This is a genomic window from Actinoplanes flavus, from assembly GCF_017592555.1.
GTDB lineage: Bacteria > Actinomycetota > Actinomycetes > Mycobacteriales > Micromonosporaceae > Actinoplanes > Actinoplanes flavus.
This window is the reverse complement of the sequence record NZ_JAGFNS010000008.1, coordinates 28,462-196,116: the sequence shown is the minus strand read 5'-3', so window position 1 is coordinate 196,116 and position 167,655 is coordinate 28,462. Positions and strand designations below refer to the sequence as shown.

Here is a 167,655-nt window from a genome sequence, read left to right as displayed (position 1 = left end):
CACCCCGGGGGCCGTGCCCCTGCCCCCCCCCGGGGCCCCCGCCCCCCCCGCGGGCCCCACGGTCCGACAACGGGAGCCGACAGATGACGACGATCGCCGATACCCGCCGCCGGCGCGGCCGGGTCGTCGCGCGCAACACCGCGGTGGGCTGGTCCTTCCTGCTGCCGAACTTCGCCGGCTTCGTGATCCTCACGATGGTGCCGGTCGTGCTGCTGTTCTACTACGCGTTCACCGAATGGGACGTGTTCGGCGGCGCCACCTGGACCGGGCTGGACAACTTCCGGCAGATGGCCCGGGACACCAGCTTCTGGACGGCGCTGCGCAACACCCTCTACTACGCGGCCTTCCACATCCCGCTCACCCTCGGCGTCTCCCTCGGGCTGGCGCTGCTGCTCAACCGCAGACTGCGCGGGGTGGCCTTCTTCCGGACGGTCGCGTTCTTCCCGTACATCACCTCGATCGTGGCCATCGCCCAGATCTGGAACATGCTGTTCAGCCCCGGGTTCGGGCCGGTCAACGAGGTGCTGCGATGGATCGGCGTGGACCACCCGCCCGGCTGGACCACCTCGGCGGACGCCTCGATGCCGGCCGTCATCGTGGTCGGCACCTGGCGGTACATGGGCTACTACATGCTGCTCTTCCTCGCCGGGTTGCAGACCATCCCGGCCCAGCTGTACGAGGCGGCGCTCGTCGACGGCGCGAGCGCGTGGCAGCGGTTCCGCGCGGTCACCCTGCCCGGGCTGCGGCACACCACCTTCTTCATCACCGTGCTGCTCACCATCGAGAGCTTCAAGGTCCTCGACCTGATCCTGGTGATGACCGACGGCGGGCCCGGCCAGTCCACGCTGGTGCTGTCGCAGTACATCTTCCAGAAGGGCTTCGAGGAGAACCAGTTCGGCTACGCGTCCGCGGTCTCGGTCGTGCTGTTCGCCATCTGCTTCCTGGTGACGGTCGTCCAGTTCGTCGTCAACAAACGCCGGAGCGCCTGATGACCACCCTGCTGCAAACCCCGCCGTCCCGGGTCGCCGACGACGAACTCCAGCCGGTCCGGCGGCTGTCCGGGGGCCGGCGCGTCCTCGGCTACCTCACCCTCGGCGTGGCCGCCGTCGTGGTGCTGCTGCCGTTCTACTGGATGGTCATGTCGTCGTTGAAGAGCAACAACGACGTCTTCACCGTCCCCGTCCAGTGGATCGCGACCGACCCGGTGTGGAGCAACTACCTCGACATCTGGTCCAAGTCCGACATGACGACCTGGCTGGGCAACACCGTCCTGCTGTCCGCGGTGGTCACCCTGTTGCAGGTGTTCACCGGCAGCTTCGCGGCGTACGGCTTCGCCAAGGTCCGCTTCCCCGGCCGCGACGTGCTGTTCCTCGCCTACATCGGCACCCTCGCCGTGCCGTGGCAGTCGTACATGGTGCCGCAGTTCGTGATGATGTCGAAACTCCAGCTCACCGACACGCTGTGGGCGATCGTGGCCCTCCAGGCGTTCGGCGCGCTCGGCGTGTTCCTGATGAAACAGTTCTACGAGACCGTCCCGGACGAGCTGATCGACGCGGCCCGCATCGACGGCATGAGCGAGTACGGCATCTACCGCCGGATCATGCTGCCGCTGTCCGTGCCCGCGCTGGCCAGCCTCACCCTCATCACGCTGGTCACCACATGGAACGACTACCTCGGGCCGCTGCTCTACCTGCGCAGCCCCGACCTGTGGACGATCCAGCTCGGTCTCAAGTCGTTCATCAGCCAGTACAACGCCGAGTACGCGCTGATCATGACGGGGTCGGTGCTGTCCGTCCTGCCGATCCTGGTGATCTTCCTGGCCGGGCAGCGCTACTTCGTCGAGGGCATCGCGACCACGGGGCTGAAAGGATGACCGCCGGCCGGATCCTGCGGGGCGCCCACCTCGCCCTGACGACGAACCTGCTGCTCGCGGTGGCCTGCTCCCCGCTGCTCGCGGTGCTGCTGACCAGCGACCCCGGGCGGACCTGGCCGCTGCTGGTGCTGTTCGCGCCACTGGGCGGGCCCGCGCTGGTCGCCACGTTCACCGTGCTCCGGTCGTACCCCGATGGTGTGGTCCTGGAGTTTTGGCGGGCCTGGCGCCGATCGGCGCGGCGCGCGCTGACCACCGGGATCGTCGCGACGCTCGCGCTGCTGGTCCTCGGCGTGGACGCCCGGTGGGCCTGGGGGCGGCCGATCGGCGCGGCCGTGCTGCCGCCGATCGTCGTCGCCATGACGCTGACCGCCGTCACCACCCTGCTCGTGCTGGTCCTGCTCGCCGAACGACCAGCCGTCCGGCTGCGCGACGCCGCCCGCGCCGGCGTCTACCTCGCGGTGCGCCGCTGGTATCTGAGCCTCTTCTCGCTCACCGTGCTGGCCGTGTTCGAGGCACTGCTGGCGGCCCGCCCGGCGCTCGCCATCGGTGTCGCGGCCGCCCCACTGCTGTACGTCGTCGGGGCCAACAGCCGATTCACGCTGGCCCCCGCCCTGACCGCATGAGCCACCGAACGGAAGGACACCATGACGGCGATCGCCGACCAGACCGGAACTGCCGTGACCGCCGCCCTGCGCACCATCGACGCCAACCTCGCCGCGTTCGGCGACCGTTACCCGAGTGACACCACCGACAACGGCCGGTACCGGCCGCGGCCGGCGAACACCGGGTGGACCACCAGTTTCTGGCCCGGCATGCTGTGGCTCGCCCACGCCCTGACCGGCGACGACACCTACCGGAAGGCGGCGGCCGCCCACGTGCGCGCCTTCGCCGACCGGATCGACGGCGGCGTCGACCTCGACACCCACGACCTCGGCTTCCTCTACACGCTGTCGTGCGTCACCGCCTGGCGGCGCGGGCGTGACCCCGAGGCCAAACGGGCCGCGCTGGCCGCCGCCGACCACCTGCTCACCCGGGTGCTGCCGTCCGCCGGCATCATCCAGGCCTGGGGCGACCTCGCCGACCCACGACAGCAGGGCCGCACCATCGTCGACAGCCTGATGAACACACCCCTGCTGTTCTGGGCCAGCCGCACCACCGGCGACCCCCGGTACGCGGCCGCCGCCCGCCGGCACACCGCCCAGCTGCGCGATCACATCCTGCGGCCGGACGACACCACCTACCACACCTTCTACTGGGATCCGGCCACCGGCGAACCCCTGCGCGGGGAGACCGAGCAGGGCAGCGCCGACGAGTCCTGCTGGGCGCGCGGGCAGGCGTGGGGCATCTACGGCTTCACCCTCAACCACCAGTACACCGGCGATCCCACCCTGCTGGCGGCGGCGGTCCGCTGCGCCGACTACTTCCTCGCCCACCTGCCCGCCGACGGCGTCGCCCACTGGGACCTGATCTTCGCCCGCGACCCGGCCACCGGCGAGGAACGCGACAGTTCGGCGGCCGCGATCGCGGTCAACGGGCTCCTCGAACTCGCCGCCGCCGTCCCGAACCGGGCCGACCGCTACCGGGCCGAGGCGGGGCGCATCCTGCGGTCGCTGATCGACGGCTACTCGACCCTGACCCGGCCCGGCTCCAACGCGCTGCTGCTGCACGGCGTCTACGACAAACCCAAAGGCGTCGGCGTCGACGAGGGAAACCTGTGGGGCGACTACTTCTACCTGGAAGCCCTCACCCGCGTCACCCGTCCCGGCTGGACCCACCCCTGGTAAGGAGCACCTCTTCCATGGACTACCGCTACCACTGCTACATCCCGGCCGGGAACGGGATGAACCCACTGCCGTTCAACCCGTGCTCACTGCTCGACTTCCAGCTGGTCCGACTCGGCGCCGGCGAGACCTGGTCGGGATCCTCCGGAGACCGGGAGATCCTCGCCGTCATCCTCGGCGGCAGCGCGCACTTCACCGTCGGCGGGGAGAAGTTCGCCGCCGTCGGGGGCCGGGCCGACGTGTTCTCCGGCAAACCCCATTCCGTCTACATCCCGTACGGCAGCGACGTCACCATCGAAGCCATCACACCGGTCGAGATCGCCCTGCCCAGCGCGCCCAGCGACCTGGCCACCGCCCCGTATGTCATCGAACCCGGACAGGTCGCCTCCGGACGGTGGGGCGCGGCCAACTTCGGGCGCGGCTACCACCAGATCCTCACCGAGATCGCCCAGCCCACCCTGCCGGCCCGGCGCCTCATCGTCGGGGAGACCTTCACCCCGTCCGGGAACTGGAGCACCTACCCGCCGCACCGGCACAAGAACGACAACCTGCCCGCGGAGGCCGCGCACGAGGAGATGTACTACTTCCGGGTCGCCCCGGCGGGCGGCTTCGGGATCTGCCGTATGTACACCGACGAGGGATACGAGGAGAACTTCACCGTCCGCGACCACGGCGTCCACATGATGCCCGAGGGCTACCACACCGTGGTCAGCGCGCCCGGCTACACCACCTACTACCTGTGGTTCCTCGCCGGGACCCAGCGCACCCAGGGCGCCCACGAGGACACCGGCCTGTCCTGGGTGACCAAGACCGTGCCGATGCTGCGCGACCTGGGCCACTGATGATCCTGGACAGCTTCCGGCTGGACGGACGGGTCGCCCTCGTCACCGGCGGGAACCGCGGCCTCGGCCGGGCCTGCGCGGAGGCCCTCACCTCCGCCGGCGCCAAGGTCGTCGCCGTCGACAGCAAGACCCTCGATCTTCGTACGGCGGACCTGCACTCCTACGTGGCCGGCCTCGGCCGGCTCGACATCCTGGTGAACAACGCCGGGATCATCCGGCGGGCACCGGCCGCCGACGTGACCGGCGACGACTGGGACGACGTCCTCAGCGTCAACCTGGACGCGACCTTCCACCTCAGCCAGGCGGCCGGCCGGGTCATGCTCACCCAGGGACACGGGAAGATCATCAACATCGCCTCCATGCTGTCCTTCCAAGGGGGCATCCGGGTGCCGGCCTACACCGCGTCGAAACACGCCGTCCTCGGGCTGACCAGGGCGCTCGCCAACGAGTGGGCCGGGCGCGGCGTCAACGTCAACGCGATCGCGCCGGGCTACATGGCCACCGACAACACCGCCGAACTCCGTGCCGACCCGGACCGCGCGCCCGCCATCCTGGACCGGATCCCGGCCGGGCGGTGGGGCACCCCGGACGACCTCAAGGGCGCGGTCGTGTTCCTCGCCTCGGACGCCGCCCGCTACGTCCACGGCGCGGTCCTCCCGGTCGACGGGGGATGGCTGGCCCGCTGATCCGCTGCCCGCTGGTACGCCTGCCCATCGGTTCGCTGGCCCGCCGGCCGCTCACGGGGAGCGGGCCGGCAAACCGGCGCCCGGCGTCCGGGTGATTCGGGCCGTCGTGGCCGTTCGCCCGCGAGTTCGAGGCGGGCCGCTCCAGGGCGAGGGCGGCCACTGTTCACGACGGCCGGGGGGACATGCCCGCGGCCGTGTAGATGGCGTCCAGGGTTCGCATCTGCGCCACCGCGTCGGCCGGGCCGGTGCCGCTGTCGTCGCCGTCACGGAAGGCCTCCAGCTGGTACGTGTAGGTGGAACGCCGGTCGGCCGGCTCCACCCGGCTGCCGTGGCCGCCGCGGACGCGGATCCTGCCGCGCATCTGCGGGTGGTAGGGCCAGGAGACGCGCATCCGGCCGTCCTCGCCGGCGACCTCCAGGGTGGCGCCGATGAGGTGCCGTGACCAGATCGACGACACGATGCGGCCCTCGACTCCGGATGCGAAGCGCAGGGTCGCGGTGATCAGCCGGTCGATGCCGCCGCGTTGCCAGGCCCGGGCCGCGGTGACCTCCGGGGCCGGTCCGAACAGGTCACGGAGCTGGCGTACCGGGTAATAGCCGACGTCGAGCAGGCCGCCACCGCCCAGGGTGAGGTCCCAGCGGATGTCCCGGCCGGGCGGGACCGGCGCGCAGAACGTGGCGCGGGCCGCGGTGATCCGGCCCAGCTCGCCGGAGGCGATGATCTCCCGTAGCCGGGCCTGCAACGGATGGTGGTGGGAGTGGTAGGCCTCCATCACGACGCTGTCCGACGACGCGGCGACCTCCGCGACCTGCTCGGCCGCGGCGGTGTTGCTGGTGAACGGCTTCTCGCACAGCACGTGTTTGCCGGCTTCGATCGCGGCGATGGTCCAGGGCGCGTGCAGGGCCGCGGGCAGCGGGATGTAGACGGCGTTCACCACCGGGTCGGCCAGCAGCGCCTGGTACGACGGGTGCACGTGACCGATGCCGTGCTGTGCCGCGTACCGCCGGGCCCGGTCGGGGTCCCGGGCGGCGATCGCCACCACCTCGACACCGTCGACGGTGCGGGCCGGGTCGATCAGGGCGGCCTTCACGATGCGGGCGGCGCCGAGCACACCGATGCGCATCGGTTCGATGGACGTGTTCACGCCCCTCACTGTCTCCCGCCGCCGTCGCCGTTGAGCGCGGGTTTCCCGCGGACCTTTGCAGATGGTGAAAACGGCTCAACCGTGACGCCCGCCGCACCGTGCTCCTGTCAGCGGGGCGGTCCGGCACTCGGGCGGCCCGGGCACGACAGGGAGTGACACCGCGCCCATGACCGAACAGATCGAAGCAGATCCTCGGCGTACGTTCGCCGACAGCCTTCAGGAGCTGCGGGTGGCAGCGGGATCGCCGTCGCTGCGCTGGCTGGCCGAGCGCATCCGGCGACGCTCCGCCGACACGCTGGGCTCAGCGCCCCGGGGAAACCCGGGCCGGGCCTTACGGGGAACGGGCAAGTCGAGCATCGACGACAAGCTCAAGGGCGACTCGCTGCCGTCGCTGGAATGGCTGCACCTGTTCGTCGACGCGTGCGCGGCCTGGTCGCGATCGCACGGCTCGGGTCTGACCGACGCCATGGTCGACCGCAACGTGTGGTTCCGCCGCCTCGCGGAGATGCTCAAGGAACTGGAGCTCGACCGGCACAACGACATCCGCTCGGCCGACGCCAGTGAGAGGCTACGGATGCTCGCCGTGCCGCGCCGCCTCCCACCCACCGCGCCGTACTTCGTCGGGCGTGACACCGAACTCGCCGCGTTGACGGCCGCGCTGAACGACACCGGAGGGGCGCCGGCCGCGCCGGGCGTCGCCGTCATCTCCGGGCTCCCCGGTTCGGGCAAGAGCAGCCTGGCCGTGTGGTGGGCACACCTCGTCGCCGATCGCTTCCCGGCCGGACAGCTCTACCTCGACCTGCGTCAGCCCGACGGCACCCCGCTTCGGCCCGGTCAGGCGGCGCGGGCGTTGTTGTTCCAGCTGGGTGAACGGCCCGCGGCCTCCGACGACGAGCAGGCGGAGGCGCTTCGCGGCCGCCTCGCCGGACAGCAGGTGCTGATCGTCCTCGACAACGCCGAATCCGCCGACCAGATACTTCCGTTGCTACCCGCGGCGAGGGAGTCCTTCGTCGTCGTCACCGGCCGCTCGGCCCTCGATCGGCTCATCGAGGACACCGCGGCCCAGGCGGTGCGCGTCGAGCCGTTCACCTCCGCCCAGGCCCGCGTTCTGCTGGTGGAGCGCCTCGGCGAGAAGGTCGTCGCCGCGGACCCGGCGGCGACCGGGACGGTCGTGACGGGCTGCGCCGGCCTGCCCCTGGCGGTGAACGTCGCCGCGGCGCTGGTGGAGAGGAACCGGGAATCCTCACTCCGCCGGCTGGCCGATGCGGTGACTTCGGCGCAGCAACGGCTGGGCGCCGGGCGCGGCGCCCAGGTCGAGCAGATCTTCCGGCTGTCCTATGCCGATCTGGAGCCTGAGGCGGCCCGTGTCTTCCGGCTGCTCGGCGTGCACCCCGGGCCGTTCGTGACCCAGGGCGTGGTGGCGAGCCTCGCCGCGACGGCCGTCCGGGAGGCCGGCCGCGTCATCGGATCCCTGGTGGACCGGCACCTGCTGGAGGAACGGCAGTCCGGACGGTACGGCCTGCACGATCTGTTGCGGGAGAACGCGATGGTGCTGGCCGACGCCGAGGAGACCGCCGCCGAGCGACGGGACGCCATCGCCCGGGCCGTCGACTTCTATCTGCACAACGCCCACCGGGCCGCCATGGCGTGGGATCCACAACGCGATCCGCTCATCCTGCCGCCCGCCGCGCCCGACGTCCCCGTGGAGAGGGTCGCCGGTGACGCCGAAGGGCTCGACTGGCTGAGACGCCACCACCTCAGCGTGATGCGGATGATCCCGATCGCGGTCGACCTCGGTTTCGACACCCACGCTTGGCAGCTGGCCTGGACGATGAGCGACTTCCTCAATCGTCAGGGCTACTGGCACGACCTGGCGACGGCGGTCGAACACGGCCTGGTCGCGGCGCGCCGGTGCGGGGACGAACGCGCCGAAGCCCGGATGCGGCGGCTGTTGGGGCGCACGTACGCGCTTCTCGACCGCCTCGACGACAGCGACACTCACCTGGAGGCGGCGCTGCGACTGTGGACCGCGGCGGACGACCACGCCGGCCGGGCGCACACGTACATCGATCTCAGTCGCAACGCCGGCGCCCGCAAGCTCTACTCCCACGGAGCCGAACTCGCGCGGCGCGCCGCGGAGTGCTACGCGGCGGCCGGCAACGCCGCGGGAGAGGCCAACGCGCTCAACGCCGTCGGCTGGTATGCGAGTCTCGGCGGCGCGCATGAACAGGCCCTCGCCGTGTGCCAGGAGGCGCTGCTGCGCAACCGCGCGGCGGGCGACCGGTCCGGTGAGGCGGCGACCCTGGACAGCATCGGCGCCGCGCACCTGGAGCTCGGCGATCTGCGGAGCGCCGAGGCCAACCTGGTGGCGGCCGCCGCGTTGTTCGCCGAGACCGGCGACCCGGGGGAGCAGGCCGGTTCGCTCAGGCGGCTCGCCGCCGTCCATCTCGAGGCGGCCCGGCGAGCCCTGCGCCAGGCGGTCGAACTCTTCGAGGGCGTCGGCGCGCAATCCGCCGCGCGGGAGGCGCGAAGCACGCTCGACCGCCTCTGCTGACGGCCCCCGGAGCCCTGGGGCGCCGGGGGCCGCCGCGGTCAGCGGTTGACGATGACGCCCTGGTTGTCGGTGGCGTTGGGGCCGACGCCACCGACCCCGCCGACGTGCCGGTTGGTGACCTTGCTGATCAGTGCGCCGGCGGCCATGACGGTGGCCTTGCGGCCGAGCGGCGATGCCCAGATGGCCTTCGCGACGGGAACGATTGCCTGGATCATGACTCCTCCTGAGTCCACATAGGTGCCGTTGCCGACCATCTTTCTGCGGATCCAGAGGTGTCCGAGCCGATTCCGGACACTTTCCCGGCGCCCGGACCGGCCCGTCACCATCACGATCAAAACCATCGTCGGGTACGCGCGCCGCGCACCGCATCGGACCACGGCCGAACCCGTCCAGCGGGGAGCCGGCCGGTCCTCTCCGGGGCCGGAGTCCCGGTCAGAAGCCGGGGAAGACGGCGCGCAGCCGGTCGAGGGTGATGTTGCCGGTCACCGTGGTGCCGGCCGGGGTGTGTTCCGGCGCGAGGCGCCCGTAGAGCAGCCGCAACACGGACTCCAGCGAGCCGGTGAACGTCGCCGTGGCCGGCAGGGGCTCGGTGGTGAGCCGCGCCGCGTCGTCGACGACCAGCCGGTACGCCGTACCGCTGATCTCGACCACCGCGTGGTCGGGCGCCTCCTTCGGCCTGGCGATGAAGCCGAGCAGGAAGGCCAGGCCGCCGCTGAGGTGTTCGGCGAGCACCTCGGCCGAGCCGTCGGCGAGGGTGGCCGCCGGGTCCAGGCCGGCCCGGACGTCCCAGGTGTGGTGGGCCACCTCGCTCAGCCGCAGCGCGGTGAATGATGCGAACGGTACCGGATCGGGCAGGAAGGTCCGGACCCGCAGCTCCTCGTGCCGGTCCTCGGGCACCGATTCGAGGCCGGTGACCAGCGCCTGATTCGCGGTGAGAGAGCCGGTGGCCTGCTCCCGTGGGCCCAGCGCGTTCCAGCGGTCCCACACGCCCTGGTTGAAGTCGGGGCCGGGCGCCTCGGCGTCACCGGTCGCCGCCCGGAAGCCGGCGAGCGTGATCTCGGCGCCGCTGCCCAGGTGGGACAGGACGTCGGCGATCGTCCAGGCGGAGGCGCCGGACGGGCCGGTGAGCCGCTCGTCGGGGAGGCCGGGAACGAGAGCCGCGAGGGCGTCGTGCTCACTGCGCAGGGCCGCGATGGTGCGGCCGGCGAGAGTCGTCATCGGCCAAGCGTAGATCGGAACCCGCCGTGCGGAGCCCTGTCCCAGCGGGCCGCGCCATCGATTCGTGGTGGACCGCCACGCCCTGAGCGGAGCCCGTCCACGATGGCCGCTGAGACGTACCCGTTGTCGCGTTGTGGGCGTTTCCCGGCGGACCGCGGCCGCGGCGCGCACCCTTGACGGAGGATCCGGCGCCCGTGCCGGCCCCGACCTGAGGAGGATCCGTCGTGACGCATCACGTGTACCGGCTCACCGAAGTCGTCGGCAGCAGCCCGACCAGTGTCGACGACGCCATCCGCACGGCGATCGCCAAGGCCGCGGAGACGATCCGCAACATCGAGTGGTTCGAGGCCAGGGAGATCCGCGGTCAGGTCGTCGACGGGGCGGTGGCCCACTACCAGGTGCTGGTGAAGCTGGGCTTCCGGGTCGACGACTGACCGATCAGCAGGGCGCCGGGGGACGGGCGGGCCGGGCTCTCCCCGTACCCCGGATGGTCTTGATCTGTCGTGTCGCGGTCGAGCGCCTGCCGGCAGGCGCTGAGCCGCCGTGCCAGGCCGGGCCGGGTTCGGGCCAGCCCGGCCAGGTCGGCGCGCATGTCGAGCAGTTGCGCCCAGAGCACGCCGCGGCCCTGGTCGAGTAGTTCGGCGGCCGGGCCGGCGCCGGCGGCGGTGAGGGTGGCCGCCGCCGCGTCCGTGGCCAGCAGCGCCGTGTGCAGCCGCAACAGATGCTGCCGGTCGGTGTAGGTGATCCCGGTCCACACGAGCAGCGGCAGCATCTCGACCGCGATGCGGAACCAGCGCGCGGCGTCGGCGGCCTGTCCGGCCTCGGCCAGCGCTCCCGCGCAGACCGCCGCCGCCTGAACGCGGACGCGGGCCGGCGCGCCGTCGGCCCGCGCCGCCGACGACAACAGCGAGACCGCTTCGGCCAGATCGCCGGGCTGGTCCCGGCGCAGCAGGCAGCCGGCGAGGTTGATCCGGTAGCCGGGCAGGTCCGACGGCTGACCGACGGCCGCGTCCAGGCAGCGCCGCGCCAGGGCGACGGCCTCGCCGATCGCGTCCGGGTCACCGAACTGTTCCGACAGCTGGCGCAGGGCGATGGCCAGGTTGGTGAGGTACAGCGCCCGGTCCGGGCTGTCCGGAGGGCTGCTGTCGACGGCCTCCCGCCCGGCGGTGATCGCCTGCCGCAGGTCGGGTTCGCTGCCGGTGAGCTCGGCGCGGGTCTGCAGGGCGATGCCCAGATCCGACAGCATCGTCGCCCGGTCCCCGTCGGTGTGCGGTGTCCCGTCGACCGCGCGGCGGCCGGCGGCGACCGCCTCGTCGAGGACGTCGAGGCGGCCGGTGTGCTGATGCAGGGCGAGGAGAGAACCGACGAGGTTGCCCGGCGACCCGCTGTCCGCCGCGCGCCGTCCCGCCTCGACGGCCTGAACGAGATCGGTCACCGAACCGGTCGACTCGTACCGGCGGAACAGCGCCAGCCCGAGCTGGCTCAGCGCCTGGTGAAGGGCCTGATCGGTACGGGCGTGATCCACGGCCTCCCGCAGCACCGCCAGAGCGTGCCGCAGGTCCGCGGCGGCGCCGGTGGCCTTGTAGCGGGCCTGGAGCAGCACACCGAGCGTCCGCAGCCGTTCCGGCTGACCGGCGGCGCCCGCCGCGCCGAGCGCGCGGGCCCGCTCGGCGGCGCGCACCGCCTCGTCGAGGGCGGCGAGGTCGCCGCCGCGCCGGAACCGGTCGTACAGGCTCACGCTCAGGCCGGCCAGCGCCCCGGCGGCCGTCTCGTCGGGGCCGGTGACGATGCCGGACGCCGCCCGCGCGCTGCGCATCGCCTCGGCCGGCTGGTCCTTCTCGAGCAGCAGGCCGCTCAGCGTGCAGAGCGCGACCACCTGATCCGGTGGTGTCCCGGTCGTGGCCCGCACCGCCCGGCGGGCGGCCCGCAGCGCCTTGGCCAGGTGATTCCCGTTGCGGGTGACCGCGAACCGGGTGGCGAGGACGATGCCGTGCAGCAGCAGGACGGCCCCGCGTTCGGGATGACCGGCCGGGTAGGCCCGGACGGCCCGCTCGGCGCCGACGGCCAGTTCCGCCATCGCCTCGGCCGACGGTTCGCGGCCGGCCCGGTACCCCTGCGCCAGGACCAGCTGGCGCAGCGCCGGACCGGCGGCACCGGCGGAGGCGGCCCGGACGGCCTCGGCCGCGGCGGCGCAGGCGGCGTCCGGTTCGGACCGCAGCAGCAGAACCCGGGACAGGTCGATCAGGAGCGTGGCGTGCTCGCGTCCCGGTTCGGAGCCACCGCCGTCGACCAGACGGCGCAACACGCCGACCAGTTCGTCCAGGTCGTCATCGCGGGGTTCGGCCGCGACCCGGGCGCCGAGGGCGATGGCGAAGTTCGTGACGATCAGATGCTCGTCCGGGTCGCCGGGCGGGACCAGGCCCGCCGCCTCCCGGCCCAGGTCGACGGCGTACGCGAGGTCCTCGTCGCGGCCGGTCAGGTCGAATCGCATCCGGTGGTGGAATCCGAGGTTGGACGTGGTCAGCGCGCGGTCCGGATCGTCCGGCCCGCGTACCGCGAGGGCGCGCCGCCCGTACCGGATCGCGGTGTCGAGGTCGGCGGGGTCGCCCGCGCTCTCGAAGCGGGCCTGCAGGGCGAGGGCGGCGTCGGCCGGCCAGTTCGGACCGGCGGCGCCGAAAGCGGCGGCGAAGCCGTCGACGGCATGGTCCAGCGTCGCCGCATCCCCTGACCTCCGCCAGCGCCGGTAGGCGCGCAGCGCCGTCGTCAGAACGGCATCCACCAGCGTCCCTCCCGGCCGAACCGGACGGCCGTCGTGCCGGACCGCCTCTCCTGATCGGAGCACACGCGCGGTGGGGCGTCCAGGGCGTCACCCCGCGGCGTGATCGATAAGCTGGGCGAATGAAGGTTCTGTCCATCCAGTCGGCGGTCGCCCACGGTCACGTCGGCAACTCCGCGGCCGTGTTCCCGTTGCAGCGGATCGGTGTCGAGGTCGTCCCCGTTCCCACGGTCAACTTCTCCAACCACACGGGGTACGGGGCCTGGCGTGGTCCGCTGCTGCCGCCGGCGGACGTGGCCGAGATCATCCTCGGGGTGGCGGAGCGTGGGGTCTTTCCGCAGGTCGACGCGGTGCTGTCGGGATATCAGGGCGGGGCGGGCATCGCCGACGTGATCATCGACGCGGTGCGGCAGGTCAAGGCGGCCAACCCGGCGGCGGTCTACGCGTGCGACCCGGTCATGGGCAACGCCAAGTCCGGCTGCTTCGTCGCGCCGGAGATCCCGGTGCTGCTGCGGGACCGGGTGGTGCCGGTGGCGGACATCATCACGCCGAACCAGTTCGAGCTGGGCTTCCTGACCGGCACCGAGCCGGCGAGCATCGAGTCGACCCTGGAGTCGGCCGACCTGGCGCGGGCCATGGGGCCGTCGGCCGTGCTGGTCACCAGCGTGGAGCGGCCGGACCGGGAGGCGGGCACGATCGAGATGCTCGTCGTCGACGGCTCGGGCGCCTGGATCGTGACCACCCCGCACCTGCCGTTCAAGGCGAACGGCTCCGGTGACGTCACGGCCGCCCTGTTCACCGCACACTACGTGACGACCGGGAACCCGGCTCTGGCTCTGGAGCGGACGGCGTCCAGCGTCTTCGACCTGATCGACACGACGTACCGGTCCGGTGAGCGTGAGCTGCGGCTGGTGCAGGCGCAGGAGTTCTACGCCACGCCGCGGATGCAGTTCAGCGCCAAGCAGGTGCGCTGATCAGGCGGGCACCTTCGCGCGGATGACCGGGACCAGGCGGTCGGCGATGGCCTGATGGCCCTTGTCGTTGGGGTGCACGGAGTCGCTCAGGCCGTCCGCCGGCAGCCACCCCGTGGTGTCGACGTAGAAGACCTGGGCGTCGCCGGCGGCATGGCGGGCCTGCACGGCCGCCTGCGTCTCCGCCGCATAACGACCGATGAGCGTACGCATGGCGAAGATCTTCGCGGCGGGAAACCTCGCCCTGACCTTCGCGAGGAAGGCGATGTACCTGGTTTGGAAGGTCGCGCCGCTCACGCCGTGGCTCTTGTCGTTGGTGCCCAGGTTGATCACCACGCCGTCGGCCGGGTAGCGGCTGAAGTCCCACAGGTCGGTGCCGGCCTGCCCGCCGCTGGACATCCAGTAGCGGGTCTCGTGCGCCCAGCAGCCGTCGGCCGTCTCGGACAGGCACATGCCGCCGATCGCGATCTGCGTGTGGTGGTAGCCGAGCTGCTCCCCGGTCTTGAACCCGTAGCCGGTGACGGCCAGCTGGCTGCTGGTGGTGCCCGCCGTGATCGAGTCGCCGATGAACTCGATCAGGCGCGGCCGGGCGGGCGCCCGGAACGTGGTGGCGCCGGCGTCGAGGGTCAGGCCCTGGAAGACGGCGTCGCCGGTGTAGGAGCCGGCCACCTGCCGGTAGCTGACGATCAGCGTGTGATTGCCGGCGGCGAGCGGCGCCGGGGTGAGGTTGATCGTGCCGGAGCCGGTGAAGGCGGTGTACGGACGGCCGTCGATGCTGGCCCACAGGGTGACGGTGTTGCGCTGGCGCAGTTTCACGGTGGTGCCGGTGAAGCCGACCCGTAGGTAGGCGCCGGCCCAGTAGGGCACGTAGGCCGAGGCGTTCGTGGTGTTCCAGCGCCCGACGAAGGTGATGTCGCTGTCGGCGGCGCGGGCCGGGGCCGCTGGGGCGAGGAGGGCCACGACGAGGACGGCGGCGTACAGGACACGGCGCATCGGTCGACCTCCAGGCATCGTCGGGAGCGCTCCCAGCAGGCGCCAGGGTTCCCGTTGAATCGATACATGTCAATAGGCCGCGGCGGCGGCACGGCGAATCCGCATGTGTCGCCGAGATCTCGTCGTGGCCCGCGTCGGACGGCGGCTGACCGGAGATCACTGCGAGGCTAAAGCCGAGCGTGGCGGAGCCGATGAATCCGGGGCCCGATCTCCGACGACCCGGCGGGATAGATGTGAAGGCTCAAGGCTGGACCCGGCGCCTGCGAACGGCTTCTGCCGCGCTGGCGGTGTTGCCCCTGTTGCTGGCGGGAACCGCGTGCACGAGGCGGACCGCGTCGACACCGGAGGAGACCATCTCGTACGCCGGTTCGGCGGATCCCGTGACGATCAAGTTCTGGTTCATGCCGAACGGGACCGACGCGCTGAGGTCGATGCGGGTCGAAGCGGACGAGTTCCATCGTCTGCACCCGAACATCACGGTCGAGCTGCGGATGCTGGACTGGGCGGCCGCCCTGACCATGATCAGCACCGCGGCGGGTGGCGGCGACGCGCCCGACGTCACCCAGCTCGGCACCACCTGGGTGGGCAACCTCTCCAAGTCGGGGGTTCTGCAGCCGTACACCGAAGCCGAGATCGCGTCGTTCGGTGGGCGCGCGGCCTTCGTACCGGCGAGTTGGACGTCGACGAAGCCGGTCGGCTCGGACACCGTGAACGCGGTGCCGTGGTTCGTCGACGTCCGGGCGCTCTTCTACCGCACGGACGTGCTGCGCAGGTTGGGCCTGGAACCCGAGAAGGCGTTCGCCGACTGGGACTCGCTGGAGCGGACCCTCGCCGCGATCAAGCGGGACGGCAAGATCACGCCGTTGGGGCAGCCGGGCAAGAACGACTGGAACGTCGTACACAACGTCACCCCGTTCATCTGGGGCGCCGGTGGCGACCTTCTGGCCGCCGACGGCGCGACGCCGACACTGTCCACCCCGGAAGCCTTCACCGGGATCGACTACTACCAGCGCCTGATGGGCAACTACAACAAGCGTGAGCTGATGACGAAGGACACCGACGCCGCCATGGCCGCCTTCGCCGCCGGCGAGACCGCCGTCCTGATGCAGGGCCCCGACGCGGTGTCCGGTTTCCGTGCGGACCCGAACCGTGCCGGGCTGCGGGCCGGCTGGTCGACCGCGCCGCTGCCGGCCGGGCCGCGGGGCCGGTACACCTTCCTCGGCGGAAGCGACCTGGCGATCTTCGCGCGTTCGGCGCACCGGGCGGCGGCACTGGAGTGGGTGCGGTTCCTGACCGGGGCGGAGAGCCAGGAGCGGTACGCGGTACGCAACGCGGGAATCTGGCCGGCCCGGCTGGAGACGGTGCGGGCCACCGCGCTGGACACCGATCCCATCTACCGGGCGTTCGCCGAGGCGCAGAAGTCCGGCCGCCAGTACCCGGCGCTCGCCGCGTGGGGCGACATCGAGGCGGCCCTGACCAGGGACATCAGCACCCTGTGGGAGTCCGTGCAGGCGACCGGGGCGCCGATGGCCGAGCCTGAGCTGCGCGCGCTGCTGCGCCGGGCCGACGAGGACGTCCGCGTCGCCGTACGCCAGGCGTCCTGATGCGCCGATTCCTGCGCCGATGGCGGCGCCACCGCTGGGTGAACGTGCTCGCGGCCGTGGTAGCCGTCCTGACGCTGGTCACCTACCTCAACATCGTCCTGCACCGGCGCGGCGTCGCGGAGAATCAGGAGGCGGCCCGGCTGCACAGCCTCGGTCTGCTCCTCAACGAGGAGAGCGCGCTGCAGTGGAAGACCCTGGCCAGAGGCAACGCCCCGGTCCGGGTGGCCCGCGAGGTGGGCGCCATCCGCGGCCGGGAACGGGACATCCTGCAACGGCTCGCCGACGGTCGGCCCGGCACCGGCAGCGCCGACCTGGGCCGGCTGGTGGATGAGTACCACGTGGTGCTCGACAAGCAGCTGGCCCTGCTGGTGATCGACGACACCGTCGGGGCCGCGGTGGTCGAGCTGGAGGAGACCGGCCCGAAGTTCAAGCAGCTCAGCACCCAGATCACCGCGCTGTCCGACGGGGCGGTCGCCGCCGCCCGCCGGACCTCGGCCACCGCCGACTACGTCCTGATCGGCGCGATGCTGCTGACGGCGGCGATGATCGGCGCCCTGCTGCGCCGGTTCGACCGCGCCCACCGGGTCGCCGCCACGGCCACCGCTGAACTGCTGCGGCAGGAGCGGGCGGCGCTGGCGCTGTCCCGGGAGAACGCGGAGCGGATCCGGCACCAGGCGGAGCACGACTCGCTGACCGGCCTGCCCAACCGTTCGTTGTTCGCCGAACGTGTGGACCTGGCCCTGGAGTCGGGTGAGGAACCGGCTGTCATGTTCATCGATCTCGACGACTTCAAGCGGGTCAACGACAGCCTGGGCCACGCCGCGGGCGACGCGCTGCTGGTGGAGGTGGGGCGCCGGCTCCGGGCGTCGGTACGCGCGGCCGACACCCCGGCGCGTCTCGGCGGCGACGAGTTCGCGATCCTGATCGAGGACGGCGGCGCGGACACCGCGATCCACCTCGCTCAGCGGATCATCGAGGCGCTGGCCGAGCCGGTCGACGTCGGCGGCACCCACGTGCTCACCCGGGGCAGCGTCGGCATAGCGGTCGCCGGACCGGAACGGGACCGGTCGGACCTGCTGCGCCGGGCGGACCTGGCGATGTACGCCGCCAAGGAACGGGGCAAGGGACAGTTCGCGGTCTTCGGTGAATCCTTGCGGGACCCGGCACACGCCGGCATCGACCGGGAGGGCAGCGACGCGGCGTGACGCCGCGAGCCGGCGCGGGTCAGCGCCGCGTGGCGAGATGATCCTGCACCAGGTTGTGCCGGAACTGGTAGACGCCACCCGCCCGGCGCAGGACCCCGCGGGCGTGCGCCTCGTCCAGCGCGCTCATCATCCGCAGCGGCATCCCGTCGGCGACGGCGGACACCACCCGCGCCAGACAGAACTGTCCCCAGGCGCTGAGGCAGACCGCGGCAGCCGCGGGGAACAGGCTCATCGCGACCCAGGCGACGGCCTCGGTTCCCGGAAATGCCACCGCACACAGGAGCCCGGCAGCCAGCCAGGCCGTGCCGCCCGAGGTCAGCGCGGTGGCCCGGTCGATGTGCAGCGACCGGGTGGGCCTGGCCGCCGCGGCCGCCACCGTCGACCCGGAGACCAGGGCGCTCACCCCGCCCGCCGACAGCATCATGCCGAGCCCGAAGAGCGGTTCTCCGAACAGGGTGGAGACGGCCGCCAACGGCACGCCGACCGTGGCGAACATCCGGCCCGCCCCACCGGGCGTCAGTTGCCGTGGCACCGACCGGTCGGTGAAGAGCAGACGGGCGTACGCCGTGGCCAGGCCGACGGCGGTCCCGGTATAGACCGACACCACCCACAGCGGCGCCGACGAGAAGACCGCGACCCCGATCGGTATCGCCGTCACCGTCGTCACCAGCGCGACGGCGACGGCGAAGGCGACCGAGAAGAGCTGCACGGTGGGCACCGGCTTCAGCTCGTGGAAATGCCACCAGCCCCACTCGTACGTCCGCTGCTCCCGCAGATGCGCGGCGACCGTGCCGAGCCAGCGGCGAACCCGCGCCGCCTCCTCGGCGGTGCGGGCCGGGTGCCCGCCGAGAGCGGTCGCGTACGCGGCGGGGACCAGATGTTCCAGCAGGTGCCGTTCGATGCCGCCGCGGGTCGCGGCCCAGCCGGCGTCGAGCAGTTCCGCCGGGTCGTGGCCGCGATCCTGGTAGACGGTCCGGGCCAGCCAGATCATCAGCGGGGTGGACAGCGCCTGTGCCAGCGGCGCGTTCGGCATCGCTGTCAGGTGCTCGACGACGGGTCGCCAGCGGTGGTCGCTCAGCGCGGCGCTGTCGGCCAGGTGCCGCGCGGCATCGCGGGCCGCGACCGGCTGGATCTCCACGACGGCGGCGGCCGGAACCGGACCGGATGCCGCCACGGCGGCCTCGTAGGGGACGGTGCGGCAGGTGACCACCAGGCCATGACCGGCGCCGGCCGCTCGGGACATCGCACGGAGCGCCGCCTCTTGCAGGGTGCCGGCCATTTCGTCGAGGCCGTCCAGCACCGGCAGGATCAGGCCCCGGGCGACCAGGTCACGGGCGAGGGTCCGTGGTGTGCCGCCCGGGCCGGGAACCTGCCGGGCCAGCCGGCGATCGATCATCGTGATCTGGCCGGCGACCCAGTCGTCGAGACCGAGCACGGGATTCCAGGCGGCCGCCGACAGCACGACCGGCACCGGCTCCTGCGGGGCGCGCCTCGCCAGGAGTTGCAGTGCCAGGTTCAGGACCAGCATCGACTTGCCGGCGCCGGGCTCACCGAGCACGATCAGCCGTTTCGGGGCGTCCGGGGCGGTGAACAGGTCCCCGATCCCGGCGTATTCGCCGGCGAGTTCGGCCGGCCCGCCGCCCGGCGTGCCGCGCACCGACGCCCAGCTCGCCATCACCGCCTGCGCCCGGGCGGTGGCCAGCCACCGGATGTTCAACGGCCACGGGTCGCCCACCCGCCGGGCGTTCTGCTCCGTCTGCCACTGCTCCTGCTGCGCGTCGGCCAGCCAGGACAGCACGACGGCGGTGTCGTCGCCGGGCCGGGCGCCCTGCCGCCACACCCAGGAGAGCGCCCCGATGGCGATCGCGGCCGCCCCCGTGCCGCCGAAGACGACGCTGGCCCACTTGTCGGCGCGCTCCAGCCCTTCCCGTTGCAGGAACCAGCTCAGGGCCGCGAACAGCACCAGCATGACGACCAGGGAGACGGCGAACCACAGCCGGGGAGTTCGAGACCATCGAGGCACCCCGACATGCTGCCAACGCGGGGTACGAAACGACATGGCCCGTACGGACGACCCATCGACACCCGTCTAACAAGGTGAGAAGTCCTCGCGTGATCGGTCAGTCGTCCGACGGCAGGATCCGGCGGCCGAACTCGAGGTTGTCCAGGTCGCCGTGGAACTGGTCGGTGTCCACGTCGCTCTGCGCCGCGTTGATCCGCTTGCCGCCGATCACCACGGCGCCGCTGGGCAGGACGTCCCGCAACCCGCCGGTCTGCCGGGCGGGCGGCAGCACCTGGCGGCCGGTCACCGGATCGTCCACCCGGATCTGGAACAGCACCGGCGACAGCCGGACGCACGTCACCCGGTACCAGCGCCCGACGGTCAACGTCAGATCGGCCGGCAGCAGCACGAACGCGGTGCCGTCCGACCAGCGGCAGGAGGGGCGGCCGGCGTCGACCTGGAGCTTCCACTGGCTGATCCCGGCGCCCGCCGCGCCGAACTGAAACACGTTCATCCCGGCCGCCGGTGACGGGGTCTCGGTGAGGCGGATGTCCGCCCCGTACACGAAACGTCCCTCACCCTGGTCTCCCGGCACCAGGGTGACCGAACTCGCCGGCCGGATGATCGCTTGCGGACACGGCGCGGTGGTGCAGCTGCCGCCGGGGAAGCGCAGGAAGCCGTCCACCGGGGTGATCGCCCCGCCGCCGCCGGTCAGGATGGTGCCGTGCAGGTTCTTGCCGCTGCTGTCGGCCACCTGGGCCGGGCCGGTGAGATCGCCGAGGTACCGGAGTTCGAGTTCGCCGGGCGGCGGCGCGGCCGTCGCCGGGGTGGCGGCGAGGACGACGGCGCACACCGCGCCGCACACGGAACGCAGAAACGTCATGCCGGACAGTGGATCCGACCGGCGCGGCGGGCGACAAGACGGATTTGTGCGACTAACCCTAAAGATGCGCAGGCCCTAAAGATGCGCGGGCACCTCCCACGGCGCCTGCGGCAGCGCCCGCCCGGTCTCCAGCAGCGACTTCAGGTTCGCCATCACGGCCGGCCAGCCCAGCGACACCGCCTCCCGATCCTTGTCGGTCGCCAGGTTCACATGCGTGACGGTCAGCCGGACGATGTCGTGATACGGCTCCACCAGGAACGTCACCGTCGACGAATCCGGCCGCACCTCCGCGCCCGGCTCGTCGAACGTCATCACCAGCCGCTTCGGCGGATCCACCTCGACGACCACTCCTCCGGCGTCGACGACACCGGAGGAGTCGGTGCGCCGGTGCTCCCACGGCGATCCGGGCCGCCAGTCGGACACGTTGCTGTGCCCCCAATACACCCCTGTGAGATCAGCATCGGTCAACGCCTCCCACACGCGCTCCGGGGTGGCGTGGATGTAGGTCACGTACACGAAATCGGGTTTCATTCGAGGCTCCTCCGCCTGTCGCCGGATCGCGCCGAGCACAGCCAGTCTGGGCTGCTCGAACGGGGCGATCCATCGCTGCTGCAACTCGTGGATGGGCACGGGATTCAGGTAGTGCAGCCGCTCCCGGCCACGCCGGACCACACTGATCAGATTCGCCTCCCGCAGCACCTCGAGATGCTGGGTCACCGACTGCCGGGTCATCGCCAGCTGCCCGCACAGCCGGGTGAGCGTCTGCCCGTCCTCCGCACGCAGGCTGTCCAGCAGCCGACGGCGTGCCGGATCCGCGAGCGCCTTGAACACCCTGTCCATGACCTGCATTATGCAGTCATCCAACTGCCTTTTTCAAACCCCGGCATCGTACGGACGACGCGAACCGCTTCCCGAAGACCCACCGGCTACCGAAGTCGAGGAAACCGCGCACGCAGGTCGACGAAGAGCTGCTGAGTCATGTGGTCGACTGCCTCGCCCCGCCGTAGCGCGTCGAGGACCGGCGCGCCCGGCGGGCCGGGCTGCCCACGTACGACCCGGTCACGGGCCTGGAGCAGGGCTCACCGCGGGGTGACCATCCCGCCGACCCGGGTGGTGCGGCCGTCCGTGGTGGCGAGCACGGTGGACGGCCGGCCCAGGGCGTCGCCCTGCCGGACCAGGACCGCGCCGCCGCGGCCGGTGGCCCACAGGTGGGCGGCCAGGCAGCCGGAGCTGTTGACGTTGGCGATGTCCTCGTCGACGCCGATCGCCGGGGCGAAGAGCCGGGCGGTGGCGGACGGTCCCGGTTCGGGGGCCCAGACCAGGCAGCCGAGCAGTCCCTGGTCGCGGCAGGCCCGCGCCAGCGCCGGGAAGTCCGGTGTGACGGCCGGGACGTCGGTGACCTCGACGAGCAGCCGTGGGGTCCCGGGCGACGCCACGGTCATCCCGATCACACCGGGCGATCCCAGCGCGGCCACGATCCGGGCCGGTGCGTCCGGGGCGGACAGTGCGACCGCGCCCTGGTCGAACCACACCTCCACGCCGCCGGCCCGCCGCACCGCCTCCACCTCGAAGCTTCTGCCGCCGGTCTCCTGGCGCACCCGTTGCCGCGGTGACCCACTGCGGTCCAGCAGCACCGCGTGCGCCGCGAAGGTTCCGTGGCCGCAGTTGCGCAGCTCACCCGTACCGGTGAAGAAGCGCACGCGGGGCAGCGAGAGGAACGCGCCGTGCGAGGCCCCGCTCTCCCGGACGATCGCGCATCGGTCCTCGTCACGCAGTGACGGATCGTCGTCGACGACGACGGTCGGGCTGCCGCCGGCGCCGTCGCGTGTGCAGGCGTCCACCATGGTGATCACTCACACACCGTATCGATCCGGGTGTTTCCGATCCGTCCCGGCGGGCACAGAACGTACGGAGGACATCCACGACCGTTTGAGGAGGCCCCCGATGGCAGGCAACGAGCACGAGGTCAACCGCAGCGCCAAGAGCGGGCGGTTCGTCAAGGAGAGCACCGCGAAGCGGCAGCCGCGGACCACCACCACCGAGACCGTGGGCGGTGACGCCGACCACGGCGAGCGGGAGGTCCATCGCAGCGCGAGCACCGGCAAGTTCGTGACGGAGACGACCACGGAGCTGCATCCGTCCACGACGGAGACGCAGAAGCGCTGATTCCACCCGGGACGCCGCGCCGCGCCAGGGGAGCACCATGATGGAATCTCACGATGACGCCGACCTCCTCTTTCGACGAATCGGCCGGAGGCGCCGGCCGGCACCGGGAGCGGGCCGCCGCCCTGGCCGAGCTGGCGCGAACGCGCTCGCGGAACGGTGACCACGAGGGCGCCGTGATCGCGGCATCCGAGCTGTTCGTCCTTCACCGGGCCGCCGGTGACGAGGCCGGTTTGGCGCTCGTGCTGAACGATCTGGCCGGCTACATGGCCGGCGTCGGCAGGCTGACGGAGGCGGTCGAGTTCGCCACCGAGGCGGTCGCCCGCTTCCGGCGGCTCGGCGATCCGGACGGCCTGGCGACGGCGCTGCGCACCCTGGAGCAACGGCGGGCGGCCGTCGATGATCCCGCCCGTGATCTGCCGGGCGAGCATCTGGACTTCATCGACGGCTGGCTCGCCGCGCCCGACTGGCCCGGGCAGGCGGCCGTGCTGGCCCGGCATCACCGTCTGCTCGGCGATCCCGGTCTCCGGCGGACGGTCGCCGCGGTGGCCGCCGCCCGGGGCGGTGAACCCCTCGACGTCCTCCGGATGCTGGTCGACGACATGGGCGCGCGCGGCGTGGACGTGGTCCTGGCGGATCTGGAGCGCTCGATCGAGGAGCAGGACGCCATCGCCGCCTGGACGGCCGCGCCGTCCTGGCCGGAGTCCGTCGATCACCTGCGTGAGCACACCGCGATCCTGACCCGGCCCAGCGTGCAGGCGGTCCTGATGCGGTCGTCCGACCCGCGCGACCGGCTGCACGCCACCGTCCTGCGCCTGGCCGCCCGGTTTCCCCTGGACACCGTGCTGCGCATCCTCACCGAGCCGCCGGTGACCGCCGAGCTGGCGTTGCGGGCCGTCGAGGAGGGCGACCTGGCTCTGGTGGTCGACCTGATCCCGGCGTGCCGGGCGGTGCTGGACCTGCCGGGCGACGGGCCGTTCCTGTGGGCGGTGATGCTGTTCTCCGCGGGCCGGGTCGCCGAGGGGACGGCGGCCGCCCGCACCGCGGCCGAGGCGATGACCGGCGTGCAGGTCCGGGCGAACCGGGCCCGGCTGCGCCGGATGCTGGCCGCCCCGCTGCCGCCGGCCTGCCGGACAGGCATCGAGGGATTCCTCACTCTCCTGGGCCCCTGATTGCACCCGGTGCAACGATGCACCTAGTGTACGAACGGTGACGACCGCCCCCTTCGATCGCCGGGCCGCGCTGAAGGCACGCCACCGTCGCGCGATCCTCGACGCCGCCGACGCCCTGATCGGTGAGGGCGCCCGGTTCAGCGTGGATCAGCTGGCCGACCGTGCCGACGTCTCCCGGCGGACCATCTTCAACCACTTCGCGTCCATCGACGACGTGGTCACCACCGTGTGCAGCGAGATGCTCGGCGTGGTGATCGACCGGTTCCGCGACACGGTCACGTCCGGGCAGCGGTCCTCGATGTTCGACGACGTGGCCGGGGCGCTGCGCGACACCGACGTGCCCGGCATCATCGGCTACCTGTGGCGCGCCCTCGGCGGTTTCGCGCCCGGCGACCCGCGCGCCGACCAGATCTTCCAGGCCACGTTCCGGCGCACCTCCGAGGAGATGGCCCGCGAACTGGCCCGCCGCTACCCGGACGCCGACCCGATCGACGCGGCCATCCTGGTCAGCTCCCTGATGAACGGCACCGTCGTGATCGCCACGCACTGGATCGCCGAAACGTCCGCGGCGACCGACGACGCGTCCCGCGAACTCTGGCGTCACCTGCTGGAACGCCTCATCGCAACCGTACGCACCGGCTACTAGAAGGACGAAGCACATTGGCCGAGCTTCTCTACCGCCTGGGCCGGTTCTGCGCCCGGCGCGCCGGGATCGTCGTGGGCTCCTGGCTCGTGATCCTGGGACTGTCCGTCACCGGCTACCTCGTGGCCGGCGGTGAGCTGTCCCCGATGGTCAACATCCCGGGCACCCCGACGCAGAAGGTGAGCGACCGGCTCGCCGAACGGCTGCCGGCCGTCAGCGGCGGCAGCGGCCGCCTGGTCTTCCACACCCCGGACGGCTCGGCGTTCACCGAGACGCAGAAGGCGGAGATCGCCGCGCTGCTGACGACGACCGCCGAGCTGGAGGGCGTCCGGTCCACCACCGACCCGTTCGCTCTCGCGAAGCAGATCGCCGACCGGCAGGCACAGGTCGCCGACGGGGTGAGGCAGATCGAGGCCGGACGGGATCAGCTCGACCAGGGCCAGGGACAACTGAACGCCGCCAAGGGCGTCACGCTGGACCCGGCCACCCAGGCGCGGGTCGACGAGCAGCAGGCGCTGCTCACCGAGAAGCGCGCCCAACTGGAGGCGGAGACCGCCAAACTGGACCGTGGGCGCAAGCTGCTGGCCATGTCGGCGCCCATCCGCACGGTCACGGCCGACGGCTCCACCGCCGTGGCGCAGGTGCTGTTCGAGAAGCCGCAGCTCGACGTGGCGCCGGAGATCAAGAAGGGCGTCATCGCGCACGTCGGCGAGGGTGTGCCGGCCGGTGTCGAGGTGGAGTTCTCCAACGAGATCACCCAGGAGGTGCCGCAGATCCTCGGCGTCGGCGAGGTGGCCGGCCTGGTCATCGCCGCGATCGCGCTGCTGGTCATGCTGCGTACGCTGATCGGCGCCGCCCTGCCCATCCTGTCCGCCCTGACCGGCGTCGGCATCGGCGTGACCGCCGCGCTGTCGCTGTCCGGTGTGGTGGAGATGCTGTCGATCACGCCGGTGCTGGGCGTGATGCTGGGCCTCGCGGTCGGCATCGACTACTCGCTGTTCATCCTCAACCGGCACCGACGGCAGCTGCTCGCCGGCGTCGACTTCCACGAGTCGATCGGCCTGGCCAACGGCACCTCCGGCAACGCGGTCGTGTTCGCCGGCGCCACCGTGCTGGTCGCCCTGCTGGCGCTGAACGTCACCGGCATCCCGTTCCTCGGCCTGATGGGCACGGTCGGCGCGATCTGCGTGGCGGTCGCCGTCCTGATCGCCGTCACCCTGACCCCGGCGTTGCTGTCGCTGATCGGCCGCCGCGTCCTCAACCGCACGGCCCACGCCCAGGCCGCCTTCGACAACCGTCCGATGAGCACCACCCGGGCGGTCCTGACCGTGCTGGGCCTGACCGCCGCGCTGGTGACGGTCGCGATCCCGGCGCTGTCGATGCGCCTGGGCCTGCCGGACGGCTCGTCCGAGGCCAAGGAGTCCACCCAATACCAGGCCTACCACCTGACCGAGGAACGGTTCGGCGCCGGCGTGAACGGCCCGATCCTGGTGGTCGCCGACCTTCCGGCCCCGCTGACCGGCGACGCCCAGCAGGACGAGCAGGTCCGCATCGGCACGCTGCTGCTCGCGCAGAACAACGTCACCGCGGTCGCCCCGATCGGCGCCTCCGCCGACCACACCACCCTCGCCTTCCAGGTGATCCCGGACGGCGGCCCGAACAGCTCCTCCACCGAGCAGCTGGTCCGCGACCTGCGCGGCCTCTCGCCCATCTCCGGCGACGTCACGTTCGGCGTGGCCGGCACCGCCAGCGGCAACATCGACATCTCGGAGAAGCTCGGCACCGCCCTGCCCGGCTACCTGGGCCTGGTCGTCGGCCTCTCCCTGATCATCATGATCTTCGTGTTCCGGTCGATCCTGGTCCCGCTGACCGCCACGCTCGGCTTCATCCTGTCGCTGTTCGCCACGTTCGGCGGCGTCACCGCGATCTTCCAGTGGGGCTGGCTCGGCGCGGTCTTCGGCGTCCACGACCCCGGCCCGGTGCTGAGCTTCCTGCCGACCATCCTGATCGGCATCCTGTTCGGCCTGGCCATGGACTACCAGCTGTTCCTGGTCTCCGGCATGCGCGAGGCCTACGCACACGGCGCTCCCGCCCGCATCGCGGTCCGGCAGGGCGTCCACGCCGGCCGCACCGTCGTCACCGCCGCCGCCATCATCATGATCAGCGTCTTCGGCGGGTTCATCTTCTCCAACACGGCGATCATCCGCTCGCTCGGCTTCGGCCTCGCCTTCGGCGTACTCGTCGACGCCTTCCTCGTCCGCATGCTGCTGATCCCGGCGATCATGCACCTGCTCGGCGACTCCGCCTGGTGGATCCCGCGCTGGCTCGACCGCGTCCTGCCCAACGTCGACGTCGAGGGCGCGGCCCTCGAACGCTCCCACCCGATCGTCCACCACGCGGAGCCGTCCCTCCGCTGACCCGCCCCCGCTGCCGCCTCGCACGGCAGCGGGGCCTCCTTCTCCCTCAACCCCTTCCCGGTACGACAAAGCCGCGCTCGCCTGCCGGGTCGAGCCGGTGCCGCGACCGCCGGGCTTCGACCGGGTGGTCACCCTCCCCACCGGTGTCCCCTTGCCCGCCCCGAACGGTGACGGGCGGGTGACCACCGTTGTGGACGTGGCGCGGTCGAGGGTGTCTATCACCACTGGTCGTCGAGTTCAGCGATGCGGCGGCGGAGTGCGCGGGCGTCGTGACGTGGCGGCGCGTATGCGTGCCGGGGGCTTACGCGCCATGAGCCTTTCGGATTTTCAGCGGGGCCGTGGTGATGCGGTGAGTGATTAGCGTGGGGCGGTGACCGATGACGACTTCACCGCGACGTTGCCGCGCAAGCGGATGGGGGCCGGGGTACTGCTGTCCGACGGCCAGGGGCGGGTGCTGCTGGTCGAACCGACCTACAAGGACCACTGGGAGATTCCGGGCGGCGCGGTCGAGGCGGACGAGTCGCCGTACACGGCGGTGGTGCGCGAGATCGAGGAGGAGCTCGGGCTGTCGTTGCGGCCGGGCCGGCTGCTGGTCACCGACTGGGTGCCGCCGCGCCCGGGCCGCACCGAGGGTCTGATGCTGGTGTTCGACGGCGGGATCCTCACGCGAGAGCAGACGGCGCGGATCCGGCTGCCCGCCGCGGAACTGCGCGGGTGGGCCTGGTGTACCGAGCAGGAGGCCGCCGAGCGGCTCTCCGGGCTGCTGGCGCGCCGGATCGTCGCGGCGGTCCGGGCGCGGGCGGCGAACACGGCGGCCTACCTGGAGAACGGCTTCGCACGGTGACCACGGGCGCCGCCACCCGGATCGTCGGTGGCGGCGCCCGGCCGGATGGTCACACCGCGGCGAGCGCCTGCTCCAAGTCGGCGATGAGGTCGTCGGGGTGTTCGATGCCGACGGCGATGCGGATGGTGCCGGGGCTGATCGAGGCGGCCCGGAGCTGCTTCTCGTCGAGTTGCCGGTGGGAGCTGCTGGCCGGATGCAGGACGAGTGTCTGCGTACCGCCGAGTGAGGGTGCCAGGCGCACCAGCCGTACCCCCTGTTGGAAGCGCAACCCCGCGTCGTAGCCGCCGGCGAGGTCGAAGCAGAAGGGTGCGGCGAAGCCGCGCACGAAGCCGGTGGCGATCGCGTGGCTGGGATGGTCGGGCGCGCCGGTCCACAGCACCCGCTCGACCGCCGGATGGCCGGTGAGGAACCCGGCGATCCGGGCGACGTTCTGCTCGTGCCGGGCCATCCGCAGGGCGAGGGTCTGCAGGCCGCGGATGGTCAGCCAGGCGGCGAACGGGTCGGCGACCGCGCCGAACTCGACACCGTGCCCCCACACGGTCCGGTAGCGGTCGTCGTCGGCGAAGACCGCGATGCCGCCGGTCACGTCGCTGTGGCCGCCCAGGAACTTGGTCACCGAGTGGATGACGACGTCGGCGCCGTGCTCGATCGGCCGGCACAGCACCGGGGTGGCGAACGTGTTGTCGACGATCGTCGTGATTCCGGCGGCGCGGGCGATCGGCGCCAGGTTCGGCAGGTCGCTGACGTGGCCGGTCGGGTTGGCGACGGTCTCCAGATACAGGATCCGGGTACGCGGGGTGATCGCCTCCCGTACCTCATCGGGATCGTGCCCGCTCACGTAGGTGACGTCGATGCCGAACCGGTCGGACAGGTCACGCAGGGTGGCGAGGGTGCCGCCGTAGAGGGTGTTCTGGGCGATCACGTGGTCGCCGGTGCGCAGCAGCCCGTGCAGCACCGTGGAGATCGCGCCCATCCCGGAGCCGGTGGCGATCGCCGCCACGCCGCCTTCGAGGTCGGCGACGGTCTCCTCGAGGGCCCGTACGGTCGGGTTGGCGAACCGGGAGTAGACATAGGAGCCGTCCGGCCGGTTGAGGCCGTCGGCGAGGGGGCCGGGATCGTCGAACGCGAACGACGACGTCTGGTAGAGCGGCACCGACAGCGGGGTGCTGGCCGGAACCGGGGCGTGGACGTGGACGAGGCGGGTTTCCGGATGCATGCCCCGATCCTGTGCGCCGGGTGGGTTCCCAGCCAGAGCCAATGCCGATACATTGGTTTGCCGATGAGTCCAATCTTGGTCACCGAGCTGACCGCCCGCCTCGGGCGCTGGTCCGCCGGCCGCGGCCCGCTCTACCTGCTGCTCGCCGCCCGCCTGCGCGAGCTCATCGACGACGGTGAGCTGCCGCCCGGCACCGGCCTGCCCACCGACCGGGCGCTGGCCGCCGCTCTGTCGGCCGGCCGCACCACCGTGGTGGCCGCCTACGACCTGCTGCGCGACGAGGGCCGGCTGGTCCGGCGGCAGGGCAGCGGCACCTGGGTGGCCGGGGCCGCGCCCGCGCCGCCGTCCACCGCCGAGCCGACCACCGATCCGATCTTCCTGCACCTGCTCGACCAGCCGGACCACGTCACCCAGTTCGCCTGCGCCGGGCCGCTCACCCCGCCGCCCGCGCTGCTGTCCGCCTACCGCCGGGCGCTCGACGACGTCGGCGGCGGGCTGGGCTACCACCCCGCCGGGCATCCGCGGCTGCGCCGGGCGCTCGCCGACCGGTTCCGGGCGAGTCCCGGCGAGTTCCTGGTGACCACCGGCGGGCAGCAGGCGCTGTCGCTGCTCACCCGGGCCCTGGTCGCGCCCGGGGACGAGGTCGTGGTGCAGGCTCCCACGTACCCCGGAATGTTGGAGGTCTTGCGGGAGCACGCCGCCGTGGCCGTCCCGGTCCCGGCCGACGGGTCGGGTTTCGCGGCCGCGCTGGCCAGGCGCCCGGCGTTCGGCTACCTGATCGCCGCCTGTCACAACCCGACCGGGCGGCACCTGGACGAGCCGCGCCGTCTCGAGATCGTCGCCGCCTCGCGGCGCGCTGGCGTGCCGCTGGTCGTCGACGACGTTCTCGCCGAGCTGAGTTTCGAGGGACGGCCCGCCGTGTCCACCGGCGCGATCACGGTGGGATCGCTGAGCAAGGTGGTCTGGGGCGGGCTGCGGGTCGGCTGGGTCCACGCCCCGGCGCCGCTGATCAATCGGCTGGCGCGGCTCAAGGCCGTCCACGACCTGGGCGGCGGCGTGCTCGACCAGCTGGCCGCGTCCTACCTGGTCGGTGACCTGAGCGCGCTGAGCGCGGCCCGCGCCGGGGAACTGCGCGAGCGGCACGATCATCTCTGCGCCGAGCTGCGGCGCCGGCTTCCGTCGTGGACGTTCGAACCCGCCTCCGGCGGTCAGACCCTCTGGGTACGCCTCCCGTACGGTGACGCGGCCGCCTACGCCCAGGCCGCGCTCCGCCACGGGGTCGCGGTCCTGCCCGGCGGTCAGCTCGATCCCACCGGTGGCAGCCACGACCGCCTGCGACTGCCCTTCGTGGCCGAACCGGCTGAGATCACCGCCGCCGTGGCGTCGTTGGCCCGTGCCTGGCAGGGCTACACCGGTGAGGCCGCCCGGCCGTCCCTTCCGGCCATCGCCGTCTGATTTCGGGTCTCGTCATATGTCGTGTAACTACGTATAGTCGGGTGCATGCGTGAGACCACGTACTTCACCCTCGCCGCCCTGCAACACGGGCCGCTGCACGGGTACGCGATCATCCAACGGGTGTCCGAACTGTCCGGCGGGCGCGTCCGCCTCGCCACCGGCACCCTCTACACCGCACTCGAACGGCTCACCACCGCCGGCCACATCCGGGTGGCCAGCGAGGAAATCGTCAACGGGCGGGCCCGCCGCTCCTACCAGCTGACCCCACACGGACAGACGGCCCTGCACGAACAGGCCACGGTGTACGCGGAAGCCGCCCGCATCGTGACCCGTCCGGTGGTGCGCCCCGCATGAACCACATCGAACGCCGCTACGCCCGCCTGGTCCGCCTCTACCCGGCCCGCTCGCCGCGTGACGAGATCCTCGACACGCTGCTGCAATCCGGCCAGCCGCCCACGCTGCGGGAAACGTCCGCACTGGTCCTCGGCGCGCTGCGGGCCCGGGCCGGGTACGCGCTGGACCGCTCGCCGATCCGCCTCGCCGCCCTCGCCGTGCTGCTGTACGCCACCGCCGTCGACGTGCTCACGTCCCTGCCCCTGGACGTGCCCGCGATCGTCGGCACCCCGCTTGGCATCGCCCAGTACGCGGTGGCCGGCCTGGCCGCGCTCGTGCTGCACGTGACGGCGCTGTTCGCCCTGGCCCGAGGCGCGTACCGGCTGTCGGCCGTGGCCGCGGTGCTCGCCGTCGGCCCCGCGCTCGTCGCCCTCGAACGCAGCGGCTCCTACCTCAACGACGGGTTCTGGGCGGCGCCGGTCGCCGCGCTGCTGGTGCTGGCCGTCAACCTCAGCCCGCGGGGGGAACGCTCCAACCCGTACCTCTGGACGGCTCTTCTGCCGTTCGCGATCGTGATCCTGCCGACCGGCTCCGGAACCGTGCTGACACCCGGTCTCTTCATCGAGCAGCAGGCCATGATCGTGCTGGTCGTCGCCGGTCTGCTCTGGTCGGCCGTGGATCCGCGCGTCCCGCTCGCGGTGGCGGCACTCGCGCTGTGCGACTTCCTCACCCACCTCACCGCGGTCGCGGCCGGCGCGGTCGTCGGCGGGGGATCCGTCGCGTACGGACTCGCGGTCACCGCCGTACCGTGGCTGCTCCTACTCGCCGCGGCCACCGCCGGCCACCGCCGGTCCCTAATATGATTCGTGCCCGATCGAAGATCATGGTAGACAGTGCGCGTGTCACAGATCCTGGAGTTCCCCCACCTGATCCACCTGCTCGACGAGCGAACGGAAGCGTTCCGCGCCGCCGTCGCCGCCGCTCCCGACCTCGGCGCGCCGGTGCCGACCTGCCCCGACTGGACGCTGTTCGATCTCGCCCAGCACATGGGGGAGGGGCGCCGCCGTTGGGCCGCCACCATCGCGGCCGGGCCCGCCGACACGCGACCGGACCCGTCGCTCTGGGAGAGTGAGACGCCCCGCGAGCGCGAGGCCCTGCTGTTCTGGCTGGACGAGTCGGCACGGGTGTTCGCGGACGCGCTGGCCCAGGCCGGCCCGGACCGCGGCTGCTGGACGTGGTGGGGCGTGTCCGCGTCACCGCAGACCGCCGGCGCGGTCGGCCGGCACCAGCTCCAGGAGGTGGCGGTGCACACCTACGACGCCCAGCTCGCCGCCGGAGCCCCGCAGCCGCTGCCGGCCGAGGTGGCGCTCGACGGCGTCGACGAGTTCCTGGCCACCTGCTGCGCCGGTCCGTACCGGTGGCCGCACCAGCCGGTCGCCGTCGACTACCAGGCCGCCGAGGGCCGCACCTGGCGGCTCACGCTGGCCGCCGACGGCGTCCGGGTCGGCCCGCCGACCGACGAGCCGGCCGGCGCCACCCTGCGGGGCACGGCCTCCGAGCTGGTGCTCGCCCTCTACGGCCGGATCCCGGTGACCGACCTGAAAATCGACGGCGACGCCGGCGTGTTCGATCTCCTCCTCGCCTGGGATCCCGAGGAGTAGTTGTATTCTGGCGGACTTTGCTATCGACGGAGGTTGAGATGGCCGAGTACCCGCGAGAGATCACCGAACGCTTCCACGGCACCCCGGAACAGGGCGCCACCGCCATGATCGGCGAGCCACCACAGCGGTGGCGGACCATCGTCATCGAGGATCACGACCCGTCCTGGGCGGACCGTTACACGGCCGCCCGGGACGGGATCCGGCAGGCCCTCGGCGACCGCATCCTGAGCATCGACCATGTCGGCTCCACCTCGGTGCCCGGCCTGGCCGCCAAACCCATCATCGACATCGACCTACAGCTGGCCGGCACCGACGACGAGAGCACCTACGTGCCCGACCTCGAACGCGCCGGCTACCGCCTGCTGCTGCGCGAACCCTGGTGGCACGGCCACCGCATGCTGATCAGCGCGGCCGAGGACGTCCACCTGCACGTGTGGCCGCCCGGCGCGCCCGAGCCGATCCGCCACCGCCTGCTGCGCGACTGGCTGCGCTCCCACCCGGCCGACCGCGACCTGTACGCCGCCACCAAACGCCGCCTGGCCGCCGACCCGGACGGCTACACCCTGTCCAAGAACGACGTCATCGACCAGATCCTCGCCCGGGTGTTCGCCCACCGCGGGTAACAGCATCACGCGATGGGTGTCGGGGAGTACGCCGCGGTCATCGTGACGAACCGGTCGACGATCCACCGGATGGGCGCCGAAGGCGATGCAGGCCGACCATCCGATCGGGGCGCTCAACCAGGTCGGCCGCCACGGCTGGGAGGTCGTGGCGGCCGAGACCCCGGCGCACGGGTCGGCCCACTGGGGCTTCGGCGGCATCGTCTACACCCTGAAGCGTCCCGCCCAGCGCTGCGGCACGCACCCAGCGGATGCCATTCCCGGTGAGGACGACGGCCGCGACGACGATCGCGAGCGCGGCGAGGCCGGTCCCGATCCACACCCACGGCGGCTGGGGTGTCGGCGGCGGGGGCGCGGCGGACGGGTACTGCGGCTGGGGGTAGGACACCGGCCCTCCCGGGGCAGGTGTGGTGGCGCCGTGGCCCAGGGCGCGGCGTCGATGCACGAGCATCACCGTCCTCACCAGGTCAAAGCCAGTATGGAGGAATGATCGTCGGCCACATCGATCCATTCGGGCGACCCTGCGGCTGGCCCGCCAGGTCGTTGGTCGTGACGTACCGTCGATGTTGGCGGCCGGAGTAGAGGCCGGCCGCCGCACCCTGTCCTCTACCAGGGAGCGCCAATGGAACAGAGCATTCCGGACCCGTACACCGACCCGCTGGCGTTCGGCCAGCGGCTTCAGATCCTTCGGACGCGCAAGGGACTCACCCGAGACCAGCTCGGCGGCCTGGTCGCGCGGTCCGGTTCGTGGGTCAAGGGAGTGGAGACCGGCCGCCTGAGGATGCCGAAGCTGGAAATCATCCTCGCCCTTGCCGAGGCGCTGCGGGTGCGTAACCTGTCCGACCTCACCGGCGACCAGGCGCTGCACGTCGATCTGTTCGTCGGGCCCGGGCATCCGCGCCTCGCGGCCGTCAAGGCGGCCGTCGACGCCTGGCCCGTCGCCACCGCGCAGGAGGCACCCCCGACCGCGCATGTCCGCGCCCGGCTCGCGAGCGCCTGGTCGGCGCGGCACTCGGCTCCCAACCACCGCGAGGTGATCGGGGCATTGCTGCCGGACCTCATCCGGGACGCCCAGATCGCTGTCCGACAGGCCGACACCGTCCCGGGCCGCCGGGCAGCGCAGGCCGTGCTCGCACAGGTCTACTCGCTGACACAGTTCTTCGTGGCCTACCAGCCGGACGCCGCTCTGCTGTGGCGAGTGGCCGAGCGAGGTCTGGTCGCGGCTCAGGAGTCCGAGGATCCGTACGCCATCGGCGTGGCCGCGTGGCTGGCCACGCAGGCGCACCGCGACGCCGGGCCGGCGCACTATGAGGCCGCCGACGCCGTGAACCTGGCGACGGTCGACTACCTCGAACCTCTGCTGGAGGACTCCTCGGATGACGTCCTGGCGATCACGGGGGCGTTGACCTTCGAGGCCGGTTACACCGCTGCCCGGCGCGGTGCGACCGGCGTGGCGTGGCGATATTGGGACACCGCTCGCGCCATGGCCAAGCGGCTGCCCCCTGGCTTCTACGATCCCGTTACCTCATTCTCCCGGCCGATCATGAGCGCCCATGCGGTGACCGTCGCTGTCGAACTCCGCCAAGGCGGTGAGTCGGTACGGCAGGCCGTGGCAGCCGATGCGATCACGATCCCGTCCCGCCCTCGTCGTGCCCGGCACCGCATCGAGGAGGCACGCGGTTACCAGCTCGCCGGGCAGCCGGACGTCGCCCTGGCAACGCTGGAACGGGCGCACGAGGCTGCACCCGAGACGATTCGGTACAACGGTTACGCCAAGCGGATCGTCCTCGAAGAGGCTGAATCCAAGAGCCCGGCCCGGCGTCGGCGCGCGTCTCGACTCGCCGTGAGGATCGGCCTGCTGTCCGCATAGGGGAGAGGCACAGACTGTGCCCCTGCACTCGCATGCCCGCCCTTAGCTTCGATCCCAGCGGCGGCGGGCGCCTTTGAGGCCGTGAGTACACCTCGGGTTCGTCGTCGCTCCCGAGCGGCGGGCTTCCCTCTACAGGCTTGAGGGGCTGTCGGGCCCGCCGCTCTCCGACTCTCCGGAGGCGATGATGCTGACCAGGGTGTGGCGCTACCTGCGGTGGCGGCGGTGATGCCGGGACCGATCCTGGCGGTCGGGCCGCGCGTCCTGCCGGCTGACGGCTTCGCCGAGGTTTGGATCGACAGCGGGTCCGGCTACGGGTACGTACGGCGTGTCCGAGCCGATCGGCTCAGCCTCGCCCCACTCGACGACGGCGCGGGCGAGCACGCGATCTTCCACCTGCGGCCTGAGCGGGTGGAAAGCCGTGACTGATCCGCGTGGCCTTGTCGAGTCAGGGGCGCTCCCGACGGGAACCCCGCGGTCTCCCGGCCGGAGTGCTCACGCGGATTTGTTCCGGGACAGGAACGCCTGCATCGCCTGCTGGGCCTCGGGGCTGGCGAAGAGCGCGGCCGACCGCTCCGCCGCCTCCTCGCCGTCCCGGTCGATGCGGGTGACGAGGTCGGCGGTGAGCAGGCGCTTGGTTTCGGCGAGCCCTTGTGGACTGCCCTTGACCAGGTCGGCGAGAGTCGAGACGACGGTGGCCGGCAGTTCGCCGTCCGGTACGGCGCGGGTGACCAGACCGATGTCGGCGGCCTCGGCTGCGCCGAAAGTACGGCCGGAAAGGAAGATGTCGGCTGCCGCCCGGGGCGCCAGGCGTGGCAGCAGGCTCACCGAGATCGCGGACGGGGCGAGCCCCAGCCGGACCTCGGTGAGGGCGAACGTGACCGACTCGGCCGCGATCACGACATCGGCCGCGCCGATCAGGCCGAGACCGCCGGCCCGAACCGGGCCGGCCAACTCGACGACGACCGGCTTGGGCAGGGTGGCGATCTGCCGCTGGACGGCGACGATGGCGCGCGGCCCGTCACTGGTCGAGCCCTCTCGTGCCTCGCTGAGATCGGCACCCGAGCAGAACACCCGGCCGCTGGACCGCAGGAGTACGACGCGAACCGCGGGATCCTGCTCGGCAGCGGTCAGGCTGCTGCCGAGCTCCGCCAGCAGCTGCCTGCTCAGCGCGTTGCGGTTGTGCGGGCTGTCCAGCGTGACGGTGGCGATGCCGCCGGAGACGCTCAGGTGCACGAGCGAAGTGGTCATCCACGAATCCCTGTCAGTACGAGCGGGGCAGCTTGAGCGAGAACTGGGTGATGAAGTTGAGCGCCATCTCCCGGCTGACCGGAGCGATCCGCGACAGCCGGACGTTGGCGAGCGCCTGAACGAGCCCGTACTCGACGGCCAGCCCGTTGCCGCCGTGGGTCTGGATCGCCTGGTCGACAGCCTTGCAGGCCACTTCGCCGGCAGCGTACTTGGCCATGTTCGCCGCCTCGCCGGCCGCCAGCAGGTCGCCGGCCGCGTCCAGGGCGGCGGCTTTCTGCGTCAGTAGCCGGGCGGCCTCGATCTCGACGTGGATCTGGGCCAGTGGATGGGCGATCGCCTGGTGGGTGCCGATGGGCGCGCCCCAGACCTCGCGCTGTTTCGCGTAGTCGACGGCCTTGCGCAGCGCCCAGCGGGCGGTGCCGGTGGCCTGTGACGCCGCCATGATCCGTTCCGGGTTGAGGCCGGCGAACAGCTGGTCGAGGCCGGCGTCCTCGCGGCCGACGAGCGCGTCGGCGGGCAGCCGGACGTCGTCGAAGAAGAGGCTGAACTGCTTCTCCGGCGAGACCAGGCCGGTCTCGATCGGCTGGTGGACGAACCCCGGCGCGTCGGTCGGCACCATGAACAGCGCGGGTTTGAGTTTGCCGGTGCGCGCGTCCTCCATGCGGGCGACGACCAGGACATGGCTTGCCTCGTCGATGCCGCTGATGTAGGTCTTGCGGCCGGTCAGCACCCAGTCGGCGCCGTCGCGGCGGGCGCGGGTGACGATCTGGTGCGCATTCGAGCCGGCATCGGGTTCGGTGATTGCGAAGGCGTAGCGGGCCGCCCCCGTGGCCAGGCCCGGCAGCCACCGCCGCTTCTGCTCGCCGGTGCCGGACTTGGCGATGATCGTGCCGACGATGGCGGGTGAGACGACCAGCAGCAGCAGCGGGCAGCCGGCGGTCGCCAATTCCTCCACGACGGCGGCGAGGTCACCGATGTCGCCGCCGCCCCCGCCGTACTCCTCGGGGATCGAGACGCCCAAATAGCCGGCCGCGGCGGCGTCCTGCCAGAGTTCGGTGGTCTTGGCGCCCCGGGACGCGGCCGCGTAGAAGTACGACTCGCCGTACTTGCTGCCCAGTTGGTAGACCGCTGTGCGCAGGTCACGGCGCTCGTCGGACTCGACGAAGTTGGTCAAGACTTCTCCTCGATCACGGCGAGCACGGCGCCCGCGACGACCTGACGGCCCACGCTCGCGGTGAGCGCGGTGACGGTTCCGTCCGTGGGTGCGGTGACGGTGTGCTGCATCTTCATGGCTTCCAGTACGACGATCGGGTCGCCCTTGCTCACCACGGCGCCCACCTCGACGGCGACCGCGGTGATCGCGGCCGGCATCGGCGCCAGCAGTGAGCCCTGGGCGACCGTCTCGGCCGGGTCGACAAAGGTGGGAACCGGTTCGAGACTGACCGAGCCGGACGGCCCGTCGACGTCGACCGCATCTCCGGCGACGGTGACCCGGTAGGTCTCCCGGACCGGGCCGTCGCTCAGAACGACCTGGTCGCCCCGCACGTCGATGACGTCGACACCCTCGACGAAGTCCGACACCAGCCGCCGGCCGATCGACGAATAGGTAACGGCGTACCGCTCTGATCCACGCCGATAGCTCCGCTGCCGCGGCTGACCCGCGGCGTTGCGCCACGCGGCGGGGATGCGGCTGAGCACCGGCGCGGTCGCGGCGGCCCGGCTGGCCTGTCCGAGCGCGGCGGCGAGGGCGGCCTTGGCGAGAGAGCGCGGATCGGGACCGCCCGTCCACCGGGAGAGGCGTTCGTCGAGCAGGGTGGTGTGCATCCGGCCGGCGACGAACTCGTCGTCGGTGAGCACGGCTCGGAGCAGGTCGAGGTTGGTGGTGATGCCGTGCAGCCGTCCCCGCCGCAGCGTGTCGTCGAGCAGGCGGATCGCGGCGTCACGATCCTCCGCGTAGGCGATGATCTTGGCGAGCATGGCGTCGTAGTGGACGGTGACCTCACTGCCGGCCTCGATGGCCGAGTCCACCCGTACGCCCGCATGTCCGGGAATCTCGAAGGTGCGAACGCGGCCGGTCTGCGGAGCGAAATCCGCGGCCGGATCTTCCGCGTAGAGCCGTACCTCGATCGCGTGACCCGAGACCGCGGGAGCCCGGCCGGGCAGGGGCCTGCCTTCGGCGACGGCTATCTGGAGAGCGACGAGGTCGAGGCCGGTGACGCATTCGGTGACGGGGTGCTCGACCTGGAGGCGGGTGTTCATCTCGAGGAAGAAGACGCGGTCCCGGTGGACGAGGAACTCGACCGTTCCCGCTCCCCGGTAGCTCACCGCCTCCGCGGCGGCCCGGGCGAAGGCATGCAGAGCGGTACGTGTCTCGTCCGGCAGATCCGGCGCGGGCGCCTCCTCGACCACCTTCTGGTGGCGACGCTGGATCGAGCAGTCCCGGTCGCCCAGCACCCAGACGGTGCCGTGCCGGTCGGCCAGCACCTGGACCTCGACGTGCCGTGCCGTGGGTAGGTACGGCTCGACGAAGACGGTCCCGTCGCCGAACGCGGAGGTCGCCTCCGCCTCGGCCCGCGCTACCTGCTCGGCGAGCCGGTCGAGTGACTCCACGATCCGCATGCCCCGGCCGCCGCCGCCCGCCGACGCCTTGACCAGCAGCGGAAGGTCCGCCGCGGTGACGGCGGCGAGGTCGACGGCCAGGACCGGCACCCCGGCCGCGGCCATGATCCGTTTCGCGCCGATCTTGCTGCCCATCGCCTCGATCGCCTCGGGCGCCGGGCCGATCCAGGTGAGGCCGGCCGCCTCGACGGCGCGGGCGAAGCCGGAGTTCTCGGAGAGGAACCCGTACCCGGGATGGACGGCGTCGGCGCCCGCCGCGCGAGCCGCCTCGATGATCAGGTCACCTCGCAGGTAGGTCTCGGCCGGCGCGTCGCCGGGCAGCCGGATCGCCTGGTCGGCGTCGGCGACGAACGGTGCCCCGGCATCGGCGTCGGAGTGGACGGCGACCGTCGCGATGCCGAGTTCGCGACAGGTACGGAACACCCGGCGCGCGATCTCTCCGCGGTTGGCGACCACGATCTTGCGGATCACTGAACCCTCTTTCACAGACGGAAGACGCCGTAGCCACGGGCGCCGGCCACCGGCGCGCTGTGGATCGCCGACAGGCAGATGCCGAGGATCGTGCGGGTGTCCCGCGGGTCGATGACCCCGTCGTCGTAGCCGAGGCCGGAGGTGAAGTAGGCCAGGGACTGCTCCTCGACCTGCTTCTCGACGAGGGCGCGCATCGCGGCGTCGGCCTCGGCGTCGAACGGCACCCCACGAGCGGCGGCCGCCTGCTGGGAGACGATCGAGATGACCCCGGCGAGCTGCGCCGGGCCCATCACGGCCGACTTGGCGCCGGCCCAGCTGAACATGAAACGCGGGTCGTACGCGCGGCCGCTCATGCCGTAGTTGCCGGCCCCGTACGAGGCGCCCATCACCACCGACAGGTGCGGGACCGTCGAGTTCGACACCGCGTTGATCATCTGAGCACCGTGCTTGATGATGCCGCCCTGCTCGTACTCGGCACCGACCATGTAGCCGGTGGTGTTGTGCAGGAACAGCAGCGGCGTGTCGCTCTGGTTGGCGAGCTGGATGAACTGGGCGGCCTTCTGTGCCTCCTGGCTGAACAGCACGCCCTGGGCGTTGGCGAGGACGCCGACCGGGTAGCCGTGCAGCTGCGCCCAGCCGGTCACCAGTGACGTACCGTACAGCGGCTTGAACTCGTCGAACTCGCTGCCGTCGACGATGCGGGCGATCACCTCACGGGGATCGAACGGGATCTTGAGGTCGGCCGGCACGATGCCGAGCAGCTCCTCGACGTCCAGCAGCGGCTCGGCGTACGTCGTCCTCGGGTTCGGTCCGGCCTTGCGCCAGTTCAGCCTCCGCACGATGGAGCGCCCGATCCGCAGCGCGTCGCGTTCGTCGACGGCCAGGTAGTCGGCCAGTCCGGACGTGCGCGCGTGCATCTCGGCCCCGCCGAGCGACTCGTCGTCGGACTCCTCACCGGTGGCCATCTTGACCAGCGGCGGCCCGCCGAGGAAGACCTTGGCCCCGCCCTTGACCATGACGGTGTAGTCGCTCATGCCCGGCACATAGGCGCCACCGGCGGTGGAGTTGCCGAACACCAGGGCGATCGTGGGCCGGCGGTCGGCGCTGGCGACGGTGAGGTTGCGGAACACCGCGCCGCCGGGGATGAAGATGTCCTTCTGGGTCTGCAGGTCCGCTCCGCCGGACTCGACGAGCGTGATCGTGGGCAGGCGGTTCTGTCCGGCGATCTGGTTGGCGCGGAAGATCTTCCGTACCGTCACCGGGTTCGACGATCCGCCTTTGACCGTGGGGTCATGGGCGATGATCATGCACTCGACGCCCTCGATCACGCCCAGGCCGGTGACCACGGAGCCGCCGACCGGGAAATCGGTTCCCCAGCCGGCCAGGACGCCGAGCTCGAGGAACGGCGAGTCGGGATCGATGAGCAGCTCGATCCGCTCCCGGGCGGTCAGCTTGCCGCGACGGTGATGCCGCTCGACGGCCTTGGGACCACCACCGGCCAGAGCCGTGGCCTGCTGTGTGGCGAGATCGGCGACGCGTTCCAGCATCACCTCCCGGTTGGCGGCGTAGCCGGGCGAGGTGGGGTCGACGCTGGTTCTCACTCCAGAAACTCCTTGGGCAGATTCACCACACGGGCCCGCAGCCACTCGCCGACGGCCTTGGCCTGCGGGTCGAAACGGGTGGACGACGCGACACCGTCACCGAGAAGTCCGTCGATCACGATGTTGACGGCGCACAGGTTCGGCAGCGCGAACACGTCGATCCCGAGTCCCGCCGATTCCGGGAGGAGCCGGGCGACCTCGGCAGGTGTCAGCCAGCCGCGCAGCCACGCGAACGCCTCGGCTCGCCGCGGATGGCCGACGGGGATCCACACCCCCACGTTCGCGGTTCCGCCCTTGTCCCCGGACCGGGCGAAGACCAGACGGCCCAGCGGCGCGCGAACCTCCAACCATCCAGAGGTACGGGCGGAGCCGGCAACCACCTCCGCGGGCAGGTCCGCGGTGACCGGTGGCGGCGCGATGTCCACCGTGGTGCCGTCGGGCCGGACCACGACGTGCGGCACATCCTCCTGCGGAAGGTAGGCGGCACGGTAGATCCCGAACGGGGTGCCCGGCCCCGGCGGCGCGGTCACGTGGAAGCCCGGGTAGGACGCGAGGGCCAGTTCGACGGCGGCACTGCTGAACGCGCGGCCGACGACGTCCGGATCGGGGTCCTTGACGTGACAGCGCAGCACCGCCGAGGCCGCCGCCTCGGTGACGGGGTCGGCGTGGTCGGTCCGCGCCAGGTCCCACGTGATCTCCGCGGGTGGCCGGACGCTGAGTGCCCCGGTCATCTGCCGGCGTACCCAGTGCTCCTTGTCCTCGATGTCCAGGCCGGTCAGCACGAACTCGACGGAGTTGCGCCATCCGCCGGCGCTGTTGAGGGCGATCTTCGTGGCCGGGGGTGGGGCGGCACCGCGTACCGAGGTGATCACCACCCGGTCGGGACCGGCCTGCCGCAACGCGACCGTGTCCAGGCGCGCGGTCACGTCGGGATTGGCGTAGTGGGGGCCTCCGACCTCGTACACCAGTTGCGCGGTGACCGTGTCGACGGTGACCGCGCCGCCCGTGCCGGGATGTTTGGTGATCACGGCCGTCCCGTCGGCACTGATCTCGGCCAGCGGGAAGCCCAGCGGGCGCGTGGTGTCGATCGTGGCGAAGCCGGAGAAGTTGCCGCCCGTGGCCTGCGTGCCGCATTCGAGGACATGACCGGCGACGACCCCGGCGGCCAGGAGGTCGAAGTCGGTGCGCCCCCAGCCGAACTCGGCGATGGCCGGGCCCAGGGTCAGCGACGCGTCGGTGACGCGGCCGGTGACGACGATGTCGGCGCCGGCGGTGAGCGCGTCGGCGATGCCGAAGGCGCCGAGGTAGGCGTTGGCGGTCAGCGCACCCGGCCAGCCGTGCTCGGTCGCGCGCCCGATCAGGTCGTCGCCCCGCACGTGGGCGACGGCCAGGTCGATGCCCTGCTCCCGGGCCAGGTCCCGGACGGCCTGCGCGAGCCCGGCCGGGTTGAGCCCACCCGCGTTGGTGACGATCCGGACCCCGCGCTGCCGGGCCAGGCCGAGGCAGCCGGCGAGTTGCCGCAGGAACGTCTTCGCGTATCCGAGTGACGGATCCTTCCGGCGGTCCCGGCCGAGGATGAGCATGGTCAGTTCGGCCAGGTAGTCCCCGGTCAGATAGTCCAGCGGCCCGCCCTCGAGCATCTCGGACATCGCCGAGAAGCGATCACCGTAGAAGCCCGAGCAGTTCCCGATGCGGATCGTGCGCATTGTCCGGCTCAACACCTCAGTGAGTAGTGGTGCCCGCCACACTAGACTTTCTGACAAAGTAGTCAAGTCGCGAGAGGGTGTCCGATGGGACGAGCTCGAACGAACCCCGCGCCCGCACCGCCGGCCACCACCCGGGGCCGGCGGACCCATGACGCGCTGCTCACCGCCGGCCGGCAGATCATCGAGGAACAAGGGTGGGCCGGGTTCACCCCCGAGGCCGTCACCCAGGCGGCGGGCGTGTCGTACGGGACCTTCTACACGTACTTCGCATCGAAGGACGACCTGCTCCGCAAGATCGTCCAGGCGGCGGCCGACAAGATGATCACCGCGAGCCGGGTCCCGGACACCCTCCACGACCCGTACGCGCGCATCGTGGAGGCGAACCGCCTGTACCTGGCCGCCGCCGGAAAGGCCGCGAAGGTGCTCCGGATGGTCGAGCACGGCGCCTACCTGGACGACAACCTGCGCAGCCTGCTCCTGGAGATCCGGGAGTTCTACGTCGGCCGCGGCGAGGAGGGCATCCGCCGCCTGCAGGCCGACGGACTCGCCGACCCGGACCTTGATCCCCGCCTGACGGCGATCGCCCTGGGCGGCATGGTCGAACAGGTGGCCGTGATCATCAACGAACTACGCGAACCCCTCGACGAGGAGAAGATGGTCGACCACCTCTCCCGCCTGTGGGCGTCGGCCATCGGCCTCCGCGCCCCCGGCGCCACCGGCCAGCGGTAGGTCACAGCGTCTCCAGGAAGTCCTCGATCGCGGTGCCGACCGTTCCGAGCACGTCGGTGTAGGCGCGCACCGGCCCCGGCACCCGCAGGTTGTGGTCGGCGCCCGGGATCTCCAGGCACGGCTTGCCGGTCGCGCGGGCGGCCTCCGGCAGCCACACCCGGTCGGCGGTGCCGCCGATCAGCAGGGCCGGGGCCGGCCCGGCGGCGATCGCCGCGACCACGGCCGGGTCGGTGAGCACCGGGGTCAGCCAGACGGCCGGGATCCCGCGCTCGGCGGCGAGCGCGGCGGCGTGACTACCCAGCGACTTGGCGATCAGCACCGGCGTCCCGGCGGCGGCCCGGTGCAGGGCGGCCGCGACATGGGCGCGGACGAACGGCTCCGGGCCGACCTGCAACAGTCCGTCCGGGACGGTCCAGCTCACCTCGACCACGTCGTCACCGCGGGCGGTCAGGATGCCGTCGGCCAGGTCGAACAGCGGGCCCTGGGTGGTGTAGCCGCGCCCGGGAACGAGGATTCCGGTGATCATTGAAGCCTCCTGTCAGGAGCGGGGCCAGCCGGCGAGCCGGTCCCGCAGCGCGGCGATGGCGGCCCGGTCCAGGCCGTACAGGGCGAAGCGGGCGTCGTCCAGCCGGTCCAGGTAGCGGCCGGCGTCGGCGATGTCCTCCGGATCCAGGGCCGGATCGGCGGCATGCGCCAGCTCCAGGACACGGTCCAGCGGATAGCGTTCCAGCGCGGCCGCCACATCGATGTAGTCGCGCACCTCCCGCCGGTTGACCAGGGCGGCGACCTTGGTGGCGACCAGGTCGTCGAGGTGCATGACCGGGCCGACGTCCATCACCACCGGGGCGCGGTGCCGGTCCAGCCGGCACAGGGTCAGCCGCAGCGCCCGATGCTCCCCGGCCACCAGGAACTCCTGGATGTCGGCGTCCATGCCGGCGAACAACTCGTCGGCGTCCTCGCGCACCACCCGGTAGCCGGCGGCGGTCAGCGCCGACGTCACCTCACCGGCGGCGGCCATCACCCCGCCGGCCGTGTCGGTGAACAGGTCGATGTCCTCGGTCGGGCGGGCGACCAGCCCGTTCACCAGCCAGGCCACGCCACCGCCGAGCACGAAGCCGTGCTTGTCGGCGACGGCCAGCGCGATCCGGGCGACGTCGCGGTAGAAGTCATCGACGCTCACGCGCAAAGGCTGGCACACTCCGCCCCGGTCCGACGCGACCGACGCGCTGGGGGTGGCCGGTCGCCGAGGGATTCCCTGGTTGAGATCATGTGCGGGTGTTCGTGATCCGGATGAACGATGACGCCGCCTCGGAGCTCGGGGCGCCGGCCGGGCCGGCGTCGATTGCTCCGCCGGGTGGGATGGCGCCGGGGCTGCGGGCGATGATCGCCGATGGCATCGAGGTGCGCGGCGAGGTCGTGGTCTGGGCCGACGGCGCGCGACGGACGGCCCCGCCGGGTGGCTTCCCCGATCTGACCGGCTGGGAATGCTCGGTCAACAGCTTCCACCTGGAGGATGTGGTCCCGGTCGAAGTCATGGTGTCCGACGAGGGCGAGCCGTCGATCTCGGACGCGGATCAGGTGGTGTTGCTCCGGCACGGCGTGGCCTTCGCGTGGGAGGTCTGCCGGTTGGCGGCCGGTGGGGAACGGCCGGTCGCGGTGCGGTGTGTCGTGGCGACCAACCGCACCAACGGCATGTTCCGGTTCCACCGCATCCGCGCCGGGGAGGACTGGATGCGACCCGACCTGAACGATTACCAACTGGAGAAGGTCGTGGTGGTGGAGGCGCGACCACCGTCGCCGGATCACTGAGCGGGGCCGATGCGCCGCTCACCGAGGATCTGAGCGACGCGGAGGGGGAGAGTGGATCACGTTCCGGGAGGGCACAGCGTGAACAGGCCGACCACCGGCACGCCTCACCACATCGAGATCTGGGTGCCGGACCTGGACCGGGCCGTCGTCAGCTGGGGATGGCTGTTGTCCGAGCTCGGCTACACCCCGTTCCAGTCCTGGAGCGCCGGGCGCAGCTGGCGGCTGGGCCCGACCTACATCGTCGTCGAGCAGTCACCGGATCTGTGCGCCGCCGACCACGACCGCCGCCGGCCCGGTCTCAACCATCTGGCCTTCCACGTGGACGGCGCCCACCTCGTCGACGTCCTGGCCCGGCGGGCGACCCAGCACGGCTGGACGCTGCTGTTCGCCGACCGCCATCCGCACGCCGGTGGCCCGGAGCACCACGCCGCCTATCTGGAGAACGCCGACGGATTCGAGGTCGAACTCGTCGCCATGTCGGGGTGCTGACAGGCGGGCCCCGAGGTCAGGCGGCGGCGCGGGCCCGCAGGCGGGGGTGCCGGGCCTCCCAGGCCGCGCGGACCCCGCGTGGCAGGTTCAGCTCCGGCCACAGCCGGACCAGCAAACCCCCTTCGAGGTACGCCCGGAGCTCGTCGACCCGGATCGCCTCGCGCAGCACGTTCTCATACATCCACAGCAACATGGTGTGCTGGCCGAGGTCGAAGGCCCGCTGCGGATGCCACCACAGGCGCAGCGGCAGCTCCACCAGCCCGGATGTCGGGCCGTGCAGCTCACCGAGCGTCCCGGCGACGACGACCGGCCGGTGGGGCCGGGCGAGGTGCGTGACGGTAGCGGTACTCACGGACATGTCCATCAGCGTAAACCGACACACCGGTCAGGTGGCAAACCCCGGCGTTCCGAGGGTTCCCGGGCAGGCGGTATGACCCGGTCTGGCCGAGGACCCGGCGACGTGCGGAGCCCGGCTACGGTGGCGATCATGACCGAGACGCCCGCCCAGAGCCGCTACCGTGCCGACGCGCTCCTGCTGGCCGAGATCGGCGCCCACGTGACGGCGCAGACGCCGTCGGTGCCCGTACGCATGCCTGCTCGCCTGGCGCGAGCCGCCGCCCAGGCCTGGGGTCGCGACGAGCTGGACCCGCCCGGTCCGGAGTCAGGTGAGCAGGCTTACGTCCGTGCGTTCGCCGCGGCGCTGGCCCTGATCGGCCTGGCGGCCGGCGAAGCCGAAGCCGTGGGGGAGGAGGTCGTGGTCCACCTGGATCCCGGGCGGCTGGCGGCGGCGATCTTCGCCCACGAGTGCGCGGCGGACGCGGTGCTGCGCGGCCAGCCGGGGGAAGCGTCACCAGTGAGTTGACGGTCCGCCCGGCGACTCGCCGATCGGGGTGCCGGCTCGCGCCCGGCCCGCGGGGTGCGGAACCGGGCGCGTTCTCCCGACGGTGTCAGCGGACGCGGTCCAGCAGGCGCTGCCAGCGGCTGCGCGGGCGGCGGGCCTGCGCCACCTTGCGGCCACCGATCACGCCGGTCGCGGTGACGGCGGCGAGTGCGAGCGCGGCGGCCGAGACGACGCCGGGGCGCTTGCGCACCACCTGTCCGGCCTGCTTGACCCGCGAACCGGTCGTCTGCTCCGGGGTGGCGACAGTGCTGTCGTAGGTGGTCATGGCTGCCCTTCCGTACCTGTCACTTGTGGGTCTGGTGAGGACATGCCCACCGAAGCCCGGCGCCAATCAGGATTTGCGTGCCCCGGTGATGCTGGGATGGTGAGCAGCCGATGATGGGCCGGTCGCACGCGCTCTCCGGCGCGGTGGGCTGGCTGGCCGGATGTGCGGCCCTGACCGCGGCCGGCGCCGCGCCCGCCCCGGCGGCCGTCGTGTTCGGGACCGCGATCGCCACCGGCATGGCCCTGGCCCCCGACGTCGACCACCCGAAGTCCACGATCGCCCACTCGGTGGGCCACCTGACCCGGATGCTGGCCGGTGGGGTGTCCCGGGCGGCCGGCGCCCTGCGTACCGCGTCGTGCGGGCACTGTTCGGCGGGACCGCCGCGCGGCGGGCACCGGGCGGTCACCCACACGGCCCTCGGCGCGGCCGTGGCCGGGCTGGTCGCCGCCGGGGTGTGCGTGTGGGCGGGCCGCGCCGCCGTCCTGTGGATCATCGGGTTCTCGGTGTGGCTGGCCGCGCACACCGCCCTGTCCACGCGTACCCGGGCGCGGGTCGGCGACCTGATCCTGCCGAGCCGTTTCCGCCGGATCGCCCCGCGTTTCACGGCCGCGGTGGGGGCGCTGCTGGTCGGTGCGGCGGGCGCCGTCCTGGCCGCCGCGGTGATCCCCGCCGGAGTGGCCGTGTGGTGGGTGGGACTGGCCGTGACCTGGGGCTGGCTGGCCCACTCGCTCGGTGACGCGCTCACCTTCTCGGCGGTGCCGCTGTGGTGGCCGTTGCGCATCCGCGGCTGCCGATGGACACCGGTCGGCGCGCCGCGCTGGGCGAGGTTCCGGACCGGCTCCCCGGCGGAGGCCGGTGTGGTGTGGCTGATGCTGGCGCTGGGCGTCGGTTCGGTGGTCCTGCTCGGCGCCGTCTCCTGACGCGGCCCCGCTACGGTCGGGGCATGACGTTCTCGATCGTTGCCCGGTCCGCCGACGGCACCACCCTCGGCGTCGCCGTGGCGAGTAGGTTCCTCGGGGCCGGAGCGGCCGTCCCGGCGGCCCTCGCCGATGTCGGCGCGGTCGCCACCCAGTCGTATGCGAACCTCGCCTACCGGCCGCAGGCGCTCGCGCTGCTCGGCACCGGCGTTCCGGCGACCGCCACCGTGGCGGCGCTGATCGCCGGCGACACCGGCCCGGTCGGCCACCGGCAGGTCGGCGTCGTCGGCGCGGACGGGCCCGGCGCCACGTTCACCGGCGACCAGTGCCACCCGTGGGCGGGCGGCACGGCCGGCGACGGCTACGCCATCCAGGGCAACATGCTGGCCGGACCGCGGGTCGTCGCCGACATGGAGGCCGCCTGGCTGGCCGGCGCGGACCAGCCGCGGTTTCCGTACCGGCTGCTCGAGGCGCTGCGCGCCGGCGATCAGGCCGGCGGCGACCGGCGGGGGCGGCAGAGCGCCGCGCTGCTCGTCGTGGCCAAAGGCATGGGGTACGGCGGGACCAGTGACGTCCTCGCCGACCTGCGGGTCGACGACCACCCGGATCCGGTGGCCGAACTGGGCCGGCTGCTGGAGCTGCACACGCTCTACTTCGAGCGGCCCGATCCGGCGACGCTGATCCCGCTGACCGGGGCGATCGGCGACGAGGTGCGGGCCCGGCTCGCGAAGGCCGGTCACGGCGACCCGGACCTGGATGAGGCGCTGGCGGGCTGGGCCGGTATCGAGAACCTGGAGGAACGTGTCGTCCCCGGCGCGATCGACCCGCTGGTGCTGGCACAGCTGCGGTCGTCGGACCAAGGAGGCGCCGCATGATGCGCTACTGGCCGCGGCGGGCCGGGGGACTTCCGCCGGGCCAGCGTCTGCTCAGCGAGATGCCCCGGTTCAGCGACCGGCCCTGTCTTCCTCCGCCGGTGATGCCGGTCGAGCCCCGGTTGGAGATCCGGCGCGACGGCGAGCCGGTCGCGGTGCTGTCCGCCCGGGATCTGGAGGCTCTCGGGCCGCGTGACCACACGGCCGACTTCCACTGCGTCACCACCTGGTCGGTGACCGGCCTGACCTGGACGGGTGTGCCGCTGCGGGACGTCCTCGCCGCGGTGGGCGTGCCCGAAACGCCGTACCTGGTGGCCGGTGGCGGGGACCGGTGGCGGGCGGTGTTCGTGTGGCCGGATGCCGTCGCCCCGGACGTGCTGATTGCGACGAGGCTCAACGGGGCCGCCCTCGACGAACGGCACGGCGCGCCACTGCGGCTGGTGGCGCCGGGCCAGTACGGGTACAAGAGTGTCAAGCATCTGGTCGCCGTCGACCTGCTGACCGGCGAGCCGCGCGCCGATCCGAAGGAACACCCGCGGGCCCGGGTCGCCTTCGAGGAACGGCATCCGAGACTGCCGGGCCGGCTGCTGCGGCTGCCGTACCGGCTGGTGATCGGCCCGACCGCGTACCTGGCCGAGCGGTCACTACGCCGCCGCGCGACGCCCACCGGCGAGCGCCACGGCGGCGAAGACGACTCCGGTGGCGGCCGAGTAGATCGCTGACCAGGTGGGCGGGGCGCCGTGGCCGGTGGCCAGGATCCAGCCCACCGTGCCGGACAGCCAGCCGGCGGTGACGCCGAGCAGCGCGGCGCCGGCGGGTACGGGCCAGCGGCGGCGGGTCGCGTTCGGGCCGCCCGGCCAGCGCAGCAACGCCGAGGGCAGCAGGAGGGCGATCGCCGCCAGGAAGGCGATCACCGGCGCGAACAGCGGGCCGGGCAGCGGGATCCGGTAGGTCAGGCTCTGGATCGCGGCCAGGGCCATCAGCAGCGCGCCGAGGGCCGACGTCTGCAACAGGGTCAGGTTCTCCTGCCGCTGGCGTTGCCGCTGGTCGATGACGGCCGCGGCGAGCCGGCTGATCTCCCGGGTGCGGTGGTGCGCCGACTCCAGGTACGTCTCCTCGGCCCGCAGTTGCTCCCGCAGCCAGGTCGCGTGCTCGCGGTCGAGGGCCGGTGGGCCGGCCGGGGCGCCGGGCACGTGCCCGGCGAGGGCCGCGGTCATGTTCCGGTCGGCGATGTGGACGGTGCGTGCCATGTCCCGTACGTCGCCGAGCGCGGTGATCAGACCGCTCTGATCGGCCTGTGCCGTGGTGAGGGCGCGGTCGGCGGCCAGCAGTTGGGCGAGCGGCGGCTCGCCGGTGCTCAACAGCTGATCGAGTACGCGGAAGCCCTCGTCGGCGCGGACGATCGCACGGCGCAGACTGGGCATGCTCGACTCCAGCACCTGCCGCTGGTAACGCAGTTTCGCCGCGTGCAGGAGGTAGCGGGTCAGCGGTGGAAGGCCGGACCGGTCGCCGGCCCAGGTCCACTCGTCCATGGCCGGCTCGTTGCGGATGCCGGTGACGGCGAGCAGGTGGCGACGGGTCCACGTGCCGGACGGCAGTTCCCAGGTGAGCACGCCGCCGTCGGTTCGGCACCAGGCGCCGGCCCAGTCGGGGTGTACGCCGAGCCGGCGGGCGATCAGGGCCGGGCGCAGCCACGGCCGGGGAAGAGCGAGCAGGGCGGTACGGATGGCGACCGTCCCGATCGCGCCGTCCGGTGGCGCCGGCAGTCGCCCGTCCAGGCGATCCCAGCCGATGCGGTCGTCGTTGGGGGCGAGCAGGACGCTGACGCCGAGCACGTCGTCCAAGCGGTACAGGATGGCCTGGTGCAACGCGCCCGGTTGATGTCGCTGGCGACCGGCGAGGACGGTGAACGGCCGTGCCGGCGGCGGTCGACCGGGACCGGGCGGGTCGATCGGCCACCGCCCGATCGGCTGGTCCATGCCGAGCGCCGCGGCGGCTTCCCACAGCGAACCGACGGCGTCCTCCGGCATCGGGTCGGCCGGCAGGAACGTGTGCTGGATCAGTCCCGGCCTATGCGGTCTCATCGTCGCCGTCGTCCTCCGGGGCGGTCGGCCGGCCGAGCCGGTGCAGGAGCCGGTTGACCAGGTCACGCGTCGGCTGGGGAACGGGATGCCGGGGCGGCTGTCCCATCGAGGTGTGCACGCCCCGGCCGGCCCGCGTCGGAGCGGCGAGCATCAGCGCCGTCGTGCCCTGCCGCATCCGCGCCGTGTCGCCGGTCGCGAGCGCGCCGTCGAGCAGCCGCAACGCGTCGTCGATCCGTCGCCAGCCCTCGGCGGTGTGCGTCCAGCGCACGGTGTCGTCGAGCAGGCGGGGGAGATCCAGGGAGCTCATCAGGCGAGCCGGCCGGTCTGGATCCGGCGGATCAGCGCGTCGGACTCGGCGGTGCGGCCCATCACCCGCAGGGTGCCGATCTTGATCAGCAGCGCGTCGCGGAACAGCACCGTGTAGCCGGCGGGCGAGCGGGCGTACAGATCGGTGTAGATCTCGACGGACCGGTCGGCGGCGGCGAGCGCCGCCGGCAGGTCGGCGCGGGCGTACGCGCGGACCCGGGCGTATTCGCGTTGCGCGTACGCCCGGAACTGGTCGTCGCCGACCTCCTCGAGGATGCCGACGGCCTCCGCGGTGAGCGCCAGCGCGGGTCCGTGCCGGTCCAGGCGGCTCTCCACGGATGCCTGCTGAAGCAGCGTCTTGCCGAGTTCGCCGCGCCAGGCGTGCGGCTCGGCCGCGGCCAGCTCCCGGAAGAGGGCGACCGCCTCCCGCACGTGCGTGAGGCCTTCGGCGCCGCGGCCGAGACGGGCCAGGGTGCTCGCCAGGTTGGTCAGGCTGGCGGCCAGGTCGTGCCGGAAGGCGGCCGGGCTCGTCGTGACCAGCCCGCGCCGCACCCGGACCGCCTCCTCGGCCAGCGGCAGCACCTCGGTCCACCGCTCCTGCTCGGCCAGGTAGCCGGCCAGGTCGTTGAGGGTCTTCGCGAGGGTCGGCGCCTCGTCCGGCAGCTCCCGCTGGATCACCAGGGCCCTCCTCGCGAGGTCGGCCGCCTGCTCGGCGGAGCCGGACTGGTGGAGAGCGAAGCCCAGGTTGGTGAGGGAGACCGCGTAGTCGGCGCGATGCTCGTCCAGCCGGTCCGGCGGCAGCGACTCCCAGACGGCCACCGCCTCCGTGGCGACCGGCAGCATCTCGCCCCGCAGATCCAGGCCGGCCAGCGCGGTGGCGAAGCTGATCAGGGACCTGGCCAGCTGGGGCCGTGCCGCCGGGTCGGCCTCGGCGGCCGCGCGGCGGAGGGCGACCGCCTCCCGGGCGGGCGCGATCGCGTCCGAGTGCCGGCCGAGTCTGCTGAGCCGCAGACTCCGGCCGGCCAGGACGTCGGCGAGCAACGGCTCGTATCCGGGTCCGGCGTCGCGGGCCACGGTCTCCGCCTCCGACGCCGCGGCGAGGGCCTCGGTGTGCCGGCCGGCGTCGGACAGGAACCTCCCGTGGCTCGACAACGCGACGGCGAGCTCCGGTCCGGATCCGCCGCGGCGGGAGACCGCCACCGCTTCGGCCGAGCGCGACAGCGCCTGATCGGGCAGGCCGGCGCTGGACAGCTCGTCGGCGAAGGCCAGCAGGGCCTGTGCGTAGTGCGGCAGCAGGGTGGGGTTCGCCTCGGCTTGCGCCCTCAGCTGCCGTAACGTGTCGGCGGACAGTCGCACGGTCAGGCTCCGGTGTGTGTGAAGTTGGCCCACAGGGTGGGCGCGTCGAGCGACAGCCGCCGTAGATCGCGGGTGGCGTGGTGCAGCGCCACGGCGGCCCGGCCGGTGTCCGGTGGGTGGGTGCCGTCGCCGGTGAGGGCGGCGAAGAACGTGCGGGCCATCCAGGACCCGGCGGCGTCGCCGGCCGGCCAGAGGGTGCCGATGACGTGCCGGTAACCGGCCAGGTGAAACGCTCCGGTGATGTGGACGGCCTCGTCGGCCAGCAACGGGTTGCCGAACGCGGTGCTGCAGGCCGACAGGTAGGCGAGTTCGTGCGGGAAGCGGCGTCCGGCGATGTCGGACACGGTCAGCGGCGCCGTACGGTGATCGGGCAGGGCGAGCAGGCTACGGCCGGGGTCGTCCAGCCGCAGCTCGCTGTGGCAGGCGAAATGAGCCACCGAGTGCTCGGCCAGGGCGGCGAGCACCCGGTCGCGGGTCGGGTCCGTCAGCCGCCGGGCGCCGGGGACGAGCTCACTGATCAGGCGTGACTCCGCCGCCGCGCCCGGCAGCTCCGGATAGCCGGGGACCACGGGCGCCGCCACGGTCAGCGTCGCCCGGGTGGCGGACGGCGCGGCCGACCGCGTGTGTTCGAGGCTGCGGACGGTCGACAGGTAGGAGCTGACGACGCGGTCCACGGTGGTGCGCCCGCTGTCGTCGCGATGGTGTCCGGCCGCGTGGATCGGCAGCATGGCGAGCACGCCGACCGGGCACCACCAGAGCCGGGGCCAGTCGCCGTCCGGCGGGCCGGTGAACCCGAGGACGTCCAGCACCGGCCCGGCGACCGCGTCCCACAGCCATTCGAGCAGGTCGTGAAGGTCGTCCTGGCCGCCGGCCGGATCGGCGGCCAGCGCCAGGTGCAGGGCGGTGACACGGTCGGCTACCGCGTCGACGGTGAGATCGGGCAGGTCAACGACGGTGACCGGCGCCTCGGTGTCGCGCAGCACCAGGGCGCGACCGGTCGCGTCGGCGGTCAGGTACACCACCGGGCCCTCGCACGCCTGCGCGGCGAGTCGCCGCGCGGCCGGCGGCTCGAGGAACCCGCCGAAGCCGTCGAGTCGCCGGATCTCCTCGATGTGCGCGGTCCACGCCGCGTGTGCGCGGACCCGGTCGGCCGGATCGGGACCCGCCAGCCGGATCCGCAGATCGTCCAGGCCGGCGGCCCGCTCCGGGTGCTCCTGTCGCAGCCTCGCCATGTCGCTGCCGGAGGTCGCGTAGATCTCGGCGGCGAGCAGTCCGCGGGTCTGTTCGAGCAGCTCGACGGCGCGGTCCGGCCGGCCGGCGGCGACCGCGGTACGGGCGGCCTGGTCCGGCAGGCCGGTCAACCGGCCCAGCTGGTGCTCGCGGTCGGCGCGGTCCAGGGTCCGGGCGGTGGCCAGGGGCAGCAGCGCGACGGCGTTCTCCAGGTCGGCCAGGGCCGTCGCCGGGTCGCCGCCGATCAGGGTGAGGATCGACGCCCGCCGGTGGCCCGCGATGCGTACCGCGGGCGCCGCGGCCGGGGCGTCGCCGACCTGACGGTAGAGCTCGGCGGCCTCGGCGCCGTCGAGGTGCCGGGCGAGAGCGAGCTGGAGATGCGGGTAGGCGGCGTGACCGGGCGCGGCGCGGTCGAGCGCGGTACGGAGGATCGCGACCGCCTCCCCGGCCGTCGAGAGGTTCGCCAGCGTCAGCAGGTAGACCGCGTATTCGGGTACGTGCGCCGGCGTCTCCTCGACCGCGGAGCGTACCGCGGCGACCGCCTCGGCGAGAGCCGCCGGATCGTCGACGACCTCGTGCAGCCGCCCCAGCGCGCTGGCCAGATTCTTGCGGTACCGGTTACGGGCCATGCCCCGCGTGGCGTCGGCGACCGCCTCCCGGCCCAGCCGCACCGCCTCCACCAGTGGTCCGATCTCGTCCGTACGCAGGTGGAGTTGCAGCAGGCTGGTGGCCAGGTGGTTGAGCCGGCGCGGCCGGTCCTCGTGCCCGGCGGGCACGTCGGCGATCGCGAGCCGGCTCAGGCGGATCGCGTCACGCAGCGCCTCGGTGTCGCCGGTGCGCTCGAACAGCAGCTGGAGGCGGCGTCCCTGGTTGGACTGATAGCCGCCGCGCAGGCCGGGCAACGCGAGTTCGACCGCCCGCTGCCCGAGCCGTACCGATTCGCGCAGCACCTCGAGGTCGCCGCCGTTCTCGTACACCGTGTCGAGCGTGCTGCTCAGATAGAGGAGGTGCTCGCCGTGCCGGGCGTCGTCGCCGGTGGCGGCCTCGACCGCGGCCCGCCCACAGGCCACCGCCTCGGCCAGCCGGTGCGGCCCGCCGTCGCGCTCGAAGAGCATCCGCAGCACCTGGCCGCGGGCGGCCAGCACCTTGGGCGCGTCGCCCGCGAGCGCGAGCGTCCGCTGGGCCTCGTCTACCAGGGCGGCGTCGTCGGTGGCGAGGCAGAGCAGGCGCAACGCCTCGGCGAAGTCGAAGCGTTGCTCGGGTGACGCGGACGGATCAGCGTCGATCGCGGCGCGCATGACGCCGACGGCCTCGGCCAGCTCGCCGGGGTCGTTCGAATGGCGGTACGACCGGAGCAGCATGTCGCCCTGGTTGTGCAGCAGGGTCGGCCGGTCCGGGAAGTCACCGGGGATCAGCCGCAGGACCAGACGGTTGCCCGCCACGATGCGGGGGAGCAGGGCCGGGTCGAAGGAGTCGGCGTAGAGCGCCAGCAGCATCACGCCGACGTGCATGGTGCGCAGGATCCGCAACGGCACCTCGGCCTCGGCGGCGGCCGCGATGTCGCCGACGCGGGCCGCCTCGGACAGCAGGCCCATGTCCGCGCAGCGCTCGGCGAGCGGCCGCACCATGGTGGTGAACTGGAACAGGTACTCGGCGTGACGCGGGTCGTCCTCCGGGGTGCCGGCGGCGGCCGCCCGCCACAGGATGGCCGCCGACACGAGCGTGCCGACCGTGAGCGGCGTCCGTCGGCCGTGCACCATCGCCGAGGCCCGGTCGTGCAACCGTTCGGGGGTGATGCCGCCGTACCCGTCGCGGAACAGGTCGCCGGGCATCGGGCCGAGCAGTTGCGGGAGCAGATGGCGCGCGGTCGTGTCGAGGTGCCCGGTGAGCGATCGGGCGGTGAGCCCGTCCCGTTCGCCGGCGCCGGGCGCGAGCAGGTGGAAGCGGTGCCAGTGCAGCCGCGCGGTCAGCACCGCGGCCGCCTGCCGCTCCCGCTCGTCGCCGCGGGTGGCGTGCCACAGCCGGACGGCGTCGGCGACGGCGGTCGGCTCGAGAATCGCCGCCGCGTCACCGTCGATCTCGAACGCGCGAAGTCGCCGCTCCAGCGCGACACGCGACGGGGAGGCACCGGCGGTCGGCGGTGCATCTCCCACGAGGGCCACTCCGTTCGGCGTACGGTGACAAACCAGCACGAATATCCGTCCACCGTGGCCGGAGGGCAATCCTCCGGTCGGTTATCCCCATGCAGGTGGCTGATCTTGTATGGCTGGTCGCGGGTGCTGTCTCGGCGCCCGCTGAGAGCCCACCGGCCGGAGCGTCACCGGCGGCAGGCGGGTGCGGAAACGCCGAGGCCGGCCCGCGGAGGCACCGATCTCCGCCCGGATGCGGCGGCACGGGCGGGACCACCCGGTGAGCCCGCGTAGCGCGGACGGGACGGTCCACATGCGGCGGGACGATGTCACGCGTACCGGAAGAAGGGGTTGGACGGAACGCGGACCTCGCCCCGCCGTCGTGGCGGCGTGGGATCCCTCGGTGAGCCGCCGAAGGGTGATACCCCTTGTCGGTGATCGGCGGATATCCGGGAGGGTGGGCCCATGGTGGACGGACCGGACGGCGTGTGGCCGGCGGGGGATCCGGAGTTCGTCTACCGGCTGTTCGACGAGATGCCGCTGATGGTGATCGGGATGGAGGGGCCGCGGCATCGCATCAGGGCGCTGACCGGGATGTACCGGCGGTACATCGGCCGTGACGACGTGATCGGCGTGCCGTTGCTGGAGGTCTTCCCGGAACTGACCGGGCAGCGGGCGAGCGCGGTCTTCGACCGGGTCCTCGCCACCGGCCGATCGGAGTCGGTGCGCGACTTCCGGATCCACTACGACCATCCGGAGGCCGGGGAGCCGGTGGAGATCTTCCTCGACTTCGACACGACCGCCCGGCTGGGGCCGGACGGCGAGCCCGCCGGGGTGGTCGTGCACGTGCAGGATGTGACGGCACGGGTACGGGAACGCCAGGCCGTTCAGGCGCAGGCCGCCGAGGCCCAGCGCCGGTACGAACGGGCCCGTGACGTGGTCGGCGCGTTGCAGCGGGAGTTGCTGCCGGCCGGGCTGCCGGTGCTGCCCGGCGCCGAGGTGGCGGCCAGCTACCTGCTCGCCGACGAGGAGACCGCCGCGGGCGGGGACTGGTTCGACGTCGTGCCGCTGCCGGGCGGGCCGGTGGCGCTGGTCGTCGGTGACGTGGTCGGGCACGGGGTGCGGGCGTCCGCGGCGATGGGGCAGTTGCGGGCGGTGCTGCAGGATCGGCTGGCGGAGTCCGGTGACGTCCGGGCGGCGTTCGCGGCCGTGGACCGGATGGCGCGACGGGTGCCGGGCGCCCGTGCCGCGACCGTCTGCGTGGTGCTGCTCGATCCCGGGGACGGGACGTTGACGTGGTGTTCGGCGGGTCATCCGCCACCACTGGTCGCCGGCTCCGGTGGCGCCCGCTTCCTGCCGGTGTCCGGGGACGGGCCGCTGGGCGCCGGCGCCTCCTATCGGGTGATGCGTGACCGCCTGGAACCGGACGAGGTGGTCCTGCTCTACAGTGACGGCATCATCGAACGCCCCGGCCGGGAGCCGGCCGCCGCCACCGCCGAGCTGTCCCTGGTCGTCGGCGACGTGGTCGCCGGGCGCGGTTTCCACGGCGACACCCGGTCGTCGGCGGTGGAGAAGGCGTGCACGCAGACGCTGGAGCTGCTGGTCCGGCAGAGCGGGCATGCCGACGACATCACGCTGCTGGCCGCCCAGCGGCGCCGGGGCGTGCCGCGGCTGCGTCTGCGTACGACGGCGGAGGCGGCCGTCCGCGGTTGCCGTACCGCGGTGCAGGACTGGGTGTCGGCGCTGGAGGCCGGCGACGACGACCGGATGTCCCTCGTGCACGCCGCCGTGGAGCTGGTCACGAACGCCTACCAGCACGCCCGGCCGGATGCCGCGCACACCACGGTCACCGTCACCGCCGACCTGGACGAATCAGGCGAGGCCCGGCTCAGCGTCGCGGACGACGGCCGATGGCGGGAGCGGGCCCGGCCGGGCGACGACGACTTCCGCAGGGATCACGGGCTGGGGCTGTCCATGACCGCCGGTTTCGTCGACGACCTCACCGTCGACCGTCGCGACGACGGCACGACCGTCACCGTACGGCGGCGGCTCTCCCGCCCGGCGCGGCTGCTGACCGCCGACCGGATCGGCGCCGGGATGTCGCGCCCGGTCGCGGAGAAGGTCGCCGACCTGCTGCTGATCCTCGACCAGCCGCACGCGCCGGCCAGCCGGATCGCCGTGCACGGCCCGCTGGACTCGGACACCGCGCATCAGCTGCGCGCCGAACTGGACCGGCACACCCTCGGCGGTACGCACGAGCTGGTCGTCGACCTCACCGCGGTCACGCATCTGGCCAGCGCCGGCGTCGCCGAACTCCACCGCACCAACCCCGGCACGGACGGCGAACTCCGGTATCCGCTGCGGTTGTTCGCCCCGGCCGGAAGCACCGCACAGCACGTGCTCAGCCTGGTCGGCCTGCCGCACCTCACCCGCGACCCGCACCTCGGATGACGTCGATGAACAGCGGTTCCGGGGCCGGGCGGTGACCCATGCCGAACCGGTCGAATCCCACCCCCGCAGCGGGCGGTCCGCGTGCCGGAGCCGCCGCCGTACGGTCGTTGCGGCTGGCGCAGCAGGGCCTGATCGACGCGGAGATGCGGGCCAGCCGCCGGGCGCTGCTGGAGGTCTTCCGGCACCGGCTGCGTGCGGCGCCGGAGACGCTGACGGCCGAGGACTTCCTGCGGCTGGCCGACCGCCCGGTGGTGCTCACCGCGATCGTCATCGCCGCCTCCGCGCGAGCCGACGGCTGTGTCCTGTACACCGTGGACCCGGCCGGCGGAACGGCGCGGATCGTCCGTCATCGCGGGGTGACCGACGCGTTCGTCGAGCACGCCGGGTCGGCCGCGTCGCTGTGCGGGATCGTGCTGCGCACCGGCGGCCCGGTGCTGGTCGACGACGTCGCCGGCCACCCGGTCCTGGCGGGGCTCGACACGGTGACGCGCGCCGTTCACCACTATCCCCTGTACGCCGATCACGGCGGCCTGCTCGGCGTGCTGGGACTGCACCACGAGACCCCGGGCCGGCGGCCGGGCCAGGAACGTCTCGCCGAGGTCGCGGCCCGCGCCCTGGCGCACGTCACGGCGGTGGCCGGCCGGGACACGACCATCGACCTGGTCGTCTCCCGGACCGCCGGTGACCTGGTCACGCTCACCGTGCGGGGCACGGTGGACGTGCTCACCGCCGCCGATCTCACCGCCCTCGCCGAGCGGACGATCGCGACCCTGGCGCCCGGACAGGAGCTCGTCATCGACCTGAGCGGGATCGATCTGCTCGCGGTCGCCGGAGCACGCGCCGTGCTCGCCGCCATACGCCACTGCACGGCCCGGGGCGTGCGCGGCCACGTGCTGATCGATCCCGGTCACGACGGCGCGCGTACGCTGCTGGCCCTCGACGCCGCGACGCCGCTCGTGACCGCTCTCTCCGGACGGCTCCCGTCGCCGACGCCGGTGGGCGAGATCGGGGTCGTCTGACCGCCGGTCCCCGGTGTGCGCCCGGTCATGGCCGCGCCGGATCACGCACCGTTATGGTCACCGCCATGGTGGAAACCGCTGCGCTCCCGTTCGACGCCGTGCTCTTCGACTGCGACGGGGTGCTCGTCGACTCCGAACGCATCACCAACAGCGTCCTCCGGTCGATGCTGCACGAACTCGGCTGGCAGGTCTCCGAGGCCGACTGCTTCCGGCTGTTCGTCGGCCGGGCGCTGCGCGACGAGACCGCGGTGATCACCGCGCACACCGGCTTCACCGTGACCGACGCGTGGCTCGCCGACTTCCGCGAACGCCGCAACGACGCCCTCGTCCGCGACCTGCAGCCGATCCCCGGCGCGGTCGCCGCCGTCCACGAGATCGACCGGCAGTACCGAGGCAGCGTGGCCTGCGCCAGCGGCGCCGACCGCCACAAGGTCGAGTTGCAGCTGGCCAAGGCCGGCCTGGACGCGGTGTTCGACGGCAAGATCTTCAGCGGGATGGAGACGCCCCGCAGCAAGCCGGCCCCCGACGTCTACCTGGCCGCCGCGGCCGCCCTCGGCGTCGACCCGGCCCGCGCCGCCGTCATCGAGGACACCCCGACCGGCGTACGGGCCGGAGTGGCCGCCGGAGCCACCGTCTTCGGCTACTGCCCGCCGGGAAGCCCCGCCCACAACACCCCGCAGGTGCTGCTGGCCGCCGGCGCCACGCACACGTTCACCGACATGGCCGCCCTGCCCGCGTTGCTGACCCCGCTCACGCTCAGCCCGCACGCCAGTCGCCGGAGGTGAGGTGCGAGCCGGCCTGGGGGCCCATCAGCAGCATGCCGCCGTCGACCACCCACGAGGCGCCGGTGACATAGGCGGCCCCGGGCGAGGCGAGCATGCTGATCACCGCAGCGACCTCGTTGGCGTCTCCGGGCCGGCCGGCCGGGATGCCCGGGCGGGCCACCGTGTGCGGGTCGACATCCTCGTTACCGGTCATCGCCGTGGCGATCTCCCCGGGGGCGACCGCGTTCACGGTGATCCCGGCGGCCGCCAGCTCCTGGGCCAGCACCTTGGTGAGCAGTCCCAAACCGCCCTTCGCCGCGCAGTACGCGCCGGAACCGACCCGCGGGGCGTGCTCGTGCACGCTGGTGACATTGATGATGCGGCCGCCACGGCCGGCGGCGAGCATGCGGCGGGCGGCGCGCTGGGCGCAGAGGAACGGGCCGTCCAGATCGACGGCCAGGACCTCACGCCAGTCCTCCCAGCTGGTGTCCACGACCGGGGTGGCGATACCCGTGCCGGCGCAGTTGACCAGCACCCCCAGGCCGCCGAGAGCGTCGGCCAGGTCGTCGATGACGTCGGCGGCGCCCGGCAGCCCGACCAGATCCAGCCGGCGGACCTCACAGCGACGGCCGGCGTCGCGAACCTTGCCGGCCGTCTCCCGGGCGCCGGCGTCGTCGGAGCGGTACGTCACACCGACGTCGAAGCCGGCCTCGGCCAGGGCGACGGCGGTGGCCTCGCCGATGCCGGAGTCCGAGCCGGTGACGATCGCCACCCGGTCGTAGTCATGGAAGCGTTGCGGCATGCCGGGCCGGATACCCGCGACGGGGACCCGCACACCTCGGGGAGCCGTACTGACGAGTCGCCGCGCCGGATTCGTCATCGGGCTCGTGTTCGCCGGCACCGATCCGCGTTCGGCGATCCCCACCGTCCCGTCGTCCGTCGCGCCGTGAGCCGCGACGGAGCCACGTCACAGCAGAGTCGTCAGTGGGGTGTCGGGACCGACCGTCTCCAGGCCGAACTCGAACTCCTCCCGGACGTTCTCCACCGTGTCGTCGTGGCCCAGCACCTCGGGAACGTCGTTGCTGAGTTCGAACTGGTCGAGCAGGTCGTACGCCTCACCCAACGTCGTCGCGCCCATCTCGTACGCCCAGCGCAAGGTGTTCAGGGCACCGGCCGACGGGGCGAACTCCTCATCCCACGTGCTGCTCACGAGCCACATCCAACCACGGCCCGCGTCCGTGCCACAGCGGGTCAGCCGTCTCCGTACCATCCTGGCCATGGCATGCCGCGGAACGTACTTTGCGCTGACCGACGAGCAGGAGACCGCGCTCATGGCGACGCGCGACGACGCCGAGGTCCGCGCCTTCGTCGAGGAACTCGACATGGGCGACTGGGCGGGCGAGCCGCTGGACTGCGGAACCGACAAGGCGTGGGATGCCATCCACCGGTGCCTGAGCGACGGCACCCTCGGCTGCGGCAGGCGCCTGTCCCCACTCGACATGACGGTCCTCGGCGGCGGCCACCACCACGACGGCGACGACTACATCGTGGCGCACCTGCGGTCGTCTTCACCGTCGACCAGTGACCGAGGGATGTCCCCGTACCGTGCGCGCGCGGCTACACCATCTCGACGCGCCGGCTCTCCAGCCGGTAGAGCCCGCCGACGACGTCGATGCGGCGGGCGGTGAACGCCTCTCGTAGGTAGGCGGCTTGCCGGAGCGCGGCCACCGTCCGGCGGATGTGGTCGCGCGTGGCCTTGTCGAGGCTGTGGCCGGCCGATGCGGCCGCCGGTATCGCGGGGGTGATCTGGTCGATCAGGAACTGGCGGGCGCCGGCCGGCCGGCGTCCGGTGCGGACCGCCTCGTACGCGGCCGCCACCGCGCGGCAGTCGTCATGGCCGAGCACGACCACCAGCGGCACCCGCAGTTCGGTCACCGCGAACTCGACCGAACCCGTCACGGCGCGGTCCAGCACGTGGCCGGCGGACCGGACGACGCAGATCGCTCCGGCGCCCTGCCCGAACACCGTTTCCACCGGCACCCGGGCATCGATGCAGCCGACGACGACCGCGAAGGGCTGCGAGCCGCCGCCGGGCGGCGAGGTGTTCGCGATGAATCGGGCGTTGCCCGCGCGGAGCCGGGCCAGCGCCTCGACCGGGTCCGGCCGGCCGCGGTCCGGGGCCGCCGGTTGCGGCGGGATCGGCGCGGCTGTCGGATCGGAGAACAACCGTCCCGGTTCCACAGTTGGAGGATGACACGCCGGTCACCGGGTGGGAAGGCGGCCGCCACCCGGGCGGCCCGGATCGGCCGCGCTGGTTCATGATGGCCGACATGGCAGACGATGATCTCTGGTACGCGATGCCGGTGCTGGCCGGTCGTCTCGTGCGGCTCGAACCACTGACGATCGAACACGCCGCCGGGTACCTGGCCGCGACCGGTGCGCCGGAGCAGGCGGCGGAGATCTTCCGCTGGCAGAGCCCACCCGGCGCGGCTCTGGAGTATCCGGTCACGGTGCCGGACGCCGGCCGGCACATCACCGCGGCACTCGCCGCACGGGCCCGCGGCCGCCGGTTGCCGTACGCCCAGATAGAGGTCGCCAGTGGCCGGTTCGCCGGCACCACCTCGTTCGCCGAACCCGAGCCGAACCTGCGCACCGTGATGATCGGCTACTCGTGGCTCGGGCAACAATGGTGGCATTCCGGCATCAACGTCGAGGCGAAGCTGCTGATGCTGACCTTCGCTTTCGAAACCCTCGACGCGGTACGGGTGACGCTCGTCACCGACATCCGCAACGAGCGGGCGCAGGCCGCGATCGAACGCCTCGGCGCCCGCAAGGAGGGTGTGCTGCGCAAGCACCGGCGCCGCGCCGACGGTTCCTGGCGCGACACCGTCCTCTACGCGATCGTCGACGACGACTGGCCCGACATCCGGCAGCGGCTCGGCGCCCGGCTGGAGCGCCTGGCCGTCCCCTCGGCGAACGGCCGGTAGCGCGACGGGCTGTCACACCCGGACCGGGCGACGCCCACGCATTGTCAGGTTTCGATGTATTGTGGGAGCGCTCCCGTGCCGCGTCCGCCACTCTGCTCAAGGAGCCGACCATGTCGCGACGTCGTCGTCGCCCGGCCACCATGCTGGCCGCCCTGCTCGTTCTGGCCCTGTCCGCGATCCTGCCGGCGTCGGTGCCGGCGGCCGGCACTCCCCGCCGCGCCGTGCCACTCACCGAACTCACCGTGGCGACCGAACAGGTGGCCTCCGGTCTCCAGCGCCCGATCGCCATCACCGGGCTGCCCGACGGCCGGCTGCTGATCGCGGAGAAGAACGGCACCGTCCGCGCCTACCACCCCGACACCGGCCTGGCGGCCGAACCGGTGCTCGACCTGACCGCCCGCATCGACTCCTCCGACAACGAACGAGGCCTGCTCGGCATCACCCCCGCGCCGAACTTCGCACGAACCGGCATCCTCTACGTGGCCTACACCAGCCTGCCGGCCGGCGCGCTCACCCTGGCCCGGCTGCCCATCAGCGCCCCCGAACGCCTCCAGGTGCTGCTCACCCAGGAGCACGCCGAGTACGGCAACCACAACGGCGGACAGGTCGCGTTCGGCCGCGACGGCTACCTCTACTGGTCCACCGGCGACGGCGGCCACGCCAACGACCCGTTCAAGGCCGGTCAGGACCTCGGCACCCTCCTCGGCAAGATCGTGCGGATCGACGTCAACCGCGCCTGCGGGGCGAAGCCCTACTGCGTGCCCGCCACCAACCCCTTCGTCCGTACGCCGGGCGCGCGGCCGGAGATCTGGCTCTACGGGCTGCGCAACCCGTGGCGGTTCTCCGTCGACCCGGTCGACAACTCGCTGTGGATCGGCGACGTCGGCCAGGGCCTGGTCGAAGAGGTCAACCACATCCGCCCCTGGCAGGGCGGGGCGAACCTCGGCTGGTCCTGCAAGGAGGGCACCCCGGTGTTCGACGCGGAGCAGTGCCGGCCCGGCGTCCGGTACGTCGACCCGGTCTTCGAGTACGAACACTTCCTCACCGAGAGCTGCTCGGTGATCGGCGGCGTGGTCTACCGAGGGACCCGGACCCCCGAAGCCTGGGGCACCTACGTCGCGAGCGACTACTGCGCGCCCCGCGTCTACGCCATCCGGCCCCGGAACGACGGCACCTACGAGACCGCCACGATCGGAAACCTCCCCACCCAGCCGACCGCGATCGGCACCGACGCGCGCGGCGAACTCTACGTGCTCAGCGACTACCCGGGATGGCTGAGCCGGGTCCGGTTCGAGGTGGCTCCGCCGGCCTGACGTGAGTGATCCGCCCGCCTCACCGGGAGCCGGTGAGGCGGGCCACCGACCGGCCGACCTGACGGCGGCTGGTCGGGCAGCGTGCCGCGCTGGGCAAGCCGTCGCAGGTCAGCTCGCGGGCAGGCGACTCATCGCGACCTTCACCCTCGCGAGCACCGTCTTCGTCACGATGCCGGACAGCTCGCCGAGTGCTCGGGTGGGCCCGGGGCCGGAGCGGGTCGCCAGGATCTCCACGGCGGCGGCCGTTGTCTGCGGCGCGCGGGGGCCGCTCGATCCGGCTGTGATCGCCACCTGGCAGAGCAGCGCGGTCGCCTCGTCGGACGGGTCTCGTGACAGCGTCCACGCCAGGCCGCGGAGCAGCTGGTCGGTCCCGGCGGTGACCCGGCCCCGGTACCCCGAAAAGCAGGTCAGCACCGCGGGGACGATCGGCGCCACGGTGGCCCTGGACAGCCACGCCTTCGACGGGATCACGCTCTTCAGTGACAGGGCGTGCCGCAGCGCCCGTTCGACGCCTGGCTCGGACATCTCCGGGAGGCTTTCGCTGGCGAGTTCGCCGAACGGATCGTGCCAGGGCAGCAGGTCCAGCGGCAGTTCGCCGGTGGCCCGGGCGAAGGCCGTGCCGTACAGCTCGCCGAGCTTCGCGCGGACCCTGCTCGGGGTGCTCTGTTCGGTGATGAAGGCGTCGAACACCGCTTCCAGCACGGGCCCGAAGCCGTCGAGCTCCGCGTCGGTCAGCGATGTCGCGATCAGGCCGGGCAGGATGAAGCCGGCGCCGTCGAACTGCCCGTAACCGTCGGCGGTCCGCAGTGCCCACGCCAACTCGGATCGCGTCCAGCTGATCCCGTCGGTCAGGGCCGGAATGTCGCGCACCGGGCCGTCGCTCGGCGCGTACTTCCACCACTCGGTGACGGCTTTCCTGTGCATCCACATGACCATCTGCCGCCGAAGGCCGGCAGGCCACGCCCGGATGGCACGTTTCGCCTCGGGCGATCGGTAGGCCAGGGCGGTCTCGGCGGCCTCCACCGCGTCGGCCACCCCGACCGTCGCCGGATCGGGCAGCGGCGTGTCCCGGGTGAAGCCGTTGGCCACCCGCCTTCTCGGCGGCGCGACAAGATCGGCCGGCTCGTCGCCGGGCTCAGGAAGCAGTTCCGTCCATCCCATGCCGGGATCATGCACCGCCCGTACGACAAATAGCTGACTTCGGGCCCGAGCGCTTCCTCCCGTAGATCGAACCGATCAGGATCCATGGGTGCGGCGTACCGAGGCGCGCACCGGCTACCGGATGTCGGCGACGACCATGCCGGTCTGTCCGAGGGGAACCCGGGCGGTGACCTCTCCGGTAGGGCTGAGGAAGCCGGTCGGGCCGAGCCCGATCCGGTCGGGATCGCGTTCGCCGGTGACGTCGGCGGAGGCCAGCCACATGCCGGTCTCGCGGGCCCGGCAGGCGCGGATCTCGTGGTGCCGGTCCTGCCACCAGACCGCCTTCTCGCGGCGCATCATGTTCTGCGCCGGCACCAGCAGCACGCTCGCTCCGCCGGCGGCCACGGCGGCCGCCGCTTCCGGGAACCGGGTGTCGTAGCAGATGTTGATTCCGAAGCGGACGCCTCCGACCTGGAAGACCGGATAGTCGTCCCCGCGGGTGAAGACCGATTCGCCGCTGGTCAGGAACGTCTTGCGGTAGCGGCCCACGACCCGGCCGCCGTCGATGACCACCGCGGTGTTGTAGTAGCGCGGACCGTCGCGCTCGATCATGCCGATGACCAGTGCCGGCCGGAGTTCCTCCAACCTGGCCAGCACCGAGCCGAACGCCGCGGACCCGATCTCGAACGCCTGCCCGTGGACGTGCTCCTCGGTCACCAGGTAGCCCTGCAGGAAGCATTCCGGGAACAGCAGAAGGTCGACGGCCCGTTCAGCGAAACGCCGGACCACCGTCACCGCGGCGTCCACGTCCCCGAGGATCTCCGGAGTCTGGCAAGTCCCGATGCGCATCACTCGATGGTACGAGGTCAGCCCGCGGGCAGCCGCACCTCGAACGTGCAGCCGCGCCCGGCGTTGCGGACGCCGACGTGTCCACCGTGGGCCTCCACGAGGCCGCGGACGATCGCCAGCCCGAGACCGCCGCCGCCGGAGACGGCCACCGCCGGGGTGCGGGCGCGTTCGCCGCGGAACGCGACGTCGAACACCCGGTCGAGGTCGCCTTCGGGGATGCCGCCGCAGGTGTCGGAAACGGCCAGCCACACCTGGTCGCGATCCTGCCCGGCGGCGATGTGCACGGTGCCGTCCTCGGGCGTGTACCGGACCGAGTTGATCAGCAGGTTGCTGACGATCCGGGCGATCTCCCGCTCACCGGCCCGGACGTTCGGCCAGCCGCTGTCGGCGGCGAGGAGCTGGATGCGGCGGCGGGCGGCGAGCGGCGCGACGCCGGCGAGCGCGTCGGAAACCACCTCACCCAACGGTACGGTGATCGGCATCAGCCGCAGCGCTCCGGCGTTGATCCGGGACAGCTCGAACAGGTCGTCGACGAGCTGGGCCATGCGGTCGGTCTCCACCCGGATCCGGCGGTGGTACTCGTCGACGGTGAGCCGATCGCTGATGATGCCGTCCTCGAGGGCTTCGGCCATCGCCCGAAGCCCGGCCAGCGGCGTCCGCAGGTCGTGCGAAACCCAGGCGACGAGCTCACGCCGGCCGGCCTCCAGTCGCCGTTCGCGTTCCCGGGCGGCTTGCGCCCAGACCGCGGAGGCGGCCAGACGGCGCCCGAAGACGCCCCCGACAGCCAGGCTGATCACCGCCGACGCGCTCACCGTGACGAGCACGACCCACAGGTCGTGCGGCGACAGGAACATGGCCCGCGCGACGGTGGCGACACCGGCGACCACGGCGAGCACCGTGACCGCCAGCAGAACCATGACATGAACCAGGATCGAGCGCCCGCGCAGCAGCCGGAGCGCGCCGGCGCCGGCCAGCCCGACGACGCCGCCGGCGATGAGCGAGTACAGCCCGATGAGCAGGGTGTCCTTCATCGGCCGGTGCTCGCGTCGAGGGGGTCGTAGCGGTATCCGACGCCCCAGACGGTGCGGATGCGCCGCGGAGCGGCCGGGTCCTTCTCCACCTTTTCGCGGAGGCGGCGGACGTGGACGGTGACGGTCGACTGGTCGCCGAACTGCCACCCCCACACCCGGTCCAGCAGGTCGCCGCGTGACCAGGCGCGCCCCGGGTGGCGCAGGAGGAAGACCAGCAGGTCGAACTCGCGGACGGTCAGCGACAGCGGCGTGCCCTCGTACGTCGCCGTGCGGCGGGCCGTGTCCACGGTCAGTTCCGCGTCGGTGAGGGTCCCGGAGGCGGCCGGCGGCGCGGCGGCGCGGCGCAGCACCGACTGGATGCGCAGCACCAGCTCGCGGGGCGAGAACGGTTTGGTGACGTAGTCGTCGGCGCCGACCTCGAGCCCGAGCACGCGGTCGGCCTCGTCGCCGAGCGCGGTGAGCATGATGACCGGCAGGTGCGGCAGCCGGTGCCGGATCCGGCGGCACACCTCGAGGCCGTCGACGCCGGGCATCATCAGGTCGAGGACCACGAGGTCCGGCTGCCGGGCGGCGACGGCCGCGAGCCCGTCGGCCCCGTCGGCGGCCAGCGTGACCTCGCAGCCGGCCTGTTCGAGGTAGCGGCGTACCACGTCGCTGACGGTCGGGTCGTCGTCGACGACCAGCACCCGGTGTCCCATTCCGGCCACGCTACCGAGCCGCGGTCCACCTGCGCCCGCGCCGGGTCTTTCGGATTCCTTACGGCGCCATCCACCGCTGACGGTCCGGGAGCGGATCGGGCCGCACGGTGGCGAGTTCTTACCGAACGATGACGTACCCGTCGCGCCTTGACCGTTCGGCTCGCGACGGCGCGTACCGGACGGCGACGTGAGATCACCAGAGCCTCGGCTCCGAGACATCGAGGAGATTGTCGTGAAACGCAGAAACGGCCGGCCCGCGTTCGCCCTGGCGGCGGCGGTGCTGGCGGCAACCGGCGCGCTGACCGTCACGTTCGTCTCCAGCGGCGGCCAGGGCACCGCGGACGCCGGGACCGCGGCCACCGCCCGGTTCGTGCCGATCCAGGACGTACGGCCGAACGTCCGTACCCCGAGACCCGGCGCGGCCGCGTCCACCGGCCGGTTCACGGTGGACTGCGGCACCAACGGCAACGGCAAGTTCAGCCCGGACAACCCGGTGGCGCAGCCCGGCATCAAGAACGGCGCCGAGCACGTGCACGACTTCGTCGGCAACCTGGCCATCACCGCCGACTCCTCCGACGCCGACCTGGACGCCTCCGGCACCACGTGCCGCAATGGCGACAGGTCGTCGTACTTCTGGCCGGTCGTGCGCATCGACCGCACCGCCCGCGACGACGGCCGGGTTCAGCGGGCCCTGGCGCAGACGCGCCCGATGGTCGTCTGCCCGTCGGTCGCGGAGCGGCTGCCCGCCGTCCCCGCCGCCGTCCGCGCGACCGTCGACCGTCTCCTGGCCGAACTCGACCGGCTGAACGCCGCCGCCAACGTGCGGATGGCCGCCGGCCGCGGCCGCATCGACAGCACCCTCGACAAGCAGGTCCTGGACGCGCTCCGGGACCGGCGCGCCACCACGATCCGCGGCATCAGCGCCACGATCACCGCTGCCGGCGGTGACCGTCCGAGCCTGGTCTCCCTGGTCGACTGCGACGTCAGCTACGACGGCATGCACGCCGGGATGCACGGCCCCGCCCACGCCGGCGCCGCCCGGGTCGCGAACCCGCGGATCCAATGTCCCACCGTCCGCGACAGACTGCCCGGCGTGCCGCGGCGAGCCGTCGCCGAGGTCGACCGGAGCCTCGACGAGCTCGACCGTCAGATCTCCGAGGCCGGCGAGCGCCTCGTCACCAGCCGTGGCCAGGGTGGTGCGGCGTTCGTCGACAACGCCATCCTCGGCCCACTGCGGGCCGAACGCGCCGCGGTGCTCGACCGGATCGCCGTCGCCATCGGCCGGCAGGGACCCCGCCCGCAGGGCCTGGAAGCACTCGCCACCTGCACCCTCGACCGCACGCCGGCGCCCAGCACACCGCCGGCCGCGCCCTCCGCCCCCGCCGCCCTGCCCGAGCCGCAGGGCCCGAACTTCGAACTTCCGGGCAACAACGGCGGCATCGTACGTCCGGCGAAGGTGCTCATCGAATATCGCGGCAACGCGGCCGGTCCGGTCGTACCGATGCCGAGGTTCTTGCGGGCTCTCACCGGTGACGCCAAACCCACCAGCCGCGGCCCGGCCAACGCCCGCGCCAGCTGGACCTGCTCCGGTTTCACCGACCGGATCTCCGACAGGTACCCCATCTGCCCGGCCGGCCGCCAGGTGCAGCGTGTGCACGACTTCCCCGGCTGCTGGGACGGCAAGAACATCGACAGCGACAACCACCGCAACCACGTCGCCTTCGCCGACCGGACCACCGGCGCCTGCCCGCGCGGCTTCGTCGCCATCCCGCAGCTGAGGATCACCATCTCCTACGACATCCCCCGCGAGGTGCAGATCAGGGGACAGTACGCCCTGGACAGCTTCCCCGAGGAGAACCACAACCCGTTCTCCGACCACGACGACTTCATCAACGTCAACTCCACGCGGACCATGAACCGCATCACCGCCTGCATCAACCGCGGCAGGAACTGCTCCTGAGCCGCCACGCGCCCGGTCCGACGTGACCGGGCGCGGTCAGGGCGCCGGTAGCGCGAGCACCGCCACGGCGGCGGCGGTGACGAACCGCTTCTCCGGTTCGGTGAGGCGGCGGTTGCCGTCGTCGCTGTCGTCCAGCCCCTGGTGCTGGGGCGGCCCGATGACGCTGGCGAAGATGAGGCCCATGGCGCAGCGCCCGCGCAGGGCGTCGCTGTCGTCGGTCCCGCTCAGGATCTGCGCCAGTTCGGTGAACGGGGCGCCCGCACCGCGTCCTTCCAGCTTGCTGCGGCTGACCGCGGGGTCGCTGGACAGCGACCGCACCAGGGGGGCGTTGGCGTCCAGCAGGTCGACGAGTTCCCGGACCAGTTCGGCGCGGACCGTGCCGGCGTCGCGGACGTCCTCGACGAAGGCGCGCAGCCCGTTCAGCAGCGGCGCCACGATCGCGTGCAGCAGGTCTTCTTTCGAGGTGAAGTGGTAGTACAGCGCCCCTTTGGTCATGCCCAGGCGCTCACTGATGTCCCGGATCGACGTGCCCGCGTAGCCCCGCTCGACGAACAGTGCGGTCGTTTCATCGAGGATGCGCCGGCGGGTCTGTTCCGCGTCGCTGCCGACGGTGCGAGCCAATGTCCGTCCCTCTCTTTCCTGTGACGTGCCCCATCGTCTCAGCCGGCTCTCAGGGGCCGGGACCTACTGTCGCCCTGAACAATACCGGCCGTTCAATTAAATCGAGGGCGTTGGAGGATCTTCCATGGCATCCCTGCTGTACCGGCTCGGCAAGACCGCCTACCGGCGATGGCCCCTGGTGCTGGTCGCCTGGCTGGTCGCCCTGATCGGGGTCGGCACGGTCGCCGCCACCATGTCGCAGCCGATGTCGGACCAGTTCTCCATCCCCGGCATCCCGTCGGAGAAGGCCACCGACCTGCAACAGCAGCTGTTCCCCGGCTCGGGCAGCGCCATCGACGAGGCAAGCGTCTCGATCGTCGTGGCCGCGCCCGAGGGCCGCAAGCTCGCCGACCAACCGTACGCGGGCCGGATCTCCGCCCTGCTCACCGAGCTGACGTCGGTGCCGCAGATGCCGGCCGAGCCGCCGGCCGGCCCGGTCGAGACGGCCGCCGGCATGAAGCAGCGGATCGTCGACATGGCCGTGCAGGGCGCGCAGGCCTCCGGCGGTGACGTCGCCGCCGCCCGCGCGGCCGCGGAGAAGAACGCCGCCGCCCTGTCGCCGCTGTCACCGGACGGCCGGGTCGGCACCATCGAGTTCGCGTTCGACGTCGCCACCCCCACCGACGTCGAAGCCGCGACGCGCGAGCGGGTCCTCGAGGTGATCGGGCACGCCCGCGGCGACGGCCTGCAGGTGGAGGTCTCCGGATCCGGCATGGAGGGCGGCGAACCCGGCGAGGAGGGTGGCGTCAGTGTCGAGCTGATCGGTGTCGGCGTCGCCCTGATCGTGCTGGCGTTCACCTTCGGATCACTGGTCGCCGCCGGGCTGCCCATCCTGACCGCCGGCGTCGGCGTCGCCCTCGGCGTCACCGGCATCACCGCCATGACCGCCTTCGCGGACCTGGACTCCAGCACCCCGCTGCTGGCCACCATGATCGGCCTGGGCGTCGGCATCGACTACGCCCTGTTCATCCTCGCCCGCTACCGCAACGAACTCGAACACACCGACGACCGCGTCGAGGCGATCGGCATCGCGGTCGGCACCGCCGGCTCCGCGGTCGTCTTCGCCGGCCTCACCGTCGTCATCGCGCTCGCCGCGCTCAGCCTCACCGGGGTGCCGTTCCTGGCCGCCATGGGCTGGGGCGCCGCCGCCACCGTCGTCATCGCCGTCCTGGTCGCGCTCACCCTGCTCCCGGCGGTGCTGGGCATCCTCAAGTCCAAGGCGTTCGCCGGCCGGTTCCGCCGCTACGCCCCGGCCCGCGACGCCTCCGGAAAGATCGACAACGCGGGCGTACGGTGGGCGCGTCTCGTCGGCCGCGCCCCGGCCGTGTTCGCCCTGCTGGTGGTCGTGGTCCTCGGGGCCGTCGCGATCCCGTCGTCCCGGCTGCACCTGGCCTTCCCGTCGGACTCCACCGCGCCGGCCGACACCACCCAGCGCAAGGCCGCCGACCTGATCAACGACGCCTTCGGTGCGGGCCGGCTCGCCCCGATGCTGACCGTCGTCGACGGCCGCGGCGTCGCCGAGCAGGACCGGCCCGCCGCCTACCAGCAGGTCGTCGCCTGGGCGGCCGGGCACGCCGAAGTCGCCAACGCTCAGCTCGCCGGCATGAACGAGACCGGCACCGGCGCGCTCATCCTGATCACCCCGAAACACGGGCCGGAGGACACCGCGACCGAGGGCCTGCTCGACGACCTGCGCGACACCCAGGCCGGCATCGAGAAGTCCACCGGCGCCAGCATCGGCATCACCGGCCTGACCGCGATCCAGACCGACGTGTCCCAGCGGCTCTCCGACGCCCTGCCGCTCTACCTCGGCGTCGTCATCGGCCTGGCGTTCCTGATCCTGATGGTCGTCTTCCGGTCCATCCTGGTGCCGCTGACCGCCACCCTCGGCTTCCTGCTGTCGGTCGGGGCCACCCTCGGCGCGACCGTCCTGTTCTTCCAGGAGGGCGTGTTCGGGCTCTTCCCCGGCCAGCCGATCATCAGCTTCATCCCGATCTTCCTGATCGGCCTGGTCTTCGGCCTCGCCATGGACTACCAGGTCTTCCTGGTCACCCGCATCCGTGAGGCGCACATCCACGGCGCCTCCTACCGGGAGGCCGTCGTCGACGGGTTCCGCAACAGCGCCCGCGTCGTCACCGCCGCCGCACTGATCATGACCGCGGTCTTCAGCGGGTTCATGTTCATGGGCGAGCCGATCATCCAGTCGATGGGCTTCGCCCTCTCCGCCGCCGTCCTGTTCGACGCCTTCGTCGTACGCATGTGCCTGATCCCCGCCCTGATGTATCTGATGGGCGAGCGGGCCTGGTGGATGCCGAAGTGGCTGGACCGCATCCTGCCGAACATCGACGTCGAGGGCGAGAGCCTCGACCGGCCGCACCTGGCCGGCCACTACCGCGACATCGAGCAGGAGATCGGCACCGAACCCGAGCCCGTCCGGGCCTCGTGAAAGGACCACGGCAGATGAGCGCGTTCACCATCGCCGCCCAGATGGGTGGGAAGATCACCGGGGCACGGCGTACCCGTGTCGAGGCTTCCCCGCAGTTCGCCGGCGGCCGGTTCCGCAACAGCGTGCCGACCAGCACCGCCATCAAGCTGGCCGACATCCCGAAAGCCGCCGCCGGAGCGCTGACCGGCCCGGCCCGGCGCCGTCCACACCAGCCGGTCCCGCTGGTCGCCGCGCCCGCCACCGGCGCCGACGGCCTGCACGTCACCTGGTACGGCCACTCCACCGTGCTGGTCGAGATCGAAGGGCACCGGATCCTGCTGGACCCGGTGTGGAGCGACCGCTGCTCACCGTCCGCGCTGGCCGGCCCCAAGCGGCTGCACCAGCCGCCGGTCCCGCTGCACGAGCTGCCCGCCGTGGACGCCGTGGTGATCTCCCACGACCACTACGACCATCTCGACATGGCGACCGTCCAGGCCCTCGCCGGCCGGCAGCCGGCGCTGGTGTTCGTGGTGCCGCTCGGGGTGGGCGCCCACCTGGAACGCTGGGGTGTTCCGGAGACCCGCGTCGTCGAACTGGACTGGCACGAGTCGACCCACGTCGGTGCCGTCGAGCTGATCGCCACCCCGGCACGGCACTTCTCCGGCCGCGGCTTCAGCCGCGACGAGACCCTCTGGGCCAGCTGGGTGATCAAGGGCCCGACCCGCCGGGCGTTCTACTCCGGCGACACCGGCTATTTCGACGGCTTCGCCGGGATCGGCGAGCGGCACGGCCCGTTCGACGTGACGATGGTGCAGATCGGCGCGTACGGCGACGCCTGGGCCGACATCCACATGGTGCCCGAGGACGGCGTCGCCACCCACCTCGACGTCCGCGGGCGCCTGATGATCCCGGTGCACTGGGCGACCTTCACCCTGGCGCCGCACCCCTGGGCGGAGCCCGCCGACCGCACCTGGCGTGAGGCCAAGGCCCGCGACGTCGCCCTGGCGGTCCCGCGGCCGGGGGAGCGGGTCGACGTGGACGACCCGCCGGAGATCGACGCCTGGTGGCAGCAGATCGCCTGACGCCGGCCAGGTCGCCACATCCTGAGAGTCACCTGTGGCGACCTGGCCGTACGCGAGCCGGCCCGCCTACCGTTGCGCGGCCGCCACGGGAAGGAACCGCGTGATCGTCTTCGTCCTCATCGCGTCCATGATCGCCGGATTGATCCACTTCTACCTGTGGCGGCGGCTGGTGCGCGACACCACCACGTCCCCCCGGTGGCGGCGGGCGGGAGCGGTGACGATCGGCGGCGCCCTGGCGATCCTGGTGGCCACCCTGTCCCTCGGCGACCGCCTGCCGGCCGGCCTGCGGTGGCTGACCCTGCCCGGCTTCGTGTGGCTGGCGCTGATGTTCTACCTGCTCATCATGCTGTGGCTGCTGGAGGTGCCGGTGCTCGTCGCCCGCCGGATCCGGGCGAAACGAGCAGTGCCCGTCCCGGCCGGCGACGCTCCCGGGCAGAAACCGGACGTCGATCACGACCCGGACCGGCGTCTGCTGCTGCGCCGGGGAGCCGCCATCACGGCCGGGGCCGTCGCCGTGAGCGTCACCGGGTTCGGCATGACCCGCGCCTACCGGCCGCCGTCCATCAAGCGGTACGACATCCCGATGGCCCGCCTGGCCCGCCGCGCCGACGGCTTGCGGGTCGCCGTGCTGGCCGACCTGCACGTCGGACCACTGCTCGGCACCGGCCAGGTGGAGCGGATGGTCGAGATCGTCAACGGTCTCGACGCCGACGTGGTCGCCGTGGTGGGTGACGTGGTCACCTCCGAACCCGGCCGGGTGCGCGACTCGTTGCTGCCGCTGACCGGGATGCGCGGCCGGCACGGGGTCTTCTACGTGACCGGCAACCACGAGTACTACGTCGGCGCCGAGAACTGGACGGAGGCGGCCGCCGAACTCGACCTGCGGGTGCTGCGCAACGAACGGGTCGAGATCGCCCACGGCGGCGGGGCCATCGATCTCGCCGGCGTCAACGACATCACCGGCGCCCAGTACGCCGATCCGCCGGACTACGCGAAGACGCTGGCCGGCCGGGACCCCGGCCGGCCGGTGGTGCTGATGGCACACCAGCCGGTCGCCGTGCACGACGCCGCCCCGTACGGGGTGGACCTGCAACTGTCCGGTCACACCCACGGCGGTCAGATGTTCCCGTTCGACTATCTAGTCGGGTTGCAGCAGCCGGTGGTGTCCGGGTTCGGCGAGGTGGACGGCACACCGGTCTACGTCACCAACGGCGCCGGCTTCTGGGGGCCGCCGGTGCGGGTGGGCGCCGACCCCGACATCACCCTGCTGACCCTCCGCTCCACCGCATAGACAACGGCTCGTGTGACGATCACAGGCGTGTGCCGTTGACGACCAGTGCCACCTCGATGTTCCCGCGGGTGGCACCCGAGTACGGGCACACCTGGTGTGCCGCCGCCACCAGGTCGGCCGCCTGCTGACCGGTGACCGACGGCAGCGAGATCCGGAGCTCGACCGCCAGGGTGAAACGGCCGCCGTCGCCCGGGATCAGGGAGACCGACGCGTCGATGCCCGCGTCGTCCGCCGTGAGCCCGCCACGCTGCCCGACCAGAGCGAGCGTCGTGGCGAAACAGGCGGCGTAGCCGATCGCGAAGAGCTGCTCCGGGTTGGCGCCCGCGCCGTCTCCGCCCAGTTCCTTGGGCTGCCGCAGGGTCAGTTCCAGCTGTCCGTCCGATGTGCGCCCGTGGCCGTTGCGGCCTCCCGCGACGTGCGCCTGAGCCGTGTACAACGCTGTGCTCATTCCCGATCCCTCCATCGTCGTTACCTGTTCCAGAAGCTGACACTTCAAAAACGAGAAGTCAAGGGATAAGGTCATCGGGTACGCCGCAGCCGCGCCGCCCAAGGAGGACCTCGATGGCCACGTTCGTCCTCGTTCACGGCGCCTGGCACGGCCCCTGGGCCTGGGAGCGGATCGTTCCGCTGCTGCACGCCGCCGGGATGCGCACGCTCACGCCGGATCTCAGCGCCGCCGGAGACCACGGACTCCACGATCACGCCGGGACGGTGGCCGCCGCTGTCGACGCCGTCACGGCGTACGGGAAGGAGATCGTCCTTGTCGGGCACAGCTATGCCGGCCTGGTCGTGCGGGAGGCCGCCGACGCGCGACCCGATGCGGTCGGCCACATCGTCCTCGTGGACGGCTGGGCCGGCCCCGACGGCTCCAGCCTGTTCAGCCTGGCCCCGGACACGTTCGTCGCGGCGGTCCGCGCGAGCGCCGAGACCCGGGGCGGCGGCGACCGGATCCCCGCACCGCCTCCGGCCGCCTTCGGCGTCGCGGACCCGGACACCGCCGCCGGCCTGGCCGCCCGCCTGCGCCCGCAGCCCCTGCGCACGTTCACCGAGCCGACCCGCCTGACCGGGGCCGTCGACCGCATCGCCGGGACAGCCGTCTACTGCCGGCCGCAGACCTACCCGTTCGACCGGTTCGGCGCGGCCGTCGGATACCGGACGCGGCCGCTCGACGGTCCGCACGACGTGATGCTCACCCACCCGGAGCCGCTCGCCCGGATGCTGCTGGACGCCTGTTCCTTCAAGAACGGGAAGCGTGAAGTTTAGAATCGTGAAGTGGAGCAGCGAACGTACAGCCAGTACTGCGCGACCGCGCGCACCCTGGACCTTGTCGGCGAACGCTGGACGCTGCTGCTGATCCGCGAGCTGCTGACCGGGCCCAAACGATTCGGCGATCTCCAGGCCGGCCTGCGCGGCCTCGGCACCGGACTGCTCGCCGCCCGGCTGAAACACCTCGAACGCGAAGGACTCGCCCACAAGATCACCCTGCCGCCGCCGGCCCGCACCCCGGCGTACGCGCTCACCGAAGCCGGCGCGGAACTCGCCGCACCGATCCTGGCGCTGGCCCGGTGGGGTATGAAGTGGGCCATGGGGGACCGGCTCGCGACCGAGACGTTCCATCCCGGCTGGGCGGTGCTCGGCCTGCGGGCCTGCTTCGACGCCGGCGCCGCCGCCGGACTCCACGCGGTCTACGAGTTCCGCATCGACGGCGAGCCCTTCCACGCCCGCGTCGCCGACGGAACCATCGAGGCGCTGCACGGGCCCGCGCAGAACCCGGACGCCGTCGTCACCATCACCGAGGACGCGTTCCTGCGCGTGACCGGGCAGGGTCTTCCCCTCGCCGGCGCCGTCGAGAGCGGCGCCGCGTCGGTGTCCGGCGACGGCGAGGCCCTGCGCCGGCTGCCCCGCCTGTTCCGGTTGCCGTCTCCGCGTAACCGTTCCCAGGAAGCGCCGGGGGCCCACCCGTAGCGGTTTCCGTGCACGTTCTTCGGGTACGCGTGACGGACCGAAAGCGCGATGCGTGATCCGAAACGCCACGGCCCGGGTGACGGCATTGTTAGCCTGAGGATGAATCGGGCATAGGCGACAAGGGAGTCTCATGGCCAGGTACCAGGTCGGCTACTTCATCGGCAGCCTCTCCTCCACCTCCGTCAACCGCGAACTGTCCCAGGCCCTGATCCGCCTGGCGCCCGGCGACCTGGACTTCGAGGAGATCCCGATCCGGGATCTGCCGCTCTACAGCCCCGACTACGACGCCGCCTACCCGCCCGAGGCGGTCGCGTTCAAGGACGCCATCCACCGCTCCCAGGCCATCCTGTTCATCACACCCGAATACAACCGCTCCATCCCCGGAGCGCTGAAGAACGCCATCGACTGGGCGTCGCGCCCCTGGGGCCAGAACGCCTTCGACCACGTTCCGACCGCGGTGATCGGCGCGTCCATCGGCGACATCCGCACCGCGCTCGCCCAGCAGAGCCTGCGCGCCGTGCTCAGCTTCTGCAACGCCCGGCAGATGACCGCACCCGAGGCGTACATCAAGTACAGCCCCGAACTCTTCCCCGGCGACGGCGTGGTCACCGACAAGTCCACCGAGGAGTTCCTCACCGCGTTCATGGCGGAGTTCCGCGAACACATCGCACGGGTGCTGACCGTGCTGCCCCGCGGCGCTTAGCCGTTCGGCAGCAGCGGGCGCATGAAGGTGCGATCGAAACGCAGCACACAGCCGGACTCCGCACGGATCCGGTCGGCGGCGACGAACTCGGGATCCACCCCGAAAAGAGCGCGATAACGCTCGTACGCGGCCAGGCTCTCGAAGCTGAACAGCGCCTCGGCCCGGTCGCTCGCCCCCTCGGCCGGCAGAAAGTATCCGTGATGAATGCCGCCGTGGGCGGCGACCAGCCGCATCCACTCACGGGCGAAGCGCTCGAACGCCTCGATCTTCGACGGGTCGATCGTGTAATGCAGAACGCAGGTGATCACCGCACCATCCTACGGAGACGCTCAGCACGAGGTGCCTACGCGTAGACGGACCAGCGGACGTCGTCGTGGATGCGGTCGAGTTGCCCGCTTGGATCATGATGAATGGATGAATCTGCGCCGTCCGGTCAGCTCCCGCGTGCTCGCGGCGGTTTTGGCGGCTTCGATGGCGGGATTCGCCGGCTATCTGGTGAGCCTGCAGTTCACCGTCGGCGGCTCGGTGTCCGGGCGGCTCTTCACCGGGGCGATGTCACTGGTCGGCCTGCTGATGGTGGTCGGCCTTCTCTCGTACGCGGTGCAGCGGTTCCAGGTCGGCGTCGACCGGGACGGCTGGCGGGTGCGGATCGGCCGGTACCGGCGTGACCTGCGGTGGGCCGAGATCTCGGCGGTGGTGATCGAAAACCGGGAGATCCAGGGGCGGGGCCGCCGGATGGTTGCCGCGCTTTACCTGGTGCCGGAAGCGGGCGTCAGCCTGGACGCTCCGGGCGACATGCGAGCCACCGTGGACGGACGGCCGGCGGTGCGGCTGTTCGACCTGATCGATCCGAAGATCGAGGAGCAGCAGTTCGTCCGCGACCTCGCGAGCCTGGCCGGTGACCGCCTGGAGGTCCGGGTTCCCCGCCTCAGCGTGGTGCTGCTGAGCGAGACCCTCCGGGAACGGCTGTACGGCGGGCGGGCTCTCCCCGCGTTCCCGCCCGGCGCGGAAGGCGTGCGGACCCAGCGCTGGCTGAACCGGCGGCGCCTCCTGCTGTTCGCCGGTTGGTACCTGTTCGCCGTCCTGCCCGTGTTGCTGCTCACCGCTGTCGCGGCCGGGTGGCACGAGTTGCTCGGCGCCGCGGCCGCCGTGCTGGGCCTGCTGGCGGTCGTTGCCGCGTACGCCGCATTCGTCACGATGTTCAGTCGTGCCGCCGATCTCGTCGACACCGCGTCGATGCTCTCCGGCACGGAAATGGTGCAGGTGATCGGCGACCGCACCCACCGCTACGACCTGCACGGCGGCACCGTGGTCGTGCTGCCGCCGGGGGCGAAACGGGGCTACGGCAAGGCGTCGCTGCTCGGTTTCCCGCACGTCGTGCTGCTGCTCGGCGATCCGCGGACCGGACGGCTCCGCGGCCACGACGACCTGCTCGCCCTGTCGGCGGTGCTGCGCGAGTCACCACATGAGGCCGACCGGGTCGCGGCGCGCGACATCGACAGCCTCGCCGTGCGGCCCCAGGTCGGCGACCCGATGGAGCCGGGCGACGCCGGCAACGCCCGCCTGTGGATGGCGCTGACCAAGGCCGGCCGCATCCTGGCCTGGGCCGTCGTCGTGGGCTCGGTCATGCTGACCGGTGGCTGGATGCTGGAGAGCACGCGGTATCTGGGCGGCGCGGTGCTCTTCATGAGCGTGCCTCTGGCCACGCTGTGGGCGGCCTACGCGCTGTACCGGACACTCGCGCTGCTCGGCGCGGCGTGGCAGGTGGTCCGGAGGAATCACTGATCGTCCGGGGCGTCACCCCCGCGTGGCGGGGGCTTCCGCGGCGAAGGTGACGATCCGTGCGGCGAGTTCGCCGGGATTCCGGAGGACGAGGTCGTGGCTGGCTTCGGGGATGATCTCGGCGATGACGCGCGGCATCCGGGCGGTGACCGTGGCCACGGTCTCGGCCGCGTCGTACAGCTGGCTGTGGCCACCGACCAGCAGCAGGGTGGGCGCCGTGATCCGTGCGAGCTCGTCGTCGGTGAGCGGAGTGGGCATGATGTGCTTGCGCCGGAAGCCGAAGGTGGCTTTGACCAGCGGCATCGCGTCGTCGTCGCGGAGGGCGAGGTTGCGCAGCGGCCGGGCCAGGGCGTGCCGGACCGGTCGGGGCGCGAAGCTGGCCAGCCCACATGCGATCACCCAGGCCAGGAACTTGGGGCTGACCTCGCCGAAGCCGCCCGGGTCGAGCAGCGCGAGACTCGCGACCGCGTCCGGCGATCGCAAGGCGTGACGCAGCGCGATCCATCCACCGTACGAGGTGGCGACCAGATGCGCCCGGTCGACGTCGAGCGCCGCGAGGACCTCGCCGAGCCACCGGGACCACTCGTCGCCGTTGTCGATGGCGCGGGTCTGAACGGACGGCCCGGGCTCACCGACGGGGTCGATGGCGATCACCGGGCGCGCGGTGGCGAACTGGTCCACGTAGGCATGCCACATCAGCGACGGCCCGCCCGAGCCCGGCAGCAGCACGAACGGGGTTTGCCCGCCGGAACCGAGACGGTGGACGCGGGTGGTGCCGAAGCTGGTGACCACATCGGCATCGACCGACGAGGACGGCCAGAGCCGGTCGACCAGATCGTCGTAGACGGTGAAGAACCGATCGCGGGCCTGCTCGCTGCGGAACTCGCCGACTGGCATCGTGGCCTCCATCCAACCCCTCGATTGTGATACGAGCGTATCATCAAGCGGTGCCGAAACGGGTGGACCACGAGCAGCGGCGGCGGCAGATCGGCGAGGCCCTGCTCCGGATAGCGAGCACCCGCGGCCTGCAGTCGGCCACCATGCGCGAGGTGGCCGCCGAGGCCGGCGTCTCGCTGCGGCTCGTGCAGTACTACTTCCACACCAAGGAACAGCTGCTGCTGGCCGCGCTCGCCTACCTCGCCGAGCAACTCACCGAACGGGTGTCGGCGAGCATCCGGGCGCTCGGGCCGGTCACCGCACGCACCATCGTCTACGGCACGCTCACGGCGGTCCTGCCGACCGACGAGGAGAGCGTACGGCTGACGCGGGCCTACACCGGCTTCTACACCCTGCTCTTCAGCAGCGAGGCGGAGATGGCCACCCGGCACGGCGCCACCTACCCCGACAAACTGGAATCGCTGCTGGCCACACACATCGCCGCAGCCCAGGAGGCGGGCGAGGTGGCAGCCGACGTGGACCCGGCGCTCACCGCGGCCGCGCTGCTCGCGTTGACCAACGGCCTGGGCTCCAGTGTGCTGGGCGGGCAGCGCGACGGCGCCACCGCACGGCGGATCCTCGACGACCAGCTCGGCCGGCTCTTCCACGTGAACGACGCGAACAGCGATGAAGGGCTGGTGAGGCGCGATGAGTGACGACCTCTACTCGTACGCGAAGCTTTATGACCTGATGTTTCCCGGCGGCGAGCCCGCGGTCGACTTCTATCGGGCCGGCGCCGATCGGCACGGCGGGCGCGTACTCGAGCTCGGCTGCGGCACCGGGCACAAGATGATCCCCATCGCGTCCGACGGGCATCCGTGCGTAGGCCTGGACTTATCGCCGGACATGCTGGCGGAGGCCCGGCGTAAGGCGGACCGGCGCGGTGTGACGGTGGAATGGGTGCGGGGCGACATGCGGGCCTTCGACCTCGGCCGCACCTTCGACTACGTGTTCATCGCGGCCAACTCCCTCCTTCACCTGCATGCGGCTGAGGATCTGGTGAGCTGCTTCCGGTCGGTTCGACGACACCTGGCGCCCGGAGCACGATTCGTCTTCGACGTGTTCAACCCGAGCGTGCGGCTACTCGCCGAAGCCGACGGCGTACGGCGTACCCGGGAATCGTTGTCGTTCATGGACCCGGACCGTGGCAGCGTCAGCGTCGACGTCGCCGAGATCTACGACCCGTCCGCGCAAGTCACCCGCGGGACGTGGTACCTCTCCACCGACTCCGAGCCCGACTTCGTCGTCGCGCCGCTCCACATCAGAAGCATCTTCCCGCAGGAGCTGCCGCTGCTGCTCTCGCTCGGTGGCCTTCGGCTCGTCGAGCGACTCGGCGACTGGTCCGGCCGGCCGTTCGCCGGGGACGCGCCACTTCAACTCTGCGTCTGCGAGCCCGCGTGAACGGCGTCGCGCTGCGGCCGCATCAGGGTCGACGGGTCCGGTCAGCGGAAGGCGATCATCATCGGCTGGAAGAACCCGGTCTCCGCGCCGGCCGCCCACCGGATGCCCGTCAACCCGGCGGCACCCGCCAGCCCGGACAACTCGGCCCGCGTCCACGCCCGGTAACGCGTCGTCCTCGAAGCCGCCACCCACCGGCCCGGCGCTGTCTCGCTGACCTGGAGGTGCGTCAGGTCGTACACCGAGGATGCCGCATGCCAGTCCCAGAGCTGGGTGGTCACCACCCGCAGACCCGCCGTCCCGCCACGCTGGACGGGCATGGTCACCGGCCGGTCAGCGAGGACGGCATCGTAGTCCCGGGTCGTCACCACCACCACGCCCCCGGGCCGAACGACCCGCCGCATCTCCCGCAACGCCCGCGTGACGTCCTCGCCCGTCAGCAGATGCGGCAGCGCGTTGTCCGCGCAGATCACCGCGTCGAAACCGGCGTCCGCGTGCGGCAGACCCCGCATGTCGCACGCCACGAGGTCGGCGCTCAAGCCGCGCGCCTCGCACTCGACGGCGGCGCGAGCCACCGCGGCCGCACTGAGATCACCACCCGACATCGAGTATCCGAGGGCGGCCAGGCCGATGAGCTGCGTGCCGATGCCGCAGGCGCAGTCGAGTGCCCGGATCGGGCCCGCGCCGACCACCTGCCGGATCACCCCGTCCAGAGCCTCCGCCTGGCGGGCCAGGGAACCCTCCCAGTCGGCGTAGATCAGGTCGTACGTCGAGGCCAGGTCGTCGTAGAAGGCCCGCGTGCTGTCGTCCGGCCGACTGGTGTCCATACGGTAGATGGTGCCGGTCGACGCGAGCGAGCTCCTCTCGATGCGGGTCTTGATCTCGTCGCGGCCGGATGGACGGCCGTCGTGCGAGCCTGGGGAAGCACTACCCTTCGGCACGAGACCTGGAGTCCGCCATGTCGCTAAATCTTCGCATCGCCGTCCGCGCGATCATCCTCGACGAGGATGACCAGGTCCTGTTGTGCCGGTTCGTCGCGCCGCACCCGGCGGTTCCGGACGGGGCGCAAGGCGTCTGGGCTGCTCCGGGTGGCGGCGTGGAGCCGGGGGAGGACGGGCTGTCCGCGTTGCGCCGTGAGCTGCTTGAGGAGACCGGCCTGGTCACCGGCGCCGACCCGGTGCACGTCTGGCGTCAGGTCATCGTCGCCCCGGATCATGCGCCCGGCTTCGACGGCATGGTCAACGACTACTTCCTCGTCCGCGCCGGCCGCTTCGAGCCTCGAGGGCGGTTCACCGACGAGCAGATCGCCGCCGAGCACATCGGTGCTTTTCGATGGTGGCGGCTTTCCGAGATCATCGATTACACCGGACCCGACCTGTTCTCGCCCCGCGACCTCGCCACACCGCTGGCCGGCCTGCTCACATCGGGGATACCCGCCGAGCCGGTCACCCTCGGCCTGTGAAGATCGAAACTGCGTTAGATTCGTACGATGCGGACGGAGCCACGCGGCACGATGCACGGCTGGATTCCGGGTTCGAACCTGCTGCCGTTCGTCGGGGCGATCGCCGGCATGGCCCGGAGCGAGGCCGACCTGACCGCGATCGCCGCCGGCGTGGACTCTTCGGATGCGGACAGCGAGGACTGGTTCGGTGTCGTCATCGAGGGCGACTCCCGCGTCGAGTTGTATTTCGCGAGGACCCCGGACGGTGACGTTCTGGTGGACGTGGAACTCGACGGTCTGGAGGAATCCGTCGAGCTGCGATGCTGCCAGCTCCTGGACATCTACGGCGTTCAGTGACCATCGGCCGCGATCAGGTCGAGCGACTCCTCAAGGAACGGGTCGACCAGCTCGTGTTTCCGCAGCGGGCCAGACCGGTTGCAGCACGTGCCAGTCGTGGGGATGCTGTCGGACGGCGCCGGTGAAGACGTCGGCCAGCTCCTGCGTCATCGCCGCCACCCGGGCCCGGGTGGCGCCGTCACGGCCCGGGACGATCTCCGGGTGGATCCGGACCCGGAGCCGCGGGCCGTCGTACCAGAGTGACACCGGCAGCAGCGCGGCCCCGGTGCGCAGCGCCAGCTGGGCGGGCCCGGCCGGGAAGGTCGTCGGCGCGCCGCAGAACCGCACGCCGATGCCGGCCGCGGACGTGTCCCGGTCGGCGACCAGGCACACCACCTCGCCGGCCCGCAGCCGCCGGGTGAGCGCGGTGACCGCCCGCCGGGTCTCGTCGGCGGGGAGCACCTCGATGCCGAGCGCCGCCCGGTGGCTCACGAACCGCTGGTAGAGCCCTTCCGGGCGCAGGCGCTGCGCGACCGTCGTGAACGGGTGCCCGCTCAGCACCAGCGCGGCCCCGGCCAGGTCCCAGTTGCCGCTGTGCGGCAGCGCCAGCACCACGCCGCGGCCGGCGTCACGGGCGGCGGCCACCCGGTCCAGCGACTCGAAGACCACGGTGTCGCGGATCCGGTCCCGGCTCCATCCGGTGAGGCCGAAGAACTCCCGCCAGTAACGCAGGTAGGAGTGCACGCCCCGAGCGGCGGTGGCGGTCACGGCGGGACTGTCCGCGGTCTGGCCGAGCACCTGGGCGAGGTTGACCCGCAGCTGCCGCACCCCGCCCAGGCCGGACCAGCGCATCCCGGCGGCGACGGAGCCGAAGACGGCCGCGGCGACCGGGTCCGGCAGCCGTGGCGTGACCCGCCAGGCGAGGCTGTAGAGCCGGCTGGTCAGGTCCTCTTCCACGCCGGGATGGTAACGGTCACCGGCCGGCTCCACAGTAGGGAGGTGATGAAGGGCATGCGGTTGCCGAACATTCCTCCGGGTATGCACCTGGTATCCACCCAACCACGGTGACCCGGAGGTGCCCGATGGCATTCGACGACAAGGTCGACAACAAGGCCGAGGAGATCGGCGGCAAGGTCAAGGAAGGCGTCGGCAAGGCCACCGACGACGAACGCCTGGAAGGTGAGGGCAAGGCCGACCAGGCCGGCGCGAACCTGAAGCAGGCCGGCGAGAAGATCAAGGACGCTTTCAAGTCCTGACCATTCACCGTACGGACGGGCTGTGGCGATGTCGGTCACGGCCCGTCCGCCGTTCCACGCGATAGGAAACCCGGAAGTGGGTAATCGGCGGACGTGGATGCGCTTATCTTCGGGATCATCGCCTCGAGCGCGCTGGTCCTCGGCGCCGTGCTCGGGGCGAGAGTCGAACTGCCCAAGCGGGTGCTGGCGACCATGCTCGCCTTCGCCGCCGGCGCCCTGATCACCGCCCTGTCGTTCGAGTTGTTCGCCGACGCCTACCAGCACGGCGGAATCTGGCGCGCCGCCGTCGGCCTGATCGTCGGCGCGGTGGTGTTCACCGTTCTGAGCACCTGGCTCGACCGCGCCGCCCGGGGACACCATCCCGAAGCCCACGGCAGCGAGAAGCTCGACGTCGACGCCGCCGCACGACAGCGGCCGCCGAGCACCGCCTCGACCTCGGGAGCGGCCGGGCTCGCCCTGCTCGCCGCGGTCACGCTCGACGGCGTACCGGAGAATGTCGCTCTGGGGGTCTCCCTGGGGGAGGGCAGTGGCGGGCTGGCCCTGCTGGCCGCGATCTTCGTCTCGAATTTTCCCGAGGCGCTGGTGGGCAGCGCCTCGATGCGGGCGCAGGGCCGGTCCCAGGCGTTCATCCTCGGCACCTGGCTGACCTGTGCCGCCCTGCTCACGCTCGCGGTGGTCCTGGGCGCCGGGCCGCTGTCGGCGACCTCGCCGGAGACGATCTCACTGCCGCTCGCGTTCGCCGCGGGGGCCGTCCTCGCCTCGCTGGCGGACACGTTGATGCCGGAGGCGTACGAGAAGGGTGGTCCGCTCGTCGCCCTCAGCACCACCGCCGGTTTCGTGTCGTCGTTCGTGCTCGCCACCCTCTGACCGAGCCGTGACCATGCGCCGGCCGGGGCGGGCGTCACGTGACGCGGTTGGTCCGGTAGGCCCAGATGGCGAGTTCGACCCGGTTCCGGGCGCCGAGTTTGGTCATCAGGCCGGTGAGGTGGAATTTGACCGTGCTCATGCTGATGTGCAGCTCCCGCGCGATCTCGGCGTTCGTCCGGCCCAGCGCGACCCGGCCCAGCACGTCCTCCTCCCGCTCGGTCAGGGCGTCGATCGGCTGGACCGCCGCGGTGGCGGGGCCGCGGGTGGCGAACGTGGCGAGCAGCCGGCCGGTGACGGCCGGGTCGATGAGCGCGTCACCCTGCACGGCGGCGTGGATCGCCTGGACCAGCTGGTCCGGTTCGGCGCCTTTGAGCAGGAAGCCGCGGGCGCCGGCCTGGAGGGCCCCGTAGATGTACTCGTCGGTGTCGAACGTGGTGATCACGATGACGGCGACCGGATCGGTGACGTCCGGCCCGGCGAGCAGACGGGTGGCCTCGATGCCGTCCAGCACGGGCATCCGGATGTCGAACAGGCACACGTCGGGCCGCAGGCGGCGGGCGAGCGCGACGGCCGTCCGCCCGTCGGCCGCTTCGCCGACCACGTCGATGCCGGGCCGGCCGTTGAGGATCGTCGACAGCCCCGCCCGTACGATGCCCTGGTCGTCGGCGATGAGAACGCGGATGGTCATGGCGTGGCGTCCCGGCGGGGGAGGACGGCCCGCACGGTCCAGCCGCGATCGGGCCGCGGTCCGGCGGTGAGTGTGCCACCCAGCAGCGTGATCCGCTCGGTCATGCCGACCAGCCCGTACCCGGGCCGATGGGCGGCGGACGCGACGCGGGCGCCGTCGTCGCTGACCGTCAGCCGGACCTCGGTGGCGCCGCCGGTCACCTCGACGTCGACCCGGGTCGCCTGCTGGGCGTGGCGGTGAGCGTTGGTGATCGATTCCTGCGTCACGCGGTAGAGGGCGCCTTCGACGGCCGGCGGGAGGTTCGTCAGGTCCCCGTGCAGCGCGACGCCGATGCGCGGCGCCTCGGTCCCGTCGGTGGCGAGGCGTTCGATGTCGGCGATCCGGTGCCGGGGGACCAGCGGCGGCCGCTGCTGATGATCGCGTAGGGCGCTGACCATCGTGCGCATCTCCGCGAGTGTCCGGGCCGCCTCGCGGTCGATGGTCTCGAGGGCCTCGGTCGCTCCGCTCAGCGACGACGACCGGGCCAGGAACAGGCCCGCCTGCGCCTGGATCGCGATCGCGGAGACGTGGTGGGCCACGGTGTCGTGCAGTTCCCGGGCCAGCTGTTCGCGTTCCTGTAGCCGGGCCCGCGCGATCAGCTGTTCACGGGCGATGCCCCGGTACCGTACGGACGCGCCGAGGGCCGCGGCGAACAGCAGGACGGCGATCCCGGCGATCGTCTCGGCGACCCCGGGGAAGTCGACGCCGACGATGGCGGCCACCGCCACCGCCATGACCGCCAGCCCGATGACCGCGTCGCGGCCGTCGCCCCACCGCAGCAGCGCATAGTCCAGCACCAGCACCACCCAGCCGGCGTGCAGCACCACCGGGTCGGCCCCGACGGCGAACGCGGCGACGTCGAGGACCGCGAACCCGCCGTACGCGAACACCACCGCCGCCAGCGGATGGGTCCGCCGGACCAGGACGGCGAGCGCCAGCCCGCATCCGAAGACGGCGGCCACCGGTCGCCAGGTCAGGTCCCGGAAGACCACCTCGATCACGAGCACGGCGAGCACCAGCGCGGCGAGGGTCCCGTCGCGCCGGGTGTACGGCAACCTTCCCGCCGCGGTCGGCACGCATGTCACGGTAGCGATCGGGCGCTCACCTGGCCGATAGGCCAGGGAAACGTCGGCCATCGGATCCGGGCGCCGCGCCGCCGGGCCGTTCGAGACTGAGAACCCGGCAACGGTACGGGCGACCGAAAGGGAATGACCGTGAACCGAACGAGCGACCTCGTCGACACCCGGGTCGACGTCAAGATCGTCCTCAGTGGCCTGTGGGTCACCACGCTGCTCGTCTTCGCCTACGTCGACATCTTCGGCTTCTTCCGCGCCGATGTGATCCACGGTGTGCTCGCCGGCGAGGTGTCCGGCGCCGGGTTCGCGATCGACCAGACGTTCCTGGTGCTCACGACGCTGTACATCGTGGTCGCCGCGTCGATGGTCGCCGTCTCGCTGCTCGCCCCGGCGCGGGTCAACCGGATCGCCAACATCGTGGTCAGCCTGTTCTACGCGGTGACCGCGGCGGCCTCGCTCATCGGGGAGAGCTGGATCTACTACATCGCCGGGATCCTGACGCAGACGGCGCTCCTGCTGGTTGTCACCCGGGTCGCGTGGACCTGGCCCACCGTGGAGTGATCATGACCGGCTGACGGATTCGACACACCATGTTGGGTATGCCTTTCCGCTCGCATCCATATATGGTGTCTCCCGCAGCTGGTTCGGTCATGCCCGTCAGGGCGTGGCCGAGGCAACAGGGAACCCGGTGTGAAACCGGGACTGCCCCGCAGCGGTGAGTGGGAACGACCGCCGTCATGAAGCACTGGACCTTCGGGTCTGGGAAGCGACGGCCAGTAGGAGCGTGTTCGGCGCCCACGAGTCCGAAGACCTGCCAGCGCGCCGTACGCCACCGGTGTGCGGCGGTCGAAGGCCGCGTGGGACGGCTGACGCCACCGGCCGTCGTCCCGTCGTGGGTCACGGCGGCGTCCCCCTGCGCGTTCGGCGATCTTGTCGAGTGGGCGTGAAGAGGGGACGGGACATGACAGCGACACAGGGTCCGCCGCTGGCCGGGCACGTGGTGCCGGAGCAGCGCCGGCACGTGATGCGGGTCCGGAAACGTGACGGCGACCTGGAACCGGTCGACGTCAACAAGATCGTCAAGGCGGTCGAGCTGTGGGTCACCGACCTCGGCGAGGTCGACCCGCTGCGGGTCGCCACCCGGACCATCAGTGGCCTCTACGACGGTGCCACCACCGCTGAGCTGGACAAACTGTCGATCCAGACGGCTGCCGAGTTGATCGGTGAGGAGCCGCAGTACTCGAAGCTCGCGGCCCGCCTGCTCGCCGCGTACGTCGACAAGGAGGTTCGCGGCCAGGGCGTCGCGAGTTTCTCCCAGTCCATCCGGTACGCCCACCAGCAGGGCCTGATCGGCGACGGGACCGCCGCGTTCGTGGCCGGCAACGCCCGCGAACTCGACGACGCCGTCGATGCCGCCGGCGACCTGCGGTTCGAGTACTTCGGGCTGCGTACCGTCGCCGACCGCTACCTGCTGCGCCACCCGCGGTCGCGCCTGGTCGTGGAGACCCCGCAGTACTGGCTGCTGCGGGTCGCCTGCGGCCTGTCGGAGGACGCCCGCGAGGCGATCGGCTTCTACCGGCTCATGTCGTCGCTGGCCTACCTGCCGTCCTCGCCGACGCTGTTCAACTCGGGCACCCGGCACACCCAGATGTCGTCGTGTTTCCTGGTCGACTCGCCGCGCGACGAGCTCGACTCGATCTACGAGCGCTACCACCAGGTGGCGAAACTGTCGAAGTTCTCCGGCGGCATCGGCATCTCCTGGACCCGGGTCCGTGGCCGGGGCGCGCTGATCCGCGGCACGAACGGCCGGTCCAACGGCATCGTCCCGTTCCTGAAGACCCTCGACGCCGGGGTGGCGGCGGTCAACCAGGGCGGCCGGCGCAAGGGCGCCGCCTGCGTCTACCTCGAACCGTGGCACCCGGACGTCGAGGAGTTCCTGGAGCTGCGGGACAACACCGGCGAGGAGTCCCGGCGCACCCACAACCTGAATCTGGCCAACTGGATCCCGGACGAGTTCATGCGCCGGGTGGAGGCCGACGAGGACTGGTCGCTGATCGACCCGTCCGACGCCCCCGAGTTGCCGGACCTCTTCGGCGAGGCGTTCGACGAGGCCTACCGCCGGGCCGAGAAGAAGGCGGTCAAAACCATCAAGGCCCGCGATCTGTACGGGCGGATGATGCGAACCCTGGCGCAGACCGGCAACGGCTGGATGACGTTCAAGGACCGGTCGAACGCGCTCTCCAACCAGACCGGCGAACCGGGCAACACCATCCACCTGTCCAACCTGTGCACCGAGATCCTCGAGGTCAACGACGACGACGAGACCGCCGTGTGCAATCTCGGCTCGATCAACCTGAGTGCACACGTCAATGCTGACGGTGTCGACTGGGTGAAGTTGAGGGACACCGTCCGCGCCGCGGTCGTCTACCTGGACCGGGTCATCGACATCAACTACTACCCGTCGCGGCAGGCCGCGGCGTCGAACCCGCGCTGGCGGCCGGTCGGCCTCGGCCTGATGGGCCTGCAGGACGCGTTCTTCATCCTCGGCCTGCCGTTCGACTCGGCCGAGGCCCGCGACCTGTCCACCCGGATCCAGGAGGAGATCTTCCTGACCGCGCTGGAGTCGTCGGTCGCGCTCGCCCAGCGGTTCGGCCCGCACCCGGCGTATCCGCAGACCCGCGCCGCCCGCGGCGACCTGCACCCGGACCTGTGGGGCGCCACCGTCTCGCAGACCGGGCGCTGGGATGCGCTGCGGGCGTCGATCGCCGAGCACGGCCTGCGCAACTCGCTGCTGATCGCGATCGCCCCGACGGCCACCATCGCGTCCATCGCCGGCTGCTACGAATGCATCGAGCCGCAGGTCAGCAACCTGTTCAAACGCGAGACCATGTCGGGCGAGTTCCTGCAGATCAACACCTATCTGGTACGCGAGCTCAAGGCCCGCGGACTCTGGACCGCCCCGATCCGTGAGGCGATCAAACGCGCCGAGGGATCGGTGCAGGGCATCGCCGAGATCCCCGCCGACGTGCGCGAGCTGTTCCGTACGGCGTGGGAGCTGCCGCAGAAGGCGCTGATCGAGCTGGCCGCGGCCCGGGCGCCGTACATCGACCAGTCACAGTCGCTGAACCTGTTCCTGGCGGCGCCGACCATCAACAAGCTGTCCTCGATGTACCTGTACGCCTGGAAGGCCGGCCTGAAGACCTCCTACTACCTGCGGTCGCGCCCGGCGACCCGGATTCAGCAGGCGACCGTCGCGGTCACCACCCCGGCGGCCGCCGTACCGGTCGCGCCGGTGTCGCTGATCCCGGCGCTGACCGAGGCCGAACTCTGCTCCCTGGAAAACCCCGAATCGTGTGAGGCGTGCCAGTAATGCTGCTCGACCCTGGAATGGACCTGACCCTGCGGCCGATGAAGTACCCGCACTTCTTCGACCGTTTCAAGGACGCCATCAAGAACACCTGGACGGTCGAGGAGGTCGACCTGCACGCCGACCTCGCCGACCTGGCCCGGCTGACCCCCGCGGAGCAGCACCTGGTGTCGCGGCTCGTCGCGTTCTTCGCCACCGGCGACACGATCGTGGCGAACAACCTGGTCCTCAACCTGTATCAGCACGTCAACTCCCCGGAGGGCCGGCTCTACCTGTCCCGGCAGCTGTTCGAGGAGGCCGTGCACGTCCAGTTCTATCTCAACCTGCTCGACACCTACGTGCCGGACGAGAAGGAACGGTTCGAGGCGTTCGCCGCGGTCGAGAACATCCCCTCGATCGCCCGCAAGGCCGAGTTCTGCTTCAAGTGGATCGACTCGGTCTTCGAACTGCGCGAACTCAAGACCCGCGACGACCGGCGGGCGTTCCTGCTCAACCTGATCTGCTTCGCCGCGTGCATCGAGGGCCTGTTCTTCTACGGCGCGTTCGCGTACGTCTACTTCCTGCGCTCCCGCGGCGTCCTGCAAGGTCTCGCGTCCGGCACCAACTGGGTGTTCCGCGACGAGAGCATGCACATGGCGTTCGCGTTCGACGTGGTCGACACGGTCCGCGCCGAGGAACCCGGCCTGTTCGACGCCGAGATGGCGCAGCAGGTCCGCGACATGCTCACCGAAGCCGTCGAATGCGAGGTCCAGTTCGCCGCCGACCTGCTGGAGCAGGGCGTCTCCGGCATGTCGCTGGCTGACATGCGCGAGTACCTGCAACACGTCGCCGACCGGCGGTTGCTGGCGCTCGGCATGGAACCGGTCTACGGCAGCGGGAACCCGTTCGCGTTCATGGAACTCCAGGACGTCCAGGAGCTGTCGAACTTCTTCGAGCGCCGCGTCTCGGCGTACCAGGTCGGCGTGACCGGAACGGTGACGTTCGACGACGACTTCTGACCCGCGCGGCCTTGTTGCATAAGTCTGGCAACTACAGCAGGATGGCGGCAGGAGCGTCAGTTGCTTGGCCGTGATCCGTCGTTCCGTCGTCAAGGGCGCTCCGGCGCGCGATGATCCAGCATCGCCGGGGCGCCCTTGCGCGTGAGAGGGTTCGAACAACCGCGGCCCGGGTGTCGGCGGGCCATCTCGTCCTCGCCGCCCACGGCTACGGCATCGGCGTGAGCCGGGGCGCTCGGATCCGCACCGGCTTCGAACCGCCGGCGCGGTGACCCTTTCACCGATGGGTGTCACCGCGGGTGGGGAGGTTGCGGGGCAGCTCGACGTGCGTGGTCGTGCCGGGACGGCCGTTCGAGGGTTTGATCGTGATGGTGCCGTGATGGCGGTCGGCGATCAGCTTCGCGATCGGCAGCCCCAACCCGGCCCCGGGGATGGCCAGTTCGGTGGCGACCGCGCCGCGATAGAAGCGGTCGAACACGTGCGGGCGTTCATGCTCCGGGATGCCGAGTCCGGAGTCGGTGACGTCGATGACGGCGGTCGTGTCGTCGCCGGAGACGGTCACACTGACGGCGCCACCCTTCGGGGTGTAGGTGATGGCGTTGTCCACGAGCGCGGTGACCATCTGGGTGAGCCGGCGCGGGTCGCCCTGCAGCGGCATGCGGGCCGGGGTGGTCTGGGTGAGCGAGATGCTCTTGGCCTGCGCGTTCGCCTCGTTGGCGCAGGTGGCGCCGTTGACGACGGTGACGAGGTCGATGTCGGTGACCGTGAGTTCGGTGCGGCCGGCGTCGAGGGCGGACAGGTCCAGGAGCGCTTCGACCAGGCGGCGCAGCCGTTCGCTGCCGCGCCGGGCCGCCTCGATCAGGGGGACCAGGTCGGCGGCGCGGGTGTCGGGTTCGGCCTCGGCCATCAGTTCGAGGTACGAGACGATGATCGTCACCGGGGTGCGCAGCTCGTGGCCGACCAGGTTGAGGTATTCGTCCTTGGCGCGGCTGAGCATCTCCTGCAGGTGTGCGGCGTGGTGGGCGTCGGTGATGTCGTGGTGGACGGAGACGGCGCCGAGCCGGTTGCCCTGGTGGTCGGTGATCGGGTGGGCGTTGATGCGCATCAGGCGGCGCCCGTCGCGGGTCTGCACCGCGAACTCGTTGCCGCGGACGTCGGTGCCGTGCAGCGCCCGTCCCAGCGGCATCTGAGCCGGGTCGACCGGTTCGCCGTCCGTCGTGGTGATCGGCAGCCACGTACTCCATCTGTCGAGGTCGGTGACGTCGGCCGGCAGGTTGAGGCGCTCGCGGAGCGAGCGGTTGACCAGCACCAGGTGGCCGTCGGCGGCGCACGCGGCGACGCCGGTGTCGAGGCTGTCCAGCATCGTGTCCAGGAAGCGGCGCTGCTGGTACTCGGCCTCGTGGGCGCGTTGCTCGGCGACGAACGCCGTGCACGCCTGGGCCCCGTTGTCGACGGCGGTCAGTTCGTCGGGTTGCCACTGCCGGGGCTGGTAGTCCATGACGGCGCAGACCCCGACGATGGCGCCGGCCGGGTCGCGGACGGGGAAGCCGGCGTAGGCGCGGATGCCCACGGCCCGGACCGGGGCGTCGGCCGGGACCCGGTCGTCGGCCTCCACGTCGCTGACCACCAGCGGGAAGCCGGTGCGCACGAGCACCCCGGCCAGCGTGGAGGACATCGGGACCTGCTGCATCGGCTCGAAGCCGGGTGGAAGGTTGTGCCCTCCGACCAGCCGCATGTGGCCGCCCTCCGCCAGGTGGATCATGGCGCAGGCCGCGCGGGCACCGCCCTCGGTCAGCGCGGCGAGCCGATCCGCGGCCGTTCGCGACATGCCCCCGGGGGCCATCTCCATGATCGGCGCAGCGGGGTTCGCCGGCACCAGCTTGTCGATCAGGACACCGGGGTCAGGAGCTGGACGGAGGTCCACCCCTCCAGTGTCGCGCCCCCTGTTGCGCTGTGCGCCGAAACGGTCGAGCCGAGCGTGGCCGGGCGGGATTCCCGGGTGTGCGGCCGAGCCCGGCATATCACAATAAGGTGGTATGAAGTGGGTGCGCGAGCGGGGAGCGGGTGAGACCTGCATGGCAAGGATCGTCGTCGCCGAGGACGAGAGCGACATTCTCGCCGTCATGCAGCGCCTGCTGGCTCGTGCGGGACACGAGGTCATCCAGGCCACCGACGGAGCCGCCGGCTGGGAAGCCGTGCAACGGCACCACCCCGACCTCGTGGTCAGCGACATCAACATGCCGGTCGTGTCCGGCACCGAGCTGTGCGCCCTGATCCGGAGCCATGCCGAGACCCGCGGGATCCCGGTGATCTTCGTCAGCGGCAACCTGATCCCCGGCGACACCCGGCCCCTGGAGCAGGCGACCGCCGTCCTGAGCAAGCCCTTCCTCCCGCGTGACCTGCTCGCGTGCGTCGAGAAGGTGCTGCAGACCGGCCACACCGAGGGCGGGGAACCGACGATCTGCCCCTGACGGAGTGTGAATCGGTGCACTTGTCCTTGATCGCCGGTGATGGGACGAGTGGACTCGGGGCATGGCCTTGATCGCGTACGACGGTGTGGATGCGGCGGCGTTCGAGGAGACTCGGCACCTGCGCGAGGACGACCTCGCCACCTGGCGGGCGGCGATCGGCCGGTATTTCCCGGCGGAACCCGGAACACGCCTGCTCGACCTGGGCAGCGGGACCGGCAGCTGGGCGCGGGCGTTCCGCGCGTGGTGGCCGGAGATCGAGGTGGTGGCGGTGGACCCCGCCGCGGCGATGCGCGAGCGCTCGGTGGTGCGGCCGGTGCTGCCCGGCTCCGCCGACGACATCCCGTGCGCGGACGCGAGCGCCGACGGGATCTGGCTCTCCACCGTGATCCATCACATCCCGGACCTGCCGGCGGCGGCCCGGGAGATCCGCCGGGTGCTGAAGCCGGGCGCGCCGGTGCTGATCCGGTCCGCCTTCGCCGGACGGCACGAGGCGATCAGCCTGTTCCGATGGTTCCCGGAAGCGGTCGCGGTGCTCGACCGTTACCCGAGCATCGCCGGCGTCGAGACCGCGTTCGCCGCCGCCGGGTTCACCCCCGCCGGCTGCGAGTCCGTTCCGCAGGTGACCGCCCGGTCGGTGGCGGAGGCGGCCGCCGGGCTCCGGCGGGCGGCGCACACGCCGTTGCAACTGATCAGCGACGAGGCGTACGAGGCCGGCGTCGCGCGGTTGACCGAGGCCGCACGCACGAGCTCCGGGCCGGTCGTCGATGCCCTGGACCTGCTGGTGCTGCGGTGAACCAGGCCGGCGGCGGCGACCGTGGTCACGTGGTGGACGGTCGATCGGAGGAGGTGAGGCAGTAGGGGGCTCCGGCCGGATCGAGCAGCACGGTTCCGTGCGGTCCCGCGCCGGCGGGCGCGCCACCGAGCCGCTCCTGCCAGGCCCGGGCGGCGGAGACCTCCGAGCCGGTGACGTCGAGGTGGGCGGCGGCCGGCCGTTCCCGATCGTGCCGGTGCAGGAGGATCCCGATCGGCATCGGGCCGGTGGGCCGCAGCCGGGCGCAGCAGGGCCGGCCGGCAACGTCGACCGGCCACCCGGTCAGCGCCGCCCAGAAGGTCAGCTCCGCGTCGTAGTCCGACGGTGACAGGTCCAGGCACACCTGATCCACATGGCTGAGCATCGTCGGCTCCCGGAACGGCGCCGGCCGGCGATGCTCGCCTTTCCAGGCGGCGACGCAGAACGCCCACCCGGACGGGGAGGCGAGCACATGCCAGGAGCCGTGATCCGCGGTCACCGTCGCGCCCGCCGCCGACGCCCGCCGGACGAACGCCTTCGGGTCGTCCACCGAGAGGTCCAGGTGGATGCCTCCCGGCCCGTCCAGCACACCCTGCACGAGCAACCAGTCATCAGCCGGCGCCTGCCGCAACTCGATGAACCTGTCGTGCTTCACCGGTCGGGCGGTGGTGCCGGACACCGTTGCCCAGAACCCGGCCGCCTCGTGCAGTTGCTGGACCGGGCGGTCGATCACCGCGACCACCCAGCGGATGTCGGTGCTCACATCCAACGCCTCCATGACATCGGCGGACGGAGAATGGCATTCCCGACGGGCACCTCGACCGCGGCCCTCCGCCGGATCGCCGACCGCGGTTCTCACGCGGCGAGCCTACGGCACGGGGCCGCCACCGCCCGGAGTCCACAGGGCACCGATGCACCCGGGGCCCGCCGGGCGGAGGCGGTCACGCCCGCTCCGCCGCGACAGGCCGGGCAGACGGACGCGCGGCGGAGCGGGTGATGGGCGCAGGTCGCGGCGATGCAGCGCGAACTCGGCACCCGCAACCGGGTCGGCATCGCCGTCTGGGCGTACGAGAACGGCCTCGTCACGCGGTAGCTTCGACAGGGTGGACGAGCTACTGGCGTCGATCCGGCGCAGAGTGACCCTCTACACGATCACCGGCAGCCCGGTCCATCTCATCGGCCGGCAGGCCACCGACGAGGGCGTCGCGTTGTGGGAGGCCGCCACCACGGTCGGCGAATCCGGCGAACGCACCATGAACGTCGAACCGCTCGCGGCACTGGCCTGGTTCTACTGGTGCCGGTACCTGTCACTTCCCGACGGCGTCGGCGACGCGGAGCGGGAGACCGCCGTACCACTGTTTCGCGTGCTCGCCCCCGAATGGCCGGAGCTGGTGCCGGAACATCTGATCGCCGACACCGGGCTCGACGACTGGTGCGACGAGGCCGACGACCTCGTCGACCGCTGCCTGCGACACGACGACCCGGCGGCACTCGACCGCGCGATCAGCCTGTACCGGCAGGTGCTGCAAATGATCGACATCGAACGGTCACCCCGCGGCGACGTCCTGAACAACCTCGGCATGGCACTCCGGATCCGTTTCGAACGCGGCGCCGACCGGCAGGACCTCGACGACGCCGTCCACGCCGGGCGGGTCGCCGTCGCCTGCACGCCGGCCGGATCGGAACAGTCCCGGTACGCGGCGAACCTCGCCGCGCGCCTGCAGACCCGCTTCCTGCGCGACGGCGACCCGGCGGACCTGACCGACGCGATCGAACTGACCCGGGGCGCGCTCGACGGGTTTTCGCCGCACGACCCCGAGCGGGTCACGCACCTCTCCAACCTCGGGCTGGCGCTTCGGCTGCGGTTCGAACGGTACGGCGAGCCCGCCGACATCGACGAGGCGGTCACCGTCGGCCGGGACGCGGTCGCGCGCTGCCCACGCCGGCACCCGAACCGTCACCAGTGCCTGGGCAATCTGGCCGGCTCCCTCCAGGTCAGATTCGGCAGGCGGGGCGATCCGGCCGATCTGGACGCGGCCATCACGGCGGTACGGGGGGCGTTGCGCGGCATCCCCGGCGACCGGCCCGACCTGGGCGGCCACCTGTCGAACCTCACCGTCATGCTGCAGACCCGCTACCACGATCGAGGCGACCGGGCCGACCTCGACGCCGCCGTCGACGCCGCCCGCAGCGCCGCGTCGACGATGCCGCACGGGCACGCGAACCGCGCGCAGGCACTGTCGAATCTCAGCACGGCACTGCTCGGGCGGTTCGACCGGCTCGGCGACCGCGACGACCTCGACGCGGCCGTCGACAACGGACGGGCGGCCGCCGACGCGGCGCCAGCTCCGGATCCGGGACGCCCGAGGTACCTGTCGAATCTGGCCAACGCGCTGCACACGCGGTTCACCGCCGCCGGCGATCCGGACGACCTCGCCGCGGCGATCAGCGTCGGCCAGGCGGCCGTCGACCTGACACCGGCCGGCCATCCGAACCACGCGCGCTACCGGTCCAACCTGGCCGGCGCGCTGCTGCGCCGGGCGGAACACACCGGCGACCCGGCCGATCTGGACACGGTCGTCGCCATCACCGAATCCGTCATCGGTGAGCTGCCCGCCGGACACCCCGACCGGCCGACCGTCCTCGGCAACCTGGGCACCGCACTGCGTACCCGTTTCGCCCGCTCCCAGTCCCGGGCCGACGCCGACCGGGCACTGTGGGCCTGCCGCGAGGGCGCGGCAGCCACCGCCGCGCCGGCAGCGGCCCGCCTGCGATGCGCCGACACGCTCGGCGACTTCGCCGCCTCACTCGGCCGATGGCCGGAGGCCGCCGGGGGATTCACCGCGGCGGTACGACTCCTGCCGCTGTTCGCCTGGCGCGGACTGGGCCGCGACAGCGCCGAGGACGCGCTCGCGACCTCGAACGGTATCGCCGGTGACGCCGGCGCCTGCTCGATCGCCGCCGGCGACCGGAACGCCGCCGTCGCCACGCTGGAACAGGGCCGCGGCGTCGGCTGGGCCCGACTGCTCGACACCCGTACCGATCTCACCGCGCTTCGCGCCGCGGCGCCGGACCTGGCCGGGCGCCTGGACGCCGTACGATCAGGTCTTGATCTGCCGGGGGCGTAGTTTCACCAGCCGCCCTCGAAGAAGGCCAGCAGGGCCGGGGCAGGATCGACGGCGGTCGTCGTGTTGGCCACCGCGACCACACCGGCGACCAGCGTCAACAGACCGGTCAGCACACCGAACGAGGCCAGCACCCGCCGGGTCCGCCGCTCGGCCGGCGCCGTGCCGGCGAACCGTCGCCACAGCACCACACCGAACGCGGCGAGACCGGCCGCCACCAGCGCGGCGATCACCGCCATCGCCACGTGATACCGGGCGAAGTCGTCGATCATCACCTGGAGCGGGGGAGAGGCCCGGCCGCCCGCCGCCAGCTGCTGCCGGACCTGCGCGAGCGTCACGTCGGCCGCACCGCTGCCGGGGCCGTCCACCAGCATCGGCAGCAGCGAGGCGAGCGGCGACACCGCACCCTGGACGTTCGCCATCACCAGGGCGAGCGAGAACACCGCCGACATCGTCACCACGACACCGGCCGCCGCGAGCGGGGAGGCGCCCCGGGCGAACGCCTTCCACAACCTCGTTCCGAGTACGGCGAGCGCGGCGAACAGCAGCGCGGCGGCCGTCGCCTTGACCAGGTGGTAGCGCAGCCAGTAGTCGACGACTCCCGCCATGCCGGCGGAGAGCGGCCCGTCACCGGACTGCCAGTAGTCGGCGAACGCCACCCGGAGCCGGCCGGCCAGATGCGCCTCGTCAGCGAATCCGCCGGCCGGCCGGAGCGCCGCCAGTGGCGCCGGGGCCACCACGAAGGCGACCGCGAACACCACGGCGAGGCCGGCCGGAACCACCGCTTTGGTTTTCACGGGAGGCACGGTAGCCGTACCGGTCCAGGCCTCTTCGATCACATCAGCCGGGTCACATCAGCCCGGTCACATCAGCCCGGTCACATCAGCCCGGGAGGTGCTCCTCGCGGGTGAACAGCATGCGGCAGGTGCGGCCGCCGGCGAACGTCACCGGCCGCACGAACCTCAGGTGATGCCGCGACGGATCGATGGCGTCGGCCCAGTTCAGGTCGAAACGGCACAGGATCGGCTGCAACTCGCCACGGCCGGTCGCGACCAGGACGTCGTGGAAGAAGCAGCGACGTACGTCCAGGACGTACGTGTCGTGATCGTCCACGGGACGCTCGAAGTGGAACGACGGGCCGAAGTAGGACTGCTCGCGTTCCTTGCTGGCGGCGACCAGGACACCGAACGGATCGCCGGCGTGGTCGAGCATGCCGCGCGTGCCCGCCAGGATGTCCTCGCGTAGCGGGCCGTTGAGGCAGTCCTCCACGATCGCGGCCGCCTCGGCGGGGCCGAGCGCCGGCTCGACGACGTCGTACGCCGCGACGGCCAGCGCCGTGAAACGGGCGTTGGCCGCGTCCATCGGGTTGGCGACCAGGGGTTCGATCCGCGGGTCGAGGGCGGCGAGCCGGTCCCGCACCAACTCGTCGACGGGCCGCGACCAGACGGCTGCGGCACGGGAATCGAGCAGCTCCAGCAGACGTACGAAGAACGCCCGCTCGATGATCGGGGTCCATTCCGCCGGATCGAACTGTGGCTCGTCCGGCTGCGGCGAGCCGGAAGAACGCGCCGTGATGGCGTCACTCATGGTGGTGGTCCCTTTCGGGTCAGGACCACGCGGGGTACGCCGAGCCATGGCTGGACGCCCCGTGCGGTCCGGGGTTGACCAGCGCGCTCCACCACCAACCGGCGCTGCAAGATGACGCCGCCATTAAAGAGGGGTCGTCCGCGCCGCGTCAAGCGGCCACGCGTTACGCCCTGATCGCGCCGGCCGCCCGGACGGCGGCTTCGCGGTCCGGGCGGCCTACCGCCACGTCGTGACGGCTATGTCAGTGAGCGGAATTCGCCGCCGGTGATGCCGTCGAGGAAGGCGTTCCACTCGTCGCGCGAGTACATCTGAACGGGACCCTGCGGATCTTTCGAGTCCCGGATCGCGATCGAGTCGCCGATCCTCGCCACCTCGATGCACGTGTTGCTGCCGCAGAATGTCGAGGTGCGCCAGTCCACATCGACTGATTGCACGTGCTGCATTTCGCTTCTCCCATGGGAATGCCGGATCGGGCCTCAGAGACCTGCGGCCGCGGTCCGGAGTAGTTCGATGGATTCTTCGGTGGTGAGCGCCTGCCGTCGTACCCGCTCGAAACGGGCCAGATGGTAGGCGACGTCGTCGGCCGAATCGAGGTATCGGTCTCCGTCACTCAGTTCGAGGAAGACGATGCCCGGGATGGGCGTCTCATCGGGGAGGGAAGTGAGATTCCCGAATTCGAGAATCGTGAAGCCGTTCGTGAGACCCGAGTGCGCACCCGCACTGAACGGGATGATCCGCACGTCACACTTCCCGCCCGAGGCCACCTCGCTGAGGTGGTGCAGTTGCTCGCGCATGACTTCCCGTCCGCCGACTGCCCGTCGCACGGCGGCCTCGTCGAGAACCACCCTGACGTCGGGTGGCTCATGCGCTCGAAGGATCTCCTGCCGTCTCATCCGGATGGTGACGAGTTCCGCGCGTTTCGCCGGTTCCGGCGCCCAGAGGCGCATGATCCCGTCAGCGTAGTCCGGTGTCTGCAGGAGGCCGGGGATTCCGGCGCCTTCATATTGACTGATCGACTGGGCTGATCCCTCCATTCCGATCAGGGTCTGCAGGGCGGGGCTGAGGCCCGTCACCTGCCACCACTGTCGTTCCCGGCTGCCACGGGCGAGATCCATCAACTGGTCCCGGACCGTGTCCGGCAGACGGTAGATCCTGGACAGGTCCGCGATGTCGCGGACACTCGCCAGGCGTTGGCCCTTCTCGATGCGAGTGATCTTCGAGGGCGCCTCGAACATCTGCTCGGCGACGTCCTTCGCGGACAGGCCCGACTTGACCCGGTAGTGGTGCAGAAGCGCGCTGAGTTGCCGTCGGCGGACCATGGGCCCGGGATCGCCGGCCATAGTTCACCTCCGTGCGGCGGCACTGCGGCGGCCGGCCGGTCGTTTCAGATGGCAGGAACCGCGGCAACGCCAAATTGGCACCAGCTGGTTGGCAATTGCCAACCTACACCGCACCATCGAGTTATCGGGGCTTTTCCGATCGTTCCCAAGGGTGAGGTCGTCACTCGCCTCGACAAGCGGGCGTTCGCCGCCCGGGAAACATTGCGCTGGGCCGATGCCGTCACATCGGCCCAGCCGAGACACCTTCGGCTCCTCGGCCTGGAAAGGCGTCACTATGCAGCAGATTATGAGCCGTCACGACCGTCTCCCGCGACCCGTGGCGGGTGCCAGATGAAGGTCTGGACCGACCTTTCCACACTGGCCAGGATGGCCGTGCTCTGTCTGGTGATCGGCTTCGTCCTCGGCGTGTTCGTCGCCTGCTCCGCCATGCCGGAGAGCGCGGCACCGGACGACCCCGGCCCGGCCACGCTCCGGCTGCGACCTCGACCGGCCCTTGCACGGGATCGGCGTACCCCCCGAGGTGATGGTGCGGCGTCGCGGTCCGCATGCTGAGCTCGTTGCGGAAATCGTCGCTGTTGAAGGGGTCGGCCATGAACTCCCGATCCGCATCGGACAGGTCCGCAACGGCCTGCGCCAACGCCGGATGCGCCCAGTCCGGCCCCGCCGCGATCACCTCGACGGCGAGCGGCACGGCCGGGGCGCGCCGGAGGTCGCCGGTCAGCCGATGATGGTGACGGACAGGGCCGTCATCTCGGCGGCGAGGCCGGCGGGCAACCGGATCACGATGTCGCCGCCGTCCATCCGTACGCCGTGACCGGTCACCGCGGCGCCCGTCGCCTCGTTCCAGACCGTGACGCTCGGGCGTCCACCCAGGGTCACCGGGTTCTTGAAGCGGAACTCGACGGAAGGCTGATCGCCGTCGGTCACGCGCAGGCCGTGGCTGAACGGGATCAGCGCCGAGAACCTCTGTACCGGCGCGGGCCCGATGATCTCGAATTCCTGGGACATGGCCCGAGTGTGCCCGCCCTCACCGTGCCGCGTGAAGAGAACCACCGGCTTTCGGCACCGGTTGAACCGACCTCTGCTGCACCAGCCGGGCGGAAGGTCACCGGCTGTCGTCCGGGTGGCGGTCGAGGATGATGTCGCCGGCCCGCCGCAGCACCTGCGAGCGGGTGTGGTCGCCGTGGTCGGCGGCCAGGAAGTGTTCGCCGATGAGCAGGCAGAACGCCAGGACGCTGCGGGCCTCGACCTCCTCCGGATCGTCGCAGAACGTGCCGATCAACTGCCGCAGCAGGTCCATCCGCTGGCCGTCGACCCGGCGCAGCCGGCCGGCGACCTCCGGATCCCGGCGGGCCCAGTCGCGGATCGCCAGGTCGATCGGCAGCAGCCGGTGGCTGGAGAAGGTCATCACGCCGGCCCGGGTAATCCGGGTCTTCGGGTCGCCGCCCTTGCGTTCGATGCGTTCGAGGACCTCGTCGGTGCTCTCCCGTTCCCAGGTGTCCAGCATGGCCGTGAGCAGGGCGTTCCGGTCGGCGAAGAAGCCGTAGAAGCCGCCCTTCGTGACGCCGAGCCGTTTGGCCAGCGCCTCGACGCGAACGGCGTCCGGGCCGCCGGCCGCGAGGGCCTCCAGTCCCGCTTCGATCCACCGGTCTCGTGGCGTCCGCGTCTCGAACCTGATGTGACCCACCCCACTTTCTCGTATACGCAGCCGTATATGAGGCGCTACCTTCGCCATATACGGCAGCGTATACGAGGGATCGAGTCAACAGGAGGCCGTCGTGGAAGTCCTCGGTTCGGTGAAGCGACCCGGCTACCCGGCCGAGGTGACCGCGTGAACCCCGTCCGGTTCCCCGTCGTCGCAGCCCAGGGCCTGTGGCTGCGCTCCACGCTCGGGCTCGCCTCGGCGCCGGGCGGCGGCGTCAGCGGCACCGCACCGGGGTCGGCGGGCACACCCCTGCGCCTGGCGGTACTCGGCGACTCCACTGCCGTGGGCTGCGGTGTCACCGGCGACGACGAGGCGTTCGCGGCCGCGTTCGCGCGGGAGATCGCCGCCCGCACCGGACAGCCGGTCGACTGGCAGGTGGTCGGCCAGTTCGGCGCCACGTCCCGGCGCATCCGCTACCGGCTCGTCCCGCGCCTCGGCGACGAGCTCGACGTGGTCGTGCTGCTCGCCGGCACCAACGACGTGATGGCCCGGCGCGGGCCGGCCCTGTGGCGCGAGGACCTGAGCGGCATCCTCACCGACCTCGCCGACCGCGCCGGCCGGGTGGCGGTCGCCGGGATCCCGCCGTTCGCCCGGTTCCCCGCCATCCCGGCCACGCTCGCCCGCTACCTGGGCGAACGCGCCGACGCTCTGAACGCGGTCTCCCAGCAGGTGTGCGAACGCGATCCGGAGCGAACCACCTACCTCGCTCCGCCGGACGGGACGCCGCCGCCGGAGTTCTTCGGCGCCGACCGCTTCCACCCGTCCGCCCTCGGATACCGGCTCTGGGCCCAGGACCTCGCCGCCCGCTTCGTCCCGGCCCCACGGCTGTCCGACTGACCGGCCGGCGCCTCCAGGGCCGGGGCCCGGGTCAGGTGCCGTTGGCGCAGGTGGAACCGTTGAGCGCGTACCCGGTCGGTGCTCCGCTGTCGCCGGTGTGCGTGGCCTGGAACCCGAAGCTGACGGAGGCGCCGGGCGCCAGGACCGCGTTGTAGCCGACGTTGCCCGCGGTCACCCGCCCGGACGTGGGCGCGTAGGTGGCGTTCCAGCCGCCGGTGATGGTCTGACCCGAGGGCAGGCTGAAGGTGACGGTCCAGCCGTTGATGCTGGAAGAGCCGGTGTTGGTGACGGTGAGGTTCGCGGTCAGCCCGTTGTTCCAGGCGTTGACGGTGGCCGTGGCCCGGCACGCCATGCCGCCCGGCGAGGACGGGGAGGACGGGGAGGGGCCCGGCGGTGAGCTCGACGGCGTGGTCGTGCCGCCGAACTGGCTGAAGAACTGCCACACCTCGCCGGACACCCAGGAGGTCGCGGCGTTGCGGTCGACCGGAAGGGGCACATGGTCGCCGTCGAACGCGGCCCACTGGACCGGATATCCGGGCCGGCATCCCGCGTACGCGGTGGTGATGTGTGTTCCGCTGCCCTGCGCCGGCTCCGGCGGGTTCTGCGCCGTGCAGCCGTTCGCGCGGACGAAGGAGTCCCGCAGGCTGCGGCCGTTCGAGATGTTCAGGACGCTGTCCCGGATGCCGTGGATGCCGAAGTAGGCGACCGGCTGGGAGGTCGAGGAGCATCCGCTGAGGTTGGCGCCGGCGATCGGCGCGACCGCCCGGAACACGGCCGGCCGGGCGCAGGCGAGGGCGTAGCTCATCGCGCCGCCATAGCTGAATCCCAGCGCGAACCGCTGCGACGTGTCGACACACAGGTCGTTCTCGACCACCCGCAGGATGTCGTCGACCAGCGTCACGTCACGGCCGCCGGTGTTGGCCCAGCCGGCGTCCAGGCCCTGAGGCGCCACGAAGATCGCGCTGTTGCCGGACCGTTGCTGCAGGCCGTAGAACCCGTTGGCGACCACGTCGCCGGCGCTGCCGTTGAGCCAGTGCAGCCCGACGACGAGGCGGTAGGACTGGCTACTGGTGTAGTTGCCCGGCAGTCGCAGGATGTACGTCCGGGCCTGGCCGCCGCTCTGGATCGTGTAGGTGCCGTCCCGTAGCGTCGGCGCCTTTCCGCATCCCGCCGTGGCGGCGCCGGCCGAGGGTGTCGCGCCGGCGAGGACTGCCGTCCCCGCGGCGATCAACAATGTCGCGGCGGCGACGGCGGTGCCGAGCACGCCGCGGTTCCTTGCTCTTCCCGGTGCCATGGAAGCCTCCGAAGGTCGCACCCGAGCATCCACTTGTGTCAATGCCACAGTGTTTCGGATGTTACGGATGACCTTCGAAATTTTCAACGAAGGCGATCCGCGACCATGTCGGGTACGTCGGCATAACAGATTTGCGGATAAAAGTTTGCCTGGCTCGTCCTGCTCTGAGAAGAGAGAGCGTCGGTGAGCGCGAGGCTTCGCCGATACTTTTGAAAGTTCGCCGAGAGTTGTTGTTTCAGGATCGTTACCGTGCCAGCATGGGCTCGCATTCAAGTCCGTCGCTTCGAGCGCGGCTCGTGCACTCACCGAAATCCTCGACCCGCATGCCGTCGCCCGCCGGGTGCGTGATGCCCGGCGGCCCGAGAAGGGAAGCTCCCGTGGAAATACGATCCCGATCGCTGTGGCTTCGAACGCTGATCGCCGGCACCGTCGCCGCCGTCGGAGCGTTCGGCGCCCTGACGGTGATGCCCGACGCCAACGCCGCGGCCAGCACCCTCGGCGCCGCGGCCGCGCAGTCCGGCCGCTATTTCGGCACCGCGATCGCCGCCGGCCGGCTGAGCAACTCCACCTACACCACGATCGCCGCCCGCGAGTTCAACATGGTGACCGCCGAGAACGAGATGAAGCCGGACGCCACGCAACCCAACCGGGGGCAGTTCAATTTCAGCGCCGGCGACCAGATCTACAACTGGGCGACCCAGCGCGGCATGAGAGTCCGCGGCCACACCCTCGCCTGGCACGCACAACAGCCAGGCTGGATGCAGAGCCTCAGCGGCAGCAGCCTGCGCCAGGCCATGATCGACCACATCAACGGCGTGATGGCCCACTACCGCGGCAAGCTGCACTCCTGGGACGTCGTCAACGAAGCCTTCAACGAGGACGGCAGCCGCCGCCAGTCGAACCTGCAGGGCACCGGCAACGACTGGATCGAGGTCGCGTTCCGTACCGCGCGCGCCGCCGACTCCTCGACCAAGCTCTGCTACAACGACTACAACATCGAGAACTGGACGTACGGCAAGACGCAGGGCGTCTACAACATGATCCGTGACTTCAAGTCCCGTGGGGTGCCGATCGACTGCGTGGGCCTGCAGACCCACTTCACCGGCGGCAGCTCGCTGCCCGGCAACTTCCAGACCACCCTGTCGAGCTTCGCGGCCCTGGGCGTCGACGTGGTCCTCACCGAGGTCGACGTCACCAACGCCTCGACCACCCAGTACGCCGGGCTGACCCAGGCCTGCCTCAACGTGCCCCGCTGCATCGGCATCACGGTGTGGGGCGTGCGCGACAGCGACTCCTGGCGTGCCAGCGAGAACCCGCTGCTGTTCGACGGCAACGGCAACAAGAAGTCCGCATACACCTCGGTGCTCAACGCCCTCAACGGCGCCGGCCCGACGCCGTCCTCGCCCGGCCCGTCGTCCTCGGCCACTCCGGGCACCGGCACGCGGATCGTCGGCGCCCAGTCCGGCCGGTGCGTCGACGTGCCGGGCGCGTCACAGACCAACGGCACCCGGGTGCAGCTCTACGACTGCAACGGCCAGGCCAACCAGACCTGGACCCTCACGTCGAGCAGGCAACTGACCGTGTACGGCACCAGGTGCCTGGACGCCGCCGGTTCCGGCAACGGCGCGGCCGTGCAGATCTACGCCTGCAACGGGCAGGCCAACCAGCAGTGGAACGTCAACACCAACGGCACCATCACCGGCGTGCAGTCCGGGCGCTGCCTGGACGTGTGGGGCACCGGCAACGGCCAGCAGGTCCAGCTCTACGACTGCAACGGCCAGGCCAACCAGCGATTCAGCCTGAGCTGAGCGGCCGGTGACGGTCCGGGCCGGGGGAGCCCCGGCCCGGACCGTCGACCGGTCAGTGGCGGCGACCGAACTCCTTGGCGAGGACCTCGCGCGTGACCTTCTCACCGAGACGGTCACCGTGCACGGTCGCGCCGCGGTAATGCACACCGGCCCAGATCCGGGCCTCGATCAGTTCGGCCCGGGCCGAGGAGAGGCTGCCGAAATGCCGGGTGGTGCCGGATTCGGCGCTGTAGGCGCTGAACGACAGATCGTCGCGGCCGAAGTACTTCCGCAGGGCGGTCATGATCGATGAGGTGTAGCAGGCGTGCCCGGACGGCCACTCCGGCGACGGCGCGGTGACCCGCAACGGCGTCCAGGCCGGGTCGGCGACGGTGGCCGGGTTGCCGTCGATGTCCGCCAGCGGGATCGCGGTCACCGGCCGCCAGAGGCTCCAGTGCCGCTTCTGCTGGTAGCAGGAGATCAGCGCGTCGGCGGTGGAGACGTCGACCATCGCCAGCATGCGCGCCGTCTCCAGCTGGCTCAGCCCGTGGTCGGTGGCGAGGTCGCGCTTGATGTACCACTCCACCTGCCGGAGGTCGTCCCACCACTTCGCCGCTTCGGTCTGGTCCGTCGTGCGGGTGGTGCTGGTGGCCGAGCCCAGCGCTTGGACCTCGTTCAGCTGGCGTGCGTAGTCCGCGCCGGCCAGCGGTGGCGGTCCGGGCACCCGGTAGACGGCCGGGTTCTCGACGGCGAACGGCTTGAGGAAGGCGTACCAGGCGCCGGCCTGGACGAATCCGGGCGGAGTCAGCCGGTACGCGCCGGGGGCGGTGCCGACCGGCCAGGTGACGTCGGAGAACGCGCCGTCGTCGCGACGGGCCGCGATCATGGCCGCGGCCGCCGCCTCGCCGACCCTGATCCCGCCGCGTTCGGCGCGGCCATCGGGGATCGCGGCGAGCGCCTCGTCGTACCGTGCGCGCAGCGCGTCGGCCTGGGCCGGGAAGAGGGAGAGGAGTACGCGGTGGGCCGCGGCGGCCACGGCGGCGGGAACCGAGTCGCGGCGGTGGGCGGGCGGAGCGACCAGATACGGCTCGTACGGCGTCCCGGCTATCGCGTTGACCGCGTCGTAGACGGCGCCCTGCACCATGGCGAAGCTGCGGGCCCCCGCGGTGGGTGACTGCCGGGCCACCTCGAAGATGGCGGTCTGGGCGTGGATGTTCCAGGTGAGGACGGCGTTCGGTGGGGCGGCCGGCCGTGCCGACGCCGCGGTCGGCGTCAGCGTGGTCAGGCCGAGCGCCGCCACCACCGCCGCGCCGAGAAGTCTGCCGAAACGAACACGATGTGCCATGGGATCCCCCGTCGGCTGAATCGGATGTCGGTCCACGACACCACGAAAATCGAAGCTTGCCGATGCAAAAGCAGCCTTCGGACAGAAATACCCCCACCGCGCAGAAGAGATCCCCTACGCCGGTTGGACCGCGCTGTTTGTGGGCACCGAGACACGTCGTGGAGAGCGGTGTGGTGATCGACGGGCGGTATCGGCTTCGTGAGCGACTGGGTCATGGCGGCATGTCCGTGGTGTGGCGCGCCGACGACGACCTGCTGGGCCGCGAGGTCGCCGTCAAGGTGCTGTCCGCGCGGCTGGCCGCCGACCCGGACGTGACGCACCGGATCCTCGCCGAGGCCCGGGCCGCGGCGGGCCTGCGGCATGCCACGGTCGTCGAGGTGTACGACTACGGCGAGGCGACGTACCGCGACACGGTCCTGCCCTATGTGGTGATGGAACTCGTCGAGGGCCGCACGATGGCCGACCTGCTCAGCGGCAATCGCATCCCGTGGCGGCTGGCCGTCCTGATCTGCGCCCAGGTCGCGGCCGCCCTGACCGCGGCACACGCGCGAGGCATCGTGCACCGCGACGTCAAACCGGGCAACGTGATGGTGAGCTCGTCGGGGGTGAAGCTGGTCGACTTCGGGATCTCGGCCGCGATCGGCGAGACGGACGGAGCAGACGGCCAACTGCTGGGAACCCCGGCCTACCTGGCGCCGGAACGTATCGACGGTGGCCCGGTGCGCCCGGCGGCCGACGTGTACGCCCTCGGCCTGCTGCTCTACCTCAGCCTGGCCGGGCGGATGCCGTGGGAGGCCGCCACCACCACCCAGATGCTCAAGGCCCACTACTACGCCGAGCCGGCCCCGCTGCCCCCGGTGCCCGGACTGCCGGCCGAGGTGTCCCGCCTGGTCCGGCGCTGCCTCGTGAAGGAACCGGGTGAACGTCCCAGCTCCGCCGAGGCGGCCGAGATCCTGGGCCGGGTCGCGGGGCTCCCACCGGCCCCTCCCGTCTTCGCCGTTGCCGCGGCGGGTACGGCCACCGTCCCCGGGAGACGCCGGATCCTCGTCGCGGCCGGCGCCGCCGCCGTCCTGGCCACCGGCGGTCTGGTGGCCTGGACAGCCGACTTCGATCACCCTCCGGCGCCGGCCGCCGCCGGGCGCCAGGTGAACGCCTGCCCCGCCGAGACACCGCACCGGGACGCCACCGCGGCGCCTGCCTCCTCCACGGTCGGCGGAACCGGCTGCCGGGCGACGCCGTCGACATCCCCGGAGGCGTCCACGCCATCGCAGCCGACCCCGCCGGCCGTCCGGCAGATCCGGGACGCCGGGCCACCGGTGAAGGCCGCGCCCGTACCGAAGGCCGGTGGACCGGGGGAGAAGGCCGAGGACAAACCCAAGAAGAAGGCCAAACCCAAGGCCAAGGTCAAGAACAAGACGTGAGAGCCGGCTTGACCTGGAGCGCGCTCCAGGTGGCACGGTCATCGACATGATCGAAGCGACGCAGTCCCCGCTCGTGCTCGGGGCGATGATGTTCGGAACCACCATCGATGAGCAGATGTCCTTCGCGCTGCTGGACCGGTTCGTCGAGCGTGGTGGAGTCTGGATCGACACCGCCGACTGCTACGCGTTCTGGGCCGCCGGCACCGGGCGCGGAGGCGACAGCGAGCGGGTCCTCGGCCGCTGGCTCGCCGCCCGCCCCGGGGTCCGCGACCGGGTTCGGATCGCCACCAAACTGGGCGCCGAGCCGCTGGACCCGGGCTCCTGGCCGCAAGGCCGTGCGGGACTCTCGCCGGCCGCGGTGCGGCAGGCGTTCGCCGGCAGCCTCGACCGGCTCGGCATCGACCGGGTCGACCTGTTGTGGCTGCACCAGGAGGACCGGTCGGTGCCCATCGAGGACACCGTCGACGCGCTCGCCGGCCTGGCCGCCGACCGGTTCGGCTTCTCCAACCACCCCACCTGGCGGGTCGAACGCGGCCGCGCACACGCCCGTACGATCGGATCGCGGCCCTTCGACGCCCTGCAACTCAACGCCACCTACCTGCGCCCGCGCCCCGGCACGCTGCCACCCGGTGTGGTGCACCGCTTCGGAGTGCTCAGTGACGAGCAGGCCGACTACGCCGCCGAGCACGACCTCGACCTGTGGGCGTACACCCCGCTGCTGACCGGCGCCTACGACAACCCGGCCAAGCCCATCCCCGAGGTGTACGACCACCCGGGCAACACCGCCCGCCTCAAGGTCCTCGACGAGGTGGCCACCGAGTCCGGCGCGACCCGCGGCCAGGTGGTCCTGGCCTGGCTGCTGAGCCGCGGCATCCGCCCCATGCTGGGCGGGAGCAAGATTCACCAGCTGGACAGCGCCTTCGACGGGGTGGCCCGGAAGCTGGACGCCGACCAGGTGCGCCGGCTCGACGAGGCGGACCACTCGGCCTGGGCCGACCCGTACGCACGGCGCTGACGGTCCCACCGGTTCGCGGCCGCGCGGTGGGCCGACGGTTACGGCAGCGGGAAGTGGGCGGCCGGTCCCCGGGGGTGCAGCGCGAGCTTGCCGACGGTGGCACGCCCTTCCAGCTCAGCGAGAACCTTCGGCCCGTCGGCCAGGTCATGACCGGTGGGCCGGCCGGGTTCGAGGACCCCGGCCGCGATGAGTGTGAACATCTCGCTCATGACCTCGCCGAAGACGTGCGGCGCGGCCTGGATGAGGACGCCGATGTTGAGGCCGATGACGTGGACCTGGTGCCGGTAGATCAGATCCCGGTTGCTGATCGACGCCTCGCCGCCGGCCAGGCCGAGGACGACGACCCGCCCGGTCACCCGCTTGGCGGCGGCGAGACTGGCGTGCAGCGTGTCGCCGCCGACGGACTCCAGGACCAGGTCGGCGCCGGTGCCGTCGGTCAACCGCAGGACCTCGGCGGCGAGGCCGGGGCTGCGGGAGTCGACGATGTGGTCGGCGCCGATCGTCCGTACGATCTCGTGTTTGCCGGGCGAAGCCGCGGCGATGACGGTGGCGCCGTAGTGTCTGGCCATCCTCACCGCGGCCTGACCCGTCGCGCCCGCGGCGGCGTGGATGAGCACGGTCTGGCCCGCGGTGATGCCGCCCAGTGGCTTGAGGGCGGCAAGGGCGGTCGGCCAGTTGACCATCATGCCCAGCGCCTGTTCGCCGGTCCAGCCATCCGGTACGGGGACCGCCGCGGCAGCCGGCAGCACCATGTACGCGGCGAAGGCGCCGCCGGTGACGTTCACGCCGACGACCGGTGTGCCGGGCGGCGGGGCGGTCACACCCGGGCCGAGGGCGGTCACTTCACCGGCGGCCTCGATACCGGCCACATACGGCGGTCGCGGTCCACCGGGGAACGTGCCGTGGGCCTGGAAGACGTCGGCGAAGTTGACGCCGGCGGCGGTGACACGAATGCTCTGGGACCGCGGCTACGAGGGGACCTCGCTCAGCGACCTCGCCCAGGCCATGGGCATCGCCTCGGCGAGCATCTACGCCTGCTTCGGCAGCAAGGAGAACCTGTTCCGGCAGGTCATGGCGCTCTACGGAACGACCTCGGGCGAGCCGCCGCGGCGAGCGCTGCGTGAGCAGCCGACCGCACGTGCGGCGATCCACGCCATGCTGCGGGCCACCGCCGACGAGATCACCCGTCCGGACGCCCCGCACTACTGCATGCTCGTCCTGGCCGCACCCACCGGCGCCGTGGAGAACCAGCCGGTCCGCGAGTTCCTGGCCGAACTCCGGCGCGACCAGCACGCTGCCATCAGGGGCCGGCTGACCCGCGGTGTCACCGACGGCGACCTCACCGAGCCGGCCGTCGGCCTCGACGCCGTCGCCCGCTACTACACGACCGTGGTGCAGGGACTGTCCGTCCAGGCCCGTGACGGGGCGACCCGCGCCGACCTGGAAACGGTGATCGACTGCTCGATGGCCGCCTGGGACACGCTCACCCGGTCATGACGGGGCCGTCGCGCTCCGCGGGCTCGCAGATGGTCGGCTCGAGATGGTCCCCTCAGGCCGCGCGCACGCCTGAACCCGGTGAACAGCGCCTGTGCCTTTCCGCGGCAGAGGTGCTCACCTGCTGACCCGAGTCGCGTGCAGTGACGCCAACAGCCGCAGCCGGTCCGCGTCGGCGCTGCCCGGCTCGGCGGTGAAGACCAGCATGACCGGGCCGGGGCTGCCGGGAAGTGGGTAGGTGTCCCAGTCCAGGACGATGTCGCCCACCTGGGGGACACGGAAGGTCTTGCGGCCGCTGACCGACTCGCGGACGTCGTGGCGTGCCCACAGCCGCCGGAACTCGGCGCTGCGGATGCTCAGCTCGCCGATGATCGCGGTGGCCCGGGGGTGGGTGGGATCGGTGGCCACGGCGGCGCGCATCATGCCGATGTAGTCCAGGGCCTGTCGCTCCCAGTCCGCGCACGTGCGCTCGCCGGTCAGCGTGTCGTCGAACATCAGCAGCAGCATGTTGAGCCGGGCGGGCGGGTAGCGGTCCGGGTCGCCGAGCAGTGCCTCGGCCATCGGATTCCCGTCGAGCAGATCCAGATGCCGGCCCAGGACGACCGCCGGGGTGTCCATCACCCGCAGCAGCCGCCGGGTGCTGTCGGGCACCCGCTCCGGCTCGTGCTCCTCCCGGGTGGGCACCGGCCGGCGGGCGGCGCGGGCCAGCGCGAACAGGTGCCGGCGCTCCTCGGCGTCCAGGCCGAGCGCGGCGGCGAGCGCGTCCAGGACATCGTCGGACGGGCGCACCTCCCGGCCCTGTTCCATCCGCTGGTAGTAGTCGGTGCTCAGCCCGGCCAGCAGGGACAATTCCTCGCGCCGCAGCCCGCTGACCTTGCGCCGGCCACCCGGCTCCAGGCCGACGTCGTGGGGGCGCAGCTGACCGCGCCGGGCGCGCAGGAAGTCGCCGAGCTCACGAGCGTACGGATGGTGGCTGCCCATGACCGCAAGTCTGCCCCGCTCCACGGCGCCGAAGGTAGGTCCGGCAGACCTAGGCAAACGGGAACGACCGTGCCGGCCCGGATCGCTCCTAGCGTCATCGGTCTACCGCACCGACTCCGAGGAGCAGCAGATGACAGGGTGGACCGCCGACCACATCCCCGACCAGCGCGGCCGGGTCGCCGTCGTGACCGGCGCGAATTCGGGTCTCGGCCTGGTCACCGCGACCGAGCTGGCCCGCCGTGGAGCCCGCGTCGTGCTGGCCGTCCGTGACACCGCCGCCGGCGAGCAGGCCGCCCGCGGGATCGCCGGTGACGTCGAGGTCCGCGAGTTGGACCTCGCCGACCTCGCCGCCGTGCGGGCCTTCGCGGCGAAGCTGTCCGCCGACCACCCGGCGATCGACCTGCTGGTCAACAATGCCGGTGTGGTGCTGCTCGGCCCGCGCCGCGTCTCCGCCGACGGCTTCGAGCTGCACCTGGCCACCAACATGCTGGGCCACTTCGCGCTGACCGGCCTGCTGCTCGACGCCCTGACCGCGGCGGGCCCGGCCCGGGTGGTCAGTCTCAGCTCGATCACCCACAAGACCGCGCGCCTGGACTTCGGTGACCTGATGGGCGAGCGCGGCTACCGGGCCACTGCCGCGTACGGCCGGTCCAAGCTGGCCACCACCATCTTCGGCATCGAACTCGACCGGCGGCTGCGCGCTGCCGGATCATCGGTCGTCAGCGTGCTCGCCCATCCCGGCCTGACCCGCACCAACCTCACTCCCCGTGCCTGGGAGCACCGTGGCCGGTTCGGCCGGCTGATCGCGAGGCTCGGCCTGCTGGCGACCCAGCCGGTGGAGCGGGGCGCGCTGCCGCAGCTGCGGGCGGCGACCGAGCCCGGCGTGCCGGGCGGCCGGTTCTTCGGCCCGGCCCGGCTCGGGGAGACGCGGGGCCGGGTCACCGAGGCCCGGCTCAGCCGGCGGGCCGCCGACCCGGCCGCCGGCAAGCGGCTCTGGGCCGCGGCCGAGGACCTGACCGGCGTGCGCTACCTCTGATCCGGCCACCGACCCGGAAGTCCCGGTCCCGGCGATGCGCCAAGATCAACCCCTCTCCGGCCGGGTCGTCGCCGGGCCGTAAGGTGTCACCTCGCGATGTAGGTCGAGGTGAGAGCAGGACATGGCCCGGAGTGGATCGGCAGTGCTCGCGGCCTTGGCCGTGGTCTCACTCTCCGCGTGCGGCAGCGGCGCGGACGAGCCGGTGGCCGCGTCGACGGTGATCTCGCCGTCCGTGCCGGTGCCCGTCGCGTCGGCGACGTCGGGGATCCGTGCCCGTCTCGTCGACCGCACCGGTCGATGGCAGGCGACCGTCGGCGAGCAGACCGATCAGGGCGACCTCACGATCCACTACCGGTGCGCCGGCGGTGGGACCATCACCGTCGGCACCTCGCTCGGGGCCCGTGCCGAGAGCCCCTGCGACGGTGTCACCCGGCTCTCCGCCGCATCGTCCGGAGTGCCGGCGGGGACGGTGGCCGTCACGGTGGAGCCCGACGGCGTCCAGCGGTGGTCGCTGCTGGTCGTCCGAGGTCCCGCGACGCAGGGTGACCACTGGCCGGCGGGCGCCTCGGAGATCGAACCCGGGCGGATCCGCACGGACGGCGGATAGCCGGTTCAGCGGTGCCGCTGTGCCTGACCACCGTGGGACGGTCACGTGGTGAGAGGGTCCCATCCCGTGCTCACGGCCGTGTAGGCGCGGTCGGCGGCTGCCTCCAGCGCCGCGCGTACGATCTCGGGGTCTTCGCCCAGTGTGATGCGGCGCCGGATCTCCGCGTGCAGCGCCCGGTCGACGCCGGAGATCACCGCCGCGAGGATGCGTGGGGTCGCCGGATCCGTGTCCGGCGGGCTCTGGTCGGCGAGTTCGCCGGCCAGGGCGGCCTCGGTCAGTTCGCTGAGCAGCCGCGCCCGTGCTTGTAGTGCCGGGCTGTCGTCGACGGCGCGCCAGAACGCGATCATGCCGGTGCTCATCCCCAGGGTGGGCTCGTCGCGGTGGATCGCGTCGAGGAAGGCCCGCCGGACCGCGGCGACGGCGGATTCGCCGGGGGAGCGGTCGGCGGCCGCGCGGGCGAGCCGCCGCACCACCTCGGTCTGCCGGTCGAAGAACAGGTCCTCCTTGGTGGGGAAGTAGTTGAACACCGTGTTCACCGACACGCGTGCCGCTTTCGCCACCTCGGCCACCGTGACCCGGTCGAACCCGTTCGCCAGGAACAGCGCCAGGGCCGCGTCCGCGATCGCGGTCCGTGTCGCCTGCTTCTTCTCGTCCCGTAACCCCACGCCACGATCATAGCGTCACCCCAAAATTGGTGTGACACCAAGTTTCGCGTACGGTGTCGGCATGGCACTCCTCTTCGGTATCTACCCCGGCGGCCTCAGTGGCGCCCCGGACGGATCGGTCACCGCCGGCCCCGCCGAACGACCCGATCGCATCACCGCCGCGCTCGACACCCTGCACGGCGACCACCCGTTCCTGGTCCGCGGCTACCTGCACTACAGCGACGCCGCCCCCGGCGTGGTGCAGGCCCCACCGGACCCCGCCCGGTACGCGACCGGCCGCCGGCGCCTGGACCTGGTGCTGTGCTTCCGGGAACCCGGAAGCGACCTCAGCGGCTGGCTCGACTTCGTCCGCGCCCAGGTCCGCCGGCACGCCGGGCGCCTCGCCACCCTCCAGATCACCGAGGAGGCCAACCACGCCGGCCCGGGCGGCGACGGCGGCTTCCCGGCCGTGCGCCGTGCGCTCGTCGAGGGCGTCATCGCCGCGAAACGCGAGGTCACCCGGCTCGGGCTGGACATCCGCGTCGGCTGCAACTCCACCGCGATCTTCGACCCGGCCCAGGAGTTCTGGACCGACCTCGGGCGGCGCGGCGGCGACGAGTTCCGCGCCGCCCTCGACTACGCCGGCCTCGACTTCTTCCCCGACGTGTTCCAGCCGATCCCCGCCGACCGCCTCGCCGAGACGGTCGGCGGTGTGCTCCGGCTCTTCCGCGACCAGAGCCTCGCCGCCGCCGGGATCGACCGCACGGTGCCGATCCACATCACCGAACACGGCTGGGGCACCGGAGCCGCGCGGCCGTACTCCCGGCAGGCCGAGGTGCTCGAGACCGTCGTGCGCGCCGTCGACGACCTGAGCGAAGAGCTCACCATCACCGCGTACGAGCACTTCGCGCTGCGCGACGCCGACAGCGACCACGACCACCCGCTGTTTCAGCTCGGCATCCTGGACTCCCACTACCGGCCCAAACCGGCCGCCGGCATCTACCGCAAGCTGATCGCCGAACTCAGCGTGCGGGCGACCGGCTGAACAGGATCACCTCACCACCTGATCGGCAGGCTCCGCAGGTGGGCGGTGAGCGCGCCGGCCAGCTGGCGATGGTCGTGGGCGGACGGATGCCAGTCGCAGCCGAGCAGGTCGAGCCCGAGCGCGTCGTTGTCGTAGTGCAGCGCGCTGATCCGGCGGTCGCCACCGGCCGTCCGCTGGGCGACGATCGTCTCGACCGAGATGGCCAGGGCGGTGGTGTTCCACATCGACGGGTAGGTCAGCACGAGCTGGGTGTGCGGACCGTACCGGTCCCGGAGCTCGTCGAGGAAGCCGTGGTAGGCGGCCTGGTAGCCGGCGGCCAGGGCGGCCTCGTCGGCCCAGCGCTCGCCCGGGTGCAGGGCGGTGGAGAAGTCGTTGATGCCGAGCCCGATCACCACGACCTGCGGCTTCCAGGTGCGCGGGCGCTGCCACCCGGCGGGGTCGGCGGCCTGGAGGACCCGGTCGTAGTAGGTGCGGTAGTCGACGTCCGGGTTGGAGCCGTCGTAGTTGCGCACCATGCCCATCCCGGACCACGCGTTGAGCTGATAGTCGGCGCGCAGGGTACGGGCGGTCAGCGCCCCGAAGGCCTGGTCGGCGTTGGAGTTGCGGTCGACGCCGCCGGTGGTGGAGCAGTCGCGCCCGGCCGAGGAGTTGCCGTAGCCGGCGGTCCAGGAGTCGCCGATGAACTCGATCTGCCGGTTGCGGGCGGCCGGTTCGCCGAGCAGCGCGCCGCCGGGTCCGGCCACGAAGCCGCCGAACTGTCCGGGCGTCCACGGGCTCTCGGTACGTTTGGCGATCCGTACGGTGTGTGTGCCGCGCGCGAGTCCGCGTACCCAATGGGTCGTTCTTCCCGGAGTGACCAGGGTGACCGGATCCCGGTCGTCGATCCGCAGCTCGTAGTCGTTGACCGTGTCGTCGAGGACGACGCCGACGGCGTCGCCGCGGAATCGTCCCTCGAAGTAGACGCCGGGCCAGGTGTGGCGCACGCCGGCGCCGCGGTCCTCGACGCGGCCGACGGTGTGCACGTGGTGCAGGGCGCGGGTGCCGGGCGCGACGGCGCGGCCGGTGACCGGGGAGATCGTGCCGGAGCAGAGGCCGCGGGCGCGCAGCGAGGCGGCGATGCCGGGGATGGCGGCGACCGTGTTCGGCGGCCAGTCGTGCATCAGGATGACGTCGCCGTCCTGGAGCTTGTCGACGCTGGCGAGGATCTGCTCGACCGAGGCGTTGTCCCAGTCGCGGGAGTCGACGTCGGTGTTGATCTCGGTGAGGCCGAGGCGGCGTTCGACCGCCCGCAGCGCGTCGTCGGTGTCCAGGTAGGGCGGCCGGAACAGGGTGGGCGTCACGCCGGTGACCTTGCGGATCGCGTCCTGGGTGCGGGTGATCTGGGAGACCTGGCCGGCTTCCGGGAGCTGGGTCATGAACGGGTGGTCCCAGCTGTGGTTGGCGAGCCACATGCCGGCGGCGACCTGGGCGCGGGCCAGTTCGGGGTGGGCCTCGACGTTCTGTCCGGTGTTGAACATGGTGGCCCGTAACCCGGCGCGTCGCAGGGCGCCGAGCAGGGCCGCGGTGTTGCCGGGGGTGGGGCCGTCGTCGAAGGTCAGGCCGACGTAGCCGGAGCACTGCGGTGTGGCGACGGCGGCGGGCGCGGGGACGGCTACAGCGGTGGTGAACAGCATGGCGGCGGCGAGTAATCTCATTTCGGGAGCGCTCCCAAATTGGGCACAGAAATCGACTTAGGTCGATGGGAGCTTAGCCTAGTCGCGGATCTGCAAGCCCAGGCTCATCGCGATCACCACCGCCTGGTCCACGGTGATCACCGCGTCACGCAGCTCCAGCGACCGCGGGTCGAACGCGTGCAGGTCCGTCCCGCGCAGGTCGCAGCCGGTGAAGTCGCCGCCACTCAGGGTCGCGGCGGACAGATCCAGCCCGCGCATCGTCCCGTTACGGCAGCGGACCCCGGTCAGATCCGCCTCCCGCATCCGCACGCCGGTGAAGGTGGCGCTGCCCAGATCGGCGCGGGGCAGCGTGACGAACGACCAGTCACCGCCGTCCACCGTGGTCAGATCGAACGAGCAGCCCTCGAAGGAACTGCCCACCGCCTTGCAGTTGGTGAACGTGGCGTCGAAGAAGTTGCAGTTGACGAACCGGCAGTTCAGAAAGGCGACGTCGGTGTGCTGGGAGCAGTTGAACCGGGCGTCGCGGAAGACGCACCCGGAGAACTCGACACCCTCCACGTCGGTCTCGCACAGATCCAGCGCGGAGAACTGGACGCCCTCGTGCCGGCGTTCCTTACCGGCGCCCGCGTCCCAGTCCCGGGTGGTGATCACCTTCACGAGTGCCGCCGCGGCGACCGGGCCAGGTAGGCGTGCGGGTACGGCAGCGGCAGGTCACCGGCCGCGGTGAGCTGATCCAGGTGCTTCTCGTCGAGCTGCCAGCCGACGGCGCCCAGATTGTCGTCGAGCTGGCCGACGTCACGGGCCCCGACGATCGGCGCGGTCACCCCGGGCCGCTGCGACAGCCAGCGCAGCGCCACCTGAGCGGGACTGCGCCCGACCGTCTCGGCCACCGAGATCAGCGTGTCGGTGACCCGCCAGACGCGCTCGTCGACGCTGTCCTCCCAGTTGCCGAGCCACGGCTGCCGGTCACCGTCCCAGCGGGCCCCGGCCGGCGCGGACGTCATGCCGCGCCGGTACTTGCCGGTCAGCCAGCCGCCGCGCATCGGCGACCACGGGATGATCCCGACGCCCTCGTTGCGGCACACCGGCACCAGCTCGGTCTCGATCTCCCGGTCGATCAGGTTGTACAGCGGCTGCGCCGCCACGAACGGCTCCCAGCCGCGGAACCGGGCCACGTCCACCGACTTCTGCAACTGCCACGCCGCATAGTTCGAGACGCCCAGATGCCGGACCTTCCCGGCGCGCACCAGCTGGTCCAGCGTCGACAGGGTCTCCTCGACCGGTGTCGACTCGTCGAAACAGTGCAGCTGGTAGAGGTCGATGTAGTCGGTGCCGAGCCGGCGCAGGCTGTCGTGCACCGCCTTGATCAGATGCTTGCGCCCGGCGCCGTGATCGTTCGCCGCCGGTCCGGTCGCCCAGAACCCCTTGGTGGCCACGACCAGCGACTCCCGGTCCCGTGTCGCCAGCCACCGGCCGATGATCTCCTCGGAGGCGCCGCCGCCGTACACGTCCGCGGTGTCGACGAAGTCGCCGCCCGCCTCGGCGAATCTGTCGAGGATCGCGTGCGAGGTGCTCTCGTCCGCCTCTTTGCCGAAGGTCATCGTCCCCAGGCACAGCTCGCTCACCCGAAGCCCGCTGCCCCCGACATTCCGGTACTCCATCCCCGGAATCCTTCCAGTACGTCCTGCGCACGGCAACCTCTGCCCCGGCGCGCCCGCCCTGCCGCTCGGGGACCTCTCGACGGATCACAGACGACAGGATTCGAGCAACGAGGCATGGGGCTCGGCCGCACCTGGGCGTGGTCCACGGGCTCAACCTCGGCATTCGCGCAAGGTCAGGGTGTAAACGGCTGATGGACCCTGTCCGTCGTCCAGCGTCGATACCGTGAGATGGCCTGTCGGGACGTCGATCTCATGGCCGCTGCCGCTTCCGGAGTCCACCCACACCCGAACCGTTCCGCTGTCCGGCAATTCGCGCGGACCAACCGCGAGGATCACACCCACCATCCCGCCTACCCCCATCAACCCTCGAGGGACGGTGGCCGGGCGGCCGCCGTCCCGTAGGCGGGACGCTACGGTCGGCGTTGGTGCCGGTGGTGCGACTACGCACCAAGGGGTTCAGCCGGTGACGCCCATCCGCTCGGCGAGGCCCTGGATGGACGAGGCGCGGCGGGCGTCGCGCAGCAGGATCCGGGCGGTCTCCCGGGCGGCGGCCGACGACCGGGCGTGCTGGGGCGCCACCCGCTCCGCGGTCGCCAGCATCCTGACCGCCTCATCGTTGCGCTTCACGTCGGCCAGCGCCCGAGCGAGGTCGGTGAACAGGTTCACCTGCCGGATCGGCGGAAGGGTCGCCACGTCCAGGCCGGTGGCGGTCTCCACGGCCGCACCCGGGCGCCCGGTGTCGATGTGGTGGGCGACCGTCCACAGCCGGACATTCCGTGCCCCCCACTGGAGATCCCACGCGTCGGTCTCACCGGTGCGCTCGGCCAGCCGGGCGGCCTCGACCAGGTGATCGGCGGCGGCGCTCTCGTTGCGCATCCCGGTGGCGTGGTGTGCGCGCGCCAGATGGGCGAAACCGAGCACATCCAGCGCGGCCGGAGAGCCGGTGTGCCGCTCCAGTTCCCCGGCGGCACGATCCACCGTGGAGAACGCGGGTCCGAACGCGCCAGTGTTGGCGCTGACGCGGCCTCGGTTGATCGCGGCAACGGCCAGGGCCGCTGGATCGCCTAGGCGCTGGGCGGCCTCGATGGACCGCTGAGCGGCCAGCCAGGCGTATGCGGGGTGCCCGAGGCTGAGAAGCGCACCCATGCCGACCCCGTAGACCTGGACGGAAGCCGTCAGCGCGGCGGCCGAGTCGGGGCCGTGGGCGGCGGTGTGAAGGACCGGCACCAGGCCGACCAGCCGCCCGAGCGCGCCCGCGTAGTCGGTGCGCGCATAAAGGTGACGAATCAGTTCGGACTCGCGCCAGAGGTCACCGGTCGGCTCGCTGCCGACCGATGGCGGCTCGTCCAAGGGAAGCGCCATCATGGTCTGCCACAGCCGTTCGGCCGCGATGTGCGCCGCCTCCAGCTGCCGGTCGGCGGGTGCGTACGGCTGGCCGGTCAGGTCGGTGATCGAGCATTCCAGCGCCGCCGCGATGTCCGCGATCATGTATCGGTCGGTGCGCAGTTCTCCGCGTTCGATCCTTGACCACGTCGTATGGGCGACCCCGGCCCGGCTGGCCGCATGGCGGATGCTCCAGCCGCGCAGCTCCCGGCGGGTCTGGACACGTTCGCCGATGGACGGGTCGATGGGTACGGCACGGCGCGGCATGTCGGGCTCCCCTGGTCGCCGGTCGCGGGCACCTTGCAGGCGCAACGGTAGCGTTGGAGCCAGCCGATCGACACTTGCCTCCAGCACGGCCGGTGCGCGGCGACCGTAGGGTGATCGTCGTGCTGCGGTTGATCGGGTATTGGGACGATGCGGACACGGTGGTGAAGGGCAGCCCGGCCGCCCTTCACCGGGAGGCCGAGCTGCGCCGGTACCTCTTCTACGGTGCGCCGGGGGAGCTGCTCGCCATCGACGTGGAGGACTGAGCCAGCCGGGTGCGCACCACGAGATCGTGCAGGGCCGCCACGGCGCTCGCGTCCGCGTACCCCGGAAGTGTGCTCTGGTCCCGGGCTTCTTCGAGCTCGGCGCGCAGCGCCGGGACGTCGGCGGCCAGATGGGCCGCCGCCCGCGCCGGGAGAGGCCCGTGTTCGGCCTCGCGCTTCACCGCGATCAGCTCCGGCACATATGCCAGCCGTTGACCGAGAATGCCCAGGTCGGTCTCCAGTTCGCCGGTGCGCATCAGGTGGATGCCGGTGAGCAGCACCCGCAGCGTGTAGAGCGCCGGCTTGAGATGCCCGGTCTTGTGGTAGAGCCGCTCCTGGGTGGCCGCGAAGCCCAGGTAGTGGTGTGCGTGATTTCTGGTGATCATGCCCGGGGCCAGGGTTTTCAGTTCGGCGTGCACGTCCGAGGTGAGCACCACGAGCGGCGACAGCAGCTGCTCCAGCACGTAGCCGTTACGGCTGTTCAGCAGCCGGGCGAACTTGAGCAGGTCATGGCTGACCACGTCGAGTTCCACGCCGTCGCGGATGCCGGCGTTCTGGAGCGTGTCCGGTCCTGTTCGCAGACCGACCACCTCGTCGGGCGGCAGCACGTGTGCGGCCCGCAGGTCCAGATCCGAGTCGACCGACGCGAAACCGTACAGGTGCGCCCCGCTCACGGTGGCGAAGAGCAGGGGATAGGGCAGGGTGGCGGCGGCCTCGGCGGCCCACGACGGGACATCGACGGTCACTGTCTACAAATTCCTTTCGCGTACGCCCACGAGCACCCGATCGATGCGGTCGCGGTCCGGCTTCTCCGGCAACACGGTGCCGGCCGCCGCATCGGTGAGGTCGGCCTGCAAGCGCTCGGCCCAGGCGGCCACCTCCGGCCACGGCACGTCACCGTTGCGTACCGCGAGCAGTTCGCCGCGCAGGTGGGTGACGTCGACCAGGACCTCACCGGTACGCAGCACGTGCGCCCCGGCGAGAAGCAGGCGGATCATATGCATCGCCTGCTTGAAGTTGATCTCCCCCGTTCGGGCGTGCCGGGACGCCACCTTGGCCAGCTGGTCGCGCGCATAGCTGCCGTAGGTGTCGGCCACCCTGGTGGAGAGGAAGGCCCGCCGGGCGTCGAGAAGCGCCCGGCCGTCCGCCGTCACGGTCTCCACCAGGGGTGACCACAGCACTTCCAGGACGGTCGGGTTCGCCTGTAGCGCGAGCGTGCAGAACCGCTCGATCTCCCACGAGAACTGTTCCTCGGCCGGCCCGTCCAGATGGGTGGGCGGCTTGCCGAGGGTCCAGAAGGCGCGGGTCGGCGCCACGAAGACACCCCGCCGGGCGTGGTCGGAGCCCGGCCGGTGCAGTCCAAAGGCACGGGAGCCGACCACCACCGCGAGGGCCGTGTGCCGTTGCACGAACTCGATCATGAGCCCGGAGCGTACGACTACAGGTCCAGCACCGTCGCGTCGATTTCGTCCAGCTCACTCTGGTCGAAGCCGAGCCGGCCGAGGGCGGCGACGTTGTTCTCCAGCTGCTCGACGCTGGACGCGCCGATGATCAGGCTGGTCATCCGTTCGTCGCGCAGCGCCCAGGCCAGCGCCATCTGGGCCAGCGACTGCCCGCGCCGCTTGGCGATGTCGTCGAGCGTGTGCAGCCGGGCCAGGGTCTGGTTGTCCAGGGCGCTCTCGTCGAGGAACACGCTGGTGCGGATCCGCGAGTCCTCCGGGATGCCGGTCAGGTAACGGTCGGTGAGCAGACCCTGCTGCAAGGGGCTGAACGCGATGCAGCCGGCGCCGGCCGCCTCGAGGGTGTCGAGCAGCCGGTCGTGCTCGATCCACCGGTTCAGCATCGAGTAGGACGGCTGGTGGATCAGCAGCGGCGTGCCCAGCTCGCGGAGTAGGTCGGCGGCCTGCGCGGCCTGCTCCGACCGGTAGTTGCTGATGCCGACGTAGAGCGCCTTGCCGGAGCGCACGATGGCGTCCAGGGCGGTCATCGTCTCCTCGAGCGGGGTCTCCGGGTCGGGCCGGTGGTGGTAGAAGACGTCGACGTAGTCCAGGCCCATCCGCCGCAGCGACTGGTCCAGTGACGCGACCAGGTACTTGCGGGAGCCCCAGTCGCCGTACGGGCCGTCCCACATGGTGTAGCCGGCCTTCGACGAGATGACCAGCTCGTCGCGGTGGTGCTTGAGGTCGGTGCCGAGGATGGCGCCGAAGTTGGTCTCCGCGCTGCCCGGCGGCGGCCCGTAGTTGTTGGCCAGGTCGAAGTGGGTGACGCCGAGGTCGAAGGCGCGGCGGACGATGGCGCGCTGACGGTCGGCGGGGCGGGAGTCACCGAAGTTGTGCCAGAGGCCGAGGCTGATGGCGGGGAGCTTGAGACCGCTGCGACCAGCACGACGGTAGATCATCTCGCGGTAGCGGTCGGCGGCAGGGAAGTACGTCACATCGCACACCCTAGGACTCCCGGTCGTACCCCGGTGCGCTGGTAGGTTGGGAGGCGCACGCGGGAGAGACCTTAGGGCGCCGAAGAGGCAAATCCTCCCCGGAAACTTTCAGGCAAAAGGACCGCGTGGGCAGGCGACTCTGAAATGCCCCGTGTGGGTATGACAGAGGGGGAGGTTGATCCTCGACCTTCTCACGTTCTGGAGTCGCCCATGCCGTCCCCGTTCGTTTCCCGGCACATCGGCCCGGATGCCGACGAGCAGACACAGATGCTCAAGGCGATCGGGTACGGGTCGGTCGAGCAGCTGATGGACGCCGCCATCCCGTCGTCGATCCGGTTCACCGGCACCCTCGACCTGCCGGCCGGGATCTCCGAGGAGCAGGCGATCGCCGAGCTGCGCGCCATCGCGGGGCGCAACGTGGTGGCCACCCCGATGATCGGGCTCGGCTACTACGGCACGGTCACCCCGGCGGTGATCAAGCGGAACGTGCTGGAGAACCCGGCGTGGTACACGGCCTACACGCCGTACCAGCCGGAGATCAGCCAGGGCCGCCTCGAGGCGCTGCTCAACTTCCAGACCATGGTCACCGACCTCACCGGGATGACCACGGCCAACGCGTCGATGCTCGACGAGGCCACGGCGGTCGCCGAGGCGATGACGCTCGCGCGCCGCGCGTCCAGGAGCAGGAGCAACGTGTACGCGGTGGACGCCGACACGTTCCCGCAGACCCTGTCGGTGCTGCGGACCCGCGCCGAACCGCTCGGCATCGACGTGCGGCTGGTCGACCTCGACGCCGGCGCCGGTCTGCCGGACGACTACTTCGGCCTGCACCTGCAGTACCCGGGCGCCTCCGGCCGGATCCGGGACCACGCCGCCCTGGTGGAGGCCGCCCACGCCAAGGGCGCCCTGGTCACGGTCGCCGCCGACCTGCTGGCGCTGACCCTGCTGCGCTCGCCCGGGGACATCGGCGCCGACATCGCCGCCGGGACCACGCAGCGCTTCGGCGTACCGCTGGGGTTCGGCGGCCCGCACGCCGGCTACCTGGCGGTGCGCGGCGGCCTGGAGCGGTCGCTTCCCGGGCGTCTGGTCGGCGTCTCGAAGGACGCCGACGGCGACCGGGCCTACCGGCTCGCCCTGCAGACCCGTGAGCAGCACATCCGCCGGGAGAAGGCGACCAGCAACATCTGCACCGCCCAGGTGCTGCTCGCCGTGATGGCCAGCATGTACGCGGTCTACCACGGCCCGGCCGGGTTGCGCGCCATCGCGGCCCGTACCCACGAGAACGCCGCCCGGGTGGCCGCCGGCCTGCGGCTCGTCGACGGCGTGACGGTGGTGCACGAGCACTTCTTCGACACCGTGCTCGCCCGCGTGCCCGGCAAGGCCGAGCAGGTCCTGGCGGCCGCCGCGAAGTACGGGATCGACCTGCGCCTGGTCGACGCCGACCACGTCGCGGTGTCCTGCGACGAGACCACCACCCGGTCGGAGGTGCAGCGGGTCTGGGACGCCTTCGGGGTGACCGTCGGCTACGGCTACGTGTGCGCCGAGGCCGACGCGCTGGAGACCGGCCGCCCGATCCCGGCCGGGCTGGAGCGCACCGGCGACTACCTGGCGCACCCGGTGTTCAACACCCACCACTCCGAGACGAGCATGCTGCGCTACCTGCGCAGGCTGTCGGACCGGGACTACGCGCTGGACCGCGGCATGATCCCGCTGGGCTCCTGCACGATGAAGCTGAACGCCACCACCGAGATGGAGGCGGTCACCTGGCCCGAGTTCGCCGACATCCACCCGTTCGCCCCCAAGACCCAGACCCGGGGGTACGAGGACCTCGTCGCCCAGCTGGAGAAGTGGCTCGCCGAGATCACCGGCTACGACGCGGTCAGCGTCCAGCCGAACGCCGGCTCCCAGGGTGAGCTGGCCGGCCTGCTCGCCATCCGCGGCTACCACCGCTCCCGCGGCGAGGCCCACCGTGACGTCTGCCTGATCCCGTCGAGCGCGCACGGCACCAACGCGGCCAGCGCCGTGATGGCCGGCATGCGGGTCGTCGTGGTCGCGTGCGACGCGGACGGCAACGTCGACCTGGCCGACCTGGACGCCAAGATCGAGAAGCACCGGGACGCGCTTTCGGCGATCATGGTGACCTACCCGTCCACCCACGGCGTCTACGAGACCGGCATCGCCGACCTGTGCGCCAAGGTGCACGAGGCGGGCGGCCAGGTGTACGTGGACGGCGCCAACCTGAACGCGCTCGTCGGTTTCGCCCGGCCCGGCCGGTTCGGGGCGGACGTGTCACACCTGAACCTGCACAAGACGTTCTGCATCCCGCACGGCGGCGGCGGCCCCGGCGTGGGCCCGGTCGCGGTCGGCGCGCACCTCGCCGAGTTCCTGCCGGGCGACCCCCTGGAACAGGGCGACCACCACGCCGTGTCGGCGGCGGCGCACGGTTCCGCGGGGATCCTGCCGATCTCGTGGGCGTACATCCGGATGATGGGCCCGGACGGCCTCGCGGCGGCGACCGCGTCGGCGGTGCTGGCGGCCAACTACGTGGCGGCGCGGCTGCGTGAGCACTACCCGGTGCTGTACGCGGGCGAGCACGGCCTGGTGGCGCACGAGTGCATCCTCGACCTGCGCCCGATCACCAAGGCGACCGGCGTCTCGGTCGACGACGTGGCCAAGCGGCTGATCGACTACGGCTTCCACGCGCCGACCATGTCGTTCCCGGTGGCCGGCACGCTCATGGTCGAGCCGACCGAGAGCGAGGATCTGGCGGAGCTGGACCGCTTCATCGCCGCGATGATCGCCATCAAGGGCGAGATCGACCAGGTGGCGGCCGGAGTGTGGCCGAAGGACGACAATCCGCTGGCCAACGCGCCGCACACGGCGTCGGCGGTGACGGCGGACGAGTGGAGTCACCCGTATTCACGCTCTGTCGCCGGTTTCCCGGAGGGCGTGGACCGGACGGCGAAGTACTGGCCGCCGGTGCGACGGATCGACGGGGCCTTCGGCGACCGGAATCTGGTCTGCTCGTGCCCGTCGCCCGAGGCGTTCGAGGACTGAGGCTCAGGCGCGCAGGTCGCGGTCGTCGCTGATCGCGGCCTGCGCCGCCTTCGTAGTCGTCGATTGACTACGCTGCGTCGCGTGTCGGTTGATGGGTCACGCCGCCAGGGCGTGCACCGCCGGGCCGCGGTGCGGCTCGATCATGGTGCCGTCCGGCAGCAGCTCGCCGGTGTCCTCGAAGATGATGACGCCGTTGCAGAGCAGGCTCCAGCCCTGCTCCCGGAAGGTCGCGATGATGAGCGCGGCCTCACGGTCGGTGGCGTCGGCGGGGGGACATGGGTTCAGGTGCTGACACATCGGTGGATCTCCGTTGGGGGCTGTGTGAAGGTTCACAAACGCGGTGACGAACGTTACCTCACATCGAACGACAGCGGTTCAACCCGGTGACGGCGTCCGTGTCCGCGTCCTCGGCTCCGATGTTCCACGGCGGCGGCGTCGTCGACCACTCTCCGCTACCTCCGTTCGGGCCGCCGCCGGGCGCTCCGGCGGACTGCGGTGCACGTCATGACGTGTTGAGCGCTTTTCGATGGCATCGGGGTGATCCCGGTGACCCTGCCGAGCTTCTTGCCGCGTTCCTCGACGGCAACGGACTACCGGTGCGGAATCTTGGCCGAACGGGTGACAAAAATAAGACGATCGGCGATGGTGCAATTTGCGGGGCAGCACTCTACGTGTCGGCGGATGCCGGATGCGTGATGGCCGGGGGAGCGGTCGGCGCTCCGTCGCCAGTGCCCAGCATTCCCGACATATACGCGGTTGTGTACCGACACTCCACCTTTGAGGCGGATTTTTCCCCTCATAAGGGCTGGTCACTCGGTCCGTGGCGGGACAGCTGGAGCCGCGCCGACCACGCCCACGCCATCGACGAGGTCCGGGCCGCCATCGCCCGCGGCGACGTCTATCAGGTCAACGTCGTCGGGCACGCGTCGGCGCCGTACACCGGGGACCCCGGGCCCGCCCTGCGCCGCGTCGCCGGACTGCCCGGCGCCCGCTACGGCGGCGTCCTGACCGGCGACGGCTGGGCCGTCGCCACCGCCTCCCCGGAGACCCTCGTCGAGGTCCGCGGCGGCCGGGTCATCACCCGCCCGATCAAGGGCACCCGTCCCGCCACCGACACCGGCCGCCGCGAACTGCTCGCCTCCACCAAGGAACGCGCCGAGCACGTCATGATCGTCGACCTGGAGCGCAACGACCTCGCCCGGCTGCCCGGGACCGGGCCGGTGCGGGTGGACGAGCTGTTCGCCGTACGCCGGTGGGTGGGTCTCTGGCAGGCCGAATCCGTCGTCTCCGCCCCGCTCGACGGCGACGTCGATCTCGCCGCCCTGCTGCGTGCCGTCTGCCCCGGCGGCAGCGTCACCGGAGCTCCCAAACTCGCCGCCCTCGCCCAGATCGCCGCCCTCGAACCGGTCGGCCGCGGCGTCAGCATGGGCGCCCTCGGCTGGCTCGGCCACGACCACCTCGACCTCGGTCTCAGCATCCGCACCGTCGCCGTCGACGGCCGCCGCGTGCACGCCTGGGCCGGCGGCGGCATCACCATCGACAGCGACCCGGCCGCCGAGGTCGCCGAAGCCGCTGCCAAAGCCGGACCGCTGCGGGCCGCCCTGCGCGGCGTGTGAGCCCCACAGCCTTCTCCAAGCTCTCTCCGAGCCGTCTCTACCTATTGCGTGCCACTGTCGGCATCCGCCCCCACAGAAGGGGGCTGAGCGCGTAATTTGACGCACGCGCGGCACCGAGGCGGTCCACAATGGCACAGGGGAGTGCCGTGGTGGCTGCAGAGAGGCGACATCGCGGTCATGCTCGACACCCTTGATCCACCGGTCTCCGGCATCCACCTCCGGGTGGACTTCGCGGGATTCGCCCACGCCAGCACGGCCCGGCTGCACAGCAGCGCCTTCCAGCTGTGCCGGGACTGGCACCTGGCCCAGGACCTCACCCAGACCACCCTCACCAAACTGTTCCTCAGCTGGGACCGGGCCGTCGACAGCGACAACCTCATCGCGTACGCCCAGCGGGTGCTCCTGCGCGTCTACCTCGACCACCGGCGCCGCCGCAGCTCCACCGAGGCGGTCCCCGGCGAACTGCGTGAACCCGCCTACTCGATCAGCCCCGAACTGCGGCTCACCATGCTCGACGCCCTCGCCCGGCTGCCCGCCCGCGACCGCGCCATCGTCATGCTGCGGTACTTCGCCGACCACAGCGTGGAACAGGTCGCCCAGGAACTCGGGGTGCCGGTCACCGTCGTCAAGAGCCAGACCCGGCGGTCCCTGATCAAACTCCGGCAGATGCTGGTCGACGACCGGCCCGTCCTTTTCACGTAACGACCAGATAGCCTCTGAGGCATGACAGTAAGGCCTATTCGGCTCTTCGGTGACCCGGTCCTGCGCACACCCGCCGACCACGTCACCACCTTCGACGCGGCACTGCGCGAGTTGGTCGGAGACCTGGAGGACACCGTCCGCGAGCCCGGCCGCGCCGGTGTCGCCGCCCCACAGATCGGCGTCGGCCTGCGGGTGTTCTCCTACAACGTCGGCGGCCGGGTCGGCCACGTGGTCAACCCGGTGCTCAGCGACTTCGCGGGCGAACAGAGCGACGAGGAGGGCTGCCTGTCGCTGCCCGGCATGGGCTTCGAGACCCGGCGCAGCGAATCGGTCGTCTGCCGCGGCTTCGACCAGCACGGCGAACCCCTGGTCATCGAGGGCACCGGCTTCCTCGCCCGGGCGCTGCAACACGAGACCGACCACCTCGACGGCCGCCTCTACATCGACACCCTCACCGGCGACGTGCGCCGCCAGGCCCTGCGCGAGCTGCGCCGGGTGGTGCCCCGATGACGGCCTCCGCCGCCGACGCCCGGCGCCTGGCCGCCGCCTCTCTCGCGGCCGGCGACCCCACCGGCTGGTTCGAGCAGCTGTACGCCCAAGCCCGTGACGGGCAGGCCGAAGTGCCCTGGGACGTGGCCGCCCCGAGCGCCCACCTGCGTGCCCTCGACCTGCCCGCCGGCGACGGCCGCCGCGCCCTCGTGGTCGGCTGCGGCCCCGGTCGGGACGCCGAGCATCTCGCGGCCCTCGGTTACGCGGTGACCGCTTTCGACATCTCGGCCACCGCGATCGACCTGGCCCGCGGCCGGCATCCGTCGAGCTCGGTCGACTATGTCGTCGCGGACCTGCTCGACCCGCCCGTGGCCTGGCGGCACGGATTCGACCTGGTCCTGGAAAGCAATAACGTCCAGGCGCTGCCGGCCGACATCCGGGCGCGGGCGATCACCGTGCCCGGCACGTTCGTCGCGCCCGGCGGACTGCTGATCGTCCTCGCGGCGGCCACCAGCCGGGTGGACAGCGACGGGTCCGGGCCGCCGTGGCCGCTCACCCGGGCCGAGGTCGACGCCTTCGCGAGCGACGGGCTACGTCCGATCTCGATCACTCAGGTGGACGCCGCCGGAACCACCCTGCCGACCCGCTGGCAGGCCCTCTTCACCCGGTGAGGCGGGCGCTGCCGGCGGCCTTCCCCGTCAGCCCGGGTAGGTGAGCCCGTCCCGGTCGGCCGTGGTGAGCCAGCCGCGTTCCACCATGGTGCCCAGGACCTCGTCCCAGCCGGCCCTCGGCTCGGGACGGCCGGGGTGGAGCCGCACGGCGAGCAGCGCCGCTTCGGCAAGGGTCAGCGAGGTGGCGGGTTTCTGGAAATACGTCTGGGCGGCGGCGACCAGGCCCACCGCTCCGCGCCCGTAGTCGGCCCGGTTGAGGTAGCGGTCCAGGATCTCTTCCTTGGCGTAGGCGCTCTCGGCCTTGTTCGCCATGATCCGTGTCCGTAGGCCGGACTGCTCGCCGGACGTGATCTACACGTATCGGCCGAAATCGCTGGAAGCGGATTCGCCTGAGGGCAGAGAAGCCTGGCCGTCGCCGTGCCGGCTGCCTAGCGTCGCGGCATGAAGGTCGTCCGACTGCTCCCTCAGCTGCACATGCTCGACTTCCCCATCGGCCACGCCTACCTGTGGACCAGTTCCGAGGGCGTCACCGTCATCGACACGAGCCTGCCCGGGTCCGGCCCGCTGATCGGCGCGGCGATCGAGGAACTGGGTCATCGCCGGTCCGACGTGCGGCGCCTGCTCCTGACCCACTGCCACCAGGACCACGCCGGCTCGGCGGCGGAGGTGGCCTCCTGGGCGGACGTCGTCGTCCACGCGCACGCGGCGGACGCCCCGGTGCTCCGCGGGGAGAGCCCGGGGCCGGAACCCGTGCTCGCCGAGTGGGAGCGGCCGTTGTTCGACCAGGTGCACGCACGGATCCCGCCCCGGGCGCCCGCGCCCGTACGCGTGGACGAGGAACTCGGCGACGGCGACCGGATCGACCTGGGTGACGGTGTGCAGGCCCTCGCCGTGGCCGTGCCGGGGCACACGCCCGGCAGCGTCGCCTTCCACCTTCCCGGGCCACGGGTGCTGTTCACCGGGGACACCATCGCGCGTGCTCCGGACGGCGAGGTGATCCTGGGTGTCTTCAACGTCGACACCGAACAGGCCGCCGCCTCGTTCCGGCGCCAGGCCCGGCTCGACGTCGACATCGTCTGCTTCGGCCATGGTCGGGCCCTCACCGAGAACGCCTCGGCTCGGCTCCAGGCCGCGCAACGGCACGTGACAGGGTGAGTGGATGGAGATCTGGATCAACCCCGAGTGCTCGAAATGCCGGTCCGCGCTGTCGATCCTCGACGCCGAACAGGCGCAGTACACCGTCCGGCACTACCTCGAGGACCCGCCGACGGCGCCCGAGCTGATCGACGTGCTCGCCCGGCTGGGGCTCGATCCCTGGCACATCGTCCGGTTCGGCGAGCCGGTGGCGGCGGAACTCGGTCTGGCGGACTGGCCCCGGGACGCGACGGCCCGGCCGCGGTGGATCGAGGCGCTGGCCGCGCATCCGGCGCTGATCCAGCGGCCGATCATCACGGCTGACGACGGTACGGCCACCGTCGCCCGTACCCCGGAGGCGGTCACGTCCACGCTGGGGCGCTCGGCTTAACGGGGCGGCAACTTCTTGCAGATTCTGGCAGATGATTCCGTACCATTTGGGCTGGTTTCTGGCTTTTGAAGGATCCTCATGGTCTGAACTCTCGTTAACATTTACGTCATCAGATGCTAGCGTCTGCGCAACATTGCAAGGCCTTGCATCGATCGCGGTCGGCAGAGGGGCGCCACTCACCGACTTCCTCGTCACCACCCCGCCCCCTCGCGAGGAGGTCTCCCCGCCATGCATCCCCGCTCGCGCCCGATGCCATCGACATCAGGACATCCGTCCCGGCGCCTCGCCCTCGCCCTGACCCTGCTCGTCGCCACCACCACGGCCCTGTCCGGCGGCGTCGTCACCGCGCCGCCGGCCCGCGCCGCGATCGACGCCCAGAGCCTGGGAGCGCGCTACGGCAGCTCCGGCAGCACCATCACCTTCCGGGTCCACTCGGCGTCGGCCACCCGGATCGCGGTCTACCTCTACAGCGCCGCCACCGGCGCGCAGGAGAAGGCCAGCTACGTCCTGACCGAGACCAGCGACACCTTCGCCACCACGGTCGGCGTGGCCGACCTGGCCGCCCGCGGCATCACCGGCACGGTCTACTACGGCTACCGCGCCTGGGGGCCCAACTGGCCGTACACCGCCGGCTGGACCAAAGGCTCGACCGCCGGATTCGGCTCCGACGTGGACGCCGCCGGCAACCGGTTCAACCCCAACAAACTGCTGATCGACCCGTACGCGAGGGAGATCAGCCACGACCCGCTCACGCCGAGCCGGACCAGCGCGAACGGATACGACTCCGGTGCCGAGCGCGCGACCGACACCGGCACCTTCGCCCCCAAGAGCATCGTTCTGCCGGCGGCGACCGGCGCGACCGGCACCAAACCCACCCGGGCGTTCAAGGACGACATCGTGTACGAGGTGCACCTGCGCGGCCTCACCAGGAACGACCCCTCGATCGCCGCGGCCTACCGGGGCACCTACCGCGGCGCCGGCCTCAAAGCCGCCTACCTCGCGTCGCTGGGTGTGACCGCGGTGGAGTTCCTGCCCGTTCAGGAGACCCAGAACGACACCATCGACGTCGACGCCACCGGCACCTCCGGCGACAACTACTGGGGGTACATGACCCTCAACTATTTCGCCCCCGACCGCCGCTACGCCTACGACAAGTCACCCGGCGGGCCGACCGCCGAGTTCCAGGCCATGGTCAAGGCCTACCACGACGCCGGCATCAAGGTCCTCGTCGACGTGGTCTACAACCACACCGGCGAGGACGGGCCCCAGGGCGACAAGAACACCTACCACCTGTTCTCCTGGCGCGGCCTCGACAACCCCACCTACTACTCACTGACCAGCGACCGGCAGAGCCCCTGGGACAACACCGGCGTCGGCGGCAACTACAACACCGCCAACCCGGTCGCGCAGAACCTCATCGTCGACTCCGTGGCCTACTGGAAGAACACCCTCGGCGTCGACGGCTTCCGGTTCGACCTGGCGTCCGTCCTCGGCAACACCTGCCAGCACGGATGCTTCAACTACCACCGCACCGACAGCGGCACGGCCCTCAACCGCCTCGTCGCCGAAATGCCCGCCCGCCCGGCGGGCGGCGGCTCCGGAGTCGACTGGATCGCCGAGCCGTGGGCCATCGGCGGCAACAGCTACCAGGTCGGCAACTTCCCGGCCGGCTGGTCGGAATGGAACGGCATCTACCGCGACACCGTGCGCCGCGACCAGAACAAACTGGGTGTCGACGCGGTCACCCCGGGCGAGCTCGCCAACCGCTTCGCCGGATCGTCCGACCTGTACGGCGACGACGGCCGCCGGCCATGGAACTCGGTCAACTTCATGGTCGCCCACGACGGTTTCACCCTCAAGGACCTCTACTCCTGCAACGCGAAGAACAACAACCAACCCTGGCCGTACGGGCCGTCCGACGGCGGCTCCGACGACAACATCTCCTGGGACCAGGGGGCGGTGGCAGCCGACCAGCGCAAGGCCGCCCGCAACGGTCACGCCCTGCTCCTGCTGTCGGGCGGCACGCCGATGATGACCGGCGGCGACGAGTACCTGCGGGGCGTCAACTGCAACAACAACCCGTACAACGTCGACTCCAGCGCCAACTGGCTCACCTGGGCGCCCGGCACCGACCAGACGAACTTCGCCACCTTCACCAGCCGGCTGCTCGCGTTCCGCAAGGCGCATCCCGCCCTGCGGCCGGTGAACTTCTACACCGCCGCCGACACCAACGGCAACGGACTCGGCCAACTGGCCTGGTTCACCCCGGCCGGCGCCACACCGGACGCCGCGTACTGGGCGGACGCGAACAACCACGCGCTCGCCTGGCGCATCGACGGCAGCGAGTTCGGCGACTCCGCGACGGGGATCTACGTCGCCTACAACGGCTGGTCCGGCGACGTCACCTTCACCCTGCCGGCACCACCCGCGGGCAAGCAGTGGTACCGGGTCACCGACACCTCCACCTGGGCCGAAGGACCCAACCAGGTGGCCGGCCCCGGCGCCGAGGCACTCATCGGCGGCGCGTCCACCACGTACCTGCTGCGTGCCCGGGCCGTGCTTCTGCTCGTCGCCAAGTAGGCCGGCATCCGGCGAATGTCGTACCCGGCCGGTAGGTTGCGCCGCGTGGAACACACCGGGACATCGAACACCGTGCCGCCGGAGGACGTCTTCGTCCTGCCCGACGCCTGGCTGAAGCACCTGCATCCGCGTCGCGGCGGCGCCGCGGGCCGGCCATACGTGGCCGACCCGCAGGCCCGTGCCAGGGTCGACTCGATCCTTGCCGAGCGACACCATGAGGTCGCCCGGATCCTCTCCGCGGCCTCCACTTCGGAGGCCGTCCGGGTGGCGGCCGCCCAGTGGCTCGCCGGGGCCGCCGATCCGCTGGGCGCGGCCGCCGTCGCCGTCGCCGTACCGGTGGACGGCGCCACGCTGGCGGACGCGTGGATCGACCAGCACGGGATGCGGTTCGCGGCGCTCGCCGCGGCCGAGATGCCGACCCTGCTGATCGTCGACGACAAGCTGCCACCCGGCTGGCACCACACCCCCATGGCCGAACCCGGGATCCGGCGCCGGCAGCCCGGCGACAGCCCTCACGAGGCGCCGGCGGGCGTGGGGCAGCTGTTGAGGGTCCGGGCCGCTCTCGCGTCCGCGTCGCAGGAGGAGTTCGACCAGGTCGTCGCCGCGCTGAGCGGCCACCGTGCGGGGCCGGCACACGCCCGGGCCGCATGTTCGGTGCTGGTTCCGCGAGCCGACTGGGTGGAGCAGGACGTCACCGACACGCTGTCCAGCGATGATCACGACAGGGCCGTGATGCTGCTCTACTCGGTGACGACCGCGGCGCAGGCCGGGGCGCTCGCCCGCATGGTCGACCTCATGCGAGTCGCCGCCGACGAGCTGGTGATCACCCTCGTCGACGGTGTGGGCCCGGCCATCGCGCCCGTCCTGCTCTACTGGATCGACGACGAATACACGAGTTACCTCTCCACCGGCGCCATGCCGCGTCTCCTGTCGACCCTGGCCGCCCTGCCCGGCGACGACGCCATGCGCGGCCTGCTGGCCCGCTCGGACCGTCGCAACGTCAAGGCTGCCCTGTTGAAGTCGGTCGAGCGATTCCCAGCACGGGCCATCCGCATCCTCGCCGAGGCCGGCGACGAGATGCTGCGCGTACACGTGATCAACCACCTCGGCCTGGTCGACCAGGTCCTTCCGCTGCTCGGCCCGGAGGCCGCCGACCGGGTCCGGGCCGCCGCGGCCCGGAACGACGTGGCGACCGCTCCGGCGTCCGCCGTGCCGCCCGTGCTGGCCGACCCACCCTGGCAGAACCGTCGGAAGGCCGCGAAGCCACCCGTCGTCTCCGGCCTCACCTGCGCCGACGCGGCGCAGGTGCACTGGCTTGCGGGCGAGCGGGAGGACTGGGCGGAGCGGGCCGACTGGTACCGCGACGAGCCCGTGACCGACTGGTCCGCCCTCGCCGAGACGGTGATCAACGGAACCGTCCGCTGGTCTCCCCATCCCGGCCAGTTCTTCACCCGGGCACCGGAAGACGTGGTGCGTGCGGCACTCACCCGGTGGAAACCGCGGGCGAGCTACGACTCGGACCGGTGGCTCGCGGTCACCGCGGCCCGGCTCGGCATCGACCTGCTGCCCGCGCTGCTGACCGTCGCCCGGGCGTCACCCGCCGACCACGGCCCGCTGCTCATGCCGTTCACCTCACCCGCGGTCGCGGCGCAGATGGCCGACTGGTCGGCGCGGCTCAAGTCGATGCGCCGCATCACCCGGCAGTGGCTGCTGCGGCATCCGGCGGCCGCCGCCCGGGCCCTCGTCCCAGCCGCCCTGGGCAAGGCCGGCAACGCCCGTCGCCAGGCCGAGCGAGCGCTGCTCATCCTGCACGACCACGGCCACACCGCAGTGATCCGGGAGGCCGCCGCCGGCTACGGTCCGCAGGCCGTCGCCGGAGTGGAAGCGCTGTTCACCGCCGACCCGCTGATGGCCCTTCCGAGCCGGATGCCCACGCCACCGCAGTGGGTCGCGCCCGGCGTGCTGCCGCCGGTACGGCTGCGCGACGGCTCCGGCGCCCTGCCCGCCGAAGCCGCCGCCACCATCGTCCTGATGCTGATGATCTCCCGCCCGGACGACCCGTACGCCGGCCTCGACCTGGTCCGGGAGGCCGTCGAACCGGCCGATCTCGCCGAGTTCGGCTGGGCCCTGTTCGAGCTGTGGCAGTCCGCCGGAGCCCCCGCCAAGGACGGCTGGGTCCTCGACGCGGTCGCGCTGACCGGCAACGACGAGGTCGCCGCCCGGCTCGCCCCGCTGATCGTCTCGTGGCCCAGCGAGGGACGCACCGCCGCCGCGGTCGCCGGGTTGTCCGTGCTGGTCGGCATGGGGACCGACGCAGCGCTCATGCACCTGCACCGCATCTCGCAGAAAGCCAAGTCCACGCCGCTGCGCCACGCCGCCGCCGACCGGATCACCGAGATCGCCGAGACGCTCGGGCTGACCGCCGAGCAGCTGGCCGACCGGCTGGTACCCGACTTCGGGCTGGACGCCGACGGCAGCCTGCGGCTGGACTACGGGCCGCGGCAGTTCGTGGTCGGTTTCGACGAGCAGCTGCGGCCGTTCGTGGTCGGCGCGGACGGCAAGCGGCTCAAGGCGCTGCCCAAACCGGGCGCCCGGGACGACGCGGAACTCGCCGAGGCCTCCTACCGGCGGTTCTCCGCCCTGAAGCGGGAGGTCCGCAAGATCTCCACCGAACAGGTCAAGCGGCTGGAACAGGCCATGGTCACCGGCCGGCGCTGGACCGGGGCGGAGTTCCGGCGGCTGTTCGTCGACCACCCGCTCATGTGGCACATCGGGCGGCGGCTCGTCTGGACCCGTTTCGACGACGACGGCGCCGTGGTGGGCGCGCTGCGGATCGCCGAGGACCGCAGCCTCGCCGACGTCGACGACGAACCCGTCGAGCTGGGCGAGGACGACGTGGTCGGCGTCGCGCATCCGGTCCACCTGGCCACGGACACCTCCCGATGGGCCGAGGTGTTCGCCGACTACCAGATCCTGCAACCGTTCGCCCAGCTCGGCCGTCCGGTGTACACGCTCACCGACCAGGAGACGGCCACCGGGCGGCTGGAGCGTTTCGAGGGCGTGACCGTGGCGACCACCAAGGTGATCATGCTGGACCGGCGCGGCTGGAGCCGGCAGGAAGCGGTGAACGCCGGAATCCAGCCGGGCTTCGACCGGCCGGCCGGCCCCGGGCGGGTCCTGTCCGTCCATCTCGATCCGGGCATCGTCGGCCAGGTCGGCTTCGACGCCGAGCAGAAACTGGTCGCGGTCTACCTGCACGACGGCAGCGCCCACGCCTGGGGCCTCACCGACGACCAGACACTGCCGCTGAGCGGCCTGGATCCCGTCACCGCGTCGGAGGTGCTGCGCGACCTGACGGACGTCACCACCTGACCGCGGCCGGCTCCTTGCCGATCTCGAAACTCGGGAGCGTGTTGTGGATGCCGTTCACCATGCTCGCCGCCACCCCGCCGGTCACGGCCAGGAGGACGTCCTGCTCGTCCTCCTGGCCGTCCCGGTCGGCCTGATCCCCGGTCGCGTCGTACCAGGGTTCGTGTCCCTTCGCCCCGCAGCCGGCCCGGTGTAGCTGCCCAGGCCCCGCCCCGTCAGGAGGCGACGGCCGTGGTCCGGGCGGTGGTGCGTTCGGGCGATGTCCGGCGACGCCAGTAGTGCACGGTGACGATCCACAACAGCGGGCCCCACAGGACGAGTGGCAGGTATGCGATCCAGAACACCACCGACTGCTCGCTGGTGAACTCCATCACGCCGGAGGAACCGTCCAACTTCCGGCCCGATGCCAACATGAGCAGGGCGTACGGCCACAGCAGGGTGCAGGCGGTGGCGCCGATCGAGGCCGGCACGACGGCGGCGAGCACCGGTACACGTCGCCCACCGAGCCCGGGGACCCATCGCGGGACGACCTCACCCCAGGTCGCCACCAGGCCTACCGCCAGGTACGCGAGTAGCTCGCTGACGACGGTGAGCAGGATGACGTACAGCGGTCCGTCCCACACCACGGGACCTCGGCCGTCGACGGGAGGCGGCTTGTCGATCAGGTGGGCATCCGCCACGACCAGCGCGATGCGCCAGACGCCGGAGGGCAGGACGGTGAGCGCGGCCCCGTAGGCGCACCAGACCGTCCATCGGGGCACCCCGTCGGCGATCCGGCCGTGCAGATTGATCATCCGCTCTTCTCCTCAACCGTCTGGAAATCGGAATATGGCTGAGAAACACCATTCCGTCGCGACTGTTTCGGCACGGCTCACGCATGTGCTCGGCGGGTACGCCGGAAATACGACCAGCCGGCGGCCGGGAGCGCCACCGTCCATGCCAGCAATATGGGCAGGCCGATGAGTGCGCCGGTGATGGTGAACGGATCGGCAGGGCTGGCATCGGCAATGGCCTGGGGGATCCGAACGGGAAGTGTGAGCGCGTAGACGACCATCAGGGCGGAGCCGAGCACGGTCGGGGTGAGCGGGAACCATGCCGGTACCCGGCGTCCGCCCAGCAACGGAATCCACCGCGGATACGTCAACCCCCATGGCCGGATGAGTCCGAGCGAGAGTATGCCGCCGAGGATGGCGAGCACGGTCAGCAGGCTGAGATAGAACGCTCCGGCGGGTATGCCCAGGATCCCGTCGGGATAGTCCTCTGTTCCGTTGCTGCGGCCGTGGTACCAGGCATCGAAGCTCTCCGCGTGGGCGAGGAAGGGGATGCCGAAGATCCAGGGCAGATGGAGGGGAACGAAGCCGAGGATGGGCGCGATCCAGCCCACCGTTCCAGCGATCCGCGCCCATCGGGGTGGATCGGGGACATCGACGGTATTCATAGGCGACAGTCTTCATATGCTCGGCTGTGAACAGCCTGAGAATGGTTCCGCAGCCGAAACCCGAGGATTCTGGCATCCGGCGGCTGTGATACCGCTGAGAGCCGCATCCGCCGGCGGCGAAATGGAAATCCGGGCTTCCGATAATGTGTCGGCCATGCCGCGTGCTGATGTGGACAAGAATCCTCGTGAAGTCGCCACCATGTTCGACGGAGTGGCTCGCCACTATGACCTGGCCAATACGGTGATGTGTTTCGGGCTCGACCGCTACTGGCGCCGGGAGACGCGTAGAGCGCTCGCTCCGAAACCCGGCGACCGCGTGCTCGATCTGGCCGGTGGGACCGGTGCGTCGACCGTCGAACTGGGCCGGTCGGGCGCCTTCTGCGTGTGCGTGGACTTCTCCCAGGAGATGCTCTGGCGTGGACGCCAACTGGGCCGGCACGTTCCGATGGTGGCCGGCGACGGCCTGCGCCTGCCGTTTCCGGACGGCGCCTTCGATGCCGTCACCGTGTCGTTCGGACTGCGCAACATGAACGACACGCGGGCGGCGCTCGCCGAGATGGCGCGCGTCACCCGGCCCGGCGGCCGGCTCGTCGTCGGTGAATTCTCGACGCCGCTGTTCGCTCCTTTCCGCGTGGTCTACCAGAACTACATCCCCCGGGCGCTGCCCAGCCTCGCCAAGATCGTCTCGTCCAACCCCGAGGCGTACGAATACCTCGCACAGTCCATCCGTGACTGGCCCGCCCAGCGCGAACTCGCCGCCACCGTCGCCGCCGCCGGATGGACGGAAGTGAGCTGGCGAAACCTCACCAACGGCATCGTCGCGCTGCACCGGGCCGTCAAGCCCACCTGAGCTTGCCGTTCAACCTCGGCGCCGGGCTCGGCCGCAAGCGTCCCGCGGCGAATCCGTGCCTCGCCGGCGGCGTTCCTTCACGCTGGCTGCGTGACATCACAGCATCCTCAGACTGCCGGCTGAGGCCGAGCCGGCTCGCGGCAGGCCTTGGGCGGGGTCTCTCCGACTATGGGGTCGCCGAGTTGCGATCGCTACGGGAAGATCCCGGCGTATATCGCATTCGACGTCGATCTCACTCCTCACGGATCCACGGCCGCGTGCGTCGAGACGCTGCGGGCCCTCGACCCATCTGGATGGTCGGACGACCTCTGGAACCACGCACCGAACGCTCCGGGCATGTTGCTCCCGGAGACTCGTTTCGTATGGCTGGTGGCAGACGAACGGCAGTGACCCGCGATCGGCCGGGCCGGCTGGCGCACCAGACTCGCCCGCCGGGGACGCCACGCGCCGTCAGCGGCCGTTCGGGACCCTCGTCGAGGGCCACCAGGCCGGCTGACCGGTAGTGATGATTCGGCGGGGTGTGGGCACCCGACCGGCCCGCTTCGTTCGCTTCGAGGGTTTCCGCCTTGGGATCCTGGCGTGGTGACCCGCATTCTTCTCGTCCGGCACGCGATGCCGGAGATCGATCCGGCTGTTCCGGCGCGACAGTGGCGGCTGAGCCCGGACGGCAGGGCCGCCGCCCGGGAACTGGCTCCGCTGATTCCGGCGGCCGCCCGGTTCGTGGCCAGCCCGGAACCGAAGGCCCGGGAAACGCTGGCCGAGATCGCCGGGCCCGCGCCGGTGGGCGTCGACGCCGGATTCGCCGAGGTGCGCCGGCCGTCCGGGTGGACCGGCGGCGGCGAATACCGGGCCGCCGCCCGCGCCTACCTCAACGGGGCCGAGCACGACGGCTGGGAGCCACGGGATCAGGTGGTGGCCCGCTTCGGCGCCGCCGTCGACCGGCACGTCGCCGAGGGCGGGACCCTGGTCATCGGCACGCACGGGCTGGCCGGCACGCTGTGGCTGAACAGCCGGTCGGCGTTCGGGTGGCCGGCCGAGCGCCTGTGGGCCGCGTTGCGGTTCCCGGACCTGATCGAAGCCGCGCCCGACGTACGTTTTCTGCTCGCTCCGAAAGGCTGAGCCCACAGCCGGACCGCGCCCCGGTCCGAGGCCGCACGCTGGGCGAAGGCATGATGTGGGCGTGTTGATCACCAGGCTCGTCACCGTTCCGCTGGTTCTGCTGCTCGCCGGTTGCACCGCGGAATCCGGGGTGTCGCCGCTCACGCCACCCCGTCGGGCGCGCCTGCCGCGTCGCCCCCGCTGGCGTCGGCCGAACCACCGGCGACGCCGCTGCCGACGATCCCGGGTGAGCTGGCACGCTTCGAGCTCGAAGGGGCCATCGCCAGCGGCAGGCACGGCGGGAGCAAGCCGGTGGCCGGCACCGAGTACGGGGTCAAGGCCGCCTGCGTGGGCCCGGGTGACGTCACCTTCACCGTGAGCGGGGCCGGGGCGGTCCGGATCGCCGAGTTCAGTCTTCCGTGCGACGGCGTCGCCACCTTGAACGGGCTGGGCGACCTACCACCCTCCTCGGCGATCCAGGTCGACGCGGCGGACACCGAGAACGTGTCCCGCGCCTGGGCCGTCGTCGCCCCGCTCGACGCCCTGCGCTGACGCCCGTTCCACCCTGAACCGCACCAGCCCGGTGTAGCAACGGAGAGACCGGCGAACGCGGGCCGGGTGCGGGTCGCCAGGGAACCACGGTTTCGCCGGGAACGGGACCATCGGCGCCGGCACGGCGGGCGGGCCGATCGGGCGCGGGGCCGCGTTGATCAAGCACACCGCGCCGCGCGGCTGGATCGGTGCGCAACGCGTGCCGCGGCTGCCCGATAGCCGTACCGGCCGCGGACCGCCGGCGTCCGTAGCCGCACCGACGCCTGCCTGGCGAGGACCGGGCCGGCGAGGGCGGGGAGCAGGAGCAGCGGTCCGCCGGTCAGGAGAGGTCGGTGGACTCTCCCAGGGCGATCCGGGCGTACGTGGTCTCGCCCTTGAACTCCATCCACGCGTCGAAGTTGGCGAAACCGACGTCGGTGGACAGCATCCGGTCATGGATCGGGAAGGCCCGGCGCGGGGCGATCGCCCGGGTCATCTCCAGGGCCTCGCGCAGCTTCGCCCACGGCGCGGCGGCCGGCACCAGCAGGGTGGTGACGGGCGTTTCCGGTACGAAGTACGAGTCGCCGGGGTGGTAGACGCCGTCCACCACGTACCCGAGATTGGCGCAGCCGGGCAGGCCGTCGATGATTTCGGCGTGCCGCCCGCCGACCGCGGTCACCCAGAATCCGGCCGCCTCGAACTCGTCGCCGGCGTTGACCACGGTGGCTGTCGGCAGCAGTGCCCGCACTGCCTCCGGCGCGAAGATCCGCAGCTCACGTGTTGACGTCAACTCATTGATGCGTTCGGCGTCAACATGGTCGTCATGTTCATGGGTGATCAATATGTCGGTGACCCCGTCGAACGCCTCCGCCTCGGTCCACACACCCGGATCGATCAGCAGGCGCCGGTCGTTGTCGGCGATCCGGACACAGGCGTGGGTGAATTTCGTCAGCCGCATCGGCTCACCCTAGCGAGATCACGTAGCAGCGCGCCGGCCCGTCGCTGCTCGGCCGGATCGCCGAACGGGGCGGCGGCGAACTCGGTGATGCCGGTGTCCTCGAGGCGGCGGACGGCGCGCGCCACCGACTCCTCGTCGCCGACGATCGCGACGTCGGCCGGGCCCGCCGCGCCCTCGCGGTCGAGAACCGCGCGGTACTCGGGAACCTGGCCCGCCATCCCGAACCGCTCCGCGATCCGGCGGCGCGCGCCGGCCTCGTCGCCGGTGACACAGACCGGCAGGGCCGCGACGATGCGCGGGGGCGCGGGGGCCGCTTCGCGGATCAGGGGTACGACGTGCGACTCCAGTGTCCGCGGACCGGTCATCCACGTGATCGCGCCATCGGTGCACGATCCGGCCAGGCGCAGCATCGCCGGGCCGAGGGCGGCCAGCAGGACCGGTGGGGGTGCGGTCGCCGGCAGTTCGACCGTACCGATGCTGGTCAGGAATCGACCGGTGTGGGTGACCGGCTCGCCGCGCAGGAGCGGCAGCAGGATGGATAGGTATTCGCGCAGGTAGCGGACGGGTTGTTCGGTGGGCAGGCCGAACATCGCGCTGGTCATCGCGCCGATGCCGGCGCCGATGCCGAGGGTGAGGCGGTTGCCGGTGGCGGCCTGGACGGACAGTGCCTGCCCGGCCAGGAGCAACGGATGTCGTTGCCGGACGGGGACGACCGCGGTGCCGAGGCGGATGCCGGGGGCGTGGGTGCCGGCGACGACGAGAGCCGTGAGGGCGTCCCAGCCGAGCGCCTGCGCCGCCCACACGCCGAGGCCGTCGGCGGCGGTGACCTGGTCTTTCAGGTCGGCGGCGGTCGCCGGTCCCCGCACGTCACCGATCATGATGCTGATGTCCATGGTGTTCGTCCTATCCGGAGTGGTTCTCCGGTACGATACGGAGAGGTTCTCCGGATGGGAAGAGTGGGATGAGAAGCGACGCACGGCAGAACCGCGACCGGGTGCTGGCCGCGGCGCGGGACGAGTTCACCGCGCACGGTGCGGCCGCCTCGCTCAACAAGATCGCGCAGCGGGCCGGGGTCGGTCCGGGCACCCTCTACCGGCACTTCCCGTCGGCGCAGGCACTGCTCGTCGCGATCATCACGGAGGACGTGGCGGCGCTCGTCGATCACGGGCGTGAGCTGCTCGGTCATCCGTCGCCGGGGGAGGCGCTGCGGATCTGGCTGCGAGCCGTCGCGGTGCACGCGACCGCGATGCGCGGGCTGGTGGCGACCGAGTTGCTGGGCGCGGATCCGGCACTGGCCGAGTGTCATGACCGGATCCGGGCGGTCGCCGGAGAGCTGTCGGAGCGTGCGGGGGTTCGTGACGATGTGGACGATCTGCTGGCCGTGGTGAGCGCGGTGGCGTGGGCGAGCGAGCGGCTTCCGGGAGATCCGGGGCGCCTCGACCGGCTGCTGACCCTCGTCACCCGGGGACTGCCATGATCCGATAGCGTGCCGGATCGTGAACCCCCTGCTGCGAAGGTTCGTCGATCTCCTCGAGGACGGGCTGGCGCCCGACGGCTTCGTGCGCCGCGGTCCGGTCTACCGGTACTTCGACGCCGACGGCAACGGCATCGCCCTCGACATCCAGCGGACCACCGCGATGGGCGGGGAGGTCGAGTTCTTCGTCAACGCCGGGGTGCTGCTCGCCCCGTACGTGCGGTATTTCCTGGACGACGAGGATCCGCGCCTGGACGTCATGCCGCATCACGGTGTCTGGGAGCACCGCCTGGTGGCGGGCGACGGTGACCACCGGTTCTCGCTGGCCGATCAGGCCGGGGCGGACCGCGCCGCCGAGGTCGTGCTGACCTGGACGAGGGCGAACGTCCCCCGGCTGAAGGGCTGGCTCGGCGACTACGACGCCATGCTCGCCGCCGTCGCCGAGGACGCGGAACGGGCCAGGCGGGCCCGCGCCGAGCAACTCGCCTCCGGGGAGTGGAAACCCGGCCGCTGGCCCGACGGTACGTGGCGCGAGAAGGTCATCCGGCTCTACCGGGATGCCGAGCGCGGCGACGTCGGCGCGGTCAGCGCGCAGATCGGGACAGGCAAGACCGTCGACCCGGACTCGGTCCACGCGGCCGCGCTGGCCTACGCCGAACAGCGCCGCACCGAACGGAAGGACTGACCGGCATGGGGTACTCGGGTCTGGTCGTCATCGCGCGTACCGGTGACACCCGCCTCGACGATCTGGCATGCATCGAGGACCTGCTGGTCGTCGCACGCGGTGATCTGCGGGTGGGTGGCTGGCGAATCGGTTTCCTCGGGCAGAACGACGACACGTCACCCGGGCGGCTCGCGGCGGATCTGGCGCTGGAGACGGCGGCGCCGGCCATCGCGATGTGGGTGGTGGACAGCGACTGCGCCTTCGCGGTGGCGGAACAGGTCTCCGGGGAGCGGGTCGAGTTCTACCTCAACGAGGAGATCGTCGAGGAGTTGGCGGGGGACGACTTCGAGCCACTCAACAGCGAGGCCGTCGCCGGGCTGATCCGCTGGGCCGGCGGCGGCGACCCCGATCGGCTGGCGGCCGCGCTGGAGGAGAGCCCCGGCCCGTTCGGCGACGGCATCTACGCGTTCGCCGAGGCGCTGGGGATCGGGCCGTTGCCACCGGCGTGATGCCGGGCGGGCCCGCTGCCCCAGCTCAAGCCGGGTGACCGCTGCCCCCAGCTTGCGTCGGGTGGGCCCGCTGCCCCAGCTGATGCGGGGGTGGCCCAGCTGCCCCCAGCTCGAGCCGGGGGCAGCGGTCACCTCAGCGGACCGCGCAGGTGGCGCCGTTGAGGGTGAAGGCGGCCGGGACCGGGTTGCTGCCGGTCCAGCTGCCGAGGAAACCGAACGTGGTCGAGCCGCCGGCCGGGACGTTGCCGTTCCAGGAGGCGTTCGTGACGGTCACCGCGGTACCGGTCTGAGCGGGCGTGCCGCCCCACAGCTGGGTGACTCTCTGGCCGCCGGTGAACTGCCAGTCGAGGGTCCAGCCGCTGTAGGCCGCTGTGCCGGTGTTGGCGATCTTGACCTCGCCCTGGAATCCGCCGGGCCAGCTGCCGGTGACCCGGTAGGTGACGGCGCACGACGAGGTGCCGGTCGACGGGCTGACGCTGGCCGACGGCGAGATGCTGACGCTGGCCGACGGCGAGATGCTGACGCTGGCCGACGGCGAGATGCTGACGCTGGCCGACGGCGAGACGCTGACGCTCGCCGAGGGCGAGACGCTGACGCTGGCCGACGGGGACGGCGAGCTGGGTGACGGCGACGTCTCGATCTTGCTGGGGTCGGCCACGCCCCAGTACGCCTGCTTCGCCTGCAACCGTGTGTCGAACAGCAGCGGTGCGTCCTTGCGGGTCACCGGGAACGTGTCCAGCCACGTGTTGTCGTCGGCCAGGCCCCACAGCGTCACCGAGGTGATCTCGCCCGGGTACTTGCGGAACAGGGCGAACATGTCGCGGTAGACGTACGCCTGCTTGAGTAGACGGTCCGCCGGCGGGGTCGTGAAGTTCTCACTGTTGCTCGTGTAGATGCTGACGTCCATCTCGGTGATCTGCTGATCAATGTTGAGCGGAACGAACTTCGTCAACATTGATTCAGTCTCGGCGATCGTCGGCCAGTTCACGTTGATGTGCATCTGGTGCCCGACGCAGTCGATCGGCACACCCTCCGCCTTGAGTGTGCTGACCAGGTTGAACAGATGGTCACGCTTGGCCGCCACGTTGGTGTTGTAGTCGTTGATGCACAGCACCGCGTGCGGGGCCACCTCGCGCGCCACCCGGAAGGCGGTCCGGATGTAGTCCAGTCCGGTCACGTTGTACCAGTTGCTGCGCCGGTTGCCGTCCGACTGGCTCTCGTCGATCACCTCGTTGACCACGTCCCACACACCGATGTCGGTGCCGTAGTGGGCGGCCACGTTGCGGATGTGGTTCTCCAGCCGGGCGAGCAACAGCGTCTTGTCCTCGGCGGTCGCGGTCATCGGTTGACCGTCGGCGCCGGTGAACACCCACGACGGCGTCTGGTTGTGCCAGACCAGCGTGTGACCGCGTACCTTGAGCCCGTTGGCCTTCGCGAACGCCATCAACGGGTCCGCTTGGGCGTACGTGAAAGTGTTCTCGGACGGCTCGGTGGCGTCCCACTTGAGCGCGTTGCCCGGGGTGACCGTGCTGAAGTGCTTGGTGAGCAACTGGCCGTGCTCGGTCACGATCTCCGCGCCGGTGATCGCCGCGCCCACCGGGAACTCGGTGACCACGTCCTTCACCGACGGGATGCCGGTCTGGATCGGCAGCGCCGGCACGTAGCTGGCGGTGACGTCGTCGATGTGGAACGAGTTGGTCGTCGACGCGGTCTCGACATAGACCCGCAGGAACTCGACGTCGGTCGCGAGCGTGTACCGCCCGGTCAGATTCACCCAGGATCCGCTGGTCACCGCGGTGTTGCCGACCACCTGGTCGTAGGCGGCGACGCCACCGGTGCGGCGTTCCACGCTCAGCCGGGCGTTGTCCGAGCCACTGTCCATCCGGACCCACACCGAGATCGTGTAGGCGGTGCCCTTCTCGAAGGTGTCCAGGACGTCGAGCGACGGCCCCTGCCAGGCCGCGGTCCGTCCGGAGATGAGCAGGCTTCCGGTGCCACCGTGTGCCTGGGCGGTGCTGTGCGCGACGGTCTCGGCCGACCGTCCGCCCCAGCCTTGGGCGGTGCCGTCCTCGAAGTCGCTGGTCAAGACGGTGATGGGGGTGGGGTCTTCGGCCGCGTGAGCGGACACGGTGACGGTTACGGCGGCCGCCGGGATCGCCACCAGGAGGGCGGCTATGGCCAGCCGGGGGAGAGCGCGCATGCGCGGCTCCTTCGGGGGGTCGTGACGGGGATAGAGCGACATCGTTGCATGGGAGCGCTCCCATTACAACGGCGTCAAATCCTGCATCGGTACGCCGTTCGCCGCCCCGCCGAACCCGCCCCGTTCCGCCGAGCCGCGCGACCTTTCTGCGCCGTTCCGGCCGCGACGCGCCCGCCGGGCTGACGCGTGCCGTTCCGCATTTCGCGGCGCCGGGAGATCACGGATCCGGGCCACGAGGTCACCCACTGTCGTCGACACTGACAGGGCCGCCGGTTCGATGTAGCTGGGTATCCGGGTGTTGCACACCGGGCGGTTCAGCTACGTCGGCCCGGCCGCGAGGGGCGACACGATCCCGGCAAGCATCGGGCACGTGCCGTCGCCGCCGCCCGCCAACCCGATGAACGCAGGTTGCGCAGCCGAACCCCCACCTCAGCTCGTGACCGGCCCGAACACCGCACCAGCCGCCCGAAAGCCGAAGGTGACATGAGCAACGTGGAACAGCTGTCGGTCACCGCACTGATCGACCGTCTCGACGACGCCGACCCGGAGGCCGTGCGGACATGTGGAACCGGCTGCACGACCGCGTCCAGGCCGCTCTGCTCACCGCCGACGACGCACAGCGGACGGAGGTCCTCGAACCACTGCTCGAGATGTTCGGGTAGTCGCCTCGCCTCCGTGAGCTCAACCCGTACGAAGACGGGATTTGGCTGGTGTTCTGGGGTTTTGGGCGAGAGACGCGGCGCTTCTCAACCGCGGGCGCAGTGCCCGCACACGCCGCGCCGCCGGAAGTAGTAGGCGAGCGCGGCGGCCGCCAGCGCGATGCCCCACACCGGCCACACCATCTCCGGGACCGTGGCGCCCCAGTCGTCCCTCTGGTTGTCGAAGGCCCCTTGGAAGTGCAGCCGGATGTACATGACTCCGGCGACCGTCACCATGATGGAGACCAGCGTGGCCGGGACGACGGCCAGCGAGATGGGCACTCGCCGGCCCCGGAGGCCGATCATCCACCGCGGGAAGACCTCGCCCCAGCGCTGCACCAGGCCCAGGGTGAGCAGCGAACCCAGTGCTCCCATGGTGGCAAGCGCGGCGCCGACGACCCAGAGGTGTTCCGTCTTGCCCTCCTCCCACAGCTCGTCGGAGATGCCGAGCGGGAAGCCCAGGGCCCAGGCCCACCGCGTGGAGGCATACAGCAGGGGAACGATGACCGCCGTGTACGCGGCTCTTCTGCCCCAGCGGGTGGCGGCCTCCGGTGAGGTCCAGCCGGCGCCCGCAGCGGTACGCCCGCAGCGGGTGCACGCGCCGGACACGCGGCGCTGGTAGACGACCGCCGACGCGACCATGAGGCTCACCGAGACCACCGCGAACAGCTGGTTGACGACGGTCCAGTTGATCGCACCGAACCTCAGCATGAGCACATAGGCGAGATTGCCGAGGAGCCGGAAGTCGGCGAGTGTGCAGAACACCGCGGCCGCCGAGAACACGGAGGCGCCCACGAGCAGGGGAGTGGGGATCCGTCGCCGGCCCGGCAGCGCCAGCAGGAACGCGACCGCTGCGCTGCCCAGGAACCAGCCCGCGAGCCACGGTGCCAGCCGGTCACGGCCCAGGTGCTGGAAGGCCGAATACTCCGGGTTGGCGTCGTCGGCGCCGAACGGGAAGCCGTTCCCGCCGAGAGCCCAGTAGGTGTGAGCGAGCCCGTACAGCAGGAGGGCGAGGAAGGCCGCGTGACCGATCAGCGCCGGCCGGTCCACCCGCCCGCGCGCCGAGTGGGGCAGATGTCGCTCCCTCGAGGTGCCACTGGTCATGCGTCGCAGTATCGGAATCGTCCACTGTGGCTGAGCTGAGGTGAGCTGACAACCGTCTCAGGAAAGCTGTCCCGTGGCACGCCGGGGCCGGCGGCGACGAACTCGGAAAAGCGCCGATTCGCCGGTGGCTAGGCTGCTCGACATGCTGGCGCGCTCCGTCGAGGCCACTTTCAGGCTAGAGTCCTAGGAAGCCTTAGCGGTGGTGCGGTGGGCCGCAACGATTGCCAGGGCTTCATCGACAGGGGAGGCGGCGCGGTGATCAGGCAGTTCGGGTGGCGTGACTACGACGCCGTGACGCGCGTGTGGGAGGCCGCCGGCCGGGAGGTCGTCCCACGCGCCGAACTCGAGGCCAAACTCGCCCGCGACCCCGAGCTGTTCCTCGTCGCCGAGACCGGTCGCCGGATCGCCGGAGTCGTGATGGGCGCCTACGACGGCCGTCGTGGCTGGATCCTGCGGCTCGCCGTCCACCCGGACCACCGCCGCCAGGGCATCGCCACCCGCCTCGTCGCGGAACTGGAGGCCCGGTTCGTGCGTTTGGGCTGCCCCCGGGTCAACCTGCTGGTGCTGCCGGACAACGAGTCCGGGCTGCGGTTCTGGCAGGAACTCGGCTACCTGCCGTGTCCCGACGTGCTGTGCACGAAACCGATGCGGGGCGCCGTCAGCGAGGGGTGAGCCCGCTCAGCAGCGCGGACAACCCCGCGCCGAACTCGGCCTCCGGCGTGACCGCGGCCGCGTCCCGGGCGGTGCTCGCCATCAGCGGGAAGTCGCTCTGCGCGGCGATCACCTTGGTGCCGGCACCGGCCAGCGGGCCGAGATGCTGCAACTGGAGCACGCCGACCATGTAGCCGGTGATCGCGCGCAGCGCCGTGACCCGGGCCGGTCCGTCGTAGCCCGCCGCGGTGAGGATCCCGAGTACGGTCTCCGACCAGCGCAGCAGATGCGGTGACCGGTGCCGGTGGGTCATCAGCAGCGGCACCACGGCCGGGTGTGCGCCGACCGCCACACGTACCCGTTCGGCGAGCGTGCCGATCGCGCCGCGCCACGGCGTGTCGCCGGCGGCCGGGGTGGTGTCCACGTCGGTCAGGACCAGTTCGACGACCAGTGCTTCCAGCTGGTCGCGGCCGTCGACGTACCGGTAGAGGCCCATCGTGCTGATGCCCAGCTCGGCGGCGACCGTGCGCATGGTGAGCGCGTCGAGGCCGTCGCGGTCGATGACGGCGAGCGCGGCGGCGGCCAGTTGGGCGGTGGTGAGGGAGCGCGGTCTCGGCATGGCGCGGATAGCGTACCGTCAGATTTTAAGCGTACGATGTACGCCTACGATGTCAGGAGGCCAGATGCTGTCGCTCACCGCCGTTCAGGACGGCACGCCCGTTGCGGTGCCGGACCCGGTCCGCATCGTCCATCTCCAACTGCGCCGCTTCGCCGGCTGTCCGATCTGCCACCTGCACCTGCGCTCCTTCGTCCGCCGCCACGACGACCTCGAGTCCGCCGGCATCCTCGAGGTGGTCGTCTTCCACTCCACCGCCGACGAACTGCGCCCCCACGTCACCGACCTGCCGTTCCCCGCGATCGCCGACCCCGAGCGCCACCTCTACCGACGGTTCGGCGCCGAACCGTCCGCCCGCTCGCTGCTCGACCCACGCGTCTACCCGTCGGTGGTGCGCGCCGTGACGGTCGGCACCGTCGCATTCCTGCGCGGCCGCGCCAAACTGCCGAGCCGCAAGCCGACCGGCGGCCGCCTGGGCCTGCCCGCCGACGTACTGTTCGCGCCCGGCGGCGACATCATGGCCCGCAAAACCGGCACGCACGCCGACGACCAGTGGTCCGTCGACGAGGTCCTGGAACTGGCCCGATGAAGAACCCCGACCGGTACGGGGTGGGAGCGCCGGTCGACCTGCGATCAGCGGGTGGGGCGCCTTTGCAGAATCCCGACCGGTACGAGGTGGGAGCGCCCGAGAACCTGCGATCAGCGGATGGGGCGCCATTACAGAAATCGCTGGCGACCTGCCGTCAGCGGGTGTGACCCTTCTGCGGCATTCCGACCCCGAACGCCACGGTCATGAGCGAATCCCCGCAGCGCTTCCACGGCGTTGCGGGTTCGGTCCGTGCAGCTCAGCGTGGTTTGTTATGGCCGCCTGGACGCGGCATTCATCCTAGGATGCCTTAGGCGGTGTGCGGCAAGCCGCACCCCATTCCGCCGACCACACGCTGTCTGCCGCGTCGGCCGGGGGTCGTGCGGACAGTGATCGACGATCATGGTGATGACCTGCGGGTATGGCCATAATGGGCGCCATGGGAATCGTCCGCTGGTTCGTCGGGACATGCGTCTCGCGGATCTACCTGGCGCTGGTCGCCACGATCACGACCTACGTCGTGGTGTCGGAATCGATCGAGGTGGCGGGATCGGGAGCCACCGACAGCATGCCGGAGATCATTTTGCTTCCGCTGTCCATGCCGGGGGTGCTTTTGACGCTGCCGGTGATCAACACGATGCAGGATCCCTGGTGGCTGTCGCTCGTACTGTGCGTCGCCGCAGGGGCCTTGATCAACGCTGCGGGCATCAACGGGCTAGCCGCACTGCTGCGACGGTTCCGGGCGCGTCGAGACGAGCCCCGTACGCCGGCGGTCAAGGTGATCCGCTGACTCGATCTTGCCGAGAGAGCGCTGTGTTGCGGCGGCGCGAGTCCTGGCCGTCCCTACGTCGGCAGGGAAGACGGGACCGTGGAGCAGGTGGCCGTGGCGTGCGGGCCGTGGGCGGTGTTCTCCGTGAGGACGACGTTGGCGCCGATGGTGACCCGGCAGCCGATCGTGGTGCCCGCGCCGGTGCCCTCCGCGCGGGCGGTGAGGCTGACGATCATGACAGGTTCGGTGAGGGACCGGGTGATGGTGGTGCGCCACGGTGCGGCGGCGCGGAGGTGAGTGGGGGACTGGCCGTACTCGTACGCGTAGGTGATGTCGGCATTGCCGTCGCCGGTCACCTCGAGCGCCACCTCGACCGGCATCTCGAGCAGCGGAACCCGGTCGGCGGGCGTCGACGTGGGGGCGGCGACGGGTGGTGGGGCCTGTTCGGACGATCCGCCGAAACCACAGGCCAGGGTGCCACCGGTGAGGGCTGCGATAGTGATGACGGTGATCGCGTTGCGGTGCACGGCGGTGATCATATGCAGTCGGTGAGGCGGCGGCACTCCCGCTGGTCGTGGGCGAGTCCAGGATCAGCCGCGGTCGGATCCGACCGGTCCGGCGGCGAGCCGGCCGGGGCGGGCATCGTCATCGACCTGCCCCGTGGGGTTGCCACGTGCTTGCGCTGGAGGCTTCACCGCACCGATGAACAACCTGGACAGCTCAGCACGGTCGTCAGGGCCTGATCCCGGTCACCGGGCGGCCGTCTTCCAGATAGTGGACCCGTTTGGACTCGAAGGCGGCGCGGACCCGGCGCCGGACCGGTCCGCTGAGCAGCGGCAGCGCCTCCTTGAGCGGCAGGACCCGGCTCTCGGCGATCTCCACGGGCTGGATGACCACGGTGTCCAGGACGGCGTCGTCGACGACACCGCAGTCGAAGAGGAAGCGCAAACCTCCGGGACGCCCGGGTCTGGGGCGCCGGAAGTCCAGGCACACGAGCCGGCCGGTGGTGACGTCGAGGCCGCACTCCTCCCTGGTTTCGCGGCGACAGGCCTCCCAGGGTGACTCGCCGACCTCGATGACACCGCCCGGGATCGTCCAGCCGCCTTTGTAGGTCGGCTTTAGGATGAGCAGACGGCCCTTGCGTGCACGTATCAGAGCTCCGGCGGAGGCCGGGACGGTCGGGAGCACGACCGGGACATCGAGGCGTGCACCGGTGACGACGTCGCGCATGCCTCTGATGCTAGGCACCTCTGCGGCGTCTGACCGGTGCTCGGCGCAACCGTGGCGACCACGGTCGAACCTGGCGGTGGTGAACTCCGTCCAGCTGGTCTGTGATGCTGTCTCAGCACTGCTGACCAGCACTGCGAGCCAGCCGGTCGGTTCCGGCTGATTGTGAGGGGCTGGTTCGAGCACGAGTCAGCACTGGGAGCCCGCTCGCCGGTTTCGGCTGGTGGTGGGGGCTGGTTCGAGTGCTCCGAGACCGCGCTGGGAGCCAGCTGGGTCAGGGTGCCGGCAGAGGGCACCGGCGGTGATGATGTTCAGCTGGCTATGTGGCGGCATTCGTGCTGGTCGTAGGGGAGTCCGGCGTCGCGGAAGCGGAGTGAGCAGCTGCCGTTGCGGGGTTGCCAGAGGCGATCGTTGTCGGCCAGGGCGTGCAGGAACGCTCGTTGTGCGGGAGTGAGGGTCACGTCGGGGCTGTACGGTTCGGGGAAGGCGTAGCTCAGTAGTGGCCCCCAGGTCATGTCGAAGGCGGTCCAGTTCTCCTCCGCGGCGATGCGGCAGGCGGGTTCGGCGATGTCGTCGAAGCCGTCGGTGAGGCGGATCGCGGCCTCGACCAGCTCGCATCGTTCCACTCCGGCCGGTGTGGGCTCGGCGAGCGCGTTCAGGATCAGTGCGCGGGCGTGGGGGTCGTCCTCGTGGATGAGGGCGGCGCGCAGCCGGACGGCCGGGTGGGGGTCGGTGAGCCGGTCGCGGACGTCGGCGCCGACCAGGCCCAGGTAGTAGAGCCACGGTTCCGGGTCGCCGTCGTCGCCGGACGACCAGCGGTGCAGACAGGCGATGACCTCGTCGCGCCGGTCGGCGAGCTGCGGGAGCTGGGCGATCCTGGCGAGGTTGTGCGCCCGCAGGTGGGTCGGATGGGCCTCGGTGAGGGCGAGCACGACCGGGTGGGCGGTGGCCGCGGCTTCGGCGAGGTCGTTCAGGTCGGCTGGGTGATAGCGGTGGTTGTCCAGCTGCGTGGCGCTGAACGCGGCATTGCCGAGGAACTCCACGACCGCGTCGATGTCGTCGGTGTGGATCCGGTCTTCGCTGAGCAGGATGGTGAGATGGCGGACCACGGGTGCGGTCGCCGTCTCGGGGAAGTTCCCGTGCAGGACGGTGTATTCGAAGTGGTCGAGGGCGGCGGCACGCGCGGAAGCGTCGCCGTGTTCGAGGGCATGCAGATGGCCGGGCGTGTCGGTGGCCGACCCGTTGGCGTGTCGCAGCCGGCTCCAGTCGACGGTCATCGCATCCGTCCGCGGTCCGGCTCGAAACTCATCGCCGGTGCCGGAAGGTGGGCGCGGCCGAGTGTGGCGCGGCGGCCGTGGCGGTTGTCCAGGCCCGCGACGGATTTCCGGTGCCGGAAGGGAGGCGTGGCCCGGCGTGGTGCAGCGGTCACCGCGATGTTCCTCAAGCTGTGATGGGCCGGGAGGCCGGGCATGGGCGGTCATTGGAATCCTGCCATCCCGTGCCGGGGCGGCAGGCCACGGGCCGTCATCGGGACCGTGCCGTGCCGTGCCGGGGCGGCTGGGTGGCGGTCATCGGGCCCGTGCCATCCCGTGCCGGGGTGGCTGGGTATGGGCGGTCATCGGGATCGTGCCGTGCCGTGCGCGGCGGGGTGGCTGGGTATGGGCGGTCATCGGGATCGTGCCGTGCCAGGCCACGCCTGGCCTGGCACGGCGGCGGGCGGTTATCGGTGGTTACCGTTGACGAGGACCCGGGCCAGGGCGACCGTGGTGAGGCCGGCGGCTACGACGGTGAGCAGGCCGACGCGCAGGCCGGCGTGGTCGGCGAGGTAGCCGACGAGCAGGGGGGAGAGCAGGAAGCCGCCGCGCAGCATCCAGCTGACGATCATGAGGCCGGTGCCGGGGGCGAGGCCGGGTAGTTCGTCGGCGGTGTGCATGGCGGCCGGAACGAGGGTGGCGACGCCGAGTCCGGCCAGGGCGAAGCCGCCGAGCGCGACCGGGATGGAGGCGACGGTGAGGGCGGCGCCCATGCCGACGGCGGCGAGGGCGGCGCCGGCGCGGACGACGGTGCGCTGGCCGAAGCGGTCGACGGCGCGGTCGCCGGTGAGGCGGCCGATGGTCATGGCGGTTTGCAGGGCGACGACGGCGAGTCCGGCGGTGGCGGCGCCGGCGTGCAGGTCGGTGAGGTAGATGGCGCCCCAGGAGGCGCCGGCGTCCTCGACGAGGGCACCGCAGGCGGCGAGGATGCCGAGGACGGCGAGCAGCGGTACGGCGCGTGAGGAAATGGAGGGGCCGGTCTGCACCGTGCGTTCGGTGTCGTCGGGGCCGGGCAGCGTGTAGCGGTAGGCGATCAGGGCGACGGTGCTGAACAGTGCCGCGGAGGTGGCCAGATGGAGGCCGAGGGGCAGGTTCAGGCCGGCGGCGGCGGAGCCCATGAGGCCGCCGAGGACGGCGCCGACGCTCCAGACGCCGTGCAGGGAGTTGACGATGGAGCGGCCGTAGAGGCGCTGGACGCGCAGGCCGTGCGAGTTCTGGGCGACGTCGACGATGGAGTCGAGGGCGCCGACGACGAACAGGACGGCGGCGAGGGTGTAGACGTTCGGGGCTACGGCGACGCCGAGGGTGGCGATCGTGGTGAGCAGGATGCCGAAAGCGCCGACGCGGGCGGATCCGAAGCGGCGGATGGCGGTGGCGGCGAGCAGCCCGGCGAGCAGGGCACCGATCGGGAAGGCGGCGATGGCGGTGCCGAGGGCGACGTTGGTGAGGGCCAGGTCGGCTTTGATCTGTGGGTAGCGGGGGACGACGTTGAAGAAGATCGCGCCGTTGGTGAGGAAGAGCGCGGCGACGGCGGCGCGGGCGTGGCGGGCCTGCCGGGTGGGGGCGGCCGTGGTGACGGTGGTCAAGGTGGACTCCGGGTATGGCTGATGGCGGTTTGTCGGTGGGGGGGGTGGGGGGCAGAAAGCGGCCACGCCGCGTGTGGCGATGGCGGTTCGTCGGTGGGGCGGCGGGAAACGGCCGCGCTCACGGCGTACCGAGGAAGGGGTGTTCGAAGAGTCAGCGCAGGTAGCGCTCGATGGCGTGGCGGATCTGGGCCGGTGTCATCGGGTCGGTGGAGAGCGCGCTGTGCAGGGTGAGGCCTTCGATGAGGGCGTCGACCTCGCGGGCGGTGGTGGGGTCGAAATGGCGTTCCAGGGCGTCGCGGCTGCGCTGCATCCACGCCTGGGTGACGGCTTTGAGGCGCGGGTTGCGGGCGGCGGCGACGTAGAGCTCGACGGTGAGGACCAGGTCGTGGCCGGGGCTGAGCAGGTCGTCGGTGACCAGGGTGATGACGGCTTCGACGGCTTCGTCGCGGGTGCGGGCGGCGGTGAGGCGTTCGTCGAAGACGCGGGCGATGCCGTCGGCGTGCCGGGTGAACGCTTCGGTGAGGATCTCGTCGAGGCCGGCGAAGTGGTAGGTCATCGAGCCGAGCGGCACGTCGGCGGCGCGGGCGATTTCCCGGTGGGTGGTGCCTGCCACGCCACGGTGCGCGATCACCTGCAAGGCGGCGTCGATGAGGCGGTCGCGCCGGTGCGGGTCGTGGCGCCGGGTTCGCCGGGCGGTTGCGGTGGGCGCGGGCTCGCTCATGGTCAGGAGATGGTACGGACGACGCGCGCCGGATTGCCGACGGCCACCACGTTGGCGGGCAGGTCCCGGGTGACGACCGAGCCGGCGCCGACGACGGTGTTGTCGCCGATGGTGACGCCGGGCAGGACGATGGCGCCGCTGCCGAGCCACACGTTGTCGCCGATGACGATGGGTTCGGCGGCCTCCCACTTGTCGCGGCGCGGTTGCGGGTCGACCGGGTGGGTGGGGGTGAGCAGTTGGACGTTGGTGCCGATCTGTACATCTTCGCCGATGGTGATCGGGGCGACGTCGAGGGCGATCAGGCCGTAGTTGGCGAAGGTGCGGGCGCCGATGCGGATGTGGCTGCCGTAGTCGACGCGCAGCGGTGGCCGGATGTCGACGTTGTCGCCGATCTCGCCGAGGAGTTCTTCGAGGATGCGGCGGCGTTCGGCCGGGTTGCGGGCGGAGGTGGCGTTGTAGGCGTCGGTGAGGTCCATGGCGCGCAGGCTGTTCTCGGCCAGTTCGGGGTCGTCGGCGATGTAGAGGTCGCCGGCGAGCATCCGGTCGCGCATGCTGCGGCTGTCGGTGTTCATATGTACGACGGTACACATCATGCGTACGTTCGTACATAGTGATTGATGCAGAATGCTCGAGTGACCTTGCACGAGGGTGAACTTGCCGTTGACGAGTCCGTGGTCCGGGCGCTGCTGGACGCACAGTGCCCCGAATGGGCCGGGTTATCCCTGGTCAGAGCGGGTGCCGGGACCGAGAATTCGATGTACCGGCTGGGGGACGAGCTGCTGGTGCGGCTGCCGCGGACCCCGGACCGGGCCGCGCCGTTGCGCAAGGAACGGCAGTGGCGAGCACTCGACGGTGTGGGATCTGCCGGCGGGTGCGCGTCACGCGTACCGGGAAGGTCTCGATCTGGACGACGCGACCTGGACACGCGCCCGCGCCTGGGCCGTCGCGGTGGCCGCGAGCGGCGTCGCCTACTACTGGGACACGTTTCCGGCGTTCGTGGCCGAGTGCCGGGCCCGCCTCGCGAACATCCTTTCTACCTAGAATCCTAGGATGGCTTAGCGGCAGTGCGGCAAGCCGCACCCAGACCAAAAACCCGAAGGACGGCTTCGCCGACAACACCTAAAGAGCAATCGGCCGGTACGAGAGGATGAAGTCGACCAGCTCGGTGACGCTCGCGTCCGTGAGGTGCGCCGGTGGGTGGTAGAAGACGGAGACGGCAGCCGGGCGGACCGTGTTGGTCTCGAACAGGTGCACGTAGAAGTCGGTGTCCGGGTCGACGGCGACGATCCGTTCGGCGATCTCCACCAGCTCGTCGCGGGTGATGTCCGGGATCTTCGGGTACGAGGGCCAGGCCGCCTCGTACGCGAACTCCTCCAGCGTCTGCGTGGAGTGGTAGCCGCGGAAGTCGTATTCGTCGTAGTTGTTGCCGGTGTCGGCGTTGAAAGCCTCGATCAGGAAAGTCGCGTCCTCGCCGTGCTCGAGGCGGTCCTCGACGGCGGTGATGGCGGCGGCGAGTTCGGCGAGGCGTGCGGCCGGGATGCGGGGTGGCAGGAGTTCGGGGCGCAGGTGCACGGCCGCATTCCATCACGGGCCGTCATCGAGTCACGCGTCGCCAGCGGCGGACCTGGGCCGTCACGGGCGTCGTCGGGTCAGGCGAGGTCGCGGCGGACCCGGGCCATAGCGGAGGCAGGATCGGGCTGAGCATGTAGGCGGTTTTCGGGCGGACGGGTTTCGGTGCGTCCCTCCGGGTCGGGGAACTGCCGGAGGGTAACCGTGCGCCTTGACCTTGACACTGTGGCAACGTCTTGACTGGGTGCATGAGCTTGGTTGACGGGTTGAGTGCGGCGGCGTCGTCGGTGCGGTTGCGGGCGGTGATGGCTGCGGGGACGAGTGCGGAGCCGGGGCTGTTGGAGGCGCTGGTGGGGCGGTGTGCGGTGGAGCCGGACTTCTTTGTGCGGGACATGCTGACGTGGGCGTTGACGCGGTTGCCGGTCGAGGTGACGGTGCCGCGGTTGCTGGTGGAGTTGGAGTCGCCGGTTGCGCAGGCGCGGAGTCAGGCTCTGCACACGTTGTCGAAGATCGGGGACCGGAGTGTGTATCCGGCGGTTTCGGGGGCGTTGCTGCATGACGGGGACGACGAGGTGGCGCGGGCGGCGTGGCGTGCGGCGGTGGCGCTCGTGCCCGAGGGGGAGGGTGAGCGGCTGGCCGGGGAGTTGGCCCGGGAGTTGGGGCGGGGGGACCGGGAGCGGCGGTTGAGTGTGAGCCGTGCGCTGGTGGGGCTCGGTTCGGTGGTGGAGCCGGTGTTGGAGGCGGCGATGGGGAGTGTGGAAGTGGCGGTGCGGGAGCATGCGGCGGCGACCGGGGTGTTGTTGCGGGATCCGGAGGTGGGTTTCGACGCGGCGGTGCATGAGGCGACGCGGATCATGGCTTTGGGGTAGCGGGTGTTGATCGGTGAGGTGGCGCGGCGTTCGGGGGTGAGTTCCCGGATGCTGCGCCATTACGAGTCTCTGGGGTTGGTGCGGCCGACCGGGCGGACGGTGGGTGGGTATCGGGAGTATCGGGCGGAGGACCTGCGGCGGATCTTCGAGGTGGAGGCGTTGCGGTCGTTGGGGTTGTCGTTGCGGCAGGTGGGACAGGCGCTCGAGGATCCGGGGTTCGAGCCGGCGGCGTTGATCGGTGAGTTGATTTTGTGGGCTGAGGATCGGGTGCGTCGGGAGCGGGAGTTGTTGGAGCGGCTTCGGGCGGTGGATGCGTCGTCGCCTGCGGGGTGGCCGGATGTGTTGCGGATCGTGGAGTTGATGCGGGGGTTGGGGTCGCCGGATGCGGCGCGGCGGCAGCAGGCGGTGCTGGCTGGTGAGGATGTGCCGGTGCCGGTGGAGTTGTTGGCGGGGGCGGTGCTGGCGGAGGCGGATCCGAATGTGGCGGGTGCGTTGCGGTGGGCGCTGGCGCGTTCCGGTGGTGGTGAGGGGGTTTCGAGTTTGGCGGTGGGGGTGTCGTCGGGGGATGCGGCGGTGCGGCGGCGGGCGGTGGTGGCGCTGGGTGAGATGCCGGGTGACGAGGTGGTGGCGGTGCTGGCGGATGCGCTCGGTGATGTGGAGGTGTCGGTGCGGGGGCCGGCGGCGTTGGCGTTGGGGTCGCGGGGTGTGGTGGGGGCGGTTCCGGTGCTGGTGGGCATGGTGGTCGATGGTGTGAATGATGTGGAGGCGGCTGAGGTTCTGGGTGAGTTGGCGGTGGATCCGGGGCGGGCGGATCTGATTGTGGGGGCGTTGGCCGGTGAGTTGGCCGCGCATGCCGGGGATCGGGCGGTGCGGTTTCGGTTGGTGCAGGCGTTGGCGGAGTTGCCGGGGGAGGTCGGCCGGGGTCTGTTGGTGGAGTTGGCGGGGGATGGTGATCGGGCGGTGGCGTTGTTCGCCGGGACGTTGTTGCGGCGTCCGGTCTAGTGCTTCGGGAAGCGGGGGGGGGGGGGGGGGGCCCGCGGGGGGGGTGGGGGGGGGGGGGGGGGGGGGAGGGGGGGGGGGGGGGGGGGGGGGGGGGGGGGGGGGGGGTGGGGGTGGCGGGCGGCGAGCATGAGCAGGCCGGTGATGGGGAGCAGGTTGAGGTCGGCCGCGGCGAGCAGGACGGCGGTGAGTAGGAGGACGGGGCTCCACCAGGGCAGGGTTTTGGTGAGGGCGGCGAGGATGACGATGCCGATGAAGAACAGTTGTGGGCCGATGTCGTAGATGGCGAGTTGGATGCCGGGCAGGTCGGTGAAGTCGTGTTGGAGTCGGGTCATGTCGGCGCGGTCGTCGGCCAGTGCGGCGGTGGTGATGTCGGCGGTGAACTGGACGATCGAGGTGGCGAGGCCGAGCAGGGTGGCGGTGGTGACGGTTTCGCGTAGTGGGCCGGGGCGGGTGTGGGCGCGCAGGTGTCGGATGATCGGGATGAACAGGAGCATGCCGGCGAGGCCGAAGAGGTGGGCGAGTTGCCAGTCGGGGCCGGGGCCGTAGCGGTCGTCGAGTTTGCCGATGATGCGGGTGATCCCGTAGGCGGTCATGGCGAGGGGGCCGAGCAGGAGGGCGGCGCGTGTCATGTGGACGATCCTGGTGGGCGGTGGCCCTGGTGTGCCTCCGGGCGGTGACCCGGAGAGTTCCCGGAGGTGGTGACCCTTAGACGGTCAGGAAGGTGGGTGGGTCGTGGCGTAGGAAGTCGTGGTGGGAGATGTCCCAGCCGTAGGCGCCGGCGCGGGCGAAGAGGAGGAGGTCGCCGGTGCGTAGGCGGGTGACGTGCTGGGCGCGGGTGAGGACGTCGCGGGGGGTGCAGAGTTCGCCGACGGCGTCTACTTCGGTGTCGGTGACTTCGAGGCGGGGGTATGGGTGGGGCCAGTCGTCGACGGGTAGGACGGTGAAGGGGTGGCTGTAGCCCCAGGCGGCGGGGAGGCGGAAGTGGTGGGTGCCGCCGCGTAGGACGGCGAAGGTGCGGCCGTGGGTGGTTTTGAGGTCGAGGACTTCGGTGGCGTACCAGCCGGCGTCGGCGGCCAGCCAGCGGCCGGGTTCGAGGATGAGTTCGAGGCTGTCGGGCACCTGCACTGAGGCGAGTGGGGTGAGGTCGATGGAGGTGTCGGACTGGTAGTCGACGCCGAGTCCGCCGCCGGCGTTGACGATGCGGATGCTCAGGTCGTACCTCTGGGCGGTTTTGAGGGACCAGCCGATCGCTTGGGTGAGGAAGGCGGCGTGCGCGTGTCCGTCGAGGTTGTTGGAGACGGCGTGCAGGTGGAAGCCGATGACCTGGATTCCGTCGGGCAGGTTTTCGAGGATGCCGGGGAGTTGGGTTTCGTCGATGCCGAACGGGGTGGGGGCGCCGGTCATGGTGTGGCTGCCGGAGAGGGTGGGGGCGGTCCGGTTGATGCGCAGGCAGATGTCGCCGTGGTAGCCGAGGGCGGCGAGGCGGCGTAGTTCGTGGGCGCTTTCGACGTTGATGAGGGCGCCGGCGGTGATGGCGGCGGCGAGTTCGGTGTCGGTTTTGGCGGGGCCGCCGAAGGCGATGCGGCGGGCGCCGGCGTCGAGGGCCAGGGCGAGTTCGCCTCCGGAGGCGACTTCCAGCCCGTCACAAGCGGCGGCGAGGGTACGGACGACGTGGGGGTGTCCGTTGGCTTTCACCGCGTACAGGAGGGTGGTGTTGGCGGGTAGCGCGGTGCGCAGTCGGGTGGCGCGGTCGCGGAGGGTCCGGGTGTCGTAGAGGTAGGCGCAGCGTGGGGTGGGCAGGCGGCGCAGCAGGTCGTGGTGGTCAGACATGGAGGGGGTTTTTCACGGGGATGTGGATGTCGCCGGTGCCGGCCAGGCGCATGCGGACGAGGGCTTTGTGGGGGATGGTGGGGGCGGTGAGCCAGGTGTGGTCGGCGGTGGCGTGGGGGTGGGTGCGGAGGGCGTCGTAGGTTTCGTCGACGACGGTGCGGATGAGGCGCCAGGCGTGGTTTTCGTCGAGGTTGTGGGTTTCGCCGAGGCGGATGACGAGTTCGCCGAGGTGGGCTTGCAGGGCGGTGTAGGCGAGTTTGGCGCGCAGGGTTTCGGTGTCGGTGGTGGTGATGACGCTGCCGGGCCACAGGTCGATGGTGTGGCCGGTTTGTTGGAGGCGGCCGGGGTGCAGGCGTAGGCCGGCGAAGTCGCGCAGGGCGAGGCGGTGGGGGTGTCCGCCGAGGAAGGTGGGCAGGCAGTTCTGGAGGTGGGCTTCGAGGGCGATGCCGTGGGTGGCGAGCCGTAGCAGTGGGGGCAGTAGGAGGCGGGTGTAGTCGGTGAGCCAGGTGGCGGGGTTGCCGCCGGTGGCGTCGACGAGGCCGGCGATCACGGTGGTGCGGGTGGTGGGGTCGTAGGCGGGTAGGGCGCCGCCGGGGATGGCGTGTTCGCCGGGTTGGAGGCGGCCGGTGAGGCCGGTGCGGGTGATGGCGGACAGGTCGCGGCCGGATCCGGCGGGTACGGCGGCGCCGGCGGGTTCGGTCATGAGGATGAGGCGGTGGCCGTCGGGGTCGTCGTCGACGAGTTGGTGTAGGAGGTGGGAGAGGGCGGGGCCGTTGCGGGTGGCGGCGATGCTGATGCTGCGGCGGGTGGAGGTGACTTGGATGTCGAGGCTGACTTTGAGGTAGGTGCCGCCGGGTAGGAGCAGGGTGCGCAGGGCGGCGGTGGGGATGGCGTCGAGGTGGCCGTCGACGCGGCGGAGGGTGCCGTCGGTGAACAGGTCGTGGTAGCGGTGCAGGACGGTGTCGTGTTGCCAGGCGTGGACGGGTTGGAGTCGGTAGCCGGGGGGTGCTGGGGGCAGGTCGAGGTAGGTGCCGATGTCGTCGCCGAGGTGGGCTTGGTCGTGGACGGCGATGAAGCGGATGGCGGTGTGGCCGGATTCGAGGTCGTGGGCGAGGACGTCGGCGGTGTCCCAGCCGAGGCGGGTGCGGCCGCAGGGGTGCAGGTTGTGTCCGGCGACGGCGAGGCGTTCGAGGTGGACGGCGGTGGTGTCGGGGTCGGTGCCGGTGGGGATGTGCGCGTCGTAGCGGGCCAGGGCGATGGCGAGGTTGAGGACGGCGTTGCGGATCTCGGCGGTCATGGTGCCGGTGGTGTCGATGCCGGTGAGGAGGTCGACGGGGTCGTCGACGCCGGCGTGGGGGTATTCGACGCGGTGGAAGGCGTGGGTGTGGCCGCCGGGGGTTTTCGGGGTGAGGTTTTCGCGGACGAGGGCGGCGCGCAGGCGGCGGCCGACGGTGTCGGCGGCGTGGGGTAGGTGGTTGAGGAAGCCGTCGACGAGGTGGGGTGCGTGGACGGTGAGGGCGGCTTCGGTGTGGGCCGCGGCGGTGGCGATGCGGATCATGGTGGTCCTTTTCGCGGGGTGGCTCAGGCGAACGCGGCCATCGGGTTGGGTAGGTGGGTCCATTGGTCGTGCAGGGGGTCGGTGGCCAGGCGCATGGCGGTGGTGGCTTTGACCGGCAGGGGGTCGGTGCGCAGTTTCGGGTCGGCGTGGCGCAGGGCGGTGGCGAGGAGTCGCCAGAGCTTGTCGGGTTCGGCGTGGTGGTGGTGGCTGAGTGCGGTGATGGTCTGGCGGGCGACGGTGGTGAGGGCGGCGGCGGCGAGTTTGGTGCGTAGTTCGGTGGGGTCGTCGGTGGGTAGGTCGCCGTGCAGGTGGGGGGCGCCGGCTCGGGTGTGGACGCGGATGCCGCCGAGGTCGCGGTAGAGGGTGCGGACGGGGCGGCCGCCGGTGAGCTGGATGAGGGTGTTCTGGCCGTGGGCTTCGAGGGCGACGCCGCGGTCGAGGAGGGTGGCGAGGGGGGCGAACAGGACGGTGCCGAGGTCTTCGAGGAAGGCGTACGGGTCGTCGATGGTGTCGAGGATCGCCGGGGTGGTGGCGAGGACGCCGAGGGGGATGGCGCCGGGTGGTGGGGCTTGGCGGATGAGGTGGGCGAGGTGCCGGTCGGGGCCGTGGTCGGTGATGGCGGCGCCGGCTTCGGTTTCGGTGAGTACGTCGAGTGGCAGGTCGGTGGTCAGTGTGGTGAGGAAGGCGGAGAGGCGGGGGCCGTTGTGGACGGCGGCGGGGGAGACGGTGCGGACTGCGGAGGTCATCTGGATGTCGACGGCGGTTTTGATGTGGGGGCCGCCGTCGATGGGGGCGACGGTGCGTAGCGACATGAGGGGGCGTACGGGGGTGGTGGGGCCGTCGTCGGTGAGCCACGGGTGGCGGTCGAGGAGGTGGGCGGCCTGCCAGGGGTGGGCGTAGAGGATCGGGGCGGCGGTGCCGTACCAGCGGTGTGGTGGGACGCGGAGGCGGCGCAGGGCGAAGGTGGGGTGGTGTTCGGGGGCGTAGGCGAGCAGGTCGGCGACGGTCATGCGGGTGCGGGTGCGGCAGCAGGGGTGCAGGGGGTGGCCGTCGACGAGTAGTTGTTCGGCGTGGCCGGGCTGGTCGATGCCGGTGAGGGTGGCGGGGGTGGGGTTGGCGGCGCGGGCGAGGGCGAGGTTGGCGACGCTGTTGGCGATTTCGGTGGTGAGGTCGGTGCCGGGCCACAGGTGGGCGGTGAGGGCGGCCGGGTCGGTGACGGGGGTGCCGTCGGTCAGGACGGTGAGGTGGGGTGGTGGTTCGGTGAAGGGGGTCGCGGCGGTGGTGGGGTAGGTGACGGTGGTGTGGGTGAAGTGGACGTGGGTGTGGCCGTGGTGGTGGTGGCGGGCGGTGAGGCCGGGTAGGGGTTCGTGTTCGAGGGCGTGCAGGAGGCGGGCCAGGATGGCGGCGTGGGCTGCGGGTAGGGCGGTGTCGTAGCCGGCCAGTAGGTCGGGGCGCAGGTCGGCGAGTTGTTTGCGGGTGCCGGCGGGGTCGGCGGTGTGGGTCGGCACAGGCTCATTGTCGCGGTCGGGGTGGTGGGTGTCGGGCGGGGACGGCGGGGCAGCGGTGGTGATCACAGTCGGGGATTTCCCCCACGCCACTAATCCGATAAATTCTCGTATTCATTGGTGAAGGGGTGTGTGTCGTGGACGTCGACGTCATCGTGGTGGGGGCCGGCCTGGCCGGATTGGCGGCGGCCCGCGAGCTCACCGCCGCCGGCAGGAGTGTGGCGCTGGTCGACCAGGAGAATCCGGCGAACCTGGGCGGGCAGGCCTGGTGGTCGTTCGGTGGCCTGTTCTTCGTCGGCAGCCCCGAACAGAAACGGGCCCGCATCACCGACAGCGTCGAGCTGGCCTGGCGGGACTGGAGCAACAGTGCCGGCTTCGACCGCCTCGGCCCGGGCGCCGAAGACGAATGGGCGGTCAAGTGGGCGCGGGCGTACGTCGAGTTCGCGGCCGGCGAGAAACGGTCCTGGCTGTCCGGGATGGGGTTGAGCTGGCTGCCGTTCGCCGGCTGGGCCGAACGCGGTGACCTGCGCGCTGACGGGCACGGCAACTCGGTGCCCCGGTTCCACGTCACCTGGGGTACCGGCACCGGTGTGGTCGCCCCGTTCGCCGCGGCCGCGCACGAGGCGGCCGGAACCGGCCGGCTGCGGTTGCACCACCGGCACCGGGTCGACGAGCTGATCGTCGAAGCGGGTGCGGTCACCGGCGTACGCGGGGTGCTGCTCGCCGCCGACGACGCCGCCCGCGGCGTGTCGTCCAACCGTGATGTGATCGGCGACTTCGAACTGCGGGCCCAGGCGGTGATCGTCACGACCGGCGGGATCGGCGCCAACCACGACCTGGTGCGCCAGTACTGGCCGGACCGGCTCGGTACCCCACCGGCCAGCATGATCACCGGTGTTCCGGCGTACGTCGACGGCCGGATGCTGGGCATCGCCGAAACCGCCGGGGTGCGGCTGGTCAACCGCGACCGCATGTGGCATTACGTCGAAGGTGTCCGCAACTGGAACCCGATCTGGCCCGGCCACGGCATCCGCATCCTGTCCGCGCCGTCGCCGATGTGGTTCGACGCGGTCGGCCGCCGCCTGCCCGCCCCCTACTTCCCCAGCTACGACACCCTCGGCACGCTCAAATACCTGCGGTCGACCGGCCACGACCACTCCTGGTTCGTGCTGTCGCAGCGGATCATCGAGAAGGAGTTCGCGCTGTCGGGCAGCGAACAGAACCCGGACCTCACCGCCGGTGACCGGCGTGCCTTCCTCAAACAGCGGATCGTGGGCAAGGGCGCGCCCGCCCCGGTCGAGGCGTTCAAGAAGCACGGCGCCGACTTCGTGGTCGCCGACACCCTCGACGAGCTGGTCGCCGGCATGAACAAGCTGACCGAGCAGCCGCTGCTGGACGCGGGCCTGCTGCGCACGCAGATCGAGGCGCGGGACGCGCAGATCGCCAACAAGGTCACCAAGGACGCGCAGGTGCAGGGCATCCACAACTCGCGCCGCTACCTCGGCGACCGGATCGGGCGTACGGCGGCGCCGCACCGCATCCTCGACCCGGCGGCCGGGCCGCTGATCGGCGTGAAACTGCACATCCTCACCCGCAAGACGCTCGGCGGCATCCAGACCGACCTGGACTCGCGGGCGCTCGGCGCCGACGGGGCGCCGATCCCCGGCCTGTACGCGGCCGGGGAGGTCGCCGGATTCGGTGGCGGCGGCGTGCACGGCTACAACGCCCTGGAAGGCACGTTCCTGGGTGGCTGCCTGTTCTCCGGTAGGGCGGCCGGACGGCACGCGGCCGCCAGCCTCTAAAGCCGCAGCCTCTCAAGCCCCAGGATGTCGGCCTCGATCCGCGGGTCGAGGCCCGGCACCGGCCGGGGGGGGGGGGGGGGGGGCCCCCCCCCGCCCGGGGGCCCCCCCCCCCCCCCGGGCGCCGCCCGGGGCCCGCCCG

165 protein-coding genes, 1 pseudogene and 2 riboswitches are annotated in these 167,655 nt (G+C 71.6%); of the genes and pseudogenes, 88 read left to right on the top strand and 78 right to left on the bottom strand.

The features are described 5' to 3' along the window. The first annotated feature begins 83 nt into the window (after nucleotides 1-83). The 6 genes from J5X75_RS14470 to J5X75_RS14445 are packed head-to-tail and all read left to right on the top strand — an operon-like array spanning nucleotide 84 to nucleotide 5,182. Nucleotides 84-989 carry a carbohydrate ABC transporter permease gene (locus J5X75_RS14470; RefSeq protein ID WP_208467882.1) on the top strand — a complete coding sequence of 302 codons (906 nt, stop codon included), beginning with the start codon at nucleotides 84-86 and terminating at the stop codon, nucleotides 987-989. Further along, a complete protein-coding gene (locus tag J5X75_RS14465; RefSeq protein WP_208467881.1) occupies nucleotides 989-1,873 on the top strand; it encodes a carbohydrate ABC transporter permease in 885 nt (294 codons plus the stop codon). Before J5X75_RS14470 ends, J5X75_RS14465 begins: the two co-directional genes overlap by 1 nt. Then, entirely contained in the window at nucleotides 1,870-2,496 is a 627-nt protein-coding gene (locus J5X75_RS14460) for a hypothetical protein (RefSeq protein WP_208467880.1), read from the top strand. Before J5X75_RS14465 ends, J5X75_RS14460 begins: the two co-directional genes overlap by 4 nt. A gap of 21 nt (nucleotides 2,497-2,517) precedes the next feature. Beyond that, nucleotides 2,518-3,657 carry a glycoside hydrolase family 88 protein gene (locus J5X75_RS14455; RefSeq protein WP_208467879.1) on the top strand — a complete coding sequence of 380 codons (1,140 nt, stop codon included), beginning with the start codon at nucleotides 2,518-2,520 and terminating at the stop codon, nucleotides 3,655-3,657. Between the two features lie 14 nt (nucleotides 3,658-3,671). Continuing rightward, nucleotides 3,672-4,496, top strand: a complete 825-nt coding sequence (gene iolB / locus J5X75_RS14450; protein WP_208467878.1) for a 5-deoxy-glucuronate isomerase — start codon at nucleotides 3,672-3,674, stop codon at nucleotides 4,494-4,496. Beyond that, nucleotides 4,496-5,182: an SDR family oxidoreductase gene (locus J5X75_RS14445; RefSeq protein WP_208467877.1), complete on the top strand. Its 687-nt coding sequence runs from the start codon at nucleotides 4,496-4,498 to the stop codon at nucleotides 5,180-5,182. Before iolB ends, J5X75_RS14445 begins: the two co-directional genes overlap by 1 nt. A 163-nt stretch (nucleotides 5,183-5,345) precedes the next feature. On the opposite strand, the gene J5X75_RS14440 is transcribed toward J5X75_RS14445, so the two are convergent. Beyond that, nucleotides 5,346-6,326 carry a Gfo/Idh/MocA family protein gene (locus tag J5X75_RS14440; RefSeq protein WP_208467876.1) on the bottom strand — a complete coding sequence of 327 codons (981 nt, stop codon included), beginning with the start codon at nucleotides 6,324-6,326 and terminating at the stop codon, nucleotides 5,346-5,348. A 166-nt stretch (nucleotides 6,327-6,492) separates the two neighbouring features. Here J5X75_RS14440 and J5X75_RS14435 point away from each other — a divergent pair, with 166 nt between their 5' ends. Continuing rightward, a complete protein-coding gene (locus J5X75_RS14435; protein WP_208467875.1) occupies nucleotides 6,493-8,880 on the top strand; it encodes an ATP-binding protein in 2,388 nt (795 codons plus the stop codon). Nucleotides 8,881-8,918: 38 nt separating this feature from the next. Here the strand turns inward: J5X75_RS14435 and J5X75_RS14430 are convergent, their stop codons facing one another. Together J5X75_RS14430 and J5X75_RS14425 are read right to left on the bottom strand one after the other, a co-directional pair. After that, nucleotides 8,919-9,095 carry a hypothetical protein gene (locus tag J5X75_RS14430; protein ID WP_208467874.1) on the bottom strand — a complete coding sequence of 59 codons (177 nt, stop codon included), beginning with the start codon at nucleotides 9,093-9,095 and terminating at the stop codon, nucleotides 8,919-8,921. 217 nt (nucleotides 9,096-9,312) lie between these two features. Further along, a complete protein-coding gene (locus J5X75_RS14425; RefSeq protein WP_208467873.1) occupies nucleotides 9,313-10,098 on the bottom strand; it encodes a maleylpyruvate isomerase family mycothiol-dependent enzyme in 786 nt (261 codons plus the stop codon). A gap of 224 nt (nucleotides 10,099-10,322) precedes the next feature. On the opposite strand from J5X75_RS14425, the gene J5X75_RS14420 reads away from it, so the two are divergent. Continuing rightward, nucleotides 10,323-10,532, top strand: a complete 210-nt coding sequence (locus J5X75_RS14420) for a dodecin (RefSeq protein ID WP_208467872.1) — start codon at nucleotides 10,323-10,325, stop codon at nucleotides 10,530-10,532. Here J5X75_RS14420 and J5X75_RS45955 read toward each other — a convergent pair. After that, complete coding sequence (locus J5X75_RS45955; RefSeq protein WP_208467871.1) at nucleotides 10,490-12,877, bottom strand: tetratricopeptide repeat protein; 2,388 nt, start codon at nucleotides 12,875-12,877, stop codon at nucleotides 10,490-10,492. The two genes, J5X75_RS14420 and J5X75_RS45955, sit on opposite strands and share 43 nt — an antisense overlap. A 119-nt stretch (nucleotides 12,878-12,996) precedes the next feature. Here J5X75_RS45955 and pdxY point away from each other — a divergent pair, with 119 nt between their 5' ends. Beyond that, the gene (pdxY, locus tag J5X75_RS14410) at nucleotides 12,997-13,848 is read left to right on the top strand and encodes a pyridoxal kinase PdxY (protein WP_208467870.1); all 852 of its coding nucleotides are present in this window, start codon (nucleotides 12,997-12,999) and stop codon (nucleotides 13,846-13,848) included. Here the strand turns inward: pdxY and J5X75_RS14405 are convergent, their stop codons facing one another. Next, complete coding sequence (locus J5X75_RS14405) at nucleotides 13,849-14,838, bottom strand: SGNH/GDSL hydrolase family protein (protein WP_208467869.1); 990 nt, start codon at nucleotides 14,836-14,838, stop codon at nucleotides 13,849-13,851. A 401-nt stretch (nucleotides 14,839-15,239) separates the two neighbouring features. Between J5X75_RS14405 and J5X75_RS14400 the strand changes: the two genes are divergently transcribed. Together J5X75_RS14400 and J5X75_RS14395 are read left to right on the top strand one after the other, a co-directional pair. Beyond that, nucleotides 15,240-16,442, top strand: coding sequence for an extracellular solute-binding protein (locus tag J5X75_RS14400; protein ID WP_208467868.1), 1,203 nt, complete (start codon nucleotides 15,240-15,242; stop codon nucleotides 16,440-16,442). Continuing rightward, the gene (locus J5X75_RS14395; RefSeq protein WP_208467867.1) at nucleotides 16,442-17,647 is read left to right on the top strand and encodes a GGDEF domain-containing protein; all 1,206 of its coding nucleotides are present in this window, start codon (nucleotides 16,442-16,444) and stop codon (nucleotides 17,645-17,647) included. Before J5X75_RS14400 ends, J5X75_RS14395 begins: the two co-directional genes overlap by 1 nt. Nucleotides 17,648-17,666: 19 nt before the next feature. Here the strand turns inward: J5X75_RS14395 and J5X75_RS14390 are convergent, their stop codons facing one another. From J5X75_RS14390 to J5X75_RS14375, 4 genes are all read right to left on the bottom strand, one after another. Next, nucleotides 17,667-19,670, bottom strand: a complete 2,004-nt coding sequence (locus J5X75_RS14390) for an NACHT domain-containing protein (RefSeq protein ID WP_208467866.1) — start codon at nucleotides 19,668-19,670, stop codon at nucleotides 17,667-17,669. A gap of 97 nt (nucleotides 19,671-19,767) precedes the next feature. After that, the gene (locus J5X75_RS14385; RefSeq protein WP_208467865.1) at nucleotides 19,768-20,532 is read right to left on the bottom strand and encodes a LamG domain-containing protein; all 765 of its coding nucleotides are present in this window, start codon (nucleotides 20,530-20,532) and stop codon (nucleotides 19,768-19,770) included. Between the two features lie 75 nt (nucleotides 20,533-20,607). Then, the gene (locus J5X75_RS14380; protein ID WP_208467864.1) at nucleotides 20,608-21,372 is read right to left on the bottom strand and encodes an ArsR/SmtB family transcription factor; all 765 of its coding nucleotides are present in this window, start codon (nucleotides 21,370-21,372) and stop codon (nucleotides 20,608-20,610) included. Nucleotides 21,373-21,611: 239 nt separating this feature from the next. Further along, nucleotides 21,612-22,376 (bottom strand): PhzF family phenazine biosynthesis protein, encoded by a 765-nt coding sequence (locus tag J5X75_RS14375; RefSeq protein ID WP_208468010.1) that lies wholly within the window; start codon nucleotides 22,374-22,376, stop codon nucleotides 21,612-21,614. A gap of 100 nt (nucleotides 22,377-22,476) precedes the next feature. Between J5X75_RS14375 and J5X75_RS14370 the strand changes: the two genes are divergently transcribed. From J5X75_RS14370 to J5X75_RS14350, 5 genes are all read left to right on the top strand, one after another. Beyond that, nucleotides 22,477-22,698, top strand: coding sequence for a hypothetical protein (locus tag J5X75_RS14370; protein ID WP_208467863.1), 222 nt, complete (start codon nucleotides 22,477-22,479; stop codon nucleotides 22,696-22,698). A 53-nt stretch (nucleotides 22,699-22,751) separates the two neighbouring features. Then, complete coding sequence (locus J5X75_RS14365; RefSeq protein WP_208467862.1) at nucleotides 22,752-23,867, top strand: hypothetical protein; 1,116 nt, start codon at nucleotides 22,752-22,754, stop codon at nucleotides 23,865-23,867. Nucleotides 23,868-23,904: 37 nt separating this feature from the next. Then, complete coding sequence (locus tag J5X75_RS14360; RefSeq protein WP_208467861.1) at nucleotides 23,905-24,513, top strand: TetR/AcrR family transcriptional regulator; 609 nt, start codon at nucleotides 23,905-23,907, stop codon at nucleotides 24,511-24,513. 14 nt (nucleotides 24,514-24,527) lie between these two features. Further along, the gene (locus J5X75_RS14355) at nucleotides 24,528-26,927 is read left to right on the top strand and encodes an MMPL family transporter (RefSeq protein WP_208467860.1); all 2,400 of its coding nucleotides are present in this window, start codon (nucleotides 24,528-24,530) and stop codon (nucleotides 26,925-26,927) included. 370 nt (nucleotides 26,928-27,297) lie between these two features. Continuing rightward, complete coding sequence (locus J5X75_RS14350; protein WP_307798074.1) at nucleotides 27,298-27,771, top strand: NUDIX domain-containing protein; 474 nt, start codon at nucleotides 27,298-27,300, stop codon at nucleotides 27,769-27,771. Nucleotides 27,772-27,820: 49 nt separating this feature from the next. On the opposite strand, the gene J5X75_RS14345 is transcribed toward J5X75_RS14350, so the two are convergent. Beyond that, nucleotides 27,821-28,987 carry a trans-sulfuration enzyme family protein gene (locus tag J5X75_RS14345; RefSeq protein WP_208467859.1) on the bottom strand — a complete coding sequence of 389 codons (1,167 nt, stop codon included), beginning with the start codon at nucleotides 28,985-28,987 and terminating at the stop codon, nucleotides 27,821-27,823. 63 nt (nucleotides 28,988-29,050) lie between these two features. On the opposite strand from J5X75_RS14345, the gene J5X75_RS14340 reads away from it, so the two are divergent. The 8 genes from J5X75_RS14340 to J5X75_RS14305 all read left to right on the top strand — a co-directional run bounded on the left by J5X75_RS14340 (nucleotide 29,051) and on the right by J5X75_RS14305 (nucleotide 35,352). Then, complete coding sequence (locus J5X75_RS14340) at nucleotides 29,051-30,442, top strand: aminotransferase-like domain-containing protein (RefSeq protein ID WP_208467858.1); 1,392 nt, start codon at nucleotides 29,051-29,053, stop codon at nucleotides 30,440-30,442. Nucleotides 30,443-30,487: 45 nt separating this feature from the next. Further along, nucleotides 30,488-30,796 carry a PadR family transcriptional regulator gene (locus J5X75_RS14335; RefSeq protein ID WP_208467857.1) on the top strand — a complete coding sequence of 103 codons (309 nt, stop codon included), beginning with the start codon at nucleotides 30,488-30,490 and terminating at the stop codon, nucleotides 30,794-30,796. Next, entirely contained in the window at nucleotides 30,793-31,638 is an 846-nt protein-coding gene (locus J5X75_RS14330) for a hypothetical protein (RefSeq protein WP_208467856.1), read from the top strand. Before J5X75_RS14335 ends, J5X75_RS14330 begins: the two co-directional genes overlap by 4 nt. Nucleotides 31,639-31,674: 36 nt before the next feature. After that, nucleotides 31,675-32,436, top strand: coding sequence for a maleylpyruvate isomerase family mycothiol-dependent enzyme (locus J5X75_RS14325; protein ID WP_208467855.1), 762 nt, complete (start codon nucleotides 31,675-31,677; stop codon nucleotides 32,434-32,436). A gap of 38 nt (nucleotides 32,437-32,474) precedes the next feature. Further along, complete coding sequence (locus J5X75_RS14320) at nucleotides 32,475-33,059, top strand: GrpB family protein (protein ID WP_208467854.1); 585 nt, start codon at nucleotides 32,475-32,477, stop codon at nucleotides 33,057-33,059. Nucleotides 33,060-33,144: 85 nt separating this feature from the next. Beyond that, nucleotides 33,145-33,546, top strand: a complete 402-nt coding sequence (locus tag J5X75_RS14315) for a hypothetical protein (RefSeq protein WP_208467853.1) — start codon at nucleotides 33,145-33,147, stop codon at nucleotides 33,544-33,546. Nucleotides 33,547-33,678: 132 nt separating this feature from the next. Beyond that, nucleotides 33,679-34,926, top strand: coding sequence for a helix-turn-helix domain-containing protein (locus tag J5X75_RS14310; protein WP_208467852.1), 1,248 nt, complete (start codon nucleotides 33,679-33,681; stop codon nucleotides 34,924-34,926). Nucleotides 34,927-35,151: 225 nt separating this feature from the next. After that, entirely contained in the window at nucleotides 35,152-35,352 is a 201-nt protein-coding gene (locus tag J5X75_RS14305) for a hypothetical protein (RefSeq protein WP_208467851.1), read from the top strand. 66 nt (nucleotides 35,353-35,418) lie between these two features. On the opposite strand, the gene J5X75_RS14300 is transcribed toward J5X75_RS14305, so the two are convergent. The 5 genes from J5X75_RS14300 to J5X75_RS14280 are packed head-to-tail and all read right to left on the bottom strand — an operon-like array spanning nucleotide 35,419 to nucleotide 42,571. Next, entirely contained in the window at nucleotides 35,419-36,174 is a 756-nt protein-coding gene (locus J5X75_RS14300; RefSeq protein WP_208467850.1) for an enoyl-CoA hydratase family protein, read from the bottom strand. A gap of 13 nt (nucleotides 36,175-36,187) precedes the next feature. Continuing rightward, complete coding sequence (locus J5X75_RS14295) at nucleotides 36,188-37,348, bottom strand: acyl-CoA dehydrogenase family protein (RefSeq protein WP_208467849.1); 1,161 nt, start codon at nucleotides 37,346-37,348, stop codon at nucleotides 36,188-36,190. After that, complete coding sequence (locus tag J5X75_RS14290; RefSeq protein ID WP_208467848.1) at nucleotides 37,345-39,264, bottom strand: acetyl/propionyl/methylcrotonyl-CoA carboxylase subunit alpha; 1,920 nt, start codon at nucleotides 39,262-39,264, stop codon at nucleotides 37,345-37,347. Before J5X75_RS14290 ends, J5X75_RS14295 begins: the two co-directional genes overlap by 4 nt. Nucleotides 39,265-39,275: 11 nt before the next feature. After that, a complete protein-coding gene (locus J5X75_RS14285) occupies nucleotides 39,276-40,811 on the bottom strand; it encodes an acyl-CoA carboxylase subunit beta (protein WP_238488028.1) in 1,536 nt (511 codons plus the stop codon). Between the two features lie 50 nt (nucleotides 40,812-40,861). Beyond that, the gene (locus tag J5X75_RS14280; protein ID WP_208467846.1) at nucleotides 40,862-42,571 is read right to left on the bottom strand and encodes an acyclic terpene utilization AtuA family protein; all 1,710 of its coding nucleotides are present in this window, start codon (nucleotides 42,569-42,571) and stop codon (nucleotides 40,862-40,864) included. Nucleotides 42,572-42,655: 84 nt separating this feature from the next. On the opposite strand from J5X75_RS14280, the gene J5X75_RS14275 reads away from it, so the two are divergent. Then, complete coding sequence (locus J5X75_RS14275; RefSeq protein WP_208467845.1) at nucleotides 42,656-43,300, top strand: TetR/AcrR family transcriptional regulator; 645 nt, start codon at nucleotides 42,656-42,658, stop codon at nucleotides 43,298-43,300. 1 nt (nucleotide 43,301) lies between these two features. Here J5X75_RS14275 and J5X75_RS14270 read toward each other — a convergent pair whose 3' ends face one another. Together J5X75_RS14270 and J5X75_RS14265 are read right to left on the bottom strand one after the other, a co-directional pair. After that, a complete protein-coding gene (locus tag J5X75_RS14270) occupies nucleotides 43,302-43,826 on the bottom strand; it encodes an alpha/beta hydrolase (protein ID WP_208467844.1) in 525 nt (174 codons plus the stop codon). A gap of 12 nt (nucleotides 43,827-43,838) precedes the next feature. Beyond that, on the bottom strand, nucleotides 43,839-44,480 hold the full coding sequence (locus J5X75_RS14265) for a nucleotidyl transferase AbiEii/AbiGii toxin family protein (protein WP_208467843.1): 642 nt from the start codon (nucleotides 44,478-44,480) through the stop codon (nucleotides 43,839-43,841). A gap of 95 nt (nucleotides 44,481-44,575) precedes the next feature. Here J5X75_RS14265 and J5X75_RS14260 point away from each other — a divergent pair, with 95 nt between their 5' ends. Continuing rightward, the gene (locus tag J5X75_RS14260; RefSeq protein WP_208467842.1) at nucleotides 44,576-45,109 is read left to right on the top strand and encodes a PM0498 family protein; all 534 of its coding nucleotides are present in this window, start codon (nucleotides 44,576-44,578) and stop codon (nucleotides 45,107-45,109) included. Between the two features lie 78 nt (nucleotides 45,110-45,187). Beyond that, nucleotides 45,188-45,598 carry a VOC family protein gene (locus J5X75_RS14255; RefSeq protein WP_208467841.1) on the top strand — a complete coding sequence of 137 codons (411 nt, stop codon included), beginning with the start codon at nucleotides 45,188-45,190 and terminating at the stop codon, nucleotides 45,596-45,598. 16 nt (nucleotides 45,599-45,614) lie between these two features. Here the strand turns inward: J5X75_RS14255 and J5X75_RS14250 are convergent, their stop codons facing one another. Further along, nucleotides 45,615-45,956: a hypothetical protein gene (locus J5X75_RS14250; protein WP_208467840.1), complete on the bottom strand. Its 342-nt coding sequence runs from the start codon at nucleotides 45,954-45,956 to the stop codon at nucleotides 45,615-45,617. 129 nt (nucleotides 45,957-46,085) lie between these two features. Between J5X75_RS14250 and J5X75_RS14245 the strand changes: the two genes are divergently transcribed. After that, on the top strand, nucleotides 46,086-46,460 hold the full coding sequence (locus J5X75_RS14245) for a hypothetical protein (RefSeq protein WP_208467839.1): 375 nt from the start codon (nucleotides 46,086-46,088) through the stop codon (nucleotides 46,458-46,460). Nucleotides 46,461-46,545: 85 nt separating this feature from the next. On the opposite strand, the gene J5X75_RS14240 is transcribed toward J5X75_RS14245, so the two are convergent. After that, a complete protein-coding gene (locus tag J5X75_RS14240) occupies nucleotides 46,546-46,764 on the bottom strand; it encodes a hypothetical protein (RefSeq protein ID WP_208467838.1) in 219 nt (72 codons plus the stop codon). Between the two features lie 110 nt (nucleotides 46,765-46,874). Here J5X75_RS14240 and J5X75_RS14235 point away from each other — a divergent pair, with 110 nt between their 5' ends. From J5X75_RS14235 to J5X75_RS14225, 3 genes are read left to right on the top strand one after another with little or no spacing between them, the layout of a single operon-like run. Continuing rightward, nucleotides 46,875-47,684 (top strand): metal-dependent hydrolase, encoded by an 810-nt coding sequence (locus J5X75_RS14235; protein ID WP_208467837.1) that lies wholly within the window; start codon nucleotides 46,875-46,877, stop codon nucleotides 47,682-47,684. 23 nt (nucleotides 47,685-47,707) lie between these two features. Beyond that, nucleotides 47,708-48,556 carry a DUF1028 domain-containing protein gene (locus J5X75_RS14230; protein ID WP_208467836.1) on the top strand — a complete coding sequence of 283 codons (849 nt, stop codon included), beginning with the start codon at nucleotides 47,708-47,710 and terminating at the stop codon, nucleotides 48,554-48,556. Continuing rightward, nucleotides 48,553-49,275, top strand: coding sequence for a molybdopterin-dependent oxidoreductase (locus tag J5X75_RS14225; RefSeq protein WP_208467835.1), 723 nt, complete (start codon nucleotides 48,553-48,555; stop codon nucleotides 49,273-49,275). Before J5X75_RS14230 ends, J5X75_RS14225 begins: the two co-directional genes overlap by 4 nt. Before the next feature lie 369 nt (nucleotides 49,276-49,644). Here J5X75_RS14225 and J5X75_RS14220 read toward each other — a convergent pair. From J5X75_RS14220 to J5X75_RS45950, 4 genes and pseudogenes are all read right to left on the bottom strand, one after another. Further along, nucleotides 49,645-50,637 (bottom strand): annotated as a pseudogene (locus J5X75_RS14220) (CATRA conflict system CASPASE/TPR repeat-associated protein); the annotation flags it as partial. Further along, a complete protein-coding gene (locus tag J5X75_RS14215) occupies nucleotides 50,624-50,944 on the bottom strand; it encodes a CATRA system-associated protein (protein ID WP_208467833.1) in 321 nt (106 codons plus the stop codon). The pseudogene J5X75_RS14220 and the gene J5X75_RS14215, both read right to left, overlap by 14 nt. Further along, nucleotides 50,944-52,299, bottom strand: coding sequence for a tetratricopeptide repeat protein (locus J5X75_RS14210; protein WP_208467832.1), 1,356 nt, complete (start codon nucleotides 52,297-52,299; stop codon nucleotides 50,944-50,946). The genes J5X75_RS14215 and J5X75_RS14210 overlap by 1 nt, the downstream gene beginning before the upstream one ends. A 2-nt stretch (nucleotides 52,300-52,301) precedes the next feature. Further along, nucleotides 52,302-55,682 carry a CHAT domain-containing protein gene (locus J5X75_RS45950; RefSeq protein WP_208467831.1) on the bottom strand — a complete coding sequence of 1,127 codons (3,381 nt, stop codon included), beginning with the start codon at nucleotides 55,680-55,682 and terminating at the stop codon, nucleotides 52,302-52,304. 441 nt (nucleotides 55,683-56,123) lie between these two features. Here J5X75_RS45950 and J5X75_RS14200 point away from each other — a divergent pair, with 441 nt between their 5' ends. The 3 genes from J5X75_RS14200 to J5X75_RS14190 all read left to right on the top strand — a co-directional run bounded on the left by J5X75_RS14200 (nucleotide 56,124) and on the right by J5X75_RS14190 (nucleotide 59,913). Further along, complete coding sequence (locus J5X75_RS14200) at nucleotides 56,124-58,109, top strand: SpoIIE family protein phosphatase (RefSeq protein ID WP_208467830.1); 1,986 nt, start codon at nucleotides 56,124-56,126, stop codon at nucleotides 58,107-58,109. A 38-nt stretch (nucleotides 58,110-58,147) separates the two neighbouring features. Then, entirely contained in the window at nucleotides 58,148-59,128 is a 981-nt protein-coding gene (locus J5X75_RS14195) for an STAS domain-containing protein (protein ID WP_208467829.1), read from the top strand. Nucleotides 59,129-59,193: 65 nt separating this feature from the next. Beyond that, nucleotides 59,194-59,913, top strand: coding sequence for an HAD family hydrolase (locus J5X75_RS14190; RefSeq protein WP_208467828.1), 720 nt, complete (start codon nucleotides 59,194-59,196; stop codon nucleotides 59,911-59,913). Here the strand turns inward: J5X75_RS14190 and J5X75_RS14185 are convergent. Further along, nucleotides 59,885-60,694 (bottom strand): SDR family oxidoreductase, encoded by an 810-nt coding sequence (locus J5X75_RS14185; RefSeq protein WP_208467827.1) that lies wholly within the window; start codon nucleotides 60,692-60,694, stop codon nucleotides 59,885-59,887. The two genes, J5X75_RS14190 and J5X75_RS14185, sit on opposite strands and share 29 nt — an antisense overlap. A 165-nt stretch (nucleotides 60,695-60,859) precedes the next feature. Beyond that, nucleotides 60,860-61,111, bottom strand: a complete 252-nt coding sequence (locus tag J5X75_RS14180; RefSeq protein WP_208467826.1) for a hypothetical protein — start codon at nucleotides 61,109-61,111, stop codon at nucleotides 60,860-60,862. A 58-nt stretch (nucleotides 61,112-61,169) separates the two neighbouring features. Between J5X75_RS14180 and J5X75_RS14175 the strand changes: the two genes are divergently transcribed. Then, nucleotides 61,170-61,580, top strand: a complete 411-nt coding sequence (locus tag J5X75_RS14175) for a DUF1877 family protein (protein ID WP_208467825.1) — start codon at nucleotides 61,170-61,172, stop codon at nucleotides 61,578-61,580. On the opposite strand, the gene J5X75_RS14170 is transcribed toward J5X75_RS14175, so the two are convergent. After that, complete coding sequence (locus J5X75_RS14170) at nucleotides 61,510-62,133, bottom strand: carbonic anhydrase (protein ID WP_307798073.1); 624 nt, start codon at nucleotides 62,131-62,133, stop codon at nucleotides 61,510-61,512. The genes J5X75_RS14175 and J5X75_RS14170 overlap by 71 nt on opposite strands. Before the next feature lie 89 nt (nucleotides 62,134-62,222). Here J5X75_RS14170 and J5X75_RS14165 point away from each other — a divergent pair, with 89 nt between their 5' ends. Beyond that, entirely contained in the window at nucleotides 62,223-62,879 is a 657-nt protein-coding gene (locus J5X75_RS14165) for a GNAT family N-acetyltransferase (RefSeq protein WP_238487939.1), read from the top strand. A 110-nt stretch (nucleotides 62,880-62,989) separates the two neighbouring features. After that, nucleotides 62,990-64,192, top strand: a complete 1,203-nt coding sequence (locus tag J5X75_RS14160) for a PQQ-dependent sugar dehydrogenase (protein ID WP_208467824.1) — start codon at nucleotides 62,990-62,992, stop codon at nucleotides 64,190-64,192. Nucleotides 64,193-64,300: 108 nt separating this feature from the next. Here the strand turns inward: J5X75_RS14160 and J5X75_RS14155 are convergent, their stop codons facing one another. From J5X75_RS14155 to J5X75_RS14140, 4 genes are all read right to left on the bottom strand, one after another. Next, a complete protein-coding gene (locus J5X75_RS14155) occupies nucleotides 64,301-65,353 on the bottom strand; it encodes a hypothetical protein (RefSeq protein ID WP_208467823.1) in 1,053 nt (350 codons plus the stop codon). 114 nt (nucleotides 65,354-65,467) lie between these two features. Beyond that, nucleotides 65,468-66,181, bottom strand: a complete 714-nt coding sequence (locus tag J5X75_RS14150; protein ID WP_208467822.1) for a carbon-nitrogen hydrolase family protein — start codon at nucleotides 66,179-66,181, stop codon at nucleotides 65,468-65,470. 17 nt (nucleotides 66,182-66,198) lie between these two features. Further along, on the bottom strand, nucleotides 66,199-67,212 hold the full coding sequence (locus J5X75_RS14145) for a sensor histidine kinase (RefSeq protein WP_208467821.1): 1,014 nt from the start codon (nucleotides 67,210-67,212) through the stop codon (nucleotides 66,199-66,201). Next, complete coding sequence (locus tag J5X75_RS14140; RefSeq protein ID WP_208467820.1) at nucleotides 67,209-67,910, bottom strand: response regulator transcription factor; 702 nt, start codon at nucleotides 67,908-67,910, stop codon at nucleotides 67,209-67,211. Before J5X75_RS14140 ends, J5X75_RS14145 begins: the two co-directional genes overlap by 4 nt. 232 nt (nucleotides 67,911-68,142) lie before the next feature. Here J5X75_RS14140 and J5X75_RS14135 point away from each other — a divergent pair, with 232 nt between their 5' ends. Beyond that, nucleotides 68,143-69,870 carry a DUF1996 domain-containing protein gene (locus tag J5X75_RS14135; protein WP_307798072.1) on the top strand — a complete coding sequence of 576 codons (1,728 nt, stop codon included), beginning with the start codon at nucleotides 68,143-68,145 and terminating at the stop codon, nucleotides 69,868-69,870. A 36-nt stretch (nucleotides 69,871-69,906) separates the two neighbouring features. Here the strand turns inward: J5X75_RS14135 and J5X75_RS14130 are convergent, their stop codons facing one another. Beyond that, complete coding sequence (locus J5X75_RS14130) at nucleotides 69,907-70,491, bottom strand: TetR family transcriptional regulator (protein ID WP_208467819.1); 585 nt, start codon at nucleotides 70,489-70,491, stop codon at nucleotides 69,907-69,909. A 124-nt stretch (nucleotides 70,492-70,615) separates the two neighbouring features. On the opposite strand from J5X75_RS14130, the gene J5X75_RS14125 reads away from it, so the two are divergent. From J5X75_RS14125 to J5X75_RS14115, 3 genes are all read left to right on the top strand, one after another. Then, the gene (locus J5X75_RS14125) at nucleotides 70,616-72,976 is read left to right on the top strand and encodes an MMPL family transporter (RefSeq protein ID WP_208467818.1); all 2,361 of its coding nucleotides are present in this window, start codon (nucleotides 70,616-70,618) and stop codon (nucleotides 72,974-72,976) included. A 14-nt stretch (nucleotides 72,977-72,990) separates the two neighbouring features. Continuing rightward, nucleotides 72,991-74,037 carry an MBL fold metallo-hydrolase gene (locus J5X75_RS14120; protein ID WP_238487937.1) on the top strand — a complete coding sequence of 349 codons (1,047 nt, stop codon included), beginning with the start codon at nucleotides 72,991-72,993 and terminating at the stop codon, nucleotides 74,035-74,037. 127 nt (nucleotides 74,038-74,164) lie between these two features. Beyond that, nucleotides 74,165-75,328 (top strand): metallophosphoesterase, encoded by a 1,164-nt coding sequence (locus J5X75_RS14115; protein ID WP_208468004.1) that lies wholly within the window; start codon nucleotides 74,165-74,167, stop codon nucleotides 75,326-75,328. Between the two features lie 19 nt (nucleotides 75,329-75,347). Here the strand turns inward: J5X75_RS14115 and J5X75_RS14110 are convergent, their stop codons facing one another. Then, nucleotides 75,348-75,776 carry an organic hydroperoxide resistance protein gene (locus J5X75_RS14110; RefSeq protein ID WP_208467817.1) on the bottom strand — a complete coding sequence of 143 codons (429 nt, stop codon included), beginning with the start codon at nucleotides 75,774-75,776 and terminating at the stop codon, nucleotides 75,348-75,350. Between the two features lie 113 nt (nucleotides 75,777-75,889). On the opposite strand from J5X75_RS14110, the gene J5X75_RS14105 reads away from it, so the two are divergent. The 3 genes from J5X75_RS14105 to J5X75_RS14095 all read left to right on the top strand — a co-directional run bounded on the left by J5X75_RS14105 (nucleotide 75,890) and on the right by J5X75_RS14095 (nucleotide 77,996). Beyond that, on the top strand, nucleotides 75,890-76,591 hold the full coding sequence (locus J5X75_RS14105) for an alpha/beta hydrolase (RefSeq protein ID WP_208467816.1): 702 nt from the start codon (nucleotides 75,890-75,892) through the stop codon (nucleotides 76,589-76,591). A gap of 9 nt (nucleotides 76,592-76,600) precedes the next feature. Beyond that, complete coding sequence (locus J5X75_RS14100) at nucleotides 76,601-77,293, top strand: winged helix-turn-helix transcriptional regulator (RefSeq protein WP_208467815.1); 693 nt, start codon at nucleotides 76,601-76,603, stop codon at nucleotides 77,291-77,293. A 130-nt stretch (nucleotides 77,294-77,423) separates the two neighbouring features. Next, nucleotides 77,424-77,996 (top strand): NADPH-dependent FMN reductase, encoded by a 573-nt coding sequence (locus tag J5X75_RS14095; protein ID WP_208467814.1) that lies wholly within the window; start codon nucleotides 77,424-77,426, stop codon nucleotides 77,994-77,996. Here J5X75_RS14095 and J5X75_RS14090 read toward each other — a convergent pair. Next, nucleotides 77,993-78,304, bottom strand: a complete 312-nt coding sequence (locus J5X75_RS14090; protein ID WP_208467813.1) for an NIPSNAP family protein — start codon at nucleotides 78,302-78,304, stop codon at nucleotides 77,993-77,995. The genes J5X75_RS14095 and J5X75_RS14090 overlap by 4 nt on opposite strands. Before the next feature lie 106 nt (nucleotides 78,305-78,410). Between J5X75_RS14090 and J5X75_RS14085 the strand changes: the two genes are divergently transcribed. Next, a complete protein-coding gene (locus J5X75_RS14085; protein WP_238487935.1) occupies nucleotides 78,411-79,781 on the top strand; it encodes a hypothetical protein in 1,371 nt (456 codons plus the stop codon). Between the two features lie 12 nt (nucleotides 79,782-79,793). Here J5X75_RS14085 and J5X75_RS14080 read toward each other — a convergent pair whose 3' ends face one another. Next, nucleotides 79,794-80,675 (bottom strand): alpha/beta fold hydrolase, encoded by an 882-nt coding sequence (locus tag J5X75_RS14080; protein WP_208467812.1) that lies wholly within the window; start codon nucleotides 80,673-80,675, stop codon nucleotides 79,794-79,796. 50 nt (nucleotides 80,676-80,725) lie between these two features. Here J5X75_RS14080 and J5X75_RS14075 point away from each other — a divergent pair, with 50 nt between their 5' ends. Both J5X75_RS14075 and J5X75_RS14070 read left to right on the top strand, forming a co-directional pair. Continuing rightward, entirely contained in the window at nucleotides 80,726-81,370 is a 645-nt protein-coding gene (locus J5X75_RS14075; protein WP_208467811.1) for a TetR/AcrR family transcriptional regulator, read from the top strand. Beyond that, the gene (locus J5X75_RS14070; protein ID WP_208467810.1) at nucleotides 81,363-82,115 is read left to right on the top strand and encodes a class I SAM-dependent methyltransferase; all 753 of its coding nucleotides are present in this window, start codon (nucleotides 81,363-81,365) and stop codon (nucleotides 82,113-82,115) included. The genes J5X75_RS14075 and J5X75_RS14070 overlap by 8 nt, the downstream gene beginning before the upstream one ends. A 41-nt stretch (nucleotides 82,116-82,156) precedes the next feature. Here the strand turns inward: J5X75_RS14070 and J5X75_RS14065 are convergent, their stop codons facing one another. After that, nucleotides 82,157-82,939, bottom strand: a complete 783-nt coding sequence (locus J5X75_RS14065) for a methyltransferase domain-containing protein (protein WP_208467809.1) — start codon at nucleotides 82,937-82,939, stop codon at nucleotides 82,157-82,159. A gap of 131 nt (nucleotides 82,940-83,070) precedes the next feature. On the opposite strand from J5X75_RS14065, the gene J5X75_RS14060 reads away from it, so the two are divergent. After that, nucleotides 83,071-83,574 (top strand): NUDIX domain-containing protein, encoded by a 504-nt coding sequence (locus J5X75_RS14060; RefSeq protein WP_208467808.1) that lies wholly within the window; start codon nucleotides 83,071-83,073, stop codon nucleotides 83,572-83,574. Between the two features lie 27 nt (nucleotides 83,575-83,601). After that, the gene (locus J5X75_RS14055; RefSeq protein ID WP_208467807.1) at nucleotides 83,602-83,910 is read left to right on the top strand and encodes a hypothetical protein; all 309 of its coding nucleotides are present in this window, start codon (nucleotides 83,602-83,604) and stop codon (nucleotides 83,908-83,910) included. 30 nt (nucleotides 83,911-83,940) lie between these two features. Here J5X75_RS14055 and J5X75_RS14050 read toward each other — a convergent pair whose 3' ends face one another. Next, nucleotides 83,941-84,846 carry a phosphatidylinositol mannoside acyltransferase gene (locus J5X75_RS14050; RefSeq protein WP_208467806.1) on the bottom strand — a complete coding sequence of 302 codons (906 nt, stop codon included), beginning with the start codon at nucleotides 84,844-84,846 and terminating at the stop codon, nucleotides 83,941-83,943. Between the two features lie 125 nt (nucleotides 84,847-84,971). Here J5X75_RS14050 and J5X75_RS14045 point away from each other — a divergent pair, with 125 nt between their 5' ends. After that, complete coding sequence (locus J5X75_RS14045; protein WP_208467805.1) at nucleotides 84,972-85,145, top strand: CsbD family protein; 174 nt, start codon at nucleotides 84,972-84,974, stop codon at nucleotides 85,143-85,145. A gap of 93 nt (nucleotides 85,146-85,238) precedes the next feature. After that, nucleotides 85,239-86,012: a ZIP family metal transporter gene (locus tag J5X75_RS14040; protein ID WP_208467804.1), complete on the top strand. Its 774-nt coding sequence runs from the start codon at nucleotides 85,239-85,241 to the stop codon at nucleotides 86,010-86,012. A 34-nt stretch (nucleotides 86,013-86,046) separates the two neighbouring features. On the opposite strand, the gene J5X75_RS14035 is transcribed toward J5X75_RS14040, so the two are convergent. Together J5X75_RS14035 and J5X75_RS14030 are read right to left on the bottom strand one after the other, a co-directional pair. Then, on the bottom strand, nucleotides 86,047-86,700 hold the full coding sequence (locus J5X75_RS14035; RefSeq protein ID WP_208467803.1) for a response regulator: 654 nt from the start codon (nucleotides 86,698-86,700) through the stop codon (nucleotides 86,047-86,049). Then, on the bottom strand, nucleotides 86,697-87,815 hold the full coding sequence (locus tag J5X75_RS14030; RefSeq protein ID WP_208467802.1) for a sensor histidine kinase: 1,119 nt from the start codon (nucleotides 87,813-87,815) through the stop codon (nucleotides 86,697-86,699). The genes J5X75_RS14035 and J5X75_RS14030 overlap by 4 nt, the downstream gene beginning before the upstream one ends. A gap of 138 nt (nucleotides 87,816-87,953) precedes the next feature. Between J5X75_RS14030 and J5X75_RS14025 the strand changes: the two genes are divergently transcribed. The 3 genes from J5X75_RS14025 (at nucleotide 87,954) to J5X75_RS14015 (ending at nucleotide 92,180) form a co-directional block, all read left to right on the top strand. Continuing rightward, complete coding sequence (locus J5X75_RS14025; RefSeq protein WP_208467801.1) at nucleotides 87,954-88,376, top strand: DUF6326 family protein; 423 nt, start codon at nucleotides 87,954-87,956, stop codon at nucleotides 88,374-88,376. 62 nt (nucleotides 88,377-88,438) lie between these two features. Next, nucleotides 88,439-88,648, top strand: a riboswitch (cobalamin riboswitch). Nucleotides 88,649-88,776: 128 nt separating this feature from the next. Beyond that, complete coding sequence (locus tag J5X75_RS14020; protein WP_208467800.1) at nucleotides 88,777-91,185, top strand: ribonucleoside-diphosphate reductase subunit alpha; 2,409 nt, start codon at nucleotides 88,777-88,779, stop codon at nucleotides 91,183-91,185. After that, nucleotides 91,185-92,180, top strand: a complete 996-nt coding sequence (locus J5X75_RS14015) for a ribonucleotide-diphosphate reductase subunit beta (RefSeq protein ID WP_208468002.1) — start codon at nucleotides 91,185-91,187, stop codon at nucleotides 92,178-92,180. The genes J5X75_RS14020 and J5X75_RS14015 overlap by 1 nt, the downstream gene beginning before the upstream one ends. 274 nt (nucleotides 92,181-92,454) lie before the next feature. Here J5X75_RS14015 and J5X75_RS14010 read toward each other — a convergent pair whose 3' ends face one another. Next, nucleotides 92,455-94,101, bottom strand: coding sequence for an ATP-binding protein (locus J5X75_RS14010; RefSeq protein WP_307798071.1), 1,647 nt, complete (start codon nucleotides 94,099-94,101; stop codon nucleotides 92,455-92,457). A gap of 151 nt (nucleotides 94,102-94,252) precedes the next feature. Here J5X75_RS14010 and J5X75_RS14005 point away from each other — a divergent pair, with 151 nt between their 5' ends. Both J5X75_RS14005 and J5X75_RS14000 read left to right on the top strand, forming a co-directional pair. Beyond that, nucleotides 94,253-94,648, top strand: coding sequence for a response regulator (locus J5X75_RS14005; protein ID WP_208467799.1), 396 nt, complete (start codon nucleotides 94,253-94,255; stop codon nucleotides 94,646-94,648). 61 nt (nucleotides 94,649-94,709) lie between these two features. Continuing rightward, nucleotides 94,710-95,441, top strand: a complete 732-nt coding sequence (locus J5X75_RS14000) for a class I SAM-dependent methyltransferase (RefSeq protein ID WP_208467798.1) — start codon at nucleotides 94,710-94,712, stop codon at nucleotides 95,439-95,441. 25 nt (nucleotides 95,442-95,466) lie between these two features. Here J5X75_RS14000 and J5X75_RS13995 read toward each other — a convergent pair whose 3' ends face one another. Beyond that, the gene (locus J5X75_RS13995) at nucleotides 95,467-96,201 is read right to left on the bottom strand and encodes a VOC family protein (protein ID WP_208467797.1); all 735 of its coding nucleotides are present in this window, start codon (nucleotides 96,199-96,201) and stop codon (nucleotides 95,467-95,469) included. Nucleotides 96,202-96,541: 340 nt separating this feature from the next. Here J5X75_RS13995 and J5X75_RS13990 point away from each other — a divergent pair, with 340 nt between their 5' ends. Beyond that, on the top strand, nucleotides 96,542-98,566 hold the full coding sequence (locus tag J5X75_RS13990; protein ID WP_208467796.1) for a hypothetical protein: 2,025 nt from the start codon (nucleotides 96,542-96,544) through the stop codon (nucleotides 98,564-98,566). Nucleotides 98,567-98,568: 2 nt separating this feature from the next. On the opposite strand, the gene J5X75_RS13985 is transcribed toward J5X75_RS13990, so the two are convergent. The 6 genes from J5X75_RS13985 to J5X75_RS13960 form a co-directional block, all read right to left on the bottom strand. Next, nucleotides 98,569-99,360: a hypothetical protein gene (locus J5X75_RS13985; RefSeq protein WP_208467795.1), complete on the bottom strand. Its 792-nt coding sequence runs from the start codon at nucleotides 99,358-99,360 to the stop codon at nucleotides 98,569-98,571. An 85-nt stretch (nucleotides 99,361-99,445) separates the two neighbouring features. Next, nucleotides 99,446-100,150, bottom strand: coding sequence for an L-2-amino-thiazoline-4-carboxylic acid hydrolase (locus tag J5X75_RS13980; protein ID WP_208467794.1), 705 nt, complete (start codon nucleotides 100,148-100,150; stop codon nucleotides 99,446-99,448). A gap of 236 nt (nucleotides 100,151-100,386) precedes the next feature. Next, a complete protein-coding gene (locus J5X75_RS13975) occupies nucleotides 100,387-100,584 on the bottom strand; it encodes a DUF397 domain-containing protein (RefSeq protein ID WP_307798070.1) in 198 nt (65 codons plus the stop codon). Between the two features lie 42 nt (nucleotides 100,585-100,626). Then, nucleotides 100,627-101,490, bottom strand: a complete 864-nt coding sequence (locus J5X75_RS13970; protein WP_208467792.1) for a helix-turn-helix domain-containing protein — start codon at nucleotides 101,488-101,490, stop codon at nucleotides 100,627-100,629. Nucleotides 101,491-102,207: 717 nt separating this feature from the next. Next, nucleotides 102,208-102,498, bottom strand: coding sequence for a hypothetical protein (locus J5X75_RS13965; protein ID WP_208467791.1), 291 nt, complete (start codon nucleotides 102,496-102,498; stop codon nucleotides 102,208-102,210). Between the two features lie 97 nt (nucleotides 102,499-102,595). After that, entirely contained in the window at nucleotides 102,596-103,177 is a 582-nt protein-coding gene (locus tag J5X75_RS13960; protein ID WP_307798069.1) for a TetR/AcrR family transcriptional regulator, read from the bottom strand. A 144-nt stretch (nucleotides 103,178-103,321) separates the two neighbouring features. Here J5X75_RS13960 and J5X75_RS13955 point away from each other — a divergent pair, with 144 nt between their 5' ends. Beyond that, a complete protein-coding gene (locus J5X75_RS13955; protein WP_208467789.1) occupies nucleotides 103,322-104,032 on the top strand; it encodes an SGNH/GDSL hydrolase family protein in 711 nt (236 codons plus the stop codon). A gap of 31 nt (nucleotides 104,033-104,063) precedes the next feature. On the opposite strand, the gene J5X75_RS13950 is transcribed toward J5X75_RS13955, so the two are convergent. After that, complete coding sequence (locus tag J5X75_RS13950; RefSeq protein ID WP_208467788.1) at nucleotides 104,064-105,326, bottom strand: CE1 family esterase; 1,263 nt, start codon at nucleotides 105,324-105,326, stop codon at nucleotides 104,064-104,066. Between the two features lie 347 nt (nucleotides 105,327-105,673). On the opposite strand from J5X75_RS13950, the gene J5X75_RS13945 reads away from it, so the two are divergent. Beyond that, on the top strand, nucleotides 105,674-107,134 hold the full coding sequence (locus J5X75_RS13945) for an endo-1,4-beta-xylanase (protein WP_208468000.1): 1,461 nt from the start codon (nucleotides 105,674-105,676) through the stop codon (nucleotides 107,132-107,134). 52 nt (nucleotides 107,135-107,186) lie between these two features. On the opposite strand, the gene J5X75_RS13940 is transcribed toward J5X75_RS13945, so the two are convergent. Further along, nucleotides 107,187-108,458 (bottom strand): vanadium-dependent haloperoxidase, encoded by a 1,272-nt coding sequence (locus J5X75_RS13940; RefSeq protein ID WP_208467787.1) that lies wholly within the window; start codon nucleotides 108,456-108,458, stop codon nucleotides 107,187-107,189. A 158-nt stretch (nucleotides 108,459-108,616) separates the two neighbouring features. Between J5X75_RS13940 and J5X75_RS13935 the strand changes: the two genes are divergently transcribed. Beyond that, nucleotides 108,617-109,879 (top strand): serine/threonine-protein kinase, encoded by a 1,263-nt coding sequence (locus J5X75_RS13935; RefSeq protein WP_372450878.1) that lies wholly within the window; start codon nucleotides 108,617-108,619, stop codon nucleotides 109,877-109,879. Between the two features lie 46 nt (nucleotides 109,880-109,925). After that, nucleotides 109,926-110,894, top strand: a complete 969-nt coding sequence (locus tag J5X75_RS13930) for an aldo/keto reductase (protein WP_208467785.1) — start codon at nucleotides 109,926-109,928, stop codon at nucleotides 110,892-110,894. 38 nt (nucleotides 110,895-110,932) lie between these two features. Here the strand turns inward: J5X75_RS13930 and J5X75_RS44255 are convergent, their stop codons facing one another. Continuing rightward, nucleotides 110,933-111,847: a zinc-binding dehydrogenase gene (locus J5X75_RS44255; protein ID WP_208467999.1), complete on the bottom strand. Its 915-nt coding sequence runs from the start codon at nucleotides 111,845-111,847 to the stop codon at nucleotides 110,933-110,935. Here J5X75_RS44255 and J5X75_RS13920 point away from each other — a divergent pair. Beyond that, on the top strand, nucleotides 111,846-112,391 hold the full coding sequence (locus tag J5X75_RS13920; protein ID WP_208467784.1) for a TetR/AcrR family transcriptional regulator: 546 nt from the start codon (nucleotides 111,846-111,848) through the stop codon (nucleotides 112,389-112,391). The genes J5X75_RS44255 and J5X75_RS13920 overlap by 2 nt on opposite strands. 114 nt (nucleotides 112,392-112,505) lie before the next feature. Here J5X75_RS13920 and J5X75_RS13915 read toward each other — a convergent pair whose 3' ends face one another. Further along, nucleotides 112,506-113,369, bottom strand: coding sequence for a helix-turn-helix transcriptional regulator (locus J5X75_RS13915; protein ID WP_208467783.1), 864 nt, complete (start codon nucleotides 113,367-113,369; stop codon nucleotides 112,506-112,508). Nucleotides 113,370-113,499: 130 nt separating this feature from the next. On the opposite strand from J5X75_RS13915, the gene J5X75_RS13910 reads away from it, so the two are divergent. Both J5X75_RS13910 and J5X75_RS13905 read left to right on the top strand, forming a co-directional pair. Further along, a complete protein-coding gene (locus J5X75_RS13910) occupies nucleotides 113,500-114,405 on the top strand; it encodes an oxidoreductase (protein ID WP_208467782.1) in 906 nt (301 codons plus the stop codon). Between the two features lie 142 nt (nucleotides 114,406-114,547). Then, nucleotides 114,548-115,012 carry a hypothetical protein gene (locus tag J5X75_RS13905; protein ID WP_208467781.1) on the top strand — a complete coding sequence of 155 codons (465 nt, stop codon included), beginning with the start codon at nucleotides 114,548-114,550 and terminating at the stop codon, nucleotides 115,010-115,012. Nucleotides 115,013-115,053: 41 nt separating this feature from the next. Here J5X75_RS13905 and J5X75_RS13900 read toward each other — a convergent pair whose 3' ends face one another. Next, nucleotides 115,054-115,677: a TetR/AcrR family transcriptional regulator gene (locus tag J5X75_RS13900; RefSeq protein ID WP_208467780.1), complete on the bottom strand. Its 624-nt coding sequence runs from the start codon at nucleotides 115,675-115,677 to the stop codon at nucleotides 115,054-115,056. A 61-nt stretch (nucleotides 115,678-115,738) separates the two neighbouring features. On the opposite strand from J5X75_RS13900, the gene J5X75_RS13895 reads away from it, so the two are divergent. Further along, nucleotides 115,739-116,701: a hypothetical protein gene (locus J5X75_RS13895; RefSeq protein ID WP_208467779.1), complete on the top strand. Its 963-nt coding sequence runs from the start codon at nucleotides 115,739-115,741 to the stop codon at nucleotides 116,699-116,701. 11 nt (nucleotides 116,702-116,712) lie between these two features. Here J5X75_RS13895 and J5X75_RS13890 read toward each other — a convergent pair whose 3' ends face one another. The 4 genes from J5X75_RS13890 to J5X75_RS13875 form a co-directional block, all read right to left on the bottom strand. Then, the gene (locus J5X75_RS13890; protein WP_208467778.1) at nucleotides 116,713-118,395 is read right to left on the bottom strand and encodes a polysaccharide deacetylase family protein; all 1,683 of its coding nucleotides are present in this window, start codon (nucleotides 118,393-118,395) and stop codon (nucleotides 116,713-116,715) included. Between the two features lie 57 nt (nucleotides 118,396-118,452). Then, complete coding sequence (locus J5X75_RS13885) at nucleotides 118,453-119,025, bottom strand: pentapeptide repeat-containing protein (RefSeq protein ID WP_307798067.1); 573 nt, start codon at nucleotides 119,023-119,025, stop codon at nucleotides 118,453-118,455. A 2-nt stretch (nucleotides 119,026-119,027) separates the two neighbouring features. Continuing rightward, the gene (locus tag J5X75_RS13880) at nucleotides 119,028-120,035 is read right to left on the bottom strand and encodes an aldo/keto reductase (protein WP_208467776.1); all 1,008 of its coding nucleotides are present in this window, start codon (nucleotides 120,033-120,035) and stop codon (nucleotides 119,028-119,030) included. A gap of 456 nt (nucleotides 120,036-120,491) precedes the next feature. Continuing rightward, entirely contained in the window at nucleotides 120,492-121,652 is a 1,161-nt protein-coding gene (locus J5X75_RS13875) for a helix-turn-helix domain-containing protein (RefSeq protein WP_307798091.1), read from the bottom strand. A 152-nt stretch (nucleotides 121,653-121,804) separates the two neighbouring features. Here J5X75_RS13875 and J5X75_RS13870 point away from each other — a divergent pair, with 152 nt between their 5' ends. Further along, nucleotides 121,805-121,948, top strand: coding sequence for a hypothetical protein (locus J5X75_RS13870; RefSeq protein ID WP_208467774.1), 144 nt, complete (start codon nucleotides 121,805-121,807; stop codon nucleotides 121,946-121,948). Here the strand turns inward: J5X75_RS13870 and J5X75_RS13865 are convergent. The 3 genes from J5X75_RS13865 to mgrA are packed head-to-tail and all read right to left on the bottom strand — an operon-like array spanning nucleotide 121,903 to nucleotide 124,379. Continuing rightward, nucleotides 121,903-122,691, bottom strand: a complete 789-nt coding sequence (locus tag J5X75_RS13865) for a nucleotidyltransferase domain-containing protein (RefSeq protein WP_208467773.1) — start codon at nucleotides 122,689-122,691, stop codon at nucleotides 121,903-121,905. The two genes, J5X75_RS13870 and J5X75_RS13865, sit on opposite strands and share 46 nt — an antisense overlap. Before the next feature lie 3 nt (nucleotides 122,692-122,694). After that, nucleotides 122,695-123,366 (bottom strand): nucleotidyltransferase domain-containing protein, encoded by a 672-nt coding sequence (locus J5X75_RS13860; protein WP_208467772.1) that lies wholly within the window; start codon nucleotides 123,364-123,366, stop codon nucleotides 122,695-122,697. A gap of 17 nt (nucleotides 123,367-123,383) precedes the next feature. Then, complete coding sequence (gene mgrA / locus J5X75_RS13855) at nucleotides 123,384-124,379, bottom strand: L-glyceraldehyde 3-phosphate reductase (RefSeq protein ID WP_208467771.1); 996 nt, start codon at nucleotides 124,377-124,379, stop codon at nucleotides 123,384-123,386. Between the two features lie 50 nt (nucleotides 124,380-124,429). Beyond that, nucleotides 124,430-124,513: riboswitch (glycine riboswitch) on the top strand. A 76-nt stretch (nucleotides 124,514-124,589) separates the two neighbouring features. On the opposite strand from mgrA, the gene gcvP reads away from it, so the two are divergent. After that, nucleotides 124,590-127,436, top strand: coding sequence for an aminomethyl-transferring glycine dehydrogenase (gene gcvP / locus J5X75_RS13850; protein ID WP_208467770.1), 2,847 nt, complete (start codon nucleotides 124,590-124,592; stop codon nucleotides 127,434-127,436). Nucleotides 127,437-127,532: 96 nt separating this feature from the next. Here the strand turns inward: gcvP and J5X75_RS13845 are convergent, their stop codons facing one another. Next, nucleotides 127,533-127,733, bottom strand: coding sequence for a DUF5999 family protein (locus J5X75_RS13845; RefSeq protein ID WP_183227848.1), 201 nt, complete (start codon nucleotides 127,731-127,733; stop codon nucleotides 127,533-127,535). Nucleotides 127,734-127,852: 119 nt separating this feature from the next. Here J5X75_RS13845 and J5X75_RS13840 point away from each other — a divergent pair, with 119 nt between their 5' ends. From J5X75_RS13840 to J5X75_RS13825, 4 genes are all read left to right on the top strand, one after another. Beyond that, nucleotides 127,853-129,052 (top strand): chorismate-binding protein, encoded by a 1,200-nt coding sequence (locus tag J5X75_RS13840; protein WP_208467998.1) that lies wholly within the window; start codon nucleotides 127,853-127,855, stop codon nucleotides 129,050-129,052. A gap of 177 nt (nucleotides 129,053-129,229) precedes the next feature. Next, on the top strand, nucleotides 129,230-129,754 hold the full coding sequence (locus J5X75_RS13835; RefSeq protein ID WP_208467769.1) for a SigE family RNA polymerase sigma factor: 525 nt from the start codon (nucleotides 129,230-129,232) through the stop codon (nucleotides 129,752-129,754). Nucleotides 129,755-129,775: 21 nt separating this feature from the next. Then, nucleotides 129,776-130,264 (top strand): peptide deformylase, encoded by a 489-nt coding sequence (locus J5X75_RS13830; RefSeq protein WP_208467768.1) that lies wholly within the window; start codon nucleotides 129,776-129,778, stop codon nucleotides 130,262-130,264. Further along, nucleotides 130,261-130,914, top strand: coding sequence for a class I SAM-dependent methyltransferase (locus tag J5X75_RS13825; protein ID WP_208467767.1), 654 nt, complete (start codon nucleotides 130,261-130,263; stop codon nucleotides 130,912-130,914). Before J5X75_RS13830 ends, J5X75_RS13825 begins: the two co-directional genes overlap by 4 nt. Nucleotides 130,915-130,941: 27 nt before the next feature. Here the strand turns inward: J5X75_RS13825 and J5X75_RS45440 are convergent, their stop codons facing one another. After that, complete coding sequence (locus tag J5X75_RS45440; RefSeq protein WP_208467766.1) at nucleotides 130,942-131,226, bottom strand: transglycosylase domain-containing protein; 285 nt, start codon at nucleotides 131,224-131,226, stop codon at nucleotides 130,942-130,944. A 129-nt stretch (nucleotides 131,227-131,355) separates the two neighbouring features. On the opposite strand from J5X75_RS45440, the gene J5X75_RS13815 reads away from it, so the two are divergent. The 4 genes from J5X75_RS13815 (at nucleotide 131,356) to J5X75_RS13800 (ending at nucleotide 138,391) form a co-directional block, all read left to right on the top strand. Further along, nucleotides 131,356-132,069: an MBL fold metallo-hydrolase gene (locus tag J5X75_RS13815; RefSeq protein WP_208467765.1), complete on the top strand. Its 714-nt coding sequence runs from the start codon at nucleotides 131,356-131,358 to the stop codon at nucleotides 132,067-132,069. 4 nt (nucleotides 132,070-132,073) lie between these two features. After that, nucleotides 132,074-132,439, top strand: a complete 366-nt coding sequence (locus tag J5X75_RS13810; protein ID WP_208467764.1) for an ArsC/Spx/MgsR family protein — start codon at nucleotides 132,074-132,076, stop codon at nucleotides 132,437-132,439. Between the two features lie 249 nt (nucleotides 132,440-132,688). After that, a complete protein-coding gene (locus J5X75_RS13805; protein WP_208467763.1) occupies nucleotides 132,689-135,019 on the top strand; it encodes an isoamylase in 2,331 nt (776 codons plus the stop codon). A 45-nt stretch (nucleotides 135,020-135,064) separates the two neighbouring features. Then, nucleotides 135,065-138,391 (top strand): DUF4132 domain-containing protein, encoded by a 3,327-nt coding sequence (locus tag J5X75_RS13800; protein ID WP_307798066.1) that lies wholly within the window; start codon nucleotides 135,065-135,067, stop codon nucleotides 138,389-138,391. Nucleotides 138,392-138,603: 212 nt separating this feature from the next. On the opposite strand, the gene J5X75_RS13795 is transcribed toward J5X75_RS13800, so the two are convergent. Both J5X75_RS13795 and J5X75_RS13790 read right to left on the bottom strand, forming a co-directional pair. Continuing rightward, the gene (locus J5X75_RS13795; protein WP_238487923.1) at nucleotides 138,604-139,182 is read right to left on the bottom strand and encodes a hypothetical protein; all 579 of its coding nucleotides are present in this window, start codon (nucleotides 139,180-139,182) and stop codon (nucleotides 138,604-138,606) included. Nucleotides 139,183-139,259: 77 nt separating this feature from the next. Beyond that, the gene (locus tag J5X75_RS13790; RefSeq protein ID WP_208467761.1) at nucleotides 139,260-139,826 is read right to left on the bottom strand and encodes a hypothetical protein; all 567 of its coding nucleotides are present in this window, start codon (nucleotides 139,824-139,826) and stop codon (nucleotides 139,260-139,262) included. Between the two features lie 154 nt (nucleotides 139,827-139,980). On the opposite strand from J5X75_RS13790, the gene J5X75_RS13785 reads away from it, so the two are divergent. The 3 genes from J5X75_RS13785 (at nucleotide 139,981) to J5X75_RS13775 (ending at nucleotide 142,326) form a co-directional block, all read left to right on the top strand. Continuing rightward, complete coding sequence (locus tag J5X75_RS13785; RefSeq protein ID WP_208467996.1) at nucleotides 139,981-140,676, top strand: demethylmenaquinone methyltransferase; 696 nt, start codon at nucleotides 139,981-139,983, stop codon at nucleotides 140,674-140,676. 582 nt (nucleotides 140,677-141,258) lie between these two features. Continuing rightward, on the top strand, nucleotides 141,259-141,795 hold the full coding sequence (locus J5X75_RS13780; RefSeq protein WP_208467760.1) for a histidine phosphatase family protein: 537 nt from the start codon (nucleotides 141,259-141,261) through the stop codon (nucleotides 141,793-141,795). Nucleotides 141,796-141,906: 111 nt separating this feature from the next. Beyond that, nucleotides 141,907-142,326, top strand: coding sequence for a hypothetical protein (locus J5X75_RS13775; RefSeq protein WP_208467759.1), 420 nt, complete (start codon nucleotides 141,907-141,909; stop codon nucleotides 142,324-142,326). Between the two features lie 319 nt (nucleotides 142,327-142,645). Here the strand turns inward: J5X75_RS13775 and J5X75_RS13770 are convergent, their stop codons facing one another. Next, a complete protein-coding gene (locus tag J5X75_RS13770; RefSeq protein ID WP_208467758.1) occupies nucleotides 142,646-143,263 on the bottom strand; it encodes an MBL fold metallo-hydrolase in 618 nt (205 codons plus the stop codon). After that, entirely contained in the window at nucleotides 143,254-144,156 is a 903-nt protein-coding gene (locus J5X75_RS13765; RefSeq protein WP_208467757.1) for a TIGR03564 family F420-dependent LLM class oxidoreductase, read from the bottom strand. The genes J5X75_RS13770 and J5X75_RS13765 overlap by 10 nt, the downstream gene beginning before the upstream one ends. A 68-nt stretch (nucleotides 144,157-144,224) precedes the next feature. On the opposite strand from J5X75_RS13765, the gene J5X75_RS13760 reads away from it, so the two are divergent. Genes J5X75_RS13760 through J5X75_RS13750 form a run of 3 tightly spaced genes read left to right on the top strand, consistent with a single transcriptional unit; the run spans nucleotide 144,225 to nucleotide 145,910 of the window. Then, nucleotides 144,225-144,740: a TetR/AcrR family transcriptional regulator gene (locus tag J5X75_RS13760; RefSeq protein ID WP_208467756.1), complete on the top strand. Its 516-nt coding sequence runs from the start codon at nucleotides 144,225-144,227 to the stop codon at nucleotides 144,738-144,740. Between the two features lie 19 nt (nucleotides 144,741-144,759). Continuing rightward, nucleotides 144,760-145,422, top strand: coding sequence for a hypothetical protein (locus tag J5X75_RS13755; protein WP_208467755.1), 663 nt, complete (start codon nucleotides 144,760-144,762; stop codon nucleotides 145,420-145,422). 5 nt (nucleotides 145,423-145,427) lie between these two features. Continuing rightward, nucleotides 145,428-145,910: a hypothetical protein gene (locus tag J5X75_RS13750; protein ID WP_208467754.1), complete on the top strand. Its 483-nt coding sequence runs from the start codon at nucleotides 145,428-145,430 to the stop codon at nucleotides 145,908-145,910. Nucleotides 145,911-146,043: 133 nt separating this feature from the next. Here the strand turns inward: J5X75_RS13750 and J5X75_RS13745 are convergent, their stop codons facing one another. Further along, entirely contained in the window at nucleotides 146,044-148,110 is a 2,067-nt protein-coding gene (locus J5X75_RS13745; protein ID WP_208467753.1) for an endo-1,4-beta-xylanase, read from the bottom strand. A gap of 746 nt (nucleotides 148,111-148,856) precedes the next feature. Continuing rightward, nucleotides 148,857-149,912 (bottom strand): hypothetical protein, encoded by a 1,056-nt coding sequence (locus tag J5X75_RS13740; protein WP_208467752.1) that lies wholly within the window; start codon nucleotides 149,910-149,912, stop codon nucleotides 148,857-148,859. 255 nt (nucleotides 149,913-150,167) lie between these two features. Here J5X75_RS13740 and J5X75_RS13735 point away from each other — a divergent pair, with 255 nt between their 5' ends. Beyond that, nucleotides 150,168-150,584 (top strand): GNAT family acetyltransferase, encoded by a 417-nt coding sequence (locus J5X75_RS13735; protein WP_307798065.1) that lies wholly within the window; start codon nucleotides 150,168-150,170, stop codon nucleotides 150,582-150,584. Here the strand turns inward: J5X75_RS13735 and J5X75_RS13730 are convergent. Then, nucleotides 150,571-151,182 (bottom strand): TetR/AcrR family transcriptional regulator C-terminal domain-containing protein, encoded by a 612-nt coding sequence (locus tag J5X75_RS13730; protein ID WP_208467751.1) that lies wholly within the window; start codon nucleotides 151,180-151,182, stop codon nucleotides 150,571-150,573. The genes J5X75_RS13735 and J5X75_RS13730 overlap by 14 nt on opposite strands. A 64-nt stretch (nucleotides 151,183-151,246) precedes the next feature. Here J5X75_RS13730 and J5X75_RS13725 point away from each other — a divergent pair, with 64 nt between their 5' ends. Next, entirely contained in the window at nucleotides 151,247-151,768 is a 522-nt protein-coding gene (locus tag J5X75_RS13725) for an AhpC/TSA family protein (RefSeq protein WP_238487921.1), read from the top strand. A gap of 436 nt (nucleotides 151,769-152,204) precedes the next feature. Further along, on the top strand, nucleotides 152,205-152,555 hold the full coding sequence (locus J5X75_RS13720; RefSeq protein ID WP_208467749.1) for an SCO4225 family membrane protein: 351 nt from the start codon (nucleotides 152,205-152,207) through the stop codon (nucleotides 152,553-152,555). A 53-nt stretch (nucleotides 152,556-152,608) separates the two neighbouring features. Here J5X75_RS13720 and J5X75_RS13715 read toward each other — a convergent pair whose 3' ends face one another. The 6 genes from J5X75_RS13715 to J5X75_RS13690 all read right to left on the bottom strand — a co-directional run bounded on the left by J5X75_RS13715 (nucleotide 152,609) and on the right by J5X75_RS13690 (nucleotide 157,953). Further along, entirely contained in the window at nucleotides 152,609-153,073 is a 465-nt protein-coding gene (locus tag J5X75_RS13715; RefSeq protein ID WP_208467748.1) for an MmpS family transport accessory protein, read from the bottom strand. Between the two features lie 193 nt (nucleotides 153,074-153,266). Further along, nucleotides 153,267-153,764: an NUDIX domain-containing protein gene (locus J5X75_RS13710; protein WP_208467747.1), complete on the bottom strand. Its 498-nt coding sequence runs from the start codon at nucleotides 153,762-153,764 to the stop codon at nucleotides 153,267-153,269. Nucleotides 153,765-154,072: 308 nt separating this feature from the next. Continuing rightward, nucleotides 154,073-155,038: a hypothetical protein gene (locus J5X75_RS13705; RefSeq protein WP_208467746.1), complete on the bottom strand. Its 966-nt coding sequence runs from the start codon at nucleotides 155,036-155,038 to the stop codon at nucleotides 154,073-154,075. Between the two features lie 443 nt (nucleotides 155,039-155,481). Then, complete coding sequence (locus J5X75_RS13700) at nucleotides 155,482-156,660, bottom strand: MFS transporter (protein ID WP_208467745.1); 1,179 nt, start codon at nucleotides 156,658-156,660, stop codon at nucleotides 155,482-155,484. A 151-nt stretch (nucleotides 156,661-156,811) separates the two neighbouring features. Further along, entirely contained in the window at nucleotides 156,812-157,381 is a 570-nt protein-coding gene (locus J5X75_RS13695; RefSeq protein ID WP_208467744.1) for a TetR/AcrR family transcriptional regulator, read from the bottom strand. 2 nt (nucleotides 157,382-157,383) lie between these two features. After that, nucleotides 157,384-157,953: a sugar O-acetyltransferase gene (locus J5X75_RS13690; protein ID WP_238487919.1), complete on the bottom strand. Its 570-nt coding sequence runs from the start codon at nucleotides 157,951-157,953 to the stop codon at nucleotides 157,384-157,386. Between the two features lie 280 nt (nucleotides 157,954-158,233). Between J5X75_RS13690 and J5X75_RS44240 the strand changes: the two genes are divergently transcribed. Further along, nucleotides 158,234-158,422 (top strand): hypothetical protein, encoded by a 189-nt coding sequence (locus tag J5X75_RS44240; RefSeq protein ID WP_238487917.1) that lies wholly within the window; start codon nucleotides 158,234-158,236, stop codon nucleotides 158,420-158,422. A gap of 78 nt (nucleotides 158,423-158,500) precedes the next feature. On the opposite strand, the gene J5X75_RS13680 is transcribed toward J5X75_RS44240, so the two are convergent. After that, nucleotides 158,501-158,953 (bottom strand): hypothetical protein, encoded by a 453-nt coding sequence (locus J5X75_RS13680; protein ID WP_208467743.1) that lies wholly within the window; start codon nucleotides 158,951-158,953, stop codon nucleotides 158,501-158,503. A 245-nt stretch (nucleotides 158,954-159,198) separates the two neighbouring features. Here J5X75_RS13680 and J5X75_RS13675 point away from each other — a divergent pair, with 245 nt between their 5' ends. Continuing rightward, the gene (locus J5X75_RS13675; protein WP_208467742.1) at nucleotides 159,199-159,819 is read left to right on the top strand and encodes a HEAT repeat domain-containing protein; all 621 of its coding nucleotides are present in this window, start codon (nucleotides 159,199-159,201) and stop codon (nucleotides 159,817-159,819) included. 3 nt (nucleotides 159,820-159,822) lie between these two features. Then, a complete protein-coding gene (locus J5X75_RS13670; RefSeq protein WP_208467741.1) occupies nucleotides 159,823-160,821 on the top strand; it encodes a MerR family transcriptional regulator in 999 nt (332 codons plus the stop codon). On the opposite strand, the gene J5X75_RS13665 is transcribed toward J5X75_RS13670, so the two are convergent. From J5X75_RS13665 to J5X75_RS13650, 4 genes are all read right to left on the bottom strand, one after another. Then, nucleotides 160,818-161,450: a hypothetical protein gene (locus J5X75_RS13665; RefSeq protein ID WP_208467740.1), complete on the bottom strand. Its 633-nt coding sequence runs from the start codon at nucleotides 161,448-161,450 to the stop codon at nucleotides 160,818-160,820. The genes J5X75_RS13670 and J5X75_RS13665 overlap by 4 nt on opposite strands. Before the next feature lie 76 nt (nucleotides 161,451-161,526). Next, on the bottom strand, nucleotides 161,527-162,651 hold the full coding sequence (locus J5X75_RS13660; protein ID WP_208467739.1) for a type III PLP-dependent enzyme domain-containing protein: 1,125 nt from the start codon (nucleotides 162,649-162,651) through the stop codon (nucleotides 161,527-161,529). Beyond that, nucleotides 162,644-164,209: an IucA/IucC family protein gene (locus J5X75_RS13655; RefSeq protein WP_208467738.1), complete on the bottom strand. Its 1,566-nt coding sequence runs from the start codon at nucleotides 164,207-164,209 to the stop codon at nucleotides 162,644-162,646. Before J5X75_RS13655 ends, J5X75_RS13660 begins: the two co-directional genes overlap by 8 nt. A 23-nt stretch (nucleotides 164,210-164,232) precedes the next feature. Beyond that, complete coding sequence (locus J5X75_RS13650) at nucleotides 164,233-165,717, bottom strand: IucA/IucC family protein (RefSeq protein ID WP_307798064.1); 1,485 nt, start codon at nucleotides 165,715-165,717, stop codon at nucleotides 164,233-164,235. A 134-nt stretch (nucleotides 165,718-165,851) separates the two neighbouring features. Here J5X75_RS13650 and J5X75_RS13645 point away from each other — a divergent pair, with 134 nt between their 5' ends. Next, entirely contained in the window at nucleotides 165,852-167,516 is a 1,665-nt protein-coding gene (locus J5X75_RS13645) for an FAD-binding dehydrogenase (protein ID WP_208467737.1), read from the top strand. Nucleotides 167,517-167,655 lie beyond the last annotated feature (139 nt).

What these genes read in the sequence shown, in the direction of transcription:
- J5X75_RS14470 (WP_208467882.1), top strand. Translation starts at nt 84, where the DNA reads ATGACGACGATCGCCGATACCCGCCGCCGGCGCGGCCGGGTCGTCGCG.
- J5X75_RS14465 (WP_208467881.1), top strand. Translation starts at nt 989, where the DNA reads ATGACCACCCTGCTGCAAACCCCGCCGTCCCGGGTCGCCGACGACGAA.
- J5X75_RS14460 (WP_208467880.1), top strand. Translation starts at nt 1,870, where the DNA reads ATGACCGCCGGCCGGATCCTGCGGGGCGCCCACCTCGCCCTGACGACG.
- J5X75_RS14455 (WP_208467879.1), top strand. Translation starts at nt 2,518, where the DNA reads ATGACGGCGATCGCCGACCAGACCGGAACTGCCGTGACCGCCGCCCTG.
- iolB (WP_208467878.1), top strand. Translation starts at nt 3,672, where the DNA reads ATGGACTACCGCTACCACTGCTACATCCCGGCCGGGAACGGGATGAAC.
- J5X75_RS14445 (WP_208467877.1), top strand. Translation starts at nt 4,496, where the DNA reads ATGATCCTGGACAGCTTCCGGCTGGACGGACGGGTCGCCCTCGTCACC.
- J5X75_RS14435 (WP_208467875.1), top strand. Translation starts at nt 6,493, where the DNA reads ATGACCGAACAGATCGAAGCAGATCCTCGGCGTACGTTCGCCGACAGC.
- J5X75_RS14430 (WP_208467874.1), bottom strand. Translation starts at nt 9,095, where the DNA reads ATGATCCAGGCAATCGTTCCCGTCGCGAAGGCCATCTGGGCATCGCCG.
- J5X75_RS14425 (WP_208467873.1), bottom strand. Translation starts at nt 10,098, where the DNA reads ATGACGACTCTCGCCGGCCGCACCATCGCGGCCCTGCGCAGTGAGCAC.
- pdxY (WP_208467870.1), top strand. Translation starts at nt 12,997, where the DNA reads ATGAAGGTTCTGTCCATCCAGTCGGCGGTCGCCCACGGTCACGTCGGC.
- J5X75_RS14405 (WP_208467869.1), bottom strand. Translation starts at nt 14,838, where the DNA reads ATGCGCCGTGTCCTGTACGCCGCCGTCCTCGTCGTGGCCCTCCTCGCC.
- J5X75_RS14400 (WP_208467868.1), top strand. Translation starts at nt 15,240, where the DNA reads ATGCCGAACGGGACCGACGCGCTGAGGTCGATGCGGGTCGAAGCGGAC.
- J5X75_RS14395 (WP_208467867.1), top strand. Translation starts at nt 16,442, where the DNA reads ATGCGCCGATTCCTGCGCCGATGGCGGCGCCACCGCTGGGTGAACGTG.
- J5X75_RS14385 (WP_208467865.1), bottom strand. Translation starts at nt 20,532, where the DNA reads ATGACGTTTCTGCGTTCCGTGTGCGGCGCGGTGTGCGCCGTCGTCCTC.
- J5X75_RS14380 (WP_208467864.1), bottom strand. Translation starts at nt 21,372, where the DNA reads ATGGACAGGGTGTTCAAGGCGCTCGCGGATCCGGCACGCCGTCGGCTG.
- J5X75_RS14375 (WP_208468010.1), bottom strand. Translation starts at nt 22,376, where the DNA reads ATGGTGGACGCCTGCACACGCGACGGCGCCGGCGGCAGCCCGACCGTC.
- J5X75_RS14370 (WP_208467863.1), top strand. Translation starts at nt 22,477, where the DNA reads ATGGCAGGCAACGAGCACGAGGTCAACCGCAGCGCCAAGAGCGGGCGG.
- J5X75_RS14365 (WP_208467862.1), top strand. Translation starts at nt 22,752, where the DNA reads ATGACGCCGACCTCCTCTTTCGACGAATCGGCCGGAGGCGCCGGCCGG.
- J5X75_RS14345 (WP_208467859.1), bottom strand. Translation starts at nt 28,987, where the DNA reads ATGCATCCGGAAACCCGCCTCGTCCACGTCCACGCCCCGGTTCCGGCC.
- J5X75_RS14340 (WP_208467858.1), top strand. Translation starts at nt 29,051, where the DNA reads ATGAGTCCAATCTTGGTCACCGAGCTGACCGCCCGCCTCGGGCGCTGG.
- J5X75_RS14335 (WP_208467857.1), top strand. Translation starts at nt 30,488, where the DNA reads ATGCGTGAGACCACGTACTTCACCCTCGCCGCCCTGCAACACGGGCCG.
- J5X75_RS14330 (WP_208467856.1), top strand. Translation starts at nt 30,793, where the DNA reads ATGAACCACATCGAACGCCGCTACGCCCGCCTGGTCCGCCTCTACCCG.
- J5X75_RS14320 (WP_208467854.1), top strand. Translation starts at nt 32,475, where the DNA reads ATGGCCGAGTACCCGCGAGAGATCACCGAACGCTTCCACGGCACCCCG.
- J5X75_RS14315 (WP_208467853.1), top strand. Translation starts at nt 33,145, where the DNA reads ATGCAGGCCGACCATCCGATCGGGGCGCTCAACCAGGTCGGCCGCCAC.
- J5X75_RS14310 (WP_208467852.1), top strand. Translation starts at nt 33,679, where the DNA reads ATGGAACAGAGCATTCCGGACCCGTACACCGACCCGCTGGCGTTCGGC.
- J5X75_RS14305 (WP_208467851.1), top strand. Translation starts at nt 35,152, where the DNA reads ATGCCGGGACCGATCCTGGCGGTCGGGCCGCGCGTCCTGCCGGCTGAC.
- J5X75_RS14300 (WP_208467850.1), bottom strand. Translation starts at nt 36,174, where the DNA reads ATGACCACTTCGCTCGTGCACCTGAGCGTCTCCGGCGGCATCGCCACC.
- J5X75_RS14285 (WP_238488028.1), bottom strand. Translation starts at nt 40,811, where the DNA reads ATGCTGGAACGCGTCGCCGATCTCGCCACACAGCAGGCCACGGCTCTG.
- J5X75_RS14280 (WP_208467846.1), bottom strand. Translation starts at nt 42,571, where the DNA reads ATGCGCACGATCCGCATCGGGAACTGCTCGGGCTTCTACGGTGATCGC.
- J5X75_RS14275 (WP_208467845.1), top strand. Translation starts at nt 42,656, where the DNA reads ATGGGACGAGCTCGAACGAACCCCGCGCCCGCACCGCCGGCCACCACC.
- J5X75_RS14270 (WP_208467844.1), bottom strand. Translation starts at nt 43,826, where the DNA reads ATGATCACCGGAATCCTCGTTCCCGGGCGCGGCTACACCACCCAGGGC.
- J5X75_RS14250 (WP_208467840.1), bottom strand. Translation starts at nt 45,956, where the DNA reads ATGTCCGTGAGTACCGCTACCGTCACGCACCTCGCCCGGCCCCACCGG.
- J5X75_RS14245 (WP_208467839.1), top strand. Translation starts at nt 46,086, where the DNA reads ATGACCGAGACGCCCGCCCAGAGCCGCTACCGTGCCGACGCGCTCCTG.
- J5X75_RS14240 (WP_208467838.1), bottom strand. Translation starts at nt 46,764, where the DNA reads ATGACCACCTACGACAGCACTGTCGCCACCCCGGAGCAGACGACCGGT.
- J5X75_RS14235 (WP_208467837.1), top strand. Translation starts at nt 46,875, where the DNA reads ATGATGGGCCGGTCGCACGCGCTCTCCGGCGCGGTGGGCTGGCTGGCC.
- J5X75_RS14230 (WP_208467836.1), top strand. Translation starts at nt 47,708, where the DNA reads ATGACGTTCTCGATCGTTGCCCGGTCCGCCGACGGCACCACCCTCGGC.
- J5X75_RS14225 (WP_208467835.1), top strand. Translation starts at nt 48,553, where the DNA reads ATGATGCGCTACTGGCCGCGGCGGGCCGGGGGACTTCCGCCGGGCCAG.
- J5X75_RS14215 (WP_208467833.1), bottom strand. Translation starts at nt 50,944, where the DNA reads ATGAGCTCCCTGGATCTCCCCCGCCTGCTCGACGACACCGTGCGCTGG.
- J5X75_RS14200 (WP_208467830.1), top strand. Translation starts at nt 56,124, where the DNA reads ATGGTGGACGGACCGGACGGCGTGTGGCCGGCGGGGGATCCGGAGTTC.
- J5X75_RS14195 (WP_208467829.1), top strand. Translation starts at nt 58,148, where the DNA reads ATGCCGAACCGGTCGAATCCCACCCCCGCAGCGGGCGGTCCGCGTGCC.
- J5X75_RS14190 (WP_208467828.1), top strand. Translation starts at nt 59,194, where the DNA reads ATGGTGGAAACCGCTGCGCTCCCGTTCGACGCCGTGCTCTTCGACTGC.
- J5X75_RS14185 (WP_208467827.1), bottom strand. Translation starts at nt 60,694, where the DNA reads ATGCCGCAACGCTTCCATGACTACGACCGGGTGGCGATCGTCACCGGC.
- J5X75_RS14180 (WP_208467826.1), bottom strand. Translation starts at nt 61,111, where the DNA reads ATGTGGCTCGTGAGCAGCACGTGGGATGAGGAGTTCGCCCCGTCGGCC.
- J5X75_RS14175 (WP_208467825.1), top strand. Translation starts at nt 61,170, where the DNA reads ATGGCATGCCGCGGAACGTACTTTGCGCTGACCGACGAGCAGGAGACC.
- J5X75_RS14165 (WP_238487939.1), top strand. Translation starts at nt 62,223, where the DNA reads ATGGCAGACGATGATCTCTGGTACGCGATGCCGGTGCTGGCCGGTCGT.
- J5X75_RS14160 (WP_208467824.1), top strand. Translation starts at nt 62,990, where the DNA reads ATGTCGCGACGTCGTCGTCGCCCGGCCACCATGCTGGCCGCCCTGCTC.
- J5X75_RS14155 (WP_208467823.1), bottom strand. Translation starts at nt 65,353, where the DNA reads ATGGGATGGACGGAACTGCTTCCTGAGCCCGGCGACGAGCCGGCCGAT.
- J5X75_RS14150 (WP_208467822.1), bottom strand. Translation starts at nt 66,181, where the DNA reads ATGCGCATCGGGACTTGCCAGACTCCGGAGATCCTCGGGGACGTGGAC.
- J5X75_RS14145 (WP_208467821.1), bottom strand. Translation starts at nt 67,212, where the DNA reads ATGAAGGACACCCTGCTCATCGGGCTGTACTCGCTCATCGCCGGCGGC.
- J5X75_RS14140 (WP_208467820.1), bottom strand. Translation starts at nt 67,910, where the DNA reads ATGGGACACCGGGTGCTGGTCGTCGACGACGACCCGACCGTCAGCGAC.
- J5X75_RS14125 (WP_208467818.1), top strand. Translation starts at nt 70,616, where the DNA reads ATGGCATCCCTGCTGTACCGGCTCGGCAAGACCGCCTACCGGCGATGG.
- J5X75_RS14120 (WP_238487937.1), top strand. Translation starts at nt 72,991, where the DNA reads ATGAGCGCGTTCACCATCGCCGCCCAGATGGGTGGGAAGATCACCGGG.
- J5X75_RS14115 (WP_208468004.1), top strand. Translation starts at nt 74,165, where the DNA reads ATGATCGCCGGATTGATCCACTTCTACCTGTGGCGGCGGCTGGTGCGC.
- J5X75_RS14110 (WP_208467817.1), bottom strand. Translation starts at nt 75,776, where the DNA reads ATGAGCACAGCGTTGTACACGGCTCAGGCGCACGTCGCGGGAGGCCGC.
- J5X75_RS14105 (WP_208467816.1), top strand. Translation starts at nt 75,890, where the DNA reads ATGGCCACGTTCGTCCTCGTTCACGGCGCCTGGCACGGCCCCTGGGCC.
- J5X75_RS14095 (WP_208467814.1), top strand. Translation starts at nt 77,424, where the DNA reads ATGGCCAGGTACCAGGTCGGCTACTTCATCGGCAGCCTCTCCTCCACC.
- J5X75_RS14085 (WP_238487935.1), top strand. Translation starts at nt 78,411, where the DNA reads ATGAATCTGCGCCGTCCGGTCAGCTCCCGCGTGCTCGCGGCGGTTTTG.
- J5X75_RS14080 (WP_208467812.1), bottom strand. Translation starts at nt 80,675, where the DNA reads ATGCCAGTCGGCGAGTTCCGCAGCGAGCAGGCCCGCGATCGGTTCTTC.
- J5X75_RS14070 (WP_208467810.1), top strand. Translation starts at nt 81,363, where the DNA reads ATGAGTGACGACCTCTACTCGTACGCGAAGCTTTATGACCTGATGTTT.
- J5X75_RS14065 (WP_208467809.1), bottom strand. Translation starts at nt 82,939, where the DNA reads ATGGACACCAGTCGGCCGGACGACAGCACGCGGGCCTTCTACGACGAC.
- J5X75_RS14060 (WP_208467808.1), top strand. Translation starts at nt 83,071, where the DNA reads ATGTCGCTAAATCTTCGCATCGCCGTCCGCGCGATCATCCTCGACGAG.
- J5X75_RS14055 (WP_208467807.1), top strand. Translation starts at nt 83,602, where the DNA reads ATGCGGACGGAGCCACGCGGCACGATGCACGGCTGGATTCCGGGTTCG.
- J5X75_RS14045 (WP_208467805.1), top strand. Translation starts at nt 84,972, where the DNA reads ATGGCATTCGACGACAAGGTCGACAACAAGGCCGAGGAGATCGGCGGC.
- J5X75_RS14035 (WP_208467803.1), bottom strand. Translation starts at nt 86,700, where the DNA reads ATGACCATCCGCGTTCTCATCGCCGACGACCAGGGCATCGTACGGGCG.
- J5X75_RS14020 (WP_208467800.1), top strand. Translation starts at nt 88,777, where the DNA reads ATGACAGCGACACAGGGTCCGCCGCTGGCCGGGCACGTGGTGCCGGAG.
- J5X75_RS14015 (WP_208468002.1), top strand. Translation starts at nt 91,185, where the DNA reads ATGCTGCTCGACCCTGGAATGGACCTGACCCTGCGGCCGATGAAGTAC.
- J5X75_RS14005 (WP_208467799.1), top strand. Translation starts at nt 94,253, where the DNA reads ATGGCAAGGATCGTCGTCGCCGAGGACGAGAGCGACATTCTCGCCGTC.
- J5X75_RS14000 (WP_208467798.1), top strand. Translation starts at nt 94,710, where the DNA reads ATGGCCTTGATCGCGTACGACGGTGTGGATGCGGCGGCGTTCGAGGAG.
- J5X75_RS13980 (WP_208467794.1), bottom strand. Translation starts at nt 100,150, where the DNA reads ATGAGTGACGCCATCACGGCGCGTTCTTCCGGCTCGCCGCAGCCGGAC.
- J5X75_RS13970 (WP_208467792.1), bottom strand. Translation starts at nt 101,490, where the DNA reads ATGGCCGGCGATCCCGGGCCCATGGTCCGCCGACGGCAACTCAGCGCG.
- J5X75_RS13965 (WP_208467791.1), bottom strand. Translation starts at nt 102,498, where the DNA reads ATGTCCCAGGAATTCGAGATCATCGGGCCCGCGCCGGTACAGAGGTTC.
- J5X75_RS13950 (WP_208467788.1), bottom strand. Translation starts at nt 105,326, where the DNA reads ATGGCACCGGGAAGAGCAAGGAACCGCGGCGTGCTCGGCACCGCCGTC.
- J5X75_RS13945 (WP_208468000.1), top strand. Translation starts at nt 105,674, where the DNA reads ATGCCCGGCGGCCCGAGAAGGGAAGCTCCCGTGGAAATACGATCCCGA.
- J5X75_RS13940 (WP_208467787.1), bottom strand. Translation starts at nt 108,458, where the DNA reads ATGGCACATCGTGTTCGTTTCGGCAGACTTCTCGGCGCGGCGGTGGTG.
- J5X75_RS13930 (WP_208467785.1), top strand. Translation starts at nt 109,926, where the DNA reads ATGATCGAAGCGACGCAGTCCCCGCTCGTGCTCGGGGCGATGATGTTC.
- J5X75_RS13920 (WP_208467784.1), top strand. Translation starts at nt 111,846, where the DNA reads ATGCTCTGGGACCGCGGCTACGAGGGGACCTCGCTCAGCGACCTCGCC.
- J5X75_RS13915 (WP_208467783.1), bottom strand. Translation starts at nt 113,369, where the DNA reads ATGGGCAGCCACCATCCGTACGCTCGTGAGCTCGGCGACTTCCTGCGC.
- J5X75_RS13910 (WP_208467782.1), top strand. Translation starts at nt 113,500, where the DNA reads ATGACAGGGTGGACCGCCGACCACATCCCCGACCAGCGCGGCCGGGTC.
- J5X75_RS13895 (WP_208467779.1), top strand. Translation starts at nt 115,739, where the DNA reads ATGGCACTCCTCTTCGGTATCTACCCCGGCGGCCTCAGTGGCGCCCCG.
- J5X75_RS13890 (WP_208467778.1), bottom strand. Translation starts at nt 118,395, where the DNA reads ATGAGATTACTCGCCGCCGCCATGCTGTTCACCACCGCTGTAGCCGTC.
- J5X75_RS13880 (WP_208467776.1), bottom strand. Translation starts at nt 120,035, where the DNA reads ATGGAGTACCGGAATGTCGGGGGCAGCGGGCTTCGGGTGAGCGAGCTG.
- J5X75_RS13860 (WP_208467772.1), bottom strand. Translation starts at nt 123,366, where the DNA reads ATGATCGAGTTCGTGCAACGGCACACGGCCCTCGCGGTGGTGGTCGGC.
- gcvP (WP_208467770.1), top strand. Translation starts at nt 124,590, where the DNA reads ATGCCGTCCCCGTTCGTTTCCCGGCACATCGGCCCGGATGCCGACGAG.
- J5X75_RS13845 (WP_183227848.1), bottom strand. Translation starts at nt 127,733, where the DNA reads ATGTGTCAGCACCTGAACCCATGTCCCCCCGCCGACGCCACCGACCGT.
- J5X75_RS13840 (WP_208467998.1), top strand. Translation starts at nt 127,853, where the DNA reads ATGTTCCACGGCGGCGGCGTCGTCGACCACTCTCCGCTACCTCCGTTC.
- J5X75_RS13835 (WP_208467769.1), top strand. Translation starts at nt 129,230, where the DNA reads ATGCTCGACACCCTTGATCCACCGGTCTCCGGCATCCACCTCCGGGTG.
- J5X75_RS13830 (WP_208467768.1), top strand. Translation starts at nt 129,776, where the DNA reads ATGACAGTAAGGCCTATTCGGCTCTTCGGTGACCCGGTCCTGCGCACA.
- J5X75_RS13825 (WP_208467767.1), top strand. Translation starts at nt 130,261, where the DNA reads ATGACGGCCTCCGCCGCCGACGCCCGGCGCCTGGCCGCCGCCTCTCTC.
- J5X75_RS45440 (WP_208467766.1), bottom strand. Translation starts at nt 131,226, where the DNA reads ATGGCGAACAAGGCCGAGAGCGCCTACGCCAAGGAAGAGATCCTGGAC.
- J5X75_RS13815 (WP_208467765.1), top strand. Translation starts at nt 131,356, where the DNA reads ATGAAGGTCGTCCGACTGCTCCCTCAGCTGCACATGCTCGACTTCCCC.
- J5X75_RS13810 (WP_208467764.1), top strand. Translation starts at nt 132,074, where the DNA reads ATGGAGATCTGGATCAACCCCGAGTGCTCGAAATGCCGGTCCGCGCTG.
- J5X75_RS13805 (WP_208467763.1), top strand. Translation starts at nt 132,689, where the DNA reads ATGCCATCGACATCAGGACATCCGTCCCGGCGCCTCGCCCTCGCCCTG.
- J5X75_RS13795 (WP_238487923.1), bottom strand. Translation starts at nt 139,182, where the DNA reads ATGATCAATCTGCACGGCCGGATCGCCGACGGGGTGCCCCGATGGACG.
- J5X75_RS13790 (WP_208467761.1), bottom strand. Translation starts at nt 139,826, where the DNA reads ATGAATACCGTCGATGTCCCCGATCCACCCCGATGGGCGCGGATCGCT.
- J5X75_RS13785 (WP_208467996.1), top strand. Translation starts at nt 139,981, where the DNA reads ATGCCGCGTGCTGATGTGGACAAGAATCCTCGTGAAGTCGCCACCATG.
- J5X75_RS13770 (WP_208467758.1), bottom strand. Translation starts at nt 143,263, where the DNA reads ATGCGGCTGACGAAATTCACCCACGCCTGTGTCCGGATCGCCGACAAC.
- J5X75_RS13765 (WP_208467757.1), bottom strand. Translation starts at nt 144,156, where the DNA reads ATGGACATCAGCATCATGATCGGTGACGTGCGGGGACCGGCGACCGCC.
- J5X75_RS13760 (WP_208467756.1), top strand. Translation starts at nt 144,225, where the DNA reads ATGAGAAGCGACGCACGGCAGAACCGCGACCGGGTGCTGGCCGCGGCG.
- J5X75_RS13750 (WP_208467754.1), top strand. Translation starts at nt 145,428, where the DNA reads ATGGGGTACTCGGGTCTGGTCGTCATCGCGCGTACCGGTGACACCCGC.
- J5X75_RS13745 (WP_208467753.1), bottom strand. Translation starts at nt 148,110, where the DNA reads ATGCGCGCTCTCCCCCGGCTGGCCATAGCCGCCCTCCTGGTGGCGATC.
- J5X75_RS13740 (WP_208467752.1), bottom strand. Translation starts at nt 149,912, where the DNA reads ATGACCAGTGGCACCTCGAGGGAGCGACATCTGCCCCACTCGGCGCGC.
- J5X75_RS13730 (WP_208467751.1), bottom strand. Translation starts at nt 151,182, where the DNA reads ATGCCGAGACCGCGCTCCCTCACCACCGCCCAACTGGCCGCCGCCGCG.
- J5X75_RS13725 (WP_238487921.1), top strand. Translation starts at nt 151,247, where the DNA reads ATGCTGTCGCTCACCGCCGTTCAGGACGGCACGCCCGTTGCGGTGCCG.
- J5X75_RS13720 (WP_208467749.1), top strand. Translation starts at nt 152,205, where the DNA reads ATGGGAATCGTCCGCTGGTTCGTCGGGACATGCGTCTCGCGGATCTAC.
- J5X75_RS13715 (WP_208467748.1), bottom strand. Translation starts at nt 153,073, where the DNA reads ATGATCACCGCCGTGCACCGCAACGCGATCACCGTCATCACTATCGCA.
- J5X75_RS13710 (WP_208467747.1), bottom strand. Translation starts at nt 153,764, where the DNA reads ATGCGCGACGTCGTCACCGGTGCACGCCTCGATGTCCCGGTCGTGCTC.
- J5X75_RS13705 (WP_208467746.1), bottom strand. Translation starts at nt 155,038, where the DNA reads ATGACCGTCGACTGGAGCCGGCTGCGACACGCCAACGGGTCGGCCACC.
- J5X75_RS13695 (WP_208467744.1), bottom strand. Translation starts at nt 157,381, where the DNA reads ATGAGCGAGCCCGCGCCCACCGCAACCGCCCGGCGAACCCGGCGCCAC.
- J5X75_RS13690 (WP_238487919.1), bottom strand. Translation starts at nt 157,953, where the DNA reads ATGAACACCGACAGCCGCAGCATGCGCGACCGGATGCTCGCCGGCGAC.
- J5X75_RS13675 (WP_208467742.1), top strand. Translation starts at nt 159,199, where the DNA reads ATGAGCTTGGTTGACGGGTTGAGTGCGGCGGCGTCGTCGGTGCGGTTG.
- J5X75_RS13665 (WP_208467740.1), bottom strand. Translation starts at nt 161,450, where the DNA reads ATGACACGCGCCGCCCTCCTGCTCGGCCCCCTCGCCATGACCGCCTAC.
- J5X75_RS13660 (WP_208467739.1), bottom strand. Translation starts at nt 162,651, where the DNA reads ATGTCTGACCACCACGACCTGCTGCGCCGCCTGCCCACCCCACGCTGC.
- J5X75_RS13655 (WP_208467738.1), bottom strand. Translation starts at nt 164,209, where the DNA reads ATGATCCGCATCGCCACCGCCGCGGCCCACACCGAAGCCGCCCTCACC.